Source organism: Lactobacillus selangorensis (assembly GCF_001437205.1).
GTDB lineage: Bacteria > Bacillota > Bacilli > Lactobacillales > Lactobacillaceae > Paralactobacillus > Paralactobacillus selangorensis.
In genome coordinates, this window is the sequence record NZ_JQAZ01000002.1 from 115125 (window position 1) to 345810 (window position 230686).

The following is a 230686-nucleotide window of genomic DNA, read 5'->3' on the forward strand; positions in this document are numbered from 1 at the left end:
TTTGTTGGCGCGACAAAATCAAATTGCTTATTTTTCTTGAATAATCCAAACATACTTACACCTCATTTATTTACATTCATTTTTTGCCAAGTGGTTGCCATCCGTTGCATTGCGTCATCGATAACCGCATGCGAAGTTCCTAAATTTAGGCGTAAAAAGTGGTCTGCATTTGCAACATAATCATCCCCAATTCCGACGACAACCCCAGCATCTTCTGCCATTACCTGTGCAATTTCATGCATATCGATTCCAGAAGCGGAAACATCCACCCAAGGCAAATAGGAAGAATCCATGTCCATCAATTCCCAACCGGGAAAATCCTTTTCAATATATGTTTGTGTAATCCGCAGATTTTCACGAATATAAGCCTCACATTGCCGTAACCACTCGCCACACTTCTCATACGCAACCGTCATCGCAATTTGCCCAGGTACATTGGGCGATGTAACCGAATTGCGTTCGTACTGTTGACGGAATAAAGCCCGAATCTCAGCATTGGGAATGATTGAATAGGAGAGCTTCAAACCGCCTAAATTAAACGCTTTATTTGGCGATGTGAACATTACCAGATTCTGCAAATATTTTTCCGGCAGCTGCAAGGCTGAAGTAAATTCTCCTGTCATAATGTGTTCAGAATGGACTTCGTCAGAAACCATCAGCACATGATACTGCAAGCATAGTGCTGCAACATGTTCTAATTCTGCTTTTGTCCACACACGTCCAGACGGATTATGCGGTGAACAGAAGAATAAAATCTTAGGATGTTGTTCCTTCATTGCTAATTCCAAACCATCCCAATCTAAATAATAACGTGGCCCTTTTTTAAGTAGCGGTACTTCGACAACATCAATACCATTATGCTCAGCTGCATAGTCAAATGGGCCATAAACGGGCGTGTTCAGTAGAATCGAATCGCCTGGTTTCAACATTGCTTGAATCAAGACATGCATGTTCGGAACGGTTCCGTATCCAAGTGTAAGCCATTCTTTTTCAACATGATTATGATGTTGTTCTGCCTGCCATTGAATCACACTTTGATACCAGCGTTCTGTTGGATAAGTATATCCATAAGCACCATTAACAGCCATCGTTGATAATGCCGCTCGAATTTCGGGAGCCGCTTTAAAGTCCATATCTGCAATCCACAGCGGAATAAAGTCCGCACGTACGTTAGGAAACTTTCCCTTAACAATGCCATAGTCCCATTTTCGAGCATTATCAATCTTGCGGTCGGCTAAATGATCAAAATCATACTGTACCATTTCTCAAACTCTCCTTTTTATATCAGGCAAAAGCTGCTCCGCCCATTTCTTTTTCGACACCGTCCTTAACACTTTGAACCTGTGCCCCATATACAATTTGCACTGAGTTTTTAGCTTTCATAACGGCAAGTGCCCCTGATTGTTTTAACTTATCTTCATCCAATTTAGTTGGATCCTTTACTTCGAGGCGCAAACGTGTCACACAATTATCGATCGAAACAATATTTGCAGCCCCTCCTAAAGCCCCCAAGATTACTTTAGGGTCATAGACGCCGGCTCCCTTTGTCATCACAACATCGCCTGCATCTTCACGGCCAGGTGTTTTCACATTCTTCTTCAAAATGTACCAACGGAAGAAGGCGAAGTAGATTGCAAACCAGGCAATTCCGACTGGAATGACAAGCCACCATCTTGAATTAGGCTGCAGCCATCCAAACAAGATCCAGTCAATCACACCGCCATCGGTATTCCCCATGTGGGCGCCTAACAACATCATGACGGATAAGGAAAGTCCTTCCATGATCGTATGGAACACATACAGCATTGGTGCAATGAAGAGGAACAAGTATTCAGTTGGTTCTGAAATACCAGAAACAAATCCGACTAACGCTGCTGAAATTAAAATCCCTTTAATCCGGGGCCGATTTTCCGGCTTAGCGGTCAAGTAAATGGCTAAACAAATGGCTGGCAGCCCGAACATGAAGGTTGGCATAAATCCTTGCGATAAGAATGCAGTTGCTTTACCAGAAATCGGGACACCTGCGTTCAACTGCGCATAGAAAATATTTAAAGCACCATGAATGACTTTACCATGAACAACTGCAGTCCCGCCGGCATCAGTAAAGCGAACCATTGCCAATAAAATATGATGCAGACCCATTAACTTCAAAACAGAAAGAGCAATCCCATACAGGAACGGTCCAAAAATACCAGCCTCTTGAATCAAATGGCCTAATCCGATAATTCCGTTTTGGAACGTCGGCCAGATAAATGGAATAATCAATCCCACTAACGAATTCACAATCACAGAAATGATCGGTACAAACCGAATTCCGCCAAAGAATGAAAATGCATCCGGCAATTTTACTTCTTGGAACTTTTCGAGCAGTGCATATGCAATTAAACCAACTAAGATACCGCCCAAAACACCCATTTCAAGCGTTTGGATTCCCAGCACGTTTGCTTGGCCAGCAGCCTGCATTTTTGCTGGTGCAACTAGTTTTCCTTGCTGCTGCAGCATGAAGTTAATCCCAGAATTTAAAGAAATATAACCGGCAAAAGCAGCAATTGCTCCGACGCCTTTATTACGCTTAGCAAGTCCGAACGGAATTGCCATTGCAAACATAACCGGTAAATAAGTAAATCCGAAGCTCCCGACTGTATTGATATAGTTAAAAATCGTATTTACTGCTGGAATTCTTAGAAAAGAAATCTTTTCCATCATTGATGGCGCCGTAAACGCACTCCCAATCCCAACTAAGATCCCCATGGCTGCTAAAGTAGCAATTGGAAACATAAATGCCTTGCCCAGATTTTGCATAAAGGCATAGAATCTCGTCTTCCAGCTGTTGCTTTCTGAACTCGTCTTTTCCATTCGACTCTCCCCATTTCTCGAAAAATAAAACACCCAACAATCAAGGGTACTTAAAAAAGTCCTTTGATTATTGGGTGTTGCCTACTTAAAGTTACAAGCCCCTATTCAGTTATGTGGATGAGGTGAATCAATAAATATAATTTGTCTCCGTCCGAAAATCGATAATCGATTTTCGCTGATAAATATTTTACGATTCGTTTCATACACCAAGTTGCTTTTGCATGATGAAACATGAGTCTGTGCAACAATTCCGTATCCTCAGGCGAACTCGTCTTTTCCGAATGTGAATTGGCACGGATAATCAGAAAATGAATATGAGTCATCAAACGATTCATCGAAACATCATCGCCAGAAAAACTCTTTCCGAAACTAGTCTGAATAATATCATTTACTTCCGTTGTAATTTCTAAAAAATTAGAAAAATTAGAAATACGGCTGGTAGATTGAGTGATCTCATGTTCAACAAGATGGATAGCGATAAATCCTGCTTCATCGTCCGAAATAGGGACGCCTGAAAAATCATGAATCATTTGCTGTGCCTGTTGTCCAACTGCATACTCCTGTGTAAAAAAGCGTTGAAGATCAAACAGCATTGGATTATTTAAATCCAAATTCATTTTAAAGCGTTCTACCGCGAAGAAAATGTGGTCGGTAAGTGGAATCAACATATGTTGATCAAACTCCGTATCAACTTGTGCACGTGCCAATTGAATAATTTTTTCTGTCAATTCAAAGTACTCATGCGGAATCTTACTGGACAGTTCCTTGAATGAATCAACCCACTGTTCATCATCCGCCGGCACTTCTGAAAAGATTTTATCCTCAGGCTGTACTTGATACCCTAACCCTTTTTTAGCATGGAATCCGATCCCACGTCCCCAAACGATCCTCTCTTGACCTTGCTCATCTTCTACGAGTAAAACGTTGTTGTTTAATACTTGTAAGATTAGCAAGATAATCACCTATTAATTTTTTAAAAGCATCAATTCATTTTATGTAAACGTTTATAGTATGTAATACTACCATCTCTTAATTTGATGTCAACAACTTTTTTTAAATTATTTGTTTTTAAGACAAAAAGAATGACACAAATATAAATTTGTGTCATTCTTTAAAAATTACTTTTCATCTTGTGATGCTTTCTTCAATGTGTCTAAAACAGCATCTGTTGCACGACGACGCTTTTCAGAGTTGATCTTTGATGTTGGGCGACGACGCCCTGTAACACCCTTATGTGTATTTTGTGACATGATTTTCCCTTCTTCCATCGTTGGTTTTCAATCTGTCCATCTTTTGATGATGATCATACGTTCATATTAGAAATTACGATTAAACAGACCCCGATGTCTAATTTTAAGAAATTTTGCACTAAAAATCAAGTCCGATTCATTTTGAATCCCCGTGTTTGCATAATTATACATTATTGTGAATTTGCGAGCATGTTTGTTTGACCAGACTAGCCAATCAGTGTATAAAAAAATTAAAGAGTAAAACTTTAATCGCATCAAACCTTCATTTGATCAGGTTTTACTCGTGGAAGGGAGGCAGATTAAACTCATCCAGTCAAATTGAGAAGGTTACGCTTAAAGTTTCTCGTCGCAAAGTTTAACTCGTTGCTATAGGGACGTTATTTGAGCTGTGATTGTTTCAAGATGAGCTGTTAATACATTCACATGGATACGAAAATAAATTTTATAATGCCTAAGAAAAGACGCTGAAAAACCAGCGTCTTTTTTATTTTATTCATTTTCTGAATGTTTTCCTTGATGATTGCCCTGCCGACGACCTAGATAATAAACAAGTGCCAACAACAAGAGCAACAGCAGAATTCCCAGTGTAATCCAGAGCCACAAATAATTCTTCTTCAAGTTGACAGCCTTCTTGTTATACTTCGCCGCCTTAGCCTGTGTAATCGTGAAGTTGCGGTTAAAAACCCACTTTTTGGTGCCGGATGTCGCCACCAGATGTAAGTGATATTTGCCGGCCTGAAAAGCCGTCCGACCCCAGTCAATTGCGTAATTGAAATTAGAGGAAGGGGCCATGGACAAATTCGTTTTCGTTGTTTGATGCAGCACTTTGCTGCTGCCGGCTTTAGAAACTTTGGCAACAACCTTCATCTGTCCAAATAGTGTCGGCGTATTATTGCGGAGATTGGCAAAGATGGTGGTGGTTCCTGAAAGCAAACCTGGCGTCACCTTTCCAAGAGCAATCTCAGGTGTTTTTAAGGAAGAATCTTCCTGCAAATTTGCACCTAACAACATCGAAAACTTGTTATTGATAACAATGCCCTTTTTCTTTGTTTTTTGGACCTGATTAAGTGGAATGATATAGAAGCCACCTAAAATTTGCCCAGAAAACTTCTCAGCAGGCACTGTTAGTTTAAATTGCACCGTCTTTGTTTCTTTGGGTGCAAACGTTAATGTTTGCCCAGTCGAAACAAGCTGTGAAAACTGGTAAGGTGCATTCGATTTTGTAGTTGAAACATGCTGCTGGTAGGCTACCGTTCCATTTGCATTTGTATATGCTGAAACGGGTGTTACCTTTACTTTTCTCGTCTGATTGCGTTCGTTTTTAATCTTTAAGGTCAGTGTCTGTGTTTGATTCGGCGCAACCTTCAAATCAAGGTAACTCGCACTTGAATCGATTTGATTCTCAGGAATCTGTGCCGTCACATTGAGGCCTGTCCCGCTAGTTTCCGCCGCTCGGACTGGCTGATCCGTAACAGTCCCTAAAAACAAAAAGAACAGTCCTAAAATAAGCCAATGTAATTTTCTCTTCATAGAAACTCCTTTATCTAAAAAAATAGACTGAGAAAGTCTCAGTCTATCTCAGAAATCAAATTATTTAATCGATGAAGCTGTTGGAGCCACAGTTGTATTAGACAGTTCCCAGTCAATCGTTGCTGTGTAAGTAGCGCCACCTTTAAGGTCTTTCAAAGGAACACCTGATAAATCAAGTGTAGCATTGCCTTTACCGACAGTAGCAGTTGTAATACCTAAAGCATTGTCCGCAGTACTATTTAAAACAGGAACAGCCGTGCCAACCACATTGTCACCAGATGCTGCTTTTGTAGACGCTGTATTAGCAGATTGAGTAGCAGAAGATGCTGTATCACCGGTGCCACTAACCACTGCAGCAGCGGGCGTAATTGTCATCTTTGCATTTGTCAGCTCATTGCTTGAATCAGCTTCATTCTTGAAGGTCGAGGCCTGTGCTGTTACCTGCCAAGAGGATACTGTTGAATCATAATTTGAAACAACAATGTCACCACCCGTTTCAAGATCAATAGCACTACGATCTGATGCCAACGATTTTAAATCATGCGAGCCGAATTCAAGATCAGGTGCACCTGTTAGTTGTAACTTACCATTTTCAACTTCAAATTGTGCGGTTGTACTTTTTGAAGTATCACTTGTTGTCGTTGATTCACTTGAACTTGTAGCTGCATCACCAGCAGCAAATGCCTGGTTGGCACCTGTTCCGACCATCATTAATGCAACAGCTGATAATGTGCCCAATAAAAATGTTTTTTTCATATGTGTTATTATTCCTCCATTTGTGTATGTGTTCCACCGTCTGGGTTGCTAGTGAAGATAATATCAAACTTATAAAACAATGTAAATAACGAATCATGAGCCTAATGTAGCGGCCCACGTTAAACCAACCGTTGCTGGTGTATTTTCCAAGTTCGTTGGTACAACCAGTTTAAAGGTTGGCATGGTCGCCCTTGTCACCACCCCCGCATTCTTCTAAACGCTTGTCGTTGCTGCTTCTTGCTGCAAGATTGTAGCAGGATCAGTCAGAATGTTTGTCGCCGAAGTGTCATTTGTATAAGTCATTTTACTGCCGCCATTTAAAAAGACATTTTGATCCGTTTCCGTCGGTGTCGTTGAACTCGAACTCGGATCTGTTTGCACCGTCAATTTATACGGTGCCCCAAGATTATTCACCGTCGTAATCTCTGGAGCCGTTTCAGGTGTAACGGTCAAAGTTTTGTTTGCCGTATCCATGCCGACAATTTTAGAAAACGGAACTGTTTTAGGAACGGAAACTGAGAAAGAGTTCAAATTCAAAGTGATACTGCTTTCCCAATCTGGTGTTGCTGAAGACGGATCTCCTGCCGCTAAAGCAAACATTACCTTACGACTAGTTGGTGTTGCCATTGTTACTGATTCACCGGAACCATCGGTATCATTTGTTTCAGATTGAGACAGTTTTAATCCTCGTGCTGGATAAAAGTCTGTTTTGTCAGATGTTTCGTAAGTGTTCATTTTAGTATCCGTATCGGTTGAAGTAGGATCTAATTTAGTCCAAGTCGTCCCGTCATCCAACGAATAATACAAATTGTCGCTGTCATAACCCGCCCAATCCAAATGGAAACGAACCGTATCGTTATAGGTGAATTTTGTAGCCATTGTCGCTGGACTATCAAACGAGGTACTCGACGTGGTGCCGTCATCATTAACATGCTTTACACTTGCATGAACCGATTTTGTAGTGGTTGAATCACCCCCACTAGCACTATTATTAGGATCTGAGAAATCACCAGGATTAAATACACCAGTTGGTCCATCCGTAGTAATTGAGGTTGTAACATTGACATTTTTAGCTGCAATTGCAGTAACAGTAGCATTCAGTTGATCAATTTCAACACTAGCCTTGGGCGCGATAATAGTACCGAGAAAAGCGCCATTGAATGTTAACTTAGGGATTTGAGCAAAATTGAGCAACAAATGGTTCTTATCAATAATTCTCGTCTGATTATCAGCCGTCCCATATGTTACGTTGACAATATCCGAACCATTTTTTGTGGATAATTCACCAGTCATATCCGGAAAATTTAAAACAACAATTGGTTCTTCCTTCAAATTGGTCACATACTTGATGTTAATATTAATGACATCAGTATCCTCTTTTAGCTCGCTTTCCGTCGTAGCTGGAATATTAACAACTAAACATTTTCTTTCTGCATTTGGGTCATCAATTTCGACAGTATTGCCTTTTTGAAATTTTTCAAGGTCGTCAGTCGTCAAGTTCGTCACATTTACGAACTTACTTGAAAAGGTTTTGTTAATATCATCTGCTGAGCCATAAAAGTCACTAATATTTTGAACTTGTGTCGCTGCATCTGAAAAGCTTGCAATTCCATTATCAGTAAAGTCTTTTACCGAATTAAGAGGGTCAGTAGTAACAGCTTTTCCTTGACTATTTGACAATTGAACTGTATTAGCAGAGCTAGCTGCAAACACGCCATCAGTCTTATCACTGGCAATAATTGTTGAAGCAGTGGTCGTGTCACCCGCATCAGCAGATAAATGGTCAACGACTAATGCATGCGAATCGATTCCAGAACTAGAATCTGTCCATCCAATTTTTGACATCCATCCTTTAGATACGAATTTATTTGCTGCAACACGTGCATTTCCAACGCTTGATGATTGCGAGTAGGTCCCTGTCGCAAAAATATTAAAATTAGACGCCACCCCTAACGCATAACCATGTGTCGTTAAATAAGATAAATCATGATTTTCCAACGGATACGTCGCCGCCGTTGATTTCGTACTTGTCTTCTTACTACTCGATGAGCTAGCCGCACTCGAACTTGATTTGCTCGAAGCGGCACTGGAATTGCTGGAGCTGGACATACTAGAAGTACTCGTTTGCATAGACACATTTTCAGGCGTTTTTGAAACGCTTTCACTTGTTGCAGCTGCTCGGGAAGAGTTCGGGTTCACTAAAATCGATAATGATAGTGCTAAAACAATCCCCACACTGATTGCAGTACCAACAATCATAAATATTTTTTTCAAATCTTGCAAATTTGTTATCCTCCACGAGCCTTGCGTGTTCAGTCTTTTCTAATAGTTAATAATATCACAATTTAAGGGTAGAAACACACTTTTCACAAACTTTTCTCCTATAAATATAATCATAAGATACGGTTTTCTGAAATTTAAATTTAGGGAGGTAAAAAAAGTCATTTTCACGTATAATGAGAGCAATATATAAACATTATTAGAGAAAGGGGAATAAATGTGCAAAAAAAACTAAAACTGAAATGGTTATTGGCCGGAAGTTTGTTCAGTAACATCGGCAATAGTTTCATTTGGCCGCTGACCACGGTCTACATGCATGAACGACTCAAGGAAAGCCTGGTCGTCGTTGGGATCGTCCTCCTATTCAACTCGCTCGCCAGCATTCTGGGAAACTTCGTTGGCGGGCGCCTGTTCGATAAAATCCAGCCTTACAAAATTATTTTAGCGGCGATCGTAACGGCGGGCATCCCGATGATCATCCTGATCTTTTCAAATGGCTGGCCTGTCTTTCCAATCCTGCTGATTATCATCGGATTCGGCAATGGGATTATTCTGACGCTATTGAACTCGCTGGGGACGACGATTCAAGACAAAGACGGCCGGTATGTTTTCAACATGCTGTACTTCTTCCAAAATCTCGGCAATGTGATCGGGACATCGATGGTCGGCTTCATCTACGGCTACAGCTTCTCGCTCTTATTTGTGATTGCGGCCACACTCTATTTCCTGTTCTTTATTGTGGCGTCCCGCACCTATCGGGTCACGATTCCACGCAAGAAGCCGGCGGTCAAAAAACAAACCGGCAAACCGCAGAAGATGCCCCGTCCGAATATGATTCTGATCTACATTTTCGGAATCACTTTGTTCATCGTCTGGATGGCTTATGAACAGTGGCTCAGCAACTTATCCGTCTACATGACCGACCTCAAGATTCCGCTGCGCAACTACAGTTTATTGTGGACGATTAACGGCGGCTTGATTGTATTGACCCAGCTGTTCATCAACTGGAACGACGGACGCATCCTGAAAAATATCTATCATCAGATTTACTTAGGATTCCTGCTCTGTGTCAGTTCGTTCGGGATTTTATTATTCGCACATCAGTATTGGCAGTTTATTCTGGCAATGTGCGTCCTGACCTTGGGTGAATCAGCCGCCTTTCCATCCGTTCCAGCGTTGGTCAACGACTTATCGCCGTACAACGAAAAGGGACATTATCAAGGTCTAATCAGTGCCTTCCCTGCTTTGGGACGTGCGCTGGGCCCCTTGGCAGGCAGTCTGCTGATTGAACACGGCAGTTACAAACTGCTGTTCATCGTCTGCATGGCTGTGATGCTGGTCTTCATAGCAATTACCCAATTTGTCACTTTCCGGCTCAAGAACAAAATCAAAGTTTATGAATAAACAAAAAAGGTCCGCAACATCACTGTTGCGGACCTTTTTTTAATAGATCAGATTATTTGTCTTCATTTTGGAGCTTTTCAGCTTCGGCATCGATCGTTTCAAAGCCAGACTTGCCATCCTTCTTCTTCGGATTCTTAGCACGATCTTCTTCAGCTTTTTGGATCATAGCTTTCTTTTGTTCTTTGCTTAACTTTTGTGCCATCACTGTGTCGCCTCTTCCCAAAAGAAATTATATTTAACTTTACAGTGATAATTATAACGCTAAATTTAAAAAGTGAAGCAATTTTCCATCCATTTTATCTCCAACCAGCAATTGCTTTTTTGCAAAGGCTCCAGTATGATAATGATGACTATAAGATAAATGCTTCAGTTCTTCATAAGCGCTTACTTATGAAACTATTTTTTACGGATAAGGAGTTCATTACATGTCCAAAGTACTCGCCATCAACGCCGGAAGTTCATCGCTAAAATGGAAATTATTTGAAATGCCTGCCGAAACGGTTATCGCCAAGGGAGACGCCGATCGTCTCGGTCAGCCGCTAGGTACTGTCTCGCTGACGTATCAAGGGCGGCGCACGACCCAAGAGCTGGCCATCCCTGATCACCAGGTCGCAGTGGAAATCCTGCTTGACCAGCTGCTCTCGGCTAAAATCATTACTCGTTTCGATGAAATCGACGGGGTCGGCCATCGTGTGGTGGCCGGCGGTGAAATTTTCAAGCATTCGACGTTGGTCGACGAAAAGGCACTCACTCAAATCGAATCACTGGCCGAATATGCACCACTGCATAATCCGGCTGAGGCAGCCGGCATTCGGGCTTTCATGAAATTACTGCCGGATGTGCCGGAAGTGGCTGTTTTTGATACTTCTTTCCACCAAACTTTAAAACCCGTCAATTATTTATACAGCCTGCCCTACGATTATTACGAGCAATACGGTGCCCGCAAATTCGGCGCTCACGGGACTAGTTACCGTTACGTGTCGCAGCGAACAGCCGAATTACTGGACCGGCCATTAGCCGATCTGAAGATGATTGTGGCCCACCTTGGTAATGGGGCTTCCCTTGATGCAATCGCAGACGGCAAATCGGTCGATACCAGCATGGGCTTCACCCCATTATCCGGGATTACCATGGGGACTCGTTCCGGCGATATTGACGCTTCATTAGTGGCTTTTCTAGTTCAAAAGCTTGGGATTTCAAGTGACCAGATGATCGATATTTTAAATACCAAATCAGGTGTCTTAGGAATCTCTGGAATTTCCTCCGATATTCGTGATTTGCTGGACGCTGAAAAAGCCGGCGACAAACGGGCCCACTTGGCACTCGACATCTTTGTCAATCGAATCATTAAATACGTCGGTTCGTATGTGGCCCTTCTCAAGGGGCTCGATGTGCTCGTCTTTACGGCTGGAATTGGAGAAAATGCACCGGCAATCCGCAGCCGCATCGTCAACCAGCTCAGCTACTTCGGCATCAAGCTCGATGAAGCTGAAAATGCCGCCGATGTGGATCATGAACAAATTATCAGCACGCCCGATTCCAAAGTGACCGTCATGGTCGTGCCGACAAATGAAGAACTGATGATTGCACGTGATGTCGTCCGATTGGGACAATTAGTTTAATAAATCATAAAAGCCTTCGCCATGGCGAAGGTTTTTTCATATGATTAGATATTATGATTTTCCTGTGTCAGTAAATTATACATGGCACCGTACAGGTTGGCATCGTTATGCAGCTGCCCCGCTACAATATTCGGACGGTAGATTGTCTTTTCGAGCTGCGGCCAGGAGGACGTGTTGAGGTCGTACTGGCGATTGATTTCCGTCAGCAGGCGCTGTTCGGATGAAATCCCGCCGCCGATACTATAGGTATCCAAATCGAGAACGGTCTGGACATTCAAAACAAGGGCGGCGACATCACGGGCGTACGTTTCAAAAATAGTTTTGACACGAGGATCGCTGTCATTGATGGCCTTGAAGGCGGCAAAACCGTCGTCTTTGTTGGCATCGTTATTGATGGCGTGATTGACAGCTTGGATCATATCGACAGCCGATGAATTATTGGAAATAAACTGATCGGTGCGCTTTTTGGCATCCATATCGGTAATCATGTAGCTGAGTTCGCCGGCTAAGAAACGGCGACCCCGATACAAACGATCATTTAGAATGATCCCGCCGCCGACCGCAGTTCCTAAGACAATAACAGCACCGTTATGAACATCTTTCAAACTGCCCCGCCAAGCTTCGGCCAAAGCGGCACATTTGCCATCATTTTCAACGGCAATCGGTGTGTTTTCATACTGTTCGCCGAAAGTTCGCTTCACATTGAGTCCATCAAGGTAGGGCAGACTGCCGCCGACATGGATAATCCCCTGCTTGCGATCGATGCGGCCAGGCGAACTAAATGCGATCCCGTCCAACTTCGTACCGCCAAGTTTATTGATAATCTGTTCGACGGCATTGATAAAGTCCTGCAGCCCATTGTCCCCAGTGGGTGAATCGACTGCGCCTTTGTTGCTCAAATTATATTTGTCATCGAACAAGCCGTATTTAATCTGCGTCCCGCCGATATCGATACCCAAATAAGTTGCCATAAACCTTCACCTTCCCTTTCCATGACTTATGTCTTAATTATAAAAAGTTTAAGCAGTAAAGGTTAAATTGTGACTCGCAAATGCGTTAAAATGAGGCAAACAAGGAAAGAAGGTTCTTTTTATGACACAACAAAAAGTAATCATTCCGAATACACTCGCACAAGCTGGACAGGAGCTCCTGACCGCACATGGCTATGCCATTATTCCTGTCAACGAAAACGAGCCGAGCGATATTATTGAAAAAGGGCGGGATGCCGATGCCATTATTTTAACGGCGGCCCCATTCTCAAACGACACAATTGCGGAGTTGCCGCACTTGAAGATCATCGCCCGCCACGGTGTCGGCCATGACAATGTCGACAGCCAGTACGCCGCTGCCCATGGCATCTGGGTCACCAACACTCCTTTGGCCAACGCGACCACAGTGGCTGAAACAACTTTAGCCGATATTTTATTACTGTCGAAACATCTCTATCATGATACCGAAGCCATGCGGCATGGCGATTGGAACTATCCTCGTCACAATCCCGGCATGGACTTGATGCATAAAACGATTGGAATCATCGGTTACGGCCATATCGGCCAGCATGTGGCCCAGCTCGTCAGAGCTTTCAAATGCAACGTGCTCGTCTGGGATCGCAAGCCGAAAGAGATTGAATATGGCCGCCAAGTTGCTCGTGACGAAGTATTTGCTAAATCCGATTTTGTTACCACTAATCTGGCCGCTGTCCCAGCGACCATCCACAGTATCGGCGCCCATGAATTCGCTTTAATGAAAGCCAGCGCCTATTTTCTGAATTTGTCACGTGGTGCGATTGTCGATACCAATGCCTTGGTCGATGCTTTGGAAAATGAACAGATTGCCGGCGCCGCACTCGATGTCTTCGAAGAAGAACCACTCCCAATGGACAGTCCGTTGTACAAACTCGACAATGTTTTTTTGACGCCGCATATGGCCGCCAATACCACCGAAGCCGAAGAACGAATGGCAACAGGTGCCGCTTCCGAAGTCGATCGTGTCTTGTCTGGACAGGAACCGCAATGGCCGTTAAACACGCCGAAAAAATAAAGTGCTTTTCCCCCTCCCTTTTTCTGTAAAATTCGTCTATAATGGAAATATAATTGAAGAAAGAAGGAATAGAACATGAAGTTAATCGCTTACGATATTCGTGACGATGAACGTCCATATGCAGAAGCATGGGCAAAGGAACACAATGTTGATGTAACATTATTGTCAGACCAATTGACTGACAAGACTGTTGAAAAGGCTAAAGGCTACGATGGTATCAATGCATATCAGCAATTACCATACACAGCTGGCGTCTTCGAAAAGATGAACGAATACGGCATCAAGTACATTTCATTACGTAATATTGGTACTGATAACGTTGATATCCCAGCTTTGAAGAAGGCCGGCGTTCGTTTAACAAACGTTCCTAGCTATTCTCCAGAAGCTATTGCCGAACTCGAAATGGCTGGCTTAATGATGTTACTCCGTCGCATGCCTGAATTCCGTACGAAGATTGCGCAAGGCAACTTCAGCTGGAAACCAGATATTGCCCGTGAATTACAAACATTAACAGTTGGTATCATTGGTACAGGCCGTATCGGTCGTGCTGCATACAAGATCTATCATGAAGGTTTTGGTGCAAAGGTTATCGGCTACGATGTTTACAAGAACCCTGAATTAGACGCACAAGGCATCTATGTTGACGATGTGAACGACTTGTTCAAGCAAGCTGATATCGTTACATTACATGCTCCTGCTACAAAGGAAAACTACCACACAGTTAACGCTGACACATTAGCAGAAATGAAAGATGGTTCTTACATCATCAACACTGCTCGTGGCGACTTGCTCGACAGCCAAGCATTACTTGACTCCGTTAAGTCCGGCAAGACTGCTGGTGCTTTCCTTGATGTTGAAGAAAACGAAGTTGGTATCTTCAACAACAAGTTCAGCAGCTTAGACGAAGTTGCTAAGAAGAACCCTGTCTTAGTTGACATGATCAAGCAAGAAAACATCATTGTGACACCACATGTTGCCTTCTATACACACACTGCTGTTAAGAACATGGTTGACGATTCATTCGATGCCTTGAACAGCATGGTTACAACAGGCAAGGCTGACACAGAAGTTAAATTCGACTAATCTGCCAGTTTGCATGAAAAAGCCTTCCGAAAATTTTCGGAAGGCTTTTTTTAGTCCATTTCTTTTTGTTTCACTTTTGTTTCATGTGAAACTTTTTGCTTAAAGCGTTTTTGATAAAATTGGTAGGCTCCGAAGAGCAGCAAGGCTGCAAATCCGATTGCAAACAGTAGTGAGAAATCGTCGAGATACTGGGCGACTTGATTCCAAGCCGAACCGGCTTTCTGACCGGCAAAAATCAGGACGACGTTCCAGATAAATGAGCCGACTGCCGTTAACAATATAAACGGCGTCAGCGGCATCTTTTCCATTCCTGCCGGCAGTGAGATTAAACTACGCACGACGGGTACGAATCGACCGAAGAAGACGGCTTTGCGGCCATGTTTCTGTAAGAAACGGGCCGCCTTCTCAAAATCACTCATTTTCAGTCGCATCATGCGGCCAAAACGGGTATGAACCAGCTTTTCTAAACGTTCAAGATTGAATAAATAACCGACCCAATAGAGGGCAAGTGCCCCGACGACGGCGCCGGCTGTGGCAGCGAGCGCACTGCCGAGCAGATTCATCTGTGTATGCAGCGTTAAATAACCGGTAAACGTTAAAATCAGTTCTGAGGGTAGCGGCGGGAAAATATTTTCGAGTGCAATCAATACAAACACTCCAAAATAGCCAGCCTGGTCGAGAAAATGCAGCAAGGTTTGTTCCATTTGTCGTTATCCTTTCAACTTCAATAGTCCCATGAGAATAACATGCCAGTCCTGAAAAGGCTAATCTTTTTCATTCAGCTTACGTAATTGTTTAGAAACTGTTTGGAAACGTTCGACCAGTTCTGGAGTCGATTGTTCCGACAACTGGCCGAGCAGCGCCGTCTGTTCCATTTGCAGCTTCAGCTTTTGTTCGGCCGTTACTGTCGGCACTTCCTGCTTGGTGGTTGCCTGCTGCACATCCACCAAGTGTTTCTGTTTGATTTCAAAATGCTGGGTGCAGACTTTTTGAACCAGCTGCTGGTCATGCGAAACTAACAGAATGGTCCCCTGGTACCGCACCAGCAGGTCCTGCAAAGCTTCAATCGCCGGCAGGTCCAAGAAATTCGTTGGTTCATCAAGAATCAGTAAATTATGCGTCCCGACAAATAAACACGCTAATGCCAGTTTGACACGTTCGCCGCCGCTTAATGAGGCCGCTTTTTCATTTAATTGCTGGGCCGTGAACCCGAGTTCGGCTAAAATCAGCCGAATCATTTCATCGGACTGGTCGGAATGAGCACGCGCATTGTCCCAGATTGATTGATTCAGGTCCTGCCGATCGAGCGACTGGCTGAAATAGCCGACCTGTGCCAATGGTGATAAATAGACCCCATCAGGACGGTCCAAAATCGTTTGAATCAGCGTTGACTTGCCGGAGCCGTTTGGACCGGTAATGGCGACTTTAGCGCCGGCTCGAATAGCCAGGTTAACATCCGTCAGTAAGTTTTTACCATTCCGGCTGACCTCCAAATGGGTCGTTCGGACTATCATGTTATGGCGGAGCTTCTGCTGCTGCGGCACGTTCATCGTAATTTTTCGCTCGACATGCGGCTTGCGGATATGCGGCAGTTTGTCAATGCGGTGGTCGATTGCTTTGGCATTTTTTTGCAATTTGCTTTCGAGTACATGGGCATACGGCGTATCATTTTTGATAATCTTGGCACCTTGCTCGTTGAAACTGACGTGAACCTTCTGTTCAGCTTGTTCCCGCCGTTTCTGAGCAGCTTCCTTCAGCTTTTTCTTGTGCCGCTGTTCCTGCTGGTAAGCCGTCGTTTGCTTCGCACGCCGAACTCTCTGCTCGTCCCGATACTGGCTGTAATTGCCCTGAAAGACCGTCAAACTGCCCCGTTCAAGGACCCACAATTGCGTGGCGACGGCATCAAGAAAGGCCCGGTCATGAGAAATAAAAATAACTGCATTCGGGAACCGTTTCAGCTGTTTGATCAGCCGTTTACTGCGGCTCGGATCAAGATTGGCTGTTGGTTCATCTAATAACAATAAATCGGGCTGTTTCGCAAAAGCTTGATTCAGTAAGGCTTGTTCCTGCTGGCCGCCGCTTTGTTCGTCAGGATTTTTGATCTGCGGCACCATTTCAATAACGGCGGCATTCGTCTGGTCGTTTTGAAGCTGATTCAGCAGCGTTGTTTTCCCAGCACCGTTGATTCCGATTAGACCGATGCGAGCATGCGGGGCCACCACTAATCGATCGATCGTAAATAATTCTTTGGTACCATAGCTTTGGGTTAAATTTGTAAATTGGTAAGTTGGATTCGACATCAAATCACTCCTTTTGGTTTATTCGTCAGCGCTTAAAAGGATAAATGATTTTTCAACGTAAAAAGCCTCCCATCACTCGTGATAGGAGGCTACGCAAATAAAACCCGTTGGGGAATCAAGCAGCCATCAAATCCTACCTCGAGAAAACCATGCCAAAAGAAGCGTCACTTAATGTGTGCTATCCTTCTGGTCTTGTTTTTTCAGTCGGCTTAGAATTTCATGTCTACCCAATTCACCCCTTTCAAATTTCATGGACTACTGTATCATATCTGATTTTCATTTGTCAAAGTGTTTCTTGTTTCTGGACCGCCGTACTGGCCATAATTTCGGTCAGCGTTGGAATCGAAGGCTGGGCCCCCAGCTGCTGAACCGTCACTGAAGAAGCCCGATTTGCGAACACAATGGCTTCGTTCAAATTGCTGAGATCCTGTTTCAATTGCGAACTGAGCGCCCCGATGAACGTATCACCAGCGGCAGTTGTATCAACGGCATTGACTTGAAACGCCGGTACAAAACCGGTGCCGGCTGGCGTATCGTAGTAAGCGCCTTTGCTGCCGACGGTAATGATGACTGCTTGAGCTCCCATATCCCGCATCTTTTCGGCGGCCTGGAACATTGATGGCCCATCGACAACTTTAATCCCAGTAATCGTTTCACTTTCCGTTTCATTCGGCACAATCAAATCGCTCAAACGAATCAATTCCGGATCAACTTCTGTTTTAGCCGGTGCTGGATTCAAAATCGTCACGACGCCAGCTGCTTTGGCCCGTTTGAAAGCGGCCAAAGTGGTTGCCTGCGGCGTTTCGAATTGTGCAATCAGAAAATCACTCGCAGCAATCGTCCCCTGAGCGGCGGCAACATCTTCCACATTCAGCTGCTGATTGGCGCCCCCGTAGACGAGAATACTATTCTGCCCGTTTTCATCGAGCAGGATGAATGCCTGTCCTGTTTTCGCAGTTGTCGAAGTCGAAATATCGTCGATCGTCACAGCACTCTGCTGCAAGGCATCTGCCATGAACTGCCCGTTTTCATCGGTACCAATTTTGCCGATAAATGCAGTATCGGCACCGGCACGCGCCGCTGCAATCGCCTGGTTAGCGCCTTTACCCCCGCCGGCAAAGGACTGGTCGCTCATCGGCAGTGTTTCGCCTGGCTTCGGCAAACGGGGAATCTGCAAAATCGTATCCACATTCAGGCTGCCTAAAACAGTTACCTTGTTGGTCATTTTTTCATCCACTTTCCAATTTCGTTTAAGCAAACAATAGCATAGATTAAAATGGCCGACAAGTCGTTATGACTAGGCTTCTCGCATTGGCAGCGCTATACTGGAGACAAACTAGGAGGCAGCGTGATGCAGAAAAAGCCAACGATATGGTCAAGACAAATCAGCCGGTCACCAAATTGATCGCAGCCGGCAAACAAAAACGAGGTCAAGTTTCCTTTGCAGAGCTAGGCACCTTCCATCCAACCAAACGCAATGCGATGCAAATGATTCAAACAACTGAAAAAAAACTGATTCCGGAACTGGTCCCTATTCGCAACGAACGAATGTCCAAATCAGCCTTTGCGTTTTATCGGGGCAGTTTGGAATTGATGGATTACGATCTCAATCAGCAGCCGGCGACCGGCATTCAGGTCGTCATCTGCGGCGACGCTCATATCAGCAATTTCGGTTTTTTTGCTTCGCCGGAACGGCAATTATTGTTTGATCTCAACGATTTCGATGAATCCGACATCGGCAATTGGGAGTGGGATCTAAAACGGCTCGTCGTCAGTGTCATTCTCAGCAGCGACCACTTAAAATTAGCGCCGCATAAATTACAAAAACTATTGCTGAAGACCGTCGCTAGTTATCGGCTCGGCCTGAAAAAGGAATTCGATGAATCCGTCTTGCAGCGTTACTACCCTGCTAACGATGTGACCGACGTGGTCCGTTCCCTGCCGAAAAAGAAGAACGATCCCGATTTGATTAACGATATTGTCGCCAAGGCGCAAAAACGAACCTCCGAACAAGTCGTCCAGAAACTGACTACTGTGGATACGAACGGCAACCGGCGTTTTATCGACAAACCGCCAATCTCCGAACATGTTTCCAATCAGACGTACCAGAGTTTGACAACCCATTTCAACGCCTACAAACAGACGGTCCATGCCGATGTAGCGCTGCTGCTATCGCAGTATTCGGTCACTGATGCTATTCGCCACACAGTCGGCGTCGGCAGTGTCGGGACGGACTCATTCCTGATTTTACTGACGGGTTTGGACGGCAGTCATCTGGTCCTGCAGGTCAAAGAGGCTGTGGTGCCGAAACTGGCTGAATACAGCGATGAAAATTCACCGGCCATGCAGCTCAAAGATATTTCACAAGGCGAACGGATCGTTGACTGCCAGCGCATCCTGCAGTCTGTTTCAGATCCGCTGCTCGGCTATTACACCGCCAATGACAAGGACTATTATGTCCGTCAGTATCGGGACATGAAAGAATCTGTCAATCCGGAGGAACTCGACGAACAGCAGTTTAAGACTTACGCTAAAGTTTGTGCCTGGATTCTGTCGGTCGCCCATGCCCAGAGCCCAACGGCGGCCATGATTCGTGGTTATGTCGGCCATGCCGCTAAATTCGACGAAGCAATCGTCAATTGGTCGCTTGCATATGCCAAGCAAGTTGAAAAAGATTACCAAAATTTTCTAAATACACAAAAAATATCGACAAATAAATAACAAATCTGCAACAAAAAGGCTTCCCGAAACCGGGAAGCCTTTTTTGCAGGTCGTTGTGAGGTTAAAAAAAGCCCCCCGCGATCACAACGCATTTTGAACTATGTATGGGAATCCCGAAGGCTTCCCATCATGATAGTACATGGATTTACTTGGAACTCTTACAGGGGGGTTAGAGTCCCATGCAACTCCAAAGCTTATTATAATATAAAAGAGAATACAGATATAGTTAAAAAATGTTCAATATTTTGAGAACCATGTGTTCATATTCAGCCTAATTAGCGATAACACGCCATTAAAGTGTCTTTTTATTTTTATATTGTTTGCAAAAAAATCGGCTACAATATTTTTAATTAAATACCACAGTTGTTTTTCTTTTACTTCTGTCACACCAACTTTTAAAATACAAGTGAAATCAGAAATGATTGTAAATTATTTTCAACGTTTTAAAAAGTGTTTAATTTTGTGTGCAATTTATTTGCGCTTTATTTTATTTTGCACTATATTTGCCCTGTAAGCCATGAAAACGATTTCTAGGAAGGAAGTAGGCAAAGATGACAGAATCAACAGCAACGATCAAAGCAAGTGTCGCAATGCTTAAAGTTTTGGAAGATTGGAATGTAGATCACGTGTATGGACTGGTCGGAGGTTCATTTAATTCGACAATGGATGCATTAGACGATGAACAAGCTAACTTGAAGTACATCCAAGTCCGGCATGAACAAGTCGGTGCACTCGCCGCTTCGACCGATGCCAAAATCACCGGCAAAATCGGCGTGTGCTTCGGTTCTGCCGTTCCTGGTGCCGTCAATCTGCTGAACGGTCTTTATGATGCCAAAGAAGACCATGTGCCCGTTTTAGCCTTAGTTGGTCAAGTTGCACATCAAAACATGAACTATGATTATTTCCAAGAATTCGATGAAGACCCGATGTTCACTGACGTTTCCGTCTACGATCGGACTGTCACCACGCCCGAAAGTCTTCCTTATGTCGTCGACAAGGCGATTCGCCACGCTTATAAAGAACATGGCGTCGCCGTTGTGATTATTCCGAATGATTTCGGCTACGTTCAGATTCCAGATGAACATTACGCTTTCCATCAGGCGTTTGATGCGAAAGCCCCGTGCCTGCCGACTGCGACCGATGATGAAGTCGACCATGTCCTTGAAATGATCACGGCCTGTTTTTCATATTGGTCAAGGAACTCGTGGGGCCAGCAAGGAGATTATGGAATTATCTGAAAAGCTGCAAATTCCAATCATCATCACTGGGTTAGCGAAAGGCGTCGTTCCGGATGATTTTCCGGCCAACTTAGGTTCCGCCTATCGGGCGTCTTCAAAGACGGCTTATGAGTTTATGGGTGTTACCGATTTAGTCATTTCAATCGGGGCCAACTATCCATTTGCCCGAGTCGAATATGACACCCATGCCTTCAAATATATTCAAGTCGAAGCCGATACCGCCAAGTTCGGCCGGCATCACACCTTGGATTATGGGGTCTGGTCCGATGCCAAAGCCTTCATCCAGAAGATGCTCGATCGCAGCCAGACTGTCACGCCAAACGGCTACTACAAGGCTGCTCAGGAAGCTACTAAAGATTGGCATGCCTATCTCGACCATTTAATGAATCGGACGGATGGTCCCGCACAGTTCGAACCATTATATAAACAAATCAATCGCGTGGCCGAAGACGATGCCATCTTCTCAGTCGATGTCGGTGATAATACAATCAACAGTTTCCGCTTCCTAAAGATGAATCCAAAGCAGAAACTCGTCACCTCTGGTTTATTTGCAACCATGGGCTGCGGCATTCCTGGTGCGATGGCGGCAAAACTGAGCTTCCCAGAACGGCAAGCCTGGAACATTGCCGGTGATGGTGCGTTTGCAATGGTCATGCAGGATATGCTGACCGAAAAGAAATACAACCTGCCGATTATCAACATCGTCACTTCCAACACCGTTTTGAGTTTCATTCGGTCCGAACAGGAAGATGTTCCGCAGCCATTGTATGGAATTGACCTTGAAGACGCCGATTACGCAAAGATTGCTGAAGCAATGGGCGTCAAGGGCATCACCGTTAAAACAGTTGCCGAATTGCCAGCAGCTTTTGACGAAGCGATTGCAACCGTCAAAGCTGGTCAGCCGGTTCTGATTGATGTTAAGATGACGCCACGCCGCAGTATCCCAGTCGAAGACCTGGTCGTCCGTGAAAACGGTCAGGACCATGTTACCGAAGATGTGAATGGGGTCACTCACAAGACAACCGGCTCAATCGAAGACTTCCTCAAGAAGTATGATGCCGTTGGCCTCAAACCATTAAGTTACTATTTTGAAAAGAATAACGTTCACTAATATAAAAATTGTGTCCAATAAAAGGAAGCTTCTCAGAAACCGCTTGGCGGCGGCTGAGAAGCTCCCTTTTTTATTTTAAATTACTGCTGCGGTCCGGCGACCATAGTCCAGCGAAGTGTGGCTGTATAGGTCTGACCAACAGCAAAATGCTGATTAGCGGCTACTTTGTAAGCCAGTCCCTGGCTGCCGGAATAATCGAGACTGAAGGGGCCATGATGTGCGGCTGTATTTTGATAAATAGTAGCCGGTGTGGTGCTCAGTGCAATGACACCGGTTGCGGTTGTGAACTGAAAATGGCCCTGCAGATTCGTCTGTCCGTCTGTAAATGGCGTTGCTGCCAGCTGCAGTCCCCATTGCTGGGCGGTTGGATAATTATCATACAGTCCCACTTGAAAATTAGGTGTCGTCCGCTGCAAAAGCTGGTCAGAAGTCGGAATCGGCTGATTCGTTCCGAAACTGATCGGATCGGGCACTTTTTCGATGGCCAGCATCTGAACAGGGGCGGTCACCGTTAACCGGACGGTATTGGTCTGGCCGACTTGCATTGGTGTTGTGTCGGTGGCACTGGTGCCGCTGAGCGTCATCGCCGGAATAACGTCCGCAGCCGCTTCCGCCGCAGCTTGGGCGGTTGCCGTATAGCGAACGACGACCGTATCGGTTCCCGTTAAGGCCGTTTTACCAGCAGCTGACAAAGCTTTCTTTAAATGAAGCGTCATTGCTGCTCCGTTAACCGTCATTTCGGTACTTGTATACGTCACCGCCGGACCGGCGCCGATTGTAACTGTAACGGCACTTGCAGCGGTCAATGTGTTTGGAAGTGTCAATGTGACTGTTGGATTGTCGAGTCCTAATTGATTCTTATTTTTGAAGGTGCCGGTCACCACCAGCTGATCACCGGCTTGAGCTGTCAGCTGTGTGGCCGCAGCTCCTTGCGCCGCATCGGAACGGTTTTGGACGGTCATTGTGCCCGTATAATTGCCTAGCACGGCCTGTTGCAGTTGTGCGGTAACTGGTGAAGCAGCAGTAGCCGTTTTGGTCGCATCATCTGTGATTGTCCCCTGAAATGTGACCGTTTGCGGACTCGGCGTCAGCTGAGTCCCATTTAATAACGGTTTGGTGACCGTAAGGCCTGTGGTGATGTGATTGGCCTGATGTGTAAAAAAGTTAACCGAACGAACAAAGCGCAGCAGATTCAGCCCCGCTGAATATTGGATATCTCGATCGTCAAATTCATCCGGTGCGGCACTGGGCAGCGCCGTTGTAACCCCTGTCACTTCAGGCGGATTCAGCGGATCGGCGGCGGTATTTTGTGTGGTTTGAGTGTCCCAAGGCGATAAGTATGAATTCCAAGTTGCCATTGCGCCCTGCGAAGTACTTGATGACTGGGCCGGAATGACCACATTGCCCGCCGCATCGGTATCCAAAGCCACTGAATCATAAAAATCGACGCCAAAATGGAGCTGCTTATCGGCAGCGGGCGGCAATTTGCCAGCAAGCAACTGATGCTGCGGCGTTTGATCGCCGTCAAACCAGTGCGGTGACAAGTCGGCGTGCGCCGATAATTGCTTGATATCAATGGACGCATCCAGAGACAGCGGCATCGCAACTTGGCTATTCGGATCGCTCAAAACTTGGCTAAGAAAATTCGAATCCAAGCCCGAAATCCATGTACACATTTCCGCCAAAAACGCATTTTTGACATCAGCATTCGTCGAATTCACTGATAATTGTACCCAAAGCGCCTGTGGATCAACCGGATCAGCCACAAACCCAGCGCCGGCTTTTTCCCCATCTTTGACATTCAACGGATTAGCTTGTTGATTGACGTTAGCGGTCGAACCGTACAAATTACCGGCTGTCATGGCAGCAATGATCTGCGGCGCTGTAAACGGCTGCGGCAAAGTAACTTTGGCTCGAAACCCCATTCCTTTTTCCAGTTGTGCAATTGCCGCCCCTAAATTCAGAGTGGCTGCGTTAACAATAATCTGGTCTACTGTTGCGGCTTTCACATGAACGGTATCCTGCCAAATAAAATGAGTCGTTCCGCCTCGCCAAGGGTCGGCCGTACTGGCGGGCTGATACTGCAGTTCTGTCTTGGCTGCAGTTTGGGGATCCTGATACAAACTGATGCCCTGTTCATCGGATTGCGGCTGCGGAACGCTGCCCGTTTGACCAGAACGCAAGGCGGCGGCCAACCGGCGCAGTGCTTTGCGGGCCTGTCCCGGCGCAATTTGCTTAGGGGCCGTTATCTGCGGCGCTGTCGCAACCGTCTGGGCCCGCACCGGCTGCCGGCTGAAGACGGCACTTGCCAAAAGAATCAAGAATGCGCCGGCAATCCGTTCGAACTGCACTTTTTTCATGCTTGTCGTCTCCTTCTGTTTCCGGCCAGCAAACCGCTGAGGAAAATCAGTTCAATCCCCAGCCAGCTGAACAGCTGTTCCTTTTTCTCAGCCGTCGGTGGTAAAACGGCCGCCTGATGTTCGGCAGGTATCGTGTGCAATCCGACTGTCCCGCCAATCGCAGTCATTCCGGATGAGGCGCCGGTCGGCACATCCGTACCAGCAGCCACAAAGGTAATCGCTGCTGATGAAACTGCAGTTGCAGCATGAACCGATTGGCCGATTCCGAACATCCCCAGCAGCGCAATAATCAGCAGTACGATCGTCATGAGCCGCACCTCCCATTGCTGAATTTTTTTCAATGCTTCTCACTCCTCCAAATTCAATGTTGACGCCGTTTGATCCGCCAGCCGATTAGTATCGCACAGATCAGCATAAACAGGCCGATCACAGCCGCAATGAGCACATCATTCTGATGCGGCGGTTCAGTTCCAAAATACGAATTTGAATTGATGTGCTGAGCCTGCCGGTGCGAAACGGTGAAATAACGGGTCCAATGCCACGTTCCCGAATGACTGACAGCGGTAATGACGGCTCGATATTTGCCACTGGCCATGCGATGATCCTGTGTCGAAATCGAATCGACAAATTGGCTGTTCGGTGCCATCATCATTTGATTTGAAACATCCCGTAGCAGTCGCCGCCCATTATGCGTAATCGTTGTTGTGACCACTAGTCCGCTCTGCAGATTTGCAACTGGATTCTGCCAAGTCAGCTGAATGACCGGCTGCGCATTATCAACCGCTGCTTTTACGGTCCCCAATTTTAAATCGCTAGGCAGTTTTTGGGTGCGCTCTTGGAGCTGCAGCGCTAACGAATAAGACAGCTGATTGCGAATCTGCTGTTTGCGATCCGCATCGGTCAGCTGCTTCGTAACCGTGACACCGCCCAGCATCATGCCGGTAAACGCTTTGGCCGGCATCGTATAAGTCAGCGCAATGCGTTTAGATGTCCCGGGCTGCAATGTCAGCCGCTGCTCCGAAAGTGCGACTTGGCGGCTCAAATCAAATGGCATCGTCAGTGTCCGGGTTGTCGGCGTGTGTTCATAAGTGACGGCTCCGGCATTGCTTGTCGTAGCAGGATGAAATGCCACTGTATAAACCGATTCCGTTGGTGCCTGATTGTGGACGGTAAAGTACAGCGTCCGTCGTTCCTGCGGTGCCACTTTCAAATCGTAATAAGTAGTAATCGTCCGATCAAGCTGGTTCTGCGGGACTTCAATGGTCACGTTATAACTGCTTGTAGCGGCCGCTGCTTGTGCATGCGCTGGAAATCCCCATGCACAAAGGAAAATCAGCAGCCAGACCCATTTTTTCATGCCTATCTTTCCCTTCAATAAATTCAGCGTTAAAAAAGCAGGTCTTGCGACCCGCTTTTGATTCACTAAGCGGTCGGTCCCGCCGCCAAATTCCATGTCAAAGTGGCTGTGTAAGTCCCAATAGCTTGTTCGTTGCCTAAAACCTTCAGCCGAATGTTCGTATTGGTTTTGCTCCCATTCGAATAGCCGCCTGCATAGTCGGCTACCCAAGTGCCGATTCCAGCACCAGCAGTCGCATTCATAAAGTTAACTTCCGTATTGTCCGGTTTAAGTGTGACGTCGCCGCCAGTTGGGACCCCGATGGCACTGTTGGCCACAATTCTTGCGATTTTTGCACCCGCAAAGGTTAATTCGGTCGCCCCCAAATCAGATTTGCCATCGCTGGCTTTAAAAGCCGTTGAACGAACCGTCACATTCCAGCCGGCTTTAGTCCCAGTCTTATCAGTGACCTGAACGTAAGGGTGCGCATTCGTCGCTGCATAACTAGTCGTGTTGCCGTCGACCTGTTGCTGGCCAAAATGCAAGTTCGGCACTGTATCTAGCGACAATGGGCCAGCATTGCCAGTTGCCGGCTGGTCCGGGTCAGCTGGCGCTGCCGGTTGTGTCGGCTGATTATCGGTCGCAAACGAAATATCAGCCGTCGAGTTCGCCGGCTGCGGCGTGCTCGTCGTAGCGGCTTGAACAGCCGCTGTTGAACTGAATCCGCCCAACAGGAACGCCGAAAACAAAACGGATGTTGCCAATCCTTTTTTCATCATCAATCTCCTCCAATAACAAAATATTGTGCTGCATCGATCTTCCCATCGACATCCTTATCGTAAGTTAGTTTTATTTTTTAAACAAACAATTTGCTTAAATTTCAAAAAATATTCGTTATTATTTTAACAAAAAATGAATTATTTATTTTAAATTCATCCGTATAAAAATAGTTATGCTAAAAAAGACACAAAAAAAGACCCGCTCAACGGGTCCCCCACGCTGATCGGGTCATGACATCATTTTAATAATCTTTATCGTTGGATGGGTCGGTACTCAACCCGACGGATTCATTGACATCTTCATCGGGATGCTTGAGCAAGTCGGCAATGAATTTGGCAACAGTCTTGCGGCTGACGGACTTACCGGTCATTTGTTCGTTGCGGCGGGTCGTCAGCAAATGTTCGGTCGCATCGTCATTGGTCAGCCAGTTCGGACGAATGATGGTGTAATCCAAACCGCTTGTTTCAATCAGATCAGCGGCTTTCTTTTCATCGCCTAAATAAGTCTTCGGATCATCCGGATCACCGAGTTCTTCGGCACCTTTGCCATTAAATTCGACTTCATGGTAAATCCCGGCACTAGCGACCCAAATCAACCGATGGACATTGGCTGAATTCATCGCTGAAATGACGTTGCGCGCCATCTCTGCCATTGGGCGTGGACCCACAATATCGATACCAGCCATGGCATTCTGAAGATCTGCTTCATTCATGACATCGCCAGTAATGATGTGCCCGTATTCATGCGCCAACTTTTTGGGAGTACGTAAGAACAATGATAATTCAATGTCCTTATCCTTATGAACATCATCAGTGACCATTTGTGCGATTTTTCCGCTTGCACCTAAAACTAAAACTTTTTTCATTGTTAAGCCTTCTTCATAGTCATTTCTTACACTTTCAGTATAGCGCAGGTTGAGTGAGCACCGTTGAAAGACGCCTTACACAAAAAAAGCGGATCGCAATGATCCGGCTTTTAAAAGTTAATTTTCAGTGCAGACAACGGCCTGCGAATGCGCCGCACAGACAGCAGCAAATTCGGCAATAAAGCTACCTGCTTCCCGAACAGCCGCTGCATCTGTGTCATTGGTCAATTGAGCCGTATTCGTTTGGATGGTCTGTTCAGCCTGCTGCAATTTCTTGGCAAAATCGCCAGCATGCTGACCATTCCAAGCTTTGATTTTTTCACCCATGACATGGGCAACCACATCAGCCGAGCTCTCCAAGACAGAACGCAAGCTGTTTGTGACCCGTGTACCATTCTGATCTGCCAACCATGCTTGAATATACATCGCCAAGACCTCCTCAACCACATTTTAGCATCTTTTTTATAAAAGGTAGACGGCTAAGCCTGCTGTCGCAACGGCTAGAACGCCGAACATGGCACTTTCGGCCGGCAGCTTGAAATTGAAACGATTGCCCCAAGGCGCCAAGGTAAAAGCGGCTAACGCCCCGCCGATAATCCCGCCAAGATGGCCGAAAATGTCGACTCCGGCACCTGGAATCAAGTTAAAAATCAAGTTGACGACGATAACGGCCCACATCGCACGTGCATACTGCCGAATATAGGGATTATCCATCGTCACATACAAAACAGCGGTGGCCATGAAGACCCCAAAAATCGCCGTGCTGGCACCGGCCGCCACCGTAATCTGCTGGGTCCGCAAAGCGTGCCAATAGCTGAAGAGATTCCCGGTCAGACCGCTATAGAGGTAAATGAGCAGGAATTTGGCATGCCCATAGATTCGTTCCAAATTGATGCCGACATAATACAGCGACACCATATTCAATAAAAGATGCATAAAACCGATGTGCAGCCACATCGCTGTAAATAACCGCCATGGCTGGCCGTTTTTAACTAACGGTGCAACATTTGCCCCTAACGCCATCAAAGTCTGCGCATTCGTCGAACCTCCCGGCCACATCGTTTCGACTAGAAAGACGACCACACAGATGGCAATAATGCCATACGTCATAAACGGCCAATCACGCCAATTTGCTTGTCTACTATTCAAATCAATCCATCCTTTAATCACCAATTTAACTGCTAATCTCATTGTAACGCAGACAGAGAACGGAAGCGTGAAAAAGAACGGGGTGCTAGGGGGCAACCAGTCAATGACTAGTATTTAACTTGGAAATTTTCCGGCATGACCGCCATCACCGTTGGATGCACTTCGAAATAATGCTGAATCAATTCGGTCATATCGAGCGGATATTCCTGAACGACCTTGTCGGCACTGTACATCGGATAATTGCCGCCGCCATTCCCCCGATATTGATTCAGAACAATTTTCAGCTTTTGTAACGGCGTGACATCACGGCCTTGATACTGGAGACGCACCACTCGTTCGCCGCTTGGCTGGCGCAGATCGAAAGTGTAGTCGATGCCCCGATAGACATCATAGTTATAGAGCTGCACTTTCGGCGTTTTGAATTCGGATGCGACCTCAATTTGTCCGTCCGCACGCCGCACAAAGAAGCTGGCACAGCGCTCCAAAGCTGCCTTCAAGTCGGCACCGGTAATTTCTTCTACTACCAGCGTATTCGGATACACATAACTATTGAGAATCTGCCGTAAAGTAATCTGCTTCTGATAGCCCTGCACTTCATCGTTGAACAGTGCCGTACAGGAAATCGCCGTTCCCGTTGCGTCGGATTGGACTTGATTGATGAAATCAAGATACGGATGATTGTGTAAGCGCGCCTGTAGCGGCGCCGTAACGGTCATCGCAGCACCGGCATTCCGTCCTACCGGCTGGTCAAGCCATGCCTGGACTTTCTGTTCCAGCGGCGCAACCTGAGCGGCGAGTGCGGCAGCCACTGGTGCATCAGCAGTCGCCAGCAGTTCAGCCGTCGGTTGTGCAACCTGCCCATTTTCAACTTGCAAGGTGATTTTGCCAACAACAATCCCTCGTTCGCCAGGCTGAGTGACGGGCACACCGTTGATGACTGCGGCAATCTGGCGATGCTGATGTCCAGTAACAAGGGCATCGATGCCTGGCACAGCTTTTAAGAGCGCCATTGCTTCATTTTCACCCGTCAAACGTTCGGTCGGCTCCCCTGTCTGCAAATCGCGTTCGAACCCACCATGATAAGCGACCACAATCACATCGACCTGGTTCCGCAGCTTGTCCACTAACCGTTTTGTCACAGGAACAATCGATTCGAATTTTAAATTTTTAATATGGTCGGCCTGTTCCCAATGTGAAATAAAGGCCGTCGTCAACCCGATAATGGCAACTCGAATGCCTTTATTTTCCAGAATCTGGCACGGCGCATCGACGATCGTCGGTGCGGCATGCCCACTGATATTAGCACCCAAAATCGGATAATTACGGTCCTGTTCGCACTGCCGCAGGTAATCCAGACCATAGTTAAATTCGTGGTTGCCCAAGACACCAACATCATAGCCGATTTGACTCGTCAATTGTGTGAACACAGATTGGTCGTCCGGATGACGGGCCACATAGCTCGTCAGCGGCGAGCCTTGAATCAAGTCGCCATTTTCGATGGCAATGACCCAGTCATCAGCAGCGGCCGCCTGTTTTTGCTGGCGAATGACCGTGGCTGCCTTTAAAAGGCCATACGGCGCCGCATTGTCAGGGGTGCTGTAGTTGGTCGGGTACAAATAGCCATGCACATCGCTCGTTGATAAAATCGTCAGTTTCATTTAAGCCAGCTTCTTTCTTAATTGTCCGGATAACCAGTCGATGCCCATGACCATCACCACGATGCCGATCAGAATAATCCCGACACGGGACCAGCTGCGGGTCTGGATGGCAAAAATCAAGGGCGTCCCGATTCCGCCAGCCCCAATCATCCCTAAAATCGAAGCCGAACGGACGGAAATTTCAAAGCGATATAACGTATAGGAAATAAATTCCGGCAGTAAAGTCGGCAAAGTCGCTAAACACAGCACTTCGGTGCGGTTGCCGCCGACACTGACCAATGCTTCTTCCGGGCCTCGGTCCATCTCTTCGATGCCTTCTGAAAACAGTTTGCCCAGCATCCCGATCGAATGCACACCGACCGCCAGCACACCGGCATACGAGCCTGGTCCAACTGATTTGATAAACATGATTGCTAATACAATTTCCGGAAAGGTCCGAATCAGCGTCAGTACAAATTTACCGCTGGTCGACCGCAAATGCCATTTGCCTTTTTCAGTACGTGCCGCCCAGAATGCGAATGGAATGCTGATAAACGCAGAAATGAAGGTCCCTAAAAAGGCGATCGCAATCGTTTGAATGATTTCACTGGTCAAATCTTCGCCGCTGCCATTATAGACGTAGCGCCAATCAGGATTAAGAATCCCATGCAGGATTGATTTCGAGACATCAGCCGCCGATGCTTGGACGCCGCTGAACTGCAGTCCTTTGCCGGCCCATACATACAAACCGATGACGAGCGCACCCCAGAACAGCCATTGGACCCGATACTGCCACCGTCCTTTACGAACAGATTGGTCAATCGTCGTTGTTGTCATCATTTCTCTCATGCCAGACGCTCCCTTACAAAAGTACTTAACCCGTCAATTGCCACAACGACCACCAATGTCGCCAGAATAATGACGGCCGTATCGCTATAATCAAATTCGCTCAACGAACGTTGGAGATAAACCCCAATCCCGCCAGCACCTAAATACCCTAAAACAGTCGACGCACGCACATTAATTTCGAAAGTATACAGGAAGTAACTGATAAACGCCGGTAAAATCTGCGGTACGACCGCAAAGGCAATCATTTGCACCCGATTGGCGCCGGTTGCGTTCAAGGCTTCAAACGGACCGGCATCAATTGTTTCAATCGCTTCATAAAACAGTTTGGAGATCATCCCAAAGGAGAAAATCGCTAGGGTAACCACACCAGCCGTTGCCCCGATTCCGAAAACAGCCACAAATAAGGCCGCTAACAATAAGTCTGGCAACGAACGGGTGATATCCAAAAATAACCGTACACAACCACGAATGAATGGATTTTTAACAATATTATGGGCGGCAATCAGCGCCATCGGAATCGCAAAAAGCGTCCCAATGGTGGTCCCAATCATGGCCATCTGAATCGTTTCGATAATCGGCGGCCAGATCACAGACAGATATGCCCATTCTGGATGGCTCATTTCGACTAATAACACCACAAACTGGTTGAGATTATCGACTAACATCTTGACGTTAACACCCGTAATTTGAGCTGAGCCCCACAGGCCAATCAGCAACAGCAACAGCGCCGTCAGTCCGACGACATGGAATCGCTGGCGGAACGGCCGCTTGGGTAAAGTCAGTGTTTTACTGTCCATGCCTACGCCTCCTGCTCCGTCTGATAAACCTGTTCAAGTGCTTCCGTCGTCACATTGGCAATCGGCTCGTCGTAAACCAGCTGTCCGGCTCGCAATCCAATAATCCGATCCGCATATTCACGGGCCAGCTCAACCGAATGCAAATTGACGATGACCGTGATTCCCAATTTCTGGTTGAGCCGTTTCAAATCATCCATAACGGCTTTTGTAGTCACTGGGTCGAGTGACGCAATCGGTTCATCCGCTAAAATGATTTGCGGATTCTGCATCAGTGTTCTGGCGATTGCCACCCGCTGCTGCTGGCCACCTGAGAGTTCATCAGCCCGCATGTAGATTTTTTCAGCCATGCTGACCTGCTTCAAAGCGGCATACGCCCGCTGCTGGTCCTTTTTTGAAAACAAGCCGCAGACGCTCTTCCAAGTTGGATAATAGCTGACGCAGCCGGATAGCACATTCCGGAGTACGCTGGATCGTTTGACCAAGTTGAAACTTTGAAAAATCATCCCGACTTGCTGCCGCAGCTCACGGAGCGCTTTCCCCTTGAGATGAATGATCGACTGACCATTGACCTCAATATTGCCCGATGTGATGGCATGCATCCGATTGATGGTCCGCAGCAGCGTACTTTTCCCAGCGCCGGACAGGCCGACGACGACTAGGAATTCGCCACGTGGCACTTCAAAGCTGATATCCTTCAGGCCGACAGTCCCGTTCTCATAAATCTTGTTGACCTGATCAAACTTGATCATTGTTTCTTGAGTCATTGCTTTCCTCCTGTATCTCCAATAAAAAGGCCGTGACAAAACAAATGCTTCATCACAGCCTCCTTTATACTTTTTACTGCTAATTTGATTATTTATCTAATTGTTTAGCTTCTTTATCATACTTGCGAATAATATTGAAGTTGCTGTCCTTCGAGTTGACGTAGCCTTCATGGTCGTAAACTTCGGAGATAATCTTGTGGCCCTTCTTGCTCTTGGCGATGGCCTTGAAAGCGGCTTGAATCTTCTTCTGCCACTTTGGACTCATATCGCCGCGAACGGTAATCGTATCGTTCGGAATCTTCGCAGTGGTGTAAATCGGTACCACCTTGCTCATGACATCCGGTGTATCTTTCAAAACCAATGTCCGTGCGCCTTGGAAGCCGAAGGAAGCATCGGTATTGCCGTTATAAACGGACATGATGCCTTGATCGTGGCCTTTGACAGTCACTGTCTTGATGCCGTCCTTATTGATATTGACCCCGTTTTTCAGCATGTCGACTGCTGGATAAATCCAGCCGGCAGTTGAAGTCGTGTCCTGAACGGCAATCTTCTTACCCTTCAAGTCCTTGATGCTCTTAATGCCGCTGTTCTTCTTGATGAAGATTTGGGAACGGTAGTAATCAACGAGCTTATTCGTCTTTAGGTCGGTGGCATCGTTCTTATAACCATACCGGAGCGCCTGTAACAACACTTTGGCGTTGTACTGCTTGTGCGCTTGAACATAAGCATCCGGCGGTAAGAAGCCGACATCGACTTTCTTGGAACCCATCGCTTCAACGATTGTATTGTAATCGGTTGAAACACTGACTTTAACTGGAATTCCAAGTTGTTTGCTTAACAATCCTTCGAGCGGCTTGGCCTTTGCTTCAATGGTCCCCGCATTCGCAGATGGTACGAATTGAACAGTCAGCTTTTTCGGTGTGTAATCCTTGCTGGCCGCTTGTGATGATTTCCCACAACCAGCTAAGCCGACTGACACAGCAAGTAAGGCAAGTGCTCCAAAGATGCGACGGAACTTATGGTGCATTGACATGTGTGATCTCCTCCTGTATGTAAATCAACAATCAAATAATCCCTATCGTTCGTGCGATCGTCACGTGCGATTGTTTACATTTTAACGCATAGAAACACGTCATTCAAGGATGATAAAGAAAATATCGCGTTAAATAACGAACCATTATGAAAATATAAAAATAATTGTTCGTAAACACATTTTGCGTTTATTAGGAAGAAACGGCCCACAAACTGCTTTTCATAAATTTAAAAATGGGCATAAAAAAAACACCCAGCAAACTGGGTGTTTTTGCAACTAGTCGGGTAAAACGAGTCCCAACTGGTCGGGTTCGATTTGTAAGGCACGGCGAAAATCCGCCATGCTTTCTTGATAATCGGCAGGATCAAAGGCTGGATCTTGGTAGTGATCCAAGTAACTTTCTATACTAAGCTCTAGAATCTTACGGGCGCTTTTCAATTCACCGAAGACATTTTCGATCTGGTCGGGAACCCCGTAGAGATTGATCGCTAAAACGGCACTTTCATATTTTGCCTGAATCAGGCTCATTTTATAGGCGAACAGCGGCGTTGAAGGCTGAATGTCCTTCAAGTCGTCTAGTGCATCGTGAATAGTCGCCATGTACACTTGCACAAGGTTGCGAACACTATTCATCTCATCATTCCTTTTTTCTAATTCCAGTAACAAATACGCTTAATCCTAGCAAAATCAGGGCCGCACGTCAACCTCTTGTCCCGTTTTGCCAATTATTGCCAGACAAGTGATTTAGTGATAGTCATGGTAAATGACAATATCGATCAGATTCTGATCAAGGTCATAGATGGTCATGACTGTTGCCATGCCATGGGCCCGTTCTTCATCATGCGGTGCGACCACGACTTGCACCATGTAATTGTTAAAATGATCTAAAACATCTTCGACTTTATCCCGCACAATTAGTGCAAACTGTGCCGAACCAATTGCTGGCTCCGTCGCCGTTTTGGTTGGCAGATGGTCGAGCGTCTGGAAAATAATTTCCTGCTTGCCGGCCATCACGCCGCTGCGGCCGTCTGCTAGGTGAACGATCGGCAGATCGAACACTTCATGGTACCAACGGACGGAATGATCCCGATCCCGCACCGTCAAAGTTAATTCATCAAATTGCCGTACACGCATTTTTTAATCTCCTTTTTGAATCAAGCTGTTAAATCGACTCGTTTGCCCACAAAATAGATCAGCACACCGCCGATTGCCATCGAAACGGCTTCTCCGGCGGCGATTGTCAGCCACGTCCACCAGAAATTGATGTGCGACACTAGTGCAAGTTCACCGGCAATCGTACACATTGAAAAGACGACAATCGCACCGGTAATAACCAGCCGTAAAATCTGGTTATGAACATGACGGACGGCGAGGCGACAGATCCACAGTGTCACAAACGTCGAAAAACTGCCCCAAAGGACATCGACGATTCCCATTGGCGACGAAATCGCATTCGAAATCGCCACCCCCAATGTGACGGCATAGACATACCGTTTGTTCTCGATCGCCATATAATTAAACATTTCGGCGAGGCGGATCTGGATCGCACCAAAGCTCAAGGCCGACAGCATCAGCGTAACGACGACATATAACGCCGTTACGATGGCGCTCTTGGTTAAACTCTGGACTGTGATGCGTTGATGGGACTGTTCATTCATAGTTTCTTTCTCCTTTGTGACCGTTGTGGTCAGTGACAACTACGACCAAAGGAATGAAGTGTCGTAGTGCGGCTTTTGTCTTGGTTTTGCCGCAAACAATCAATTATTTTTCAAGCCAGCCGCCATCGATGGGGATTACATCTCCATGCAGATAGTCAGCATGATGGCTCGCTAAAAAGAGGGTCAGATCGGCAACTTCGCTTGGCTGGGCCCACCGTTTGGCTGGTGTCTGTGCAGCGACCCATTTGGCCATGTGCGCATCACCGGCAAAGTCGGCTTTATTCATCGGCGTATCGATCGCACCTGGTGCAATCGCATTGGCACGAATGCCCTGTCCAGCATAATCGTAATCCACTTGCTGGGTATAGCCGACGATGCCATGTTTGGCGGCCGTATACGCCGCCCCGCCACCGCCGGCAATCAAGCCGGCAATCGACGCCATATTGATGATGACACCGTGTTTTTGAACTAGCATACCTGGTAAAAAGGCATTCGTCAGCAGATACATGCTCTTGAGATTCGTATTGATAATCCGATCCCACAGTGCCTCATCCGTTTCAAGCGTCGGTGCATACCCATCGAGAATTCCAGCCGTATTCAGCAGGATATCGATTGGCGTGGTCACTTGCTGGGCAAAAGCCTTGACGTCAGCTGATTTGCTGACATCCACCTGTGCAAACGTCAGGTGCGGGTTCGTCCACGCCGGCTGATGAAGATCGATGCCGATTACTTGTGCGCCCTGTTGTAAAAAGGCTTGCGCTTGAGCAGCACCGATGCCGGAAGCCACACCAGACACTAAAACATGCTGGCCCTTAAATTCCGTAAACTGCATTTAAGCAACAATCTCCCAATCGGATGCAAAAATATCGCAATCCGTTGGTGCCCAGATACTGAAGGCTTCATCGGCCGTTTTGATCACAAAATACGGATTTAACGGGGCTCCTTCAAAGGTTGTTGCCGGCACCATCTGAATATAGAGTTCAGTGCCTTCCCAGCCTGTCCGGGCCATCTTTTGGCCTTTTTTGATCAGCGGTAATGCTTTTTCAAACGTCATTGCAATTGTCCTCCTTCATTGTTCGTCGTTGTTATTTTAACAGAAAACGCCTGTTCGAGAAAGGACGGCTTGTCTCATTTCAACGATTGCAGTCCTTTAGAGGCCTGTTTTTGCCCAAGCAGAAATGCCCGCATTGCCGTTGCACCGGCCCGAGTGATATTAGCTTGGGTATGTGCCAGTGCTGTCTGCAGCGGCATCGGTTCGGTGACCGCACTGATAACCAGATCAATGCCCTGCTGATAAACCGACCCCACATCCGCACTGGCACTGCCGACAACAGCAACCACTGGCAATCCGGCTTGCTGGGCAGCGTGCGCCACACCTAATGGCGCTTTCCCAGCCGCCGTTTGACCGTCCATTCGGCCTTCGCCAGTAATGATCAAATCAGCACCCGCTAATTGCTGCTGAAAATGAATCAGTTTCAAATACGTTTCAATTCCGGATTGAATCTGGGCATGCGCAAATGCCAACAATCCGAATCCAAGGCCGCCGGCAGCCCCAGCACCAGGCTTTTGGGCGTCGTCACGGCCGATCGCAGCCGCCACACACTGGCTGTAATGTCGCATGTCGGCATCAACTGATGATATCTGTGCTGGTGCCAGTCCCTTTTGCGGTCCGAAAACGGCGGTGGCCCCCTGTGCACCCAATAGAGAATTGTCAACATCGGCCAGCCCGACAATATGTACTTCTTGCAAACGTGGATCAAGCTGGCTGACATCGACACGTGCGACTTGGCCTAAATGGGCAGCACATCCTGTCAATTCATGACCAGCTGCATCCCAAAAACGGGCGCCAAGTGCAATCGCCATTCCCATCCCGCCATCATTGGTCGCACTGCCGCCTAAACCAACATAAAGGGACCGGACACCTGCCTCTAATGCGGCTAAAATCAATTGGCCGACGCCATACGTCGACGCCTGTAACGGCCGTTTTTCAGGGGTTAAAACGAAGCCGGCCGCAGCCGCCATTTCGATGACCGCCTGATCATCCGGCAGCAGGCCCCACGCCGCTTGCGTCGGTGTGCCTAATGGTCCCTGCACCGTCTGCTCACAAACCTGCCCCTGCAAAGCATTCACCAACCCAGCGACGGTCCCATCGCCGCCATCCGCAATTGCCACACAAGTAGTTTGCGCATCCGAAGCGACGTGCTGAATGCCAGTCTGGATATATTGCGCAACTTGAGCCGAAGTCGCACTGCCTTTATATTTATCGCTGGCAATCACGATTTTCATTTTTGATACCCAAGCAATTGCTGCAGCATATCCTTCACAGCGTCCTCATCGGCATACCGTTCTGGATCATAAATAATCGAATCGGCGCCCGAACGATATTGAAATAATTTGACGACCGGATCAATCGTCAGGCTGCGCAAATGCAGTTCCTGCCCGACTTGATCACAAAAATGCGCCGACCAGTCGGCATCTACCATTTTCGGCTCTTCCAATTCGGTGACGTAGCCTTTCTCCACCACATGATCAGCGCCTTCCCGAATTTCATCCCGATTCATTTGCTGTTCATCTGTCATTTTGTATTCGCCCCTTGTCCGCTATAATAAGATTAATAGACACCCTAAGAATACGCTTTTATGGCGACTTGTAAACATTCTGAACATAAAGGAAGGACTATCAAATGCCTCAATTAGAAATTTATACCGACGGTGGCAATCGCAACACTGGTAACGTTAAAGGCGGCAGCGTCCGCAAACAGGATAAATCTGCCTGGGCCGCTTACTTGATCTATGGCGAACATACCAAAATGCTGACCGGTGGCGATTACGGCCGAACCAATAATTATATGGAGATCAACGCCGTCATTCAGGGCCTGACCGCCTTGAAACGGACCGATATTCCCGTCACAATCTATTCAGATTCAGCCTACGTCATCAACTGCATGCAGCAGAAATGGTATGTGAAATGGGAACAGAACGGCTGGCGCAAAAAAGGTGCGCCGGTTAAAAACGCCGAATTATGGAAACAATTATTGGCTCAGCTGGACCGTTTCGACCAAGTGACCTTTGTCAAAGTCAAAGGCCATGCAAATAATCAGTACAATAACCTCGTCGATGCGACCCTGAACCAGACGATGGATCAGCTCTAAAATTTTAAAACGACTTCTGGATACGGATCATTGCGTTCCCCGACCGGATATGCCCCCATGTGTTCGTAAAAATGAACGGCATTGACGTTCGTTTTTAACGCCACGACGATCGTTTCGGCATATCCTAGATGGGAGAGCCGCAATCGCATTGCCTGCAAAAGGGCACGTCCGTATCCTTTTTTCTGCGTCTTGGGCAGTAAATACAGCGCATATACTTCACCCATTTCCGGATAATCGGCGGTACGACTGCGGCCGCCCGCTGCAAAGCCGACCGCTTCGCCGTAATCATCAAACAATAATAAGACATGATCGCGAGCATAACGTTGTTCCCACAAACGAGTGCGGCTGGCTAAAGTATGCCGCTCGATTTCTGTTTGCGGCAATAAATCCTGATAGGTCGCCTGCCAGCAAGTCACATGCAAATAGGCGATTGTTTTTACATCCTGACGATGTGCGGGTCGAATTTTCATTGAATCACCTCCAAATTCATTTGACTATCTAGACAAATAATAGTATAAAGTGTCTATAAATTATTTGATAAAACATCTTTAAAGGAGATTTTAGCATGAAAACAGTTGTTGTAACAGGCGGCTCCGGTTTTGTCGCCGGTTGGGTCATCGTTGCCTTTCTTAAAAAGGGGTATGCCGTCAAAACCAGTTTGCGGAATTTGAAGAAAGCCGACCGAGTGAAACAGGAAATCGGAACCCAAGTTTTACCGGCCCAATTAAATAAGCTCAGTTTCTTTGCGGCCGATCTGACTAGTGAAGATGGCTGGGCCGATGCCATGCAGGGTGCCGCCGGTGTGATTCATGTCGCCTCGCCGCTTGGAAATGGCACCCAATCGACCGCTGAAATGGTTGCGATTGCCAAAGGCGGGACCTTGAACGTGCTGAAAGCTGCTGTTGCTGCCCAAGTTCCACGAGTGGTCATGACCAGTTCGCAGGCCGCTTCGACACCTGAAAATAAAATCGGGGCCGTTACCCTAGATGAATCATATTGGAGCGATCCGGAAAATCCAGAGCTCGACCCCTATCGCATTTCGAAGATTAAGGCCGAACAAGCCGCTTGGGAATATATCGGCACCCAAACAACGACCACATTGACCACGATTCTGCCTGGTGCGATTTACGGTCCCTCCTTATCTGCTCACGCAATCAGTTCCAATGCCATCTTATTGCAAATCCTCAACGGCCTGCCGGTGATTCCTAAAGTGCCAATGGAAACCTCTGATGTACGTGATTTAGCGCAGCTCCACTTATTAGCCTTTGAGAAACCGGCCGCAATCGGCAAACGCTATTTGGCCGCTTCCCAAAAAATCACGATGCCTGAAATTGCCCGTTTATACAAACAGCACTTTCCAGACAGCCGGACCCACACGCTGGTGGCGCCAAACTGGCTGTTAAAAGCCGCTGCACTCGTCGTTCCTAGTCTGCGTTCGTTAGTCCCGATGCTGGGACGGCAGTATCGGCACTCGACGGCGGCCGCTGAACACGATTTGGGCTGGGAACAGCACACACCGGCCGAAACGGTTCTGGATGCAGCTCGTTCATTGAAAAAATTGGGATTGGTCAAAACGAAGACTCACTAGTGAGCCTTCTCGTTCGCTTTTCGGGCCTGAAGCTTGCATAATAAAGTTAACAAAATGATGAAATGCAAGGAGGAATCAAGATGGCATATGAATATGATGTTGCGTTTATCGGCAGCGGCCAAGGTGCTTGGAACGGCGCCATTCCAATGGCACAGGCTGGTCTCAAGGTCGCTGTGATCGAGCGAGGTTTATGGGGCGGTGTCTGTACCAATCGGGGCTGCAATGCAAAATTTACACTCGATCGGCCCGTTGCCTTATTGACCCAAATCAAACAGCTGCAAGGACGGGGCTTCGATAGCGTTCCGCAAATCAACTGGCCGGATTTAATGGCCCACAAACATGAAGTGATTGGTCCTTTGTCGGATTCCAATCGGCAGAAGCTGATCAACGCTGGAGTCAAAACAATTGTCGGCTGTGCGACCTTTGTGGATGCGCACACCCTGCAAGTCAATCATCATACCTTGACAGCTGATAAAATCGTCATCGTTTCCGGACAGCGCCCGAAACGCCTCGACATTCCTGGCCAGCAATACATGCATGACAGTACCGATTTTCTGTCGGCAACGCCATTACCGCACCGGTTAGTGATTTTGGGAGCCGGCTTTGTCGGCATGGAAGCCGCTTCGATTGCCAAAGCAGCCGGTGCCGACGTGACACTGATCGTCGACAGTACCAAGGCGCTCAAACAATTTTATCAGCCGGCCGTCAAACAATTGATTAGCCAGATGCAAAGCGACGGAATCAAATTCATTTTCGGACAGGAAACAACCGCCGTTGAAAAAACAGCGACCGGCTACCGGCTGCTCGGCGCCAATCAATTTGTCCAGGACGCCGACTACATTCTCGATGCCACCGGCCGCACTCCGAATATTGAAAAACTGAACTTGCCGGTCACTAAGGTCACAACCGATGCGCATGGAATCATCGTCAACGACCATCTCCAGACTGCAGAGCCGAATATTTATGCAACCGGCGATGTCGTTTCAAAACGAATTCCGAAAATCACTCCGACAGCCATTTTCGAGAGTCAGTACTTGGCCCAGCTGTTCACCCAGCAGACAACCGCTGCGATTCAATATCCAGCCATTGGGGTCAACGTCTTTACCATGCCACGTCTGGCTCAAGTCGGCATTTCACCCGATGTCGCTAAACAGGAATTGAACAAATATCGGGTCGAACATTATTGTTATGCCGACGACTGGTACCATCAGGTTCAAAATGAAACCAGCGGCGGCCTGACCGTCGTCTTCAATCGGCAGGATCAGCTCGTCGGTGCCGTCGATCTCAGCAATGAAGCACCGAATACAATCAATACTTTTATTGATTACATTCAAATGGGCATCACGGCCAAACAATTGCATAATTTCGTTTATATTTTCCCAAGCCTGCAGCATAGCACCATGCGGAAAATGTAAGGTATTTAAAAAAAGGCTTCACATCTGTATTGGGTGTGAAGCCTTTTTTCTGAAAATTTTTTTGCAAGCCAAGAAGGGCCTTTCATCACATCAATTTCTTTATAAAACGCCCATGCCAATTATGGGCCTGCTCCTGAAAACGACGACAAGGTTCCCGCAAACAGCATGATTTAAATCAGCAACCACTTGACGGTCAGCCGAACAATCATTCTATCATTTTACATATAGTTCGTATAATTAAATAATTATGCCAAAGTTTCGTTGAAATGTTCGTTTTTTGATTGCATAATAGGTCATACATTCCTTAAATCCGGATGATTGTTCGGATTTGAATCAGGGAACCAAAAAGCTGCACATGAATTTTAGGAGGGAGTTAACTCGTGGACGTTACCTTTAAGAATGTCACCTTTGCGTATGACAACAAAGCAATTTTGCACCACATTGATTTCAACATTCCCGAAGGAAAACTGATTTCGATTTTGGGACCCAGCGGCTGCGGCAAATCGACCACTTTGAATTTGATTTCTGGCCTGATTCAGCCCGACGCCGGCCAAATTTTATTCGGCGACAAACCAGTCACCAACCTGGATGCGTTACAGCGCAAAGTCGGCATGGTTTTCCAAAGCTATGCCTTGTATCCGCACATGACCGTTTTGGAAAATATTATTTTTCCAATGAAAATGGCGAAAGTGCCAAAAACCGAACGGGTTGCTAAGGCTAAAGAATTGGCCCAGTTAGTGCATATTGAAAATGAGGTCGACAAGCATCCGGCCGAATTGTCCGGCGGCCAGCAGCAGCGGGTTGCCATTGCGAGAGCGCTGGCGAAGGAACCGGCGATTCTCTTATTGGATGAGCCATTGTCGAACTTGGATGCTCGTTTACGAGTCCAGATGCGGGAAGAAATTCGGCGGATTCAGAAGAAAACCGGCGTTACCACCGTTTTTGTCACGCATGACCAGGACGAGGCAATGCATATTTCCGACCAGATTATGGTCTTAAACGACGGCCGTATCCAGCAGTTTAGTACGCCGAACCAATTGTACGACCAGCCGCAGAATCTCTTTGTGGCACGGTTCATCGGTTCGCCGGTCATCAACACCCTGCCGTTTGCGCCCTTTAAAGACGCGTTTGCAGAATTGGTCGCACCGGAAATACTGGCGCAAGCTACCCACATCGGCATTCGGTCTGAAAGCATCGTCAGTGCGCCGCATCAAGAAGCAGTGCTGGTCAAACTACCGGGCCGCATCACCCGCCACGACCAATACGGCCGGGAATTGCTGACTGAGATTCAATATAAAGACCAGCAGCTTGCATCCACCAATTTCAAACAGACAGCGGATGGTGATTTTCAGGCCTTCTATTTGCTCAAAAAAGGTGTCTTCCTTTTCAATGCAGCCGGCCATAAATTGATGGGCGGCGAGGCAGACGCATGAAGAAAAAACCGACGCTAAAATCCAGTTTGACGGCGTATGTCTACCTGCTGCCGATGTTTATCATCAGCGGCGTGTTCAGCCTTTATCCGATCGTCAAGTCATTCTTAATGAGTTTTTACACCAAATATAATTTCTATACCGACAAAGTGTCGGCCTACGGGTTCGATAATTATGTTTTTCTGTGGAAGGACCCGAATTTTCATCTGGCCCTCAAAAACACCTTGATTCTGGTGCTCGGCGTTGTCCCGCTGACCGTCCTAATTTCGCTCGTGATTGCGCTGATGCTCAATCATATCAAGTGGCTGAACGGCTTATTCCGGACCGCTTATTTTTTGCCCTTCGTTACTAGTACCGTTGCCATCGCACTCGTCTGGAGCTGGCTGTTTAACCAAGATTACGGTTTGTTCAACTATTTATTGAGCCTGTTCGGCATCCATGCGATCGACTGGCTCAACGATCCGCACTGGGCGATGCCAGCACTGATTATGATGACGATTTGGAAAGGATTGGGCTTCGACATCATCCTTTTCTTAGTCGGTTTGAACAACATCGACGCCACCTATTATAAAGTCGCCACAATCGATGGCGCCAATGCCTGGCAGCGGTTCAAGCACATCACCCTGCCGCTGCTGAGTCCAATCACCTTTTTGGTCACAATCACCGGCATCATCGGCGCTTTTAAAATCTTCGACCAAATTTACGCCCTCTTCAATGGGCAGCCTGGTCCGGGCCAATCGGCACTGACCGTCGTCTATTATTTATACGAAAAATTTTATACCGACTGGAAATACGGCATTGCCGCCGCCAGCGGGGTCGTCCTCTTTTTGGTGATTCTGCTGATTACGCTCATTCAATTCCGTTACAGCCGCAAACACGTTCATTACTAGGAGGTGCCTGATGACCAAAAAAGTCGGTACATTTTTACTGTATTTTCTGCTCCTGATTGGAGCCTTCACCATGCTGATTCCGTTTCTATGGATGCTCTCGACCTCACTGAAAACAGCGCCCGAAACCCTGCAAGTACCGCCGATTTGGGTCCCGAAAATACTGCGGTTTGAAAATTATTCAGCAGCGTTCAAAACGGCTCCATTCATGCGCTATTTCATCAACAGTGTAGTCGTCACGCTGACCACCACATTGGGCCAGCTGTTCATCAGTATCCTCGCCGCCTTTGCCTTTGCACGGCTGCGGTTCTGGGGCCAGCGTTTCCTGTTCGTCCTCTTTTTGGGCACGATGATGGTGCCCGGCGAAATGCTGATTATTTCTAATTTCGTCACCGTCTCCGCCCTGCACATGGTCAATTCCTATGCGGCGCTAATCGTCCCCTGGCTCGTCAGTTTCTTCGCTATTTTCACTTTAAAACAAACTTTCCAAAGTGTGCCTGATGAATTGTATTATGCCGCCAAAGTCGATGGTGCCTCTGATTGGCGCTTCCTCTGGCAGATTCTAGTGCCATTATCCCGTTCTTCAATCGTGGCCATCTGCATTTTACAAGTTATCGGCAGTTGGAATTCCTTCATGTGGCCGCTGATTGTTACGAACGATGAGCGTTTTCGGACATTGCCCGTCGGCCTGCAAGCTTTCACCAGCGATGCCGGCACTGACTATCAGCTGTTAATGGCCGCCTCGACGTTCGTTATTATCCCCATGGTATTCCTTTATTTAGGGCTACAAAAATATATTATTGCCGGCATTTCTAAAAGCGGCTTGAAAGGATGAAAATCTTGAAAAAACATTTGGTATTCTCATCATTGGTGGCACTCACTGCAGGTGCCCTGTTGCTCGTCGGAGGGGGTCAGCATCCTCGTGCGGTCCATGCCGCCGACACTGGTTCCAAAACAACCGTCACTTTCTGGCACGCCATGAGCGGTCCCTATCAGAAGGAAATGAATGAAATGGTCACCGATTTCAACCATTCTCAGAACAAATATGTCGTTCAAGCCACTCCGCAAGGCAACTATTCCGCTTTGCAGAAGAAAGTTATGGCCGCTGGCAAATCCAAGAGTCTGCCGACTATGGGCCAAACGACTTATACGGCTGTTCCTGATTATCAGAAGCAAGGCTTGATTACCTCATTAGATACTTACGTTGACAGCAAAAATGGTTTGAGCAAGAAAGACAAAAAGGATATCTTCCCTGCCTTCTTAGCCAGCTCTCAATACAAAGGCCATTACTACTCGATGCCGTTCAGTAAATCCGACCGCATCATGTACGTCAACAAAGATATCGTCAAAAAGTACGGTCTGAAAACACCAAAGACATGGGCCGACTTTGACCAGATTTCTAAAAAATTGAGCGGCACTGGTATCAAGAGTCTCGCCTTCGATAAGTCGTTCATCTCCGAATACGAAGGATTGGCTTACGACGCCGGCACCCGTTTGGTTACCAAATCCGACCAGCCGCAATTAAGCTCAAAAAAATCGGTTGGCGCTGCGAAGACCATCATGAACATGATCGATGCCAAGACCGCCGAAACTTCTGGTGCCGATTTCTACTACACCCAGAAATTCATCAATGGCAAAGCAGCTTATTATATCAGCTCTTCTGCCGGCATTACTCAGATGAAGAAACAAGCACCAAAGACACTCAGCTGGAACACGATGGCCATCCCAAGCTACAAAGGCGCAGCACACACCGCAACCGCCGGTAATGATTTGGTCATCTTCAAGGGTGCCTCCAAAGCACAGCAAAAAGGGGCATGGGCCTTTATGAAGTATCTGACCGACAGCAAACAGACCGAAAAATGGGCCATGGCGACGGGTTATTTGCCGTTACGCAAATCCGTCCTCCAAAAGGCCAGCTACAAAACTTATTTAAAACAGAATCCGACTTCGCAAGCCGCCGTTAAATCCTTAAATGGCACCTTCTCTTCCACTGCTTTCCCTGGTTTCAGCGAATTCTATATGAACTTAGGGACCGCCATCGACAACATGCTGACCAAACATGAAAGTCCTAAGAAGGCCTTGGACGAACTCCAGACCAAGACGGAAACCATCCTTAAGGATAATCGATAATGACGAACGTCCAATTTTTGCACGGTCTGAAGACGATTGGCGGCAACATTATGGCCGTTACAACCGCTACTTCACGGGTCATCTGTGATTTTGGTCTCACAGGACCTGCGATTGCGCCCGACCAAATCGACCAGGCGATTGCCAGCCATGACTTGCCCGCTTTACCAGAAATCTTTCATGGCGAAGCGGATGCCTTTGCACATGAAGCCATCTTTATCTCGCATCTGCATTTGGATCACACTGGGGCCCTTCCCCTCATCAAAAGCGACATCCCCGTCTATGTGTCGCAAAAGACATATGACCTCTACCAAGTGTTGCTGGCAAACGGGATGGCCCAGCCATTTTCCGTCCAGCTGCATGTCCTGCCTTTCAACCAGCCACTAGCCATCGGCGATTTAAGCGTCACTGGGCTGCCAAGCGACCATGATGTCGTCGGTGCGATGGCCCTCTTGATTTCAGACGGCCTGCATACGTTCGGCTACTCAGGCGATGTGCGCTGGCATGGGCCGCATCCCGAACGGGTCGCCAAATGGGTCCAAGTGTTCAAACAACGCCAGCTCGATTTACTGATGCTGGAAGGCACCTCTTTTAGCTTCCCAGATGAAGCCGACGATCAGCCCCATCCAGCTCGGACCGAACATGAAATTGCGGCCACTTTGAAAGCCATTGCGGCGGCAAATCAGACGGATCTAATCGCCATCACTCTCTACGCCCGCAACGTCGACCGCATGATCCGCTTCGACCAGATTTTACGGGATGCGAACCGGACGATGGTTTGGGAAATTCCCTACGCTCGTGTCATTCATACGTTTGCACCTGATTTACCGCTGACGGTGCTCCGTGAAACAGATGACCACCAGCCGCTGCCGAATCACTGGCAAGTAGTGGGCTTAGCGGCTTTGCAGGCAGCTCCGGAACGATTTGTTCTGCAAAATGATTTTCGTCATTTGGAATGGCTGGCTCTCTTCAATCAGGTCACCTATCTGCACAGCAACGGCGAACCATTAGGCGACTACAATCCCCGCTATAAACAGTTGCAGGACTTTTTGACGACCCACCACTTCCACTTTGAACGGCTGGCTGCATCCGGTCATGCAAAGCAGGAAGACTTGGTCAAAATCGCTCAAATGGTCGCTGCCCAGTGCACCATTCCTTGGCATTCATTTCATCCGGAATTAGAGGCCCAAGCAATCGAAGCTGCCCATGCTAAAACACATGTGTATCTCCCCCAACTGAATGAAAAACTGCTCTTCTGATTTCCCCCTAACACACCAAAAAGGAGCTGCGACGTTTTGTCGCAGCTCCTTTTCTGTCAATCATCGTCTTCGTCATCTAAACCTGCACGAGGTGTCTTGCCCAGCCAGGCTTGCAATTCAGCGATGTGCTGATTGTTTGTGCCTAACAAAGTTGTCAGAAATTGTCCTAATGCCGGCCGGTCTTCCTTAGCAGCCAGTTTAATGGCACGTGTGATGAACATGTTTTCCTTATCGAAATCATGGACGAATTCATCGACCCACCAGTCAGCCGTCCGATATTTATTGCGGCCGTCTTCTTCAAGCAGCGCATATTCAGTTACTTCGGCCGTCGTGGTCGGAGCCACTTGGTTTTCGGCAATCAATAGTTGCCCCAGCTCGTCCCGCTGCTGAACGGCTTCCTGACGCAGCGTATCAAACTGCGCCCGCAGTTCAAAACTGGAGGGGCCATTCACATACCACTTGGCCTGCTGGAGTTTATTCGCCAAAACGACGAGGTTGGCAACGATGTGACCGGTCATCGCACCAGCCGTCGGTGTATGGTGGTCGATGTCGGCTTGTTTAAGTTCTGCTTGGTAGATTGCTTCGATATCTTTTGTCATGTGGTTATCCTCGCTTTACTTTGTTGTGATTTTTTTGACCGTGTAGCCTAACTTGGTAACGACATCCGCCAACGCCTGACTGCTGACGACATCGGGATCGGCCTGCACAATGGCTTTGCCAGCATTGAAACGGACTTGGACGTCCTGAACGCCGTTGGTCTTCTGCAGCGCCTTCTGAATCTTCTGCAAACAAGATGGGCAAGTCAGTGCTTCTAATTTTAATGTAGTTGTCATGTTAAAAACCTCCTAATTTTCTTTGGCAATCTGCCAATTTTCTTTTATTTTCTTAACGGGCCGCTGGTAGCCGATCAGACGCATCGCATTGAGAATGACCACTAGGATACTTCCTTCATGGACCAGCATGCCGCTCGCCATATCGACGACTCCGACAATCAAGCCTAAAAAGAGGAAGGCAACGGTTGCCAATGCAATGACAATGTTTTCCCGCATGTTGCCGACTGTCTTGCGGGCTAATCCATAGGCATGCACTAATTCAGTGAAATCGGACTGCATCAGCACCACATCGGATGTTTCCAAGGCCACATCGGTCCCGCTGCCCATCGCAATCCCGATATCGGCCTGGGCTAAGGACGGACTGTCATTGATTCCATCGCCGACAAAGGCAACGGTTCTGCCTTCCGACTGCAGCTGCTTGACGAATTTCACTTTGTCGGCCGGTAGTAATTCGGCATGTACTTGGTCGATGCCGATTTGGGCGGCGACTGCTTGGGCGGTTCGTTCATTGTCCCCCGTCAGCATGACTAATTGCTTTGCTCCCAATTGTTTCAATTCTTGCAGCCGTTCAGCAACTGCGGGCCGAATCTGGTCGGAGATTCCTAATAAGGTCGTCAGCTGCCCATTTACAGCGACCAAGACGAGTGATTCGCCTTGTGTCTGCATTGTCTGCATCGTGGCCGTCTGCTGCGGCGTCATAGTGACCTGATATTGTTTCAACAGTGCTTGGTTGCCGACTAAAACTTGCTGACCGTCCACTTGGGCGGCAATTCCCAGTCCCTGATAGGTCTGTGTAGCGGTTACCTTCAGGCCGGGATTCAGCAGCTGATGATCGGCGGCATAGGCGACAATGGCACGGCCTAACGGATGATCAGAATCATTTTCCAAACGAGCCGCATACTGCAACCCAGTCGGATCGTCCTGATGAATGGTGGTGACGGTCGTCTTGCCTTGTGTCAACGTACCGGTCTTATCGAAGACAAATGTATCGACGTTCCGTAAAGTGGTCATCACGGCGCCGCCTTTGACGAGCACGCCGTGTTTGGCCCCATTGCCGATTCCGGCCACGTTGGAAACTGGTGCGCCGATAACGAGTGCGCCAGGGCAGCCTAATACCAGCACTGTGATTGCCAGCCGCAAGTTCTGAGTGACCAATCCGACCAGCAAGGCGATGACCAAAACGGCCGGTGTATAGTACTGGGCAAACTTGTCAATCAGTTTTTCGGCATGCGATTTTGTGTCCTGGGCATCTTCAACCAATTCGACAATCTTGGCAAAAGTCGTATCGTCGCCCACTTTGGTTGCTTTAATATGCAGCGTCCCGTTTTCGAGAATGGTCCCGGCATAAACGTCAGCGCCATTTTCTTTGGCAACCAACCGGCTTTCACCAGTGATGCTGGCTTCGTTGAGGTCGCCCCGTCCTGTCAGAATCTCGCCATCGACTGGAATCTGAGCACCCGTTTTAACGAGCAGTTCCTGATTGGGCACCACATCATCGACGTCAATTTCAGCTGTCTGGCCATCTGGCTGAACGACTAAAGCCGTTGTCGGCGCCATGTCCGCCAAGGTCTGAATAGACTGACGTGTTTTGGCCAGCGTTTTCTGTTCGAGAAAATCGCCAAACAGGAATAAGAAAGTGACAAACGCCGCTTCATCATATTCGCCGATGATAAACGCCCCGATGACCGCCACACTGACCAAGAGCTCAATGCTGATAATCTTCATTCGTAAGGCCGACCAGGCTCGCAATAAAATCGGCACACCGGCAATGATTGCTGCGATGATGTAAAAGCCCTGCTGCAAAAATGTCTGTCCCAGCCAGTGACTCGCTAAGCCCAAGGCAACGAGTGCCGCTGCAATGGCTGTAATCGGTTTGATTTTCTGTTGAATCCATTGTTCAAATGCCATCCGTGATTCCTCCTACGTCCTTAATGAATAAATTCAGTATACGGAGGGAACGCCGAAAAAAAATTGACGCAGATCAAGTTTTGAACGATTTTTAAAAAATTGTTTTTGAACTTTCACATTTTTTCAACTATATTATTGTAGGGATAGAAAAGGAGGAACCAACTTGCAGGTCCAAAAAATTGAAGTCATCGCAAATGAAACAGGGGGTAATCACCGCACTGAGAAACTCTTGCCTGGTATTCTGGCGCAATTACAGGCCACCTTTGGCGACTATTCATTACATAAAACGGAATATCATGGTCATGCGGAAAAACTAGCTGCGGCGTTGTGCCAGGAAAACAGCGACCAGCCCCAAACGGCATGGGTGCTGCTTGTCATTGGCGGCGATGGGACTTTGCATGAGGTTATCAATGGTTTACAGAAAAATGGCGGCCGGAAAGTTGCCGTTGGGTATATTCCCACTGGTACCGGTGATGATTTTGCCCGTGCCGCCGGAATTTCCGAACAGCCGAAAAAGGCGATTGCCCAAATCGCCGCTGCCAGCCAGCCGACTGCACTGGATATCGGTGTCATTACCATGCGTCACGGCGAAAAACATTATTTCGTCAATAATATCGGCATCGGCCTTGATGCTTTGATTGTCCACCTCACCAACCATTCTTCCAGCAAAATGGTGCTCAATAAATTTCATTTGGGCAACCTATCCTATCCATTGAATGCCATCAGCGCCTATCAGATTCAGGAACCCTATCCGATTCGAATCAAAAACGCTCAGGGCGCCCATTATCAATTTGAGCGCACCTTTTTGATGACCGTCACCAACCATCCTTATTTCGGCGGCGGCATTCCAATCGCTCCACCGGCCGATCTGCAGGACCATTCGCTATACCTAGTCTTAGTCGAAAAGCCAAAATTGCGGGGCCTGCCGAGTCTTGTTTACAAAATTCTCAGCAGCCATTCGATGGATACGCCCGCAATCTTCCATTTAAAAGACACCGCCTTTTCCTTGAACGTTGCTAGCAAACAGCACATTCAGATCGACGGTGAAGAAGGCTATAGTCCCATCATCACCCGTCTCTCGTTATCGAGCCAGCCGTTTTTAATTTAGTATGTCCTGATTATAAGAATACGAAAAAGGGCCCTGACTAATGTCAGGGCCCTTTGTGTTTTACGCCGCTGTTTTGCGTAATTGATATTGATCCCAGATATTCAATAATCCGGCCACAAACAGGATGAGCAATGAAATCAGCATAATGTTATGCAAACCGTTATGCAGAATAATCCGCATTTGTGGAATCCAGCGCTGCGGCAGTAGATGCACACTAGCAGCATCGCTCAGTTTGTTCATCATTTTCAAAGTAATGTGTCCGTGCGACGTCCGCACCCCTTTGAACAGCGCTTGGTTAAGGATGATGCCTAAAATCGATGCCATAAACGTCTGGCTCAGCATCCGAATCAAAAAACTGAATGATGTGGTAATCGGCACATCCTGCAGTTCGGCGTCCTGCTGCACTTTGATTTGCAAAACGTTGAAACACATCCCGGTTCCGAAGCCTTCGAAGGCACCGGCCACCAGCAGAATCCAATAAGGAGCGGTCACGCCGGCCCAAGTCATTATGATAAAGGCAATAATCAAGGTAACGATTCCAATTGCAACCACGCTTTGTGCTTTGATATGTAACCGTAGTGACGCAACTGATTCGGAGCCGAAGAAGTTGGTCAGCGAACCAGGAATCTGGGTCGCACCCCCAATGATCGCCGTTGTTCCCAGCAAGCCTTGCGCCCACATGGGGATATAAATGTTGAACCCGACAAATGCCCCCCAAATCAAGGCAAATAAAATAAAGTCGATCATCAGCGGATGATTTTTAAACAGCCGGCTGGGAATAATCGGATCCGTCGCCCGACCTTCGACAACCAGCATTGCTGCCAATAAGCCGAACGCAACCGCCAGCAGCAAAATGACAAAGATGGTTGCAATCGTGCCAATCATTTCAATTGCCATCAGCAGGCAGACCAAGCCGGAAGCCATCAAAGTTGCTCCCAGATAATCGACGGGACTGCCCTTCTTGGCCGATTTCGGCACTTTGAAGAAGAACTGAACGACGATAATGGATAACAGCCCTAACGGCACATTTAAGTAGAAGACCCAGTGCCAGCTGAACGTATCGACAATCCAGCCGCCGACTAGCGGGCCGATAATGGTCGCCGTACTGTAACTCGCCGTAACAAAGCCCAGCACTTGAGTCCGTTTGTGGGGATTTTTGTACATTGTGGCATAAATAATGTACGGAATCGAGGTCATGCCGCCGTTCCCAATCCCCATGATTGTCCGAGCTACAATCAGAAAATAAATGTTCGGCGACATTCCTTCCAGAAACGCCCCAATAACGAACAAACTCGTCGCGATCTGATAGGCGCTCTTGTTGCCAATATGTTCGCCCAGTTTGCTCCATAACGGCGTTGTCACTGCCGTTCCCAATAAGAAGACCGCCACGATCCAGCCCATCAGCTGAATGCCATGCAGATCACTGATGATCGCCGGCAGCGCCGTATTGATAATCGTACTGTCGAGACCCCCCATGGCATTCGACAATAACAGTGCGCAGGTGACGATGAAAACACTCCGTTTTGACACCCTGTCTCCCTCTTTCTGTAAAATCGTTTAACTACTATGTTACTCCTTTTCAGAAAAGAACGGAATAGTGATTCAGTTGCAAGTACGAACGTTTCGGACAAATGTGATCAAAATGTGAAATTTTTGCGTTCTTTCTGTCACTTTTCGTTTTGAACGAGCTGCTTTTGCTAAACTAATCGTTAAATAAGAATCGCGATTGGGGGAATTTTCATCAAACCTAAAAAGATTTACCGAATACTGCTGGCTCTAGTCGTAATAGTGCTTGTCGGCTGGGGCGGTTATCAAGGCTATCAAACCTGGCAGACAGCGCAGATCGAAAAGAAACTGGGCGTGCTGAACACCAAGCAAATCAAGCAGAATATTACCAGCAAGTTCCGCACGACCCTCCAGAAAAAACAGGCGCCGCTCGTTAAAAAATATGCAGCCATTGCCAAGGATTCGAGATATACGTTCGCCCACATGTATACCAAGGTCAACCCTTACAAACGGTCGCCCTTATCAGCCTTGGCCATTTTCCGGACGAAAAAGGCGACCAAAATCACCATTAAGGTCTTAGGCAAAACAAATAAAACAGCAATCACCACGACTTACAAAAAATATCAAAAAGACCACCAAATCGCCATTTTAGGCTTGTATGCTGATGACGATAATCAAGTCCAAGTGACCGCTACTGCCAAGGACGGCAGCAAGCAAATGACGACGCTCCACTTACATACCGCTGCACTTCCTAAGGACCTGTCTGACATCAACATCGATGTCAAAAAGGCCGACAAATCACGAATGGAAATCGGCACTGACAAATTAGCTTTCATTGTCCGGACGACCAAAAAGCCGTTCGCCGTTGATGCCGACGGTGCCATCCGCTGGTACTCGACCGATTATTCGCAGCACGTCTTCAAGCAGCTGTCTAACGGCCACATCCTGCGGCTCGCTAAGAAGAATAATTCAGCCGACGTCTACAACGAAATGCTTGAAGAAGATTATTTAGGACGCGTTTATAAAGATTATCATTTCAACACTGAGGCAGTCGATAAAAATCTGACGACCGATGCCGAATATACTTTAATCCATCACGATGCGATCGAACTGCCGAATCACAACATTCTTGCGACAGTTTCTGATGGCACGGCCAATCTGAAGTCCCGTAAAAACAGCCAGAATCGTTACGTCGAAGATACGCTGGTTGAAATTTCGCATCAAACCGGCAAAATTGTGCGGGTCATCGATTTCAAGAAACTGCTGCCAAGTGAAATGTATTCAGCAAACACCATGCCGAAACACAGCGGTGCCAAGGATTGGATTCACATCAATTCGCTTTATTATCAGAAAAAGACCGGCGATCTGGTCGTTTCCGGCCGGCACCAGGATATCGTCATGAAGCTGAACTATCGAACCCTCAAGTTTGTCTGGATTTATTGCGGCAAGCCGCAAGCCGATTGGCCGCATCAATACCGGCGCTACCTGCTGACACCGACAAAGGGAACTAATTTTACCGGCGGCCAGCATGCAGCCATCCTGATTCCTGGAACAACTGCGAATACCGATAAATTGCTGTTGTTCAATAACAACGTTTCCTTAGCGAACGGCGATAAAAAAACCAGCAAAAAATATTCGCAGGGGGTCGCTTACTCAATCAATAACCGCAAGAAGACAATCACCCAAACGTGGCAGTACGGTCAGTCGCTGGGTGTCAAAAACTTTTCGCTGGTCATCGGCAGCGATCGGTATTTGGCCAATCAAAACCGGCTGCTCGATTTCGGCTATCTCAAAAACGGCACCGAAAGCAACATCCGTGAAGTCACTAAAAACGGCCAGCTTGTTTATAACCTCTACCTCTCCAACTTTGGTGACGGTGGTTATGTTTACCGTTCCGAACGCTTCTCGCTCTATCCGAAAAACGACGGCCATAAAGCCGATACCTATGAATGAGCAAAAAAGCCTGCGCAGATGCGCAGGTTTTTTTGCTACTTGGTTGAAACTGAAGCATCCGTTTCCTGAGCTTGATGACCAGCGGCTTTGACGGCCAAATTGATCATTGCATCCAAGGCACGGTACGGCAATTGTCTGAATAGATGCACCGCTAATTTATCAATCAAAGTAACTTGATAACGTGTCTTAGGGTGTTTAAGCGTGGTAACCTTGTAAATCAGCTGGGCAACCCGTTCCGGTGAAACGAAAATACGACTTTCGGCACCGGCTTGCGAGCTGCTCAAATTGGCAAACGCCTGGACCAGCGGCCGATAAACCGAATCTTTGGGCGTTGCCTTCAGCATGTGCTCGTTCTCAACTTGCTGCCAATTGGTGCTTGTGCCACCTGGTTCAATGATGATTACTTTGACGCCGAACGGTTTCAGTTCGAGCCGCAGTGAATCACTGTAGGTTTCCAAAGCGTGCTTGGAGGCATAGTACCAGCCCATCAGCTGCGAATACATCTGGCCGCCGATTGACGAAATATTGATGATTTGACCGGAATGCTGGAACCGCATTGTCGGCAAAACTTGATTCGTCAAATCTGAAAGGCCGAACAGATTGACATTAAACTGATTTTTCGCTTCTTGCAATGGAACATCTTCCAAAGCGCCGCCGGAACCATAACCAGCCGAATTGACCAACACATCGATTCGGCCCTGTTCATCAAGAACTGTTTGGACAAAATCTTTGTTACTTTGCGGATTGGTAACATCCAAATAGGACGTATGAATGTCTTGTTTGGCCAAATCAGCCATCTGGTCGACATGACGGGCACCCCCATATACTTCGTAGCCTTTTTGATGGAATAATTGAGCTGCTTCGAACCCCATCCCAGATGAGGCGCCGGTAATAATTGCCACTTGAGTCATTATGAAAATCTCCTTTGCTTTTTAAAATGAACATTCATTTATTTAATTGGCTGAAAAAGAACGCGTTGTTTAAACACGCAATGCATTCCAGCTCATTTGAATCGACTGCTTCAGCCATTTATCTGGCAATGCAGTCTGTGTCTGCGTAGCCGTCTGCACCAAATAAGCTAACGGCTGAAACGTGTGCGCCACTACAATCGGCAGCGGCAATGCCTGCAGCAATTGTTCAGCAACACCCCGTTGATAGAGTGCTTCCAAATAAGCACCACGCTGCTGCCCTTTTTGAAAAGCCGCCTCACTAACCAGCGACGGATTCTGCTGGACGGCCTGCATGAAGTTGGTTTCATCCGGATGGGACAGCGTTGTGTGCGCATAATTCAGCATCAGTGCTTCAAACTGCACTCGGACCGGTGCCTGGCGGTCGACTTCATGATACAAATCGCCATCAATGATATCTTTGACCTCTAAATATATCTGACTGAACATCGCCTTCTGATCGGGATAATAAATGTATAAGGTAGCGGGCGAAACGTGAGCCTGCTTTGCAATTTTGGCCATACTGAGATTTTGGATTCCCTGTTCACGTGCTAAGCGCAAAGTCGCTTGCCGAATCGCCGTCATTTTGTTTTTATCTTTCGTTCGCATGCCACTATAATAAACGATCATTCTCTTATTGTCAACGTATCTTTTCAATAAATCGCTTCCATATTATACTAGAGACATTCAAAGGAGAACACTATATGCAAATTCAATCAGAAAATTTTGCCCAGACCACTTGGTATACCCTCAGCAACGATGATGAAGTTTCAGTGACTGTCAGCACATTAGGTGCTAGTTTAGTCGCTGTGCGGACGCCCGACCAGACCGGCCGCCGTGAAAATATTCTGCTCGGCTTTACTGACCCGGACGACTATCCGCAGCATCACGACTATTTCGGAGCAACGGTCGCTCGTGTCGCCGGCCGCATCAAAAACGGCCGCTGGCATGGCATCCAGTTCGATCAAAATGATGGGGCCAATACGATGCATGGCGGCGATCATCCGTCCATCAGCTATCAGCAGTGGCAAGTCGTTGCGCAGCAGACCGATCCTGAGGCCGCAACTTTGACGCTGCAGTACCAGAGTCCCGCCGGTGAAAACGGCTTTCCAGGCCATTTGACGATTCAAACGACTTACTGTTTGAACCAGGACCATCTCACTATTACTTACGATGGCACGACCGACGCAGCGACGCTCTTCAATCCGACATGCCACGCCTACTTCAATTTGTCCGGTAACGTCAAACGAACCATCGATGAACAATTTTTACAAGTCGACGCTCAGCAAGTCGCTGCCCTTGACCATAAAGTTCCGACCGGTACCATGATGCCTGTCGCTGGAACTCCCTACGATTTTAGACAGGCCCGCCAATTAGGCCCGCAGCTGGCACAGCTAGATGGCGGTTTAGACACTCCGTATCGAGTCGACTCAGCTGCCGCCGCACCACAATTAACATTGTCCGATCCATTATCAGGCCGCAAGCTCCGCATTCACACCAGTGCCAACAGCATCGTCTTATTTTCGACGACTGGTTTCGACGCCGACTTCCAAGTCGATGGCATCCGTCCGATGACCTCCCAATTAGGGTTGGCGATTGAACCGCAAATGCTGCCCGATGCCATCCATCATCCTGACTTCGGCAGCATCGTCATCACTCCCAATCAGCCCGGCCATTATCAGAATCAGTATTGGTTTCAATAAGAGTAGCTTGAAAGGCTTCTGACAGACAGGATGCACTCGTCTGCCACCGGAACAACATTGACGCATGCCATCAAAAAAGAGCTTGTGACAAATATCTTGTTTTGTCACAAGCTCTTTGTGTTTCATGCACAAAATAGCTTAATTGCGTTCCATAAGTCTGAAAATGCCGCTTAAATTCACTTTGCTCATTTTCAACCCGACTTATGTCACAGCCTATTTTTCCTATTAAGCAGTTTGTCCAGCCGTATCCAATTTTGCGCGGTTCAAAAGAACAGAGCTGGTAACGACCGACAGCGAACTGAAGGCCATCGCTAATCCAGCTAATTCCGGACTCAGCGTTAAACCAAGCGCAAAGAAAACACCAGCGGCAATCGGAATCCCCAGCAGATTGTAGATGAACGCCCAGAATAAATTGAGCTTAATTCGGCTAAACGTCTTGCGGCTCAAAGCCAACGCTGTATCGACATCACGAAGGTCGTTTTTAACGAGCACAATGCCGCCTGAATCGATGGCAATATCCGTACCGGAGCCCATCGCAATGCCGACATCCGCCGTTGTCAAAGCTGGTGCATCGTTGATTCCGTCACCGACAAAGGCCACTTGCCCGTCCTGCTGCAGCTGAGCAACCGCTGCCGCCTTATCGCCTGGTAGCACACCGGCAATCACTTGGTCGATGCCAACTTGCTGTGCAACTGCTTCGGCCACCCGCTGATTATCGCCTGTCAGCATCACTGTCTTTAAGCCACGCCGTTTTAAACGAGTGAGCGCTTCTTTCGACGTTGCTTTAGGTGCATCCTGAATGGCAATTAAGCCGATAATCTGCTGCGCCAGCCCCACAAAGACAACCGTTTTGGCTTCATTTTGCAGCCGTTCCATTGCGGCTGTCTGCTCAGCAGTCAGCTTAAAGTCGGTCAATAATTTATCGTTTCCGACAATTGCGGTCTGCCCATTGAGCTGGCCGGTGACACCTTTCCCTTGCACAGCTTGAAAAGCAGTCACTGGACGAGGCGTCACTTGGGCCTGCTGCGCACGTGCTAAAATTGCCGTTGCTAAGGGATGTTCAGACGCTTCCTCCAAACTCGCTGCAATCTGTAAAACTCGGCGTTCATCACCGACAACATCTGTCACCTGCGGTTTGCCGACGGTGATTGTGCCGGTCTTATCGAAAACGACTGTTTTCACATCGTTGACAGCTTCAAGAACTTCACCATTTTTAATCAAGATCCCCAGCTTAGCGCCACGACCCGTTCCAACCATTAAAGCCGTCGGTATCGCCAGTCCTAAAGCACAAGGGCAGGCAATCACCACCACTGACACAGCGAAAATCAAAGCATTGGCTAAACTGGCCCCAATAAAGACATACCAGACCAGAAAGGTCACGATAGCCAGAATCAAAACGGCGGGCACGAAAATACTGGATACCCGATCGGTCAGCTTTTGAATCGGCGCATGGCTGTTCTGGGCTTTTTTGACCAGCGCAACGATTTGAGCCAGCAGTGTCTGCTGGCCGATTTTATCGGCTTTGAAGACGAATGTCCCAGTATTATTCAGCGTCGCACCAATCACGGCATCGCCGGACTGTTTCGCAACGGGCATGCTTTCACCGGTTACCATCGATTCGTCAACGGAGGAGGTCCCCTTCGTAATCACGCCATCGACTGGAATTTTCTGACCCGGCTTGACCCGAATCAAATCGCCTAACGCCACTTCTGACACTGGAATAGCGGTAAAGTGACCATCACGAAAAACTTCAGCTTCTTTTGCCTGCAGATTGACTAGTTTCTCAACCGCACTCGAAGCATTCTGCCGCATCCGTTCCTCAAAAACCTGCCCCAGCAGAACGAACGTCGTCACAAAGGCCGCACTTTCGAAGAAAACGGGCTGGCCCGTCAGCAGCGCATAAAGACTGTAGAAATAAGCAGTAGCGGTTCCAATTGCGACCAGCGTATCCATATTTGCATGGTGTTTTTTGAAGGAGGCCCAAGCACTGATAATGAACGGACGCGCCGAAACGACCATTACGATCGTCGTCAGCAACAGCTGCGTCCAATCACCGCCAGGCAGCATGATTCCAAATGGCATCAGAAGCATGCCGACCAGCATTGGCAATGAGAAAATCAGGGCAATCCAGAAACGTTTGGTAATTGTCATTTACTTGATCACCACTTTTCCATGAAACATGTCCATGCCGCACGCCCACTGGTATTCACCAGGCTTGCTGGTATCAATCTGAATGGTTTCGGTCTGATTCTGCGGTACTTCCTGATTGATGCCAAAATCACTGAAAACAACGTGATCCAGACAGCTCGACGCATCCTTGCGTGTAAAATGAAGTGTCGCTGGGATGCCCTGCTTCAGGACGACCGTTTCTGGCGAATAGCCGCCATTGATTTCAATATCAACGCTCTGAGATTGATTCGTAACGGCTGCTTGTGCAGTTTCGGTTGTATGCTGCCCGAAAAACCACCATAAAATAAAACCAATTGCGGCAACTTCAGCGAATAAAACGATCCATTTAATCATCAGACGATTCCTCCTACAAATTAAATTCAGCTTTCGTTTACATTTGTAAACTTCAGTCACAATCTTAGCATTGTTGTTTACATTTGTAAACATTTAATTTTTCGGAGCAGCAAAAAAGCAATCCTGCTTTAGGATTGCTTTTCTAATGTAACGGGCTTGTCATTCAATTGAATCGTCAGTGGCGCGCCCTTTAATAACTTGATTTGAGTGCCGTTCTGATCGACCGTGACTACTAACAAACGGCCTCTGAAATTGATATGGAACTGATAACGAGTCCATTTCTTCGGCAAGAATGGTTTGAAAGTCAGCTGATCGTTTTCAATCCGCATTCCGGCGAAACCTTGCACGATGGCCAGCCAACTGCCCGTCATCGAAGTGATGTGAAGGCCGTCGACGGTATCGTTGTTGTAGTTGTCCAAATCAAGCCGGGCCGTTCGTTCGTACATTTCAACGGCTTTGTCCTCATAATGAAGGTCGGCCGCCAAAATGGCATGAACAGATGGCGACAAACTGGATTCATGGACCGTCAGCGGTTCATAGAAATCGAAGTTGCGTTTCTTCTGTTCCGGCGTGAATTCGGTAATGAAGTACCAAATGCCTTGGAGCACATCGGCTTGTTTGATGTACGGCGAACGCAGAATATGATCCCAGGACCAGTGCTGATTGATCGGCCGCTGATCGGCAGGAATACTCGAAGCCGGCTGCAGATTCTTATCTAAAAAGCCATCCTGCTGCAAGAAGATGCCTCGTTCTTTATCTTCCGGCAATAAGAGCTTGTCGATAATGTCCTGCCACTGCTTCTTTTCATCTTCCGTCACATCAAGGTCATGCTGCTTTTCTGGGGAAACCTTGGGCAGGTTTTCCAAAGTGTACTTCAATGTCCAGCGAGCCAGCAGATTTGTATACCAATTATCGTTGATGTTGTTTTCGTATTCATTCGGCCCTGTCACCCCATGGATGACATAGTGCTGCCGATGTTCCGACCATTCGACCCGATCGGCCCAGAAACGAGAAATCGCCGTTAACACATCGATTCCTTTTTCCTTCAGATACGAGTCATCGCCGGTGTAGCGCGTGTAATTGTAAATCGCATAGGCAATCGTCCCATTGCGGTGGATTTCTTCAAAGGTAATTTCCCATTCATTATGGTTTTCGATGCCGTTGAAGGTGACCATCGGATAGAGCGCCCCCTTCAGCCCTTGCTGATGGGCATTATGAAAGGCTTCCGGCAATTGATTGTACCGATATTCTAACAGATTGCGAGCAACTTTCTGGTCGGCCAAGGAGAGATAGAACGGCAAACCGAACGCCTCAGTATCCCAATAGGTAGCACCGCCGTACTTCTCGCCGGTAAATCCCTTTGGTCCAATGTTAAGCCGTTTGTCGTCGCCATAAAAGGTCGAGAACAGTTGGAATAAATTAAACCGAATTCCTTGCTGAGCAGCGACATCGCCATCAATGACCACGTCGGATTTGTCCCAGCGTGCCTGCCAAGCATCCGCCTGTTCTTGAATAATCTGGTCATGGCTTTTGGCATCCAACTTCCGAGTCAGCTGATGCAGTCCGTTACGCAAATCGTCAAAACTGTCGTAATCACGTGAGGTCACGACAACCGCCCGTTTTTCAAAGTTCAAGCTCTGCTGTGCTGCTAAGGTCTGAACGAACGCATTCGAAACAGATTGGTCCGTTTCGGGTGCCATGCCGGCTTCCATTGTGGTGTGATGCGTAATTCCAACGCCGACCGTGAAACGGGGAACATCAAACTGGTTCGGCTTGGTTTTGGCAAACAATTCGGCTGAATCACGGTTTGTCTGTTTAGCCAAAACCTCCCAGAATTTTTCATCGTAGTTCGAATCTTCGTTGGCCACATCGGCGTCAATCGAAGAAACGAGCCGGATATCGACCGTCTGATCGGATAAATTCTGAATGTGATAGTGTAAATCGAATAATTGCTTATCCACGATGCTGACCAGGCGTTCAATCGTCACTGCGACCTTGGCACCCTTCTTTTCGACTGTGAACCGTCGTGTCAGAATTCCCCGCTTCATGTCCAGCGACAGTTCAAAATCACTGATCTGGTCTGTGGCCAGATCGACTTTTTCGTTATTAATCCATAAATTCGTTTTGTCAAAGTTGACCGCATTGATGACCTTGCCAAAATACTTCGGATAGCCGTTCTTCCACCAGCCGACAACCGTTTTATCGGGATACCAGATCCCGCCCAAATATAATCCATGGAGCGTATCACCGGAATAGTCCTCCTCGAACATGCCCCGCATGCCCATATATTCATTTCCGATGCTCGTCATGCTTTCCTGCAAACGTTTATTTTGTTTATCCAGTTTGTGGGTGACGATCTTCCATGGATCGACTTCAAAGATTCGTTGCATGTCGTTCCTCCCTTAAACGCCTTTTTTTGAATGCCCCGCTTTTTCGTTAAATAATGGTCATTTCTGTGTCATTATCAAAGTAGTGTGCCTTTGTCATTTCGAAGGCCATTTTGACTTTGTCGCCTGGTTCATGGTAATCACGCGAGTTGACTTCAGCGATGAAATCAGTGTCGCCGACCTTGGAATACAGCATTGTGTTCGAACCTAAGAGTTCGGAAACTTCAACCGTCGCATCAACAGTGGCATTCGGGAAGGTCTGTAAAGCAACTTCTTCGGCATGAATATCTTCCGGACGAACGCCCAAAGTCAGATTCTTGCCGTCGTAACCTTTATCGACTAAGACCTTTAACTGGCCTTCTGGAATTTTGACATGGACGCCATCACCATCAGCATAGCCATTTTCAACTTTGACGTTGAAGAAGTTTGTTGCTGGCGAACCGATAAACCCAGCCACGAATTTATTCGTCGGCTTGTTGTACAGTTCGAACGGTGTCCCGACTTGCTGAATCTTGCCGGCATTCATAATAACGATCCGATCGGCCATCGTCATCGCTTCGACCTGATCATGGGTCACATAAATGAAGTTGCGGCCTAAACGCTGATGCAACTGGGCAATTTCAGTCCGCATCTGGACACGTAATTTGGCATCCAAGTTAGACAATGGTTCATCAAGCAGGAACAGATTGGCTTCACGGACGATCGCACGTCCTAAAGCAACACGCTGCCGCTGCCCACCTGACAATGCAGCTGGTTTCCGATCGAGGTAATCCGTCAAGCCTAAAATTTCGGCGGCTTTATCGACTCGTTTCTTCGTATCGGCTTTATCATTCTTCCGAATATTCAATCCGAAGGCCATATTATCAAACACCGTCATATGCGGGTACAATGCATAGTTCTGGAAGACCATCGCAATGTCGCGGTCCTTTGGTGCCACTTTGTTCATGACCTTGCCGTCCATCTTGAAATCGCCCTTGGTAATATCTTCCAGACCGGCGATCATACGCAATGTGGTTGATTTCCCACAGCCGGATGGCCCAACGAACACGATGAATTCACCATCTTTGATGTGGAGATCAAAATCCGTGACCGCATAATCTTTTGCATCCGGATAACGTTTATAAATGTGATCTAAGTTAATTTCTACCATTTTAAAGTTCTCCTCTATTCGCTCTTAACAAGCTTTTTATTCTTCAATAGTTTAAATGTAATGACTGCCGATAAAGAGATGCTGCAAATCAGCATCAGGAATGCAAGCCGCAGGAAGCCGTTGATCAGGATCAGAACGACAAATGTCAATGTAGACAGAAGCAAGCGGAAAAGATGGGATTTCATAAATTGAATCAGATCCTGTTCCTGATGACTCCCCTTTAAATAAGCATTGGCGATGATGACCATCAAAAGGATGATGCCCCACGTGATCACAAATGAATTCAGTAGCACATTATGCTGAAAAATCTTCATCAAAAGTCCGATGCCGCCTAATAAGCTTGCAAAAATCAGATTGTTCTGCCATTGTTTCAGCGCCAGCAACCAATTTTTAAAAACGGTCGTAAAGAGTGTGCCGCTGCCCTCGATTTCCCAGCGATCGACGGCCGCAAAGACAGCTGTCAAGCTTGGCAGTGTAAACACGGCCAGCATGCCGATCAAGATCAGCCCGATCGCAAAGAACGGGATTCCAATTGGTAAGTGACTGAGCAGAATGACCGTTAAGATCATGGTAAAGTTGATCAAAAACCAGGCAACATTCGCTGTAAACAGGGACCAGACCCAATTTCCTGCTGCAATTAACGTTTGTTTTCCTTTTTTACCGTTCGTCATTCTTTGAATCTCCTTTTAACTATTTAACAGCACCATCCGTAACCCCTTTGATGATCCACTTCTGTGCGAATAAGTAGAACAGAATAACTGGGATGATCGATAAGGTGATCCCGGCCAAAGCGAGATGCCATTGCTTTGTGTATTCGCCGAAGAAGTTGAACATTTGCAGCGGAATCGTGTATTGTGCCTGTGGCAATACCAGTGATGGCAGCAGGTAATCGTTCCAGATTGCGATGATATTCAGAATCGCAACGGTCACGGTCATCGGGCTGAGCATTGGTAAAATGACCTTTGTATAAATCTGCCAACGATTAGCACCCTCGAGTTCGGCCGCTTCATCCATCGCAATCGGGATACTGGATAATGTCCCTTGATACAAGAAGATGGACAAACTGCAATCGAAGCCGACGTACATAAACATTAAGCCGTACATATTTAAGAAATGAACGCTCCCAAAGTTCGCTGTCAATGGAATCATAACGGACTGGAATGGGATCAGCATCGCTGAAATGAAGACCATCAGTAAGGCACCACTCAATTTAGAATGGTTCCGCTGCAATGCGTACGCACCCATGGAGGAGCACAGGATCAATAACAAGACACTGCAGATTGTGATGATCAATGAGTTTGTTAAGGAACTCATAAAATGCAAAGCTTTAAAGGATGCCCCGTAGTTCGCACTCGTAAATGGATTCGGCAGGGAAAGAACGGAAGCAAAGATGCCTTTCGGTGTCTTAAACGAGTTGCTGACGATCATATAGAATGGGAAGAGCCATAAAAGCCCTAACAGGATGCCAAGGATCCCGATGAAAACTGTACTTTTCTTTTTCATTACAGATCGACCTCCCGCTTCCGGTTATAAAAGACTTGAATCAATGAAATTGCAGCTACGATGATGAAGAAGATCATCGCTTTGGCTTCGGCAGCCGCAAAGTTGCCGGAGTTGTAAGCCGTGTTAACAATGTTCATCGCTAACATCTGAGTCGATTGATAAGGACCACCGTTGGTTAAGGAAAGGTTCTGATCGTAAATCTTGAACCCATTGGATAATGTCAAGAACATGCAAACGGTGAAAGCTGGTGCGATCATTGGAAATGTAATCTTTGTGAACCGCTGCCAAGCTGAAGCCCCATCAATTTCGGCTGCTTCGATAACTTCCTGTGGAATGTTTTGCAAGTAGGCAATGTAAATAATCATGATATACCCGCTCATCTGCCAAACAGTCACGATGACCAAACCCCAGAAACCAGTCTTGGCGTTGGTCAGCCAGCCATTTAACCATGACCAGTGCAATGCAGTACCTAAAGCTGTGAAACCTTGTGTGAAGATAAACTGCCAAATGAACCCTAAGATTAAACCACCGATCATGTTCGGCATGAAGAAGATGGTCCGCAGGAGATTGCTCCCCTTAAACTTTTGCGTAACAAGTAATGCTAAGCCTAACCCGATGACGTTGAGCAAGATCACAGTCACAATAACAAATGCAAGTGTGAACCAGAATGCGTTTATAAATGTCTTATCTGTAAGAAGGGCGGTGTAATTTTTAAAACCGACCATCTTAGTAAATGAGAGCCCGTCCCAATCCGTAAAGGAGTAGAGCAGACCCTCAAGCATTGGAATAAACACAACTAGTGCTAACGCAACGAGGGTAGGTGTTAAGAATAGCCAGAATGACAGACTACGATTTTTCATAAGAATACCCTCTTTAGTTTTCCAATTTTACAAACTATTTAATTATTTACTGCTTTGCTGCTTGGCCCAACCAGTCTTCATATTTGTAACCGTCTTATCCCAAGCTTGTTTGCCGGATAAGTACTTCTGAAGGTTCGGCTGTGCAACATCTGGATCCCATGAAGTACCTGTGTATGCTGGGAAGACCCAACCAGTTGTCTTACCCTGCTTGGAGTAGTCATAGACAACTTGTGTCAAAGCATCAGGCATCTTCATATTGGAGTAACCTTTGTATGCAGGTACGAAGTGAAGCTTGTTAACAACATCCTTCTTGCCGGCTTTAGATGTGTATAACCAGTCTAAGAAGTCTTTAGCAGCTTTTTGTTCAGCGGTGCTCTTACGCTTGTTAACAGCCCAGTACAGAGATGTCCCAACTGGTAATTTGCCTTCTTCACCTTTAACAGGGATCGGAATCATACCAACATCGTTTTGAGCAAACTTCTTATCAACAGATTCAACGGTTGGATAGATCCAATCACCTTGTTGAATCATCGCAACTTTGCCTTGTGAGAAGTCTTGGTTAACTTGTGCGGAGTAGTCTAACTGCATAACAGGTTGAACAGAATACTTCTTCTGCAAATCAAGCATTTGTTTCATTTCTTGGTTTCTTGAGAAGTTCAATGTCTTTGAGTTGTAAAGCTTCATGGCATTGTTGTCATATTCTGGTGCTAAGTATAAGTTCAGCAAATGATCGGACATCGTCCATGTTTCCTTACCAGGCATTGCGAAGACACCTTTGATGCCTAATTGATCCTTTTCAGAATCGATCTTTTCAACTGCGGCCTGTAATTTAGCAACGGTTGTTAAGCTCTTTGGATCAATGCCGGCCTTCTTGAAGACGGTCTTGTTATAAACATAACCATAACCTTCAACGTTGAATGGCAAGCCGTATGTCTTTCCGCCTTCGGAAACAGCACTCGTTGTGCCCTTTTCGGCATTCTTAGCAGCTTTCGTATCTGACAAATCTGCAGCGTAGTTCTTGAATTGCTTCAAATCAGCAGGACCAGCTAAACTAAAGATGGTTGGTGCGTTACCAGATGAAATCCGTGTCTTCAGGACTGGATCATAATCAGTCCCACCACCAATTGATGTCACTTCGATCTTAACGTGCGGATGTGTCTTCTCGTATTGCTTAGCAATTTGCTTGAATTGCTTGTTCGATTCGACTTTCCCTTGCAAGATCGTAATCTTGACATCCTTCTGGGCTGAACTGCTTCCGCAGGCTGCAAGACTCATTGCCGTGCCGGCTACAGCAGCGGCGATCCCCAATCTTTTCCAAAATTTACTCACTTCAACTACCTCCTCGTGGTTTCTTTCTGAGTACATCTTTATTTTTACCTTTTTTTTGGCAGCTTTGCAACCGTTTTCAGGACTGTTACCGATAACAGAAGTTTGTTACCGATAACATTCGTTTTTATTTGGCCAAAATAATCGGTAATCCATCTTGACGGACAATGCCATTCATAACGGTCACGGCAGCCCCATCGATCAAATTGGTATAGTCACCATCTGCGAGTGACACTTTGACGCGTCCCGTCTGACTCCGCAATGAAAAGAGACCCACCAGCTGGTTTTCATGCTGCGTATAGGTCATTTTCACAATGTCGTTTCCACAATCATAAACATCATAATTGCCGTTGACGACCAGGTCATTGGCCTTTACCTTGCGCAGCGATTGAATCAGGCCCGTTAAATCGATTCCCGTATCGTGCGGAATATTTTCTTTTTCGAACAGACTCGGCAGATGGGCATTTCCGAATTCCTGACCATCATAAATCAAAGCAGCTCCTTTTTCGAACATCAGGAAGGCTGTCCAGTTAATCAGGTCATTGACGTTCGGCAGCAAATGATGGGCTCGTTTCTGGTCATGATTCTCCAAGAAATGCATCTTGACGTAGTTAGCCGGATAAATGACATCCTGCCGATTCAGAACGTCAACGAAAGCCTGGAGATTTGTCCGGCCGTCGATGTAGCTGTAGATGTCGCCTAAAATGTCATAATCGTAGGTCATGTCGAAGGCATTATAAAGTTCCGCATCGTTTGAGGCCCAATCGCCCTGATTTCGTAAGAACTTGATAAAATCGCTGCCGGCACTTTCAGCCAGCCAGAAAATCGGCTTGTCAGCGTTGACTTGTTTACGTGCCTCCATCCAGAAATCAATCGGAACTAATGGCGCCACATCGCAGCGGAAACCATCGACCCATTTAGCCCAATGTTTTAAAGTATCAATCTGATATTGCCACAAATCATGATTCGAATAATCAAGATCGGCAACATCGGACCAGTCAGCCACTTTATTGGCCAGCTGACCGTCTTTATGCAAGAACCATTCAGGATGTTCATTCAAAAGGACAGAATCGGGCGATGTGTGGTTATAAACGATATCCATCATGACCTTCATACCCAATTGATGCGCTTTGTCCGTCAAATCGATGAAATCGTTCAAAGTTCCGAATTCTGGATTGATCGCACGGTAATCAGAGATTGCATATGGAGACCCCTCTGTCCCCTTACGATTCTTATGGCCAACTGGCTGAACTGGCAATAACCACAAAATATCCGTTCCTAATGCTTTGATTCGTGGCAAGTCGGCTTCGACCGCCTTAAGGGTTCCTTCAGGAGTATGGTCCCGAACATAAACGCAATAAACTAAATCGTGCCGTAAATCAATGTTGGTGTCGCGTACCATAAATTTAAAACTTCCTTTCTAAAATCAGACTGGACCAGCCAGCCATTTGAATTTGATGTTCAGCAACTTGGACTTGTCCCTGTGCCAAAACATGCGCATATTGGGATAAATCGGCGTCGGGACTGGCAACCGTGACTGGCTGGGCCGACAGGTTCGTCAGCACGATTGCCTCTTGGTGTTTCAGTTTTCGTTTGTAGCCGAAAACCTGAGCGTCCGGCAAGGCCAAAATCGTTTCCCGACCTTCGGTATACAGCGGTGTCTGCTTCAGTTCGAACAGCTGCCGGTAAAAATGCAGCAGACTATTCGGATCGTCCTTTTCATCGGAGACTGATACAACGGAACTGGTGCCGTATTTCCAAGGCTGATGGTGCGAGAAACCATGATACTGACTGTCGTCCCACTGCATCGCCCCTCTAGCACTCATCTTGTGCGTTCGATTCAATGAGGACAGAATCTTTTCATCCGTATAATCGAGCCGTTGCGCCTTATGCACAAACTCGTCAACGGTCAAGTCGTCAAAGTCAGCCCACTTCTGCAGCTGCATGTTTTCCATGCCGATTTCTTCCCCATAGTAAATAATCGGCAGACCTCGCTGCAGGTACATTGCCGTCGCCAGCGCCTTTAAGCTGGCTTCCAAATGCTGCGGATCGCCATAACGAGTGGCAACTCGTGCCATGTCATGGTTGCTCCAGTACAACGTCGGATAACTGACATCCTGCAAATTCGATTGCCAGATAGCCATGCGAGTCCGCATTCCCGGCACGTCGAGCTGAACGGGCTGAAACGCATCCGGCAGCCGATCGTCCTGTCCCTGAGTCGAATCGGCAAAATTCCGGAACGTGATTACCGAATCGCACAGCTGCCGTTTCGGATCAGAATAATCGATGGCCAAATTGACTTGAGCCGATGCCGCTTCACCTAAAATAAATAAATCAGGATAATCCTGTTTCAGAGCCGCCACAAACGTCCGCAAATACTTTTGGACGCCGGCCCGATTGGCATAAAACGGTTCCGCCAGCGGATATTCCCGCTGCGGATCGACGACTGGATAATCCTGGTCGAAGTCGGCTTTGGCAATATGAATAAAGGCATCGAGCCGGAAGCCGTCAATTCCTTTTGCAGCCCAGAAACGCGCCACATCGGTCATCGACTTCCGTACTTCCTGATTCTTCCAATTCAGATCCGGCATATGTTTATCGAATAAATGGAAATAGTAATCATTTGTCTGCCCAGGATCCTTCGCCCACACACTGCCGCCGAAGAACGACCCCCAATTATTTGGCGGCCCATCGTTGTGACCAGGCGCCCAGAGATAATAATCCCGGTAGATACTGTGCGGATTCTGAACGGCATCCTTAAACCAGGGGTGCTGATCCGACGTATGATTCATCACAAAATCCATAATAATTTTCATGCCGCTGTCATGGACGGCGTGAATCAAGTTTTCCATGTCGGTCATCGTGCCCAATGTCGGTTCAACGGCAAAATAATTGGACACATCGTACCCATTATCGACCTGCGGTGAAATATAGATCGGATTCAGCCAGATCGTATTGACACCTAATTTTTTTAAATACGGTAATTTTGCAACCACTCCTGCGATATCTCCGATGCCATCGTCATTCGTATCCTGAAAACTCTTCGGATAGACTTGGTAGATGATCGCATGCTCAAACCAATGTTTCATAATAAAAAACTCCCACAAATCAGTTTATGTAACTGCTTACACAAACTAGTTTATCGGAGTTTTCAGTTTCTACAATATCAAATTAGCTGTTAGCGATAACAGATTTAACGAGTCGACTCACTAGGAACCAGCTCAGGGGCGAACAATTTATGGCCCTGTGGAATGTTATTCTGATTGACCTTGTCGACAATCATCTGGGCAATGGCCGACCCCATTTCAACCTCCGGCTGCTTGACCGTCGTCAAACGGGGCGACGCAATCTGATGGAGAAAGACGCCATCGAATCCAATTACACCGTACTGGTCCGGAATCTGTTTGTGACAGGCCTGCAAGCCCCGTTCGATTCCTAATCCCAGCCGGTCGCTTGCACAGATGAAACAGGTATTCGGCTCGAACTGATCGATATGTGCTTGGATAAATTCACTGCCGCTGTGGCTGTGATTGGCCATCCGGTAAATCTCCGGCGCCATCTGCCGTTCCTGAAGGAATTCCATATAACCGGCTTCACGTGAATATTCAAACGCTTCGTCCATATCAATCCCGATAAAAACAAAATGCTCGTACCCTTCCTCAAGGGCGTACCGAGTTGCCTCCATCGTGCCTTTTTTATTATCGACATCGACAAAATCGAGGTCATAATGATTTTCACCAAAAATGACAACCGGCTTTTTCAAATCCTGAATCCAATCGAGATCCTTGTGCCGCATGCCGGTGATGATATAACCGTCGCAATCCCCAATATCGATGTTATCGGGAATGACCAGCTGCAGCGAAAACTGCTGCTTGGAAAGATCCATCGCAATCCCAACCAGCAGCTTCATATAGTACGGTTCCGTAATATCCAAATCTTCCAAAATCAAAAATTTAATGATCTGGGTACGATTATTGACCAGCGCCTTCGCAGCGACATTCGGGTGATAATTCGTTTCCCGCATCGCTTGATAAACCAATTCTTTCAAATCATCGGTGACCTTATCCGGATGATTGATTACCCGTGACACTGTCATTTTTGAGACATTGGCCAATTTTGCGACATCATTTAAAGTTGCCATCTTTTCCCCATCCATTTCTCTTTCTGATACTTGTTACTCACATTATACCGGGAAAAAGCAGCGCCGGTCCACTCCATTTGGAATCCTTTTCAAAAATAACATGCGCAAAAAAACACGAACTCGGTCATCGCGAGTTCATGTTTTATAAATTATTGGCGTGCTTGTAGATAAATCTTGGCTTCAAACGGCCGCAACGTTGTGCCATCATCGTCGGGATAGTTGCTTAACAATAACTTAGCTTGCGGCTGAGCAGCATCTTCATATTCGAACTGCTTGTCGGTAAAATTGACAATTACGGTGAGCCGTTGTTTGGTGTCGGTTCTCGTATAGGCAAAGACCGACTCGTCATTTTCGGTGCCTGGAATCTGGGCGTACTCCCCATCGGTCACTACATCATACTGATGACGAAGTGCAATCAATTGCCGATAAAACTGCAGGACGGAGTCGTCAGCGGCCAATTCTTCCTTGGCATTGATGTCCTTGAAATTCGGATTGACCATCAGCCATGGCTGGGCTGTTGAGAAGCCAGCATTCATTGTGGCATCCCATTGCATCGGCGTCCGAGCATTGTCCCGTGAATGGTGCTGCAGATATTTCAGCATCTGGGCCGGCGTGAACACATGCTGCTGGTCGACCAAATCATGGTAGGCATTGAGCGATTCCAAATCCTGATATTGATCGAGACGAGTGAAGTCGTTGTTGGTCATTCCCAATTCTTCGCCTTCATAAATATACGGCGTGCCTTGCATCATGTGCAGTACGACGCCCAGCATCTTGGCTGATAAAGCCCGGTATTCCGGCCGGTCATCGCCAAAACGGGAAACAACACGTGGCTGGTCATGGTTATTCCAGTACAGCGAGTTCCAAGCTTTGTGATAAAAACCAGTCTGCCATTTGCTGAGGACTTGTTTCAGTGCCACTAAATCGACCTTGCGATCGCTCCATTTGCCATACTGACGGTGCTCGTTGCCATCCAGCCCCATATGTTCGAACTGGAAGACCATGTTGAGTTCTTTGCCATCAAGATCGGCGTATTGCATCGCATCGCTGATGGAAGCTCCTGGCGTTTCGCCGACAGTCATGATGTTGTAATGGCTCATCACATTAGCATTCATTTCTTGTAAGTATTCATGCACATGCGGTCCATTGGCGACGACTTTTTCGACGTTGCCATACGGCTGGCCCAGTGCTTGCGGCGCATTCGGCAGACCATCCGGCTTCGAAATCAAATTGATAACATCGAGCCGGAAGCCATCGACCCCTTTAGCAACCCACCAGTTCATCATGTCATAAACGGCATGCCGCACTTGCGGATTAGCCCAATTCAGATCCGGCTGGCCTGGGGCAAATAAATGTAAGTAATATTGCTTTGTCGTTTCATCATAAGTCCAAGCTGACCCAGAGAAGTACGAGCCCCAATTATTCGGCGCCCCGCCATCCGCTGCCGGATCCCGCCAAATATAATAATCGCGATACGGATTATCTTTGCTCTTGCGGCTTTCTTCGAACCAGTGATGTTTGTCGGACGTATGGTTGACGACGATATCCATCATGACCTTCAAATCCAGTGAATGAGCCTTGGCCAGCAGCTTTTCAAAATCGGCCATCGTCCCGAATTCCGGATTGATTGCTTGGTAATTACTGATATCGTACCCATTGTCGACATTCGGCGATGGATAAATCGGATTGAGCCAGATGACATCAACCCCTAAACTTTTAACATAATCCAAACGAGCCGTAATCCCATTCAAATCACCGATTCCATCCCCATTGCTATCCTGAAAACTGCGGGGATAAATTTGATACACAACTGCTTTTTGCCACCATTTTGCATCCATTTGAAAACCTCCCTCTCTGTTATTGTCTCCTAGTGTGAAACGTTTCGGCAAAAAATGCAACGCTTTCAAAAAAAGAGAATGACTTTTTTCGTCATTCTCCACCTTCAAGGATGCTATGCCAATGTTAATAATTCCAATAACATTTGGGCAACTGATTGATTATCAAGTCCTGCCACAAAACGGATTTTTTGCGGCTGCGAATGTTTACCCGTCAACTCGTCCCAAATTTTAGCTTTCAAATCAAAATCGAGATGAGCCATTTGCAATTTCTGGCGAACGAGCTGATGAATCTTCCCAGCCTGTGGTAATTCCGTCAAGGCGTGCAGCTGAACCAGCTGATTCTGAGTCCCAGCGATCGTTAAGCGGCCGTCATCCAATTCATCCGCACTCAAATCGATAAATTCGAGCGTAATCTGCCGTTGTGCCGGTAAAATATGAGCGTCATCCTCAACTTGGACTTCAAACGTTTCATCGTTCATGTTCCAATCGAAATGCGTTACAGCTGTGTGCCCATCCTGTTGTTCATAGAGATCATAATGATTCTTCCGACCTGGATAGACACGTACCTGCAGCTTAGCCGGCAAAGCATCTGCCGGCTGCATAAAATCGGGATTCAGCGGCACAATGCCGCCGCTCTTGACGAAAACCGGATAATGCTGACCATCTCGATAAACCTTGAGACTGCCATTGCCGGCATACTTCACGCCGCTAAAGAAGTCATACCAATCGCCCTCTGGCAGCCAGACAGAAGTATGGCCTTCACGGGTGACTGCATCGGCCGGTTTAGTAATCGGGGCAACCAGCAATTCACTGCCAAAGTAATATTCATTGGGAAATTGGTAAGCTTCCTTGCGATTCGGCGATTGATAATACAACGGCTGCATCAAAGGTATCCCATGCAGATGTGTTTGATAATTAGCTGTTTCTAAATACGGAATCAACTGGGCCCGTAATTGCATAAACGCCGTCATGCTCTTTTCAGTTGCTAGGTCATAATTCCAAGGTTCCTTGCCCATGAAGGGATTGTCGGAACTATGGAGCCGCATAATCGGACTGAAAACACCAAACTGCAGCCAGCGCAGCGACAATTCTGGATTATAAGTGCCCAGCATATGTACGCCGATATCGTGACTCCACCAAGTGTAGCCGATATTGCTAGCAGTCACTGTAAAGTACGGCTGAAAATCGAGCGACTTCCAGCTGGCCACCGTATCGCCTGAAAAACCGACTGGATATCGATGACTGCCTGGCCCGCCATAACGTGACAGAATCAACGCATTATTCGGATCTTTCTGCTGCTGATCCTGATAATGGAGTACATTCAAAACCCACAACGGGTCAACTTGTTTATTAGAACGAGCCGCCCCCTGCTGCCAGTCGATCCACCAGAAATCAACGCCTTCTTTTTCCAACGGATGATGAATGGCTTCAAAATAAGCTTTGCGGAATTTAGGATCCTGCAAATTGAATAATAACGGCTCTTTGGATTCAGGATCAACATCCATGATCTTGGCCGCATCCCGATAATGTTCCTCTGGTGCTCGAATTCCAGATGCTGGATGAACATTCAACGTTATATGTTTGCCGTCCTGATGCAGCTTTTTCATCATTCCAACTGGATCAGGAAACAACTTCTTATTCCAAGTGTAGCCCGTCCATCCGCTGGCATATTCAGCCGGAAAATCGGTTCGGTGCCAGTTCATATCGAAGACTGAAACTGAAATCGGAATCGCATTGCGATCGAAACGATCCATCAACTGCAAATATTCAGCCTGTGTGTACGGGTAGAACCGACTCCACCAGTTGCCCAGTGCAAACCGAGGCACCAGCGGCGGAAATCCAGTAAGCTGATAATAAGCATTCAAAGTGGCTAAATAGTCGCGTCCGTAGGCAAAATAGTAGACATCCTGTTCGGCAAATGATCGTTGGGCGATCTTACCACCATCTTGGATCATTGCATCTGAATCATCAAGGATGCTGAAGCCATCCTTAGTCATCAGGCCGTCATCCAGCGGAATCGCTCCGTCAGCCTTATCCAGCGTCCGGGCCGTCCCCTTCAGATTTTTCTGAATCGGCTCGCCGTAATACCAACGGCTGTAATGCGTTCCATAATTATATTTAGCATCGATGAACAGTGTTCCCGCACTGAATGGACCACCATCATAATATAAATGAAAAGCGTCCGTTTCGATTTCAAGCACATGTCCATGCTGGTTCTCTGTCACCTCAAACTGTGCCAGCGGAAAATCACGATTCTGAACAGCCTGTGTCAGCCGATCCTCAAATTGATCCGTCTGCGAATATTCCATCCGCAGTAATTTATCGGTCAAGATGGTGAAACGATAATTTTTGCCGGTAACCTGATTAATGTTTTTCATATTCCTTATCCTCTAACGACTTTAATTATGGCGTGTCGTTCAATAAACGCAGCCGCAATCATCGTACGCAAAGTGGCCGGAAAAAGTCAATGCCTTTTTGAAATCGATTTCACATTTCTTGCTTGTCTAACTCACGATTCCCATCAGCACCCGCATTTCCATCGCTAATTGATGGGCATAATCTTGGCCGTCGAATAATTCAATTTGCTGGTGCAGGACATCGAGCCGATCGGTCACAATTCCGGCTGGTCCCAAAAACAGGACTCGGTCCATCGCAACAGGAGTATCGACCGTCCAAGCCAAAATTTGTTTGTGCTGGCGATTGGCTTGCCACATCAGCAACGGATTCAGCGTTAAATACGCCTGCGACAGAAAATCGGCCGGTGTCTGCGGCATCCCAAAACCATCAAACGAACCAATCAAGCCGACGGGCAATTTGGCCTGCTCCCGTTTGACTTGAACAACGGCCAGTTCGGATTCAGAGTGGATCTGACCGCCATGCTGCAGCAGCTGCCGGCCGTATTTCCGCATAAACCGGCGTGTGAACTGCGCACTCGTCTGCGGAGTAATCTTCAGTTCAACGAGCAGTTTCTGTTGATGCTGCTGTGCCGTTTTCAAATAATTGGCAAAACTAACTAATTTGGCATGCCGGCCCTGTTCATGAACTGTGATCTGCTCCAGTTGCCGGAGCGTCAGATCTTCCGGCCGATAATCGAGATCCGCCAGTTTCCGCAAATCATCGTCATGAAGAACGACCGCTCGCTGGTCTTTTGTTTCATGCAAATCGATTTCAACGAAATCCGGTTTTTTGCGGACCGTATTTTTCAGCGCCGGCAACGTATTCTGAACGCCATCGACCCCATTGACACCCCGATGGGCAATCGTGAGCGGTCGATTCTGGTGAAGCTGGACAAAATAGACACTGCTGCCGGCTAGGAAACAAACTAGGCAAACCAGGCCGATGACCCAAGTGTGCCGTTTGGCAGGCGCCGGCTGGCTTGAAACAGGAGCGGTCGGCTGCAGCAGGCTGAAAAACAGCTCATTGGCAAAGAGGCCCGCCGCCCATCGAATCGCCAGCACCAAACCGAACTGGATGCCGGCAATCGGCAGTGCAGCGGTGGTCAAAAACGCATCGACGCCCATCTGAACCACCAGAACGAACCCGAATCCGATGCCCAGCAGCAGTACGACCTCGCTGCCGGCCGCCGCTAATAGGCGCAGTGTTTCTTTAAACGGCCGAACAGTTGCAGTGGCAAACTGCCAGATTGCGAGTGCCAGCAGGCCGATGTAAACAAGCACTAGTCCCAAAAAGAGCGCTGGATGTGCCGCTAATAACGTCGTCATAGCAGCCACTGGCAGTTTAATCCGATCCATCAAATCAAAATGAAACCCAAACCCGCATACTGGCAGGCTCGCCAATAACCAGACCGCAAAGAATCCAAGCTGATGGTGCTTGCGGCCATCCAGACAGTGCCGCCAGCCCCGCCACTGATTCGACAGAATTTGACGAGTGCCATTGGCCAGCAGCACAAAGGTCCAGTAAGCAATGGCGAGGTAGCCGGCCAGCAAAAACAGCATGCACAGGCTGACTAACGGCCGTTTCAAAACGACTGTCACCAAGGCAAATGAAATAAAATGAATCCCCAGCTGATTCATGAGCACTTGGCCAATCCCTTGAAAGAGCAGAATGGCAAGCACATCACTGAGCAACCAGACAATCGTAAAGAAGCCGAGCAGGGGCCCCCAATGCCGTCTTAAATTCTGATTGCTAGTCCATAATTGCCGCCATGTTCCCATTCAAAACCACTCCCATTTTTATCCTGCCTTTATTTTAGCGCAAAAAAAGAACCTGCCAAAATAGACAGGTTCTTGATTGTCTTACTTTTCAGCGCCATAAACTTCTTTGGCAATTCCGAAAGCCGACCAAGCTTTTGGCCAGCCGACATAAAAGGCTAAATGAGTAATGACTTCAACGATTTCATCCTTAGTGATGCCATTCTTTTTGCCTAAAGTTAAATGGGCTTTTAATTGGGCAAAGTTGCCGCCGGAAATAATCGCTGAAATGGTAATCATGCTGCGATCACGAGCTGACAGTTTGTCCTCACGCGACCAGACTTGGCCGAATAAAACATCGTCATTTAATTCCGCAAATTTAGGCGCAAAATCGCCTAAGTTGTCACGGCCTGCAGTTTGTTTTTTCATAATTGTTAATCTCCTAACTTAGCGTATTCTTCATCCGAAACGGGTTCGAGCCATTCAGCCGTTCCTGTTGTGATGGCAATATGGCTCATCCAGCTATCTTTTGTAGCCCCATGCCAATGCTTAACACCGTCTTTTGTGACAATCACTGTCCCAGGTGTTAATTTTTGCGCTGGCTGGCCCCATTCTTGGTACCAGCCTTCGCCGCCGGTAACCAATAAAATCTGATAACCATTGTGATGGATATGCCAATCATTACGGCAGCCAGGTTCGAAGGTAACGTTGCCGACATTGACACTGACATCTGGGTCATTGACCAGCATATCTAAGTAACTGTTGCCTTGGAAATACTTGGCATAGGCGGTGTTCAGAGCACCGACTGGGAAAATACCATTTTTAACTGCTTCTTCATTGTTGTTTGCCATTTGTGTGGCCTCCTATTTTTTAATCTGGATATCTCTTTTAAAAGTGTTCGAAAAAGCTCTTTTCGCACACACTAATACATCGGTCGAGGGCCGTCTGTTCCAGGCTGATCAATCCCAAGACTGCTCTTTTGATGCAGCTGCGGATCGGCAATCGTTTTTTCAATCAAATCGGCGATACTCTGCCGGGAAACGATTGTCCCCTTGAAGGGTTCGCCCTTCTCAGTCAATTCGTAATCAATCTTGGGATCATTATCCATATACGCTGCCCGAATAATCGTATAGTCGATGTCCGAGTCTTCGATGATGCGGGCAGCTCGGCGGGTATCGTCCATAATGTCACTGCCAATCGATTCTTCGACCCAACGGCCAAATTCGCCGGGCACCTCATGATAAAGGCCCAGCCCGGTCACATAGATCAGCCGTTTGACTTGGGCTGTATCCATCGCCGTTACAATATTTTTAGCCAGCGGTTCGAATTGACCGCCCAAGTTGGCATACACGATCTCCTGACCACGAATTGCTTCGGTCAGCAAATCAAGATCGTTCACATCGCCTTCGACAACTTCCTCACGAGCCGGGTCAATTTTGCCCAGTCGTTCAGCCCGCCGTAAGTACAACGTCAAATGATCATCCGTCTTTTTCAATAAATCCTGCCGGACCAAACGGGCAATCTGTCCATTGGCGCCTAAAATAATCACCTTTTTCATGGGATGCCTCCTTTACGAACCTACTGTAAACCTTAAAGCTCACTTTAAGGCAAGCCTTTTATTGAAATCTTTTCAAATAAGTTTCGAAATCTTCATTCTCGTCAATTGTTTTATCGAGTTTGCCGGCGTACCAATCAATTTTATGGTTAAGCACCTTTAAATTGGCTTCCCGTTCCCGAATTTCCACCAGACTGTCTTCACGGACTCGTTCGAGCAGGTCGCGCCGCTGCGGAATCGTCCCATCCCCCTGAGCACGCAGCTGCACGTAACGCTTAATATCATTCAAAGACATCCCAGTCCCCTTTAGATGCAGCAGGAACCCCAGCCATTTGACATCCTGGTCCGTATAATAACGATTGCCATTGTCATCACGCTGCGAAACAATCAGACCTTCGCTTTCGTAATAGCGTAACGTCGGTGTTGTGAGCCCGACTAATTTGCCAAATTCACCGATTTTATAACGTTTTTCCATGTTCACGCCCTCATTTCAAAAACGAGTTTAACACTTAAAGTCCACTTTAAGGCAAGCCCTTTTTCAGCATTTTTTTAATGCGCTAAAATACGTTTCAAATTATCGGTAAAACTAATTTCTCGTGACACGCGTTCGTCGGCAAACCAGCCGGCGCTTTCGTTGAACACCTCGCCCATGACTAGGGCCCGAATCCCACGTGACACGGTCAGGCGCTGTTTCGGATCGGCAATAAATTCAGTCAGCATCTGGTTGGGAAGAACCGAAATGGCCTCACCAATACGGCGGGCCTCTGAATCATTTGCCAGATCTTGCAGACTGAAGACGAATTCGGCCAATCGCCGCCGTTGCAAGCAAAAAGTGCGCATCGCAAAAGCCAACTTCAGCACACCATCTTCACCAGAAAGCCCCTGTGCTGTTGCCGTCAGCAGTTCTAAAACAGCTTGGAAAAAATCACGGGCCACTTGCAACTTCAGGTCACGCATATTTTTAAAATAAAAGTAGAGGGCCTGTGTCCGGCAGTTTAATTGTTTGGCCACCGCCGCAAAGGTCAGTGCACTGGGGCCTTGTTCCTGAATCAATATTTTGGCAACGGCAATGATTTTAGCCGCAGAAAGATCTCGTTTTTGAACCATTTTGACGAACTCCTTTTTTTAAATATTATTTTACAATGTGTAAAATAAAGAATACAATACAAAACAGATAAATCAAACACAATTAAATTTTTAAAAGAAGGTTTTGCAAGATGTTAAATTGGTTTCTAATCCTTATTTTAGGCTTTTGTATTGGCGCTGTCGTCATTTCCTTAGGTGGCGGCGGTGCAGCCATTTATCTCGGCATTCTGACGAGTGTGTTTCACTTGCCAGCAGCCGTTGCAGCGACGACTTCGCTCTTAACGGCATTTCCATCACTCGTGACAGGTGCCTTTTCCCAATATCGGACTGGCCACATCAACTTTAAAATCGGAAATCAAATGATGATTGCCGCCGTTCCAGCCACGATTGTCGGTTCATTAGTCGCCCCTGCCATTCCGAAAGCCTTTTATACATGGCTGATTGCCATCATCTTAATGCTGCTTGGACTCGATATTTTTGTGCGCATGCTCAAGCCAAATAGCAAGACGACCACAGCGGCCCCGAAAAATCAGCGTCTTGAAGCCAGTTTGTACGGCATCCTAAGTGGTTTGATGGTCGGGATGGTCGGGATTGCCGGGATGAGCGGCGGTGCGCTCATTTTGGCCGGCCTGCTGTTAATGAATCTCGATATGATCCATGCTGCAGCGACTTCTGCTTATGTTTTAGTCGGGACCACTTTTGTCGGCCTATTTTTCCATTTGACGAATAGCCAGGTGGACTGGCACATCGGTTCAGCCCTGATGATTGGGGCAATCCTGGGCTCGCTATGTGCGCCGTATGCAGCCAAATATTTCAAAAGCCCCAAAGTGCAGCGTGGTATCCAAATGGGCGCCGGCGTAGTTCTCTTCATCATGGGCATTACAATGGTCATCTAAAAGAAGCGTACGACATAATCGTACGCTTCTTTTATCAGGGTTCCTTTGCCGTCACATGATGAGCCTGCTTGAATTTTTTCGCATTTTTCTTCGTATCGGCCACTTTGAACTGAACGATTCGATCGACAATCTGATTGGTCCGGTGCCGATAACGAGGCGCACTGCTTTCGAAGATGCCATAGAATGTATTTTTGCCATCAAACGCAACTTGTTCCATATACGGCGGCATTTCAACGTAATACGGCGAGGTAATCGCATCGGTATCCTTATGAATATCGTAATGAACCAGTTTTGAAGAATCATTGCCAAACGAGGTGCTAATCAGCAAAGTTTGATCGGTGGCCGTGACCCCTTGCATTTGTTTGAGTCCATCGAATTCTTTGTCCGGCCGGCTGCCGTCCCGAATATTCTTTGAACGAACACCAATCTGTTCCTGACCGTTCTTGTTGTAGAAAACATCGTATTTCTGCAGAACACCAGCGCGATTCTGGTTGAAAAATCCGACCCATAAGGCGCCTTTATAGAAACACAGTACCGAAATCGACTTGATACGGGGCAAGTCAATCGACTGCGCATAGTGAATCGGCTTTTTCGATTTGGCAAAATCATATTTCTTGATTTCCGACCAATCGAGCCGTGACAACCGTGAGTGTTTGGCCTGCGTTAGTGTTCGTGGGCTGTCATCGGCAAACCACAACGAGTGTGTTTTCGCATCGTACGCCAATCCGCCAACGTGCGGCCGCTTTTTCAAGACAATCGTTTTGACATATTTCTTCGTTTTGCGATCAATCACATAAATCACCGAATTGCCCTGCTTCGCATCGTCATAGGCTGACACAAACAGGTACCCCTTCGAAAGGGCGATTCCCTGCACATCGAAGCTCTTCAGTTTGACCATTTTACCATTCCGATTGAGTGTCCATGCTCCTTGCATGCCTGGGATGGCGACGGCATGTTTTTCACCATTTTGGAGGGCGGGATATTTTTTGACGACTCGGTCAAAATCTTTTTGCGAGACCAATGGCTGGGTACTAGCTCCGCCGACTTTGATTTTCTGCTGTGTCGTCGTATGCAGCACTGGCGCTGTCGTTGCACCTTGAACCGTCCCGAACGAACTCAGCCCCAACAAAACAGCCCCCAATATCCACCAGTATCTTGCTTTCATGTCCGCATCCCTCCAAATCATTTTCTTAAGTCCAGTTTAGCGCCAAAACAAAGTCGAACGGTAACGATTCGCTCCGACAAAAAACGAGGTCGTGACATTAGTCATGGCCTCGTTTTTAGATTCGTACTTCGTTTGAGTTTTACGAACAACTGTTTACATGGGAATGTGAATCTCTTTTATTCATACGATAAGGCTTCAATCGGGTCGAGTTTGGAAGCCCGGCGAGCTGGTGAAAGTGCCGCCAACAAACTAATCAGAATCGAAATGCCGATTCCGAACAAGGCGAACTGCCAGCTAATCGAAACAATCGCGAAATGGATTGCCGGAATAGCCAGTGAATTGGCACCCCATTGCGCCAGATAGGCCACGCCGACCCCAAGAATGCCGGCGAAGACACCCAACAATCCAGCTTCAGAGATAAACAAACGCTGAATATCCTTTTTGCGGGCCCCTAACGCACGTAAAATCCCAATTTCCTTCGTCCGTTCAGAAACACTGATATAGAGCACGACAATAATCATGATTGCCGATACTAACAGCGAAATTCCGGCAATGGCAGCAAGGACATAGACAGCTAAGGAAATATACGTATTGAGCGTATCGACCATCGACCCGATTCCTGTAATCGTATAACGTGCCTTGCCATTCGTCTTGAAGTCCTTGATTGAATTCTTCACGGCATTAACGTTGGCCATATTATCGACCTTGACTGTCAGAAAGTTCGGCTTCAAAGTCAGTCCTTGTGATTTGTACAATGATTTCATCGTGCTGTAACTCAAGGTTGGAATCTGGTCTTTGGTGATTCCAGAAATCGTCAGATGCCGAGTCAACTGAACCGGTTGATGGTCAGCACCCATTACCGTCATCGTAAAGTTGACCTGCTTGCCGACTAAATTCTGAAGGGAACCATTGGTCAGCTTCTTGGCAGCAGCCTTCGTCAGCAGAATCTCATTCTGGCCCGGCTTCGTCCCATGCGTGATATTTTTCGTCAGCATCGTCCCATTATAGGATTCAACCATTTGGAGCGTACTGCTCTTCGACCCATTTTGAACGGTTGCTGAGGACCCATATGCTCCTGGTTCAACTGTTTTGACGTGGGCCACCTTTTCGATACGGTTCTTGTCGGTATCGGAAACGGTCGCCTTCAGCATATTCTGCGCTTCTTCCTGCGCATCACTCGTTTTTTTGCCTTTTTTGGTAATCTGCAGTTCGGTCGGGCTGATATTCGAATAAATTTCATGATTCATGTAGCCCTTAACGCCAGTTCCAAGTCCCAGCATCAGAACGACTGAGAAGATTCCGATTGCTGCCCCAAAGATAATCAATAAATTGCGTTTGAGGTTGTACCGCATATAGCTGAGCGCCATTTTGACCATGGCGCCGAATTTAAACGGATGACTGCCGGTTTTGTCTTCCTTAGCTGGCACGGCAAAATCCTGCTTGATTCGTTTGTCAGAATCGATGACCCCGCTTTCCATGTGGACAATGCGGGTCCCATGATTGGCGACTTCCTGTGAATGTGTGACCGTAATGACCAGTTTGCCATCGGCGGCAATGCCATCCAGAATTTCCAGTACTTCTTGCGTATTTTGGGCATCCAGCGCTCCCGTCGGTTCATCGGCAATGATAATATCAGGGTCGGCAGCTAAGGCACGGGCAATGGAAACACGCTGCTTCTGCCCGCCAGAAATCTGATTGGGATATTTGTCCATATGGTCTTTCAAACCAACCTTGGTCAGGAGCTCTTGCGCACGTTCGGTCTGTTGTGCCGCACTCAAGTCGGTCATTTCCAAGGATACCTTGACGTTTTCCAGCAAAGTCAGGTGGCTAATCAAATTAAAATTCTGAAACACAAATCCGATTGTCTGACGCCGGTATTGGTCCCACTGCTTTTCGGTGTTGTTGCGCAGCGATTTGCCGTTTAACAAAACATCGCCTTCGTAATTGGAATCGAGCCCGCCGATGATATTCATCAAGGTCGATTTCCCGCCGCCGGACTCCCCTAGAATCGAAACAAATTCGCCTTTATCGAACTTGAGATTGATTCCCTTCAAAACTTTGAATGCTTCTTTATTTAAATAGTACGATTTATGGATATCTTTTAATTCTAAATACGCCATACATGTTCCTCCGTCTCTCTCATAAACAACACGTGACATTATTTCAACAACGTGTTTAAATAATAACGTGCTGTTTCAAGACATGCAATCAGCAATATCATCCTAATGTGCCATTAAATCAACATGAAACCGTTACGTTGTTCAATCTATAACAGGAGGAACCATAAATGGCCGGAATAAAAAACAACCGCCGCACTAAATACACCATTGATGCAATCGAAACAGCCTTTTTACATTTATTGCGTCAAAATCCTATCGATAAAATCACTGTTACTGAAATCTGCCAGGAAGCCGATGTCAATCGGGGCACCTTTTACCGCTATTTCAAAGACCCTTACGATTGCCTCGACCAGATTCAATCTAAATTTTTCAACGAACTGCTGAAAAAGCGGCCTAAAAATAAAGAAGATGTTTCGGTCAAAGAAGTTTTAACGAGTGTCCTCACGATCTTCAAGCAAAATGCTGATCTGATGAAGGCACTCCTGCTGAATGACCAATCGTTTCTGCTGGAGCGCCTATTTCTCAGCCAGGATCATCTTGTCGATCAAATCGATCCCAAAAGTCTGCAGAATCCTAACAAGCGGCAGGCCTTTTATGCCCAGACTTTTTACATGTCCGGCACCGCCAACATCGTCCGTGGCTGGCTGGCGCTCGATATGCCCGAAGCGCCGGCTGATTTAGCCGATTACATCGTTAACCTGCTGCCCGATAAAGGACGGCACTTGCCCGATGTCGACCATGACCTGCCAAAGCTGCCGCCGACCTTCCGAAAACTCTAAAAAAGACCAGCGATGCAAATACATCGCTGGTCTTTTGCTTATAAGCGCTTGTCCAAATACGTCAAAACGCCTTGGTCATTATTCGAATCTGTCATTACATCGGCCACTTCTTTGACGGCTGGTGCGGCATTGGACATGGCCACCCCCGTACCAACTTCAGCCAGCATTTCTTGGTCATTGCCACCATCGCCAAAAGCAACCATTTCGGTCATCGGAATGTTGAGCCGTTCGCCCAATTGCTTCAAACCGGCTGCTTTGTTGATGCCTGGCTGAATCAAATCAATATCGCCATGGCCGCTGGAAACAGGAATGGCCATGCCATTCAATGCCACCCGTAATTGTTTCACCAGTTCATCTGTTTGCTGCGGCGGGCAGCTCAGCGCAAACTTCAAAATGTCATCATCCAAGGCTTCGAATGAGCCGACTCGTTTCAGTTTGTAATAATACTTGCGCATCTGATCCACATATTCCTGCGGCTCGGCATTCAGTACATACGCCGAATGACGTCCACAGACGATGATTTGCAATTGTTGGAAGGCAGACAATTCTTGCAAAATGGCCTGCACAGTTTCTAAACTAAAGTGCGCAACGACATATTCCTGATCCAGATCACGGATGTAGGCGCCGTTTTCGGCGACATAGATTACATCAGGGTAATCCTCAAAAAATGATTTCAATTGATAGTACTGATTGCCGCTCGCCACGACGAAACGAACGTCCTGGTCCTGCATCTTTTGGTGCAGTTGCGCAAACTTGGTGCGATCATAATCCATTTGGTCATTCAAAAAAGTACCATCCATATCAACTGCAACTAATTTCATTTCATGGCCTCCCAATATTCTTTGCGCTGCTGAGCCCATTTTTCATGGTCAGCCGCTGTAATTGTGCGTAAAACATGGCATGGATTTCCGACTGCGATCACATTGGACGGAATATCCTTGGTCACCACTGAACCGGCACCGATCACCACATTATCACCAATGGTCACTCCTGGTGTGACGGTCACATCGCCGCCCAGCCACACACTATTGCCAATTGTAATCGGATAACCATATTCTAAATGTTCATTACGGATATCGGCCACAAGCGGATGTCCGGCCGTATACAGGCCGACTCGTGGTCCGAACATCGCATCGTCCCCAATCGTAATGGGCGCAATGTCTAAAAAAATCGTTTCATAATTGGCATAGAATCGTTTGCCAACATGGACATTCTGGCCGTAATCAGCCCGAAACGGCGGTTCCACATACGCATCGCCGCTCGGTGCATCGATAATCTGCGCCAAGAGCTGCGCTTGTTCAGTTGGATTCCCTGGTTCTAAATGATTATATTGATAAATCCGTTTCTTGGCGGCCAGATTCAACGCCGCTAATTCGAGATCAGACGCCTTATACAGCTTACCACTGATCATGCGTTCTCGTTCTGTTGCCATCTTTTACACCGACACTCCTCATTCTGAATTCGCTTTCAGAAGTTTATTTTAGCATAGGCAGCTGGCAAAATGCTTGTTTTTTTACAAATTTCATGTTATCTTATTAGTAACAGGAAATGTGAAGGAGTTCTTTAATGATGAAATACACAATTACAGGTGCCACTGGTCATTTAGGCAGTCAAATTACCAAACAACTGCACCAGCTTGTTCCAGCCGACCAAATCAATCTGGGTGTGCACACCCCCGCCAAAGCACAGCACTTTGCCGACTTAGGCATGACGCTGCATGCGATCGACTATGCTGATGAAGCGTCGCTTATAACGGCGTTACAAAATAGCGACGTCTTCATTTACGTCCCCAGCAAGAGCCACGACAGCTATAGCCGTGTCACCGAGCTGGAGCATGTCATTGCCGCCGCTGAACAAGCGCATGTGCAGAAAATGGTCGCAATGGGCTTTGTCGCCGATCAAACCGATAATCCCTTTACCCTCTCCGCATTTTATGGCTACCTGCCACGACGGCTCGCCGAAACAGACCTCGATTATGTCATCCTCCGCAATGTGCTGTATGCCGATCCGCTTGTGCCGTATCTGCCCGAATTGATCGAACGAGGCAATATCATCTATCCTGTCGGTCACCACGCCATGTCCTTTATCAGTCTGGCCGACAGTGCCGAAGCTTTTGCCAAGGTAGCGACGACGCCGGCATTATTCAGGCGTAAGAAGAGCTACACACTGTCGCAATCACGTGACTACACAATGCCGCAGCTGGCGGAAGTCCTGAGCAAGGTATCCGGACATCACATCGGCTATGCGCCGGTCACCAATGCTGAATTCGAGCAGCTTTATGATCAGAATCATGAAGGTAAAATGCTCGCTTCGATGTATGCCGGCGGTGCAATGGGGCTGCTCGACGATCTCAGTGACGATTTCGAACAAATCACCGGCCATCCGGCGCAAACAATGACTGCCTTTTTAACGAAACAATGGCAGCAAAAGGGGCTGTGACATAAGTGTCTCTTGCACGAAAAATGACTCTTTCAATGCAATTTTTGCATTGAAAGAGTCATTTTTGTTTGAACAGTATCAATTGGCGAAACGCAGTAACCATCTGGCATTTAATAGCTTTTATGAAGCTAAGTAAATGCCTAGATGGTCTTGCGGGGGCGTGACAACGAAGTCAAAAAGCGACTTCTGTCACGCTCCCTTTGTATCTTTTAAAAACCAAGCTGTTTCCATTTGGCAAACGTTTTGTCCGGCGTATACCCAACTGCTTTAGCTTGGGCAGCTTGACTCTTCGATTGCCAGTCCGTGTCGTCCGTTAATAATTTGATGACTTTGGTGGCCATGGCCTGATCCAGTCCATCCGGCACAACATAACCATTCTGGTCATCGAGCACCAAGTACGGGGTGCCGTACTGAATATCGTAAGTAACGACGGGCACGCCATATCCCATGGCTTCGACCAAATTCATTCCGAAACTTTCTGCTTCGGAAGTCTGCAAAATCACACTCGCATGGGCATATAATTCATGGAGCTGCTGCTGGGTTTGATAACCGGCAAAGTCGACACTGCCGTCAATCCCTAAATTGTTTGCCTGATGCTTCAGCTGTTCTAAATAATCAGGTCCCGATGCATAACCAGCCATGATCATTTTGGCATCCGGCAATTGCCGCTTCACTTCGGCAAAGACTTTGAGAGCCTCTTCTGGCCGTTTTTCCGCCGAGAGACGCCCGACATACAGGACGACCTGCGCCGTCTGCGGCTGATGCGGATGAATATCGTCAATGACTGTATCAGGGGCGACCAGCACATTGACCTGCGGATAGCGACTCTGTAAATCTTGCTGTTGTTGCGGGGTTGCAACTAATACGCCATCGAATGCATCCGGAAACTTCGTCAGCACATCCTGATAAACTGGTAGTAACGGCGCCGACGCCACATTGTGGGTACGCTCAGTGTGCAAACCATGGAAGGCCGGCCACTTTTGCTTAGCGCCCTGAACATCGGCCACGACATAATCCAGTGTGCGCCGGTCCGAAATGATTTTGGCATCGTCATCGTCGTGAATCAATTCATTCAGGAAGAACAAATACAGCTGATCTTCCGTATTGAAACGGAACATCTGGTCGTGATAATCCAGCAGCTTCCACAATGTCGGCTGTAATTTGCCGTTGACGTTCATCCAGACTTGTTCGATCACAGTGTTGCCCTTTAAGTCAAGATAACGACGAACGCCTAGACTGCCGTCCGGATGAAAATAATCGACCGAAGATAAGAAACCGCGCCAATCCCAATTTTCACGAGTCGTTTGATTGCCATACTGGTCGTTTGTGACAATTTCGTTGACCAAGCCAACCGTCGCTGGCTGAACAGTAATCTTAGCCAGTTTCTTGCCAGCCTGATCCAGCGTCGAATAGTTGGGGCCATGCGCATGGATGTGGTATTCATCCAGCGGCAGTTCTGGCAAGAGCCGCAAGTTTTGCTCTTGGCGGGGCACATTTACGGTCCCCTGAAAGTAATCATACATATTAAGCGACTGGTCTGCCGGCAAATCGACGCTCTGCCGGTCACGTTCTAAATAACGATTATAGTTGCGGGACACATAAACCGCCTTGCGACCCATTTTGTTGAACAGCTTCGTCCGGCGTGCCTGCGAATGTTCCGTCCCTGAATTAAAGGTAAAAATATTTTCACTGACAAAATAGTACATTCTCTGCGCCCCTTTCTAAGCTTCAAGTCCCGCCGCAGCGAGTTTTGCCGGCCAAACGCGTTTCGCATCCGCTAGCAAATTCGTCCAATCCTGCCAGACATTCGCTTCGGAATAACGTTCGGACGAATCATAAGCACCGGTGCTGTACTTTTGGGCCAGCTGCGGATTTTTCAGAACCTTGATGATGTCGCGAGCCATTTCCTGATAGTCTTCATACGGGACGACGTTGCCATTAACACCATCTTGGACAATTTCATTCGGGCCGTAATTGACATCATAGGAAAATGAGATTAAGCCATGCGAAATAGCTTCCATGATGGCTAAGTTGAATCCCTCCATCCGTGACGTCAGGCCGTACATCATCGCCTGATTTTCGATTTCATCGATGTTCGTTGTGTAGCCTTTCAAAGTGACAGTGTCTTCAAGCTGATTTTCTTTGATGACAGCTTCGACGGCACGACGCGCACGATAATTATCGGACGAATCAGCATAGCCGTAAATATCCAATGAAACTTCCGGAACCGCCTTTTTGACGATTGCAATGGCACGGCACAAATCATCAAGATGTTTTTCCCAAGCCACACGGGCAAAAACGACCATTTTCCCGAACTGACGGTCTTTCACCGGAATACGGGGGGCGTTCAGCAATGAATCCGGCACAATCCCGACTGGAATCGTAAATAATTTCGTGTGCGGATGAAAACGTGCTTCGACATCGTTTGTCTGCCGCTGCGTCGCCGAAATGACACAATCATAACCATCGATTGCATTCATCGAGAATTCATAGTTGTTGTTCAAAATCGAATGCAGCGGTTCTTGCGCATTACCAGCCTGCGAGTTGTGCAGATGAAAGGCCGTATACGCCGGTTTCTTCAAATGCAGGAAGCCCCAATCGGCAATGTGGGCCCGGTCTAGAATGAAGACGTTCGGCCGTTCATTTGACCAGAATTCAGCATTGACATCGTCCAAGAAATGCAAAGTCAAATGTTCGATTGTATCGAATTGATAGGTTTTTCCATCACGGCGATCCCGCAGTCGCCAGCCGGCCTGCTGCCATTCTTGCTGCATATCGTATTTATGGAAAGTCTCCAGAACGACCTGTCCCTGCCGATCGAGCCACGCTTCGGTCCCCACCTTATTATCAGGCGTGTAATATTGGACTAATGTTTTAAAACCACGTGCATCATAGTTATCGACACGATACAAATTATTGTAGCCATCGAATAATTCGGTCGACCAGACTTGGCGGTCAGCGCCACGATAGTTGACTCGTGCGACCAATTGGCCATTTTGAGCCGTTACCAAATAACGGTTCTGAGCCGCATCGTCCTCATAACGAACGTGCGGCACCCCGAAGGATATGTCGTCGACATGGAGTGCCTGCTGTGGCATAGCGAGTGTGTCTTGGAAATAATCAAACATATTGAGGACCTGCCGATCTTCAATTCCGGCCGCTGCTGTTGCAATGTGCAAGCTCGGATTCCAATCACGGAAAATCATCCGCACATCGGTATTGTGATGATTGAACAAACGCAGTCGTTTAATCTCGGCGTGTTCAATCCCAGATTTATTAGCCTGCAAAGTGCTGTTAATGAAAAATATCACTTAAAAATCCCTCCATCCTGCTTGAACATCAACCGGTACAAGCTTCCGTTTCATCTTATCGATTTTTATTTAGAGCGTCAACGCAGACGAACGTTTCATGTGAAACATTAAGCAATGTCGAGTGCACCGACTGCGACCGCATGCGCTGTTTCTTCTTCGAAAACGTATAAAACAAATTGATCCAATTGCTGTAGCTTCTCCGGCAACGCAAATTGTTCTGTCAGAATCAATTCGCCATCTGCATTGGCAATCAATTCCTGTTGCGCTGCTGAAACGTCTAAAAGCTGCTGTCCCAGTGCGGCCGTAACCGTTTCGGTTTCCATTTCGGCGTTATCAATCAACGCCTGATCCCGTTCGGCTACATAGGGTGTCAGCTGAATGTGATACGCCAGCTCAGGTGTCGCCGCATATAAATTGATCCAGAGTTTCAGCATGTCCCCGCTCAGCTCAAGCTGAACGTGACCATGCACATTGGTACCATTCAATGGGTCGAGCTCAGCTGTATATCGTGTTGTCATTTTCAAACCGCCTCCCTATTAAGGATAAAACATTTTAGGCAGAAAAAAAGGCTTTGCGGAAATCTCCTCAAAGTCTTCATACTTTTCTATAAAATACCGAATGTCTGCAAAATCAGATAAATATTCAAGATGACCAAGACAATCGTTGAAATCCAGGCGGCCAAGCTGACCCAGCGTTTATTGGCAAACCGACCCATCAGTTTCTTATTATCGGTGTACATTACTAATGGAATCGCCGCAAATGGCAAGGCGACACTCAGGAAGACCTGCGAGAACGTCAGCAGATTTTCGATTTTAGCTTCATTACCGTGATAATAAATGGCGAAAATAATAACTGGTGTGACAGACAGCAGACGTGTCAGCAAACGCTGTGCCCATAATGGCATCTTCAGTTCAATGAAGCCTTCCATGATAATCTGTCCTGACAGCGTTCCGGTAATGGTCGAACTCTGACCGGACGCTAACAGTGCAATCGCAAATAACATACTCAGCATTGGGCTGGCAATACTCCCAACCACCTTGCTGTTGCTCAGAGCGTTGAATAAATCAACGAACCGGCCGAGCGAACTATTCGTGCCGTAGAATAACGCTGCCCCTAAAATTAGCAGCAGACTGTTGACGACAAAGGCAACAGTCAATTGAATATTGGAATCAATATTCGTAAAGTGAATCGCACGAGCAACATCTTCTTCGTTGCTGCGATCGACCTTCCGTGTCTGCGAAATCGAAGAGCCCAAGTACAAATCATGCGGCATGACCGTAGCCCCAACAATCCCTAAAGTCAGGTACAGCATCGGTTTATTGGTGATAATCTTCGAAGTCGGCACATAACCGGCAAACATCTGAGCGATATCTGGTTTGGCCAGTACTACTTCATATAGGAAGACTAAGACAATCACACCGACTAAAGTAGCCACAATTGCTTCGATTTTTCTGAACCCTAATTTCATCAGCAACAGCAGCAGCAAAACATCAAATGATGTAATGATGATACCAGCAATCAATGGAATCTTGAAAATCAACTCCAAGGCAATCGCCGAACCGATGATTTCAGCCACATCGGTCGCCATAATAGCTAATTCAGTAATAATCCAGAGGAAGATTCCGACTCGTTTCGTCGTTCGCTCCCGAATCAATTCAGCTAAATCTTTTCCCGTCACGATTCCTAACCGTGATGCCATCGATTGCAGCAGCATCGCAATCAGACTCGAGATTAAAACAACTGACAGTAATTGGTACTTAAACTGCGCACCACCGGCGATTGACGTAATCCAGTTCCCAGGGTCCATGTAACCAACGGCAATCAGTGCGCCGGGTCCTGTGAACGTGATTAACGTTTTCCAGAAGCCGCTCCCCTTAGGTACCTCGATACTACCGTTGACTTCTGATAAACTCTTGCTCTCTCCACCAGTGGATTGAAACATTTTTTCGTGTGCTTTCTCATGATTTTTGTTCACCACAAAGCCCTCTTTTCTATTGGTTTAGAAATTCAGGTTGAACACTTTTTCAATCGAGTATTCAATTTATTTCCAATACGTATTATTAGTTATTTTTAAGGCAAAGTCAATGGCTGCGAAACTAATTTTTAGGGGCATCGAACATAACGGCTTTCAGAAAACAAAGGCTGCTCGCCAAAATGACGTGTCCCTTGTGATTTTCCGCTTACCTAAAAATATTTTCAGCACACTGCTTTTTTAAAAATAACAAATTCGGATACCTTGAAAATGCTCACCCCAAAGCCTGCCAATCTAATTCTCGTCCTATCCACATCTTACGCCAGCCACACCAAAATGGCGAACAAAACGCAAAAAAAAGAGTGCGACAAAGAGTGTTAAAACAGTGAGGATTAAGGAAGGTGCAGACAAAATCCCGGTTTGCGGATTTAGACTGCACCGACTTAAACGAACTGTTTGCGCTTTGGAGCACGTTTAGACCAAAGCGCGTTAAAACAGTGAGGATTTAAAAGCTGTATCAATAAAAAAAAGCATTTGGATTTTCTCCAAATGCTTGCGCAATTATTCCTGCTTTTGATACTGTGCGACAAAGTCCGGCAGAAAGTCGGTCAGTTTGACTTGGCCCCAGTCCTGAATGTGATTGCGGAAGTCGGCATAAAAGTCTTCTGTGCGCCGAACGGAATTCATTTTAGTGGCAGCTTCGGCCCACTCTTTGCTGAAGCCGATTGCTTTATCATGCGCCAGTTGTTCGGCATCTGTCAGTTCGTGCCACTTCAAATCAGGCATATCCAGTGCTGTTCGCAACGCCGCCACGAGTTCATTACCAGTAAAGGCGTCACTGGCCGCATAGTGGACCTGATTCTCAGTTTGTGCAGTGGCTGAACTGAGTGCCTGATAAACGACTTCGGCAATGTCGCTAGGTGCCACCCAGGCATTTTTCATCGTACCGCTTAAGTTGGTCGCAATCTCATGGTGTGCTTTAATACCAGGAATATAGGCAAATAAATTCGTGTAGAACCCGACTGGCCGTACAAACGTATACTGCACATCATCCAGCTGCTTCAAAGTCCGTTCGATAATGTTGTAGATATAAAGGCCGCCGACTTCAGGACCTAAATTAGCACCCACACTGCTGAGATCGACGACGTGTTTGACGCCAGACTGCTGAATGGCCTGCTTATAAATATCGGCCTGCTGCTGAGCACTAGCTGTCATATTGGTCACTGCGGCCGGGTTGCCATGCGATGAAAACATCAGATAAACGACGTCCCGTCCGGTAAACTGCTGGGTCAGAAACGCAGCATCCGTCATCGTGCCAACAGCCGGCTGCGCCCCTAACGTCCGAATAGCTTCCTGACGGTCAGGGTTGGTCGTAATCACAGTCACTTCATTGCCGTCTGCAATTAAACGAGGAATTACAAATTGATTGATGTGTCCTAAGGAACCTAATAATGTCATTTTCATAAGTGAATGGCCTCCATAAAAGATAATTTAATCTTTTATGATTATAGAGATAGACTTATCTTTTGTCAACTGTTAAACTACTTTTATGATGAAAAAGAAAAATCCAGAAAAATACCAGCAGATTATTGATGCGACGGTCCAACTGATCGATCGCCAAGATGTTGCCATGGTGTCGACGACGCAAGTGGCGAAAAAAGTCGGCATTTCGCAATCCAATATTTATATTTATTTCAAAAATCGGGATGACTTAATCAAACATGTCTTCATCCGTGAAGTCGATGCCATGAGTCAGTTCGTTCATGATACGCAGGTGCCGGCCACCGATTTATTCGGTCAGTTTGCCAGTCAGCTTGATGCCCTTTTTCAGTTTGCCCTACAGCATCCGACCAGCCTGAATGTAATCCAGAAGATTCTACGCTCCTACTCGTATCAGCATCTAGTCGCCAAACCCGACGACCTCAACGCCGCCAATGCCGAATTATTGGTGACATTAAAAAAAGGCCAGCAAACTGGTCTTTTCAAACAAGTCGACCTCTCCCTCCTGCAAAATACGATTCTTTCCAATATCAAACTACAGGCCGATAATATTCATCATGGCAAATATACAGCCGCGGAACAGCCCTTCGAACGGGTCCGGCAATTGATTTTTGACGCCATTTTGAATGGTTCGCGCTCCTAAAATTGACTTCAAGTCACAGCTTTAGCACCGGAATTGAAAAATCCGGCTGGCCGTGTTACTACTATTAGATAGATTCAATCTGAAAGTGAGGCGTGTCCCATGAAAAAAGCAAAACGAATTACGGAATTGGCCGTGCCGGCACTCACTGTGACTGGTCTGATCACGTCCGCTGAATATTTATACCGGTATGCCTTCAAACGAGTACCGGAAGTCCCGCCGACATCGGCCGACAAACAGAAGTATGCCGACCAGTATTATGCATACGTTGATTGGCTCCATCAGCAGCCAACTCAAGAATGGTATCTGAATGAAGATACAGCCTATCAATTGGTAGCAACCTATGTGCCGGCCGAACAAGCGACGACAAAAGCCGTCATCATTGCACACGGCTACAAAGGCAACGGCGAAACAATGGCCAATTACGCCAAAATGTTCCATGAAATGGGCTACAACGTCCTGCTGCCTGACAGTCGGGCCCATGGTCATTCCGCTGGCAAATACATTACCTTCGGCTGGCTCGACCGCTTTGATTATTTGCGCTGGGTCGATGACCTGATTAAGCGGCTCGGCCAGCACAGTCAAATCGTCCTGTTTGGCGTTTCAATGGGCGGTGCAACCGTCGAAATGATGAGCGGCGAAGAGATGCCGTCCCAAGTCAAATGCATCATCGCCGATTGCGGATATTCGGATATCGATGACGAATTATCCTATTTGCTGAAACGGACTTTTCATTTGCCGAAATATCCGCTGGTTCCGGCCGTCAGTTTTATCAACTGGCGCCGCCAAGGTTTCAGGCTCAAACAAGTCTCCTCTGTCAAACAATTACGCAAAAACAAACGCCCAATCTTTTTTATTCATGGTGAAAAAGACGTTTACGTCCCAACGGCAATGCTTAACGACAACTATGCCGCCACACAAGGGCCGAAGGAAAAGTGGATTGTCCCTGATGCTTCCCATGCTGAAAGTTTCTGGATTGATCCAGCCGCTTATCGGACTCACGTCGCAGCCTTTTTAAATCGTTACATTGAAAATCCAAGCTGATTGGATTTTTTCTTCGCCTTGAATTTAGTTGCAAATGCAACTATAATATTCACTGGCCGCTCGTCACTTTGATGCCGACAATGCCGACCACCAGCATAATAATGAACACCCACGTCAAGGCTGGGAGCTGGTCTTTGAACAAGATGACCCCCACTAGGATTGACCCAACGGCACCAATCCCTGTCCAAATCGGATAAGCCAGACTCAACGGCAGATGCTTGATGGCCAATGATAAGAAACCGAAACTGGCCAGCATCCCGACCACCGTTGCGAGTGTGTACGGCAGATTGCTGAACCCATGGCTGAGCTTCATCGTCGTTGCCCAGACAACCTCAAACAAACCCGCCGCAATTAAATAAATCCATGTCATTTCCATTTCCTCCTTTAAAATAAAAAAGGCATTCAGACAACTCTCCAAAGACCTATGGAGTTGCCTAAATGCCGCATTCGCCCGGTAGCGAATCACTATTTCTAAGGATTATCTCAACAACAATGTCCCTTGTCAAACCAGAAAGGAGTTTTTCCATGCCTGAAGACGTGCTTCGTCAAATCGGCACAATTGCCCGTTCGCTCGACTCGATCAGCAACGTCGAATTCAAACAAATCGACCTCGCCAAAGGCCAATACCTCTACTTGGTCCGCATCGCCGAGCATCCTGGAATCATTCAGGAACGACTGTCAGAATTGTTGTGCGTCGATAAAACGACGGCAACTCGTGCCTTGCAAAAACTCGTCCAAAACGATTTGATTCGTAAAGAAGCCGACCCGACCAACAAAAAAATCCGCCACTTATATGTCACAGACAAAGGACGACAGCTCTATCCCCTCATCAAACGGGAAAATGATTTTTCGACCCAGATTGCGTTGAATGGTCTTTCTGAACCCGAACGAGCCGAACTATCCCGTTTGCTCGCCCAAGTGAGTCAGAATGTTGCTGCCAACTGGCTGTCCGTCAAAAAGGGCCGCCAACGCCATTATTAGAAAGGAACCCCAGCATGATTACACCGATGACTTTAACTGATTTACCTGAATTACAAAAAATCAGCCGTATTACCTTTGCCGACACGTTTGGCGCCGCAAATACGGCCGCTAATATGGATGAATACCTCGATTCAGCTTACAGGACGGCCAAACTGACCGCCGAACTAACCGACCCCGATTCTTTTTTCTTCTTCATCAAACAAGATAACCACAACGTCGGCTATTTGAAGGTCAATGTCAATTCTGCCCAGACGGAAACTATGGGCAGCGATACACTCGAAATCGAACGAATCTACATTCTGCCCGCCTACAAACATCGTGGTCTGGGCACACAGCTCATTCACCAGGCATTGGCCGTCGCTCAGCAGCAGCACAAAACCAAAATCTGGCTCGGCGTTTGGGAACACAACGAACCAGCCAAGAAGTTCTATCAAAAGATGGGATTCCACCAAATCGGCGACCACATCTTCCAGCTGGGCACTGACAAACAGCGTGATTTGATGCTGCTCAAACAGTTATAATCTGAATAAAGGAGGTTTTTGCTATGAAAGCAGTTGTCGTCAGCCAGCCCGGCGGTCCCGAAGTCCTGCACTATACCGATGTGCCGACGCCGCAAGTCAAACCAGGCTGGTCGCTGGTCCAAGTCAAAGGATTTGGAATCAATCACTCTGAGATTTTCACCCGTGAAGGCAAATCACCGAGTGTGCATTTTCCCCGCATTTTAGGAATCGAGGCCGTCGGGATTATCAGTCAGACGACCGCACCAGATAAATTGCCGGTCGGCCAGCAGGTGATGTCGCTGATGGGCGAAATGGGACGTGCTTACGACGGCAGCTATGCCGAATACGTCCTACTGCCGAACGACCAGATTTATCCAATCCGCAGTTCGCTCAGCTGGGCCGAATTGGCGACCATTCCGGAAACCTTCTACACAGCTTATGGTGCCTTGCTAGGTTTAAACCTGCAAGACAGCCAGCATCTCCTGATTCAGGGCGGAACTAGCGGTGTCGGCGTCACCGCCGTTAAGCTGGCACGTGCCATGAATCACGATTTAACCATCACCGGAACGACCCGTTCCAATCAAAAAACCGCCGCCTTAAAAGACCACGGTTATGATGCTGTTATTCTGGATTCAGATAATCATTTGCAAACGTCCGCACAATTCGACCGTATCCTCGATTTAATTGGTCCCGCAGCCGTGCCGGATTCACTCCAGCATCTCAATTTGGGCGGCATCGTCAGTTCGACTGGCGAGCTCGGCGGTGTTTGGGATCTTGATCATTTTGACCCGATCACCAAGATTCCCAACGGCCGTTATCTGACCTCATTCTATTCTGGCGATGTCGCTCAAAACGTCCTCAACGACCTCTTGCAGCTGATTGAAACCAAACACATCGATGTCGCACCTGAAAAAGTCTTTTCATTAGAGCACGTTCAACAGGCCCATGAATACCTTGCCAGCAGCCGCAGCATCGGCAAAGTGGTCGTTACGCTTTGACGTGATGACCGATATAATCCATGCTGCACAATAATAAAATGTCGATCAAAACGGCATACGACATCGCCGGCGGATAAACGGTCACCGTGAGGAACATGCCGACTAATTTAATGACCAAATCTAAATAAGTGACCCAATCTGGAGCTTGATACATCAAATGCCGTTTGGAAACGTGATTGGCCACATCCAGCGAATGCGAAATCCAGATGTTGCTGAGTGAAACGAGTAAAACAACCACGCCGTACAAAACTTGGGCCGTCACATTAAAAAAGTGATCTTCCATAATGCTCGTGGTATAAGGGGAAAACGAAGCAAAAAAGAGCATCACCAGCGACGCAACGATTGTTTCGTTGTTGATTTTGTGAATCTGCTGCCAGGCGTTATGCTGGCTATACCACATTAGCCCTAACCAGGCAAAAGACAGTGCATACGCAAAAAAGTTATTATGTAACGCATATAGACCAGCCCAGGAAACTGTGGCTGGCTTTTTTAAATCCAAGACCAAAATAGTCATGATAATCGCCAAAACAGCATCGGTAAAGGCCGCCGTCCGTTCTTTATTCATAAAATCACTCCTCATCAATTATTTTATGCTTAAAATGAGACAAAACAAGGAACTTGCCCCCTCGTTTTTTCGGCTTCGTTGTCCTATAATGAGAGTAAGATAAGTTTATTCTAAGAAGGGAAGCATATTCATGACAAAACGTATTAAAGGTTCTTGTACCACCGTTTTAGTTGGTAAAAAAGCTTCTGCTGATGGTTCAACAATCATTGCCCGCAACGAAGATGGGGCAGCCCCACTCGAACCGCAGAAGTTTGTTGTGATCAATCCAGATGACCAGCCACGTCATTATCAGTCTGTCTTAAGCCCATTCCAAATCGACCTTCCAGACGATCCGATGCGTTATACATCGACTCCAAATGCGATTGAAACCAATGGTATCTGGGCTGCAGCTGGCATCAACAGCGATAACGTCGCTATGACAGCAACCGAAACCATTACTTCAAACTCGCGTATTTTAGGCGTTGACCCCTTAAATCCAGATGGGATCGGCGAAGAAGATATTACGACCATCGTGCTGCCTTACATCCATTCTGCTCGTGACGGCGTGAAGCGTTTAGGCGCATTGCTCGAAAAGTACGGCACTTACGAAATGAATGCCATGGCCTTTTCCGACAAGGATGAAGTCTGGTACTTCGAATCCATCGGCGGTCATCATTGGGCTGCTATTCGGATTCCTGACGATGCCTATGTCATTGCCCCGAACCGTTTAAACATCGATGATTATGATTTCAAATCTGATGATACCCTTTATGCTAAAGATTTACCTGATCTGATCGAAAAGTATCATTTGAATCCAGATCCAGACCAAGTGGACTTGCGTCATATCTTTGGGAGTGCCACAATCAAGGATACACGTTACAACAACCCTCGTGCTTGGTATGGTCAATTGTACTTCAACCCTGAATTCGACACTGACCCATTAGACCAAGACTTGCCGTTCATCTGCCAGACTGACCATAAAATCAGCATCGAAGACGTTAAGTTTGTTTTGAGTTCGCATTATCAAAACACGCCTTATGATGCTTATGGTTCACTTGGCTCAAAGGAAGAAAAGAAATTATTCCGTCCAATCGGCATCAACCGGAATCAGGAATTGCATATTCTGCAAATCCGCAACGATGTGCCGAAGGAAATCGCTGCTATTCACTGGTTAGCTTTTGGACCGAACACGTTCAACTCAGTTGTGCCATTCTATGCCAACGTTACTGACACACCAGAAGCCTACAAAGGCACTACTGGCGAATGCGATACAACGAAGGCCTACTGGTTAACAAGCACCATGGCCCTCATCGGCGACGCCAACTTCAGTTTGTACGAAGATCAAGAAAACATCTTCGAAGAAACTTCCGTTGCCGCATGCCGCAACATCCAAATCAAGACCGATGCCGCTGCCAAGGACCAGAGCAATCTGCAGCAATACCTTGAAGGCGTCAACCAGCAAATGTCTGATTTGACCATGGCCAACGCTGAAAAACTGCTCGGCCAGATGCTCGCATTAGGCGAACCGCAAATGAAGCTGCAGTATACACTCCATGATTAATAATCAGAGTGTGAGCAAGGGCATTTTTATCAATGAGCATTAACATGACTTTGACGTTGTGAGCGATTTATGTTCACTAGGAAAAGTCGGTTAAGCGGAATTGATAGCCCTTGCGAACACGTTTAGAGTATGACAAGCAATGCATTCCCGTGTGATGGCATTTCCCCGTCACACCTGCAAGCTGTCTCATCAAATCTCATTAAAATGACTCAACTATGCGGCTAGCGACAACCGATTTAAAGTTCGTCCCTTTCGCTGATGGGAAAAATCCTTTTCATGCCGCAGCTAGACTGTACTTCAGCAATGTTTGCTTTGTGTTAATTTCTGACGTTGATTGACAAGTTTTGTTGAAAATCAACGGCTGGCGAACCTTCTTTGTCGATGATCTTGATCATTTCAGGCATTGTCGTGTAATCAGGATCATCGACGAACTGTGCTAGACGATGCTCAAGCCCTTCGTAACCACGTTCTTGCGGTGAAAGGATCGGGCCAATGGCATTTTCGTCCATGTCAAAAGTCGGATGTGCGGTGCGTTTATGAATATCAACCTCTTCAGTACCGATCAGAAGATCACCGCCGAGTTTAAAGTCGATATAAACGGGTTTGTCTAAGTCAATCATAAAAATTATCTCCTTTTAACACCAGATTAGTAATCTGCGTTCTTCATTTTTGAAAACTGCTGAGTACATATAAACGCTCTTTCAATTATGGCACACTTGCTGCAAATGCCTTTGAATAAAACCGGCACTCATTATCCGTGACAAGCTGCATGCAAGTTTGTCATTATTGTACAATCTCATTGGCACGTTCAAGAATCGTGACGAGCATTTGCTGTGCGCTGTCGTGCATAAAGGTCGAATTGAAATCATACGGTTTTGCTTCGTCCGTATTTTTTAAGCCTAATGCGTCCCATAGTTCATTGAAAACTATGACAATTCCTTGTGAGTTTGCAGTGGCACCATAACCAGGATCAATAAATGAACCACACATTGCGTAGACCATTTCGACAACAGTAGCTTCTTTTTGACGAGGTTGATAAAAAGTCACGATTCAATTCGGATTTTTCAGGCGTGCAGCAAGGGCAGCATCTTGCCAATATCCAACCACCCTTTTGAGCAGATCAAATGTATTGCCAAAATTGGCCTCAGCACCTACATTGCTACTAGTCATAACATAACATTTGCCAGTGCCGTCAATGAACATCTCGTCGATGGTATTGCCATTATAGTTAGCAAAATCGATGTCTTCAATATTTTCAAACGCCCGTCGGAAGTCATTGTTTTGCATCGCCTGGATGGTGTCTTCAATGACGACTTAAAGCAGGACTCGTCCATTAGAAGTATTAATATCGGTTTGTTTTTGAGCAGTTGTCAGCATGTGCATGATATTTCCTCCTTGTGATTAAAGTGATCATAAAACGGATCTTTGATGCAGTCGACCCCTCGATGATGGGGTATTCGTTTCCTAATAAAGATAAACCTGATTCGGATGCTCATGCTTGATAATCTGAATGATCGATCCATCCGAATTATTTCCCAACGGATCCGTCGTCCCCACTGCGGAAAATAGTATTTTCATATGTACCCCTCCATGATTCCTATCATAGCGCAATTTAAAGCGCTTTTATAAAATTATTAGATTAAAACGACTGTCTCCTTTAAAAGACAGAAACCCCCTTGAATTGGATTTTCTCCAATTCAAGGGGGTTTCTTCAAACGTCAAATGGCGTTCGTCCTTTTTTGAATGCTTATAATTCCCAGGCACCGACTTCACCGGTTCCATCGCAACGATCGCACTGGCCGCCATCGCTGAAATCCCAGCCCGTGCCGTTACAATCCGGACAATCAACCATTAAAATCACTTGCCTTTCTTTTCAAGTTCATCGGCCTTTGCGTTTGCAATCCTGGCTGTATTGTAAAAACCACGTGCATTCCCATAATGATAGCCGCCTTTGCCACTTTTAGCTTCGGCCCATTCCGTATTGCCCTTCTTTTGAAATGTATTCGCCACATTGCGGTACCCTTTGCTCGACATATTTTTAGCCATTTGAAACAACCTCCCAGTCGTTTTTAATCTAAATCATCTTCATAACTCGCACCCGAGCCAGATAGATTGACATAATAATTGCCATCGTAAATATCATCGTAATTGGAAACTTCGAAATTGTACTTGCCAGGGAACAAACCTTGCTTAAACTGATCGGCCGTGATCGACCGGCGTTTGCCACCATTTGTCAGTTTGACGGTCGCCTGGTTCAGGTCGGCGTATGGGAAGGTGACGCTGGTCGGTCGTGCTTCCAGATAATAACTATCCATTCCGAATACTTTTTTAGTGCCGACGTAGAATTTATAGGTAACATCTGTGCCCTCAACGGACCGTCCCTCAGCTACATATGTGCCGATTTGGTCGCTCGGCAGACTTGCATGGTCATGCCATTGTTCGACAACGCTCTGGGCCCCGACACTCGCAAATTTGATTTCCTGGCTATTCTGGTCGAATTGCTTCAGAAACAGCGCCCCGTCCTTGTTTTCAACGGCTTTATTGATATTATCGGCCAGTTCGTTTTGTGTCGTTACCTGCTGGCGAACGACTACAACACCAACGACCAGCACTAATAAAACGGCACCGATAATTATCCAAATTGTTTTATTGCCTTTTTTCATTTGGCATCCGCCACCTTATCCGTCAACATCAGATAAAAGATATATAAATCAACTACGGGAATAAAGAGCAGCCAAGCTAAATTCTCTTCTCGACCTAAATAATTTAAGCGACGTTGGGCCGAAGCAACCAGCAAAGCCATTAAAGCAATACTGATTACAACTGACAAGCCTACTCCAAGCAGCGTCATCAGCATTGATAACACAACGGATATCACGTAAATCAGCAAATAATTGTACCAGAAAATCGATTTCTGATTGTCACGGACATTTGAATTGTATTCAAACATGTGCCCAAAAATGTAACTGATGCTGTCGGAGAAGCTCAAATGCTGCGGCTGGCCTAACGGTCCCTGTCCTGCAGCGGCAGCAACCGTTGCCTGCTGCGTCGGGGCACTTGTCGGGGCAGTAGCTGGCTGAGCTTCGGCACTCGTTTCAGCTGTAACAGCTTGACCGCACTTAGGGCAGAATTTAGCCCCATCCTCTAATTCAGCACCACAGTTTGTACAATACTTTTTCATATTAATCTCCTCCAATTTTTTTTAAAAATTTTCCAGAATCATCAGTACGCCTAAAATCGTTAACAAAGCACCGTAAACACGATGAATCTTCATGTATAACGCCGTTATGATCAGATTCGGCACCATCAGAATCAGCAGCAGATCGCCGCTGACGCCGGTTGTATAGTTAAACACCAGTAGCAGTGTCCATTCACAAACGGAGAATAGGAAGCCATGCTGCTGCATAAATCCCAGAAGTCCTATATATTCAGGCCGATACCGTTCGTTTTTAGCGCCGCAATAGGGACAATAATACTGATTACGTGTTATTGGCCGGCCGCAGCTAGAACAGTAAACTTTCACTTGTCCTGCCGCTCCCGTTCATCCTTGAGAATCTGCCGAATCCAGCGCTGTGAATAATCATATTTTCTGGTCAATTGCGAAATGTTGTGACCGTCATATTCGGCCACGATTCGTGCAGCAACCTTTTTGCGATCGTATAGCCGCATCGGAAATGAAATCTGACGGCCCCGATACAGTTCAAACACCTTTAACGTCAATTCTTCTCCCAGCAGCTCGTAAAGCTGTGCATAGGATTCCTGCAGCAAATCGATTTCCATTGTAAATGTGCTCCTCCTTTAAAACCCCCGCAAGCGTATCAAAATTTCAATTTGTTTAAAAATGATGTTGTCCTTGCAAAATGAAGGCAGCTTGCAGTGCATTCAGCTCAGCTTTTGAAGAATGCGGCGCACCGTTCGTTCGGAATAATCATACTGATGCGCTAATTTTTCAATCGTGGCGCCATTTTGATAATCCCGCCACAACAGCCGATTCTCCGCCTGCTTGGTCAGCAGTCGCTTCGGAAACGTCACCTGCATGCCGCCGAACTGTTCAGCAATCTTCAGCGTGTTTTCTGGCCCGACCACCTGTGCAAACTCACGGTAAATCGGCCGCCAATTCCTTGTAACTGGCATGTCATCCCTCCTTGCCTTTCAACACTATTTAGAATAGGCTGATAGGTAGACAGAATATGTCTATGCAAAGAAAGGAATTAAAAAAATGATGAATGCTGCCCAACGAGAATTGTTTATTTACACCCGACTATTAGATGGTCAATCCCTACGCAAGCGTGAACTGGCCGACCATTTCGAAGTGTCGCCACGAGCTATCCAGCGTGATATCAGCCAATTAAATTTATTTTTCGAAGACGAACACCTGCCCTACACCATTTTTTATGACGCTGAACGAGGCGGTTATCGGCTCCAAAGCGACCAGCACGAATTAAATCAGGAAGAAATTCTGGTGATGATCAAAGTCCTCTTTGCCAGTCGTGTCCTTAATCAGACCGAACTTAATCAGACCATTACCGGCCTGCTGAATCTGATCCATAGCGATGCCCGTAAACAGATTGAACCTTTGATTAAAAACGAACAATTTCATTACCAGCCGCTGCAGCACCATGCTGACCTGCTGGATCGGCTGTGGGCCCTCAGCCAGTATGTCCTGCAGAAACAAGCACTCGTTATTACCTACCGCCGCCGGGACAAAATTTTAGTCAAAGCGCATGTTTTGCCAGAAGCTTTATTCTTCTCCGAATTTTATTTTTATCTGATTTCCTATAATCCCGCCGAAAAGGGGCTGCGTTACTATCGTGTCGATCGTTTGCTAACCTATAAACCAAGTGCAGCTCCGATTCAGCGTGATTACAAAGACCGTTTCGAAGCCGGTGCTTTTCGGGAATATTCGCAGTTTATGTATCCCGGCGCTCCCATCACAATTCAGTTTCAATTTTGGGGAATCGTCGAAGCCGCATTGGACCGTCTGCCAACGGCCAAAGTAATCCGCCGTTATTTACCAGACGGCACCTCAGAAGCAATTACAGCCGCCAACCGCAATGTCCAGCCTGACGAGGGCGGCAGTGTCGTCATCACAGCCCAAGTGAACGGCCTGCGTGGCATCACGATGTGGCTGCTCAGTCAGGGCAGTAATGTCAAAGTTCTTGCCCCAACACAACTAATTGAGGCCATCAAAAAAGAAGCTTCCAATATCTTAAACAGATACTGAAAGCTTCTTTTTTAGATGACTTATTTAACGGAAACGTATAAACCGCTAATCCATTGACCGCTGCCTAAATCATACCAAGTTTCGCCATCATTATAGTGAACGGTCTTAATGACCTTCTGGTGTGATGCAGCCAGGTGTCTTCCACAGCTTGGTTGGAACACCCGAAGTGATTGTGGCAATCTTACCACCTCGTTATACACAAAAAGGCCATGAACGATATCATGACCTTTTTAACTTGATCCATCTAATGCCGGCTACAAGACTTGAACTTGTGACATCTGGTTTACTATACCAGCGCTCTGCCAACTGAGCTAAGCCGGCGAAAAATGACTGTGCGCAACGGCAAAAGTAATCATTTGCTTTCAAACTTTATGCCGTTATTATAATAATAACGCAATTTAAACGATTGTGATAGTTAAATGTTCAAAGAAACCAATTTTTATATAAAAAAGCCTCAGTTTAAATCACACAAGAAATGTGCAAATCAAACTCAGGCTATTTTAAACGGCTCTACAAGGAGTGCCGCCTTTTAAATCTATTTCCAATTTTCAATTTGATTAGAATGCATTGAAGTACAAATTCCAAGCGTTACTGTGCCATCAGGCTTCAAATCTAGATTATACCAAACATCCGAGTTATCTGGATCTCGTAACTCGACAATGTACATCCCAACACTATCAAATGACTGATCTGAAACAACACTATCATAGCCCGTTGCCTGATCCAATTCATCTTTATGTTCCTGCACATATTGCATCGCTACATCATGCGTCAATGTCTGTTCAGTTGTCTCCGACGAATTCGTGCTGGCCTTCACATCCGGGTATTGCTGGGCAATGAGATTGCCAGTCATGCCGACATCGCCGCCTTTGGCCGAAGCTTGTTTTTCAGCTGCCAAAACGACCGAATCCGGCACCTTTTCAAGTGCATCGGCGTCAAACGCACCGTTTGAAGAACTGACAATATTCTGCCGTAATTCCTCTGCCTTTTGATGATCGGCCGCATTCGTGGTCGATGATGAACTGGCCGCTGCTTGACTCGAACTCGACGAACTGACAGCTTGTGACGATTGACTAGCCGTACGCTTCAGCCGTTTCTGCACCTTCTGATCCAATTTCTGCAGCTTGCTGGTGATTGCCGGCGAACCATCCTCAACTTTCAATCCTTTAACAATCTGCTGGTCGGCTAATTGATAGTCCGAACGGTCGTAAGCTTTTTGCGCATCATCCAAATACTGCAACTGCTTCAGATATTGTTTAGCCCGATGACTACCGACCTTTTTAAAGTCCTGCTCAGCCTGCGCCAAATCGTTGTCTTTGACCGCCGTCAAGCCCTTTTGCACATAATTGACACTCTCATGCGAAGCGGCCGTCGACTTGGTGCTTTTCGTCTGCGACTGACATCCTGCCAACGTTAATGTTGCCGCAACAACCAGAATCATCCCAATGCTCTTTTTCATCGCTGATTCCTCCCAATATTCACTTCATGCCCATTAAAACAAAATGACTAGGACAAGTAAAAGGCGGAATGCACTGGATTTTTTTTAAAAATGGAGTTTAAAATATTGAAATCGCTTTCTAAAGCGTTATATTAAGAATGTAATCTCTCCCAAATAGATATTTAAAAAACTTAAAGGAGGGATTACCATGTTAGACACATTTGCAATCATCTTCAAGACTGGTTTGATTATCGTCGAAGCAGTCAAAAAGATCGACGGCCTCCTTTAATTAGGAGGCAAAAACATCTAGCAGAAAAGAGGGTTAGATTGTCTAGCCTTCTTTTTTTTAACTAAGGAAATGTGGGGGTAATTATTATGCCAAAAATTTGTCGTGATTCAGAGCATACTGGGATTTTTTCATTAGGCCGTTTAGAACATTCTAAAACCATAAAGAAGTTTTTATATCAAAAAGCAAACCATACCAGTGATTTTGATGAAACAGAAGCAGATGTTACATTAAATCAAATTAACCAAGAAGTTGAAGATTCTTTCAAAAAAGATAATTTTTTAAAATTTCGATATGGCAAAGATGGAAATAGCATTGAACAATTAGATACTGATGCTACGGAAGCAAAATATGCTTTTGCATGTTTTCCAACTTCTTTTAGAAGCAAAAATAACAATCAATTATACATAATCTATCGATATACTCATCCAGACCAAAGTAATAATAACAATGGCTGGATCGGAATACAATTTGAAACACTGGAAGAATTCAAGGATGAAGCTGAAAGCTATTCAATCGGACTTTTAAAATTCGCCACACGTCAAAATGCAAATATTTTCATTACTGAACTTGAAAAATTGCTCTTACCAGGTGAATTTTGGAATTTTGACTCCCAGAAATATATGGCTAATCATCGTCTAAAAACTGATTACAACATCCTTGAAAGTTATATTGGTGCAACTATTTCAAAAATTATTTTAGATTATTATCATTTAATTGATACTAATGCACCTCAAAAAGAAATCGATCATACAATGACAATTTCGACCAATTATAAAAATGATAGTTATGCCTTATTCAATACTGGTCTACTTTCAGAATATGGAGATGACATTCTCTTACTTGTTAAGCTTTATCATTTTAATCCTGAGCATCCGAGCTTCACTATGAATCATCCAATGTTAGTCACCTCTGCTGAAGATTTAAATGATCGAGCGCACAATAAAGATAAATCACCTATCTTTGGTGAAAAAATGACTCAGATTGACTCCAATGAACTCGATAAAATTACACCGACACAGTATTTAACAAAACAAACCTTAAAATCAATCATCTTTGATCCTGATATTGAGATCGTTGGTCTAGACACACAAGAATTCCAAAACCATTTCTTTAAAGACAATAATAATAGACTGCCATATGGCTTTAAAGATAATCCACGTTACGCAAATATAGCACTAAAAGCCGGAATTGACTTAGCAATTAGGAATGCACGTAGAAATTACAAATACATCGTTCCTCAATACCGCGTTAAAGCTCGAAATGAAAGAAACGATCAAGATCCATTTCAATTTTTAATTCCAATTGTAATGGATACAAAGAACATAAATCTAGGCCCAAGCTTTGCTTTAATTGTTGATGAAGAAAATCGACAAGGCGGTCCCGTTTATGTTGCTAAAACAATTATTTCACTTGAAATGGCCTATAACAATGCACGAGTTATTTGTAAACCAGATGATTCTTGGCTAAATCGTAGAACACTTAAAATCACGGATCCCAGTATCTAATTCTTATAGCTTGAAGTCCTAACTAAATAGGACTTCTTTTTATTTTCTGCTAAAATATAATTAAATTTTTTCACAAAGGAGTTCCTCATATGATTCGTCCAATCAACCATGATCAATTAACCTTGGCGCAGAAATCGGAGCCGGCGACGAAGGCCGATGCGGCGGTCATTACCGATCTGCGGGATACGCTGCAGGCGCACCACGACGAGTGCGTCGGCATGGCTGCCAATATGATTGGTGTCAATAAAGACATCATCATCGTTCAAATGGGCATGCTGGCGATTCCGATGGTCAATCCCAAGATTACCCAAAAATCGGGTCCTTACACCACTCAGGAAGGGTGCCTTTCACTGGCTGGACAACGTTCTGCTAAGCGTTACAAGACGATCACGGTCCAGTACCTTGATTCGAATTTCACGCCGCAGACCCAGACCTTCACTGAATGGATTGCGCAAATCATTCAGCACGAAATGGACCACCTGCAGGGCATCCTCATTTAAATAACAAAAAACCGGCTTGGAAAAAATCCAAGTCGTTTTTTTTATAGTTTGTGACCTGTGCTATTTTCAGAGATCACGGCGTTAAAAAATATTTTTTTGTAATATAACTGTAATTTAATCATGTGATAAGAAACTGCTGTTTCCGATTTCAATGGCGGAATCACGCCCTTAAAGTGTTATTTAACAAGTATTACCAAAAAGCGGCTAGCTGCCTGAAATGCGCACTAATCCGCTTTCCCTTTCTAGAGTTGCATTTACATTTAATAATCCATATGGTAAGGTATTCGCTGTTAATTATAATTCAATTCGTTTTTAAACACCAGCAATAAGTCTTCGGCCTTAGAGGGGCATGTGATTCATCAGTTGGGGTACTTATCGTTTCAACAATTATGGGGGGAATATTCAGCAGCCGTTTCCCGGTTGCGTACTTATTATGCGTAAAATCAATCTTAAAGGCAACAAACGTATTATTGGCGGTATTACAGGCATCTTATTAGGTTCAATGTTAATGGGCGGCATCTTCGTCGCACAACCTAGTCGGACTACACAGGCGGACGTTAAGACAGAATCCGTTCAAACTAAGAAACCGGTTAAAGCCGCCGCAACATCCAGCTCCAAGAAACCAGCCGCTAAAAAAGCAGTCTCTTCGAGCACCCCAGTCACAACGACTAGTGCTGCCAGCAGCACAACACCGGTAGCCGCTAGCTCAGCGTCTGAATCCGTTCAGCAACCGGCCAGCAGCTCCAGTCAATCGGCACCAGCAGCCAATTCTTCATCAGCCGCACAGACAACCCAGACTGCTCAAGCAGCCGCAACAACACAGTCAGAAACTGTTCCGGCAACTGGTTTCTACGTCAACGGCTACTCCGCAGCAATCGGCAGTTTCAGCGGTACTGGCCACGTTCCAGCAACGAACACAATGTTTGCCTGGTCCGAATTACCAGGCCGGTACTTGGTCGAACTGAACAGTCCATTACATACGCACATCGCTAGTTTAGGCGTGGGCGACACGGTCTACTTCAATGGCCAAGCCAAACATATTGTTTCTGTGATCAGCGGCCAGCCGAATGATTCAAATACTTTAGCACTGGTTCAATCACATATTGCTTCCGGCCAAATCGGCTGGCAAACATGCGAATCCAACTCCGACAACTCAACCTTGACCCTGTGGTTCGCTGAATAAGCTACTACATAACGACAGTCATACTATTAAAGGCAGTTCAGAAAATTCTGAACTACCTTTTTTATTTGCATTGCTTTTAATGGCCCGTCTGATTTAAATGCCGAATGATTCGGGCTGGATTACCAGCAATCACAACATGATTTGGGAACGACTTGGTGACGACACTGCCGGCGCCGACGACCACGTCATTGCCCAAGGTAACATTCGGCAAAATGGTGGCACTGCCGCCGATCCAAACATCGTCGCCAAGCGTAATTGGACCGACCTTTTCGACACCTGTCCGCCGTTTTGCGGCGTCCAATGGATGAAGCGGCGTATAGAAAGCCGCTCGTGGCCCGATTTTACAGTGTTTGCCAATGGTGATCTGGCCTTCGTCGCACAATAAGACATCCTTATTGGCGTAAAAATCATCTCCGATTGTAATGTTGGCGCCAAAACTGAAGCTGAAGCCCGTTTCGACAAAAAAGTCGGCCCCGACATGCCCCAGCAATTTCGCATATTCGCCATTGCGCAGCTCATTATCAGCGATTTGACTGATTTCGGCCAGCTGGTCACGGGTTTGGTTGCGATGTGCCGTCATCTGGAGCGTATCGGCGTACCAAACATCGGCCGTCATTTCCGCCTGCCATTTCTCCATCAGAATCCCTCCTTTTTTCTTTAGAATACCACCCTTGAAACGCGTTTCCTATTTTTTCCGAACAGAGCGGCTATAATAATTGCAAAAGGGGGAGATTCGATGACAACTGTTTATTTAACGGCACAACTGCCGGATAACGCCACGACGATTCTGAAACAAGCTGGTTTGTCGGTGCATGGCTATATGGGGCAAGGGCTGATTTCGCATGACCAGCTGCTGCAGGAGGTGCCCAATGTCGATATTCTAATCACGGCCTTATCGACGCAAGTGGATGCCGCTGTAATTGCTGCAGCGCCGCATTTGAAACTGATTGCCAATTTTGGCGTCGGCTTCAATAATATCGATACGAAAGCCGCCGCTGCCCGCCACATTCCGGTAACAAATACGCCTTATGTTTCGACGACTTCAACGGCGGAATTAACGGTCGGCCTGATTCTGGCCGTCACCCATCGGATTGCTGAAGGCGACCACGTGATGCGCACCACTGGTTTCAAAGGCTGGGCACCGCTATACTTTTTAGGCCATCAGCTGGCTGGCAAAACTTTAGGGATCATCGGCATGGGCCAGATCGGCCAAGCCGTTGCGAAACGGATGCATGCCTTCGCAATGCCGATCATTTATACCCAGCGTCATCAGCTCGACTCAGCCACCGAAGCCGAATTAAGTGCTCGGTTTGTCTCTTTCGATGAATTGATTCAAACGGCCGATGTCATCACCATTCATACACCGCTGACGCCAGCCACGCATCATATGCTAGGCGCCGATCAATTCAAGGCAATGAAGAAAACGGCTTACTTCATTAACGCTGCTCGTGGTCCCTTGATTGATGAGCAAGCCTTATTGACGGCCCTGCAGGAACACGAACTGGCTGGGGCTGCACTCGATGTTTATGAACACGAGCCGAACGTCGAAGCTGGTTTTAAAATGATGCCGAACGTCGTTTTGACGCCGCACATCGGCAACGCTACCGTCGAAGCCCGCACTGCGATGGCCAAAATTGTCGCCGACAATGCTGTCAAGGTCGCCCAAGGTCAAGCACCTGATTACATCGTGAATCAATAGCCGTTATAACGCCGTTACACAATAAAAAGACGGGGCAAAATGCCCCGTCTTTTTATTTTTATCAATGGATATTCTATTTTAGCCTTTGCCGTCCTTGAAAGCTGGATACAGTGTCATCCCGCCATCCACAAAGAGCGTGATTCCAGTCACATAACTGGATTCGTCGGAGGCAAGCCATGCAGCTGCGGCGGCGACTTCTTCCGGTTTGCCAATGCGATCCATCGGCACCATCGCTACGGTATCGTCGTACTGCTGCTTATCGGCAAATTTTTTAGCATTGATCGGCGTATTGATTGTGCCAGGGCCGATTGCGTTGACGCGAATATTCTGCTTGGCATATTCCATCGCAATCGTCTTCGTAAATAGCTTGACGGCGCCTTTTGAGGCCGCATAACTCGCAAAAGTCGGCCATGGGATTTGTTCATGTACGGACGACATATTGATGATGTTGCCTTTTTGATGATGCGCAACAAAATATGCTAAAGCTGTCTTGGAACCAAGAAAAACGCCGGTTTCATTGACGGACGTAACTTTATTCCAATCATCCAGTGAAACTTCATGTGTCGGCGACTTGATCTCCATACCGGCATTATTGACCCAAATGTCCATGCCGCCGAAATGATCAAGTGCTGCCTGCAGTAGTTCCTGATTGCCGCCTTCGGTCGAAACATCGGCACCGACGATGACAGCCTGACCACCATTTTTGATGACTTGGTCAGCAGCCTTTTGAGCACCGGCTTGATCACTATGATAGTTGACGACGACAGACATGTGTTCTTTTCCGAAACGTTCTGAAATTGCAGTACCGAGCCCTTTGGAACCCCGTGACCACGGCCACTTTATTCTTCAAATCCGTATACATTTTAAATCCCTCCTCAAAAGTTTCGTTTGAATCGCTTACAAGAGCATCATATACCTAAATCGGCGCTTTGTATCAAATTTACACGATTTTTTTAAAATTATTTTCAATAATTCCTATTTATCAGGAAAAATATTTTTATAATGGTCAAATTCTTTTTTAAGCAGCTTGCGGGCTTGATGCGTCACGACGTCGCCGAGCTGTCCGGTAATATCCAGCCAATGCCGCCGTGTTTGATCGTCCGTTGCAGCGATTCCAGCAGCAATCATCTGCAGCGTTTGCGGCCATTCCTTACCTAGCTCGGAAAAATGTTTTTCACCATCAGCACTGACGAGTGCAAAAACAGAATCGAGAAACTCTTGTTTCGTCGCATCATCCATTCCGGCGAGCCACGTTGAAATCGACGCCTGCGTAAACTGGGAGAAGCGGCTGACCGAAGCAATCACCTCAAAATGATTGTTTTTCACCAGCCAGGTGTACGGATCATGCTGACGAATGCCCTGCCCGTCGCTTTTAACGACGGTATAATTCGTTTCCGGTTCCAATAATAACCCGATAATCGAGGCATCGGGAATCAACTTGTGGGCTCGGGTCTGCAATTCTTCCGGCAGCGGCTTTTTGAGACCAGGTCCATCAATGCTGTACACGCCCTTGATGGCTTGCGTCTGACTATGGGCGGCAGCATAAAAGGCCAGATTGCCGCCCTTCGAATGACCGCCAAGATAATAATAACCGGGCTGTTTTAAAGATTGTTTCTGAAAATAATGGGTGGCGGCTCGTTGTGAAGGCACAGCATCCATGAAGGTCATGTTGAAATCTTCCTTCCAATCAACCAGCGTCGCCGTCGTGCCCCGATAAGCAATGTAATAAGTGTCAGGTGCAATCGTAAATGTAATTGCACTGAATTGCTGTTCGAGTTTGGGATCGATCTTTTGAGCATAATTGTCCCATTTTAATTGACCAAAACGCTGGCTGAGCTGCGCTGCTTTCAGCAAGGCCTGATTGCCAGCCGGATTCCAAGTATGAACCGTGCTCTTTTGGATTAGCTCGGGTGTCAGTTGAGCCAATTTGTGAATGTGTTTTTTGTTCAGCAAACTGAAGTCGACGTACGCCAGCTGGGCCAAAATAGTGCCATCGACATCATTGAAGGGCCGTTCAGAAAAAGAATACTGCCCATTTTGATTGACATAATCGACAATCGATGCCATTTCCACAACTCCTTTCACATTAAAAAAGCCCCTCGCGAGGCTGCCGTTTCATTACCGTTTTTTAAAACGATCGTTAAAGTCGATTACATTGTTGGGACGGTCGTCCTGAGATTGTGCAAACAAATCATGGCGTTCATTAAAATGCACGAAACGATCACTGGGATCTGCGACCGGCACAAAAATACCATGCTGCTGCGCATAACTGGTGATATCTCCCACTGCCTTCACCGTGTCTTGAAAATTATATAATCCGTACTGAATTTTCTGATCCTTGAGGAAGGCGTTCACAAGATCTTTCGGAACTTCTTTCAACCAGTCCTTAACCAGATCATAGACGATAAAATTAAATTGGCCCTGGTTGGTGCGCACAAACAGATCCAGCCCGCTGCTTTCCACTTCTAAAATGGATTCAAATTCAATTTCGACTGTCGTTTGCTTGTCAGCCGCAAAATCACGCACCCGCAATTTAGGCGTCAGCATCAAGTCGGGATTGATCGGCCGCTCCAGATCTTCATCGATGCCGATTCCCATAATCCGGCCCATATCGTTGATAAATTCCTCACGATCAAAGTAATCCAAATCATTTTTCATTGCTCGAATCGTATTTGCGACGATTCCCATATAGTCATTATAATTTAAAATATTCGGACGAGCATCGACCCATGGCTCCCTCGTCCCCGATGTTGTTCCGGCTTTAATTGCCATCATTCGTTTCTCTTTTTTTGGCATTTCTACACGCTCCGTATCTTTTGGTTGAATTTACCATAGATTGTGCTTCAATGAAAGACCCTTCATGCTTTAAACCCAATTTGTTTCATTAAATCTATTTTAGCGTATCTCACTTGCCAGCACCTGTTTTTACTATCATCCGTTTTTAGTGTTTACTATTCAAACACTAATTTTGCCAATTAAATTTTCGTTGAAAGTGTTTAGCGAAGGCTTTATAATGCGCTTAACCGTTTGAATCATACGCACAAGGAGAATTCGCTATGAATGACACCCAAAAAAGTGTTTTAAACTCATTGCAGCAGCAGCCGACACACAACACAACCACTGAGTTGGCAGCGGCTTTAGGTTTGTCACGATCTGTGACGAGTCATTATTTAAATCAATTAGCTGCTGTTCACAAAGTACATAAAAGCGGCGGCCGGCCGGTTCGGTGGTCGCTGCCTGAAGCAACTGCACCGCAACCAGACCAAGCCGATCCATTTGCCTATTTCATCGGCGCAAAAGGAAGTCTGCATAAAGCAATCAAACAATGTGCGGCCGCAGTCATGTATCCGCCGAACGGATTAGGCGTAATTATTACTGGTAACTCTGGTGTCGGTAAAAGCTATTTGGCCCAAACTATTGTTGACTATGCTCGTTACAAAGGGACAATCGCTGCCGATGCTCCTTATGTTGTCCTCAATTGCGCCGATTATGCGAATAATCCCGAATTACTGTCGAGCTTGCTGTTCGGTTACGTTCGCGGTGCCTATACAGGTGCTGAAAAAGATAAAGAAGGCCTGCTTCATCAAGCAGACGGCGGTTATCTCTTTTTAGACGAAATTCATCGTCTTTCGAGTGAAAATCAGGAAAAGCTGTTCAGTTTTATTGATTCCGGTTTCTATTACCGAATGGGCGACAATCAGACGGCCATTCATTCCGATGTCCATCTTTTATGTGCGACGACAGAAGATCCTCAAAAAGTCTTACTGACGACCTTTCGGCGGCGGAGTCCATTTGCCTGATTTTTCGCAACGGCCGATTGATGAACGCATTGCACTGCTTCACCACCTCTTTTTACTGGAGGCTAAACAAACCGGCAAAACACTGACCGTTGACTCGGCGGTTATTACTGCGCTGACGCAGGTTAAACACGCCGGTAATATCGGTTATCTCAAAAATATCATTCAAGTCGGGTGTGCGACGGCCAATGAAAATCAGCCGCATACCAACCACTTGCAATTGGATTTGACCAGTTTTGACTTGCCAGTCATTTCAACGAAACGTGTTTATGGCGACTTAGAGGTTGCGCCGACCGATTCCCTATTACTGACCTTAAACACTCCATTTCAAAAACCATTTGCAGAGCTGCGCCGGCAATTGAATAAAAATGCTGCTGACCCAAGTGCCCGGCACATTCGTGAATGGAAAAACCAGCTTCAAATTCTAAATAGCGACCTGCCGGCCAGTAATCCTAGCGACGGATTACTCTTTCAACACAACCATCTCTACGAACATATCATCTGCCGGCAGTTCGGCCTGCGTGAGCGGGTCAAACGTTTTGAAAACCTGCTCTATACGCTTTACCGGCATCATTTTACGCTCAGCGAAACAAGTCTGCCGGAATTAACGCAGCAGCTGAAACTCAGAATGCCCCGTGCTTGGCATGTCGCGCAGCAATTTTACTGGGAACTGCCAGTGCTCGATACGATGAGTCAGCAAACACTAACTGCCCTGCTTACCATTTTACTGGACGATAGTGTTGACAAAAAAATCCAGCTGCGGGGCTTAATGGTCGCCCATGGTGAGAACACCGCTACCAGCATTCAGGCTGTCGTCAACTCATTATGCGGCACTTATATTTTCGATGCAATCGACATGCCGATTGAAAACGGTGTGAAATCAATCATTGACGAAATGACCCGCCTAATTGACGATTCCGACACTACGAAAGGCTTTATTTTAATGGTCGACATGGGGTCGTTGAGCCAGTTATATACCGCAATTAAATCCCATCTCAATGGCGACCTGCTTGTTGTCAACAATTTAACGACGATTACTGCACTCGATTTAAGTTTGCAAATGCAGCAGCGGCGTCCCTTCAAAGAGATTGCCGAAAAAGCCGACCACGACTACACCATTAGTGTGCAATATTATGAAGGCTTTTCCCAAACGACCAATATCCTCATTTCGTGTATTTCGGGATCGCAGGTTTCCGAAAAAATGCGGGAATTAATGCAGCCCTTTATGCCCAATGATATTAAAATCATTTCGCTGGATTACACCGCTCTCAAGGAAAAATTGGTAGCCAAAGAATGGACTTATTTCGACCAAACACTCTTTGTCATGACGACTATGGATTTAGATGCCTCCGTTCCGTTTAATCATTTAAACATTTACGATTTATTGGATGCAAGCGGCACACAGCAGTTTAATGCATGGCTGACGCCTTATCTATCAAAAACGCAGCTGCAGCAGCTGAACGCCGAATTTCTGCGCTTCATGTCCTTGGAAGGTATCAGCGAACGGCTGCGTTTTCTCAATCCTGATATTGTCATCAAAGAAGTCGAAGATGTCATCTTGAAATATGAGAACTATTACCATTTGCACCTGGATGGAAAAGTAAAGCTGAATCTCTATATGCATGTTGCTCTAATGATTGAACGCTTAATGGTCAGACGGCCGATTGATTCGGAAATTACAACGACAGATGCACAGGAAAATGAATTTATTCGTGTTTCAAAGAGTATCTTTCAGCCAATCATGCTGAAATATAACATTCAAATTACCGATTATGAATTATCGTTAATGTATGAACTCTTTAAACAATTTATTACTGTTTAAAGCTGGCTTGCGAAGTGTTTAATTTTTAAACACTTCTTTTTTTATGCCGTGATGGCAAGGCTGACGACACTTGGCACGCTTTTTGCTAGTAAGTAGGTGTTAAACAAGAAAGGAGTGAAACGCATGGTTTCAATTTTAATTGCAAGTCATGGGAAATTTGCGAGCGGCTTAAAAAGTTCTGTTGAAATTCTGACCGGAATGGGCGACCGTCTGACTACAATCGATGCTTACCTCGATAAACACGATTACACCAAGGATATTAAGGATTTCATCGCCACAGCACAACGACCGGCCATCATTTTTACGGATTTATTAGGCGGCAGCGTCAACCAGCAGGTTGTTTTAGCGGCCGCGCACCAAAAAGATATTTATATTGTGACTCAAATGAATCTAGCTATTATTCTCGCCGTTCTTTTGGACAGCGAACCGTTTTCGGTATCCCATCTGGACGAACTCATTGCCCAGAGCCAAGTCACACGTGTTAAGTTGTCGAAGCAGACCCCTGACGAAGATGTTCAAGACTTTTTTCGATAATAATAAAGGAGCATAAAAATTATGATTGCACAATTACGAGTTGATGACCGTTTAATCCACGGCCAAGTTGCTTTAGTTTGGACCAAAGAATTAAACACACCAGGAATTATCGTTGCAAATGACAACGCCGCATCGAACGATATGGTTCAAATGACGTTGAAAATGGCGACGCCGACCGGCAAAAAATTATTAATTCGGTCGGTCGACGATGCCATCCGTGTCTTCAACAATCCGAAAGCCAAGACAATGCGGATTTTCGCACTCACCAATAACGTCACAGATGCTTTGAAGATTGCACAGGCTGTTCCTGACATCGATGGCATCAATGTTGCTAATGTCGGTCGTTTTGCCGAAGATGCCAAAAATGCCCATCAATTATCGTCAACGATTATGCTGACAGATGTCGAATTGGCTTCGCTAAAAGAATTAGCCGCATTGGACGTGCCTGTCTTTAACCAAGTCGTACCCAGCAATGCCAAAACACCAATCACGAGTTTATTGAAAAATGTTGATAATTAGCAATACTTTATTTTAGGAGGAGATTCAAATGTTAAAAACCGCCATTTTAGCAGCTCTGTGCGTGTTTATTTGTTTCGGTGGAAACTGGTTATGGGGACAGACCATGATTGAACGCCCACTTGTCGTCGGTTTAGTCACAGGCTTAGTGTTCGGAGATGTTCGGGAAGGCGTCATGATGGGGGCGGCGCTGGGAGCCGTTGATATCGGAGGCGCCTTATCGGCCGAACCTGTTACCGCAACCGTTTTGGCAACAACTTTTTCAATTATTTTAAACGTCAATACCAAAGCAGCACTTGCATTAGCAGTGCCAATCGGGGTTTTTGCCGCCTTCATCTCTATGTTCCTCAAGAACATCGTCATGAATGTTTTCGCCCCCTTAGTCGATAAAGTAGCTGCAACCAACAATCAAAAAGGCTTAGTGCGTTTGCATTTCGGAATGTGGTTCCTCAACTATTTCCTCTTTTCGTTAGTCACTTTCTTCTCCGTTTTAGCGGGTGCCAAGCCAGTACAGCAGCTGGTCAATGAAATCCCTAAGAACCTCATGGCTGGTTTATCAGCGACCGGCGGTTTATTACCAGCAGTCGGCTTTGCCATTTTAATGCGGATGTTGTGGAGCAAACAATTATCGCCTTACTATTTCTTAGGATTTATTTTAGCGGCCTACATGAAATTGCCGTCCGTTGCCGTTGCCGCTGTTGGGATTATCATCGTTGTAATCCAATGGATGCGTGACAAGCAGTTAATGGCGCTTGAAAACAATCAGAAAGAATTAGCTGCCGGCGAAGTCAAGAATCACATTGATAACCAAAACAATGAATCGGAACAAGAAGAGGAGGACTTTTTCTCATGAAATTCACTAAAAACGTTTCACCTGATGACCGTAAAATGTTAAACAGTATTTTCTGGCGGTCCTTTACTGTGTTTGCGAGTCGTGCCGGCGCAACTAAGGCCCATGCACCGGGCTTCATGTATTCGATTCTGCCAGCCATCGATCGTTACTATAAGAACGACCCCAAAGGCCAAACCGAAGCGCTCGAGCGTGAGACAACTTGGTACAACATTACCCAAAACGTGGGAACCTTCGTCATGGGTTTGGTTGCGTCAATGGAAAAGAAAAACTCGCAAGACCCCGATTTTGATGCCAATTCGATTGTTGCCTTAAAGACTTCTCTGATGGGTCCCTTATCCGGAATCGGGGATTCCATTTTCTGGGGCGTCCTCCGTGTGATTGCTGCCGGAATCGGAATCAGTTTAGCCAGCCAGGGGTCTGTCCTTGGTCCAATCTTATTCTTAGTGATTTACAATGTGCCTTCGATTCTGACACGCTACTACCTGACCTACATCGGATTTACTTTAGGCGATACTTTCATCGAAGATATGTATGAAAGTGGCAGTATGAAATTGCTGAACAAAGCGGCGTCAACACTTGGTTTAATGATGATTGGGAGTATGACTGCCACCATGGTCACTTTCAAGAGTACGCTGGCGATTCCGATTGCAGGCGGCAAGCCAATCGAAATCCAAACTTACCTTGATCAGCTTTGGCAAGGGCTTGTCCCATTGGCAGTTACCTTAGGCTGCTACTGGCTGTTAAGCAAAAAAGTCAACGTCAACTGGATTTTGCTTGGTGTATTAGCATTAGCCATTGTCCTTGGCTTAGTAGGCATTGTTTAAGTGACCTACCGTTTATCGCTTGCCGAAATTTGTATTCGTTTGGTACTCGCAATTACAATTTCTGGATTTATCGGCTATGACCGTGAACACAAGAATCGGCCGGCCGGTATCAAAACACATATGCTCGTTTGTGTCGGTGCATGCGTGATTGCCCTCATTCAAAAGGAAATCGGCTTCAACGCATTAAATACCGCCATTGCACATCCCAACCTATCTGGTGTGCTGCGGGCAGATGATGCTCGTTTGATTGCCCAAGTTGTTTCCGGAATCGGTTTTCTCGGTGCCGGCACAATCGTCGTTCAGCACCACAATATTCGTGGTCTGACTACAGCAGCTAGTTTGTGGTCAGTGGCATGTGTGGAACTGGCAATCGGCATGGGAAATTACTTAATTGCAACTGCAAGTGCCATTGCGGTTTTTCTGATTCTAGTGGTCGTCAAAAAACTGATTCGGGTGACCCCGATGAAACGGATTGAAGTCCAATATCATCACAAATTGGAAACCAAAGAATTCATCCAGCAGTATTTTGATGATCATGGCATTATCGTTAATGACGTCAACTTTCGGGTCACACAAACGGATAACGTCAATCTTTATGTCAATATTTATGAGATTGAAATCCCCCGCATAATGAATTATGCTGACATCATTGAAGAAATTTCATTAAACAAAAACATTATGGAAATCCAGACCGTTTCTTTGTAAGGAGGAAAAAGCCGATGACACAAGTCCCTAAAATGACGCAAACACCGCGTCAGCGCTTAGTCACCCGGCTTTTTTTGTCGCCGCAAGTTAATCAAGAACTCACGATTCTGCAGTTTAATGCTTCGCAGCTGGCCGCCTATCTTCAAACAGCGGCACTGGCAAATCCACTTATTCAGCTGACCGCACCGCAACATTCGGCAGCCGCTACTGCGTTCGACTGGGGAACCACTGGCGATTCAGAAACGCTCAGTGAGCATCTTCTCGCCCAAAAACGCTTGTTAACCGTTGCGCCGCTTCAAAAATTAGCGGTCACAGCCCTAATCATGGATTTAAACGATGCCGGTTATTTGCAACATTCGCTGGCGGCCATTAGTACTGAGACGCAGTTACCCAGCGCTGCCCTGACAACGGCATTGCCGCTGCTTCAGCATTTCGAGCCGCTTGGTGTCGGCGCCCATGACTTAAATGAGTGTTTATTATTGCAGGCGCAGGCACAACCCAATTTCGACCGTACGGCGCTGACCATTCTGCGGCAACAACAATTGGAAAAGTTAGCCGATCCGCAGCAGTGGCAGCAGCTGCCTGCTGCCGAAAGTGCGCTTCGAGCTGCGCTGGCGGCAATTCGAACGCTCAATCCAACGCCAGGCAGCCAGTTCAGCCATGATTCTGAGAATCACTATCTGACTCCGGACTTATATTTGACAGCAACCGAATCGGGCCCGGCGCTCCGTATTGCCAGCGACCTTTTACCAATGCCGGTTTTTAACGACGCCTATTTCCAGCAGTTAACGGCTATTGCAGATTCAGAAACAAAACGCTACTTGCGAGAACAGACCACTGTATTTCAACAATTAGAAACCGCCATGCTGCGGCGCAAACAGACCTTGCTGCTGATCGGCGAATATATCGTCCAGCACCAAACGGCTTACTTCGCCCATTTGGACCGGACATGTTTGCAACCTATGACACTGCAGGCGTGCGCCCGTTCGCTCGGCTTCGCTACCAGTACGATCAGCCGAGCCGTTCAGGAAAAATATATCCAAGTTCAGGGAAAAATCGTCCCTTTGCGTCCGTTATTCCAGCAAGGCGTCACTGCTAAAATAACTCCCTTGCAAATCATGCATCTAATTTCAGAGCTGATTGAACATGAGGATCCGGCTGTCCCATTGACCGATACGCAATTAACTGCCCGGCTCAACCAAGCTGGACAGCCGCTTGCTCGCCGAACGGTTGCTAAATATCGCCGCAAAGCTGGGTTTGCGACCCATTATTTACGGGCTAAACCCAGAAAATGACATTTTTTATTAAAACTTAACCAAGTTGACACACATTTTCGCTAAAAAAGGTGTATTATAATAAACATCGAGTATTTACAAAACCTTTACAAAGCTTTTACAAACAATATAGATGCGATACGCATGGGAGGACAATGAGAATATGAGCAAACATAACTTAGTTTATCCAGTTATCATCTCGTTCGATGCGTCTGATCAGAAGGATCCTTATCTTGTCTATATACCCGCGTTTCACGGATATGCAGCGGGCAAAGATGAATCAGATGCACTCGCACGAGCACGTAAATTTGTAATTTCACAATTTGGAAAATATCGCGCCGAACACCGGCATGTGCCACAATCGACATTTTCATTACCACGTGTGATGCACGATAACTCAAAAGCAACCTTAATTGATGTGGCAGTGCCGCATCAGCATAAAAAAGAAGCCTAATTGTTTAAATAAAAAGCTGTGTCAAAACAATTGTTTTGACACAGCTTTTTTAGTGTTTAATATTCGCGTTTCTGAGGATGCAGCCATTGCTGGACAGTCGTCCGGTGCTTCCAGAGCAATGGAATCAGGAGTAATAAGGATAACATCCCGCAAGCTGGAAAGCCCCATGCACTCGAAATATCCATCACACCGCCAGCAAACAAACTACCAATCGGTGTTGTGCCTTGATTTAGCAAAACATAAACGCTCATGACACGTCCTCTTAATTCGTTGGGAATGCCGAACTGAAACGATGCATTCGACTGATTCAGGAAAATCATATTGCAAAAACCAACCAGAACCATGACGAACATCGCCAGCCAGTAGGTCCGGACAAATAACATTGACGCCTGCAAAACCGCCGTGCCAATGCCGACATATAAGTAAATATTGCGTTGCAAACCAAAGCGAGACATGTAGCTCATCAAAACGGCCGCAATCAGCGAACCAATCCCAGTAGCGGACAGCAAATTGGCATAGGTTTGTGCCCCTGAATGGAGAACAGCTTTGGCAAAAATGGGAATAATGACATATAAATTGTAATCCAGCGTGCACACAATTAGCATCAATTCGGCACTGAGTCGAATGGCCGGCTGCTGCCAGACATACCGTAATCCTTCTTTAACATCCTTCCAGATCCGCTGTTTCGGGTGCGTCGGCACTACTTTCGGCTGTTTAATCAGAAACAAGCCCAGCAAAACGGCTAAATAACTGATTGCATCTACCATGAAACAAAACGCCGTCCCATATTGTGCCATCAGGATGCCGGCAATCGAAGGACCGACAATTTTAGCTAAATTAAAAATTGCCGAATTCAGCGAGATGCCATTCATCAGATCTTTGGGCCCGACCAGCTCGACGACATACGTCTGCCGAGTCGGCGTATCAAAGCTTTGCAGGAGTCCATAACCAATCGCAATCAGCAGGACTTCCCAGTATTGAACAATTTTGGTATACACAATGACCGTCATGATGACCCCTAAAACTAAGAAACCGCTCTGGGTAATCATCAGAATATTCTTCTTCGGATAACGGTCGATCAACGTGCCGGCCACTAATGTTAACAATAAAATCGGAATAAACTGGCAAGCAGACAAAACACCGACCAGCAAAGCCGATTTGGTCATTTGGTAAACGAGCCACGTCTGTGCAGTGCGCTGGACCCAAGTGCCCATGACGGAAATACACTGGCCGAACCAGAAATACCGAAAATTTTTATTATGCAGCGACGAAAAAGTACTTCTTAAAATATCCACTTCAAATCTCATCCCCTTGGTGAGATCCACGAGATAATTATGCCGTAATTATGACCGGGGTCTAATGATTATTTTAGCACCGCTAAACCAATTCGTATGCATAAATAAACTGCTTGACTGAAAATTATACATTTTTGTGCCATTTTGTAATTACATAATAACTATGGATATTCAGTCTGATGAATTTGCGTTGACTTTTTAAATGAATGCGCTTATATTATTATGTAATTACATAATAGGAGGAACATAAAGATGCCACAATATACACTTGCTGATTTTGCCCGTTTAATTGATCATACCAATTTAAAAGCTTATGCTTCTGCGGAGGATATTATTCAGCTCTGTAATGAAGCAAAGGAGTATCACTTTAAAATGGTGGCCGTTAACCAGGTACAATCCAAATTATGCGCTGAGCAATTGGCTGGAACTGATATTGATGTTGGCGCTGCAATTAGTTTTCCTTTAGGTCAAACTACTGTTGAATCAAAAGAATTTGATACCAAAAATGCGATTGAAAATGGTGCAACTGAAATTGATTATGTTATCAACATCACAGAACTTAAAAATAAAAATTATGCCTATCTCGAGGATGAAATGACACGGATTGTGGCGATTTGCCATGCCCATCAAATTCCCTGCAAAGTCATCTTTGAAAACTGCTATCTGACCAAAGACGAAATCAAGCAAATGGCTGAAATTGCCTTAAAAGTCAAACCGGATTTCATCAAAACGGCGACTGGCTTTGGAACTGGCGGCGCTACTGTCGAAGACGTCAAGCTGATGAAATCAGTCGTAGGCGACAGCGTCAAAGTCAAGGCTGCCGGCGGAATCCGTAATTCGGATACCTTCTTAGCGATGATTCAGGCCGGTGCTGACCGAATTGGTACTAGTTCGGGAATCGCCATTATGAACGCTTTAAAACAGCGCATGGATGTCGATCATGTCGATTCAATTACAATCGATCGCCCGTATGCCAAAGTCAAGCAATAACTAAAGTCGTGGAGGGCGGCCATCGTCTTTTTACGTTATAATGGAGGCATTCTAAAAGGAAAGGTGCACCTGAAACTGATGACAAGCAAACGGATTCCCAAACATCAGCAAATCGAAGCCGACCTGTTGCAAAAAATCAAAAGCGGCGTTTATCCGCCTGAAACACTGATTCCACGTGAGGTTGATCTGATGCAGACCTACCATGTCAGCCGGCCAACGGTTCGCCAGGCGATTCAAGCCTTGGTCGATCAAGGGTTGCTGGAACGAAGACGCCGTCGCGGCACGATGGTCAAGCAAAATAAGATTGCCCAGCAATTCACCCAAGTTGTGGAAGGCTACAATGCCGAAATGAGTCAAAAGGGATTGCTTCCAACCACAAAAGTCTTGTTGTTTCAGGAAGAACCAGCAACATCGGAAGTGGCTGCTAAACTGGAACTCGCTGCCGCTGCCCCCGTTTTCAAATTGGTGCGCCTGCGTTATGCCAACTATCAGCCGGTCGTCTTGATTACGAGTTATCTTCCAGCAGCAGTTGTGCCGAATTTACTGGAGGCCGACTTTTCACAAGTTTCCCTTTACGACACGCTCGATCAGCATCATGTCGGCGTTGAACGGGTCCGGCGCCGACTCGAGGTATTGAAATCCGATGAAACGACTTCGGACTTGTTGAACATTGCGATTGGCGAGCCGCTTTTCTATTTTCACACTTTGGGATTCACCGCCGCCAACGTTCCCGTCGAATATTCGATCGCCAAATATCGGGGCGATGTCAATTACTTTGTAATGGATATTAAACGCTAAAGGGCCAGAAGTCGTTTTTGGGCTTCGTTGTTTACACCCTGTCAAAACAAAAGCAGCTCTTAAAATGCAAAATTTGCATTTTAAGAGCTGCTTTTCGTGAAATAATGACTTCTATTTATTAAACTGTTCTTCGACATACTGACGATACAAATCATGGCTGGCGAGGAGTTCTTGGTGGGTCCCTTCCCCAGTAATCTCGCCGTTTTCAATGAAGATAATCTTATTGGCATCGACGATCGTCGACAGCCGATGGGCAATGACCAGCGTGGTGCGATTGGCCATCAGGTTGTTGAGCGCACGCTGAACCATTTCTTCGGATTCACTATCAAGACTGGCGGTGGCTTCATCGAGCATTAAAATCTTCGGATTCCGAAGAAAAGCTCTCGCAATCGCTAATCGCTGCCGCTGACCGCCAGAAACCTTGACGCCACGCTCGCCGACCTGCATATCGAGGCCATCCGGCATATCATGGACGAATTGATCGGCGAAAGCTAGTTTCAGCACATGCCACAGGTCATCGTCACTCACTTGTGTGGTCAGTCCATAAGTCAGATTATACCGAATCGTGCCGGCGAACAAGGCACTATCCTGCGCCACATAGCCGATTTGACCTCGCCACGAATTGAGCGACACATCGTCCAATTCATGGTCGCCGATTTTGATGCGGCCTGAAGTCGGTTCATAAAAACGTTCCAACAGGCTGAACAATGTCGATTTGCCCGATCCGCTTGGCCCTGCGAAGGCAACCACCGAATTCGGATGGGCTTCGAAACTGATATGTTTCAGAATCGGCTTATCCGGCTGATAGCTGAAGCTAACATCTTCAACTGACAAAGTCTGGCCGTCCACGTCGACATCCGCACCAGCAGTCAGGTCTTCGGTCGGTTGTTCGAGGATGTCATCCAAGCGTGCCGTTGCCCCTTTTGTTTTCTGCAATTGGGTGAAAAACTGTGAAAACTGTGTGGCAGGCGAAATAACCTGGAATAAATACAACAGGAAAGCGACTAAGGTTCCGACCGATAAGGTGTGGTTTTCGACTCGAATGCCGCCGTATCCAATGACAGTGACGAGAATCCCCATCATCGCTAATAACATGATTGGTCCGACAATTGCCATGATTTTAGCTTCAGAAACACCTGTTTGAAACAGGTTATGAATGCCTTGGTCGCCATTAGCAATTTCAATATTTTCACCATTCGAAGCTTTCACTAATCGTGTTTCACTCAGCGTTTCAGTCGTTAAACTATTGAAATCGGCGGTTTGCCGCTGTAATTGAATCGAAATCCGCCGCATCCACTTGCCAATCGGCACCATCAAAAGGGCCATAATCGGAACGGCGACGAGAATCATCAGCGTCATTTTCCAATCCATCCAAAACAGCACCACAAACGCCCCGACCATCGATAAAATACCGCTGATAAACGACGGTAGCTGATCGGCGACGAGAGATTTCACAACGGTTGTATCGTTGATGATCCGGCTCGTCGTCTCCCCTGTTTGATGGTCGTCATAATAGGGTACCCGCAAATCAATCAGTTTGTGCCAAACAATCTGCCGCAAATTGGCAACGGTCTGCTCGCCCATGTACCCCATCATATAACTCGAGATGGCACTGGTGAGGGCCTGCAATAAGAAAGCCGCTACAATAATGATGATAAACGTGATATTCAGCGATTTCAGCGAGAAACCGTCGATTAGATTTTTGGTGAACAGCGGAATTACCAAACTAATCCCGGTTGAAAGCAGACTAATGATGAACCCGATAATAAGAAACGTCATATTCGGTTTGGCACGGTTCAGCAGTGCCATAAATTTCTTCCATGTGAATGACTGGCTCAACGCCCGGTCGCTATTTTCAGGATTCTCCCCTGCATTTGGATTGCGCATTTCTTGATCTCTCCTTGCCAGAAAAGTTTCTTTTAGGTACCTAACAGAAATTAAAGTATACGCATCTTTTCATAAAATGCAAGCATTTATTTAGGTACAAAACAAAAAAGTGCGACAAAGTGCGGTTAAATAGTGTAGGTTAAGGAAATTTCAGGCAAAATCTCGGTTTGGGAGATTGAGGCTGAAATGACTTAAACGCAACTGTTTGCACGATGGAGCACGTTTAGATCAGAGTGCGACAAAAGTCGGTTTGGGCATTGAGGCTTAAATGAGCTTTGACGTCGAATGCTTGCTTCTTAGGCATTCAAGGAAAAGCTTTTTAAACGAAATGGCCAGACTTTTGGAGCACGTTTAGACCAGCGTGCGACAAAGTGTGGTTAAACAGTGTAGGTTAAGGAAAACAAAAACCTGCGACTCTAATCGAACGCAGGTTTATTCTTAATCTTCCTTCGGTGTTTCGCCATCGTGTTCCTGATGCCATTTCTTAATCTGTGCCATCCGTTGCTGGGCACGCCCCTCATTGCCTTGATCGGAGGGATGATAATAATGATGCCCCTCTAATTCCGGCGGCATCGTCTTCATATCGGTCAGCTTGTCCTTAGCATTCTGAGCGTACTGATAATCCTTGCCATAGTTCAGCTCTTTCATCAGTTTGGTCGGCGCATTGCGAATCTGCAGCGGGACCGGTAAATTGCCGGTTTTTTTCACATCGGCTTTGCTGGCCAATCGAGCTTGATAGACCGCATTGGATTTCGGCGCTAATGACAAATAGATCACCGTTTCCGTCAAATGAACGTCGCATTCGGGCATACCCAGAAATTGGCAGGCTTGAAAGACATTGACGGCCACATTGAGGGCGTTCGTATCGGCTAGGCCAATATCTTCACTAGCAAAGCGCACCAGCCGCCGAGCAATGTACAACGGGTCCTCACCGCCAGCCAGCATCCGGGAACACCAGTAAACGGCGGCATCGACATCGCTGTTACGCATCGACTTATGCAGCGCCGAAATCAAATTATAATGTTCTTCGCCGTTTTTATCGTAACGAAGCGATTTGGTGTTGGTCAGCTGATACAGCGTCGCCTGTGAGATCGACACCGTTCCATCCAGATGCGGACTATTCAAAACGGCCATTTCAAGCGTATTCAAGGCAATCCGTGCATCGCCATTCGCAAATTCAGCAATCATTTTCAGCGAAGCATCGTTAATACGGACGTCTAAATCCGGAAACCCCTTTGGATTGGTAATCGCATTTTTCAGCAACTGGATAATATCATCGGTGCTGAGCCGGTTCAAAACGAAGACCTTGCAGCGGGACAGCAAGGCCGAATTGATTTCAAACGATGGATTCTCAGTCGTCGCCCCAATCAGAATAATACTGCCCTTTTCGACAAACGGCAGAAAAGCATCCTGCTGGGCCTTATTGAAGCGGTGGATTTCATCGACGAACACGACCGTCTTCTGCCCCATCTGCCGGTTATTTTCAGCTTCCTCCATAATTTTGCGAATATCCTTGATACTGCTGTTGACGGCACTGAAATTGATAAAAGCCGCCTTCGTCTGGTGGGCAATAATTTCAGCTAACGTTGTCTTGCCAACTCCCGGCGGCCCCCAGAAAATCAGCGACGGCAGCTGATCCCGTTCAATCAAATCCCGCAAAATCATATCTTTGCCCAATAATTGCTGCTGTCCAACAAATTCATCCAGATTTTCAGGCCGGACACGATTGGCGAGCGGCGTGTTCTGCTCATTCTGCTGCTCGAATAATGACCCCTGTTCCATTTGATAACCGCCTCCCATCAGTTTCTTTTCACTTATGGTAATTCGCCGCCTTCATCTACGCAACTTTTTTTAAAGCAGTCAAAAAAATCACGGTCATCTCATTTGACCGTGATTTTTTATTGAAAGATTTGACTTAAACTTGCAGATAAGTAATCAGCTCAATGTCATGCTCCTTAAGCCATTGCTTCGTCTTCGGGTCAGTCAGCATCGCCACTTCCTGCGTGCGTGGCACCGTCAGACTGGAATGGGTCAGAATATAGTGGTCCAAATAACCGGGATGGCAGACCATCATTGAATAGCCATCATCATGCTTCTCCAATGCGGCCCGTTTCAAAGTATCGTACGGGTCGTAATTGGCGCCCATGCTTTCCATGAACATGTAGAGATTCTTGCCATGCAGCGGCACCGGCTGCCCATCAAATCTGAATTTCAGGAAATTCAGATGATGCCGATCGGCCACAATCTGCAGCCCCTTCACAAAGTTATCGCTGACCACGGCATGGCCTTCGAAGTAATCCGGCTTGCGGCCGACTAAACCGACAAAGCGCTGGTACTGAGCCTCGATTTCCATGACGACCTCGTCCAAATTGACAAAGTCATGCGCAGCACTCCGATACGTTTTCGATGCTTTAAAATAACCATCCGGCGTCGTAATGCTGGGAATCAGTTTAGGGCCCGATAACGGTTTGCCCTGGCAAATTACCGTATGAAGGCCGATGCAGACCCCTGGAACATCCGCAATCATCGCCAATCCAGAGCGAGTAGTCGGCATGTTGACCATCAGCCCGACATTCTTAATGATTCCCTCATGAACCGTTCTTGAAATTCCGACATTGACAGCATCGGAATAGCCTAAATCATCCGCACGTACAATCATTTTTGTACTCATTGATTACGCCTCCACTAATTTAAAGTCTGCATCTGCATTTTCAACATCCTGTTGTTCTTTCGATGAAACGCCAATCATGTAAGTGGCAACGGCCGCCCCTGTGAAGGCGATCACACCGCTGATGACCCCGTTGACGAAGTTGGCGGTCGAACCGCCGACATAGCCGGTCAGCGCTAAGAAATTGGCGACTGGAACCAGCACATATGCTGTGACATGAGTAGCGCCGGCATATAAGCCGCCTAAGAACCCGCCGATCATCATCCCAATGAAGGGTTTCTTGTAACGAACGGCAATCCCATAGAGACCTGGTTCCGTTACACCGCCAATCAAGCTGGCAATCAAGTAACTGAAACCTAATGCTTTTTCATCTTTATCTTTAATCCGTAATGAAGCCCCTAAACACATGCCGGCAACGGCAAAGCTGGCGGCAATCGCACCTAAATCAACGAAATTTTCATGACCGGATTGGGCGAAAATCATCATCATGGTCGAAATCATAATTAGGTGCATCCCAGTCATGACTAAGATTTCCCACAGGGCCCCGATGATGGCAACCCCAAGGATGCTCCAAATACCGCCCATTTTACCGAAGGCTAAGATGCCGTCCGAGATGTAACGGCCTAAGAAGGTCCCGGCTGGCCCGATAATGGTCAAAGTCAGCGGCAGCATGACAATAATCGTCAGCGTCGGCACGAAGATGGTGCTCAAGGCGTCCGGCGTATACTTCTTGAAGAATTTTTCAACGTACGACATAATCCAAACGGCAACGATAATCGGAATAACGCCGCTGCTGTAATCGACCAGCGTCATTGGAATGCCGTAAACACTGAAGGCTTTCCCTGCTTTAACGATGTTGACCAAGTTGGGGTCCAAAAGGATGGCACCCAAGAACATCGAAACCATCGTGCTCGTGTGGAACTGTTTCGAAGCTGTGTAGCCCAAGAAAATCGGGAAGAAGTAGAACCCAGCGTCTCCGACTAAAACGAACAGCCGGTAAGTGTCGCTGCTGGTGCTGAGCCAGTTCAGCATGGTCGGTCCGAATATAGCGGCGAACATCTTGAACATGGACGCTGCAATCAGAATCGGAATCAAAGGTGTCAAGCAGCCGGCCAGCTTGTTCAGGATAGTCGTGCCTAGCCCTTTCCAAGTAAAGGGCTGTTTTTCCTTGCTGAGATTGGCATCGAGATTTTCATCAATCGGGGCGTTCCGTTTCAGCCCGCTGACGGCGGTCAAGGCGTCGTAAACTTTGGCGACAGTTTGGCCGATGATGACCTGATACTGGCCGCCGGCACGGTTGACGCCGATAACTCCCTTGATGTTTTGGACTTTGTCATCCTTCGGAATACTTTCATCTTTCAAATTGAAACGCAGCCGGGTCATGCAGTGCGTCACGGACGAAATATTATCGGTGCCGCCGACTGCAGTTAGAACGGCTTCTGCAGTTTGTGTGTATTGGTCTTCTTTGTTTGCCATGATATTCACTCCTTCTTCTGGGTACTTTCCTTATTGACGATGCGTTTGACGTAAATCATCAAATAGAAAATTTCATCTTTGGTGCTGTGTGTGTGCAATTGGGTATCAATGTCATCTGCGATTCGTTTAGCGCCCAAGTAAATCTGCGGGTCTTCTTCTTTCATCGTGTTGAATAAAGTGGCGTTATCATTTTCGGTCAATGGGTCTTTTTCTTGAATTCGTTTGATGTAATACCGTAAATGCATCACGAAACGGTTATAAGTGAACTCCTTGCGATCGATCTGAATATCAAATTCCTGTTCGATAATCTTTGTCGCTTGTTCAATCAAGTCGTTGACACTGGCTGGTTCATCGTTTTCTGCACCGACTTCCGGCGACTGCGAATTGACAAAATGCATCGCAATGGCGGTCACTTCCGAATTCGGCAGATTGACCGCCAAACGCTGGTTAATCATTTTAACAGCGTCATAACCGACTTGTGTTTCGGCTGGATACAACTGTTCAACATCGTATGAGAACGGCAGCTGCATGCCGCCATAATCCTTCAACCGTGTAATCGCAAAGTTGATATGGTCAGCTAAACTGAAAATCAAGTTCGGATTCAGCGACTTGGGGATGACTTGCTGGGCTTCGGCGACGATATCGGCACTGACATCGAAAATGGCAGCCGGAATTTCCTTTAATAATTGATAATAATGGAAGTTTAATTTGTAAAACGTCATCGTAATCTTGCTCAGATCCGTAATTTCATACGGCATCTTCGGGAAGCCAAGTCCTTTGCCGAATGCCACCAATTCATCACCATTGCTATCCAGACAGACCGCCACGTTATTATTGATTTTTTTGACCGCTTTGATCGCGTCCACCCTCTCTCTGTTAATATAATTAGATTTTAACAGATCAGGCTTGCTTTAAGATGGGTTGCCCAGCCGTGACCGCCGTATGTTTTTTACTGCCGATGTCGATCGCATCTTGATAGCCATCGGTGAAAATGACCATCGTTGTCATCTCTAAGCCGGCGTCTGCCATCACTTGCGGGTCAAAATCAATCACCGGATCACCGGCTGTTACCTCTTGGTCGATTGCAACATGCGGCGTAAATCCTTTGCCTTTCAATTGAACAGTATCCAGACCGATATGCACAAGTACACTGATGCCATGCACATTGGCCTTGATACCGACTGCATGCTGACTGCTGGGCAAGGCGACAATGGTGCCGCTGATTGGTGCGACGACCTGCGTCGCGCCATCGGCCGGCTTGACAGCGAACCCATCGCCCATCATTTTGGTTGAAAATACTTTGTCATTTACTTCGTCGAGCGGAATTGCTTCGCCAGTAATCGGTGCAACCACGACGAATGCGGCTGGTTTCTGCTTCTTTTTAAATCCGAACATCTTGCGTCCTCCATTTCAAATTGGGTCACAAAAAAACTCTTTGCAGCACACACTTTTCCCTTGGTACTTAGAAAAGGTAATGCCTCAAAGAGTTTGAGTAACAATCCTTATTTTCACTTTTCAATTAAAACGCTTTCGACAATTATCATAACATGCCTGTCCAAAAATGCAAGCGAATTCAAAAAAATATTTTAGCGCTCCTTTCGTACTGTCCAAGTTGGCCACCCAATAGAAACACTCAAAAGCGGCCTTTTTCTTTCATTTTCTGATAACTCGTCCAAATTAGGGGGTTAATTTTCAGTCAAAATATGCTAGTATAAATTGTAACTATAATTTGTCACAATCATTTAGGAGGATTTCATCACATGCCATTAGTAAACGGTACTGCTATTTTTGATGCCGCACGTGCAGGTCACTACTGCGTCGGCGCATTCAACACAAACAACTTGGAATGGACTCGTGCCATTTTAGCTGCTGCTCAAGAAAAGAACGTTCCTGTTCTGATCCAAACATCAATGGGCGCTGCTAAATACATGGGCGGCTACGAACTTTGCAAAGGCTTAATCGAAGCCGAAGTTAAGTCAATGGCAATCACAGTTCCAGTTATTATCCATTTGGATCATGGGAACTACGAAGCTGCTAAAGAAGCGATTGCTGCTGGTTACAACTCCGTTATGTTCGATGGCCATGATTTACCATTTGACGAAAACCTTGAAAAGACAAAGGAAATCGTTAAGTTAGCTCATTCTAAAGGTATCTCCGTTGAAGCCGAAGTCGGCTCAATCGGCGGTGAAGAAGATGGCGTTATCGGTGAAGGTGAATTAGCCAGCGTTGATGAAGCTAAGCAATTAGCTGCAACAGGCATTGACTACTTAGCTGCCGGTATCGGTAACATCCACGGCAAGTATCCTGACAACTGGAAAGGCTTGAACTTCAAGCGTCTTGGCGAAATCGCTGATGCTGTCAAGTTGCCATTAGTTCTCCATGGTGGTTCAGGTATTCCTCGTGAACAAGTTGAAAAAGCTATCTCCATGGGTATTTCCAAGTTGAACATCAACACAGAATGCCAGATGGCCTTCGCTAAAGCAACTCGTGAATACATCGAAGCTGGTAAGGACCTCGAAGGCAAGGGCTACGATCCTCGTAAGTTGCTTGCACCTGGTACAAAGGCTATCGAAGATACTGTTAAAGAAACAATCGGCTGGATGGGTACACATCAAGTTGAATTGGTTCCACAGGATATCAAATAAATTAAGTCCATTAACGAAAAACGTCTGTCTCGTTTGAGACAGACGTTTTTTATGTTATAACGCCGTTACAGTTTTTGTAACGCCACTTGCTAACGAACATGGTATACTGGCCGTGAAAGGAAAGCGATTACTATGCGTGCAATAGTTGTACATCAACCTGGCGATTCAAGTGTTTTGAAGATGGAAGAACGCCCCATTCCGAAAGCGACGAAAGACTGGTCTGTGATGAAGATTCATGCCTTCGGTGTTCACCGTTATGAAGTGCTCACCCGTGAAGGCGGTTCGCCGTCCGTTCATTTTCCTAGAGTTATTGGGGTCGAGGCCGTTGGCGAAATCTATCAGCCTTCTGAAACTTCTAAATTAACGGCTGGTCAAAAAGTCGTCACTATGAATGGCGGGCTCGGCCGTGAATACGACGGCAGTTACGAAGAATATGCCCTTGTCCCTGATAAATACCTCTATCCAGTAGATTTTCAAGGTGATTGGGTTTCACTGGCCCAATATCCAGAAACCTTTGCAACAGCGTATGAAGGTCTGAAAACATTGCGTCTCCATCAAGGCCAATCGCTCTTGCTGCGTGGCGGCACAACTATCGTTGGTTTAGCAGCAATTCAATTAGGCAAAGCACTTGGGTTAAAGGTCACTGCCACAACACGGCAGCCGGAGCGGCTGCCGAAGCTGACCGAATTCGGTGCCGATGACAGTGTGCTTGATAAAGATTTGAAACTGCAAACGGACCAGACTTACGATGGCATCCTTGAATTCGTCGGTACGCCAACGCTGACCGACTCAATGGCCCATCTGAAGCCAATGGGTACCTGCAGTATTGTCGGCATGCTCGACAAAGAATGGGTCATCAATCATTTCGATCCGTTTGAAAATCTCGATCAGAAGTATCTGACCGTCGACGACAGCGGCAATATTACGCCGGCAGAAGTTCAGGAAATGTTCAAACTGATTAAGGACCATCATCTGACGATTCCGATTTCAAAGACCTTTACCTTGGATCAGATTGCTGCCGCTCAGGATTACACGATGACCGAACGGCCGGTTGGCGTTGTAATCGTTTCGAATGATTAACATTTGCCAGTGATTTAATGAAGGTATCAAACGCCAAGTGAATCTACTTGGCGTTTTTTAGTTGACAAACGCGAACATATGTTTGTATATTGGAGGTAGTAATTGTTGGGAAGTGTTAACGTTGAACTTAAAGGACTTATACGCAGATGAACCGCATGGTGTTTTCTTTTTGATCGATAATAAATCATTCTATGCCTCGTGTGAGGCGGTGCAACGAGGATTGAATCCGCTGAAGGTGCCGCTTGTTGTGCTCTCAGAAACTGAAAATACCGGCGATGGGCTTGTCCTCGCCACTTCGCCAGAGGCTAAAAAACTGTACCATCTCAAAAACAACGTTTCACGGGCGACCGACCTGCCGCATGATCCTCGTTTGCTGATTGTGCCGCCTAGAATGAATCTTTATATCCGCAAAAATTTACAAATCAACCAAATTTTTAAAGAATTTGTCGCACCAGAAGATTTGGTGCCCTATTCGATTGACGAATCAATCCTCGACCTGACCCATTCATGGCGGCTGTTCGGCGCGACACCGCATGACGTTGCCTGCCGCATCCAGCACACCGTTCGGCACCGGCTCGGCCTGTACACGACCGTCGGCATTGGCGACAATCCGCTGCAAGCGAAGATTGCCCTTGATATTTATGCCAAGCACGCTGATGACCTGATTGGTGAAATCCATTATCGAACGGTCCCGCAAAAATTGTGGCCGATTCCCAACATCACAGACGTCTGGAGTATCGGCCACCGCACTGCAGCCCATTTGGCCAGACTCGGGATTCACAATCTGGACGACCTGGCGCATACGAATCCCTACTTTCTGAAACAGCAGATGGGTCTAATCGGCGAACAGCTTTTTGCTTTGGCGTGGGGAATCGACCGTACCAACGTCCGCAAACGGCTTCGACCTCGTTCAGCTTCGATCGGCAATTCGCAAGTACTACCCCGTGATTACACCCAGCGCAGTGAAATTGAAGTTGTGCTCAAAGAATTAGGCGAACAGGTGGCGGCCCGCTTGCGCCACCATCACAAGAAAACGACGGGTATCAGTCTTTCAATCGGCTTTTCCTATGCGGCCGCCCAGCAAGATGGCCGTTCTGGTCTAAAAGGTGCCGTTCGGATCGGTGCGACTGACGAAGATCGCATCATTTGCCGGACACTGGTCACTTTATTCCGCCAGCTGTGGCAGGGCCAGTCGCTGCGGCATCTAGCCGTCTACACTTTCAAACTCGTCGCTGCCACCGGCCTGCAGCTCAATTTATTTGCATCAACGAAACAACAAATTCAGCAGGATACAATCGGCCATTTAGTCGACACGATTCACGATCAATACGGCTTTACGGCACTCGTGCGTGGTTCCAGCTTATTACATGGCGGCACCGCCATCGAACGAGCGTCATTGGTCGGCGGTCATAATGGAGGCAACGCTTATGAATAACGATCTCAAACTGATTGAACAACGGATTGATGAACAGTTTCAGCGTAAAAGCAGAACGATGTACTGGCTCGAAGTCGTCGATGATGTCTATGATCAGACCTATAATTTTTTCATGTGTCATCAAAAAAAGGGCGAGCCGCTGCGCTCTGTCCCTTTGCATTCACTGACCGACCACGACTTGGCCAGCCTTGAAACAATTATCGCTGCCTTACAGCACTATACTCAATTGACAATCCACTATTTTGGCTTCGTCGGCCAAGAATGGCCCGGTTCGCACCGCATCATCCAGAAGAAACGGCATGGTGAAGAATGATGAAAGCACAATTTAATCCGCAACTCGTCAAACAGTTTTTCAAGCATGGTTATCGGGATCGAGGTATGCTGAAGTGGCAGGGTTTCTACCTCTCCGATCACACCGCCGCCCTGAACCATGAAAAGGCCGCTGAGCAAACTCGTGAACACGTTCAGCCCCGCCCCCAGCAGACGCCGCTTGAAATTTCCCGTCTGCTGGACGCTTCGCTGACCTATCAGCGTCCAATCAGCCTGCAGCTCAATATCCGGGATGAAAACGGCCTTTTTGCGGAAGATTTAAACGGTATCGTCACAGGTTATGATGACGATCAGGTCTATTTAAGCACCTTAAAACAGCCGTTCTCAATGGATACGATTCGGAATATTCACGCTGAAACATTTTAGACAATGTAAAAGACCCCTGATCAAAAATTGATCAGGGGTCTTGTGATTGCTTATTTTAATGGACGCTGGCTAAAGCACGCTGGTCTTCTTTCGCAACTGCAATCGGCTGGCCATGTGCCATAATGCCGTTTAACGGCGACACTTCGAAATCAGCGACCGCATCCCGTGAATTCATGATGCTAACCATGGTGGTCACAGGCTTGCCACTTTCTCTGATTTCAGCCCGATTCATTGTCGCCAGCTGCGTAGTTGGTTTGACGTGGTCTCCAACGGCGACATTCAATTTGAAGGGGACACCTTCCATCGTATACGTATCGATTCCCATGTGGACTAAAACTTCCAGCGAGCCCGATTTGATTCCGATCGCATGCTTTGAAGGCAGGATCGAGTTGACAACGCCCTTAACAGGGCTGTAAACAGCGTCATTGATGGGTTCGATTGCGAATCCGGCACCCAGCATCCCGCTGGCAAAATCGTCATCCGGCACGTCTTTTAATGGAATCAATTCTCCGTTGACAGGTGCAAATAATTGTTTCTTAGCTTTTTGAAAAAAGAATGACATGGTGATCCCCTCCTAATCGATTTATTCATCGATAAGCAGATCAAGCGGCCGCTCTTACGCCTTCGAAGGGAGGATCTTGCTTACAAATACACCATACATGCAAGAACCGGTTCCACGTCAAGCGTTTTCATCAAAAAGATTTAAATTATTTTTTAGGCACCTTAATGACCCGGATAAGTCCGGATTTCTGGCGGAATGTAGGTCTTCATAAAGGTAAAAATTGCCGTCAGCGAATCCGAAAAACATAATTTCTGCCGATCGGCAACGGTCAAAAAACCTTTGGCCGTCATTTGGTCAAACATTTGTGCCAGCGGATTATAGTAGCCCATCACATTGAAAAAGGCACAGGGCGCATTATTTTCGCCGATGCGTGCCCAAGAGAAGGCTTCGCTGATTTCTTCGAGTGTCCCAGGTCCGCCCGGCAAGGCCAGACAACCATCTGCCTCCGTCAGCATCCGCTGTTTGCGGGTCGCCATATCGGCCACGACCTCCAAATCGGTTAGGCCATCCAACGCCGCACCGCGATCATAAAGAACCTTGGGAATGATGCCATGAACGACACCGCCCTTGGCCAGCACTTCCTTTGCTAAAGCGCCCATCAAGCCGAAACCGCCGCCCCCATAAATAAGCTCTAACTGATGACTCGCCAAATAAGCACCCAAATTCTGAGCGGCTTTCGTATAAACGGGATCATTGCCGCTGGAAGCCCCACAGTACACTGCGATTTTTTTCATCTGTTTTTCCTCCTGACTGCACACAAAAAGGTATCCGCATCATACGGATACTTTTATTTTAATTCAAAACAGTCCGGCGGCGGTGCCCAATTGCAATTCGGCACCATTTATCGAATTCGGCAACGACCAAGGTCACCGAACCGGCTGCAAGTGCGATTCCCCATTGAGCCAGACTCATACTGCCCGTTTGGAAAACGTCTTGCATAAACGGCACATAGACGAGTGCGAATTGTAATGCCATCAGCAGGCCAATCGTCGCAAAGGCCATCGGATTGCTCCAGAAGTGATGCGAAAAGGCCAAATGCGGCGTCCGGATGTTGAATAGATAGCATACTTTGCCTAAAACAATGATGTTGACGGTAATCGTGCTGGCGATGATATGCGACACGCCATTGCTGGTCAGCCAATCAAAGGCCCAAAGTCCCATGCCAGCAATCAAAGCCGATACATAGGCAATCTGAACGACATCATGCTTGTTCAGCAGCGACGTCCCCGTCTGACGAGGCGGCCGCTGCATAATGCCCGCTTCTTCTGGTTCGAAGATGAACGCAAACTGAATCGTAATGGCGGAGACCATGTTGATCCAGAGCAGCTGTGTCGGTACTAACGGCAATTCCTGGCGCATCAGAATACTGAACGCCACAATCAGTCCTTCGGCAAAACTCGTCGGCAATAAGAAGGCAATCGTTTTTTTGATGTTATCGTATAAACGACGCCCTTCACGGATGGCTTTTGTCATCGTCGTAAAGTTATCATCAACCAGAATCATATCAGCAGCATCCTTGGCCACATCGGTCCCTTTGATTCCCATTGCGACCCCAATATCGGCTTTTTTCAGGGCGGGCGCATCATTGACCCCATCCCCAATCATCGCTGTCACCTTGCCAGTCTGCTGGTAAGCGTCAATGATTGCCAGCTTGTTACGAGGCGTGGTGCGGGCAAAGACATCATATTCATTGATGTGCCGTTTTAATTCTTCCGGCGTCATCTGATCGATTTCGGCCCCCGTGATTGTTTTGATATGATCGGCCAATCCTAATTGACGACCGATCGCAGCGGCAGTGTCAGGATGGTCGCCGGTAATCATTTTGACTTTGATTCCGGCCGTCCGCATTTCTTTAAGGGCCGCAATCACCTCTTCACGGGGTGGATCAATAATGCCGACAATCCCTAAAAATTCGATTCCATCCGTAAAAGTAGCATGCGTGACGGTTGCAACATCGTTAGCGACCACTTTACGGCCGACTGCCACGACACGTTTGCCTTGATGGGTCAATTGCTCAATCGCATGATCCCAATAGGTCCGGTCAAAATGCGAATCGGCCTGTTGGGCCATTTGATAAAGTTTGTCCGGCGCCCCTTTCACAAAGACAACATGCTGGCCCTCTGGCGTCACATCCAGCCGGGCCATGTAGCGATAATCGGAATCGAACGGAATACGATCTAATTCGGTCAATTCAGGGGGTGTTGGGCCTAATCCCTTATGATACAAGGTCAGAAAGGCCCCATCCGTCGGCTCGCCGTTAATCATCCAAGCCCCGTCTTCCTGTTGGAGCACGGTATCATTGGCTTCATACCCGGCCGTCAGCAGTTGGACCAGCGTCGGGTCGTCCGCCGCTGCGAAGTCATGCTGGTGCTTGGTGAGCCGGCCAACAGGTGCATAGCCGGTCCCAGTCACTTGGTAATGGGCGGTTTTGGTAACAATATCTTGCGCCGTCATTTCATTTTTGGTCAGCGTCCCCGTTTTATCCGTTGCGATAATATCGACGGCGCCCAAAGTTTCGACAGCTGGCAAGGTTTTGACAATCGCATTCTGTTTGGCCATTTTATTGACCCCCATCGCCAAAATAACGGACGTTGAGGCGGGCAGCCCTTCCGGCAGCGAACCAACAACCATGGTCACCACTGCCAACGCTAAGGTCGGCAAGGCATAGAGGTCGATGACCCAGCCATAAATGAATAATGCTGCTGCAATCGCAATAATCACGTACGAAATCCATTTGCCTAATCCGTCTAATTCTTTCATTAACGGTGTTTTGGTCGTTTTGACATCATTTACGTCGGTCGCAATCTGGCCTAATTCGGTGTCATGACCGGTAGCGACGACGATGCCAGTCGCACTCCCATGGGTCACGGCTGTGCTGGCGTACGCCATGTTAGTCCGTTCGGCTAACGGCGTTTGGGCATCCGTTAATGCCTCAAATTGCTTGGCCACTGAATTGGCTTCCCCAGTCAGAGCTGCCTCTTGAATCCGCAGATTGTCAGCGTCAATGATTCGCACATCGGCCGGCACATGGTCACCAGCTTCCAAATAAACGAGATCGCCTAACACTAACTGACGGGCCGGAACTTCGGTGCGCTGGTTATCCCGAATGACCGTTGCATCCGTTGACAGCATTGATTTGATTTTCTCTAACGCATTGCTGGCATTGACCTCTTGGAAATAACCAATCAACGCATTGATGATGACAACCAATCCAATGACGATTGCATCGGAGTAATGCTGCAGCAGTAACGTTAGCGCAGCGGCAAACAGTAAAATATAGATGATCACATTGTTGAACTGCCGCAGGAAAATTACCCATTTCGGGGTCACCTTGGCAGTCAGCTCGTTCGGGCCATTTTGCTTGAGACGCCTTTCCGCCTCATCTGTGCTCAAACCTGCATCCAGATCACTATGCAAGGCCGCAACCACTTCTTCAGGGCGGGCCGTATACGTTGATGCCGCCGGTCCAGGCTTGGCATCGGGAGGAACAGTTTGTTGTTCGTCCATTAAATCCATCATCTCCATTTCTTAGTGCCGTTAGTATCGCATACTGTTCTTAGTGCCGTTAGTATCGCATACTGCCGGTTCGTTGGCAAGATATTGTACCAAAAAAGCATGGCCGAAACGCCATGCTTTTTGGAATTCAATTAAGCCGTCTGCTGCGGCCGATGCAATAACTGATGAATGCCGGTCAGAACGGCCAGTATAACCAGCCCAGCGGCACTGATCAGCATATCGGTGATGACCGACGTGTTACCGACCAGTTTGGCGACCCAATCGACCCAGATTGGTCCGATGAAGGCCCCAATGTTCAAGAAGACCAGCATCACTGAGGACGCTAAATTCTTAGAACCAGTTGGTGCGACAAGATTGATGACGGTAAAAATATACGGATTGGCGATCGAATAGCCGACCCCAATAACTAAAACGGCAATCGTCACGCCGATCAAGCTGTGCATCAGCGTAATGATGAAGAAACCTAACGCCATAATGCCGAGTCCGATTGGCAAAACGGTCCGGCCCATCAGTTTGTGAATCCACCCATAAGCAAACCCAACGAACATCGAGAGCAGCGTATAACCGCCCAGAATTGCCGCAGCTTCGCTGGCTGTGCCGATTTTTTCAGTCGTCAGCAGCCCGGCCAATTTGACCGTGATAACCATGAAGAAACTGAAGACGAAGAACGTCAGAATCGAAATGATGAGGACTTTGCCGTTAATCCGCTGCTTCACTTTGGCTGTCTGCTTGTTGGCAGTTGTTTGCGTCTGTTGCGGTTTGACATTCGGAATGACGGCGTTGAATAAGACAAATACCGGCAGCGCGATGGCGTAGATCCAATACGCCGCATGCCAGCTGAACAGGAGTAAATAACCGACCACAAACGAGAAAATCGAATTGCCCAGCGACTGGACGGCACTCTGATAACCCATCATCGTCGACAGCTCATCGCCGGAATAAAAATCGGGAATGAGACTGATGGCCAGCGAGTTGTACAAACCTAAACTGAGACCCAGCAAGAAACGCGACCCTAAAATCAAAGTGTAGTTACTCGAAATGGCAGGAAAGACGCCAAACAGGAACGCACCGGCCAACCCCAGCAGAATCGTTTTTTTGGCGCCCCAGCGAACAGCCAGCACACTCCCAATGAAGATTCCGAAAATCAGTCCTAAGTTGGGAATCGTGACCAACGCTTCGACGGCCGAAGCCGATTGATGAGCAAAGGTCTTCGACATCGCTGGAACCGTTGACGAAACAACCGGCGCCATCATCAAGAGGATCGAAATCGAAAGCAGGGCGATTTTGAATCGGGGTGTTTCGGCTTCAGTTTGTTTTTTCGGTGACATGGCGCACCCTCCTTAGTTTTGGCCGAGCATCCAAGCAGTGACTTCATTGGCAAAGTCTTCGGCTTGGGCATACAAACCAACGTTATTCAGGAAGGCATGAGTCATCCCAGGATAATACATATAATGAACATCGACGCCGCCCTCAGTCAATTTCTTAGCGAATTGATATCCCTGATTGTGCAGCGGATCGAATTCATCGGTCATGATAATCGTCCGTGGCAACTGTTTCATCGTCTTTTCAGAATAATTGATCGGTGAAACGAGTTCGTTGCGTTTATCGATTTGACCATGTGTGTACGCCGTTCCAATCGTCTTGATTAAAGTAGTGAAATCGCCTGATGCGCCCACTGCACCGCTGCCGGCACCTTGCGGAACCAATTCGGCCAATTGCTTATCATCGATAGTGACGAGCGGGTAGCAGAGAATCTGCTGCTTGGCAAAGTGCGTGTCCCGATCCAGATAAATAGTAGCGGCGGCAATATTGGCACCGGTACTTTCACCATAAATGGTAATTCTGGCTGGATCAACGCCCAATTCTGCGGCATGATCATGCAAGTACTTCAAGGCATCATAAGTTTCTTTCGTTGTATTTTCATATGAATATTCAGGTGCATAACGGAAATCAAGCGCAAAGACACGTGCATGGGCCCGCTGCGCCAGCAAATAAGAGAAGTTCTGCGTCAAATAAACCGAACCGCCGATAAATCCGCCGCCATGATAATAAATCACAGCCGGCAAAGGCTGATTCAAATCGGTCAGTTGTGGAATGTATTCGGTAAAACTTAACCCATCTAACAATTTGATTTCTTTCGTTTGAACCAGCGGCATGATATTTTGACCGATGCCGTTCATCCGGTCCCGCCATGCGAATAATTTCTTTTCGGTCTCATTGCGAGCCGGACGAGCGCCTTTTTCCATGACCGGTGACTTCGGAGCATGGAAATCGGCAGGTGCTTTATATTCCTTTTGGAATGTCTTCAAAACTGGATCCTCTTGGCCTTCTGGTACCTTAGGATCACGTTTCGTTAAACTCAAGACCCCGTTTTCATCTTTTTCGAATTGGGTGAGCTTGGCTAAACGACCCAACTTCTCATAATACGTTTCAGTCCGTGGATAAATTTCTGAATTTGACATTTAAAACACCCCTTTCATTTTCAGTATACCGGCAAACAATTTGAAACGGGGTTTTAACGCACTGTTATTTTAAAAAAGCACATCGCCGATGATGTTCAGATCATTGACAATGTGCTTTGTGAAAATGTTATTTTGTTTCATCATCCGTCATGTAAGCACGGGTCATCGGCAAACCAGTGCTGCTCGGCTGCTTGGTGAGCAAGTACTGCATAACATCGATGTTGCCGGATTCAAACGAAGCGGCACACGCCTGCAGATACAGGTCCCACATGCGGGCAAACCGTTCGCCGTATTTAGCCGTCACTTGGTCCATGACCTGGTGATAATTGGCCGTCCACATCTCCAGCGTCTTTTGGTAATGACGCCGTAAGGGCTCAATATCAGCAAACTGCATCTTAGCGTCCATGATGTGGTGCAGATTCTCAGCCACGTTCGGAATATAACCGCCTGGGAAGATATACTTCTCGATGAACGGATCTTCCCCTGCTCCTTCATGCTGGCCGGTAATACCATGAATCAGCGCACGACCGTCCGGTTTCAGCAAATCGGCGACTTTTTGGAAGTATAATTCCAAGTTTTCCTTACCAACATGTTCGAACATGCCGACGGAAGTAATGTAATCATACTGGCCCGTCACTTCACGGTAATCCTTGAGCTGGACGTCGACTTTGTCTTCCAGACCCCGTTTCTTGATTTGTTCAACGGTGTAATCGTACTGTTCCTGGCTTAAAGTGACCCCAGTAGCATGGAGGCCGAATTCCTCAGCCGCCATGAATAATAAGGTCCCCCAGCCGCTGCCGATGTCGAGCAGTGTTTTGCCGGCTTCCGGCTTCAGTTTATTTAAAATGTGCCGGTCCTTGTTCAGCTGCGCCTGTTCCAAAGTATCGTCATCATGAATAAAGTAGGCACATGAATAGGTCAGCGTCGGGTCAAGCCACAACTCGTAAAAATCATTGCCAATGTCGTAATGGCTCTGCACATCCTTGACACTTTCCTTTTCGGAATGCGAAATCTTCGGCAAGTGCTTCAAATACGGATTGTTCATCAAAAAGCTGTCGGTGGTGCGATAGGCAGAAGCAACCAAGTCCTGGATGCTGCCATCGATCTCGATGTCCTTGTCCATGTAAGCTTCTCCTAAGACTAAGGTCGGCTTGTCGGTCATTTCCTTTAACGGAATTTCCTTATTGAACTTGATCGTAACGACGGGGTCGCCCGTTCCGTAATTTTCGGTTTTCCCATCCCAATATGTAACGGCAATCGGAATATCGAACGCACGGCTGATCAGCTGACGATAAACAGTTTTTTCTAACACGTCAATCTCCCTCTCTAGTTAGTGGACATAAAATGTCCGTTATGGATACCTGTTCAATTTATGCGTCGCAACTGCAATTGTCAAGTGATGATTCTTAGCAAATCAGCCCATCAGCGGACGTTTGGGTCCAGCTGGAAGCGCATTGAAGAACATGCTGACGTGATACCGCTAAAAAAGCCCTCACGAGGAGGACTTTTGCATTACAAATTCGTGCTTAAACTTTTAATCGTCTCAATGTGATATTGATCCATCGCTTTTGGCAACGCATCGATAATGTGCGGGCACGCCTGCGGATCGCCGAAATTAGCGGAACCGACGGCAATGGCATTAGCGCCGGCCATCAGCAGTTCAAGCGCATCTTCAGCAGAGGAAACCCCGCCCATACCGATAATCGGCAAAGCAGATATGTGCCGTACTTGGTCAATCATCCGCACAGCAACCGGTTTGATGGCTGCACCAGACAAGCCGCCGGTCCGATTGCCCAAAAACGGCTTGCGGGTCTTCAAATCGATCTGCATCCCGACCAGCGTATTGATCATTGAGAATCCGTCAGCACCAGCTGCTTCTACGGCTTTAGCAATTACGGTAATGTCGGTCACATTTGGTGAGAGTTTCACATAAACCGGTACCTGGCTAACCGCTTTGCAGGCACGGGTCAGTTCAGCCGCCATCTTCGGGTCAGTCCCGAATTGCATGCCGCCATGGGCCACATTCGGGCAGGAAATATTAAGCTCGATCGCCGCTACGTTCGGCGCTGTGCTGATTCGTCGGCAGACAGCGACATATTCGTCTTCGGTCGAACCGGCGACATTGGCGATCACCGGCAGTTCGGGAAAACGGTCATTGAGCCATGGTAATTTTTCGGTCATGATTGCGTCCAAGCCAGGATTTTGCAGGCCGATTGCATTTAATGCCCCACTGGCCGTTTCAGCGACTCGTGGGGTCGGATTCCCCTTGCGAGGTTCCAGTGTCGCCGCCTTAACGATGATTGCACCGAGCCGATTCAGATCATACAGCTCTGCATAGTGCTGGCCGAATCCAAAACAGCCGCTCGCCGGCATAATCGGATTTTTCAAATGCAAACCAGGTAAATCGACTTCCAAACGGGACATTAAATTTCCACCTTTCCAGTTGCAAATACCGGTCCGTCTGAACAGACCTTCAATAATTGTTCCTTGCGTTTTGCGGCCACAACACAGGCGGCACATTCACCCATGCCGCATGCCATCCGGCTCTCCATTGAAATGTAAGCATGCGGATGGTCCCGATAGCGATTATCGACAGCCATCAGCAGGCCACGTGGTCCGCAGGCATATACGGCATCAAACTGGCGATCGTTAAACTGCGCATCGAGCAGCATCCCGATATGGCCATGAAATCCATACGACCCATCATCGGTTGCATAGGCAACTTCGCCTAATGCCCGAAATTCATCTGCATAAAAAATCTGGTCCCGCCGGCCGAATCCAATCGCATGAGTAACGACGACACCCATTTGGTTGAGCTGCCGGGATAATTCGTACAACGGTGGAATACCGGTCCCGCCGCCGATAATCAGAGCGTGCTGGCCTGGTTTCAGAAACGCAGTCGGAAAGCCATGCCCCAACGGCCCCAATGTATCGAGCTGAATGCCGACCGGCAGTTCGCTCAGAAGATGGGTACCCTTGCCGACCGTCCGGTAGACGAGTCGGATTTCATCCCGATTCGGGTCAACGCTGGCAATGCCGAACGGGCGCCGCAGCAAAAGGGATTCATCAGGTACTTTGACGTCGACAAATTGGCCCGGTGTAACCGGTTCGTGGGCCATTTGGCCTTTTAAAACCATTTCAAAAACATTGTCCGTCAGCTGCTCCTGCGCAACTAGTGTCAATTTTTCTTGAATCATGCTGTATCCCCCTTTACAACGGCTGGGTCGTAAAGGCCCGTGCTTCGAGAACCCGCAGAATCGCATTGGCGGTATCCAGTGACGTGAACAATGGAATCCCATGTGCGATTGACTCCTGCCGGATGCGGAAACCGTCTGAAGCCGTGTCACGGTCTTCATCCATCGTATTGATAACGACTTGGACGTGGCCGGAATCTAACAATTGCAGGATATCGGTCTGGGTCGGGTCGCCGATTCGGCCGACGATACTCGTTCGAATCCCTTCATGCTTGAAGTAATTGGCGGTACCGGCCGTAGCAATGACCCGATAGCCGATTTCACGGAAGCGTTTGGCCAATTTAGCCGCTTCGGCCTTATCTTTATCGGCGATTGTAAAGACGACTGTTCCAAAGTCAGGCAGGTGCAGTTTGCTGGCTTCGAAGGCTTTGTATAAGGCCTTTTCAAGGGTCGTATCGCTGCCCATCACTTCACCAGTCGACTTCATTTCCGGTCCGAGCATGCTATCAACATCATTCAGTTTGGAGAATGAGAAGACCGGTGCTTTGACATGGACCAGCTGACCGGTTGGATACAAACCGTCTTTGTAGCCTAATTCTTTAAGCGATTTACCTAAAATAACTTGGGTCGCCACTTGGGCCATCGAGATGCCAGTCACTTTGCTCAAAAATGGAACCGTCCGGCTGGCACGTGGATTGACTTCGATGACATAGACCAGTCCGTCCCGAACGATGAACTGAATATTCATAATGCCGATGCAGTTCAATGCTAACGCCAGTTTGCGCGCCGCTGCGACAATCTGGTCGATGACATCCTGTGAGAACGTCTGCGGCGGATAAACGGCCATCGAATCGCCGGAATGGACCCCAGCTCGTTCGATATGTTCCATAATCCCTGGCAATAAGATTTGTTTGCCGTCAGAAATGACATCGACTTCGCATTCCTTACCCATTAAGTAGCTATCGATCAGCACCGGATGGTCATGCGACACCTTGACGGCATTGCGCATATAGTGTTCCAGTTCGTCCTGATTTTCGACGATTTCCATGGCCCGGCCGCCTAATACGTAACTTGGCCGAATCAAAACAGGATAACCAATCCGTTTCGCAATCTGGACAGCCTCGTCCTCTGTTGTCGCTGTATCGCCCAATGGCTGCGGAATCTTCAGGTCGTTAACGACTTGTTCAAATTCGTCCCGATCTTCGGCTCGATTTAAATCGGCGACGCTTGTGCCTAAAATCTTGACACCGGCTTTTGCCAGAGGCGCAGCTAAATTGATGGCGGTCTGGCCGCCGAATTGAACGATAACCCCTTCCGGTTTCTCGAGTTCAATCACATTCATGACGTCTTCGAAAGTTAAGGGTTCGAAATACAATTTATCGGAAATCGAGAAATCAGTCGAGACCGTTTCAGGATTGTTGTTCATGATAATGGCTTCGTAGCCCATTTTCTGGATGGCTTTGACAGAATGAACGGTTGCATAATCGAATTCGACCCCTTGGCCGATTCGAATCGGACCAGAACCAATGACCAGAATCGACGGCTTTTTGGTCACTGCACTCTCGTTTTCTTCCTCAAAGGTTGAATAATAATACGGCGTCTGCGATTCGAATTCGGCCGCACACGTATCGACCATCTTGTAGACTGGCCAGATTCCTTCGGCCCGGCGCAAATCTCGAATTTCACCAGCATCACGGTGCCACAACTTGCCGATTTCGACATCGGTAAACCCGTTCTTCTTGGCCATTTCCAGCACATCCAAATCGTCGGGATGGGCCTGCAAAGTCTGTTCGATTTCGGTAATGTGCAGGATTTTATCTAAGAAGAAGATATCGATTTTCGTCAATTCATGGACCTCATCCAGTGTGTAACCACGCCGGAAAGCTTCGGCCAAATAAAAGAGGCGGTCGTCCTGCGGGTGAATCAGCTTGTCCGTCAGCTGCTCTTCGGAAACAGCGGCCAATTCAGGCAGTTCCATATGCACAGTGCCGATTTCCAAGGACCGCACAGCTTTTAAAATCGATTCTTCGAAATTACGGCCGATTGCCATGACTTCGCCAGTCGCTTTCATCTGGGTGCCTAAATGCCGGTCCGCTGTCGCAAACTTGTCAAACGGCCAGCGGGGAATCTTGGTGACGACGTAATCGAGCGCCGGTTCAAATTCGGCATAGGTCGTGCCGGTGACCGGATTCATGATTTCGTCCAAATGAAGCCCAACAGCAATCTTCGAAGCAATTTTGGCAATCGGGTAGCCGGTCGCTTTTGAGGCTAAGGCCGACGACCGTGACACACGTGGATTGACTTCAATGATGTAATATTGGAAACTGTTCGGATCGAGCGCCAGCTGCACATTGCAGCCGCCTTCGATGCCCAATGCGCGAATGATTTTTAAAGACGCATCCCGCAGCATCTGGCTTTCAACGTCAGACAGTGTCTGAACGGGTGCGGTGACGATTGAATCGCCGGTATGAATGCCGACGGGATCGACGTTTTCCATGTTGCAGACGACCAAAGCGTTATCGGCCGCATCCCGCATCACTTCGTATTCGATTTCTTTGTAGCCGGCAATGCTCTGTTCAATCAAGGCTTGGGTAATCGGCGACAATTTCAAAGCGTTGGTCGCAATTTCGACCAGTTCGGCTTCGTTGTCGCACATCCCGCCGCCGGTGCCGCCCATGGTAAAAGCCGGCCGTACAATGATTGGATACCCAATCTGGTTGGCAAACGCAACGGCTTCATCGACGGTATTGACACTCTTCGACTGCGGGACAGGTTCACCCAGTTTGACCATCAATTCCTTGAACAATTCCCGGTCTTCAGCCTGATTGATTGCCGACAACTTGGTGCCCAGCAATTCGATGTGGAGTTCATCCAGAATGCCGCTCTTCGAGAGTTCCATCGCCATGTTCAGTCCTTGCTGGCCCCCCAAGGTCGGCAAAATAGCATCCGGCAGTTCCTTCCGGAGGATGCGGGTCATAAACTCAAGCGTCAGCGGTTCAATATAAACCTGATCGGCCACTTTCGTATCGGTCATAATCGTGGCTGGATTCGAGTTGACGAGGACGACATCATAGCCTTCCTCCTTCAGCGCCAGGCATGCTTGGGTGCCGGAATAATCAAATTCGGCCGCCTGTCCGATGACAATCGGTCCTGATCCAATCACTAAAATTTTATGAATGTCTGTGCGTTTTGGCATGGTTGCCGCTCCCTTCGCTTATTTAGCCGGACGCTTTTTAAAGGCGTCCATCATTTCAACAAATTCATCGAATAAATGATCCGCATCATGCGGGCCCGGTGTCGCATCCGGATGGAACTGGACGGAAAAGGCCGGATAACGTTTATGCCGCAAACCTTCGATCGTGTGATCGTTGATTTCGACATGTGTGACCAACAACTGCGCCGGATCAATCGAATCAGGATCGACGGCATAGCCATGGTTCTGCGACGTAAAGTCGATGCGGCCGGTCGCAATTTCCCGAACGGGATGGTTGAAGCCCCGATGGCCGAACTTCATCTTGAACGTGTCAGCGCCATTCGCTAAGGCAAATAACTGATGGCCTAAACAAATCCCGAACAGCGGCACTTGGCCCTGAATGCCCCGAATCATATCGAGCGCATCCGGCAGGTCTTTCGGGTCGCCAGGCCCATTGCTCAGCAGCACACCGTCCGGATTGAGGTCTAAAATCGTGGCGGCAGTAGTGTTATACGGCAAAACGGTGACGTTGCACTGCCGTTTCGTCAATTCCCGTAAAATGCTGTATTTCAAGCCAAAATCGATTACGACAACTTTGTGGCCCTTGGCTGGGCTTGGATACGGTTTGCTGGTCGAAACCTGCTGAACATTATTGGTGGGCAGTTCTAAGGCTGCCAACTTTTCAAAAGTCGTGTCATCGACCGTGTCGACAATCGCCGCCTTCATCGAACCAGCCGTCCGCAAATGTTTGGTCAGCCGGCGGGTGTCGACGCCGGTAATGCCAGGAATGTGCTTCTTCTGAAGCCATGTATCAAGCGACATCTGATTGCGCCAATTGCTGGCCCGGCGAGCGACTTCATGGACGACGACCCCTTTGCAAGTTGGTGCAATTGATTCGTAGTCGTCACCGTTGACGCCGTAATTGCCGATCAATGGATACGTAAACGTGATAATCTGACCGTTATACGATTGGTCGGTAATCGTTTCCTGATAACCGGTCATGCCGGTGTTGAAAACCACTTCGCCAGTCGTGACACTGGGATCGCCAAACCCTTCACCAGCGAAAACTGTGCCGTCTGCTAATACTAAATACCGTTTCATTGCAGCTCACCTCTCTGATAAACCGGCTGGCCGCCCACAAAGGTCGCCAGCGTGCCGCCATAAACTTTTGTCCCCAAAAATGGGGTATTCTTGCCTTTCGAAACCAATTGCTCCGCCGTAATTGTCTGTTGGTGCGCTAAATCAAAAACGGCAAGGTCGGCTGTGTGCCCGACTTTGAGTTGCGGAGCCGGCACATTGAATAATTTTGCCGGCCGTGCACTCATCCACGCAATCAGCTGGCCGAGTGTAAATAATTTCGTTCGCACAAAGCGGGTGTACAGCAGGCTGAAGGCATTTTCACTGCCGACAATCCCGAACGGCGCCTTCAAAATACCTTGGTCCTTTTCAGCCTGCGTATGCGGCGCATGGTCAGTCGCAATGCAATCGACCGTTCCGTCTAAAAGCCCAACCACCAAGGCCTGCCGATCGCTTTCGCTGCGTAACGGCGGATTCATCTTGAAATTGCTGTTGTCAGTGTCCGGAATATCCTGGTCGCTCAGCAGCAGATGGTGCGGTGCAGCTTCGCAGGTGACATTGACACCGGCCATTTTGGCCATTCGAATCATCTGGAGCGACTCGGCCGTCGATACATGGCAGACATGGTAATGCACCCCAGTCGCTTGAGCTAAAACCAGGTCACGTGCTAATTGGGCCGTTTCGGCCGTCTTATCGATGCCCGGCAGGTTCAATTCCTGTGCTCGTGGTCCGGCGTTAATGACGCCGTGATTGAACAAACTGACATCTTCGACATGGGCCGCTAACGGCAGACCTGTTTTTTCGATGCCCTGCATCGCCAAGTACATCGTTTCGGCTGATTGGATTCCTGAACCATCATTCGAAAAGGCGAAGGCACCAGCTTTTTGCAAAGCGGCGAAATCAACTAGTTTATCGCCGGTCCGACCCATTGTGATCGGCGCATACTGACCGATGCGCACCTTGCCCGCTGTCTGATTCCGTTTGATTTGGGCAGTCATTGCGGCCGGCGTATCGGTCGTTGGGGTAATATTCGGCATCGCACCGACAAAAGTGAAACCGCCATGAGCGGCCGCCGCACTCCCCGTTCGAATCGTTTCCTTATCGGTCTGACCAGGATCCCGAAAATGAACATGGACGTCGACTAAACCAGGACTGATGAAGCCGCCCTCTAAATCGAGCACCGTCGCATCTGCTGGCGTGTCTAAGTGAGCGGCCATCGCCGTAATCGTCTGCCCGTCAATCAAGATATCTTGGGGCTGCAGGCCATGCTGACCTAAAATGTGCCCATTTTTTAACAGGTATGTCATTTGAGTCCTCCTAATTGATTGCCCCGCAGGACGCTTTCAATCATCGCCATCCGCATGAAGACGCCGTTTTGCATCTGAGTCACAAATTTCGACTGCGGACTTTCGACCAGCTCGCTGGCCATTTCGACGCCTCGGTTGATGGGACCAGGGTGCATCATAATGGTCGTCGGCTTCATTTTGGCGGCTCGTTCAGTGGTCAATCCGTATTGCTGGGCGTATGTATCGGCATTGAAGCTCGCATTGGCGGCTTGGTTCAGACGTTCATGCTGGACCCGCAGGAGCATCATCACATCCATGTCGCCGATCAGATCGTCAAGCGGCTGCCATTGACCGAAGGCATCAAACTTCGGGTCGTACCATTCTTTGGGACCGGAGAAGTAAACTTCAGCACCTAATTTATTAAGAATTTCCATATTCGAACGAGCCACACGTGAATGGTTCAAATCGCCGACAATCGCCACTTTCAAGCCTTTAAAGCGGCCGAAACTTTCATGAATCGTCATCATGTCCAGCAGACTCTGGGATGGATGTTCGCCGCTGCCATCGCCGGCATTGATTAAAGCAACCGGCAGATTCGGCTGGTTCAGCAATTGTTTGTAATAGGCATTTTCACTGTGACGGATAACTAGCAGACGAATGCCGATTGCCGCTAAGGTCAAGCAAGTATCATATAGTGTTTCGCCCTTTTTCATCGAACTGGCCTGCGGATTGAAGTCGATGACCGACACGCCTAATTTGCGTTCGGCCATGTCAAAACTCGTATGCGTCCGGGTGCTGTTTTCAAAGAACAGGTTAGCTGCATATACCGGCGAACTGACCTGCAGCTGGGCGCCGTTTTTAAATGCCTCTGCTCGTTCCACAAGTGCCTTGACTGTCTGCACATCTAAATCTGCCATTGAAACAATTGCTTTTGCTCGAACCAATGAATCTGTCATGGTGTGAATTTCCTCCTTATTTTAAAAAAACGCATCTCACTGATTGTTCTCTCAGCAAAATGCGTTCGCAGGGTACACGGGTGCCCTTTTAACAACCATTCTGCTCTCTCTGGAGACAATTAAATCGTTCTGGTAATCCACCAACTTTCCGATCCTTGGCACAAAAAAATTCGCTTACCATGCGGCAAGCGAATTGTGAGTGATCCGTTTATGGCTAGACTGCTGCCACCGGACCAATTCACCTTACTAGCCTCACGGGACTAATGTTAAAGGATCTCGTTGTTCAATTTCGTTAAGCATACTGAATTTAAAGGCGTCTGTCAACACCTATTTAATCAATCGGGGCCATAAAACGACTTTGTGCTGGGCCAATGACTCTGGCACGGCGATAATCCGCTGGTTGGCGCTGCCTCTGAACTGCAGCGTCAAGTCTTTCTGGTCTTCAAGGAAACGACCGTCGACCAGAATATCGATCAAGCTCAGCAATTCTTTCTTATCAGCGGATTCTTTTTGTAATTCATCCCAAGTATAACCAGTCCACGACCAGACATCCTTCTCATGCCCGAATTCTTTGCGAATCCGTTTGACCAGTTTCAGGCAGACTTGCGTATTAAGGAACGGTTCGCCGCCCAATAACGTCAATCCCTGAACATAGCTTTGCCCCAAGTCTGCGATAATCTGGTCCTCCAGTTCTTGGGTATAAGGCGTCCCGTAGCGGAAATTCTGGGCGGCCTTGTTGTAGCAGCCGGGACACATGAATTTGCAGCCCGATACATACAAACTGCAGCGCACGCCTTCCCCATCGACAAAGTTGAAGGGTTTGTAGCTGGCGATATACTGCTGACTCAGGTCTGCGGCCAGCCATTCTTGCGGTTTAGGATTCATCGGTTTCAATTTGCGTGGTTTGAGGTGGCGCATATGCAATGTTTCGCTCATTCTATTCTCCCTTGCCGTCAAGTGCTTCGTCATCGTTGCCGAGCCGCATGTGCTTGACCCGATGGATAATTTCCTGATGCCGGCCATACACCATCGGCCGCTGGTTCGGATTGCCTAAATAGCCGCACGTCCGCTTGACAACATCACACGTCTGCGGGTCGGTATTGCCGCAATCTGGGCATTTAAAGCCCCGTTCAGTGGGCACAAACTCGCCTTTGAAGCCGCACTTGAAACATTGGTCAATCGGCGTGTTCGTACCGAGATAGCCGATTTTATCATAGGCATAGTCCCAGACCGCTTCGAGCGCCTTCGGATTCTGCTTCAGATTCGGATATTCGCAGTAATGAATAAACCCGCCGGCACTGTATTTCGGATAGGCACTTTCGAAGTCGATTTTCTCGAACGGCGTCGGTGCTTTGCGGACATCATAATGGAAACTATTGGTGTAATAACCTTTGTCGGTAATATTCGGAATCGAGCCGAACTTTTTTAAATCGGCTTGACAGAAAGTGTTGGTCAGGCTTTCGGCCGGCGTCCCGTAAACACTGAAATGATAACCGTATTCTTGTTCCCAATCCTGGCAATGCTCATACAGCGATTTAACAACGTTGACAGTGAATTGTTTGGCAACCGGATTCTTCTCCCAATCGGGGCCGAAGAATGCTGTACCGACTTCATACAGGCCGATGTAGCCCAATGAAACGGTAGCTCGGCTGTTCTTGAACAATTCATCGACGCTGTCCGTCTTCTCGAGCCGTTTTCCGAACGCCCCATATTGATAGAGAATCGGCGCATTTTCGGGTTTTGCTTGTTTAGCTCGTTCGACTTTGAAGACGAGCGCTTCTTTGCAAATCGCCAGCCGTTGTTCAAGGATGGTCCAGAATTTGTCCTGGTCGCCCTTTGCTTCTAACGCAATGCGTGGCAGGTTGACCGTCACAACGCCCAGATTCATCCGGCCGGCGTTGACTTCATTGCCATTTTCATCCTTCCAGCCTTGCAAAAAGCTGCGGCAGCCCATCGGTGCCTTGAACGAGCCGGTCAATTCGACGATTTTATCATAGGAAAGCACATCCGGATACATGCGTTTGGTGGCACATTCAACGGCGAGCTCCTTCACATCATAATTCGGGTCGCCTGGTTTTAAGTTGAGACCCCGTTTCAATGTAAAGACCAGCTTCGGAAAAATAGCCGTCCGGCGTTCCTTGCCTAAGCCTTCAATCCGGACTTGCAGAATCGCCTTCTGAATCGCACGTTCAATCCAGCTGGTCCCCAAACCAAAGCCCAGCGTCGTAAACGGCGTCTGTCCTTGTGAGGAATATAAGGTGTTGATTTCATATTCGAGCCCCTGCATCGCATCATAAATGTCCTTGAGGGTCCTTTCCTTCGCAAACTGCTTGCGTTTTTCGGAATCTTCAATCCACTTATTCGCATCGTTCAGGTGTTTTTGATAATTCTTTTCGGCAAACGGCGCTAAAAATTCATCGGCTCGGTCGGCAGAACAGCCGCCGTACTGGCTGGACGCCACGTTGGCGATGATTTGGCTCATCTGCGCCGTCGCCGTTTGAATGGAATGCGGCGGTTCGACTTCGGCATTGCCAATCTTGAAGCCATGCGTCAGCATCTCCTTGAAATCGATCAGACAGCAGTTCGTCATCGGACTATACGGCTGATAATCGAGGTCGTGCCAGTGGATGTCTCCCTTTAAATGAGCATTGGCAACATCCGGCGGCAGCATTTTGAGCCCGATTGCTTTGGCAACGGTCCCGGCCGTCAGGTCACGCTGGGTATTGAAGACTTCGCTATCTTTATTGGCATTTTCATTGACGACGTTGCGGTCCCGATGCAGCAGTTTCTGAATCGTGACGTTAATATCCGTCGCATTTTCACGCTGATGTTCTTTTTTAATCCGGTAAGCTTGATAAGCCGTCGCAATATCATCGAGATGTGCAGCCTGCAGCGTCTGTTCGACTAAGGTCTGAATATCCGCAACGGCAACTTCGGTTTGATACTGCTGGGCGAGCTGGGCTGTAACCTGATCGCTGACGGCGGCAAGTTGATTGGTTAATTCAGTTTGATTCACATCTGCGCCGCTTTGCTGGGCTGCTTTCGCAAGCGCAGCCGTTAATTTGGCTTGATCGAACGGCAAACGCCGGCCATCACGTTTATGGACTTGTAATTGGATTGTTTTTAATTCTGGCATACGTGTGTTCCCCCTCGAGATGTACCCCTTTATTCTACAGAGCATTTCAGATGAATACAATATCTTGTATCCGAATAATGATTAAATACCATATATAGCATTAAAAAGGACCATGACAATCGCGTCATGGTCCTGCTTTATTCTTTTGTTAAATTACATTACGAAAAATGGCGGCCTAGAATATCAAGGCTCCGCCGCTGCCCGTCCATGACGGCAACGTTCGGTAAATGGCCCCACGTCTTGAAGCCATTGCGTTTGAACAGCTTCTGACTGGGTGTGTTGTGGCTGAAAATATACGCCACGACCGTATCAAGCTGCAGCCGGGGCAGCTGACTAAAGATAAAATTCAAGGTCTGCTGGCCCACCCCCTGATGCTGAATAGTCGCATCCAGATAAATACTGATTTCGGCCGTCCGCTGATACGCCGGACGCCCATAGAAAGATTCAAGGCTGACCCAGCCGACGATTTGTCCGTCCTGCTTCAAGACCCAGATCGGCCGGCGATCCGGATTGAAAGCAGCAAACCAAGCTTGTTTGGAAGCGACTGAAACGGGTTCAAGATCGGCGGTTGCCAGCCGGTTGGGAATGCTCTGATTATAAATGGCCACGATACGGGATAAATCGGCCTGACGTGCATTTTCAAATTGAATCATCATTGGCTCGCCTCGATTAAAAACAATATAACTAGCATACCGCCTGTAACGCCGCTTTGTACAGCTTCAATTTTCAGCGGATTCGTCCGTTTTCACTGTATAACGCCGTTATGCCGATTTTTGACACTTGACTTAAACTGCTGTTTAAGTGGTACGTTAAGGCTGAGGTGAAAAACATGACACAAAGTGAATTAGATAAATTAAAGGCCGGTCAGCCGTATTATTTCCTGGACCCAGCGATCGTTGCTCAGAAAGCACATGCTGCTAAGCTATGTGAAGAATTCAATGCGATTTCCGCCACTGACGCAGCCGCACAAACTAAAAAAATTAAGGAAATTTTCGGTTCAACCGGCGAACGTGTTTCCGTTCAGGCCAATTTCAACTGCGATAATGGCCAGAATATTCACGTTGGCGAAGACTTTCTCAGCAACTATAACCTGACTATTCTGGACATTGCGCCCGTTACAATCGGCCACAACGTTATGATCGGCCCGAACGTCGATATTTACACCGTCAATCATCCAATGACGCCTGAGGGGCGCGCTGCTTACAAGGCACAAGGTTTTCCAGTGACCATCGGCAATAACGTCTGGATTGGCGGCAAGGCGACAATCACACCTGGCGTGACGATCGGCAATAATGTCATCGTTGCCGCTGGAGCTGTCGTTACCAAAGACATTCCTGACAATACTTTGGTCGGCGGTGTGCCCGCTAAAAAAATCAGATCATTGGCGGACTAAAAAGGGCGTGTGTCAAAAGTCTTTTTTGACTTTGGCGGCACGCGTTTAATAAGACTAATTTAGCAAAATAAAAAGTTTCTAAACTGCAATTTTTTGCAGTTTAGAAACTTTTTTTGTAAAAGAGGCGCTTATATCACGGCCTCTTTTGGGCGTAATTGAAGAAAACACACTTAATCCTCATTATCAAACGGATATTTCATGCCCCACGCATTGCGGACACTGTCCAAAATATGGGCGACATCATGCGAAATAGCCAGCTGCCCATCATCATGCCCCTGTTCAATGTAGCGCTGCATATCACGTACTTCATACCGAAGCGCCTGATCGGCATCGCCGCCGGTCAGCGTCTGATGCTGTTCTTGATGCGCATCACCGGTATACGTGATTTCAGCCGCAGTCGCACGTGGATAATTATTGATTTCGACGTACCCTTTCGTTCCCGAAACGACACCACGTTTCGGCTGCTTGGCCCGCATTGACAAGGCCATCACGGCCATCTGTTCCTGGTCATTCTTCAAAATGATTCCGGACTGCTCATCGACACCCGTTTCAAAGAACTTAACGGTCGTTGAAATGGCATTCGGCTGACTCGCTAAGAACTGCCGGGCAAAGGCAGTTGCATAGCCACCGATATCGAGCAACGCCCCGCCAGCTAAATCTTTATTAAAGAAGCGATTCTTCGGATCATAATCCTTCAAACTGCCGAAGTTGACCTGAACTAACTTAATTTGGCCTAAGTCGCCGTTTGCAATCAGGTCATGGACTTGTTTGTAAACAGGCATGTGATATAACGTAAACCCTTCCGTCAGAATCAAGTGCTTTTCCTGCGCCATTTTTTGCACTTCATCAAACTGGCGGGCATTAACAGTGATTGCTTTTTCACAGAAGACATGCTTGCCAGCGGCCAAAGCGGCCTTGATGTAATCAAAATGGTATGTATGCGGCGTCGCAATGTAAATAATATCGACCTTCGGATCCTCAATCATCTTTTGAGCATCTAAATAGGTTTTTTGAATGTGCTTTTCGGCCGCAAACTTATTCAGCATTTCTTCATTAACATCTGAAACGGCGTATACTTCACCGTCAACATCATTGATTGCATCGGCCATTTCATGTGCAATCCAACCGGTTCCAATCATACCCCAATTATATTTTTTCATTTTAAAAACCTTCCTTTCGATAGTGCTTGACGGTACCATCTGGTGCAAACGTCAAGACCTGAGTGACTAAATTCGCAAAATAAGACGTAGCAACGACCCCGTTCTGACGGCTGACGGCCGCATTGAAATTGCCAATGTCGAACCAATCATCAGCCTGACAATCGACCAGCAGGTTTCCAGCCGGTGTGCGGGCCCAACTAGCAACTTTTTCGCCCGCACGGACTTCAGCCTGGTAACCTTGTGTTTGGATAAACTGCAGAACTGTTTCAGCGGCAATCGGTGCCACTTCGATTGTTAGTGGGACGGCCGGATTCAAAGCTGGGCGCCGCCGATCGGCCGGTACCAGTAAAATGTATTCCTGACTGCGTTCGGCATAGGCCTTTTCTGCCAAGAAAATGCCGCCATTGCTCTTGAGCGCATGAAATGCGGTATCAACACTGTCGCAACCATCAAACGCCAAATCGATGTGCGTGTCCGGTGTCAATGCGGTGACTGCTAAACCCAACCGCCGACAATTTTGCCGAGTCAGTTCTGACGGCGAATAAAAAGTCAGGTTCAAGTCAGTCCGTTTGGCAAGCGCTGCGGTCAGGTTAGCGACGTTATGGCCGCCGCCAAGACCAATCTGCATGTGCGGCTTAATCAATGCAAGTGCCGTTTTAATTATTGGTTCCAATCACGAATCACCTTCCACATTTGAAATTATATTTCATGAATAAATATATTATGAAATTATAGATTTGTCAAATAATTTTATTTAATTGACTTTTCGAAAAAATTTAGCTATATTTGTGGCATAATAATTTCATATAAAAAATAAAAAGGAAAGTGAATTTCAGATGGACATTCGTAAATTATTAAAGCCCAACCTTATGCTTCTCGATTTAAAAGCAGCAGATCAATCTGCCGCCATCGATGAAATGATTACGTCACTTTTTGTAAACGGTATCATTGACGACCAAGCCGCTTTTCGTGTCGATATTTTAAAACGTGAGGCCGAAACCTCAACTGGAATCGGTGCCGGCATTGCGATTCCCCATGCTAAAAATGCGGCCGTCAAAACACCGGCCGTTTTATTTGCCCGCAGCAAGTCCGGCCTTGATTATCATTCATTGGACGGCCAGCCGACGCATCTCTTCTTTATGATTGCCGTGCCCGCTAATGCCAATAACACTCATTTGGAAGCACTCGCTAGTTTGTCGGCGCTCCTACTCGATTCGCAGCTGATTGAACAATTAAAAACCGTCGCTACACCGGACGATGTTCAAGCTGCTTTTAAAGCTGCCCAGGAACGGCAGCACCAGCAAGATGCCGCTGTGGCCGCTGCTGACTCCCACCCCGATTTTCCGCAGGTACTCGCCGTTACGGCTTGTCCCACCGGAATTGCCCATACATATATGGCCGAAGCCGCTTTAATCAAGGCTGCCGATCAGCTCCACGTCAGTATTAAGGTCGAAACAAACGGCTCCGAAGGCGTTAAGCACCGTTTGACCGATTCGGAAATTGCCCATGCAACTGGTATTATTGTAGCCGCCGACAAAAAAGTGGCCATGGAGCGTTTCGACGGCAAACACCTGCTTCAAGTCCCCGTCGTCGCCGGCATCAAAAAACCAGCTGAACTGATTCAAGACACACTCGCTCAAAAGGGGCCGCTTTATCATGCCGGTCATACCAGCGAAGCCCCAGCTGAAGCTGCTGACGACGAACCCAGCGGCATCTGGCATCATATTTATCAAGACCTGATGAACGGGATTTCAAACATGCTGCCATTTGTCGTCGGCGGCGGAATTATCATGGCCATCTCGTTCATGGTCGAACAATATTTGGGCAAAACATCACTCGCTTTCACCTTCCTCAACTCGTTGGGGACCAACACCTTCAGTTTCCTGATTCCAATCTTAGCCGCTTATATTGCCGTTTCAATCGGCGACCGGCCCGCACTGATGCCGGGCTTTGTCGGCGGCTACATGGCGACCTTGCCCGCAGCCAGCGTCGTCAAATCGACTGGGAGCGCCGGGTTTATCGGCGGCATCATCGCCGGTTTTTTAGCTGGTTATCTGATTTTAGGACTCAAAAAATTATTCGTCCATCTGCCTAAATCATTAGAAGGTCTGAAACCCATGATTCTATTCCCAGTTCTAGGGCTTCTTAGTATCGGTTTACTGATGTTTTTCATCATCGATCCGATTTTCTCAGTCGTCAATCTTTTCCTCGTTCACATTTTAACGACAATGGGCACTGCGAATGCAATTCTGATGGGGGCCGTTTTAGGCGGCATGCAGGCCGTCGATCTGGGTGGTCCCGTCAACAAAGCGGCCTACACAACGGCAATCGGGGTTCTCTCCGAAACCGGCAACGGTAGTATGATGGCTTCCGTTATGATTGGCGGCATGATTCCACCGCTTGCGATTGCTTTAGCCACGACACTTTGGAAGAATAAATTTACCCCCGACGAACAAAAAGCTGGTTTAAGCAATTACATTTTGGGGATTTCCTTCATTACCGAAGGCGCGATTCCATTTGCAATTGCCGACCCGCTGCGTGTAATCACCTCCAGTGTGATTGGTGCCGTTATCGGCGGCGGACTCGCTCAGCTCTGGAAAGTCAGTGTACCCGCACCGCATGGCGGCTTGTGGGTCATCCTGCTGGTTCACCATCCTTTCGGGTTCATCGCTGCATTGATCATCGGGGCTGTTATTGCCGGCGTTATCTACGGAATTTGGAAACCACGTCTAACCCCAAATGTGGTAAAGTAGAAATCAAAGCAACCACAAAGGAGCACGACGGTTCATGGAAAATGACAATATCATCGATGTGATTTACGGCAATTTAGGGACCATGACACAGTCCGACAAAAAAATTGCCAAAACGATTCTGGCTGACCCTAGTCAAGCCGTCAACGACACCATCGCCGAATTAGCGAAAGCAGCTGCTGTCAGTGAAGCTTCCATCTCGCGTTTCTGCAAAAATCTTTCGTTAGACGGCTTCCATCAGCTGAAAATCGAGCTTGCTAAGGTGGCCGACAAAGAATCCGCTTATTATGATGAAATCAACATCGACAATGTGCAGCAGGCTTTGAATACGATTAGCAGTAATAAAGTTACCGAAATCAAAAACACATTAGCCAGTTTCAAAACACCAGTTGTTAAAAAAATCCTGCATCTGATCGATTCTAGCCGCATCGTCCAGGTCGTCGCAGAGGGCAATACCTTTCCTGTGGCGGCTGATGCAATTTACCGGTTCAATCAGATCGGCATCTTAACGATTGGGGCCGAAGCTTGGGAAACTTCGATTGGCCAAACGCTGAATTTGCAAGCCGCCGACACGCTGCTGGTCATTTCCAATTCGGGCGAAGCTAAATCGCTGCTCAAACAAATTGAAGTCGCTAAACAGCGTGGCATGAAGGTGATTTCGATTACCAATCGCAAGGATTCGCCGATTGCCCTCAAGTCTGATTTCCATCTCCGGACATCGGTACGCCAGCAAGTCCTTAATTCGGAATACTATTTCTCACGTGTGGCGGCGATGACAGTTACCGAAGCCCTTTTTCTGCTGCTGATTGCCGAAGACCGTAAACGTCTGAGCGATATTCAGCAGCATGAGGATATCATTTCAAGTTTAAAAATTTAAACGCAGTCCTTGAGTTGCGGCCTTCCTCTTCGGGGCGCAATTCTTTTTTTCATTTTTCCCAATCTTCTTCCTGAAAATTAAGTATACTTAACACAGAACAAACATTGGGAGCTGACTGAGAAGTGTTGTGGATCATTTTAATTATTGTGGGGATTTTGGCGGGGATTTGTAATGCCGTCGCTGGTTTAGCATCGCTGGTGGCCTATCCAGCGCTGCTCGTCCTGGGGCTGCCGCCGATTGCAGCCAACGTCACCGACACGGTCGCCCTCATATTTTCGGGTGTGGGCGCTACTTTGTCGTCGCAGCGGGAATTACATGGCTCGCATAAAGAATTATGGACGTTTCTGCCGATTACTTTACTGGGCTGTATTTGCGGCGCACTGCTCTTGTTTGCCATCCCTGAACAGGCGTTTGAGAAAATCGTGCCGTTCTTTATCCTGTTTGCGGCAATTGCTGAACTGGCTCCGCATAAACGGCGGCCGCAGCTTGTTTCGGCGCGTGCCCGTGCTTTGGCTTATCTCGGTGTCTTCTTTGTCGGCGTCTATTCTGGTTATTTCGGCGCAGCCGCTGGGGTCCTGATGCTGGCGCTGCTTGGTGTCATTAGCACCGAACCGTTCGTCAAATACAATGCCGAAAAGAACGTTATTTTTGCCGTTGCCAACGTCATTTCGGCCATTATTTATGGCTTACATACCAAATTATTATGGGGCTGGATTATTCCACTGGCTGTTGGCTTCTTAATCGGCGGCTACATTGGGCCGATCATCGTGCGGCATTCGCCCGTTCGAGTCCTCAAAATCGTCATCGGCGTCGGCGCCGTCATCCTGGCAATCAGTTTAGGCATCCAAGCCTATTTCTAAACGAAAAATGACTCTTTAAATGCAATTTTTGCATTTAAAGAGTCATTTTTGTTTGAACAGAATAAATTTGCGAAACGTGGTAGCCATCTACGACGAAGTCAAAAAATCGACTTCTGTCATGCGCCCACTTTTTTATTCAGATTGTTTTTCCAACCGCAGAACGTCCTTTTCAGTCAAATGATACTTATCGCCGTACATCGTCCAGCGGAGCGGCAGCTGCAAATTGAATTTCTTTTCACGAATCAGCCGCCGCTGCACTTTGAGACGGGATAAATCACGATGAGCCTTTTCCCGTTTCATAATCGGCGTCCGGGCATCCAGAAAGGCGTTCAAATATTTACCTTCATCGCCGCCCTGTGCCGGTGTTTTGGCTAGCCGCCAGGCACTGCGCCGAATGCCTTGAAACGACGTCTTATCATGGGTGGTCCCTGGTCCATGCACCACTAAGGCATCATAATAGATATACTGTCCCAACGGCCCCAGCTGGTCGCGCCGGGCATAACGTAACGCCACATTCAAATATTGACGGTTCAAAATAGCATTTTGCGCCGCAATAAATTCTTTGTCATGGGCAGCTTTTTGCCAAGCTTGTTCAAAGGGCTGCCCCAAACCTTGATGCGAGTCGGTCCCTTTGACGGCTTTCAACGCCGACAAATATTTAACCAGGCCATTATGGTGCGGCCGCAGCTCAACATATTTGCGGACCACATCAAACATATCGCCGGTCCGGGAGGTAAAACCGATAATGCCGCCTGTATAGCCCCGACCATCGCCAATGTCTTCAATGTATGCATATTGTTTCGGATAATCCGTCGTCGAATTTTCCGCACTTGAAACGAGCGCAAACGCCGTTGCCCGTAATTTGCCCGTTTTGATTGTGCCCTGCTTGTGCGCCGAACAACCCGTCAGCAGCACCAGCATGACCATTAAAATCGAAACCCACTTTTTCATTCACGTCACTCCTACTTTATTAGTGTACAAAAATGAGTTTGAAAAGCCACTGTTTTCCCGCTTTTCACAGAAAAACTTTAGAAACATGCTACACTCAAAGTAAAAGGAGTGACCCATTATGAAACTGACATTTGACTGCTATGACACATTGCTCGATATGACACCAATCGATGCCGTGCTGACCGAAATTGCCCGCACCGGCAACGTTAACGCTGATAAGGCGCTCGCCATTTATGCAAATTACGAAGACCGCTTGATGTACGTCAATAATATCCGCCCTTACGAAAAGCTGATTGCCGCCAACCTTGATTTCGTCGACATGGAGCTCAGCTGTGCACCCCTATTCAAAACCCATTACGACGATGTCCTGGCAGCGTATCACCAGCTCCAGCCGTACCCAGAAGTTGTCCCAGCCCTGCAGGCACTCAAGCAGCAGGGCCACCAACTATACTTGATGTCGAATTCAGCGCCTGATTTGATGCAGGACCATCTTGCCGTCTTAGGCAATACAATCGAACATGCCTTCACTCCCGATGAAGTCGGCTGTTACAAACCGCAAAAAGGCTTTTTTGAAACCGTTGGGGCCGCTTTACACCTCACCAACGAAAATCACCTGCATATTGCCCATGGTTACTGGTGGGACATCATCCCTTGCGACCAGGTCGGCTGGCGCAACATTTGGATTAACCGGAACCATCTCAGCGCCCTGCCTCAATTTCAACCAACCTATGAACTGCCCGATTTGACCGAATTGCCCCGTCTGGTCCAGCAGCTTTAAACCACCGCACAAAAAAATCCCGAATGATTCGGGATTTTTTGCTTTTATGCTTGCGCTGTGACTGGAATCCAAATTTCCCCCATCGCCTGTGTGCCTTTGTGGCCTTGGAGAATCGTCGTATTGGGCCCGCCGACATATTGATAATCGGTCAGGTTTTTCAAAACATCGCCAAAAGCCGTTTTTTCGAGATTGCTGAATAATTCAGTTGCCGTTGCACCGGTTCCGTCGATGACTAAATAGTTGCCAGCGTCAAAATGAATGTGCGCCCAATCCGCTTGAACGGGTGCTGCCACCTGCCGGCCGACGTAATAGCGAGCGCCGTCTGGAGTCGCCTCATTGACTGCAAATTCATAATCATTGACTGCTTTCTGCGCCAATTTTTCAAAGGCGGGGTCGCCGGTCGCCTGCTGCCAAAAATCAGCTTTCTGCTGCGGCATCAAACTGTAGTCGCCGGATAAATCTTTTTCAAAGCCGACGACTGTAAAAGCATCTTTTTTCTCAATGCGATAATCTGCCATATCGAGAACCTCCTTCAGTGTTTACCCTTCTAATCTAGCACGGAAAACTCATTGGGGGGTTGGCGACGCCTTATTCGAACATTGCCTGTCTGAACCGGCCGGCAAAATGGGCAATCGCTTCATCGACGGTATGCGTTAAGGACCAGCGGATAAAGCTCATCACTACATCGGTCCCCAAAAAGACCATGAAGTCACGGGGCAGCGTCGACGGCCGATCAGAGGTGTCCAAATAATGCGTCCATTCTTCTTTTAATTCCTGCTTGATATTTTTGGTCAGATCGGCGTTTTCCTCATGAACATCAAGCAACGTCAAAATGGCCTGTCCCTGCGGTTGCAGGCGCTTATAAAAGGCAATCAGGGCTTTGTCGCCAGATTCAGACATCAGCACATTGAGACGGTCATGCATCAGACGAGCAAATAAATCGGTATAATGGGCCACCATCTGCTCGAGCAATGCGTATTTATCTGTGTAATGATCATAAAAGGTCGACCGGCCTGTCAGCGCTGTTGCACAAATATCGGCAATCGTAATCTTGTCAAACGTTTTTTCCCGCAGCAGTTTCAGCAAAGCCGTTTGAATATCACGTTCCGTTTTCACTTTTCGAATGTCCTGCACCTTTTTTACCCCTCATTCTGATCAATTTCCGTTAAACCATTTGCTTTCTGACAATTATAAGCTATTTGTCCGGAAACGAACACCTTTCTGAAAATTGTACGTGGTCAACTGGCCGTCTGCGCCGTATCCTATGGACTGTTAAATACGTTCCAGCATTTAACAATTTGGAGAAACGAGATGAGTTGTATGTATACTTGGACTTTTTGGATCTTAGCCGTCTGGTTTGTTGTGAATGTGATTTGGATGTTTGCACAGTCGAAAAACCAATCACTTCTGAAAACTTTTGCTTGGATCAATGTAATTGCTATTATTTGGGGATTCTGGGCTTATTACGCAGCTGCGAGCCATGGTGCAATCGGCGGCTGGTTCATCACCCTCAATTGGATCAACGTCGTTTTAGCTATTTATCAATTCTATGTCGGTTACAGCAAAGACTAAACAACCATTCATACACAAAAAAACCGCTGTGTTCTCAGCGGTTTTTTTAGTGCACGAGTGCATCGGAATATGTAGTTTTATGCAGTTGGTTGATGTGAAAAACTGGCCATTCCGTCCGAATACTCACTCCCCCGAACAAGCATCCTTCAAAAGGTAGTGTTAGCGCTTGCTGACAATTTAAACAAGGTCTTTTAATAAAATTTTAAGCTTTTTTTAATCCGGACCGCTACCGTGTTAGGTCGATTTATACTGTCAAAACAAAAGCAGCTCTTAAAATGCAAATTTTGCATTTTAAGAGCTGCTTTTCGTGAAATAATGACTGATGTCATCTGAGCGGAACAATTATTTTTGCAATTGTAATTGGCCATCGACCATTTCATAAACATGATCGGCATCTTTAAGCAAGTCATCATCATGGGTGACCATGATGACGGCCACATGATGCTGCTTAGCTTGTTCCTGCAACGTCTGAACGACTTGGGCGGCTCGTTTCGAATCGAGCGCCGCCGTCGGTTCATCGGCGAAAATGACTGCTGGGTGATTATACAACGCACGTGCAATCGCAACTCGCTGTTTCTGCCCGCCCGACAGTTTGTTCGGGAAATGCTGCCGTTCCTCAGTAATCCCTAAGGCCGTCAGCAGCTGGTCGGCATAGTCGCCGTGATCTTGTTTACTGAGCTTATCGACCAATTTAAACTGCTCGTCAACTGTTAAAAACGGAATCAGATTCGATGCCTGCAAGATGAACCCATATTGGTTAAAGCGGACTTTGCTGCGCTCTTTTTCTTTCATCTGCGCCAAATCCTGGCCGTTCAGCAGCACTTGACCGCTGGTTGGCGTCAGCAAGCCGCCCATCATCGTCAGCAGCGTCGTTTTGCCGGAACCGGAAGGACCCGTCAGAATAATAAATTCACCGGCCGCCACACTGAGGTCGAGCGGTTTAACGGCTTCCGTTGCGGCAGAACCAGTGCCGAATGTTTTCGTAACTTGTTTCAATTCAAGTACAGCCATTATTCAGCACCTCCAATTGCACGGATCGGATCAATCTTCAAAATCTGCCGGATGGAGAAGACGGATCCTAAGACGACCATGAGCAGCAACCCAATCGAAAAGCCGCCCACTAACAAGCCATTATTCGAATACGGCATCGCCGCCGGCAGAATCAAGACTGTCAGCTGATTGGCAATCAAGCCGAGCCCAATGCCGACAATTCCCAGAATCAGCGACTGAGCGATGACACTGTGAATCAAGGTCCCATTACTGATGCCCTGTGCCCGCATGATGCCGTAAACACTGATATTTTGAATTGTCAAAATATACATAAAGATGGCGACGATGAACAAGACAATCACAAATAACGCCCCAATCATCAAACTGAAGGTAGAATTCTGCGCACTGTAGCCAGGAATGTTCTGAATCATCGTATTGATGGTAATCGTCTTGACATCCTTGAGCTTTTTGACATCGCTCGTCTTCTTATAAACGACACCGCTGATATTGCCTAAATCGGCATTCGTATATTTGACTAGATTGTAGGTTTTCAACGTTGTAAAGACGACTGGCAGTGTCCCATACAGATTGCCTTTGGTAAAGCCGACAATCTTCAAATCAGTTTTATTGCCGTTGACATGGAGCTGGTCGCCCAATTTCAAAGCACCGTCATCGAGCTGTTCATCGACCACAATCTGATGGTCGTTTTTAGCCTGATGCCCTTTGATTAGCTTCGGTTTAATAAAACTATCGAATTTGATTCCAAAAACAGTCGCATCGATATCTTTGGAATGGCCCTTTTGCGTCACCACGGCCGCCATTTCACCTAAAGGCGCCTGGTTCTTCGTCAGGTGATTCGTATTGACGTTGCTGGCGGGAATCGTTGAAGCGGCGAGGTTCGAATCGGCATATTTGCTGATGCCGACTCGTGCGGCGCCCCATTGATCGACAGCAAGACGATTATCGGCCGCCAGCCCATAAGCCAATCCCGTTAAAAAATAAATTAAGTAAGCGATCAGGAACAGCACCAAAATAACCAGTGCATATCTTCCCTTGTTGGCCTTTAGTTCATGTGTCGCTAAGTACATCTGAATTTCCTTCCCTAGTTGCTAAGATAAGTACGAAATTCATTGTACACCACTTGCTTTATTTTATTTTGACACTTTGCTTTGGTTTGAGAACGATAAATAACGCCCGCACAATCAATGGCGTCAGGATTGCTGCGACCAGTGCCTCCATGCCGCCGCTGGTAACCATTACCGCCGATAATGCCTTGACCAAAGCCGTGCCAGAAACATGATATAATTTGACCATTGTCGAAGTATATAGCCAATATTCGAGTGAAACGACTAGAATAGTGTTAGTGGCCGTTCCCAATAATGCAGCAATGATGCTCGCTAGGTTGATTTTTTTCGTCCATTTGACCAGCCACTGATAGCTGACGCCGGCAACGAGACCGACCAGCACACGTGGGAGGACGGCGACAACTGGATTTGTAAAGATAATCGGATCAATCGGACTGGTCGGATTCGTCCATGCACGAATCATCGTCAGAATCCCCCAGAACAAACCGACGACCATTCCATCAACAGGTCCTAACACAATTGCCGCTACAATGACCGTAATATGAATGATTGTTACCGTTGTGATTCCCAATGGAATGAACCCTAAAAAGGGTGTCTGGGTCTGTACGATGATAATCGCCAGTAAAACACCCAGTATTGCGATCCGTTTGGTCTTATCATTTGTTTTCAAAAATGATACCTCCTCAAGTTAGTGACACTCGTGTCATAATTTATGTAACGTAGTATAGCACTTAATGACATTCGTGTCATTTTTAAAAAGGAGTTTTTTTAATGCCGGCACATTCACAAGAAGAACGTAAAGAAGAAAAACGCAAGAAAATCCTGGACGGCGCTCGCAAAGTGTTCATCAAAAAAGGCTTCATCGATGCGACCATGAAGGATATCATCGATGAAGTCGGTATTAGCCGGGGCGGTATTTATTTGTATTTTCAGTCGCTGGATGAAATCTTTGTCGAAGTCGTCCGCAATCGCAACGGCCACCGTTTCGATGCTATCCGCACTCAAATCGAACATAATGCCCCTTTCGACGAGGTACTGTCGGCCTATTTTGCCGAACACAAAGACCGCCTGCTCTATTCGAGCAACGACAGCATCTTGCGCGCCACTTATGAGTTTTATTTCACCCATAAAACGACACCGTCCGTCAAAGCATTCCAGCGCCAGCAGTTCAATGACACCAAACAGACGATTCTCTCGATTTTTGCCCTAGGCGTCCGTCAAGGCGTGTTACGGAACGAACACCTCGACCAGCTGGCTGAAACCTTTATTTTTGTGATCGAAGGGCTGAATGCAGCCTCTTTGACCGAAGGTACCGAAGAACAACAGGTCGACGATCAATTTACGTTTCTGAAACAAAGTCTCCCCTATCAAAAAGATTAGTCATCTTTCGGCTGGCCATTGTCGGCCCAAATCCGCCGTTTCAGGTCGTTCATCTCGTAATCCAGTTTCGTAATCAGCTTGGCCTTGTCCGTCATCGTCTGAACGATTTCATCCTTATGAGCAACATTTTTCTTGTAGTTGAGCTGGTGTTCCAAAGAGGCCCAGAAATTCATGGCGATCGTGCGAATCTGCAGTTCGACCTCAGTCACTTGGATATTCGAATCAACATAAATCGGCACTTCCATGATCAGATGCAGGCTTTGGTAACCATTGGGTTTTGGATGTTTGACATAATCTTTGACCTTGGTAATCCGGAAATCAGGCTGCGATATGATCAACTTCTTGAGTTCATCGACATCATCGAGAAATGGGACGATGACACGAATTCCGGCAATATCATGGATCGTTTTTTTGATTCCGTCAGGAGTTAAGTCACTGCCCTTGCGTTCCATTTTTTCCAAGATGCTTTCCGGTTTTTTCATCCGTGACTGGACACTATCGATCAATGCACGGTCATACTGCAGTTGATAGGCTTTGCCGAGATAATCGATTCGGTTCAAAACCATCTTCATCGCCGTTTCATACTGCAGCCGGACTTGCTGCACCCCTTTCATTGAACTCGAAATGTCGCTCCGTTTAGTCAATGCGGTCAATTCATTCATTAGTTCACCATTATCAGACATGATTTATCTCCTTAGGAATTACTTTCTCCTATTACATTATGCTTGAAGACACACTATCGCAAGTGGATGGAAAAAAGGCCAGCGTGCAATAAAAGTCGTTTTTGACAATGAGAATTAACAGACTTTTGGAACACGTTTAGGCAAATTTTAGTCGTAACGCATAAAAAGGCAGCCCTAATTTTATTTTAGGGCTGCCTTTTTTACTATCTCGTAATATCGATTCGTAATGGGAGGCGCTTTTCGACAAATTCTTGGTCCGACATATGCCGTCCCAGAGATTCAAACCCATGTTCAGATGGCAAAGCTTTCAAAAAATGAAATTCGGCCTTACTATCCGCTGCATTGAGCACTTTTAAAAAGAGAGTCATTGTCGGCCTCCTTATCAACACACGCTGATCTTTTTCAAGTTTAACGATTATTTATTTAAAATACAATTTTCAATTGATGTTCGTTTTTAAGCTTAATAATTTTTTTAAATAATTGTTCTATTATTAAATATGCAGTAATTAACGAACAATTTATGCAAAAGCATCATAAATGTTATTTATTTATTTTCCGTGGTTTGCTAAGATGAGGTTGTAATCATTTTTAGGAGGTCATTGCATGTCAAAAACGAAACAATATACGTTCCATAGTTTGCGTGAACGTATTCGTAGTGAAAAGAAGATTTATTTAATGGGACTCCTTTTCGTGATCATCGCCAGCAGCATTGGTGAACTTCATTTTAAAATCGGTGCTGGTGTTTTTATCCTCTTCCCTATTTTTTATGCCATTATTTTTGGCGTTGTCAGTGGTCCGCAAGCACTTAAATTTTTCAACAATAAAGAAGTCAAATTGGCTTCTAAACTAGTGGTGGTTGGGATCTGTCCTTTCATCGTCAAACTCGGAATCACAGCTGGCGCTAATCTGAATACCATCTTGAGTGCCGGTCCGGCCTTGTTATTTCACGGATTAGGCAATCTGCTAGGTATTTTTTTGGCACTACCAGTTGCCATGCTGCTCGGCATGCGGCGTGATGCGGTCGGCGCCAGCAGTTCGCTGAATCGTGAATATCAAGTTGCTATTATTAATAACATCTATGGCGCTGATTCTGAAGAAGCCAGTGGCAGTATGGCAATCTACATTGTTGGTGGTATGATCGGTACCCTTTATTTTGGCTTAATGGCCTCCATTTTTGCTGGAACAGGCCTCTTTGCACCGAAGGCATTGGGAATGGCATCTGGTGTTGGCGCCGGTATCTTTATGGCTAGCGCTAGTGCCAGTCTTGCTGAAATCTTCCCGCATCAGGCAGCGACAATCACGGCTATGGCGTCCGCTAGCAATACAGTCATCAGCATCACTGGTATTTACATCACCATGTTTTTGGCCGTCCCACTGACCGACTTTCTTTATAAAAAATTGTTGCCACTTTTTACACCTAAGACTGCTAAAGCAGGGGAGGAGACCAAATAATGCGTTACCGTGAATGGCTCTTTTTACTCATTGTCTGCAGTGTTGGAACCGCATTTGCAAATTGGCTTGGTTACGGCGTCAGTCTGCAAAAAAGCATTCCTGGTTTGACCGTTTTGATTCTTATCTCGCTGCTTTCAGTCGTCTTGGTCAAAGTAATCCCAGTTAAGATTCCATTAGTTGCTTATTGTTCGATTCTCGGTCTGCTGTTTGCTGCACCTTTTTCACCCATTCATACTTTTGTAATCAATAGTGTCAATGCGATTCAATTTGCCGCTCCTTTCACAATCGTCGGCTCCTTTGCCGGTATTGCGATCGGTGATAAATTAAAAGAATTTGTCAGTCAAGGTTGGAAATATATTATTGTCGGCCTTTTAGGAATGACTGGGACCTTCTTGGGCTCGATCCTTTGGGATTCATTCATGCTCAAGATCACCAATGCCATTTAGAGGTGGCCATGACAAAAAAAGAGACTGAAATCTGGATCAAACAGGCAACAGTCCTCACTCAGCCTGGGACCATCAAACACGATCAAGATATTTGGATCAAAAATGGTCGGATCGCTGCTGCGGGGCCAAACCTGAAATTAAATGATTTTACCGGAACGACTTTGGATGGTCGTAATCTGCTCTTTATGCCTGGCTTGATCGACAGTCATTTACATACTGGCCAGCAACTCTTACGTGGCCGCGTTTTGGACGCCAAGCCCATTATTTGGACACGGATCATGCTGCCGTTTGAGAGCACTCTGACACCAGAAAAAATGCAGCTGAGTGCCCAAAGTGCCGCTTTGGAAATGATCACTAGCGGCACAACTGGATTCGCCGAATCAGGCAGTTATTACATGACTGCTGCCGCCAAAGTCTATGCACAGAGCGGTTTACGCGGTGCCCTAGCCTATTCGACCATGGATGACCCAACGCTACCAGCTTCAATCAAGATGTCAGCCGTTGAGGCGATCCACCATACAGATGCGCTTTATAATGAGTTTCACCAGCACGGCAATCTGAAAGTCTATTATTCATTACGAGCTCTGAATGCCTGCTCAACTGAATTAGTCTTGCTAGCGGCAAATGCTGCCAAAGCACATCAGACTTTCTTAGAGGCCCACATGAACGAATACCCACAAGAAGTCGCAGGTATTATTGCTCGAACTGGAAAGACACCCTATGAATGGTTGGACAGTCTTGGCGTCTTAACCGAAAACTTTCTAGGCGCACACAGTATCTTTCTTACTGAACAAGAAAAAAAGCTGCTGCAAAAATACCACATCAAGGTTTGTCATTGCCCCTTCAGTAATGCTGGCAAAGGCGTCCCTGATACACCTGACTTGCTGAAAATGGGCATTCGTGTTGGCTTAGGAACAGATGGAACTGCGCACGGCGGTCTCAGTTTATGGAATGAAATGAAGATTTTTCGTTCCATAATGAATCTTTATTATGGTGTCAAACAAGGAATTCCTAACATCATGCCAGCCAAAACGATTTTTCAAATCGTACTCAATGGTGGCGCAGCCGCACTTAATGAAGCTGGCCAGCTCGGCAAAATCCAGCCGGGCTACAAAGCCGACTTGATTGGAATCAATCTTGATCAGCCCCATCTTTATCCTACCGGCAACTTGCAAAATACATTGCTTGAGAGCGTCAACAGCAATGATGTCACTGAAATGATTGTCGGCGGCAAGCAGCTCATGCATCAGCGTGAGGTCCTGACCTTAGACGAAGAAAAAATCATGTTTACACTCAAACAAAAACGAATGAAATTAGGGATCGAATGACACTTTTTATCATTATTATTGCAAATATCATTATTGGGGCACTGGTCGGCATGACTGGGGTAGCTGGCTTTCTCCTGCCTATTCTATATACAAGCTTAGTCTTTCCTGTCAATGCTGGTCTAGCCTTCAGTTTTGCCGCTTTTGTCGTTTCTGGCACACTCGGTACTTATAATTATCACAAGCTCAGACTGCTTGATTTTCCATTAGCTTGTAAACTTGGGATCGGCAGCTTTATCGGTGCCATTTTAGGGGTCCGGCTCAATTTATTGCTCTCTAGCGCTACGATTAAAACCATTTTATATTGGGTCGTATTATTATCAGGAATTTCGATTCTAATCAAAACACGCCAAACAACCAGTTCAAACCACAAGCAACAGCATCAACTGCAAAAAAACAGTTTCTTATTTGTGCTTGGTGCGATTACTGGTTTAATTTGTGCCTTATCAGGTGCAGGAGGTCCGATTTTAGTGATGCCGCTCCTGCTGCTCTTTGACTGTGAGCCACATCTGGCTGTCGGAGTGGCATTGCTCGATTCTGTTTTTATCAGTCTACCAGCTGCTGTTGGTTATTTGAGCCAGATCAATTTGAACAATTACCTGCTATTATTTATCCTGATTCTAGTCAGTCATGGCATTGGTGTTTATGGTGGTAGCCGCTATGGAAACCGGCTCAATGGTACTTACTTAAAAATCGGTGTCGCACTCTTTTCCATCGGCATTGCTGCGCTCCACCTTTTTTTATAAACGCTGATTCACTGAAATCAGTATTTTTATTCTCTTCAAGGGGGATGGCAACGAAGTCAACACTGGCTTCTTCCAGCTCCCCTTTCTTTATCCCAATGCCACATCCAAAATCATCATCAGAATAAAACCTGTCATGACCCCCAAGACGGCCATATGGCTATTCTGACGGGTACTCTGCTGGGCTTCGGGAATCAGTTCTTCGACGACGACATAAATCATCGCCCCAGCGGCAAAGGCCAGCGCATACGGCAAGATTGCCGTCATTCGGCTAACCAGTAGTGCGCCAATGACACCGGCGAGCGGCTCGACAATTCCAGACGCCTGGCCATATAGGAACGAACGAGTCCGGCTCAATCCGCCTTGGCGCAGCGGGATCGAAACCGCCGCTCCTTCCGGAAAGTTCTGGATGCCGATTCCAAGCGCCACTGAAACGGCGGCAGCCACAGCAGCTGTCGGATTGCCAGCTTGTGTGACGGCTCCGAAAGCGACCCCAACGGCCAAGCCTTCCGGAATGTTATGCAAGGTGATTGAAAAGACGAGTAAAATCGTCCGGCGTAAATACGACGGAAACGGTTCGGCCGCTGTCGCCTTTTTTAGCCGTCAGATGCGGCAACACTAAATCGGCGGCATAGAGGAATAAGCCGCCGGCGCCAAAGCCGAGCGCCACCACCAGCCAGGCAATATCGCCGTTTTTTTCGGCTTGTGCAATCGCCGGATCGAGCAGCGACCAGAAACTAGCCGCAATCATCACACCGGCCGCAAAGCCTAACATTAAATTCAAAATATTTTTGTCGATGCTCTTAAAGAAAAACACCAAGGCCGCACCGGCCGCTGTCATCAGATAAGTGAAAATAGTGCCCGCTAAGGCTTGCTGCCAAGGGGCTAAGTCCATGAATGCTTCTGTCATTGCGCTCACTCCTTCAAGGCCACTGTAACATGTTCACGCTTGAAAAGATATTAAAATTAACGCTTAAAAACAAAATAGTTTAGCTGTGCCTAACTAAAACAAATTTCAGCAAATTGCTTGCCTTGAAGCACACTCCATGGTTTAAACTGAAGGCAATCAATTAAGGAGGTCTTTGCATATGAAAGCAGGCGTATTTATCAAACCTGGTCAAGTCGAAGTCAAGGAATTTCCAAAACCGACGATTGAAAAACCGGGTGATGCCATCATCCGGGTCGTCCGGGCCAGTGTCTGCGGTTCCGACTTATGGTGGTTCAGAGGTATTTCACATCGGGATGCCAACAGTCTGATTGGCCATGAAGCCATCGGGATTGTTGAATCGGTCGGGTCCGAAGTGACTCATATTAAGCCTGGCGACTTTGTCATTGCCCCATTCACACATGGCTGCGGCCATTGTGTAGCGTGCCGAAATGGTTTTGACGGCGATTGTCTCAACCAGGAAAGCGGCGGCAACGGCGGTTACCAAGGCGAATACTTACGTTTCTACAATGCCGATTGGGCGCTGGTCAAGATTCCGGGCCAGCCTAGCGATTACTCAGACGACATGCTGAGTTCCTTTGTAACCTTGGCTGACGTTATGGCAACTGGTTATCATGCCGCTGCGAGTGTCGAAGTCAAAGACGGCGATACGGTCGTTGTCTTAGGCGATGGAGCTGTCGGTTTGTGCGGTGTGATTGCTGCCAAATTACGTGGTGCCAAACGGATTATTGCAATGAGCCACCATGAAGATCGGGCCAAATTGGCACGTGCGTTCGGAGCTACTGATATTGTTTCCGAACGTGGCGACGATGCAATTGCCAAAGTCATGGACCTGACGAACGGCGATGGGGCTGACGCTGTGCTCGAATGTGTCGGCACCGAACAATCCGTCGCTGAAGCGACTAAAGTCGGCCGTCCTGGTGCGATTGTCGGTCGTGTCGGTGTACCGCAAAATCCTGAAATGAACACCAACAACCTCTTCTGGAAGAATACCGGTTTGCGGGGCGGAATTGCTTCTGTTACCACCTATGACAAAGCCGTTCTGCTGCAAGCCGTCTTAGATGGCAAGATTAATCCTGGGAAGGTCTTCACCCAGAAATTCGACCTCGATCACATCCAAGACGCTTATGATGCCATGGATCAGCGCAAAGCCATTAAGTCGGAATTGATCATCAGCGATTAGGTCCGCTGTTAAAAACAGTCTTGAACTACTAAAAAGGCTTCACATTCGTTTGAATGTGAAGCCTTTTTTGCTACTTATTATTTACCCTGCTTGGCTGCCTGCCGCACAAGAATCGCATCAATGATACTTTGCAAAGTGATCGTCTGCATTTTTGCTTCCGCCGCCTGCTGAACTTCCGCATAATCGGCATCGAGAACGGCTTGAATATTGCCGCCCACGATGCACTGCGGATTTGTTTTCGGATCAATATGAAGCAAATGACGTTCATCGTCAATGACTTGGTAAACATCGAGCAACGTAATCTGAGCGGCCGGCTTCGCTAAAGTCGGTGCCACCACACCCGCATGCGTCCGGATCAAACCAGCTTTCGACAGCATCGCCATCAGCCGTCGGATCAAGCTAGGATTCGATTCGATGCTTCGGGCGATTGAATTGCTTGAGAGGTCGCCGTCTTTATAAATATCGAGGAAGGCCAGAATGTGGACTGCATCGCTTAATCGATGTGAATACTTCATTTAAATCGCTCACCTTATTTTTAAAATTCTTGTTACTTTTATATTAACATGAAAGATGCCCTTTGCAAAGAATTGCTACTCGTTGGAATTGAGGGCGGCGAGCATGTCGACACGTTTCAGCCGTTGATAGGTAATTGCCATGACAATTGCAGTAAAAAGCACCATCAGGATGGTCGAAGCAACGTAGCCTTCCCAATGAATCACAATCGGGAAAATAACCGATAACGTCGTCGCCTGCTGCAGAATATAGGCCAGCAAGCCCCAGCCGACACCGAATCCAACAATAATGCCGACAAGCGTCAGAATAATATTTTCCCGCACAACATACAGCGTGACTTCATTGTCATAAAAACCCAGCACCTTCAACGTCGACAGTTCCCGCATCCGTTCGGAAACATTGATGTTGGTCAAGTTATAGAGGACGACGAACGATAATACGCCGGACAACAGGATGAAAATTCCAACGACAGGTGTCAATGTGCCGGACATCGTTGTGATTGTCTGGGCCTGATCGGCGGTGTAGCTTGTGCCTAACGCATTGCCATCGTTCAGCAGTTGCTTGGCCAGTTTATTCCGCTGTTTGGCCGTCGGTTTCTTCAAACGCACCAGCAAAGTGTTGACGGTGCCGGCCTGATTGAAGGCAGCCCGATAGGCAGATTTGCTCATATAAGCAAAGACACCCATATAATTTTTAGTAACACCTGCCACTTTCACTTGGTGCGCTTGACCGTTTGTCGGCGTAATAGTCAGTGTATCGCCTGTCCCGATTCCAAGTGTTTGGGCAATCTTAGTCGAAATGATCACACCTCGTTTCGGCAAGGACAGATTCTGCTTCCCGTTGGTGAGCTGGATGTACTTTTTGAACGTCCTCTGATCAGCTGGCACAAAGAAATTGACATCATTCACCTGCTGCCCATGAGCTTTGGTCTTGCCGCTGAAAGCATTGACACCCGCCGCACTTTGGTAAATCGGACTCGTCTTCAAAACAGCATCGGTCTGAGCGACTTTGCTTGGCTCTTTCAAACGAACGGTGGCTTGATAATGGAAAATATGGCCAAACTGCTGGGTGCTCGTATTGAGGATTGAATCCCGCAACCCAAAGCCAGTAATCAGCAGGGCCGTCCCGCCGGCAATCCCGATAATCGTCATAATCATGCGGCTCTTGTAGCGGAACAAATTCCGATAGCTGACCTTCTGGTTGAATGATAACCGCCGCCATAACGGTTTGATGCGTTCCATAAGAATCCGTTTGGCTGATTTCGGTGCACGTGGCCGCATCAACTCCGACGGCTTTTCCTTCAGCTCGCGCCGAGTGACATAGAACGCCGCACCCACTGTCGCCAGCAATGAAAATAACAGTGCCAACCCAAAATCAGACCAGATAAACGGGACATCAGGCGTCATCGGAATGTTGGTGCGATACATCGACAGAATGAAACGTGGCAGCGTCAGATTGCCAAAAATGCTGCCGAGCACAGCACCCAGCAAACCGGCTGTCAAAGCATACATTAAATAGTTGCGGGCAATCGCATGTTTGCTGTAGCCAAGGGCTTTAAGCGTTCCAATCTGACCTCGTGCTTCTTCAACCATCCGGGTAATCGTCGTAAACGTGATTAAAGCGGCAATCAGGAAGAAGAAGACGGGAAAGACGTTGGCAATCGCAGCGATACGGTCCGAAGTATCCTGAAAGGCCGAAAAGCTAGGTAAATCAGTGCGCGTCTGCCACGTATAGGTCGTTTTAGTCGCCGCTTGTGCCTGTTTGGCAGCGGCTGTCAATTTGGCTTGTGCCGCCGACATTTCAGCCGTCATCGTGCCGCCGGCCATTTGTTTAGCAGCCGTCAGTCGGGCTTGTTGCGCCTTAATCGGCTTCATGGCCGCTGCCAGTAATTGCTGCGAACGAGTGGTCCCCCGTTTCTTAAAGACCGCTTTTAAAGCGGCTTTTTTCTGGGCCACATCGTGTTTGTAGGCCTTGCTGTAGGTATTTTCGGTTTGTAATTTAGGAAAACGGATCAGCAGCATCGTTGCCGCACTCAAATTCATCTGCTGCTGCGGAATGTAGGCGAAAAAACGAACTGTTCCATCACCGACATTCGCCGAACCACGCGACGTGTTGTCGATGTAAGCCGGCGAATCGGCAAACCCAACGACTTTGTAAGTGCGTTGTTTCAAGCCGGCATTCTTAGCAAATGTGAACGTCTGCCCCAACCGATATCCAAAATTATCTTTAGCCCGCTGGTCAAGTACAATTTCGTTCTTCTTAGTCGGAAAATGACCTGATTCAAGGCTGAGGCGGTTCTGGCCCTTATTGTTCGTATAGCCGTATAAGGCAACCGTCAACTCATCTTTGCCGCCGACAACATACTTGAATTTGACGGCTTGTGCGTGGGCACCCTTCACTTTTTCAGCCGTTTTGACATCGGTTTGATTGAAGCCAGTCGATGAAAAAAGCTGAATATCGCTCAAATGGGCATCCGTGACCGTCTTGTCGAGTGAATCATTGAGGCCAGGTCCAGTCGTCCGGATTCCGACGAAAATCAGGCAGCCTAAGAAAATAATCATGACGATTGCAATAAACCGGCCTTTATTGGCCCGAATATCCCGCCACATATTTTTCGTAATTGGTTTCATCGGCCCACCTACCATTCGATCTCGGAAACCGGCAATGGATCGATATTATCCGTAATTTCACGGACCTGGGAATCATTGATTCGAATAACTCGATCAGCCATTTTGGCAATTTCAGCGTTATGGGTAATAATCAAAACGGTCTTGTGGTCGTTACGGCTGGCATCCTGCAATAAGGCCAAAACCTGCTTCCCAGTCTGATAATCAAGCGCCCCAGTCGGTTCGTCGCACAGCAGCAGCTTAGGATTTTTAGCAAGCGCCCGGGCAATAGCGACACGCTGCTGTTCCCCACCCGAAAGCTGCGATGGAAAATTATCAAGCCGATCGCCCAATCCGACTTGTTTCAAGGTCGTTGCGGCGTCCAAACTATCCGTTACGATTGAATTAGCCAATTCGACATTTTCCAGCGCCGTTAAATTGGGAATCAAATTGTAAAACTGGAAAACAAATCCGACATCGTCCCGCCGGTAAGTGGTCAGCTGCCGTTCGGTAAACTGGGCAATATCCGTCCCATCAATGATGATTTGACCAGAAGTGGGCTGGTCCATCCCGCCCAGCATGTTGAGAACGGTTGATTTGCCGGCGCCGCTCGGTCCTAAGATCACCGTTAATTGGCCTTTCTCGCAACTAAAATTAAGATCATTATTGGCAACGATCTCCGTCTCACCCATTTGATAACGTTTAAATTCATGTTTTACTTCAATGTAAGCCATCTGCGTTCCTCCATTGATGTTCAATTTTGGGTTACTTTCTTCTTATTGTGTGGCATTACGCAACCGCTGTCAATGGACACAGCCGCTGTTTCTGCCTAGTCGGCGCCCATTGTCATCTTTTGCAAAAACCGGCCGTATACTTTTCATATCAAATGGAAAGAGGGAATGAAGATGAAACCAGTTACGATTATTGTTGGGGCGGACCAAGGACTAGGCCTGGCAATCACTGAAAAGTTTGGGCAGGAAGGCCACCGGGTCATTCTGATTGCCCGCAACCGGGATAAACTCGCCGCCGATAGCCAGTCATTGACGAAAAAGGGAATCGAAAACGCCTATTATCCAGCCGATGTCAGTCAACTCGCTAAAATCGATTCGTTGCTTAAAAAAATCAGCCAGGAACAGGGGAAACCGGCTAATTTGATCTTCAACGTTGCCGATACCCGTTCTGATACCGCTTTAAGCTCCGATATGGCCACCATCAAGGAGATGCTGGCGACCAATACCTTGAGTGCAATCCAGTGTGCCCGTTCATTTATTACGTATTCGGATTCAAAGGCCCAACGGAATATCCTCTTTACCAATGGCTGGGATGGCGATGATCCAGCCGCCGCTGCTTCAACGTTGTCATTGACCAAAGCCGCTTTACGCAGTTATGCGATTACTTTGCATGCTGCTATCGAAAAAGACGACATTTTCAGCGGTCTTGTGACAATCGAACAGCCAATCGGCAAAACGCCGGAAATGGCTCCGGCCAACATCGCCAATGCCTTTTGGGTGCTCACCCAAAAACGCCAGCCCGTCGAAGTCCATTTTCCTGGCACGAACAGTCTTTAAGGTCCAATCAAAAAAGGCAACGCATTAGGCGCTGCCTTTTTGGCTAGTTTACAAACTTAAATCATAGGCCAAACGTGTGTCGTTGGGATTGCCGTTCATGGCGACCACACCGCATTCCGTAAAGCCGGCTTTTTTGATGATGTGCTGCATCCGTTTGTTCAAAGCATGCGTATCGATTCGCATTTCTCGAAATCCGAGTCGATAGGCTTCAGAAATCAGCATGGCAAAGAAAAAGTCGCTTAAATGCTGGCCATGATGATTGCCGGCAATCGCAATACTATGGATAGTCGCATACGGTCCATCCGTATGCCACGCGCCATCGATTTGTGCATAATTCGGATCGGCCGTTTGCAGCAGGGTCGCCGTGCCGGCAATTTCACCAGCAACGATGAGAACATAGCCCCATCCAGCCGCATCGTCATGCGCGATTTTGGCTTCATCGGGATGTCCGTCCTGCCACTGCGGACTGCCATCCGCCTTCAACAATGCTTTTGCCGCTTTGATAATCTTCATTTGGGCCGGTAAATCGGCTGGTGTCGCCTGCCGGCAATAAATTGATGCCATCTGTCCCTCATCTCCTGGTTTTCATTCTAGCAAAGCCCTGCGCAAAAGTGCACCAACAATTTGTGCCACCGAAAGTTTTTTGTAACGCCGCTCTGTTTTTAAACGAAATTGCCAATCAGGACACTGTCTACGAGCGTAACGGCGTTATGCCATTTGCTCCAAATCGGCACGGCTATAGACATACGGCACATGCGCCATTTCCGGCACCTGATTCCAAGGAACCGGATAGCCAGCGCCATGCGCACAAAAGACAGAATCAGGTGTATTTTCCAGATCGGCCGTTGGCTTATAATCGGCCGCCTGAATGACTGCATCGGCATCATGGCACGGCCGATACCCATCAACAATGCATTCGAGCCGGCCTTTACCATGCGTATAAGCGTTGACTGCTTTGGAATATGACTGCATTTCGGAAACGGGCGCCGTCCCCGTCAGCACCGTTACATCACGCTGGTCAGCTGGGTCCGGCATGTCAAAACGGCCATTCATGCGCTGGATATCATTCATCGCTCGGCCAACTTGATCAGCGCCGACTTCCAAACGGAAACGATACCATGGTTCTAATAATTGGCAGCCGTCCCGCTGCATCAGCATCATCAGTCCCTGGCGCAGGGCCCGCCAAGTCGCCTCACGAAAATCACCGCCAACCGTGTGCACATTGCTGGCCCGGCCGCTGACTAAAGTGATTTTGACATCCGTTAACGGTGCACCAATTAAAACGCCTAATTGTTCTTTGGCCTGTAAATTAGCAAGGACTTGGTGCTGCCAGTTCTTCGCAAGCACTTCTAAGGAACAATCCGTCGCAAACGTCAAGCCGCTGCCTGCGGGTGCCGGCTGTAGCAGCAAATGGACTTCGGCATAATGCCGCAACGGTTCGAAATGTCCGACCCCTTCGGCCGCTTGAGTGACTGTTTCTTTATACAAAACACTGCCTTCATCAAAATCAACATCCAAGTCGAAACGTTCCTGCAGCAATTGTTTGAGGATTTCCAGCTGGACCTCGCCCATCAGCTGAACGTGAATTTCCTGCTTCCGGCTGGACCAGAAGACATGCAATTGCGGATCTTCATCTTCCAGCTGCCGTAACGCTGCCAAACATGAATCGAGTTCATTGGCTTTCGGATTGAGCATATAATTCAGCACCGGCTGCAAAACCGGTTGCGGGGCCTCCTCTGCCGCACCTAGTCCTTGCCCAGGATGCGTGCCGGTCAAATTCGGAATCGCACCGACCTCGCCCGCCGTCAGTTCTGGCTGAACGGTAAATTTAGTCCCATTGTAAACACGCAGCTGATTGGCCTTTTGTTCGCCCAGTAAAACATCTTTGGGGTGCAATGTGCCGCCGGTGAGCCGAATCCAAGTCAGCCGCTCCTGTTTCTCAGTATAGGAAATTTTGAAGACACGAGCCCCAAAGTCAGAATCATACTGTTTGGGCTGCGTCCATTCATTTAAACCGTCCAATAATGCGGTGATTCCGTCTAATTTCAGCGCCGCCCCAAAATAAACTGGAAAAACATGGCGGCCTTGAATCAGCTGTCTGATTTTTGCCGGCACCACCTTACCAGTCGCCAGATAAGTATCCAGCAGCTGGTCGTCTTGCAGCGCAATCGCCTCAAGCGTGTCGCTGGTCATTTCATTGGCAAATGGCAGACAGCCCTCTGCAAAATGAGCCTGCAATTGGGTCAAAACCTGCGCCTGATTGGCCCCGACTGCATCCATTTTGTTGACAAAAATGAACGTCGGCACCTGATAACGCTCGAGCAGCTGCCACAGTGTCCGTGTGTAGCCCTGAATGCCGTCTGGCGCCGCCACCACTAAAATCGCATAATCGAGCACACTGAGCACCTGTTCCGTCTGGCTGGCAAAGTCGACATGTCCCGGCGTATCCAGCAGCGTCAAGTCCAAATCCTGATATTGTAAATGCGCTTGATGGGAGAAAATGGTAATCCCGCGCTGTTTTTCAAGCGCATCCGGATCAAGGAACGCATCCCCATTATCGACCCGTCCCAATTTGCGCAGCGTGCCGGCTTGATACAGCAATCCTTCTGATAACGTCGTCTTTCCGGCATCGACATGGGCAACGATTCCCGCCACAATCTGTTTCATGGACGAAAACTCCTTTCGAATAAATATTTCTGGTTCCCATTATACCAATTGACCACCTAAAAACGGACCGACTTGTGAAAGTCGGTCCGTTTTTGCAATTATGCCATGCTGCTGCCTTCCGATAGTGAAATACCGGCTAAGAAATGCCGAATCCGCTCGTCGGTGGCATTGAAGAAACCGTCCGACGAACCGTCATAACGAATCCGCCCGTTTTCAACGAAGACAATCCGTTCGGCAACGGCCCGGGCGAACACCATGTTGTGGGTCACCACGACCATGGCTTGTTTTTGTTTGGCCAGCTCCAATAGAACCCGCAGCACCTGTGTTTCCATTTCCGGATCAAGCGCTGAAGTCGGTTCGTCGAGCAGCAAGCATTCCGGCTGCATGGCTAAAGCCCGGCAGATCGAAATCCGCTGCTGCTGGCCGCCGGAAAGCTGGTTAGGATAACGGTCGGCCGTCTCCAGCAGGTCAACTGATTTCAGCAATTCATCGGCATGTGCCGCTGCTTCCGTCTTCGACTGCTTCAAAACAACTGTCGGTCCTTCCATAATATTGCCCCGCACCGTCAGATTGGGGAATAAATTCCAATTCTGAAAAACCATACCGGTTTTCTTCCGCATGGCGATTTTCTGCGCACTCGAAATCGGCTTGGCAAAATCAACGGCCAAATCATCGATTGATAACGTACCGCTATCCGGCTGGGTCAATAAATTGATTGTCCGTAATAAAGTGGATTTGCCGGAGCCAGACGGGCCGACAATCACCGTCGTCTGTCCATCGTCAAAAGAAACGGAGACGTCATCCAGGGCTTGATGCTGCCGATAAGCTTTATTCACATGTTCCAGTTTAATCAACCGCTTCATCCCCTTCCTGAGCGTAACGAGACGTCCGCCGTTCGAGCCAGCCCTGCAGAAGGCTCAAGACGGAGCAGAGCACCGCATACAGAGCCGCCACCAGCATGTACATCACTAAAGGTTCATAGTTTTTGGCTTCAATCTGCTGAGCGACCGTAAACATTTCGACGATTGTGATCGAACTAGCCAACGAAGTATCCTTGACTAGGCCGATAAATTCGTTCGACAACGGCGGCAAAGCAATTCGGACCGCTTGCGGGAAAATAATCCGCCACAGGACACTCGTTTCAGTCATTCCCAATGAATAGGCTGCATCCCACTGATCGCTAGGTACCGACAGCAGGGCCGCCCGAATTGTTTCGGACGAATAAGCACCGGTATTCAAGGAAAAAGTGATTACCGCCGCTGTAAAGGCTGGCAATTTGATTCCTAAGTTCGGCAGGCCGAAGAAGATGATAAACAACTGGACCAATAACGGGGTTGACCGAAACAGCCAGACATAGAAATAGGCAATACCCTGCAAAATGCGAATCAAGCCCTTCTTCACCGGATTGCCTGACGGTACTACCAATTTAATCAGTGCCGTGATGACGCCTAAAAAAATCCCGCCTGCGAAGGAAAGCAGTGTCAATGGGATCGTGTAACGAATGCCGGCCGCAATAATCTGCGGCGTGGCCGTTTTAATGATTTCCCACACAATGAGTCCCCCTTATTTTTCGGTAATGTCGGTGCCGAAGTATTTCTCAGACAACTTCTTCAACGTACCGTTTTGACGCAGCTTTTCCAAAGCCTTATTAGTCTGTTTCTGCAAACCAGTGTTGTCCTTGTTCATCATGATGCCTTCCTTAGTTGCCGGAATATCCTTTGTGGAAATGTCCGTGGCCTTTAAATCAGCACCTGATTTTTGTTTCACATAATATGCAAAGGCTTCCTTCGAATTGATTGTCGCTTGGGCACGACCATCACGGAGCATATTCATCGAAGTGGCAAACTCAGGTGAAGAAACAATTTTACCGCCAAACTTTTCAGCTTGAATCCAATTGTCGGTCCCAGTTCCTTCCACCATCTTGACACCCTTCAAATCATGCACGGATTTAATCTTGGTATTATTGCTCTTTGTAATTAAAACGGACTGCGAATAAATATACGGCGTCGAGAATAAGAACTTTTTCTGCCGTGCCTTGGTGATTCCCATGTTGTTGATAATCATATCAAACTTATTTGATTGGACCCCAGCCACTAATGAATCGAACTGCGTCGGCATGAATTTGACCTTCAAACCCATTTCCTTGGCTAAATCTTTCCCCAGATCGACTTCGAACCCTTTGAGTTTGCCGTCTTCACGATACGAATAGGGTGCATAGGTTCCTTCCAACCCGATGGTCAGCGTCTTGGATGTGACTAATTTGGCTGAATTTTGACTCGATTTCTGACCGCAGCCTGCTAACACCAGTACTAATGCCATTGCTCCCACGAGTAATCCTAAAATCCGTTTCTTCATGCTTGTCACCCTCCATAGATTTTTATTTGGCACAAAAAAAGCCAATAATCACAAACGTAATTATTGGCTGGAATTTTTCTTTATGCCGTTAGAACTAATTACATGATGTGATCACAAATAGCGTGTCTATTTTCAGACACGTAACAGCATTCTAAGTTTGTGATCAAGTTCATCATGTGAGTAGCCCCCTTTCAATTAGGTAAATTCTACCGTAAGTTCTTACTATTTGTCAACAATTTAACGGCCATAAAAATATTTTTACATCTAAATAGGACACGTATTTCTAAAATGACACCATTTGTCACCCCCTCTCGCTATGATATGCACGAATAATAAATTTATTTTTTTTGGAGGAATACAAATGTTAAAAAAGACATTCGTCACATCGGCAACTGCTTTAGCATTGCTTGGGCTGGGCACAGTCACGACCAAAGTGACCCTGAATTCACAGACACAGGTCGCTCAGGCCGCTCAGGATTATCAGAATCTGATCGACGTCGGCTATGGCAGCCCTAAGGAAACTGCTATTCCAGTCACAGTCAATGGCGTCGCACAGCTGCTTTACCTTAACGGCTCTGAAATTGCACCTGGTACTACAGTGACACTTGATACTAGTCTTTTAGGCCCTAGTTATGACTGTGACCCTAATGTGTCACAGGTCACAGTGACTGTCGATAAGAGCGGGAAAGTAACTAAAGTCTCGCCAGCACTCAGTTTCACACCCAATTCACATTTTCATTCTCATTATGGCACTGCCGCAGATAAAATCGTTTACGGTGTCACACCATCTGCGGCAACTAAAGATAATGTTCTTGATGATCACCCGATCAGTGTGCTAATTGATGGCCAGCTTCGCAATGTCTTTTATCCGATTACGCCTAATTCAGCGACACCAGGCTCAATTATTACCATGTCAACTGCACTTGATGGTGGTTATTATGCCAATGTGCCCACCATGCAATTACGGCTCGATAATTGGGACCCTAACAGCGCGCTTATCACATCGACTGAAACTGGGGATACTGTGTGGCTCGACCCAGAGGCATTGACTCATTATACTTTATTGACGGACGTTTCTTATACCACTACGAAGCCAAACGACAGCTCCTCAAGTGCTGCTAACTCCAGTTCAAGCTCTGCTGCATCAAGCTCCAGTTCGTCAGCTGCAAGCTCCAGTTCAAGCTCTGCTGCATCAAGCTCTAGTTCGTCAGCTGCCAACTCTAGTTCGAGCTCTGCTGCATCAAGTTCTAGTTCGTCAGCTGCAAGCTCCAGCTCAAGTTCGGCTGCATCAAGTTCTAGCTCGTCAGCTGCAAGCTCCAGTTCGAGTTCGGCTTCTTCAAGCTCTAGTTCGTCAGCTGCAAGTTCCAGTTCAAGCTCTGCTGCATCAAGCTCCAGTTCGAGCTCTGCTGCATCCAGTTCTAGCTCGTCAGCTGCAAGCTCCAGCTCAAGTTCGGCTTCTTCAAGCTCCAGTTCCAGCTCTGCTGCATCAAGCTCTAGTTCGTCGGCTGCTAACTCCAGCTCGAGTTCAGAAGCATCCAGTTCTAGCTCGTCAGCTGCAAGCTCCAGTTCGAGTTCGGCTGTATCAAGCTCAAGTTCGGCCGTATCAAATTCCAGTTCAGCCACTGACAACAACAGCTCAAGCTCAGCTGTATCAAGTTCCAGCTCAGCCACTGACAACAACAGCTCCAGTTCAGCCACTAACAACAACTCAAGTTCGGCTGTATCAAGCTCCAGCTCGGCTACTAACAACAACAGCTCCAGTTCAGCCACTGACAACAATAGCTCAAGCGCTGCAGTTTCTACCGGCAATTCATTAGCTAACGACGCCAGTTCCAGTCAAGCTTCAGAAGAAGAAAACGCTGCTCATTCAAATGCCGCTTCTACAAACGACACAACAACTACTACAGTTACACCAGCAAATCACGCAGCCAGTTCAACTGTTGCAGCTTCAAGCTCTAAACAAACGGCTGACCAAAAAACTGATGTTCAAACTGGGGTTGCAGATGGTATTTTGCCAGCAATTGCCGGCGGTGCAACTTCTATTATTTCTGGTCTTGCACTTGCCTTCCGCAAATTCTTTCATTAGTTAAATCCTGTTAAATTTAAATCGCACGATTGGTCTTTAAGGGCGCATGCGTAAAAGCTCCTTAAGTGTAAGAAATTACATTTAAGGAGCTTTTTTGTGAAGGCAGCGCTTATTTTGGAAAATTAAATTGCCGACTAACTGTTGAGATTTCTTGTTCAAACGGCGTACGAATTCCAAGAGTGCCACATTATGTCATCATTAGATTATATACTAACGTTGATTTGGGGAGCTCATTTTTAAAAGTAAAATAAGGGTGAGATTATGAAACGCAATAGTAATGATCGGATCGCCGATCTAATTGGGAGGTTACTGGCTGGCCAGACTGTCTCAAAAAAGGGTGCACTTGACACTTATGGAATCAGTTCACGCACATTTCTGCGCGATATGGCCTATATCAAAAGAGCAATCAATGAATATCGACTGGGAAAAATTGTCAATCAGCAGGAAAAATATTATTTGTTTCCGCAAAGTGATGCGGCAGATTTTGACATTGCCCTGCTGATCAGCAATATTTTATTGGGCTCGCGTGCCCTGACAACCAATGAGATGAACGCCGCACTGAAATTTGTCAAATTGCATTTATCGCCACAAATGCAACGATCGCTTGAACAGCAGCTCAAAATTCCTTATGGGAGTTATACGCCGCTGTGGCATTTAAAACCCTTGTTTAGCCTTTTGCATGAAATGGCTGCGTGTATCGCCCACAAACAGGAAATTGCATTTACTTATTTCGACCCCATGCGGCCAGATGAACAAACCGTTCATATCAGCCATGGCCAGCCAGTCACACTTTTCTTTGAAACTTATTATTTCTATGTCACAATGCTCAGCCAAAATGAACGGCGTTATCAATTGTATCGGCTCGATCAAACCGGGACGATTCTGACGAAACAAAATGGCAAAAAGATTGCGTACGCCAATCATTATTCGCTGCAAGATCATCGTCAGCAAACTTACTTAGTCAACACAGGCCAATTAACGACCATCAGTTTTGTGTATCGAAAGCCCGTCCAGGCAATTCACGAAACCTTCCCAAACGCCCAAGTTCTCGAGACTTACCCAAACGGCAACTCGCTGGTAAAGATTCGCGTCAAGAGCGACGGCGCATTGATCTGGATTTTAGGACAAGGAACCGACGTCCAAGTGATCTCGCCGCCATCAATCATCCAGCAATTACGCACTACTTTAAAAAAAGCCTATCAGCAATATTCAAATTAAGTTCCAAGCGCCAAATTACGTCACCGCCACAGTGTATGCTGGTATTGGGTTGAATAAACCTTTTTAGGGGGTTGAGGCCATGACATCAGTCAGGCCTCATTTTGTTTTGCAATGGCAAAACGGCTTTTGGCATCACTTCAATTTTTTGAAGTGAAATAAGCGAAATATGTTTTACTTCAATCTTGTAAAGGGGATTCAGAATGAAATCCATTCGTTCCAAAATCAGTACACTTCTTTTAATCCTTCTTTTCTTGGGCGGCCTTGTTGTAAGTGGCCATTTTCTTTATCAGCGCCTCCAAGTGGACCATGAAAAGCAAACGACGGCTGCCCTTGCCAAACGAGTTACGCAAAAGCGGCCTGCTGCTCCGCACATGCCAGCTGAAGGGCGTCTCAAAATCAACTGGACGAAACTGCAGCAGGTCAATCCTAGAATCAAGGCGTGGATTTACATTCCTGGTACCCATATCAATGAACCAATTCTGCAGGGTCCGGACAATGATTTTTACTTGCACCATGATGAACGCAATCAAGCGTCCATTTTAGGCCAGATTTTCATGGATTATCGCAACCAAGCCGATTTTGCCGACCAAAACACCTTCATCTATGGTCACTACACACACAGCGGCGAACGATTTGCCGATTTAGACCACTATTTGAATCAGTCATTTCTGAACAAGCATCCCCATGTTTATCTTTACACCCCGACACATCAATACGTCGGAACTGTTTTCGCCGTTCAATCAAATAGTGCTTTTTCACAAGCTAATACACACAAATTTACAAATCGGCGGCAATTTTCGGCCTACCTCGCCTATTTAAAAAAACATAGTACGGTGAAAACGAAGCAGCGCACGAAAACAATCCATAAGGTAGCCACACTCTGGACTTGCACTGAGCAAGCCACTACGGATGACAGCGGCACTGCTGTTTCGGCGGACAAGGCCCGTACTTTCGTCAGTGTTTCCTTAAAAAAAGCAAGCTTGTGACATCAGTGTCCTGTTCACAAAAAAAGTTCCTGCAATGCAATTCTGCATTGCGGGAACTTTTTATTTTGTTAAAATTCCGCATTTCCGGGTGTCCGTGGATAAGGAATGACATCACGAATGTTTTCCATTCCGGTCAGATACATGACCAGACGTTCGAAGCCAATCCCAAAGCCGGATTCTTCGGTTTCGCCATATTTCCGCAAATCAAGGTACCACTGGTAATCATCGAGTGACAAACCAAATTCCTTAATCTTATCAGTCAATTGCGCCAAACGTTCTTCACGCTGGCTGCCGCCGATTAACTCGCCGATTTCAGGCACTAATAAGTCAGCTGCGGCAACGGTCTTGCCGTCGTCGTTGTCCCGCATGTAGAAGGCCTTGATTTCCTTCGGATAGTCGGTGATGAAGACCGGCTTGTTGAAGACTTGTTCGGTGATGTAGCGTTCGTGTTCTGCCTGCAAATCGAGGCCCCAGTAAACCGGCACTTTGAATTCGACAGGTGCTTTTTCAAGCAATTCGATGGCTTCGGTGTAAGTAATTCGGCCAAAGTCTTCTTGCTCGGTCGTCTTCAATCGTTCGATCAGATGTTCATCGACGTTATCATTCAAAAACTGCAGTTCGTCCATGCCATGCTTGAAGATGTACGTGATAACGCCCTTCAACAATCCTTGGGCTTCATTCATCATATCGTTCAAGTCGGCAAAGGCCATTTCAGGTTCAATCATCCAGAATTCGGAAGCATGGCGGGTCGTATGCGAGTCTTCGGCCCGGAAAGTCGGTCCAAAGGTGTACACATTGCCGAATGCTAAGGCAAACGCTTCGACTTCCAGTTGGCCGCTAACGGTCAAGTTGGTCTTCTTCTTGAAGAAATCTTGGGTTTCATCGACGTTGCCTTGGTCATCCTTCGGCAAATTGTTCAAGTCCAAAGTGGTCACTTGGAACATTTCGCCGGCCCCTTCAGCATCGCTACTAGTAATCAGCGGCGTGTTGACGTAAGTGAAATCATGGCCTTGCAGATATTGATGGACCGCAAAAGCAGCTAAAGAACGAATCTTGAAAACGGCATAGAACGTCGTTGTACGGGGACGTAAATGGGCCATTGTCCGCAAATATTCGTAAGTGTGCTTCTTCTTTTGCAATGGGTAATCGTTATTCGATTGACCAATCTCTTTGATTGCAGTCGCATGGATTTCAAACGGCTGCTGTGCCTTTGGTGTGAGGGCGAGTTCGCCGGTTACCTGAATCGTCGTACTGATTGGCAATTTGCCTAATTCTTCAAAATTCGGTAAATCTTTGGTCATGACGATTTGGACATTATGAATGCTGGAGCCATCGTTTAATTCGATGAAACCCACGTTTTTTGAGGCACGGACTGTTTTAACCCAGCCGGTCAGTTCGACTTCCGTCTGATCGGCGAGGTCTTCGGTATATAAATCTTTGACATGTAATTGACGAGCCATCTGGTTTTTCCCCTTTCAATTTCAAACGACAACAAAAACGGACAAAAAAAGACCTTTTTTCCCTATCTAAAATAGGGACGAAAGGTCATTTCCGCGGTACCACCCACATTACTTCTTGCGAAGTCTACTCAAAAGTACATTGCATACTTTCCAGTTGTAACGTACCGGCCACGTCTAATCCTACTATTGATTCAGTTAGAAACAAAAAGGTGTTTTTCAGCTCGCAGCATCATCGGGTTCGCACTCTGCCCCAACTCACTTGACATGCCTAACGAGGTTACTCGTCCTTTTTATTGTCTTTTCATTGTTTATTTAAACCTAAAATAGCATAGAATGACCCGTTTGACAAGCCGAATTCACAATCTCGTTTGACAGCATCGCCCGAAATCAATACACTTTAGCAAGTAAGCGATTTCTAAGAAGGAGGTCACGCTGTGAGTGCAGCACAATATATTTTAGCAATCGATGAAGGAACGACCAGTACACGTGCCGTTATCATCGATCATGACGGGCATCAGATTGCTGATGCCCAACGAGAATTCCCCCAATATTTTCCGCAGCCAGGCTGGGTTGAACACAATCCAATCGAAATTTGGAATGCCGTTCAATCCACTTTAGCGACAACTTTCATTGAATCCGGCGTGGCTCCGAATCAGATTGCCGGCATTGGCATCACCAATCAGCGGGAAACGACGATTATTTGGGACCGTCACACTGGGCTGCCGATTTACAACGCCATTGTCTGGCAATCTCGGCAGACCGATACCATCGCCGAACAACTGAAAAAAGACGGCTATAGCGATATGATTCATCAGAAAACCGGTTTAATCATCGACCCGTATTTTTCGGCAACGAAAATTCGCTGGATTCTCGACCGAGTGCCCGGTGCCCAAGAAAAGGCCGAACATGGCGACCTCCTCTTTGGGACAATCGATACTTGGCTAGCATGGAAATTATCCGGCGGTGCGATTCATGTAACTGACTATTCCAATGCCAGTCGAACGATGCTCTTCAATATCCACACTTTAAAATGGGATACTGATATCCTCAAAGTGCTGAACATTCCCGAACAAATCCTGCCAGACGTCAAAAGCAACTCCGAAGTTTATGGCACCACAATTCCCTACCATTTTTACGGACTCAAAGTCCCAATCGCCGGTATGATTGGCGACCAGCAGAGTGCCCTTTTCGGTCAGCTGGCCCTCAAACCCGGCATGGTCAAAAATACTTATGGTACCGGTGCCTTTCTGGTGATGAATACTGGCAATCGGCCCATCACTTCGGCCCATCATCTACTGACGACAATCGGCTATGGCATCGATGGCAAAATCACCTATGCTTTGGAAGGCTCCGTTTTTGTCGCCGGCAGTGCCATTCAATGGCTCCGTGATGCCATGAAAATGATTGAACACGCCGCCGATTCCGAAATGATTGCTGAAAGTTCGAAGGATCATGACGAAGTCTACGTGGTGCCAGCCTTTACCGGTCTTGGTGCTCCCTATTGGGATGCCAAAGCACGTGGTTCTGTCTTCGGCATCACACGTGGCACGACTCGTGACGACTTTGTCAAAGCCACTTTGCAGTCGCTGGCCTACCAGAGCCGGGACGTGGTCGATACGATGTTTCAAGACACTGGCATTCGCAACGAAACTTTATGCGTCGATGGCGGTGCCGCCAATAATAATTGCTTAATGCAGTTTCAAGCTGATTTATTGAATATCCCCGTTCAGCGAGCCGCCAACCTCGAAACCACCGCCTTAGGAGCCGCCTTCATGGCTGGGCTCGCTGTTGGTTTCTGGAACAACACCGCCGAGCTCAAACATTTAGTCGAAATGGGCCGTCGCTTCCGACCACACATGGCAGCTAAGAAACGCAAACGCCTCTACAACGGCTGGCAGCGAGCCGTCGCCGCCACACGTTTATTTACTGAAACAGATTAAAAAGACAATGCCAAAATCGGCATTGTCTTTATTTTGTTTACGATTTGAATTGTTCCGAAGCGACGAATATTTGAGCTGTTGGTCGAATAACTGTTCCTAGTGACGATCTGAATTGTTCCGTGAACATCCTCAAACCCTTTGCATGGCACTAACTCCGACTGTTTTCACCGAATGACCGCCATTCCTGTTGGAAAATGAACAGCCACGCATCTATCGCTAACACACAGACACTGCCGAAAATAATCAACCAGTTCACATCATGTTGTAAAAGTCCGACGATGATACCAATGACGGCACCGACTGCGATAACTTTTTGCAACCAGCTCATATTTATTCGCCCTCCTCTAAGGTTCCTATCCATAAGCTCCTCTTGACTCTATAATAGCGCTTTCAATCATTTTTGCAAGTAAAATGCCTTGACATTCCATGGAATCAAATTTATTTTAATCGCCCTAAATGTATCAACCAATACCCTTGGCACGTTTTTTTAAAAAAGCGGCTTCAATTAAATTTAGCTTTAGGAACTGCCAATCTTTTTCAATGCACGGGCCAACAATACGCTAACGCACGAATTGCTTTTAGGAACAGCCTAACTCATTTTTGGCTCAGCAAGTCCAACGCCTGTGTCAACACTTTTTCACCATCCATCATGCCATAATCGGTCATATTGATTACCGCAACCGGTACCGGCACTTCTTTCTGAACACTGCGGAGTACATACCGAACTTGCGGCCCCAGCAGAATCACATCAGGATGCGACTTGCGATATGCTTGGGGAATGGCCCCAAAACCACGTGCAAAAACAGTTGCATCGAGATGCCGAGCCGCCGCTGCTTTCTGCATTCGCACAGCTAACATTGAAGAAGACATGCCGCCTGCACAAGCTAACATAATCGTTACGCCCATTTTCTAGGCCTCCGTTTCTAAATTAACTTCTCTTCTTTAATGTACCACCTCTGAAATGCCAATGCGTATTCATTGATAAAAATGCTATGATGAAGGCATCAAATCACGGAGGTGGCAACAATGAAAATTGGTTTCATCGGAACCGGCGTCATGGGCACCGGTATTATTCAGAATTTTCTCAAAGCTGGCAATGAGGTGGTCGTCTTCAACCGCACCAAAGCACATGCGGATACTGTGATTGAAGCCGGCGCTGCTTGGGCCGCTTCGGCCAGAGAAGTCGCCGCACAAGCCGATGTCACAATCTCAATGGTTGGCTTCCCCAAGGACGTCGAAGAAACTTATTTTGGTGAAAATGGGGTCTTCAAAGGAGCGCAGCCAGGTACAACAGTAATCGACATGACCACCAGTACGCCCTCCTTGGCCGCAAAAATCGCTGCACAAGCGCATCAGCAGCACTTAACTGCTTTAGATGCCCCTGTTTCAGGCGGCGATATTGGTGCACAAAACGGAACTTTAACGATTATGGTCGGCGGCGATCGGGCCGCCTTCGACAAATACACACCCTTATTGAATGAAATCGGCCAACGAGTCAGCTACTTCGGCGCCGCTGGTAAAGGCCAGCACACCAAAATGGCCAACCAAATCATGATTGCGGGAACCATGACCGGCCTCACCGAAATGCTGGTCTACGCCCAAAATGCCGGTTTGAACCTGAATGATGTGCTCAGTACCCTTGAAGCCGGCGGTGCCGACAATTGGAGCATGGAAAACTATGTCCCTCGCATCCTGCAGAATGATTACACACCCGGCTTTTTTGCCAAACATTTCCTGAAAGATCTCCGTATTGCCCTCCAAGAAGCTGATAAAATGGGCCTCGATTTGCCGGCAACGAAACAAGCTAAACAGTTATACGAGCACATGGTCGACGATGAAAAACTTGGTAATGACGGGACACAAGGACTGATTTTGACCTATCCGAAGTGGCAGAAATAAGCGGTTGCGGCGCCCAAACAACTCGCTGCATTTCCAATGAAATGGGTCTCCGTTGACAAACGAAGCCTTTTTCTTTACGCTGAATTCAGTTTATTGAGGAGGTTTGCCGATGTGAAAGATTACTTGAAAGATTTATTGTACAGCGTATGTTTAGGAGCCCTAGCCAGCCTGTTAATCGTTGGGTTTACAGCCATCGTCGCGTTTCTGACGAACGTAATCTGGACCGATTTCCCCCAACGGTTGAATCAGCCTGCTTATTGGCCGTTAGTCATCGGTCTTGTGGGCGGCCTGATCGTCGGCAGTCTCCAAAAATGGGTTGGTCCCTATCCATTCAGTATGGAGAAATCGCTCGCATTAGCGAAAACAGGTTCACCTGATTCGTACAAACACCGTGTGTGGCGTAACTTTCTGAACGCTGTCGTCATTCTGGCACTTGGCGCTGGGGTGGGGCCCGAAGCCGCTTTGATTTCGATTGTCAGCGAACTGGTCGTCTGGATTAGCGATCGCCTGAAATTCACTCGTACCCAATTCGATTTCTGGGAAAACAACAGTTTCGGCGCCGTCTTAGCGCTCATCTTCCGCAGCCCTTTCTTCGGACTATCGGAACAATACACCAATGAAAAGAAACATCGCCGTTCGTGGCACTGGGATTCGATTTATGTCATCACAATCGCCAGCGCCTGGTTCATCTTCAAATCGCTGCATCGTTTCGTTTCCGCACCGTTTTTATATATACATTCACGTGCTTCGATTACCTATCCGAAAAATACGATTCGCACCGTTATAATCGCACTCGTTCTCGCCATTGCTGCTTATTGGCTTTACGCAGGGCTGAATCGCCTCGTCGGGAAACTATCTCGCTGGCAGTCTCAGCCAATTCTATTGGCGGTTTTGGGCGGCCTGATTCTTGGTCTGACTGGGATGTGGACGCACTTCCTATTATTCTCCGGTGAAACGAGTATTTATGCGCTTCTGAAAGTCTTTTCGAATTTATCCGGCTGGACACTGCTGATTTGGGGGTTGCTGAAAATGCTGCTAGCCACTTTTTACAACGCCACCGGCTGGCGAGGCGGGAAAATCTTTCCGAACATCTGGGGCTCGCTCTGCATGGGACTCGGTGCCGCCAATCTTTTAGGATTGTCGCCACGCTTATTGGCCACCGTTTTTTGTACGGCCATCCTAACAGAAATTATGCCCAAACCGCTGGTCGTCTGCGGTTTACTCGTCCTCCTCTTCCCGATTCAATTGCTGCCGCTGATCATCGTTGTCAGTGTTGCAACAGTCTGGATTCAAAAGGGCTTGAATAAAGGTTTCAAACATCTGACTGCTTAAAAAGCATCGGCATATGCCGATGCTTTTTTATACCATTTTTTGCCGCTGTAGATGACGCCAATATTCACGCAAATATTTGAATGGAAACGGCACAACGGTATATTGGCCATTACGAACGAATTCGACACTCATCAATTCACTTAAATCCGCAAACAATGCGTATCGGCTGTCATCATTATTCCCCGCCAAGGTAACTAACTGACGTAATCGAACTGCACGGGCCACCTTAGGCTTCAGTGCTTGATAACTGCCCACATAATAATAGAATCGGCCCTGAATATTGACCAGTCCCATTCCTAAAGTGCCTTTCAAAAGCGGTGCCCGCACTTTTTGCCGCAGTGAATTATGAAAGGTAAACGTTTCGTTTGCTTCCAAATTCAGACAGATCATTTTATATGGTTTTCCGTAAAAACTAATGCCGCTTTGCTTAAAGGCCTGATTCCCCTCACCGATCGAAAAAGCAGCTTTGTTTAACTGTTTGATACTGGCAATCATTTGCGAACATGTGGCCCGATAACGAGGCTCAGCAGATGATTCCATCAGTTTTGTCAAAATAGTAATTACTGAGTCCGTTACTAGGAATTTGTCCGGATCGCTTTTGCTCAATAATTGCTGTACTTCATTTACCTGCGGCATGATCTGATAAGCTGTTTTTTGAATCAGGACAACATGCGTGCCATCTGAAAGAATCCCCTCAATCTGATCCCAGAAAAACTGCTGCTGATAATTCTGTTTGGCTGGATTTAAATGCTGCAAATATACATTCAAACAGGCTAATTCATCCCAAGCAGCTAAGGGCTCTAATTCAAACCGCTGATTTTTTAATTTGATCCGTCCGGCTGCCGAAATTTCCATTTTGGTGAGCATAATTGCGGCTGGTTTCGCCTTCGGTATCCATTCGCAGCGATAGTAGCGGTAACGACTAGCCAGCATTTGCAGTTCAGCCGCTGGTAATTGCAAGTGCTTTTCCGTTAAATCATGGCGGATAGCTAGTTCTTGACCCACCTTGATCATCTGATTGTCCTTGCCGGCATCCTTCGGTGGTTCCCATTTTAACAGACCCGTTTTGTGATCCAATTGTCCGAAATTTTCCAAAGTGACATGTTGAATAATAGTGTCCTGATCGCCAGCTTGATATTGTTCTACGACTCCTTTTCGGCGTGCATCTCGCAGCACTTGAATGTTATTTCCTGGCTGCGCACATTGGTTCGACTGCACCGTAATTTGGGCCGTCTGAATGAGGGGGCTTTTTTCAAGTCCTTCTGCAATACGGCGGCTTAACGTCACAGCTAACGGATCATCGGATTCGCAATAAACATTGAGCGGCTGCCCCTGAAAGTAGTGCCAGATCGTCTCCTTCTGCGGCAGCTTTTCTTTGTAATCCGCTAACAGCGGGACCGGGACAAACTGCAGCGGCCGTTTAAAATATTGATGGGCGTGCTTTGCTAAATTGGTTTTTAAGACAGCAATCACGCCTGTTTTAGTCTGATTAAAATGATCTAAATCGGCCAATGAAAAATAATCGACCAGGTTTTTATGCAGTGTCCCATTGCCGCGATGAAATAATACTTTCTGCTTAAAATCAGTCTTCTGATAACAGCGGCACATCAAATTGCGTTTGGCATCCCAAAAATAAAGCTCGTGGTCGGCTTTAGGTTGCCGTTCCTGCGTAAAGGTTTGGGTCGTTATCGCTAAATTATGATCCGCTTCAAGTTGAATCCGCAGTGTGTAACGTTGCTGCAAGCCCTGCGATTGGATCGTTCGCTGCCATTTGGTTTGGGCCACATAAAGTGCACTCGTTAAATTCTGCTTTTGACTGGTCAGTGCCGTGCCGGATTCCCGATTCAGCAATAATTGAACCAGCCGATTCGACGAACCTAGATAGCTACGAATTGGTTCTACTTTAATTTGCAGCCCTGTGACGAACTGCAGTGCAGCCGGTTTAGAGAGCAGTAATAAATATTTGCGGCCATGTTCATAATAATAAGTAACGGCTTGAATCACGGCGGCATTTTTAACGACTAATTTTTGAAAAGCAGCTTGCGCTTTTTTATCCGGCAATGAAACAAGTGCCAATTTAAAATCATGATCCAGCATCCTGAGATCCAATTGATAATCCGTCAAACTCGTTAAAATTATTTTGTCCTTATCCATGCAAATAACGCCCGATTTCTTTTTGGTCGTGTGCCGCAAGCACCAATTTCCCCTGCTGATCGATTAATGCTGGGATTTCATAAATACGCTGGTCCGCTGTCATCTGGGGCTGGAGATCCGCTTGCGTCGCACAAATATTGATGATCAGGACCCGCCAAGGTGTGCCCGTCGTTTCAGACAGTTCATTCAGCTTCTGATAGATGTGCTGATGTTCTGCTTGTGCAGATGGCCGATGAACCCCATTCCAATTCTTAAAATCAATTGCCACATGATCACCCACTTGATAATCGAATAATTCATTGATAGCTCGTTTATTAAGCCGTTGTAAATGAACATGCCAAATATCTTCGACGATGAATTTGCCGGCAGCCTCCCCTAATATACCTAAGTAAAGATTGATATATTGCACTGGATTCAGGATGAACTCGTTGGGAAGCCATTCGGTCGCAAATCCTTGGTCGTGGAAATATTTCTTCAAACCCGGATACCGGCACATACTGGTTAAACCGGAGGCATCTGCTGAAACCTCAATTGCATCATCAGGAACCAGCGGAAAATCAAATTCACCGTTATCCCATTTGGTAAGCGGTTTTGTCCAATAAGAAGTCGTTTGAGAATCATTTTGCAAGTACTGCAGGCACCGGGAATCTTTAGCTTGCTGTGCTGCTAATTGCAATTTGCTGATCGTCGGATTACTGAGCAAGTAGGTCCGTAAATTTTGATAACGTTTCGCTTCATCCGCTTTTGTCTGCAAATTATTGGTCAAAACCCATAAATCGCGATTCGTATACAAGGTATAACTTTGTTTCATCGCAAGCTGCTGCTGCGTGGCAAAATCGGTTTCAGAACGCGTGTCGCAGGCTAAGACTGCTTGTGCTTCTGGACTCAGCCGACTTGGATCGATTCCAACAGCACTGATTCCATCAATGACACGCATTGCGACTAAAATATCAATCGTCGGCATTTTATTGAAAGTACGATTCATCCGGCCGAGTGCCTGCACGATCGTCCGTAAGTATGAAATAGCAACACTTTGAACATTTTGCGGCTGTTTGCGTACTTGCTGCTTTTCGAGTGCACTGAATTGATGTTTCATTTCCTGATAAGTGATTTCATGGTTATCCAATAAATAAGCCAGTTCTGTAATAAGCTTTAAACCAGCCGGATCCAAACTAAAACTAGGGCCGCTGCTTAATAATGCGTCACTTCACCCAGATACATACCAGCTAAATCGACTTGCTCCTGGCGCTGATCGTCGGAATGACGGTTTTCAGCAATATTAATGACATGCGACCGTTCAAAGTCGCTCATCGGATGCTGTAAGTTCTGTCCGACCCCGATCGTCTGATACGCACTAAGCAGATAGACACGTGTCCCTTTGCTTAACAAGGTCCGCACTTTTTTCAGCTGTTCTGAAATTTTTTCTTGGGATTGGGCTTGGATTACCTTCAAATGCGGTCGTTTTTGCGGCGTGATCTGCAGCAAATCGGCGAGCCCCGCAAAGGTGTCCTGAACAAGGTCGAGATCCATTTCTGGTTTTTCTGAACGTGGCAATAAGGATTGCAGTCCTAAATATGACGTCAATTCAGGATTAACCAAAAAACGGACAAAACTGTCAAATAAAGCCACATAACGCTGTTTAAAATACATGCCTTTTTTACGGCCGTGGATCAGTTGCACCGTCTCCTGCAGCCTTTCATCCAGCTGAGTTATTTTATCCGGATCCATCTGCTGGTATTGGGCCGGAAAATGAATCTGCAACATGCCTAAGATCGTTGGTTCGATGGCCGCTAAATCAACATTGATTTGCACACCATGTTCCTGATAACGCTGTTTCAAATTAAAATGATTCAATGTTTCCGGCGTCAAATACTGGCATCCGTCTTTAATAAAATGATTGCCTAATTGTTCCTTGAGATAATCCAAATCATAATTATCCAAAACGGTCGGGAACGTAGCCGTGGCCGACAATCCAAGCACATTGGCTTTGTTCAAAATGCTAAGCAGATATCGTTCTGGTGTCACTGAAAAAAAGGCCGCATTGATATCTGTCCGTAAATCATGCCGTTCTGCATTTGAAAAGTAGAAAAAACTCAACCCCCATTTTTGGAAACGCCGATAACTATCTGGGACCTGCGCAGACTGCTGCTTCGTTTTAGGATGATACAGATCCAAGCCTAGATTCAAAAGCACATCGATTTGATTAGAGCCCAATCCCAACGCATCATAAACCGAGTGGCATGCTTCCCAACTATCCATGGCAATTTCGTCCGGCTTCAAAGTCTGATTATGTTCACTCTGATAAACACTCCCCACATTTCGGATGAGCAGTGTAAAACGGCGGATGAAGGCAGCCAGTTGATTCAGCATACTGTAAAAGTGCAGTTCGTTTTCTGGTTGCGGTCCGATTTCGACCGAATTCGTTTTAGCATTGAAATGACTATGCCACGATTGATTATTACTGATCAGATTAGTCTGCGGCGTATGAATTAAAAAGCTCTGTTCCTCATGGTGGGCCACCGTTGTTTTATACAGCCGATCTAAACGATACCGTTCTTGTAAGTCATTTGCCTGCTGCTTCAGCTGGTTAAACTTGGTGCTATTCACAAACAGCCGCTGAATCGGGCTTGGCAGCTGATCGACTTGTTCCATTCCCTGATGAATCGTCTTAAACAAACTCAGCAGGTCCGCCTTAATCTTCAAAGCATCTTCGATTGCCTTAGTCCATAAACGCTGCTTCGTCGCATCGAATTCATCGATGATCACTAAAGCATTTTGAAGAAAATCGGCTAATTGGAACATACGTGAATCGTGTTCAAAAAAATCAGTATAACTGCGAATAAATTTATCCGTCGTCATGATGTATACTTGCCGGTGAGCCAGATCAACGGTCGGATAATACTGATTCATCCAATTTGCTTCTGGTGTATATTCGGTACGCACATACACGCGAATTTTTTCCTGTGTTTCTGCATCCAGCGGCATTGATGCCCCCACTAATTGGGCCAAACGTTCAGCCAGCGCCTGCCGGACACGATACTCGGCTTTCTTCAATTCATTCCAAGCCGACGCATCTGAATCCGTTTCCTGAATGGATTGATAAATTTTAAACTGCTGGTCAAGCAGTTCAATCATCTCCGGCACACGTCCTGCAAATAAGCCCGCTGGCATTTCATGTCTTTTGACAGACTGAAGTATTTGCTGAATACTGTCCGTTAATGATCTGACGATGGCGAAACGCTGGTAAAAATTATCGGATGCTCCTGCTTCAAGCAATGAACACCAGACATGGTGAAATTGGGCCGTATTTAAATTTTTCTTCTGGTCGCTTACAAAGTAAAACCGGGCTTCTCGATTTTCAGAAACCTGCCGGCAGATAAAATTGATCGCCTGATGTGTCTTGCCGCTGCCGGTTGGTGCATCCAGTGTCAGCAAATTACCGTTTAATCCATTTTGAATCAGCTGTGCATAAAGTGCTTCAAAATCAGCTTCATTCATTTTGATTCCTCCTTTGGTGTTGTGCTAATTACCTTAAAGGAAAACTATGAATCCAAGATGAAAAATTTGCGAAACAATCATGATGGCGTTACCGCTTATTACGCTCAATAATCTTATTGTGTCACACAATTTTTTTCAGACACCAAAAAAAGGGAGCGGCGGCAGAAGTCATTTTTGACTTCATCAGCACTCTCCCATGTGCGGTTATCCAACAAAATGGCGAGTGCCAAAAAGTTGTTCATGCGCTATTCACCTAAATTGATGCCCAAAATACTGGTTGTCATCACGAAGACGCTATACGGATGGCGAATGTACTCAGGGGCAACGTTCTTATGGGCGTACCGCTGATAAGCATGTGAAAGGAGCGTCGGTGTTCCCAAGATTATCGTAAATTCACCAGTTGTCTGGATTTGTTCGGGCAAAGCCGTCAGGTGCAGCCCTTTAACGTGTTCTGCGATAAAACGGCAGTAACTAGCGGCCGGTAGCTTGACTAAAACGGCATTGTCCGTATCGATGGTCACTTCGATGATGCCATAGGTTTCATTCAAAAAGAGATTCAATACACCATTTAACGCCGTCAGAGCATAAACGGGCGCCGTAAAATCGGCTTGCGTCAGCTGAATCATTCCGGTAGCTGCTCCACAGCTTGTTTCACCTGAGCGGCCGTCGGAATCACTAAAAATTGGTCCGAGCCGTCCCCAACGACGAAATAATACGGATGGTCATCGCCAGGATCGAGCTGGTCCAAATAGATCAGTGCTTCTAAATGCGACATTCGATCCAGTTTTTCAGCAGCATCCTGCTTCGAAATAAAATGGGCGAAAGCATGCACTTGTCCGTCACTGCTGTGCGCTTTTTCAAACGCCAGCGCCGCTGCAATCGCTGCATTCAAATCCTGGTCGGCCAATTGTACCAAATCAGCCTTACTGTGAATCGGCGGCGTTTGTTTCACCAAAATACCTTGATGCTGGTTGCCGACTTTCGTTAATTTTTGTAACTCCTTTTCAGTCAGATTTGCCTCGACAATCTGGCCCTGCTGATTGACGAGATTCCAAACAGCAGCTTGTACGTCCAGCTGCAAGCGCAAAATCTGTTTTAATCCTGATGCCTGAACGAAATCATTTTCAAATAAATCAGCAGTAACATTGCTTTCAAGCACAATGTTTTCGGTCGTCGTATAGTGAAGACCCTGCCCTGTTTCGGGATTATTCGTCGTGACTTGGCTGATGGCACCAGTTTGCGGATCCCATTGTAAGCCAATTACCGGCCATAATGTTTTCCGTTGCGGGTCCCATAATCGAAATTGCTGTTGCATCATTTACCCACCTACTTTCAGTTTCTCTACCACCATAGCATATTCATTTTGTAGTTAAAAGAACGCCCCAATTGAATTTTAAATGCGTCCCAATCTGTGGTACAACAGACATGTAAAAATGTCAGGAGGGATTTCATGGAAACTTATACTTTACGTGATGGTTTGGTACTGCCCAAAGTCGGTTTCGGCACCTTCCGTGTCACCGGTGCGACTGGTGTGCAGACCTTAGTTAGTGCGCTCAACAGCGGCTACCGGCTGCTGGATACCGCCGTCAATTATGAAAATGAAGGGGTTGTCGGTGAGGCCGTTCGGCAAAGCAGTGTGCCCCGTGAACAAATCAGCATTTCCTCAAAACTGCCTGGTCGTGACCATGAATACAAAAAGGCAATCGACCGCATCGAAGAATCTTTGTATCGGACTGGTCTCGATTATTTCGACTTGTATCTGATTCATTGGCCGAACCCAAAGGAAAATCGCTATGTCGAAGCTTGGCAGGCCTTGATTGATGCGCAAAAATTTGGTTTGATTCGTTCCATTGGGGTTTCGAATTTCTTACCGGAACATCTCGACCGTCTGCAAAAGGAAACTGGTGTGATGCCTGTCCTCAATCAAATCGAACTACATCCTTACTTTAATCAGCAAACTCAACGGACCTATGATACTGAACATGGAATTCTGACCGAAGATTGGAGTCCGTTAGGCCGTGCCAGTGTCATGCTTAAGGACCCGCTGCTGCAGAAACTGGCCCAGAAATACAATAAGAACGTTGGTCAATTGATTCTGCGGTGGGAATTGCAATTAGGCACCCTGCCGATTCCCAAGGCCAATCACCCAGCCCGCCAAGTCGGCAATCTTGATGTCTTCGATTTCAATATTTCGGATGCCGATATGGCACAGATCAACAGTTTGACCCGTCCTGATGGTCGCACCACCAACCAAGACCCGGCTACACACGAAGAATTTTAGCAACTAAAAAAGAGCCGGTACCGGCTCTTTTTTTGTGTGTAACGCCGCTTCGTGCTGATTTCACACTGAACGGCGGCATGTTTCACATGAAACAAACGGCATTCTTTGTAACGCCGTTATAGTTTAAGGCAAATCATTGCCAGCAGCAAAGTAGACGTTGTACCACTCCTGCTTGGTCAATTCGATATCGGCACCAGCAGCACTGTCGGCGATATGCGCCGGCGTCATGGTTCCCAGCATGACTTGAATGTGTGCCGGATGCCGCAGAATCCAGGCGATGGCAATGGCATTCTTGGAAACACCATACTGATCGGCTAATTTTTGCAGCTCGGCATTTAACTTTGGAAACTGGTCATTATTGATAAACGTCCCATCGAAATAGCCGTACTGGAATGGCGACCATGCCTGAATCGTCATATTGTGCAGACGCGCATAATTCAAAATACCGCCGTCATGGTCGATACTGCGGTCATCATTCATGTTGACATGAATGCCCTGGTCGACCATCCCAGTATGCATGATGCTGAATTGCAGCTGGTCAATCATCAGACGCTGGCTGCAAGCAGCTTGAACGAGTTCGACTTGCGATGGATTGAAATTAGACACACCGAAATGGCGTACTTTGCCGTCCAATTGCAGTTCATCGAAAGCAGCGGCGATTTCTTCTTTGCTCCTTTGAATCGGCGAAAGTGATTTGTAAAATCAAGTCACTCGTCTTAAAATAAATTGGTCCGTACCTGTTGTTTGGCCGCAACAGTATTTACTATAAAACTTAGACCATAGTCTAAGACAAGTACTTTTTCAAAAAAGGAGTTGTTTTTTTGGGACTTTCTATTTCCGGCGCCGTCAAAAAGACGGATATTCCCGCCACCACGATTCGTTATTACGATAAAAAAGGTTTATTACCCTTCGTTCGGCATGATGAAAACGGTCATCGTGATTTTACCAAACACGACATTACCATGCTGCAGCTAATCAGCTGTTTGAAAAACACCGGCATGGAACTGTCGCACATTCGTGACTTCGTTCAAATGTGTCAGGACGGCGATACAACACTTGAAGAACGGCTTGCTTTATTCGAACACCAAAAAACGGTCATCGAAGACCGCATCAAACAGGATCAAAAATATTTGCAAACCGTCGAACATAAAATCAATTATTACAAAGCCGCCTGTGCTGCTGGAACAGAGGATGCTGTTTCAAATGAAGATTGCGAATAAACAGCCATGCTGCTTAGCGTGGCTGTTTATCATTGATAAATCTCCTTTAACGCGGACGAGTCGCCAGTCGACAGCGTTGTAACGCCTTGGTCGACTGGATACATGACCGAACTCAAATCGGAACTATGGTCGAGTCCCAACGCATGGCCGAGTTCGTGAATCGCTACTGAGTCGCTGAACGCCGCCGAATACGTTGCATTCAAACGTGCACGTGCATTATTAGTGCTGGTCGTTCCCTGCCAACTGGTTTCCTGAGTGATTTGCGGACCGCCGACCCCTAACTCGATTCCAGTCTGCAGGGCGTTAGCCATCTGCTTGTGATAAACCGAAAAGGTAATCTGATTTTTAGCTTGCTCATCCGCCTTCAATTGAACAATCCCAGTCTGATTATAAACAGCAACAGCATCCAGAAAGACTTTTTTAGCTGCAGCAGGTGTCCCCTTGGCAAAATGGTAGCCATACACTTTATTCAAATGAGCGTTTTGCACAATTGATTCGACTGGTGTCGCGTCGGCTGAGGTCGCCACCGAACTGCTGGCGCTCGAAATTTCCGTCTGGCTGGTACTCGAACTGGACGCCGAACTCGCAGTGGATGCAGTCGGCCGCAGATTCTCAGCCGCTTTTGGTAATTTAGCCGCCGCTGCTGTTAAATAATGACGGGCTGTGCTGGCAACGACCTGTGGATGGCTGCGGGTCCAGCCGATTCCAACTAGTAATAATAATAAAATAACAATTCGTCTGAAAAATTTCACCATTCATTCTCCTTCATATTCTCCATGTGAGACCACTATAGACCTTGAAGCAGGCTCGAGGGCAAGTCCCTTTACCAAAACTTATCTTTTGGTAGCGCTTGTATTTACTGCCGGACTAGTATACTTTTAGTGTATACAAGCAGGAGGTGCGCTGATGATTGAAAATTATTTATGGACCGAACTGGCCGCTTTCGCCCAGTATCACACGCTCGCCAAAACGGCGGACGCCCTCCACGTCACCCAGCCGACCGTCACTCGTGGTTTAAAAAAGCTCGAAGCGGAGCTGAATGTGCCCTTATTCGATCGGCAGCCGAATCGAATCATTTTAACGGAAACCGGCGAATTGGCCGTCAAAGAGGCCCAAAAATTACTGGCCGCCCAAACCGAAGCTGTCACCAAAATTCAAAACTATGCCCGCAGCCAGCAAATCCTTAAAGTAGGTGCCACAATTCCAGGTCCCTTAATTTTATTTCATTATTTTCAGGCTCAACTACCCGCCAACGTTCAAATCAATCGTGATTTGCTGGAAGCTGACATTGTCCCCCTGCTCGACCAGAATCAGTATACGGTAATCCTCTCCGACCAGGAAATCTTTACTGACACCGTCGAATCACGCTTTCTGGGGACCGAAGATTTAACAGTCAATTTAAATCAATTTATGTATTTGGCCAATCAGCCTTCCGTTCAGTTTGCCGAATTAAAGGGACTCAGTTTCCTCGTGCTGGCAGATATCGGCCCCTGGAACGACATTATCAAAACCAACATTCCCGGCGCTAAGTTTTTGTACCAGCAGCAAGCCGATACCTTTTCGGAGCTGACCAAATATTCCGACTTTCCGTTTTTCAGCACCAATTTATCCCGTTTCGACCCCGATTTCAGCAAGCGCCTAAACGAAGACGATAATCGGGTCGCCATCCCGATTGCCGACGCCAGTGCCAAAATGCCGGTTTATGCCAACTATTTGAAACGGCAGAAAAACAGCGTCGCACCCTTGCTCAAATTAGCCGTTCACCAGTGGCCGGCTGCTAAATAGCTTATTTTTAATGGAGAAATCAAATGACGATTACGCATGAAGTGGTCCAGGTGGTGCCCCGCCTGCCGTTTAAATTTTATTTACACGATCCGCTGACAAAAATCGACGTCGCCCCGCATTGGCATCAGGGAATCGAACTCAACTACTTGTTAAAGGGCGACACCCTGCACTTTGTGACGGACGGGCACACGACCGACTATCGGCCCGGCGATCTGTGGGCCGTCAACCGGCGAGTCGTGCACAGTGCGACCGGTGCGCCGGACGTTGACTGGGATGAATTCGGTTTGATTATCGATGATACCTTTTTAGTCAAGCAGCTGCCCGAAAGTGTCAATTGGGAACTGACACTGCATGGCCCCGTTTCACAACGAGCCGATGCAGCTGCTTATCAGACGATTCAGCAGCATTTGTTGGCAATCCGGCGGCTGCTCGACCAGCAAGTTACCGATTTATCACGACTCGCTATTTTGAGTCATTTTTATGCCCTGCTGAATCAGTTAGGAACCGCTTTTGCGGTGCCGCTGGTTTCGGTTGATATTTCCGCCAATCCCAATCTGGTCAACACCGTCGTCAGTTACATCAATATCCATTATGCCGTCGAACTCACCGGTGCGGAACTTGCCAATCGCTTCCACACTTCATTGACCACTTTGAACCAGCAGTTTAATGCCAATCTGCAGATGTCAATCAGTAAATACATTCGGCTGGTGCGCCTGATGAATGCCCGGCGGCTCTTGCTGGACACCGACCAGACGATCGAAGCGATCGCTGCCAATTGCGGCTTCCCCAATCAAAAAACGCTGACCCGTAATTTCAAAGCTTGGAAAAAAATGACCCCGTCTGCTTATCGGGCCCGTCTGCTCACCACACCCAAAACTGACCGTAACTGCTTTTAAAAATCAACCCTGAAACCGTTTTATTCATGCTATCCTACCTTCTGTAATCACATTGCAGGAGGTTTTTTTGAATGACAACAGAACGTGAATTGATGTTAAACGGGTAACTATATTTTGCTGGCGACCCTGAATTGGCCGCTCTCCGCAAACAGGCACATTGGCAAATCTATCATTATAATCAAACCAATCCTGACCAGGATGAACAACGGCAGCAGATGCTCAACGAGCTAGTCGATTGTCCCAGTCAGGATGCTTATATCGAAGTCCCGACACGAATGGATTATGGGCATAATCTGCATTTGGGCAAACATTTTTACGCCGACTACGGCAGTATTTTTCTAGATGTGGCACCGATCACAATCGGCGATAATGTGCTGCTGGGCCCGGCTGTGAGCGTGTATACGGCTGGGCATCCGCTTGATGTGCCAATTCGAAATGAAGACTTGGAATACGGCTACCCGATTACAATCGGCAACAACGTCTGGATCGGCGGCAATGCCGTCCTGTGTCCAGGCATTACCATTGGCGACAACACCGTCATTGGAGCAGGCTCGATTGTTACAAAGGATATTCCCGCCAATGTCGTTGCCGCTGGGAATCCGGCACGCATCATTCGGCCAATCACGGCAGATGACACTCGCTATTGGCAAGCGCAAAAACAAACTTATTTACAGGCACGTGATGAAGGCTGAGCAATCGAAACTAACGATGGCCAGCATCCTCAGCATTTCAATGGTTGGCGGTGTCACCACAATCATCACCGGCATTCTGCCGCAGCTGGAGCATGAATATCCGACGCTACCGACGACCATGATTGAATGGCTGGTCACCGCTGCCAATCTGAGTGCCTTGGTGACGCTATTAACCAATTCCTGGTTTACCAAACGGTGGGGCATCAAACGGACCGTCATCACGGGACTCATCGTTAGTATGCTGGCAGGCACAGCCCCGCTGTTCAGCCATCAATTTGCCGGATTGATGTTCAGCCGGCTGGTGCTGGGATTAGGCATTGGCTTGTTTTCACCGCATGCAATCAGCCTGATTGTTCACGTCTATTCAGGCGACCGGCAAGCCCGGCTGCTAGGGTATCAAGTCGGACTCGGTGCACTTGGCAACGCCATTTTCCTAGCGATGGCCGGCGTCATCGTTTTGTCCGGCTGGCGGAACGTTTTCCTGCTCTACCTGCTGCTGGGGTTGGTCGCCCTGCTGGCTGCGGCCGGTTTGCCGGAGGGAACAGAAACTCCGCCGACGCAAACAGAAAAACGGCCTAAACTGCCGCTGCGCAATTGGGGCTTTGTCGGATTGGCCTTTGTGACTTACTTGCTAATCTGGGGCGTTCAATTGAAACTGCCGAGTCTCTTCCAAGAGCGTGACCTTGGAGGGGTTAGTATTGCTAATTGGACGCTTTCAGCCATGAACATCGGCGGTATGGCTGCCGGACTCACATTCGGACTTTTATACCGCAAATATCACCGTTTCACCCTTGTCATTGGCTATGCCGGTGCGGCCATCACCACTTTTTTACTCCTGCTGGCCCACCAAGCTGGTCCAGCCATCATTGCCGCCGTTTTGTTTAATTTTATCTATTCTTATACAGGACCTTATTTGGTTTTTCGTAGTCAGCAAGGGCTCGCACCGCAACTCGTCAATGCCATGAGCAGCTGGCTGACGATTGCCACAATTATCAGTGCCTTTTTTGCCCCTTTGTTATGGAATACACTCGGTCAATTAGGCCCTGGCACGGTCACTGACAATACGCTGCTGTGGACGGCTGTTTTTCTCAGTTTGATTGCCGTTTCCATCACAATGTTATTTATTCGTCCGCATACCGCACCAATCAGAAAGAAGGAATGAAATTGGCTACCATTTATGATGTCGCACGTCTCTCCGGACATGCCCCATCGACAGTGTCACGAGTCCTGCATGGGAAAAACCATGTGGCACCTGCGACACGGACCGACGTGCTGGCCGCCATTGAGGCACTGAACTATCAGCCCAATCTATTGGCCCAGCACCTCAGCAATCTCAAATCATAAAGGAGTTTTTCAATGACAAAAATTAAATTGATTGCCTTGGATATCGATGATACCCTGCTCGATTCACAGGGCAAATTATTAGATTCGACCAAAGCTAGTCTCCAAAATGCCCTCACTCACTATGGGCATCAAAGTTGTCTTGTGCTCCGGTCGGCCGCTTGCCGGCGTCAAACCGTATTTGGAAGCAATCGGCATCCAAGGCGACAATCAGTACGCCATTACTTACAATGGCAGTGTCGTCAGTTCGGTTTCTGGCCGGACGCTGGTTGCGTTAGGACTCTCCAATAAAACCTATCGTGCCATCGACCAGTATGCCCAAGCGCACCACCTGCCGTACAATGTGCTGGATGAAAATAGTCAGATTTACACCAGCAATCGTGATGTCAATTGGGTCACCGTCGTCCAGGCCCGTGAAAATCTAGCCGGCATTTATGTGCGCACGCCTGATGAACTCCCGACTGATTTTACAATCGTCAAAGCCGTTTTTGTTGGCGAAGCGGCAGCACTCGATCAGCAGGAGCCAGGCGTTAAAGCCCGTTTTGGCAATGATTTTTATGTGGTGCGGGCGGCGGCCAACTTCCTCGAAATCATGAATCCGGATGCCAATAAAGGCAGCGGCCTCAAAAACTTAGCCGAAAACTTAGGTCTTGCACCTGAAAATATTATGGCCTTCGGAGATGAACAGAATGATATCCCAATGTTCGACTATGCCGGCACTGCCGTCGCAATGGGCAACGGCTCTGAAGCCGCTAAAGCCCATGCCGACTATATCACCGCCTCTAATGACGATGATGGAATCGCCAAAGCACTCGACCAACTGGTGTTTGCGCAGCATTAAATAGTTTCAAAACAAAATCGCACACAGCCATGGTTTGGCGCAGAATAAACAGCCAAAAACAGCCCGCCTCAAATTTGAGACGAGCTGTTTTTTCCTTTACGGAACCTTTGATTGACTTCATTTTAGCAGTTTACGCTGCCAACGAAGATTATTTTTTTGCAATCCTCTATTCCAACGTCAACGAGCCTGTATACAGCTTGTAATACTCGCCTTTCAGGGCCATCAGCTGGTCGTGATTGCCTCGTTCGACAATATGCCCAGCGGCAACGACCATAATCTGATCGGCGTTATAAATGGTCGATAAACGATGGGCAATGGCGAAACTCGTTCGTCCGGCCATCAAATTATCCATCGCTGCCTGGACGAGCCGTTCTGTCCGGGTATCGATACTCGAGGTAGCTTCATCCAAAATCATAACAGGTGGATCGGCCAAAGCCGCACGTGCGATTGACAGCATCTGCCGCTGCCCTTGTGACAAATCAGAGCCGTCTCCCTTAATTTCAGTATCATAGCCCTGCGGCAGATTCTGGATAAACGAATCGGCATTGGCCAGTTTGGCGGCACTTTCAACTTCAGCATCCGTCGCATTCAGCCGGCCATAACGAATATTATCTCGAATCGTCCCAGTAAACAGGTTCGTCTGCTGGAGCACAATCCCCAAGGAATGCCGCAACGCCGACTTTTTGATTTGTTTAATATCGATGCCGTCATACAAGATTCGTCCGGAGTCAATCTCATAGAAACGATTCAGCATGCTGTAATGGTCGTCTTGCCGGCCCCGGTGGCACCAACAAAGGCCATTTTCTGACCTGGTTCGGCGTCTAAAGACACATCATACAGAACCGTATGCTTGCCATCATAACTGAAATCGACATCATCAAACTGGACATGACCTTTTAATTGACGATAACTAGCCTGATTGTCAGCTTCTGGCTTGACCCAAGCCCATAACTGCCCCTGGTCATCGGGCACGAGCTGCCCATTCTGGTCGGAAACTTGAACCAAGTCAATATCGCCCGCATCGATTTCCGGCTGTTCATCCAGCAGTTCGAAGATTCGCTGCGCACCGGCTAACGCCATGATGATTGAATTCAGCTGCTGCGAAATCTGGCTGATCGGCTGTGTGAAGGAACGGCTCAACTGCAGGAACGCCGCAATCGCACCGAGCGTTAATGGCAAGGTATGGCTAACTGACAAAGCACCGCCGACAAAAGCGGTCAGGACGTACAGCAGATTGCCGACATTCCCCATAATTGGAAACAGCATCGTCGCAAACCCATTGGCACGGGCCGCATCGGTCTCCAAATCATTATTGTAAACATCAAACTGCTTTTCAGCAGCCTTTTCATGCGAAAAGACTTTGACAACTTTTTGTCCATTGAGCATTTCTTCGATGTAAGCATCCACGTCCCCCAGCGTCTGCTGCTGGGCTTTGAAGTAATACGCCGACCGGCGGCTCAAAAATCTGACGATGAAGATACTCAAAGCGAAAATAACGAACGACAATAACGTCAATTGCCAGCTGATGACCAGCATCGCAATCGTAACGAAGGTGATGTTCATCAAACTATTCAACATTTGCGGCAGACTTTGTGTGATCATCTGCATCAAGGTGTCGACATCATTGGTATAACGGCTCATGATGTCACCATAATCATTCTGGTCAAAGTAACTAACTGGCAGTGTCTGCATGTGGGCAAACATCTGCTCACGAATCCGCAGCTGAACACCCTGCCCGACCACTGACATGATTTCAGAGTATAGGGTTGTCCCCAGCACACCAGTGTAGTAAATCGCCGCCATAATCAGCAGTGCATTCGCCAAAGGCCCATAATCTGGATGAGCCGACTTGGTCAGCGGCACGATATAGTCATCAATCAAACGTTCCAAGAAAACGGAGCCAGCCACCATCGCAAACGAACTGACGATGACGCCCAAAATAGCCAGCACCAATGAACCACGATGCGAGCTGAAAATCACTTTTAACAATCGTTTGAAAACTTTGCCGTTGAATTTACCGGCATCGCCATGAAAATTATGATGCATGGTGGGCGTCCTCCTCTCGTGTCTGCGACTTGTAAATGGCTTGATAATCCTGATTGTGAGCTAACAAATCTTTGTGCTTGCCAATGGCTTCAATGCGGCCGTGATTCATCAAGACAATCTGGTCCGCATCGGCGATTGATGCGATTCGTTGGGTAATCATGATTTTTGTCACATTCGGCATATCCGTGTGGAATGCTTCCCGAATTGCCGCATCCGTATTCGTATCGACGGCCGATGTTGAATCATCCAAAATGAGAATCTTGGGATTCTTCAGCAGCGCACGTGCGATACAGAGCCGCTGCATCTGACCGCCAGAAACGTTGCTCCCATTTTGCTCAATGCGAGTGTCGTAGCCATCTGGCAATCCCTGGACGAAATCATCGATTTGCGCCAACTTGCAGGCCGCAATCATCTGTTCATCCGTCGCACTCGGATTGCCCCAGCGTAAGTTGGTTTTAATGGTGCCGGAAAACAGCACATTATTCTGGAGCACCATGGCCACATTGTCCCGCAGTGTCCGCAAATCATATTCGCCAACAGGACGGTCAGCCACTTCGACGGTTCCGGAAGTTGCATCATACAAACGGGGAATCAGCTGAACCAGCGATGACTTGCCGGAGCCGGTTTCGCCCAGCACACCAACCATCTGACCTGATTTGATATGCAAATCGATATCTGTCAATTGCAAATCTTTCGGATCGCCAGTGTAGCTGAAATCGACATGGTTGAAATCAACGTCGCCGTTTTCAACAGTCATTACTGGATGGGCTGGATTCGTAATGCTGCTGCCTTCGCTTAAGACTGCAACAATCCGTTCGGCGGAAGCCTGTGCAATCGATAATTGGGTAAAAATCATCGACAGCATCATCAATCCGAACATAATCGCATTGGCATATGAGAACATGCTGACCAATTGCCCAGTCTGTAACTGATGGCTGACAATCAGCTTGGCCCCGAACCAAGATAACCCAATCATCGTCGTATCAATGACCAGCTGCATCAGCGGTCCATTTAAAGCAACGATTTTCTGTGCTTTTGAGAACACATCGAAAATAGCTTGGGCAGCCTGGTCGAACTTGGAAATTTCAGTTTCCTGACGGACATAGGTTTTCACTACCCGCACGCCCCGCACATTTTCTTCAACGACACGGTTCAAACGATCGTAGCGATGGAAAACCTGTTGGAATAACGGACGGGCAAAATGGAGGATTACCCATAATCCCAATGCCAGAAACGGAACGGCCACAACGAAGACCATCGCAAGTTTGGCGCTGACGGTAAACGCCATAATAATTGAAAATAACAACATCAATGGGGCACGTACAGCCACACGAATCAGCAGCTGATACGCATTCTGGATGTTAGTGACATCCGTCGTCATCCGGGTCACCAAACTAGAACTGGAAAAATGATCAATATTTTGAAACGAAAAATCTTGAATCTGATAATACAAATCATGGCGCAGATTACGAGCAAATTTAGCACCGGCGACACTGGAAAACCAGCTGGCACCAGCACCGCTGCCCAACGAAATCAGCGCCAGAAAAATCAAAACGATTCCCCACCTGAGGATGTAATTCAGATTGCCCGGTGTGATGCCGTCATCAATGATATTGGCCATCAAAAAGGGAATCAGCGTTTCAACCAAGGCTTCGGTCGTTACCAGAAGCGGCGACAAAATCGAAGCTCGTTTGGCGTCACGGATGGATTTCATCAAAGTATGTATCATATCATGAACCAAACCTTTCCTATTAAAATTAGAAGCTTATCTCGTTTGTAAACGAGGATAAAAAAAGAGACCCTGCTCATCAGAGATAAGGTCGTTATGTCTTTATTTCACGTGTTCAGATCTATCTACACACGCGAAGCCACGCATTCGTTAGGTACTAAATTGAGAAATAAGGAACGACCCAACACATCATGTGTCAGGGATACCTGCTACTACCACTATCAAAAGTATAGCACTTTGAAAATAAATAAAATCATATTTTTCAGAAATCACCGTAAAAAACGATTTAAATCCGTCTTAAGTTTGATTTGCTTGCTGGTGAATATGTTAAAATCGCTATTAACAAACCAATTTTGAGCATAAAGGAGCTGCAAGCGATGTTTTTCTGGGATCCGACTTATTTATTAGTCATCATTGGGATGGCGATTGCGGGCTGGGCTTCAGCCTATGTCAACAGCACCTATCGCAAATACGACCAATTCACAAGCCGCAAAGGCATTACTGGGACCGACGCTGCTAAGTATATTTTGGCACAATCGGGAATCACCGATGTCTCTGTCACCACAATCAGCGGCAATTTAACCGATAATTATAATGGGCAGACGAAGGTGCTGAGTCTGTCGGAGGCGACGGCCGATTCGACTTCCGTCGCCGCTATCGGTGTTGCTGCCCATGAATGCGGGCATGCCGTTCAAGATCACGTTAATTACCAACCGATGCGGATTCGCACCCGTTTAGTACCGGCAGCCAATTTAGGCTCGACGATGGCTTTTCCTATCATTCTAGTCGGCGTCCTGCTCAGCTGGAATCAGACTTTGATTAACATCGGGATTGCTCTATTCTCACTGGCGCTGCTGTTCCAGCTCGTCACCCTGCCGGTTGAATTCAATGCCTCCCACCGGGCCATCCAAATCTTGTCTGATGGCGACCTCTTAACACCAGAAGAAGTCCCCATGGTCCGCAAGGTGCTCGGTGCCGCTGCGTTGACTTATGGTCGCCGCTGCACTCGCCACCTTCCTGCAATTACTGCGTCTGCTGCTGTTGTTCGGCGGCAATCGTAGGGATGATTGATAACATGAAACAGATTTCCAAAGCCTGTTTATTCCGGTTAAATTTCCTTCGCTGAATGTCCCCCAATTCGGACTTTCAGCGATTTTTTTTATTTTTATAAGCACCATTGGCTTCTGTTTCACATGAAACATCCCCAGCAAAATCCTTGCAGGAATAGCATTCAATCTCTAATATGAAGTCGTTAGGTTTTTTCGATATATTCGGATAGGAGGAGTGTTGATGTCAGATTTATTTGCTAAGGGCGCCATCAGTGTCCATGGGGCTCGTGAAAACAACCTCAAGGACATTAGTTTGGAGATTCCGAAATATCAGACAACTGTGTTTGCCGGTTTATCAGGCGCCGGTAAGTCATCACTGGTGTTTGATACAATTGCAGCCGTCTCACGGCGCGAATTAAATGAAACTTTTCCTAGTTTCACCCAGCAATATTTGCCGAAATACGGCCAGCCGGATGTCGATTCGATTGATCATCTGCCGGTTGCCATTGTCGTCGAGCAAAAACCAATCAGCCGGAATTCTCGTTCGACGGTTGCCACATATACTGGCATTTATTCCGTTTTGCGGCTGATGTTTTCTCGTGTCGGCAAGCCTTGGGTTGGCTATTCAGAATGGTTTTCCTTCAACCTGCCGCAAGGAATGTGTCCCAATTGCCAGGGACTCGGATTTGTCGACGAAATCGATGAAAGCAAGCTGATCGATCCGAATAAATCTTTGAATGAAGGGGCGATGACTTTCTCTGGTTTCCAGCCTGGAACATGGCGCTGGAAGGAATATGGCAACAGCGGCCTATTCGATCTCGACAAACCAATTAAAGATTATTCCAAAAAGGAATACGATCTCTTTATGCATGCACCTCGTCAAAAGCTCAAAAACCCGCCGAAAGAATGGGCAAAAACGGCACAATATGAAGGCTTAGTACCTCGTATGATGCGTTCCGTCGTCCACAGTGCTTCTGGCCGGCACCATCAGGCAGCACTGGCTGAAATTGTCACTCGCAAGCCGTGTCCAGTCTGCCATGGCACTCGTCTCAATCAGGGCGCCCTGAAAGGCAAGGTTAACGGCCAAAATATCGCCGACGTTTGTTCGATGGATCTCGTCAACGTCCTCAGCTTTTTAGATGGGATTACCGACCCATTAGCAAAAACGATGGTTCGGGAATTGCGCAGTATGATTCAGGCTTTAGTCGACATCGGCTTAGGTTATTTATCTTTAGGGCGAGGCACCGATACCCTGTCCGGCGGCGAAGCTCAGCGCATCAAGATTGCCAAATATCTGACCAGTTCGCTTTCCGATTTAGTTTACATTCTCGACGAACCCAGCGTCGGCCTGCATCCGCACGACATTCAGCTGATTACGCGTTCGCTGAACAAACTTAAAAAACGAGGCAATACGATTATCCTGGTCGATCATAATCCCGCTATCATCCGTTCCGCCGATTATATCGTTGAAATCGGGCCGCAAGCTGGCAAAGGCGGCGGTCGGGTTACCTTCACCGGCACCTATCCCGAATTATTAAAATCAGACACAGTCACCGGCAAAATGCTCCGACAGCCAACCACTTTCAGAACACCTCGCCAGCCAAAAGAATGGCTTACTGTCAATCATGTGACCAACCATAATCTCCATGAAGTCAGTGCTAAAATTCCGCAAGGCGTAATGACCGTCATCTCCGGTCCGGCCGGCTCTGGTAAAAGTACGTTGGTCAGTGCCTTTAAGCAGCAAGTCGCTGATCAGGATTATATCGATCTCCGCCAGGAATCCGTCGGTGTCAACATCCGTTCGACGCCGGCCACTTATCTGAAGATTCTGAATCCGCTCCGCAAACTTTTTGCCACTGCAAATGATGTTTCACCCCAGCTCTTCAGTTACAACGGCAAAGGTGCCTGTCCCCGCTGCAAAGGCAAAGGCGTCACCATTACTGAAATGGCCTTCATGGACCCCGTCGAACAAGTCTGCGAGCTCTGTCATGGCAAACGTTATAGTCAGGAAGCCTTGCAATATAAATACCAAGGCAAGGATATTTCTGAAGTTTTGAACATGTCGATCACTGAATCGCTCGACTACTTCAAAGATTCGCCTGCAATCGAAAAGAAAGTCAATCTGCTGGAACAAGTCGGCTTAGGCTACTTGAGTTTAGGCCAAACCATGACGACGCTGTCCGGCGGCGAAGTTCAACGGGTCAAATTGGCCTTGGAACTCGATCACACCGGCAGTATTTATTTTCTCGACGAACCAACGACTGGGCTGCATTTACAGGACACGCAGCGTCTGATCGATCTCTTCGAAAAGCTCGTTGATAAGGGAAATACGCTCATCTTGATCGAACACAATTTGTCCTTGATCAGTCAAGCCGATTGGCTGGTCGATATGGGTCCCGATGCTGGCAAATACGGCGGCCAAGTCACGTTTGAAGGTACACCGCAAGACAGCATGCAAGATGAAAATTCCCGAACTGGTGTGGCCTTGAAAAAGCAAATTGAAAATCATGGGTAATTGCTGAGCGGCTGCAGCGTCCCTTTAAACGACAAAATTTTTACCTATGCTATTTCTGTTTTCACGATTACAATAAGTTTTGGTAACTGCTGCTTCGCATTCAAAAAGGAGATAACTTCTATGATCGACCTAGATAAACCCGTTTACATCGACTTCATTCTTGGCGGCGACCTTTTGATTGGCACCGAAGAAGTCGACCTGCATAAACACATCGCACATGCCACTTACATCAGAAGTGAAAACGCCATCGGCCCTGTTCTTTCGACAAAAGAACGTGGTTATGACGGGCTCGAACATCGTTTAGCGCAGTTTGTCGATGACCCAAACTACACAACACTGCCTGAAATGATGACAGTCATCGCCCAAGAAGGCTCGCTGGCCATTGACTTTGAAAGCAACCTCTCGATTCACGTTCATAATTAAAGCGCCAAAAAGACCGTTTCTGCATCAGCATTGATGCGAAAACGGTCTTTTTTAGACTCATTGAAAAATCATTTTGAATTTACGCCTGTGCCTGTTTGCGGTATTCGCTAACGGTCATGCCGGTCCAGGCCGAAAAGGCACGCAGAAACGAATTGACCCCTTGATAGCCGATTAGAAAAGCAATCTCATCAGATGAAAACTGCGTTGTTTGGAGGTAATTTTTGGCGAGTACTTCCCGCACACTATTGAGTTGTTTCTGAAAACTAGTTTTCTCAGCATGTAAATTACGTTGCAAAGTCCGCTTGCCGATGTTCAATTTGCGGGCCGCATCTTCGATTGTGCTTTCCCCTGCCGGTAATAATTCGGCGAGTGCGCTGCGTACTTGGGCGCTGAATGAATCATCGATTTCCAATTCAGATAACCGCTTATTCAGTTCCGGCTCTAAATAATTTAAGATGGGCTGATTGTCAGAAATAAACGGACGCATCAGATCACGCTTGCGAAATGCAATCGTATCTGTAGCTGCCTGGGTCACATGGCCGCCCAGCAGCTTTTCGAAAGGCGCGTCCAAATGCTCGAACGTGGTCGTCACTACAAACGGCGTAATCGTTTGCTGCGTTGCTTTGGTAATCAAATTGACCAAGAAAGCGAACTCGCCTTCCACAAAGAATTGAGAAGCAATCGGTGTGCCGCTGGCTGAAACTAGCGTCAGCGTCACTTTATCGTCATTGCTCGTAATTTGATATTGGACAGGTCCGATGAGCAACTTATATTCGCTGAGCCGTTCGATACATTTCAATCCGTTTTCACTGCAAAAAGCCGCATAAATCGGTGCCGAAAACGACTCGATTCCATCACCAGTGGCCAATTCGAGCGCCGTCTGTGCGTCTGGCACTAAGGTACTAATGGCGTTCATCAACCGATAGTACGCCTCTTCAGTCAGATTAATCTGATGTTTCAAAAATAAACTTTCTGGCAGTTGGGCCTTTTTCAAAACCTGCGCCACATTTAATCCGTGCTGCGACAGGAGTTGCTTGTATTGTCCATCAATCACAAAATGCTTCATGCACATCCCTAACCTTTATCGGATTGTTGGTTCGCCACAAAGCCCATCATCATTTTCTTCGGCATCATCGGCATCAATGAAACCAGCGGCCGCTGATAGCTTGGCAAACCGGCAAATTCGTTTAATTTTCCTTTTAACATCGCTGCATAGCCATCCTGCGCAACCTTGACAGGACTCACACCATGGGCGAACATCTTTGTATGCGTTAAACCGCCAGCTTTGGCGAAACCAGTATCCATGGCGCCAGGCATCAACGTTGTCACAGTGACGCCGGTGTCTTTGACTTCATAAGCAATTGCATTGCTTAAGGACGTTAAATAGGCTTTGGTCGCATAATATTCAGCTTGCAACGGGCCAGGCGTCATTGCTACGGAAGAGGAAACATTCAAAACTTTTCCTGAGCCGCGTTTTACAAACAATGGTAAGAACAATTTCATCAATTCAGTCGGAACCAGCATGTTGACCTTCATCATCGACACATCCTGATCCATGGTGCGTTCGATGAATTCGCCCTGGCCGCCTAAACCGGCATTGTTGATTAAAATGTCGATTTTAACATTCATTTTCTGAACTTGATCAAAAATTGTCTGGGCCGCCGTCGGGTCTGAAAAATCAACTGCGATTGTTTCCGCCTTAACCTGATAACGCTGCTCAACCTTTGCTTTCAAATCGGTTAATTTTTTCGGATTCCGGCCGACCAAAACTAAATTTCCACCACGTTGTGCGTGAATCTTTACGAATTCGTGTCCCAAACCGCCAGTTGCACCTGTAATTAATGCTGTTTTTGTCATTTTTGATAACCCCCATTGATTGATTATTCACGTCTAGTATACATTGCGCTGCGGCTAATGCCTTAACTGATGCTTCTTAGTATAAACGGATCTGCATTTTATTAAACATCAATGGGTGTCATCAAAATATCAATTTGTGCCAATAAAGATTCAAATAAATAAGGACCGACCATAACGGCCGTGTCCTTATTGTGTTACCCCGCTACTTAATTTTTATGCATCGGGCAGACACAAAAAGGCATCATCCTCACACTCAGGATGATGCTCGCTTTAATGTTCAGCAAATAATTCTTTATGAATTACGTAAGGTAAGGCGTCCAGCATCACTTGTGCCACTTTGGGCGGCGCCAACTGATAATCTTCTTCAGACCAGCGTTTCAGGATCATGGTAAAACTTGCTTGATAAGCCACAAAATAAAGCAGCAATTCTTCATCCGATAAATCGGGCCGCTGCTGCTTTAAAGGCTCGATTAGCAACTGATACAATTTAGCAAATCCTTCTTGAATCGGAAACTCGGTGCATGAATGCAGCACAATTTTATAAAACCAGCCATTTTCCTTGATGAATTCCAGGAAATAAACGATTGAAGCTTGATTTAAAAAATTCATCTTTTCCGTTTTTGCCCGTTTCATAAACCGGTTAATCAATTCTTGTCGTTTAGACGTTTCGGTGGATTCAATCAATTCATAGACATCGGCAAAATGCGCATAAAAGGTTGAACGATTGATGTGTGCCAACTGACAAACCTGACTGACGGTAATCTCTGCTGCAGGCGTTGTTTTCAATAATTCGAATACAATCGTCTGCAGCTGCAATTGCGTCGCCTGCCAATGCTGATTATGCTTACGCATAGTATCCTCCTCCCAAAATCCAACACTTTCGCAATAATTGCTGGCTGACTTCAGATGGCAATCCGTTTAAAATGATTTCATAAGGAGTGATCAAGATGAAAGCAGCCATTTATCAAGGTAAAAAAGACATTCAAATGGGCGAACTGCCCACGCCGCATGCTGGTCGAAATGATGTCGTCATTCAAAATTTATACGCCGGAATCTGCGGTTCTGACGTCGCCGTCTATAATGAAGGGACCGAAACCGGCCGTAAAATTCAGAGCGGCGGTGAATTCGGTCATGAAATGGTCAGTCGAGTCGTTGAAGTCGGTGCAAATGTGACCGATTTTAAAGTCGGTGATCGTGTTTACCCATACCCATTGCTGGCGCGTGGCGATCCTAAATATGCCGGCGATCTCGGCGGCTTTTCTGAATATATTTTAGTGCCGAATGCAAAATTAAATCAACAACTTTATTTAGTTCCAGATGCCATCAGCGATCGAGTCGCCGCCATGATTGAACCATTCACAGTCGGCACCTGTGCTGCTCGGCACGGTCATCCTCACAAAGGTGAAAATGCGATTGTTTATGGCGCCGGTACGATTGGATTAGCAGCCGCAACGGCTTTAAAATTCTTTGGCATGAAAGAAGTGCTTGTGATCGACCAGTCTGATTTCCGCCTTGGAATTGCTCAGAAACTGGGCTTTAAGACTTTCAACAATCAGAACGGTCACGTCAAAGAAAATGCCATTCAGCAATTAGGCAGCAGCCGTGGCTTACATGGCGAATGCCCAAACGCTGCGGTTTATATCGATGCTGTCGGCCGCAATGAAATTCTGCAGGACTTTTTAGATTTCGGCACCATTGATAGTCGTTTCGTAACGGTCGGAATCAATAATCATCAGGTTTCGCTCGACTTTCTAGAATTGATCTACAGTTCAAAAAGTTTGGGCGGATCTGGCGGGTACCGTCCCCAAGATGTCCACACTGTTTTGCAAATCATGTCCCAGCAAAATGAACAGCTTGATCAAATCATTACCAAAGAAGTTGATTGGGCCCACCTCGAACAAGGCATTCAAGCAGCAACTGATGTCAATCATCATCTAAAAGTGCTCGTCAATTATCATGTCAACTAAAAAACCGCAGCAGCGGGCTTTTTTAGTTCACACGCCAACCGTGCCAAATAAAGCCTAAGCCAATCAACACGATGAGCAGGCCGATGCCACAGCCGAATAAACCTGTCGAATAGTTTGCATACGGCGCGCCTTTCATCATTAAGATGGCATATTGGGTCAAAACAAGTGCAACGGCCCCATTGGCAACATTGAAGCTTTTCAGCAAATTGACTAATGGATTATGTAAACGACGGCCGCGAACCAGGCTGATTGAAGCACTGATGATTTTGACAAAGCCAATCAAGGCAATCAGATAAGTTACCAATTTGGCAAAATGCTGATTCAGGCCGTGAAAAGCCATAAACAAACAGAAAACCGCAAAAATCAGACCAAGCAGACTGAATAGAATACCACCCCAAAAGTATTCACTCTGGTCGAAAGCCTGCGTTTCATCTTTACGGATTTTTGTATACCGATAAGTAAGCCACACTTTGCCCAGCACTAACATCAAATAGTAGGAACCAAATCCCAGCAGCCATGCCGAATCCAGAATCATTCCCAAACCCAGTTTAATGAGCGCCAGAATCAAAGCAATGACAGTTGTCAAACTGCTAAATAGGATGACCCGATCCGTTTTATTTTCAAGGTATCGATAAACTGATGAAGCCCTAATGTACTGCCGTATTTTTTTGATCATCGGACGCAATCCCTTCGAAAAAAGTTAATTTGCTCATTAAGATTACTATAACTTATTTTTGCGCCAATCATTCTAAAATTTGGTCTGTGTATTTTTGTTCAACCTCAAATTATTAGCTAACGTCGTTCCCAATACGATGAGTACGCTTAAAACGACTGCTAAATAGCCATATTCAAATACCAACAGCCCATTAAGTTTCAACGCATTATTTCGTTTACGCCGTCTTTTTGCAAAGATGATGAGCAATTGACCAAAAAGAATAACTGCCAAAACCAGCAAAAATAATTCAATTTTGGGTCCGGTAGCATCCTGCCGGCCGATATTATTCCAGTGCATTGGAATAAGCTGGTGCTTTTAGATAGCAAAAGCAGCCCAATATAAATGCGACGACATCAATCGTATAAATTCCCTATTGAAACTTTTTCATGAATTTGCTCCCTTTTTCAAACAAGTTTACACACTTTGTTAGGAAAAACAAGAAACATTTTTTAAACAACTGATATACTTCATTTTTTACAATAAAAAGCGTCTGGAAAAACCAGACGCTTTTCAGACGCAATCTCTGTAACAACTGATATACTTCATTTTTTACAATAAAAAGCGTCTGGAAAAACCAGACGCTTTTTAAATAATTTCATAACGTGTACTTACTGATGCCCCAACAACTTTAATTACAGACTTCTTTTGTAACGATCGTAAAGCTGAAAAAGCCTTATTTTTCGTAAGACCCGTTTGCCCTTCAATTTCAGTCCGTTTTAATGGTCCATCTGCATTTTTTAAAACTGCCAGTATCTTTTGTTCGTTTTTTGTGAAAACAAAATTAAATTTATGATCATCTTCTGGATGAATTTCATTCGTATAATTTTTATTGGGTAAAATAATTTTAAATGAATTTTCGCGTACTTCAAAACCCGGTTTTTCCGATGTATCATCATAAGCTGCAAATATTCGTCGAATTCCAGTCCCATAATTCTCAATATAGTTCATTTTGTCCAAAATATGAATCAGTCGTGGGTTTCTAGCTGCTGTCATGCCATCCTTTATTTCCTCTAAAGATAAACCATCTGGAATACCACCAGGGGATACAATTTCCAATCGATCATCAAATAATTCAACTTTTACATTCGAATGCAAAAGATAATCTCGATGAACAAAAGCATTCACAATCGCTTCACGAATCGCAACACTTGGGTAGTCCTTTCGTTCAGCTCTTTGTGCGTTACCAGAAATGATTACTTGTTTGTGGTTCGCCAAATCTAAATAGTCCAAAACTTCATCAATTTGTTTCGTAATGGCTCCTACAAATTCACGTTTATCTTTAAAACTCATGACATTTAAGCCATCATACATTGCCAATTTCGCACTATACGGATTTTCGTCACTGATTAATAAGGCCGCATTGTTATACTTGCCGTTTTTCATCAAGCTCAGTGAATTCTGATCAAAATTAATATCAAGCCCATCAAATACTGATTTAGCTACTCTAAACGTCAAATTCTGATTGTCAGACGTTTCAGAATCAAATTCACCACTCATTTTAAATTCTTGCAGCATTCTCTGCACACGTTCATTTGACGCTCTAACAGCCGAACTTCCTTCACGAACATAAACGCCACTTGAATCAAAGCCGTTTTTCGCAATTGCATAAAGTTTGTGCCGACCTGATTTAATCTTAATGGTAAATACATCAGCATTTGGTAAGACTTCAATTAAACTGTATGGAATTGGGTAGAAGGCATTCATCGCCCAATTAGTAATAATTTCTTCCCATTGATGCCGAGTTTCTTGACCAACAGACTGTGGTGCTCTGGTCTTGTCATCAACTCCTAAATAAATTACACCACCAGTTTGACTGTTGAGAAAACTATCAATCTCGCGCTTTAAATGATTGTTTAAAGTTGCTTTGTATTCAATGCCACTGTCTTCGTTGTCATACATGAATCGTTCTCCTAGTTAGTTATTCTAATAGCATTATAGCATCTACTAACCCATATTAATTTATCGCCTCATTTATGATACGGCATAGCATAACAGATACAACAGCGGTTCCTAAACCGCAGGTACAATGATATAGAAATGTGTAACGCATAGTTTAGCGATTACTCACATTTTACCAAATACGAAAATGATGCTTACTGTCACTATTAAGCTCAATACGAGTTTGAACAATATCTTTTATGCCCATACGCCTCAACTTTACTGGTACCTGCAATCCCGTTAGCAGGTAATAACTTGGCTGGGCTACCTTTGGATCAATGTAAATTCCAGTCTCCTGATAAATAAAATACGTGAAATAGTCTGCTCGAAATGCCATTCTTCCGCTTCCTTTCTGGATCATAGAAAAAGGCAAACGATCTCTTACAATCGTTTGCCATCATGAATCACACGTCGAACCCAACGCTCACTGTACCCATACTCACGAGTAAGCTCCTGTATGTTTCTGCCGTTGTATCTCTGCACCACAGCTGCTACCGTAGCCTCTCGCTCATATAAGTGCGTTGGAAAGCTAAAGCTGTAGCCCTCCAAAGTTCTTCCAGAACCGCATCATTGCCTCTTCACCCACTAACTCATATAACTCATGATAAATGGGCTGTAGTTCTCCCACATATAATTCTCCCTTCACTTTCAAACCTCCTTAGAAAACAAATAAGGGAACAACCACAACGGTCGTTCCCTTATTTTTGTAAATTTTCATTTACAATAATTATTATTTCTTATTTTCAATCAATGTATCGCTATCCAATCAGCCTCATTTACTAGCAATATCAAGGTAATAATATATTTTTGTAAGCGATTTAATTTTCAGAAAGCAAAAAAGAGCATTCAATAGAACACTCTTTTTAAAAATTTATTTAACGTCTTTTACCCAATGATCAACTCGTTCATCGGCTTTGTTGACTTTATTTCCATCCACAACAAGTGCTTTTGTAAAAGTATCATTCGTTGCCCCTTGAGATTTGAGGATTTGTTTGATGCGATCAACACTGTCGCCCTGCCCATAGCCGCCTTCAGTCATAAATGGGGCAATTTTTTTATTACTCAACCGGCTGCCATAATCAGTCAAAAATTCAGTCATTGGATGTGATAAAGTCATCGCCCAAATCGGATAACCCAGATAAACTGTCTTATACTGGCTTAAATCAGGCACGTTCATATCTAATTCCGGATAATTTGCTGATTCACGTTCACTGTTAGCACGTGCTAAAGTCTTTTTGTAGTTGCCAGAATAAGGGTTCTTCACAACGATTTCCAAAATATCAGCATCCGTTTGTTTTGCGATTTTACTGGCTAATAATTCAGTGCTGCCCGACCGTGAAAAATAAATGATGATACTTTTCGCATCTTTAGTGAGCTTGCGAGTCGGCTTGTTCTGACTGTTCGTATCGTTACCGTCAGATGGCGTACCATAGCCATTTTGCCAGGTTGAATCTGAACGAGTCAACTGATTAGCCCGAATCGGTTGGCCGGCAATCATCCCAACTACTTGAGTCTGTGAATCCGATTGATTTCCAAATTTCATATAAAGAACTCCTCCTACAACAACGATAATCAGGCCACTAACAACCAAAATGATAAGACGTTTCACCTTTTTAACCGCGACCATCCTTGAAGGCTGGGTATAAGGTCATCCCACCATCAACAAATAAGGTGATCCCAGTCACATAACTAGATTGGTCAGAAGCCAACCATGCAGCTGCTGAAGCAACTTCTTCCGGCTTGCCGATGCGATCCATTGGTACCATGTTTACTGTGGCATCATATTGTTCTTTATCAGCAAACTTCTTCGCATTGATCGGTGTATTGATGGCACCAGGTCCGATGGCATTGACACGAATGTTTTGCTTTGCATATTCCATCGCAATCGTTTGTGTAAAGAGTTTGACACTGCCTTTTGCGGCGGCATAACTCGCGAAGGTTGGCCATGGAATGCGTTCGTGAACAGACGACATGTTAATGATGTTACCCTTCTTATCTTTCTTTAAGAAGTAATCTAAGGCTGTGCGTGAACCCAAGAAAACACCCGTTTGATCGATCGAAGTCACTTTATTCCAATCATCTAACGATAATTCGGCAGTTGGGGATTTGATTTCCATGCCGGCATTATTGACCCAAACATCAAGATCGCCAAAGTTATCAAGTGCTGCGTCTAATAAGGACTGAACACCTTTTTCAGTCGAAACATTGGCTTGAACGGTAACAGCTTCACCACCAGCATCTTTAACAGCATCAGCGGCTTTTTGCGCACCAACAGGATCGCTATTATAATTGATCACGATCTTCATACCTTCTTGACCAAAACGTTCAGAGATCGCTGAACCTAATCCTTTTGAACCACCTGTGACAACTGCAACTTTACCGTTTAAATCTTCATACATAACATTCCACTCCTTTATTTTTAAAAAATAGTTGTAATAACAGCACCAACAACGATCAAAACTAATCCAATCAGCGTAAACGTTAATTCACGCCGCGATTTCTTTTCATTCAAGAAGATCATGCTTCCCAACGTTGAAATCACCACGGACAGCTGAGAAACAACAAAAGCTGTATTGACGCCATTTGCACTGACAGACATGATATAAGTTAACGATGCGATCGAAAAAACAAATCCGCCGATAATGTTTAACCAGCTCTTTTTTCCAGTGACGACTCTGTGAAAATCATGTTTGAACAGCAGATAAATCAGAACAGCAAGGACCATCCCAATCGATTCTGGGAGGAAGATCGCAATCCCTGAGGCTGATAAAGCCTTTGGAATCGCATTAAAAACGATGAATCCAATCGTTGTCACGACCAGCATGATAATGGTGCGTCGTTGACTGCCGTTCGATTGGTCTTTGTTATCTTGAATTGAGGTCATGACAGCCCCAATGATCAAAAGCACAACGCCTAATGCACCGATCACCTTACTCATCACTGATGGCCATTCGCCAAAAATAATGACGCCAACTAAGGCTGTACCGACCAACTGCAGTCCGGTTGAAATTGGCATTGTTTTGGAAACTCCAATTTTAGCGTAGCCTGTATATTGACCTAATTGACCAACGATCCAAAAGGCACCAGCCAGCATCGCCATGATGAAGCTGATCGCATTGATTGAAGGATGCAGGATCAATTCAACGACAACACTAACGATCAAAGTCCCAAACGCCGTCCCAAAAATTTCATCGACGGGTTCGCCGCCTAATTTACTAACGACCAGCGGCAGGACACCCCATGCCAAAGCTGGTAATAATAACCATACAATACTCATCTATCTTCACCTTTATCTCTCTGAATTAATTATCTCGCATGCATTCGATGTTTATATACTAATGCCAAATGACAGGGTTGAAAAT

Annotated in this window: 219 protein-coding genes, 1 tRNA gene, 7 pseudogenes and 1 other annotated feature (1 of these 228 running past the window's edge); of the genes and pseudogenes, 78 read left to right on the plus strand and 149 right to left on the minus strand. The window is 46.9% G+C overall.

Annotated features, from left to right (window positions below; translation table 11 throughout):
- From IV40_RS03125 to IV40_RS03155, 8 genes are all read right to left on the minus strand, one after another.
- On the minus strand, positions 1–53 hold the start of the coding sequence (locus IV40_RS03125) for a PTS sugar transporter subunit IIA (RefSeq protein WP_057768929.1). It extends 433 nt beyond the left edge of the window; 53 of the gene's 486 nt are visible here — the first part of the coding sequence; its start codon is at positions 51–53; its stop codon lies beyond the left edge, outside the window.
- A 9-nt stretch (positions 54–62) separates the two neighbouring features.
- On the minus strand, positions 63–1262 hold the full coding sequence (locus tag IV40_RS03130; RefSeq protein WP_057768930.1) for a MalY/PatB family protein: 1200 nt from the start codon (positions 1260–1262) through the stop codon (positions 63–65).
- A gap of 22 nt (positions 1263–1284) precedes the next feature.
- Positions 1285–2856, minus strand: coding sequence for a PTS transporter subunit EIIC (locus IV40_RS03135; protein WP_057768931.1), 1572 nt, complete (start codon positions 2854–2856; stop codon positions 1285–1287).
- A gap of 101 nt (positions 2857–2957) precedes the next feature.
- On the minus strand, positions 2958–3809 hold the full coding sequence (locus tag IV40_RS03140; RefSeq protein ID WP_162258842.1) for a PRD domain-containing protein: 852 nt from the start codon (positions 3807–3809) through the stop codon (positions 2958–2960).
- Between the two features lie 165 nt (positions 3810–3974).
- Complete coding sequence (locus tag IV40_RS10965; RefSeq protein WP_269082190.1) at positions 3975–4106, minus strand: hypothetical protein; 132 nt, start codon at positions 4104–4106, stop codon at positions 3975–3977.
- 489 nt (positions 4107–4595) lie between these two features.
- On the minus strand, positions 4596–5636 hold the full coding sequence (locus tag IV40_RS03145) for a WxLIP family cell surface protein (RefSeq protein ID WP_057768933.1): 1041 nt from the start codon (positions 5634–5636) through the stop codon (positions 4596–4598).
- Positions 5637–5696: 60 nt separating this feature from the next.
- Positions 5697–6392 carry a WxL domain-containing protein gene (locus IV40_RS03150; protein WP_057768934.1) on the minus strand — a complete coding sequence of 232 codons (696 nt, stop codon included), beginning with the start codon at positions 6390–6392 and terminating at the stop codon, positions 5697–5699.
- A gap of 213 nt (positions 6393–6605) precedes the next feature.
- On the minus strand, positions 6606–8675 hold the full coding sequence (locus IV40_RS03155) for a collagen-binding domain-containing protein (protein WP_057768935.1): 2070 nt from the start codon (positions 8673–8675) through the stop codon (positions 6606–6608).
- 216 nt (positions 8676–8891) lie between these two features.
- Here IV40_RS03155 and IV40_RS03160 point away from each other — a divergent pair, with 216 nt between their 5' ends.
- Positions 8892–10076 carry an MDR family MFS transporter gene (locus IV40_RS03160; RefSeq protein ID WP_057768936.1) on the plus strand — a complete coding sequence of 395 codons (1185 nt, stop codon included), beginning with the start codon at positions 8892–8894 and terminating at the stop codon, positions 10074–10076.
- A 52-nt stretch (positions 10077–10128) separates the two neighbouring features.
- Here the strand turns inward: IV40_RS03160 and IV40_RS10865 are convergent, their stop codons facing one another.
- Positions 10129–10278: a hypothetical protein gene (locus IV40_RS10865; RefSeq protein ID WP_164478928.1), complete on the minus strand. Its 150-nt coding sequence runs from the start codon at positions 10276–10278 to the stop codon at positions 10129–10131.
- Positions 10279–10501: 223 nt separating this feature from the next.
- Between IV40_RS10865 and IV40_RS03165 the strand changes: the two genes are divergently transcribed.
- A complete protein-coding gene (locus IV40_RS03165) occupies positions 10502–11698 on the plus strand; it encodes an acetate/propionate family kinase (protein WP_057768937.1) in 1197 nt (398 codons plus the stop codon).
- 44 nt (positions 11699–11742) lie between these two features.
- Here the strand turns inward: IV40_RS03165 and IV40_RS03170 are convergent, their stop codons facing one another.
- A complete protein-coding gene (locus IV40_RS03170; protein ID WP_057768938.1) occupies positions 11743–12669 on the minus strand; it encodes an ROK family protein in 927 nt (308 codons plus the stop codon).
- Between the two features lie 121 nt (positions 12670–12790).
- On the opposite strand from IV40_RS03170, the gene IV40_RS03175 reads away from it, so the two are divergent.
- On the plus strand, positions 12791–13738 hold the full coding sequence (locus IV40_RS03175; RefSeq protein WP_057768939.1) for an NAD(P)-dependent oxidoreductase: 948 nt from the start codon (positions 12791–12793) through the stop codon (positions 13736–13738).
- 75 nt (positions 13739–13813) lie between these two features.
- Positions 13814–14821, plus strand: a complete 1008-nt coding sequence (locus IV40_RS03180) for a D-2-hydroxyacid dehydrogenase (RefSeq protein WP_057768940.1) — start codon at positions 13814–13816, stop codon at positions 14819–14821.
- 50 nt (positions 14822–14871) lie between these two features.
- On the opposite strand, the gene IV40_RS03185 is transcribed toward IV40_RS03180, so the two are convergent.
- The 3 genes from IV40_RS03185 to rbsK form a co-directional block, all read right to left on the minus strand.
- Positions 14872–15525 (minus strand): DedA family protein, encoded by a 654-nt coding sequence (locus tag IV40_RS03185; protein ID WP_057768941.1) that lies wholly within the window; start codon positions 15523–15525, stop codon positions 14872–14874.
- A 60-nt stretch (positions 15526–15585) separates the two neighbouring features.
- Positions 15586–17121 carry a ribosomal protection-like ABC-F family protein gene (gene abc-f, locus IV40_RS03190; protein WP_057768942.1) on the minus strand — a complete coding sequence of 512 codons (1536 nt, stop codon included), beginning with the start codon at positions 17119–17121 and terminating at the stop codon, positions 15586–15588.
- 283 nt (positions 17122–17404) lie between these two features.
- Entirely contained in the window at positions 17405–18346 is a 942-nt protein-coding gene (gene rbsK / locus IV40_RS03195; RefSeq protein ID WP_057769247.1) for a ribokinase, read from the minus strand.
- Between the two features lie 146 nt (positions 18347–18492).
- Between rbsK and IV40_RS03200 the strand changes: the two genes are divergently transcribed.
- Both IV40_RS03200 and spxB read left to right on the plus strand, forming a co-directional pair.
- Complete coding sequence (locus tag IV40_RS03200) at positions 18493–19842, plus strand: DUF2252 domain-containing protein (RefSeq protein WP_057768943.1); 1350 nt, start codon at positions 18493–18495, stop codon at positions 19840–19842.
- 551 nt (positions 19843–20393) lie between these two features.
- Positions 20394–22191 (plus strand): annotated as a pseudogene (gene spxB, locus IV40_RS03205) (pyruvate oxidase).
- Positions 22192–22271: 80 nt separating this feature from the next.
- On the opposite strand, the gene IV40_RS03210 reads toward spxB, so the two are convergent.
- The 19 genes from IV40_RS03210 to IV40_RS03300 form a co-directional block, all read right to left on the minus strand.
- Positions 22272–24551, minus strand: coding sequence for a hypothetical protein (locus IV40_RS03210; protein ID WP_057768944.1), 2280 nt, complete (start codon positions 24549–24551; stop codon positions 22272–22274).
- A complete protein-coding gene (locus IV40_RS03215; RefSeq protein WP_057768945.1) occupies positions 24548–24892 on the minus strand; it encodes a hypothetical protein in 345 nt (114 codons plus the stop codon). Before IV40_RS03215 ends, IV40_RS03210 begins: the two co-directional genes overlap by 4 nt.
- A gap of 20 nt (positions 24893–24912) precedes the next feature.
- Positions 24913–25908, minus strand: a complete 996-nt coding sequence (locus IV40_RS03220) for a WxLIP family cell surface protein (protein WP_057768946.1) — start codon at positions 25906–25908, stop codon at positions 24913–24915.
- A gap of 65 nt (positions 25909–25973) precedes the next feature.
- Positions 25974–26666 carry a WxL domain-containing protein gene (locus IV40_RS03225; protein ID WP_156404217.1) on the minus strand — a complete coding sequence of 231 codons (693 nt, stop codon included), beginning with the start codon at positions 26664–26666 and terminating at the stop codon, positions 25974–25976.
- Between the two features lie 242 nt (positions 26667–26908).
- Entirely contained in the window at positions 26909–27532 is a 624-nt protein-coding gene (locus IV40_RS03230; RefSeq protein WP_057768948.1) for an NAD(P)H-binding protein, read from the minus strand.
- Positions 27533–27649: 117 nt separating this feature from the next.
- The gene (locus tag IV40_RS03235; protein ID WP_057768949.1) at positions 27650–27958 is read right to left on the minus strand and encodes a hypothetical protein; all 309 of its coding nucleotides are present in this window, start codon (positions 27956–27958) and stop codon (positions 27650–27652) included.
- A gap of 36 nt (positions 27959–27994) precedes the next feature.
- A complete protein-coding gene (locus IV40_RS03240; protein ID WP_162258843.1) occupies positions 27995–28681 on the minus strand; it encodes a rhomboid family intramembrane serine protease in 687 nt (228 codons plus the stop codon).
- Between the two features lie 107 nt (positions 28682–28788).
- Positions 28789–30339, minus strand: a complete 1551-nt coding sequence (locus IV40_RS03245; protein WP_057768951.1) for a bifunctional metallophosphatase/5'-nucleotidase — start codon at positions 30337–30339, stop codon at positions 28789–28791.
- A complete protein-coding gene (gene phnE / locus IV40_RS03250; protein ID WP_236698022.1) occupies positions 30340–31158 on the minus strand; it encodes a phosphonate ABC transporter, permease protein PhnE in 819 nt (272 codons plus the stop codon). It abuts the gene before it with no gap.
- A 5-nt stretch (positions 31159–31163) separates the two neighbouring features.
- Positions 31164–31964: a phosphonate ABC transporter, permease protein PhnE gene (gene phnE / locus IV40_RS03255; RefSeq protein WP_057768952.1), complete on the minus strand. Its 801-nt coding sequence runs from the start codon at positions 31962–31964 to the stop codon at positions 31164–31166.
- Between the two features lie 2 nt (positions 31965–31966).
- On the minus strand, positions 31967–32728 hold the full coding sequence (gene phnC / locus IV40_RS03260; protein ID WP_057768953.1) for a phosphonate ABC transporter ATP-binding protein: 762 nt from the start codon (positions 32726–32728) through the stop codon (positions 31967–31969).
- 88 nt (positions 32729–32816) lie between these two features.
- Positions 32817–33755, minus strand: a complete 939-nt coding sequence (locus IV40_RS03265; protein WP_057769249.1) for a phosphate/phosphite/phosphonate ABC transporter substrate-binding protein — start codon at positions 33753–33755, stop codon at positions 32817–32819.
- 282 nt (positions 33756–34037) lie between these two features.
- Positions 34038–34394 (minus strand): hypothetical protein, encoded by a 357-nt coding sequence (locus tag IV40_RS03270; RefSeq protein WP_057768954.1) that lies wholly within the window; start codon positions 34392–34394, stop codon positions 34038–34040.
- Between the two features lie 111 nt (positions 34395–34505).
- Entirely contained in the window at positions 34506–34895 is a 390-nt protein-coding gene (locus IV40_RS03275) for a VOC family protein (protein ID WP_057768955.1), read from the minus strand.
- Between the two features lie 20 nt (positions 34896–34915).
- The gene (locus IV40_RS03280) at positions 34916–35419 is read right to left on the minus strand and encodes a QueT transporter family protein (RefSeq protein WP_057768956.1); all 504 of its coding nucleotides are present in this window, start codon (positions 35417–35419) and stop codon (positions 34916–34918) included.
- 103 nt (positions 35420–35522) lie between these two features.
- Entirely contained in the window at positions 35523–36251 is a 729-nt protein-coding gene (locus tag IV40_RS03285; protein WP_057768957.1) for a 3-oxoacyl-ACP reductase, read from the minus strand.
- The gene (locus IV40_RS03290) at positions 36252–36473 is read right to left on the minus strand and encodes a DUF2829 domain-containing protein (RefSeq protein ID WP_057768958.1); all 222 of its coding nucleotides are present in this window, start codon (positions 36471–36473) and stop codon (positions 36252–36254) included. It abuts the gene before it with no gap.
- Between the two features lie 74 nt (positions 36474–36547).
- On the minus strand, positions 36548–37705 hold the full coding sequence (locus tag IV40_RS03295) for a glycerate kinase (RefSeq protein WP_057768959.1): 1158 nt from the start codon (positions 37703–37705) through the stop codon (positions 36548–36550).
- Positions 37702–37998 carry a hypothetical protein gene (locus IV40_RS03300; RefSeq protein ID WP_057768960.1) on the minus strand — a complete coding sequence of 99 codons (297 nt, stop codon included), beginning with the start codon at positions 37996–37998 and terminating at the stop codon, positions 37702–37704. The genes IV40_RS03295 and IV40_RS03300 overlap by 4 nt, the downstream gene beginning before the upstream one ends.
- 104 nt (positions 37999–38102) lie before the next feature.
- On the opposite strand from IV40_RS03300, the gene IV40_RS03305 reads away from it, so the two are divergent.
- Positions 38103–38570, plus strand: coding sequence for a ribonuclease H family protein (locus IV40_RS03305; protein ID WP_057768961.1), 468 nt, complete (start codon positions 38103–38105; stop codon positions 38568–38570).
- On the opposite strand, the gene IV40_RS03310 is transcribed toward IV40_RS03305, so the two are convergent.
- On the minus strand, positions 38567–39040 hold the full coding sequence (locus IV40_RS03310; RefSeq protein WP_057768962.1) for a GNAT family N-acetyltransferase: 474 nt from the start codon (positions 39038–39040) through the stop codon (positions 38567–38569). The genes IV40_RS03305 and IV40_RS03310 overlap by 4 nt on opposite strands.
- Before the next feature lie 95 nt (positions 39041–39135).
- On the opposite strand from IV40_RS03310, the gene IV40_RS03315 reads away from it, so the two are divergent.
- The 7 genes from IV40_RS03315 to IV40_RS03345 all read left to right on the plus strand — a co-directional run bounded on the left by IV40_RS03315 (position 39136) and on the right by IV40_RS03345 (position 47276).
- Positions 39136–40158 (plus strand): NAD-dependent epimerase/dehydratase family protein, encoded by a 1023-nt coding sequence (locus IV40_RS03315; protein ID WP_057768963.1) that lies wholly within the window; start codon positions 39136–39138, stop codon positions 40156–40158.
- A gap of 80 nt (positions 40159–40238) precedes the next feature.
- Positions 40239–41573, plus strand: a complete 1335-nt coding sequence (locus IV40_RS03320; protein ID WP_057768964.1) for a dihydrolipoyl dehydrogenase family protein — start codon at positions 40239–40241, stop codon at positions 41571–41573.
- A gap of 380 nt (positions 41574–41953) precedes the next feature.
- The gene (locus tag IV40_RS03325) at positions 41954–43006 is read left to right on the plus strand and encodes an ABC transporter ATP-binding protein (protein ID WP_057768965.1); all 1053 of its coding nucleotides are present in this window, start codon (positions 41954–41956) and stop codon (positions 43004–43006) included.
- Positions 43003–43893, plus strand: a complete 891-nt coding sequence (locus IV40_RS03330; RefSeq protein ID WP_057768966.1) for a carbohydrate ABC transporter permease — start codon at positions 43003–43005, stop codon at positions 43891–43893. The genes IV40_RS03325 and IV40_RS03330 overlap by 4 nt, the downstream gene beginning before the upstream one ends.
- A 10-nt stretch (positions 43894–43903) precedes the next feature.
- Positions 43904–44725, plus strand: coding sequence for a carbohydrate ABC transporter permease (locus tag IV40_RS03335; protein ID WP_057768967.1), 822 nt, complete (start codon positions 43904–43906; stop codon positions 44723–44725).
- On the plus strand, positions 44722–46020 hold the full coding sequence (locus tag IV40_RS03340) for an ABC transporter substrate-binding protein (protein ID WP_082617885.1): 1299 nt from the start codon (positions 44722–44724) through the stop codon (positions 46018–46020). The genes IV40_RS03335 and IV40_RS03340 overlap by 4 nt, the downstream gene beginning before the upstream one ends.
- Positions 46020–47276, plus strand: a complete 1257-nt coding sequence (locus tag IV40_RS03345) for an MBL fold metallo-hydrolase (protein WP_057768968.1) — start codon at positions 46020–46022, stop codon at positions 47274–47276. Before IV40_RS03340 ends, IV40_RS03345 begins: the two co-directional genes overlap by 1 nt.
- A gap of 56 nt (positions 47277–47332) precedes the next feature.
- Here IV40_RS03345 and IV40_RS03350 read toward each other — a convergent pair whose 3' ends face one another.
- From IV40_RS03350 to IV40_RS03360, 3 genes are read right to left on the minus strand one after another with little or no spacing between them, the layout of a single operon-like run.
- Entirely contained in the window at positions 47333–47875 is a 543-nt protein-coding gene (locus IV40_RS03350) for a ferritin-like domain-containing protein (protein ID WP_057768969.1), read from the minus strand.
- A 15-nt stretch (positions 47876–47890) separates the two neighbouring features.
- The gene (locus tag IV40_RS03355; RefSeq protein ID WP_057768970.1) at positions 47891–48109 is read right to left on the minus strand and encodes a heavy-metal-associated domain-containing protein; all 219 of its coding nucleotides are present in this window, start codon (positions 48107–48109) and stop codon (positions 47891–47893) included.
- 12 nt (positions 48110–48121) lie between these two features.
- Complete coding sequence (locus tag IV40_RS03360; RefSeq protein WP_057768971.1) at positions 48122–50017, minus strand: heavy metal translocating P-type ATPase; 1896 nt, start codon at positions 50015–50017, stop codon at positions 48122–48124.
- Between the two features lie 163 nt (positions 50018–50180).
- Between IV40_RS03360 and IV40_RS03365 the strand changes: the two genes are divergently transcribed.
- Positions 50181–51125: a diacylglycerol/lipid kinase family protein gene (locus IV40_RS03365; protein ID WP_057768972.1), complete on the plus strand. Its 945-nt coding sequence runs from the start codon at positions 50181–50183 to the stop codon at positions 51123–51125.
- 60 nt (positions 51126–51185) lie between these two features.
- On the opposite strand, the gene IV40_RS03370 is transcribed toward IV40_RS03365, so the two are convergent.
- Positions 51186–52655, minus strand: a complete 1470-nt coding sequence (locus IV40_RS03370) for an MFS transporter (protein ID WP_236698018.1) — start codon at positions 52653–52655, stop codon at positions 51186–51188.
- Positions 52656–52913: 258 nt separating this feature from the next.
- On the opposite strand from IV40_RS03370, the gene IV40_RS03375 reads away from it, so the two are divergent.
- Positions 52914–54584, plus strand: coding sequence for an aryl-sulfate sulfotransferase (locus tag IV40_RS03375; RefSeq protein ID WP_057768973.1), 1671 nt, complete (start codon positions 52914–52916; stop codon positions 54582–54584).
- A gap of 35 nt (positions 54585–54619) precedes the next feature.
- Here IV40_RS03375 and IV40_RS03380 read toward each other — a convergent pair whose 3' ends face one another.
- Both IV40_RS03380 and IV40_RS03385 read right to left on the minus strand, forming a co-directional pair.
- Positions 54620–55495 (minus strand): oxidoreductase, encoded by an 876-nt coding sequence (locus tag IV40_RS03380; RefSeq protein WP_082617883.1) that lies wholly within the window; start codon positions 55493–55495, stop codon positions 54620–54622.
- A gap of 69 nt (positions 55496–55564) precedes the next feature.
- Positions 55565–56161: a TetR/AcrR family transcriptional regulator gene (locus IV40_RS03385; RefSeq protein WP_057768974.1), complete on the minus strand. Its 597-nt coding sequence runs from the start codon at positions 56159–56161 to the stop codon at positions 55565–55567.
- A 74-nt stretch (positions 56162–56235) separates the two neighbouring features.
- On the opposite strand from IV40_RS03385, the gene IV40_RS03390 reads away from it, so the two are divergent.
- On the plus strand, positions 56236–57234 hold the full coding sequence (locus IV40_RS03390; protein WP_057768975.1) for an aldose epimerase family protein: 999 nt from the start codon (positions 56236–56238) through the stop codon (positions 57232–57234).
- Positions 57235–57459: 225 nt separating this feature from the next.
- On the opposite strand, the gene IV40_RS03395 is transcribed toward IV40_RS03390, so the two are convergent.
- The 19 genes from IV40_RS03395 to IV40_RS03485 form a co-directional block, all read right to left on the minus strand.
- Positions 57460–59385 (minus strand): copper-translocating P-type ATPase, encoded by a 1926-nt coding sequence (locus IV40_RS03395; RefSeq protein ID WP_057768976.1) that lies wholly within the window; start codon positions 59383–59385, stop codon positions 57460–57462.
- Positions 59386–59757: a cupredoxin domain-containing protein gene (locus IV40_RS03400; RefSeq protein ID WP_057768977.1), complete on the minus strand. Its 372-nt coding sequence runs from the start codon at positions 59755–59757 to the stop codon at positions 59386–59388. It lies immediately after the preceding gene.
- Positions 59758–59885: 128 nt separating this feature from the next.
- Positions 59886–62147, minus strand: coding sequence for a glycoside hydrolase family 65 protein (locus IV40_RS03405; RefSeq protein ID WP_057768978.1), 2262 nt, complete (start codon positions 62145–62147; stop codon positions 59886–59888).
- 46 nt (positions 62148–62193) lie between these two features.
- Entirely contained in the window at positions 62194–63294 is a 1101-nt protein-coding gene (locus tag IV40_RS03410; protein WP_057768979.1) for an ABC transporter ATP-binding protein, read from the minus strand.
- Between the two features lie 14 nt (positions 63295–63308).
- Positions 63309–63965, minus strand: a complete 657-nt coding sequence (locus tag IV40_RS03415; RefSeq protein WP_057768980.1) for a hypothetical protein — start codon at positions 63963–63965, stop codon at positions 63309–63311.
- 19 nt (positions 63966–63984) lie between these two features.
- Positions 63985–64797 carry a carbohydrate ABC transporter permease gene (locus IV40_RS03420; protein WP_057768981.1) on the minus strand — a complete coding sequence of 271 codons (813 nt, stop codon included), beginning with the start codon at positions 64795–64797 and terminating at the stop codon, positions 63985–63987.
- The gene (locus IV40_RS03425) at positions 64797–65657 is read right to left on the minus strand and encodes a carbohydrate ABC transporter permease (RefSeq protein ID WP_057768982.1); all 861 of its coding nucleotides are present in this window, start codon (positions 65655–65657) and stop codon (positions 64797–64799) included. The genes IV40_RS03420 and IV40_RS03425 overlap by 1 nt, the downstream gene beginning before the upstream one ends.
- Before the next feature lie 42 nt (positions 65658–65699).
- Positions 65700–66986, minus strand: a complete 1287-nt coding sequence (locus IV40_RS03430) for an ABC transporter substrate-binding protein (RefSeq protein ID WP_236698017.1) — start codon at positions 66984–66986, stop codon at positions 65700–65702.
- A 124-nt stretch (positions 66987–67110) separates the two neighbouring features.
- Complete coding sequence (locus IV40_RS03435) at positions 67111–68385, minus strand: alpha-amylase family glycosyl hydrolase (RefSeq protein WP_057768984.1); 1275 nt, start codon at positions 68383–68385, stop codon at positions 67111–67113.
- Between the two features lie 4 nt (positions 68386–68389).
- Entirely contained in the window at positions 68390–70072 is a 1683-nt protein-coding gene (locus IV40_RS03440) for an alpha-glucosidase (protein ID WP_057768985.1), read from the minus strand.
- Positions 70073–70176: 104 nt separating this feature from the next.
- Positions 70177–71124: a LacI family DNA-binding transcriptional regulator gene (locus tag IV40_RS03445; RefSeq protein ID WP_057769252.1), complete on the minus strand. Its 948-nt coding sequence runs from the start codon at positions 71122–71124 to the stop codon at positions 70177–70179.
- Between the two features lie 149 nt (positions 71125–71273).
- Positions 71274–72962 carry a glycoside hydrolase family 13 protein gene (locus IV40_RS03450; RefSeq protein ID WP_057768986.1) on the minus strand — a complete coding sequence of 563 codons (1689 nt, stop codon included), beginning with the start codon at positions 72960–72962 and terminating at the stop codon, positions 71274–71276.
- Between the two features lie 113 nt (positions 72963–73075).
- Positions 73076–75340 (minus strand): glycoside hydrolase family 31 protein, encoded by a 2265-nt coding sequence (locus IV40_RS03455; protein ID WP_057768987.1) that lies wholly within the window; start codon positions 75338–75340, stop codon positions 73076–73078.
- Between the two features lie 126 nt (positions 75341–75466).
- Positions 75467–77137: a glycerophosphodiester phosphodiesterase gene (locus IV40_RS03460; protein WP_057768988.1), complete on the minus strand. Its 1671-nt coding sequence runs from the start codon at positions 77135–77137 to the stop codon at positions 75467–75469.
- Positions 77138–77218: 81 nt separating this feature from the next.
- Entirely contained in the window at positions 77219–77545 is a 327-nt protein-coding gene (locus IV40_RS03465) for a carboxymuconolactone decarboxylase family protein (protein WP_057768989.1), read from the minus strand.
- Positions 77546–77547: 2 nt separating this feature from the next.
- Entirely contained in the window at positions 77548–77964 is a 417-nt protein-coding gene (locus IV40_RS03470) for a cupin domain-containing protein (protein WP_057768990.1), read from the minus strand.
- A gap of 71 nt (positions 77965–78035) precedes the next feature.
- Positions 78036–78671 carry an NAD(P)H-binding protein gene (locus IV40_RS03475; RefSeq protein ID WP_057768991.1) on the minus strand — a complete coding sequence of 212 codons (636 nt, stop codon included), beginning with the start codon at positions 78669–78671 and terminating at the stop codon, positions 78036–78038.
- A 58-nt stretch (positions 78672–78729) separates the two neighbouring features.
- The gene (locus IV40_RS03480; protein ID WP_057768992.1) at positions 78730–79143 is read right to left on the minus strand and encodes a MerR family transcriptional regulator; all 414 of its coding nucleotides are present in this window, start codon (positions 79141–79143) and stop codon (positions 78730–78732) included.
- 74 nt (positions 79144–79217) lie between these two features.
- Positions 79218–79775, minus strand: coding sequence for a TetR/AcrR family transcriptional regulator (locus tag IV40_RS03485; RefSeq protein ID WP_057768993.1), 558 nt, complete (start codon positions 79773–79775; stop codon positions 79218–79220).
- A 110-nt stretch (positions 79776–79885) separates the two neighbouring features.
- Here IV40_RS03485 and IV40_RS03490 point away from each other — a divergent pair, with 110 nt between their 5' ends.
- Positions 79886–80650, plus strand: coding sequence for a sulfite exporter TauE/SafE family protein (locus IV40_RS03490; RefSeq protein ID WP_057768994.1), 765 nt, complete (start codon positions 79886–79888; stop codon positions 80648–80650).
- Positions 80651–80684: 34 nt separating this feature from the next.
- Here IV40_RS03490 and IV40_RS03495 read toward each other — a convergent pair whose 3' ends face one another.
- Both IV40_RS03495 and IV40_RS03500 read right to left on the minus strand, forming a co-directional pair.
- A complete protein-coding gene (locus tag IV40_RS03495; protein ID WP_156404218.1) occupies positions 80685–81815 on the minus strand; it encodes a YncE family protein in 1131 nt (376 codons plus the stop codon).
- 176 nt (positions 81816–81991) lie between these two features.
- Entirely contained in the window at positions 81992–83935 is a 1944-nt protein-coding gene (locus tag IV40_RS03500; RefSeq protein ID WP_057768996.1) for an ABC transporter ATP-binding protein/permease, read from the minus strand.
- A gap of 167 nt (positions 83936–84102) precedes the next feature.
- On the opposite strand from IV40_RS03500, the gene IV40_RS03505 reads away from it, so the two are divergent.
- Positions 84103–84714, plus strand: a complete 612-nt coding sequence (locus IV40_RS03505; RefSeq protein ID WP_057768997.1) for a TetR/AcrR family transcriptional regulator — start codon at positions 84103–84105, stop codon at positions 84712–84714.
- Positions 84715–84752: 38 nt separating this feature from the next.
- Here the strand turns inward: IV40_RS03505 and IV40_RS03510 are convergent, their stop codons facing one another.
- Both IV40_RS03510 and IV40_RS03515 read right to left on the minus strand, forming a co-directional pair.
- The gene (locus tag IV40_RS03510) at positions 84753–85535 is read right to left on the minus strand and encodes a Cof-type HAD-IIB family hydrolase (protein WP_057768998.1); all 783 of its coding nucleotides are present in this window, start codon (positions 85533–85535) and stop codon (positions 84753–84755) included.
- Positions 85532–86146 carry a sugar O-acetyltransferase gene (locus tag IV40_RS03515; RefSeq protein WP_057768999.1) on the minus strand — a complete coding sequence of 205 codons (615 nt, stop codon included), beginning with the start codon at positions 86144–86146 and terminating at the stop codon, positions 85532–85534. Before IV40_RS03515 ends, IV40_RS03510 begins: the two co-directional genes overlap by 4 nt.
- 137 nt (positions 86147–86283) lie before the next feature.
- Here IV40_RS03515 and IV40_RS03520 point away from each other — a divergent pair, with 137 nt between their 5' ends.
- Positions 86284–87153, plus strand: a complete 870-nt coding sequence (locus tag IV40_RS03520; protein WP_057769000.1) for an NmrA family NAD(P)-binding protein — start codon at positions 86284–86286, stop codon at positions 87151–87153.
- A 209-nt stretch (positions 87154–87362) separates the two neighbouring features.
- Here the strand turns inward: IV40_RS03520 and IV40_RS03525 are convergent, their stop codons facing one another.
- From IV40_RS03525 to IV40_RS03545, 5 genes are all read right to left on the minus strand, one after another.
- Positions 87363–88859: a glycosyltransferase gene (locus IV40_RS03525; protein ID WP_057769001.1), complete on the minus strand. Its 1497-nt coding sequence runs from the start codon at positions 88857–88859 to the stop codon at positions 87363–87365.
- Between the two features lie 15 nt (positions 88860–88874).
- Complete coding sequence (locus IV40_RS03530; protein WP_057769002.1) at positions 88875–90464, minus strand: glycosyltransferase; 1590 nt, start codon at positions 90462–90464, stop codon at positions 88875–88877.
- A 107-nt stretch (positions 90465–90571) separates the two neighbouring features.
- Complete coding sequence (locus IV40_RS03535) at positions 90572–90982, minus strand: hypothetical protein (RefSeq protein ID WP_057769003.1); 411 nt, start codon at positions 90980–90982, stop codon at positions 90572–90574.
- 86 nt (positions 90983–91068) lie between these two features.
- Complete coding sequence (locus IV40_RS03540; protein ID WP_057769253.1) at positions 91069–92406, minus strand: Nramp family divalent metal transporter; 1338 nt, start codon at positions 92404–92406, stop codon at positions 91069–91071.
- Positions 92407–92997: 591 nt separating this feature from the next.
- Positions 92998–93900, minus strand: a complete 903-nt coding sequence (locus IV40_RS03545; RefSeq protein ID WP_057769004.1) for an SDR family oxidoreductase — start codon at positions 93898–93900, stop codon at positions 92998–93000.
- An 85-nt stretch (positions 93901–93985) separates the two neighbouring features.
- On the opposite strand from IV40_RS03545, the gene IV40_RS03550 reads away from it, so the two are divergent.
- Positions 93986–94579: a TetR/AcrR family transcriptional regulator gene (locus tag IV40_RS03550; protein WP_057769005.1), complete on the plus strand. Its 594-nt coding sequence runs from the start codon at positions 93986–93988 to the stop codon at positions 94577–94579.
- A 99-nt stretch (positions 94580–94678) separates the two neighbouring features.
- Positions 94679–95620 carry an alpha/beta hydrolase gene (locus IV40_RS03555; protein WP_057769006.1) on the plus strand — a complete coding sequence of 314 codons (942 nt, stop codon included), beginning with the start codon at positions 94679–94681 and terminating at the stop codon, positions 95618–95620.
- Positions 95621–95669: 49 nt separating this feature from the next.
- Here IV40_RS03555 and IV40_RS03560 read toward each other — a convergent pair whose 3' ends face one another.
- On the minus strand, positions 95670–95990 hold the full coding sequence (locus IV40_RS03560) for a DMT family transporter (protein WP_057769007.1): 321 nt from the start codon (positions 95988–95990) through the stop codon (positions 95670–95672).
- A 155-nt stretch (positions 95991–96145) separates the two neighbouring features.
- On the opposite strand from IV40_RS03560, the gene IV40_RS03565 reads away from it, so the two are divergent.
- From IV40_RS03565 to IV40_RS03575, 3 genes are read left to right on the plus strand one after another with little or no spacing between them, the layout of a single operon-like run.
- Positions 96146–96601: a MarR family winged helix-turn-helix transcriptional regulator gene (locus IV40_RS03565; RefSeq protein WP_057769008.1), complete on the plus strand. Its 456-nt coding sequence runs from the start codon at positions 96146–96148 to the stop codon at positions 96599–96601.
- A gap of 14 nt (positions 96602–96615) precedes the next feature.
- Positions 96616–97122 (plus strand): GNAT family N-acetyltransferase, encoded by a 507-nt coding sequence (locus IV40_RS03570; RefSeq protein WP_057769009.1) that lies wholly within the window; start codon positions 96616–96618, stop codon positions 97120–97122.
- A gap of 23 nt (positions 97123–97145) precedes the next feature.
- Positions 97146–98099 (plus strand): zinc-binding alcohol dehydrogenase family protein, encoded by a 954-nt coding sequence (locus IV40_RS03575; RefSeq protein WP_057769010.1) that lies wholly within the window; start codon positions 97146–97148, stop codon positions 98097–98099.
- Here the strand turns inward: IV40_RS03575 and IV40_RS03580 are convergent.
- Entirely contained in the window at positions 98089–98664 is a 576-nt protein-coding gene (locus IV40_RS03580; RefSeq protein WP_057769011.1) for a TMEM175 family protein, read from the minus strand. The two genes, IV40_RS03575 and IV40_RS03580, sit on opposite strands and share 11 nt — an antisense overlap.
- A 130-nt stretch (positions 98665–98794) precedes the next feature.
- Here IV40_RS03580 and IV40_RS03585 point away from each other — a divergent pair, with 130 nt between their 5' ends.
- Positions 98795–100204: a C69 family dipeptidase gene (locus IV40_RS03585; protein ID WP_057769012.1), complete on the plus strand. Its 1410-nt coding sequence runs from the start codon at positions 98795–98797 to the stop codon at positions 100202–100204.
- A gap of 317 nt (positions 100205–100521) precedes the next feature.
- Here IV40_RS03585 and IV40_RS03590 read toward each other — a convergent pair whose 3' ends face one another.
- The 9 genes from IV40_RS03590 to IV40_RS03630 all read right to left on the minus strand — a co-directional run bounded on the left by IV40_RS03590 (position 100522) and on the right by IV40_RS03630 (position 104338).
- Complete coding sequence (locus IV40_RS03590) at positions 100522–100824, minus strand: hypothetical protein (protein WP_057769013.1); 303 nt, start codon at positions 100822–100824, stop codon at positions 100522–100524.
- Between the two features lie 163 nt (positions 100825–100987).
- Positions 100988–101251, minus strand: coding sequence for a hypothetical protein (locus tag IV40_RS03595; RefSeq protein WP_156404219.1), 264 nt, complete (start codon positions 101249–101251; stop codon positions 100988–100990).
- Between the two features lie 3 nt (positions 101252–101254).
- Positions 101255–101491, minus strand: coding sequence for a hypothetical protein (locus tag IV40_RS03600; RefSeq protein WP_057769015.1), 237 nt, complete (start codon positions 101489–101491; stop codon positions 101255–101257).
- Between the two features lie 570 nt (positions 101492–102061).
- Positions 102062–102250, minus strand: coding sequence for a hypothetical protein (locus IV40_RS03605; RefSeq protein ID WP_057769016.1), 189 nt, complete (start codon positions 102248–102250; stop codon positions 102062–102064).
- A gap of 23 nt (positions 102251–102273) precedes the next feature.
- Positions 102274–102867: a hypothetical protein gene (locus IV40_RS03610; RefSeq protein WP_057769017.1), complete on the minus strand. Its 594-nt coding sequence runs from the start codon at positions 102865–102867 to the stop codon at positions 102274–102276.
- Entirely contained in the window at positions 102864–103385 is a 522-nt protein-coding gene (locus IV40_RS03615) for a zinc ribbon domain-containing protein (RefSeq protein WP_057769018.1), read from the minus strand. The genes IV40_RS03610 and IV40_RS03615 overlap by 4 nt, the downstream gene beginning before the upstream one ends.
- A 21-nt stretch (positions 103386–103406) precedes the next feature.
- The gene (locus IV40_RS10705) at positions 103407–103727 is read right to left on the minus strand and encodes a zinc ribbon domain-containing protein (protein ID WP_156404220.1); all 321 of its coding nucleotides are present in this window, start codon (positions 103725–103727) and stop codon (positions 103407–103409) included.
- Positions 103724–103984: a Mor transcription activator family protein gene (locus tag IV40_RS03625; RefSeq protein ID WP_057769020.1), complete on the minus strand. Its 261-nt coding sequence runs from the start codon at positions 103982–103984 to the stop codon at positions 103724–103726. Before IV40_RS03625 ends, IV40_RS10705 begins: the two co-directional genes overlap by 4 nt.
- 102 nt (positions 103985–104086) lie before the next feature.
- A complete protein-coding gene (locus IV40_RS03630; RefSeq protein WP_057769021.1) occupies positions 104087–104338 on the minus strand; it encodes a Mor transcription activator family protein in 252 nt (83 codons plus the stop codon).
- 85 nt (positions 104339–104423) lie between these two features.
- Between IV40_RS03630 and IV40_RS03635 the strand changes: the two genes are divergently transcribed.
- A complete protein-coding gene (locus tag IV40_RS03635) occupies positions 104424–105428 on the plus strand; it encodes a helix-turn-helix transcriptional regulator (RefSeq protein ID WP_057769022.1) in 1005 nt (334 codons plus the stop codon).
- Positions 105429–105448: 20 nt separating this feature from the next.
- On the opposite strand, the gene IV40_RS10710 is transcribed toward IV40_RS03635, so the two are convergent.
- The 3 genes from IV40_RS10710 to IV40_RS03645 form a co-directional block, all read right to left on the minus strand.
- Positions 105449–105607 carry a hypothetical protein gene (locus IV40_RS10710; protein ID WP_156404221.1) on the minus strand — a complete coding sequence of 53 codons (159 nt, stop codon included), beginning with the start codon at positions 105605–105607 and terminating at the stop codon, positions 105449–105451.
- A 69-nt stretch (positions 105608–105676) separates the two neighbouring features.
- Positions 105677–105749, minus strand: a tRNA-Thr gene (locus IV40_RS03640).
- A 214-nt stretch (positions 105750–105963) separates the two neighbouring features.
- Entirely contained in the window at positions 105964–106887 is a 924-nt protein-coding gene (locus tag IV40_RS03645; RefSeq protein WP_057769023.1) for an outer membrane protein assembly factor BamD, read from the minus strand.
- 354 nt (positions 106888–107241) lie between these two features.
- Between IV40_RS03645 and IV40_RS03650 the strand changes: the two genes are divergently transcribed.
- The 3 genes from IV40_RS03650 (at position 107242) to IV40_RS03660 (ending at position 110343) form a co-directional block, all read left to right on the plus strand.
- Entirely contained in the window at positions 107242–108660 is a 1419-nt protein-coding gene (locus tag IV40_RS03650; RefSeq protein ID WP_057769024.1) for a DUF3825 domain-containing protein, read from the plus strand.
- 89 nt (positions 108661–108749) lie between these two features.
- Complete coding sequence (locus tag IV40_RS03655; RefSeq protein ID WP_057769025.1) at positions 108750–109160, plus strand: peptide deformylase; 411 nt, start codon at positions 108750–108752, stop codon at positions 109158–109160.
- A 433-nt stretch (positions 109161–109593) separates the two neighbouring features.
- Positions 109594–110343, plus strand: a complete 750-nt coding sequence (locus tag IV40_RS03660) for a hypothetical protein (protein WP_057769026.1) — start codon at positions 109594–109596, stop codon at positions 110341–110343.
- Positions 110344–110419: 76 nt separating this feature from the next.
- Here the strand turns inward: IV40_RS03660 and IV40_RS03665 are convergent, their stop codons facing one another.
- The gene (locus tag IV40_RS03665) at positions 110420–110980 is read right to left on the minus strand and encodes a sugar O-acetyltransferase (RefSeq protein WP_057769027.1); all 561 of its coding nucleotides are present in this window, start codon (positions 110978–110980) and stop codon (positions 110420–110422) included.
- A gap of 99 nt (positions 110981–111079) precedes the next feature.
- On the opposite strand from IV40_RS03665, the gene IV40_RS03670 reads away from it, so the two are divergent.
- Positions 111080–112042: a 2-hydroxyacid dehydrogenase family protein gene (locus IV40_RS03670; protein WP_057769028.1), complete on the plus strand. Its 963-nt coding sequence runs from the start codon at positions 111080–111082 to the stop codon at positions 112040–112042.
- A 78-nt stretch (positions 112043–112120) separates the two neighbouring features.
- On the opposite strand, the pseudogene IV40_RS03675 reads toward IV40_RS03670, so the two are convergent.
- The 3 genes and pseudogenes from IV40_RS03675 to IV40_RS03685 all read right to left on the minus strand — a co-directional run bounded on the left by IV40_RS03675 (position 112121) and on the right by IV40_RS03685 (position 114838).
- Positions 112121–112904 (minus strand): annotated as a pseudogene (locus tag IV40_RS03675) (glucose-1-dehydrogenase).
- 113 nt (positions 112905–113017) lie between these two features.
- On the minus strand, positions 113018–114109 hold the full coding sequence (locus IV40_RS03680) for an Mbeg1-like protein (protein ID WP_057769029.1): 1092 nt from the start codon (positions 114107–114109) through the stop codon (positions 113018–113020).
- 51 nt (positions 114110–114160) lie between these two features.
- Complete coding sequence (locus tag IV40_RS03685) at positions 114161–114838, minus strand: hypothetical protein (protein WP_057769030.1); 678 nt, start codon at positions 114836–114838, stop codon at positions 114161–114163.
- 260 nt (positions 114839–115098) lie between these two features.
- Between IV40_RS03685 and IV40_RS10900 the strand changes: the two genes are divergently transcribed.
- The 9 genes from IV40_RS10900 to IV40_RS03725 all read left to right on the plus strand — a co-directional run bounded on the left by IV40_RS10900 (position 115099) and on the right by IV40_RS03725 (position 122821).
- On the plus strand, positions 115099–115842 hold the full coding sequence (locus IV40_RS10900) for a sigma 54-interacting transcriptional regulator (protein WP_236698016.1): 744 nt from the start codon (positions 115099–115101) through the stop codon (positions 115840–115842).
- Complete coding sequence (locus IV40_RS03690) at positions 115835–117661, plus strand: PRD domain-containing protein (RefSeq protein ID WP_236698015.1); 1827 nt, start codon at positions 115835–115837, stop codon at positions 117659–117661. The genes IV40_RS10900 and IV40_RS03690 overlap by 8 nt, the downstream gene beginning before the upstream one ends.
- A gap of 123 nt (positions 117662–117784) precedes the next feature.
- Positions 117785–118195, plus strand: coding sequence for a PTS sugar transporter subunit IIA (locus IV40_RS03695; protein WP_057769031.1), 411 nt, complete (start codon positions 117785–117787; stop codon positions 118193–118195).
- A gap of 21 nt (positions 118196–118216) precedes the next feature.
- On the plus strand, positions 118217–118714 hold the full coding sequence (locus tag IV40_RS03700) for a PTS sugar transporter subunit IIB (protein ID WP_057769032.1): 498 nt from the start codon (positions 118217–118219) through the stop codon (positions 118712–118714).
- Between the two features lie 28 nt (positions 118715–118742).
- Entirely contained in the window at positions 118743–119564 is an 822-nt protein-coding gene (locus tag IV40_RS03705) for a PTS mannose/fructose/sorbose/N-acetylgalactosamine transporter subunit IIC (RefSeq protein WP_057769033.1), read from the plus strand.
- Entirely contained in the window at positions 119561–120388 is an 828-nt protein-coding gene (locus IV40_RS03710) for a PTS system mannose/fructose/sorbose family transporter subunit IID (protein ID WP_057769034.1), read from the plus strand. The genes IV40_RS03705 and IV40_RS03710 overlap by 4 nt, the downstream gene beginning before the upstream one ends.
- A complete protein-coding gene (locus IV40_RS03715) occupies positions 120389–121093 on the plus strand; it encodes an MgtC/SapB family protein (protein ID WP_057769035.1) in 705 nt (234 codons plus the stop codon).
- Positions 121094–121107: 14 nt separating this feature from the next.
- Positions 121108–122388 (plus strand): RNA polymerase factor sigma-54, encoded by a 1281-nt coding sequence (rpoN, locus tag IV40_RS03720; protein WP_057769036.1) that lies wholly within the window; start codon positions 121108–121110, stop codon positions 122386–122388.
- A 142-nt stretch (positions 122389–122530) separates the two neighbouring features.
- A complete protein-coding gene (locus IV40_RS03725) occupies positions 122531–122821 on the plus strand; it encodes a hypothetical protein (protein WP_057769037.1) in 291 nt (96 codons plus the stop codon).
- 56 nt (positions 122822–122877) lie between these two features.
- Here IV40_RS03725 and IV40_RS03730 read toward each other — a convergent pair whose 3' ends face one another.
- The gene (locus IV40_RS03730) at positions 122878–124116 is read right to left on the minus strand and encodes an MFS transporter (RefSeq protein WP_236698014.1); all 1239 of its coding nucleotides are present in this window, start codon (positions 124114–124116) and stop codon (positions 122878–122880) included.
- A gap of 252 nt (positions 124117–124368) precedes the next feature.
- On the opposite strand from IV40_RS03730, the gene deoC reads away from it, so the two are divergent.
- Together deoC and IV40_RS03740 are read left to right on the plus strand one after the other, a co-directional pair.
- Positions 124369–125106 (plus strand): deoxyribose-phosphate aldolase, encoded by a 738-nt coding sequence (gene deoC, locus IV40_RS03735; RefSeq protein ID WP_057769039.1) that lies wholly within the window; start codon positions 124369–124371, stop codon positions 125104–125106.
- A gap of 78 nt (positions 125107–125184) precedes the next feature.
- Positions 125185–125904 carry a GntR family transcriptional regulator gene (locus IV40_RS03740; protein ID WP_057769254.1) on the plus strand — a complete coding sequence of 240 codons (720 nt, stop codon included), beginning with the start codon at positions 125185–125187 and terminating at the stop codon, positions 125902–125904.
- A gap of 111 nt (positions 125905–126015) precedes the next feature.
- On the opposite strand, the gene IV40_RS03745 is transcribed toward IV40_RS03740, so the two are convergent.
- The 6 genes from IV40_RS03745 to IV40_RS03770 all read right to left on the minus strand — a co-directional run bounded on the left by IV40_RS03745 (position 126016) and on the right by IV40_RS03770 (position 133330).
- Positions 126016–127791, minus strand: coding sequence for an ABC transporter ATP-binding protein (locus IV40_RS03745; protein ID WP_057769040.1), 1776 nt, complete (start codon positions 127789–127791; stop codon positions 126016–126018).
- Positions 127792–128229: 438 nt separating this feature from the next.
- On the minus strand, positions 128230–129573 hold the full coding sequence (locus IV40_RS03750) for a replication-associated recombination protein A (protein ID WP_057769041.1): 1344 nt from the start codon (positions 129571–129573) through the stop codon (positions 128230–128232).
- A 133-nt stretch (positions 129574–129706) separates the two neighbouring features.
- Entirely contained in the window at positions 129707–130462 is a 756-nt protein-coding gene (locus IV40_RS03755) for a ChbG/HpnK family deacetylase (RefSeq protein WP_057769042.1), read from the minus strand.
- 3 nt (positions 130463–130465) lie between these two features.
- Positions 130466–131935 (minus strand): PTS transporter subunit EIIC, encoded by a 1470-nt coding sequence (locus IV40_RS03760; protein ID WP_057769043.1) that lies wholly within the window; start codon positions 131933–131935, stop codon positions 130466–130468.
- Positions 131936–131940: 5 nt separating this feature from the next.
- Complete coding sequence (locus IV40_RS03765) at positions 131941–132792, minus strand: PRD domain-containing protein (protein ID WP_057769255.1); 852 nt, start codon at positions 132790–132792, stop codon at positions 131941–131943.
- A gap of 43 nt (positions 132793–132835) precedes the next feature.
- The gene (locus IV40_RS03770; protein WP_057769044.1) at positions 132836–133330 is read right to left on the minus strand and encodes a PTS sugar transporter subunit IIA; all 495 of its coding nucleotides are present in this window, start codon (positions 133328–133330) and stop codon (positions 132836–132838) included.
- A 365-nt stretch (positions 133331–133695) separates the two neighbouring features.
- Between IV40_RS03770 and fba the strand changes: the two genes are divergently transcribed.
- The 5 genes from fba (at position 133696) to IV40_RS03795 (ending at position 137791) form a co-directional block, all read left to right on the plus strand.
- On the plus strand, positions 133696–134580 hold the full coding sequence (fba, locus tag IV40_RS03775) for a class II fructose-1,6-bisphosphate aldolase (RefSeq protein WP_057769045.1): 885 nt from the start codon (positions 133696–133698) through the stop codon (positions 134578–134580).
- Positions 134581–134712: 132 nt separating this feature from the next.
- Positions 134713–135660: a zinc-binding dehydrogenase gene (locus tag IV40_RS03780; protein ID WP_057769046.1), complete on the plus strand. Its 948-nt coding sequence runs from the start codon at positions 134713–134715 to the stop codon at positions 135658–135660.
- A 121-nt stretch (positions 135661–135781) separates the two neighbouring features.
- The gene (locus IV40_RS03785; protein ID WP_057769047.1) at positions 135782–137095 is read left to right on the plus strand and encodes a Y-family DNA polymerase; all 1314 of its coding nucleotides are present in this window, start codon (positions 135782–135784) and stop codon (positions 137093–137095) included.
- Positions 137088–137408, plus strand: a complete 321-nt coding sequence (locus IV40_RS03790; RefSeq protein ID WP_236698012.1) for an acetyl-CoA carboxylase — start codon at positions 137088–137090, stop codon at positions 137406–137408. Before IV40_RS03785 ends, IV40_RS03790 begins: the two co-directional genes overlap by 8 nt.
- The gene (locus tag IV40_RS03795; RefSeq protein ID WP_057769049.1) at positions 137405–137791 is read left to right on the plus strand and encodes a hypothetical protein; all 387 of its coding nucleotides are present in this window, start codon (positions 137405–137407) and stop codon (positions 137789–137791) included. The genes IV40_RS03790 and IV40_RS03795 overlap by 4 nt, the downstream gene beginning before the upstream one ends.
- 55 nt (positions 137792–137846) lie before the next feature.
- Here the strand turns inward: IV40_RS03795 and IV40_RS03800 are convergent, their stop codons facing one another.
- From IV40_RS03800 to IV40_RS03870, 15 genes are all read right to left on the minus strand, one after another.
- Complete coding sequence (locus IV40_RS03800) at positions 137847–138353, minus strand: PTS sugar transporter subunit IIA (RefSeq protein ID WP_057769050.1); 507 nt, start codon at positions 138351–138353, stop codon at positions 137847–137849.
- 161 nt (positions 138354–138514) lie between these two features.
- Positions 138515–139087, minus strand: a complete 573-nt coding sequence (locus tag IV40_RS03805; protein WP_057769051.1) for an LOG family protein — start codon at positions 139085–139087, stop codon at positions 138515–138517.
- 58 nt (positions 139088–139145) lie between these two features.
- Positions 139146–141860 (minus strand): HAD-IC family P-type ATPase, encoded by a 2715-nt coding sequence (locus tag IV40_RS03810; RefSeq protein WP_057769256.1) that lies wholly within the window; start codon positions 141858–141860, stop codon positions 139146–139148.
- 140 nt (positions 141861–142000) lie between these two features.
- Entirely contained in the window at positions 142001–143197 is a 1197-nt protein-coding gene (locus IV40_RS03815; protein ID WP_057769052.1) for an MFS transporter, read from the minus strand.
- A gap of 12 nt (positions 143198–143209) precedes the next feature.
- A complete protein-coding gene (locus tag IV40_RS03820) occupies positions 143210–144331 on the minus strand; it encodes an alpha/beta hydrolase (RefSeq protein ID WP_057769053.1) in 1122 nt (373 codons plus the stop codon).
- A 127-nt stretch (positions 144332–144458) separates the two neighbouring features.
- A complete protein-coding gene (locus IV40_RS03825; protein ID WP_057769054.1) occupies positions 144459–145643 on the minus strand; it encodes an SAM-dependent methyltransferase in 1185 nt (394 codons plus the stop codon).
- A 200-nt stretch (positions 145644–145843) separates the two neighbouring features.
- Positions 145844–146755, minus strand: coding sequence for a dihydroorotate dehydrogenase (locus IV40_RS03830; RefSeq protein WP_057769055.1), 912 nt, complete (start codon positions 146753–146755; stop codon positions 145844–145846).
- On the minus strand, positions 146755–147528 hold the full coding sequence (locus IV40_RS03835; protein ID WP_057769056.1) for a dihydroorotate dehydrogenase electron transfer subunit: 774 nt from the start codon (positions 147526–147528) through the stop codon (positions 146755–146757). The genes IV40_RS03830 and IV40_RS03835 overlap by 1 nt, the downstream gene beginning before the upstream one ends.
- 13 nt (positions 147529–147541) lie before the next feature.
- Positions 147542–150721: a carbamoyl-phosphate synthase large subunit gene (gene carB, locus IV40_RS03840; RefSeq protein WP_057769057.1), complete on the minus strand. Its 3180-nt coding sequence runs from the start codon at positions 150719–150721 to the stop codon at positions 147542–147544.
- 18 nt (positions 150722–150739) lie between these two features.
- Positions 150740–151819 (minus strand): carbamoyl phosphate synthase small subunit, encoded by a 1080-nt coding sequence (locus tag IV40_RS03845; protein WP_057769058.1) that lies wholly within the window; start codon positions 151817–151819, stop codon positions 150740–150742.
- A complete protein-coding gene (locus IV40_RS03850; protein WP_057769059.1) occupies positions 151816–153102 on the minus strand; it encodes a dihydroorotase in 1287 nt (428 codons plus the stop codon). Before IV40_RS03850 ends, IV40_RS03845 begins: the two co-directional genes overlap by 4 nt.
- Positions 153099–154037 (minus strand): aspartate carbamoyltransferase catalytic subunit, encoded by a 939-nt coding sequence (locus IV40_RS03855; protein ID WP_057769060.1) that lies wholly within the window; start codon positions 154035–154037, stop codon positions 153099–153101. The genes IV40_RS03850 and IV40_RS03855 overlap by 4 nt, the downstream gene beginning before the upstream one ends.
- A gap of 327 nt (positions 154038–154364) precedes the next feature.
- Positions 154365–154973 (minus strand): anaerobic ribonucleoside-triphosphate reductase activating protein, encoded by a 609-nt coding sequence (nrdG, locus tag IV40_RS03860; protein WP_236698011.1) that lies wholly within the window; start codon positions 154971–154973, stop codon positions 154365–154367.
- A gap of 1 nt (position 154974) precedes the next feature.
- Positions 154975–157173 (minus strand): anaerobic ribonucleoside-triphosphate reductase, encoded by a 2199-nt coding sequence (gene nrdD / locus IV40_RS03865; RefSeq protein ID WP_057769061.1) that lies wholly within the window; start codon positions 157171–157173, stop codon positions 154975–154977.
- Between the two features lie 158 nt (positions 157174–157331).
- The gene (locus tag IV40_RS03870; protein WP_057769062.1) at positions 157332–157829 is read right to left on the minus strand and encodes a GNAT family N-acetyltransferase; all 498 of its coding nucleotides are present in this window, start codon (positions 157827–157829) and stop codon (positions 157332–157334) included.
- 173 nt (positions 157830–158002) lie between these two features.
- On the opposite strand from IV40_RS03870, the gene IV40_RS03875 reads away from it, so the two are divergent.
- Positions 158003–158566, plus strand: coding sequence for a sugar O-acetyltransferase (locus IV40_RS03875; protein ID WP_057769063.1), 564 nt, complete (start codon positions 158003–158005; stop codon positions 158564–158566).
- Between the two features lie 170 nt (positions 158567–158736).
- Here the strand turns inward: IV40_RS03875 and IV40_RS03880 are convergent, their stop codons facing one another.
- Positions 158737–159726, minus strand: a complete 990-nt coding sequence (locus IV40_RS03880) for a Gfo/Idh/MocA family protein (protein ID WP_057769064.1) — start codon at positions 159724–159726, stop codon at positions 158737–158739.
- A gap of 1 nt (position 159727) precedes the next feature.
- Positions 159728–160399 carry a ribose-5-phosphate isomerase A gene (locus tag IV40_RS03885; RefSeq protein ID WP_057769065.1) on the minus strand — a complete coding sequence of 224 codons (672 nt, stop codon included), beginning with the start codon at positions 160397–160399 and terminating at the stop codon, positions 159728–159730.
- Positions 160400–160562: 163 nt separating this feature from the next.
- Here IV40_RS03885 and IV40_RS03890 point away from each other — a divergent pair, with 163 nt between their 5' ends.
- From IV40_RS03890 to IV40_RS03900, 3 genes are all read left to right on the plus strand, one after another.
- A complete protein-coding gene (locus tag IV40_RS03890) occupies positions 160563–162479 on the plus strand; it encodes a PTS fructose transporter subunit IIABC (RefSeq protein ID WP_057769066.1) in 1917 nt (638 codons plus the stop codon).
- A gap of 34 nt (positions 162480–162513) precedes the next feature.
- The gene (locus IV40_RS03895; RefSeq protein ID WP_057769067.1) at positions 162514–163353 is read left to right on the plus strand and encodes a MurR/RpiR family transcriptional regulator; all 840 of its coding nucleotides are present in this window, start codon (positions 162514–162516) and stop codon (positions 163351–163353) included.
- Between the two features lie 122 nt (positions 163354–163475).
- The gene (locus IV40_RS03900; RefSeq protein ID WP_057769068.1) at positions 163476–164213 is read left to right on the plus strand and encodes a sulfite exporter TauE/SafE family protein; all 738 of its coding nucleotides are present in this window, start codon (positions 163476–163478) and stop codon (positions 164211–164213) included.
- Positions 164214–164345: 132 nt separating this feature from the next.
- On the opposite strand, the gene IV40_RS03905 is transcribed toward IV40_RS03900, so the two are convergent.
- On the minus strand, positions 164346–165164 hold the full coding sequence (locus tag IV40_RS03905; RefSeq protein WP_057769069.1) for a chitosanase: 819 nt from the start codon (positions 165162–165164) through the stop codon (positions 164346–164348).
- A gap of 118 nt (positions 165165–165282) precedes the next feature.
- On the opposite strand from IV40_RS03905, the gene IV40_RS03910 reads away from it, so the two are divergent.
- The gene (locus IV40_RS03910; RefSeq protein WP_057769070.1) at positions 165283–165942 is read left to right on the plus strand and encodes an HAD family hydrolase; all 660 of its coding nucleotides are present in this window, start codon (positions 165283–165285) and stop codon (positions 165940–165942) included.
- A gap of 44 nt (positions 165943–165986) precedes the next feature.
- Here the strand turns inward: IV40_RS03910 and IV40_RS03915 are convergent, their stop codons facing one another.
- Together IV40_RS03915 and IV40_RS03920 are read right to left on the minus strand one after the other, a co-directional pair.
- Positions 165987–166460, minus strand: coding sequence for an effector binding domain-containing protein (locus IV40_RS03915; RefSeq protein WP_057769071.1), 474 nt, complete (start codon positions 166458–166460; stop codon positions 165987–165989).
- A gap of 70 nt (positions 166461–166530) precedes the next feature.
- Positions 166531–167076, minus strand: a complete 546-nt coding sequence (locus IV40_RS03920) for a TetR/AcrR family transcriptional regulator (protein ID WP_057769072.1) — start codon at positions 167074–167076, stop codon at positions 166531–166533.
- A gap of 186 nt (positions 167077–167262) precedes the next feature.
- Between IV40_RS03920 and IV40_RS03925 the strand changes: the two genes are divergently transcribed.
- Complete coding sequence (locus IV40_RS03925; RefSeq protein WP_057769073.1) at positions 167263–167514, plus strand: hypothetical protein; 252 nt, start codon at positions 167263–167265, stop codon at positions 167512–167514.
- A 342-nt stretch (positions 167515–167856) separates the two neighbouring features.
- Here IV40_RS03925 and IV40_RS03930 read toward each other — a convergent pair whose 3' ends face one another.
- Genes IV40_RS03930 through IV40_RS03940 form a run of 3 tightly spaced genes read right to left on the minus strand, consistent with a single transcriptional unit; the run spans position 167857 to position 170259 of the window.
- Positions 167857–168525, minus strand: a complete 669-nt coding sequence (locus IV40_RS03930; RefSeq protein WP_057769074.1) for an ABC transporter ATP-binding protein — start codon at positions 168523–168525, stop codon at positions 167857–167859.
- Positions 168525–169592, minus strand: a complete 1068-nt coding sequence (locus tag IV40_RS03935; protein WP_057769075.1) for an ABC transporter permease — start codon at positions 169590–169592, stop codon at positions 168525–168527. Before IV40_RS03935 ends, IV40_RS03930 begins: the two co-directional genes overlap by 1 nt.
- A gap of 58 nt (positions 169593–169650) precedes the next feature.
- A complete protein-coding gene (locus IV40_RS03940; protein ID WP_057769076.1) occupies positions 169651–170259 on the minus strand; it encodes an ECF transporter S component in 609 nt (202 codons plus the stop codon).
- Positions 170260–170360: 101 nt separating this feature from the next.
- On the opposite strand from IV40_RS03940, the gene IV40_RS03945 reads away from it, so the two are divergent.
- Positions 170361–170969 (plus strand): TetR/AcrR family transcriptional regulator, encoded by a 609-nt coding sequence (locus IV40_RS03945; protein ID WP_057769077.1) that lies wholly within the window; start codon positions 170361–170363, stop codon positions 170967–170969.
- Here IV40_RS03945 and IV40_RS03950 read toward each other — a convergent pair.
- Entirely contained in the window at positions 170966–171652 is a 687-nt protein-coding gene (locus tag IV40_RS03950; protein WP_057769078.1) for a GTP pyrophosphokinase, read from the minus strand. The genes IV40_RS03945 and IV40_RS03950 overlap by 4 nt on opposite strands.
- Before the next feature lie 203 nt (positions 171653–171855).
- Positions 171856–172020, minus strand: coding sequence for a hypothetical protein (locus tag IV40_RS10715; protein WP_156404222.1), 165 nt, complete (start codon positions 172018–172020; stop codon positions 171856–171858).
- A gap of 235 nt (positions 172021–172255) precedes the next feature.
- On the opposite strand from IV40_RS10715, the gene IV40_RS03955 reads away from it, so the two are divergent.
- From IV40_RS03955 to IV40_RS03970, 4 genes are read left to right on the plus strand one after another with little or no spacing between them, the layout of a single operon-like run.
- Positions 172256–173104 (plus strand): DUF3100 domain-containing protein, encoded by an 849-nt coding sequence (locus IV40_RS03955; protein WP_057769079.1) that lies wholly within the window; start codon positions 172256–172258, stop codon positions 173102–173104.
- Positions 173104–173550 carry a hypothetical protein gene (locus IV40_RS03960; protein ID WP_057769080.1) on the plus strand — a complete coding sequence of 149 codons (447 nt, stop codon included), beginning with the start codon at positions 173104–173106 and terminating at the stop codon, positions 173548–173550. The genes IV40_RS03955 and IV40_RS03960 overlap by 1 nt, the downstream gene beginning before the upstream one ends.
- Positions 173551–173558: 8 nt before the next feature.
- Positions 173559–174878 (plus strand): amidohydrolase family protein, encoded by a 1320-nt coding sequence (locus tag IV40_RS03965; RefSeq protein WP_057769081.1) that lies wholly within the window; start codon positions 173559–173561, stop codon positions 174876–174878.
- Entirely contained in the window at positions 174875–175621 is a 747-nt protein-coding gene (locus IV40_RS03970; RefSeq protein WP_057769082.1) for a sulfite exporter TauE/SafE family protein, read from the plus strand. Before IV40_RS03965 ends, IV40_RS03970 begins: the two co-directional genes overlap by 4 nt.
- 87 nt (positions 175622–175708) lie before the next feature.
- On the opposite strand, the pseudogene IV40_RS03975 reads toward IV40_RS03970, so the two are convergent.
- Positions 175709–176528, minus strand: a pseudogene (locus tag IV40_RS03975) (ZIP family metal transporter).
- A gap of 178 nt (positions 176529–176706) precedes the next feature.
- On the opposite strand from IV40_RS03975, the gene IV40_RS03980 reads away from it, so the two are divergent.
- Positions 176707–177747 (plus strand): zinc-dependent alcohol dehydrogenase family protein, encoded by a 1041-nt coding sequence (locus tag IV40_RS03980; protein WP_057769083.1) that lies wholly within the window; start codon positions 176707–176709, stop codon positions 177745–177747.
- Between the two features lie 77 nt (positions 177748–177824).
- Here the strand turns inward: IV40_RS03980 and IV40_RS03985 are convergent, their stop codons facing one another.
- From IV40_RS03985 to IV40_RS03995, 3 genes are all read right to left on the minus strand, one after another.
- Positions 177825–178262, minus strand: coding sequence for an Rrf2 family transcriptional regulator (locus IV40_RS03985; protein WP_057769084.1), 438 nt, complete (start codon positions 178260–178262; stop codon positions 177825–177827).
- 75 nt (positions 178263–178337) lie between these two features.
- On the minus strand, positions 178338–180890 hold the full coding sequence (locus tag IV40_RS03990) for an ABC transporter permease (RefSeq protein ID WP_057769085.1): 2553 nt from the start codon (positions 180888–180890) through the stop codon (positions 178338–178340).
- Positions 180891–180898: 8 nt separating this feature from the next.
- Positions 180899–181600 (minus strand): ABC transporter ATP-binding protein, encoded by a 702-nt coding sequence (locus tag IV40_RS03995; protein ID WP_057769086.1) that lies wholly within the window; start codon positions 181598–181600, stop codon positions 180899–180901.
- A gap of 171 nt (positions 181601–181771) precedes the next feature.
- Between IV40_RS03995 and IV40_RS04000 the strand changes: the two genes are divergently transcribed.
- Positions 181772–182434 carry an SDR family NAD(P)-dependent oxidoreductase gene (locus tag IV40_RS04000; RefSeq protein ID WP_057769087.1) on the plus strand — a complete coding sequence of 221 codons (663 nt, stop codon included), beginning with the start codon at positions 181772–181774 and terminating at the stop codon, positions 182432–182434.
- A 48-nt stretch (positions 182435–182482) separates the two neighbouring features.
- On the opposite strand, the gene IV40_RS04005 is transcribed toward IV40_RS04000, so the two are convergent.
- From IV40_RS04005 to IV40_RS04030, 6 genes are all read right to left on the minus strand, one after another.
- Positions 182483–182998, minus strand: coding sequence for a GNAT family N-acetyltransferase (locus tag IV40_RS04005; protein WP_057769088.1), 516 nt, complete (start codon positions 182996–182998; stop codon positions 182483–182485).
- A 144-nt stretch (positions 182999–183142) separates the two neighbouring features.
- Positions 183143–185101 carry an elongation factor G gene (locus tag IV40_RS04010; RefSeq protein WP_057769089.1) on the minus strand — a complete coding sequence of 653 codons (1959 nt, stop codon included), beginning with the start codon at positions 185099–185101 and terminating at the stop codon, positions 183143–183145.
- A 98-nt stretch (positions 185102–185199) separates the two neighbouring features.
- Positions 185200–185955 (minus strand): amino acid ABC transporter ATP-binding protein, encoded by a 756-nt coding sequence (locus tag IV40_RS04015; RefSeq protein ID WP_057769258.1) that lies wholly within the window; start codon positions 185953–185955, stop codon positions 185200–185202.
- Positions 185948–186652, minus strand: a complete 705-nt coding sequence (locus tag IV40_RS04020; protein WP_057769090.1) for an amino acid ABC transporter permease — start codon at positions 186650–186652, stop codon at positions 185948–185950. Before IV40_RS04020 ends, IV40_RS04015 begins: the two co-directional genes overlap by 8 nt.
- A 12-nt stretch (positions 186653–186664) precedes the next feature.
- Positions 186665–187456, minus strand: a complete 792-nt coding sequence (locus IV40_RS04025) for a transporter substrate-binding domain-containing protein (RefSeq protein ID WP_057769091.1) — start codon at positions 187454–187456, stop codon at positions 186665–186667.
- A gap of 1077 nt (positions 187457–188533) precedes the next feature.
- The gene (locus tag IV40_RS04030) at positions 188534–189226 is read right to left on the minus strand and encodes a hypothetical protein (RefSeq protein WP_057769092.1); all 693 of its coding nucleotides are present in this window, start codon (positions 189224–189226) and stop codon (positions 188534–188536) included.
- A 577-nt stretch (positions 189227–189803) separates the two neighbouring features.
- Here IV40_RS04030 and IV40_RS04040 point away from each other — a divergent pair.
- Together IV40_RS04040 and srtB are read left to right on the plus strand one after the other, a co-directional pair.
- Positions 189804–190760, plus strand: coding sequence for a helix-turn-helix transcriptional regulator (locus tag IV40_RS04040; RefSeq protein WP_057769094.1), 957 nt, complete (start codon positions 189804–189806; stop codon positions 190758–190760).
- A 200-nt stretch (positions 190761–190960) separates the two neighbouring features.
- Complete coding sequence (srtB, locus tag IV40_RS04045; RefSeq protein ID WP_057769095.1) at positions 190961–191746, plus strand: class B sortase; 786 nt, start codon at positions 190961–190963, stop codon at positions 191744–191746.
- 68 nt (positions 191747–191814) lie between these two features.
- On the opposite strand, the gene asnS is transcribed toward srtB, so the two are convergent.
- A complete protein-coding gene (gene asnS / locus IV40_RS04050) occupies positions 191815–193206 on the minus strand; it encodes an asparagine--tRNA ligase (RefSeq protein ID WP_057769096.1) in 1392 nt (463 codons plus the stop codon).
- 70 nt (positions 193207–193276) lie between these two features.
- Positions 193277–193509: a binding site (T-box leader), on the minus strand.
- A gap of 131 nt (positions 193510–193640) precedes the next feature.
- Between asnS and glpK the strand changes: the two genes are divergently transcribed.
- Positions 193641–195146, plus strand: a complete 1506-nt coding sequence (gene glpK, locus IV40_RS04055) for a glycerol kinase GlpK (protein WP_057769097.1) — start codon at positions 193641–193643, stop codon at positions 195144–195146.
- A 148-nt stretch (positions 195147–195294) separates the two neighbouring features.
- On the opposite strand, the gene IV40_RS04060 is transcribed toward glpK, so the two are convergent.
- Together IV40_RS04060 and IV40_RS04065 are read right to left on the minus strand one after the other, a co-directional pair.
- Entirely contained in the window at positions 195295–195474 is a 180-nt protein-coding gene (locus IV40_RS04060) for a hypothetical protein (RefSeq protein WP_057769098.1), read from the minus strand.
- Positions 195475–195740: 266 nt separating this feature from the next.
- Positions 195741–196052, minus strand: coding sequence for a PTS sugar transporter subunit IIB (locus tag IV40_RS04065; protein WP_057769099.1), 312 nt, complete (start codon positions 196050–196052; stop codon positions 195741–195743).
- Positions 196053–196163: 111 nt separating this feature from the next.
- On the opposite strand from IV40_RS04065, the gene IV40_RS04070 reads away from it, so the two are divergent.
- Together IV40_RS04070 and IV40_RS04075 are read left to right on the plus strand one after the other, a co-directional pair.
- Complete coding sequence (locus tag IV40_RS04070) at positions 196164–197045, plus strand: NAD(P)-dependent oxidoreductase (RefSeq protein ID WP_338033649.1); 882 nt, start codon at positions 196164–196166, stop codon at positions 197043–197045.
- Positions 197046–197156: 111 nt separating this feature from the next.
- The gene (locus tag IV40_RS04075; RefSeq protein WP_057769101.1) at positions 197157–198377 is read left to right on the plus strand and encodes a chloride channel protein; all 1221 of its coding nucleotides are present in this window, start codon (positions 197157–197159) and stop codon (positions 198375–198377) included.
- 27 nt (positions 198378–198404) lie between these two features.
- On the opposite strand, the gene IV40_RS04080 is transcribed toward IV40_RS04075, so the two are convergent.
- The 5 genes from IV40_RS04080 to IV40_RS04100 all read right to left on the minus strand — a co-directional run bounded on the left by IV40_RS04080 (position 198405) and on the right by IV40_RS04100 (position 205344).
- Complete coding sequence (locus tag IV40_RS04080; RefSeq protein ID WP_057769102.1) at positions 198405–200531, minus strand: hypothetical protein; 2127 nt, start codon at positions 200529–200531, stop codon at positions 198405–198407.
- Complete coding sequence (locus IV40_RS04085) at positions 200524–201657, minus strand: hypothetical protein (RefSeq protein WP_156404223.1); 1134 nt, start codon at positions 201655–201657, stop codon at positions 200524–200526. Before IV40_RS04085 ends, IV40_RS04080 begins: the two co-directional genes overlap by 8 nt.
- Before the next feature lie 65 nt (positions 201658–201722).
- Positions 201723–204029: a hypothetical protein gene (locus tag IV40_RS04090; protein ID WP_057769104.1), complete on the minus strand. Its 2307-nt coding sequence runs from the start codon at positions 204027–204029 to the stop codon at positions 201723–201725.
- A gap of 245 nt (positions 204030–204274) precedes the next feature.
- Positions 204275–204655, minus strand: coding sequence for a hypothetical protein (locus IV40_RS04095; protein ID WP_057769105.1), 381 nt, complete (start codon positions 204653–204655; stop codon positions 204275–204277).
- Positions 204652–205344, minus strand: coding sequence for a hypothetical protein (locus IV40_RS04100; protein ID WP_057769106.1), 693 nt, complete (start codon positions 205342–205344; stop codon positions 204652–204654). The genes IV40_RS04095 and IV40_RS04100 overlap by 4 nt, the downstream gene beginning before the upstream one ends.
- A 135-nt stretch (positions 205345–205479) precedes the next feature.
- Between IV40_RS04100 and IV40_RS04105 the strand changes: the two genes are divergently transcribed.
- Positions 205480–206310, plus strand: a complete 831-nt coding sequence (locus tag IV40_RS04105; RefSeq protein WP_057769107.1) for an aldo/keto reductase — start codon at positions 205480–205482, stop codon at positions 206308–206310.
- Positions 206311–206433: 123 nt separating this feature from the next.
- Here the strand turns inward: IV40_RS04105 and IV40_RS04110 are convergent.
- Positions 206434–206973, minus strand: a pseudogene (locus IV40_RS04110) (aldo/keto reductase); the annotation flags it as partial.
- 158 nt (positions 206974–207131) lie between these two features.
- Between IV40_RS04110 and IV40_RS04115 the strand changes: the two are divergent.
- Positions 207132–207530, plus strand: coding sequence for a MerR family transcriptional regulator (locus IV40_RS04115; protein WP_057769108.1), 399 nt, complete (start codon positions 207132–207134; stop codon positions 207528–207530).
- Between the two features lie 29 nt (positions 207531–207559).
- On the opposite strand, the gene IV40_RS04120 is transcribed toward IV40_RS04115, so the two are convergent.
- Positions 207560–208285, minus strand: a complete 726-nt coding sequence (locus IV40_RS04120) for a matrixin family metalloprotease (protein ID WP_156404224.1) — start codon at positions 208283–208285, stop codon at positions 207560–207562.
- 151 nt (positions 208286–208436) lie between these two features.
- Here IV40_RS04120 and IV40_RS04125 point away from each other — a divergent pair, with 151 nt between their 5' ends.
- From IV40_RS04125 to IV40_RS04150, 7 genes and pseudogenes are all read left to right on the plus strand, one after another.
- Positions 208437–209315, plus strand: coding sequence for a LysR family transcriptional regulator (locus tag IV40_RS04125; protein ID WP_057769109.1), 879 nt, complete (start codon positions 208437–208439; stop codon positions 209313–209315).
- Positions 209316–209338: 23 nt separating this feature from the next.
- The gene (locus IV40_RS04130; RefSeq protein ID WP_057769110.1) at positions 209339–210211 is read left to right on the plus strand and encodes an AraC family transcriptional regulator; all 873 of its coding nucleotides are present in this window, start codon (positions 209339–209341) and stop codon (positions 210209–210211) included.
- 119 nt (positions 210212–210330) lie between these two features.
- A pseudogene (locus tag IV40_RS10970) lies at positions 210331–210432 on the plus strand (maltose acetyltransferase domain-containing protein); the annotation flags it as partial.
- Positions 210433–210486: 54 nt separating this feature from the next.
- Positions 210487–210903: a sugar O-acetyltransferase gene (locus tag IV40_RS04135; protein ID WP_269082192.1), complete on the plus strand. Its 417-nt coding sequence runs from the start codon at positions 210487–210489 to the stop codon at positions 210901–210903.
- Positions 210893–212065, plus strand: coding sequence for an MFS transporter (locus IV40_RS04140; protein WP_057769111.1), 1173 nt, complete (start codon positions 210893–210895; stop codon positions 212063–212065). Before IV40_RS04135 ends, IV40_RS04140 begins: the two co-directional genes overlap by 11 nt.
- Positions 212066–212067: 2 nt before the next feature.
- Positions 212068–212247, plus strand: coding sequence for a LacI family DNA-binding transcriptional regulator (locus IV40_RS04145; protein ID WP_057769112.1), 180 nt, complete (start codon positions 212068–212070; stop codon positions 212245–212247).
- Positions 212248–212353: 106 nt separating this feature from the next.
- Entirely contained in the window at positions 212354–213085 is a 732-nt protein-coding gene (locus IV40_RS04150) for a Cof-type HAD-IIB family hydrolase (RefSeq protein ID WP_420843256.1), read from the plus strand.
- 166 nt (positions 213086–213251) lie between these two features.
- Here IV40_RS04150 and IV40_RS04155 read toward each other — a convergent pair.
- Positions 213252–215131: pseudogene (locus tag IV40_RS04155) on the minus strand (ABC transporter ATP-binding protein).
- Entirely contained in the window at positions 215121–216860 is a 1740-nt protein-coding gene (locus IV40_RS04160; RefSeq protein ID WP_057769113.1) for an ABC transporter ATP-binding protein, read from the minus strand. The pseudogene IV40_RS04155 and the gene IV40_RS04160 overlap by 11 nt, the downstream one beginning before the upstream one ends.
- A gap of 377 nt (positions 216861–217237) precedes the next feature.
- On the opposite strand from IV40_RS04160, the pseudogene IV40_RS04165 reads away from it, so the two are divergent.
- From IV40_RS04165 to IV40_RS04175, 3 genes and pseudogenes are all read left to right on the plus strand, one after another.
- A pseudogene (locus IV40_RS04165) lies at positions 217238–217931 on the plus strand (zinc metallopeptidase).
- A 219-nt stretch (positions 217932–218150) separates the two neighbouring features.
- Entirely contained in the window at positions 218151–220424 is a 2274-nt protein-coding gene (locus tag IV40_RS04170; protein ID WP_057769114.1) for an ATP-binding cassette domain-containing protein, read from the plus strand.
- A 120-nt stretch (positions 220425–220544) separates the two neighbouring features.
- Positions 220545–220847 carry a hypothetical protein gene (locus IV40_RS04175; protein WP_057769115.1) on the plus strand — a complete coding sequence of 101 codons (303 nt, stop codon included), beginning with the start codon at positions 220545–220547 and terminating at the stop codon, positions 220845–220847.
- 79 nt (positions 220848–220926) lie between these two features.
- Here the strand turns inward: IV40_RS04175 and IV40_RS04180 are convergent, their stop codons facing one another.
- The 3 genes from IV40_RS04180 to IV40_RS04190 all read right to left on the minus strand — a co-directional run bounded on the left by IV40_RS04180 (position 220927) and on the right by IV40_RS04190 (position 223556).
- Positions 220927–221901 carry a helix-turn-helix domain-containing protein gene (locus tag IV40_RS04180; protein ID WP_162258845.1) on the minus strand — a complete coding sequence of 325 codons (975 nt, stop codon included), beginning with the start codon at positions 221899–221901 and terminating at the stop codon, positions 220927–220929.
- Positions 221902–221921: 20 nt separating this feature from the next.
- Positions 221922–222704, minus strand: coding sequence for an SDR family NAD(P)-dependent oxidoreductase (locus IV40_RS04185; protein WP_057769117.1), 783 nt, complete (start codon positions 222702–222704; stop codon positions 221922–221924).
- Positions 222705–222974: 270 nt separating this feature from the next.
- A complete protein-coding gene (locus IV40_RS04190) occupies positions 222975–223556 on the minus strand; it encodes a TetR/AcrR family transcriptional regulator (protein ID WP_057769118.1) in 582 nt (193 codons plus the stop codon).
- Positions 223557–223651: 95 nt separating this feature from the next.
- Between IV40_RS04190 and IV40_RS04195 the strand changes: the two genes are divergently transcribed.
- A complete protein-coding gene (locus tag IV40_RS04195) occupies positions 223652–224671 on the plus strand; it encodes a zinc-dependent alcohol dehydrogenase (protein WP_057769119.1) in 1020 nt (339 codons plus the stop codon).
- Between the two features lie 22 nt (positions 224672–224693).
- Here IV40_RS04195 and IV40_RS04200 read toward each other — a convergent pair whose 3' ends face one another.
- The 7 genes from IV40_RS04200 to IV40_RS04230 form a co-directional block, all read right to left on the minus strand.
- Complete coding sequence (locus tag IV40_RS04200) at positions 224694–225347, minus strand: hypothetical protein (RefSeq protein WP_057769120.1); 654 nt, start codon at positions 225345–225347, stop codon at positions 224694–224696.
- Between the two features lie 624 nt (positions 225348–225971).
- Entirely contained in the window at positions 225972–227285 is a 1314-nt protein-coding gene (locus IV40_RS04210; RefSeq protein WP_057769122.1) for an ATP-binding protein, read from the minus strand.
- Positions 227286–227457: 172 nt separating this feature from the next.
- Complete coding sequence (locus IV40_RS04215; RefSeq protein WP_057769123.1) at positions 227458–227661, minus strand: hypothetical protein; 204 nt, start codon at positions 227659–227661, stop codon at positions 227458–227460.
- Positions 227662–227705: 44 nt separating this feature from the next.
- Positions 227706–227810, minus strand: a complete 105-nt coding sequence (locus tag IV40_RS11030; RefSeq protein ID WP_420843257.1) for a Mor transcription activator family protein — start codon at positions 227808–227810, stop codon at positions 227706–227708.
- Positions 227811–228195: 385 nt separating this feature from the next.
- Positions 228196–228867, minus strand: a complete 672-nt coding sequence (locus IV40_RS04220; RefSeq protein WP_082617877.1) for a flavodoxin family protein — start codon at positions 228865–228867, stop codon at positions 228196–228198.
- A 70-nt stretch (positions 228868–228937) separates the two neighbouring features.
- A complete protein-coding gene (locus IV40_RS04225; protein ID WP_057769124.1) occupies positions 228938–229723 on the minus strand; it encodes a glucose-1-dehydrogenase in 786 nt (261 codons plus the stop codon).
- A 20-nt stretch (positions 229724–229743) separates the two neighbouring features.
- Complete coding sequence (locus IV40_RS04230) at positions 229744–230601, minus strand: GRP family sugar transporter (protein ID WP_057769125.1); 858 nt, start codon at positions 230599–230601, stop codon at positions 229744–229746.
- Positions 230602–230686 lie beyond the last annotated feature (85 nt).

What these genes read in the sequence shown, in the direction of transcription:
- IV40_RS03535 (WP_057769003.1), bottom strand. Translation starts at nt 90,982, where the DNA reads ATGACAACACGATATACAGCTGAGCTCGACCCATTGAATGGTACCAAT.
- IV40_RS03440 (WP_057768985.1), bottom strand. Translation starts at nt 70,072, where the DNA reads ATGAAACATTGGTTTGAGCATGCGATCATCTACCAAGTCTATCCGAAG.
- IV40_RS03360 (WP_057768971.1), bottom strand. Translation starts at nt 50,017, where the DNA reads ATGGCATTTGAACAATGGATTCAACAGAAAATCAAACCGATTACAGCC.
- IV40_RS03385 (WP_057768974.1), bottom strand. Translation starts at nt 56,161, where the DNA reads ATGATCGTTTATTATAGTGGCATGCGAACGAAAGATAAAAACAAAATG.
- IV40_RS03575 (WP_057769010.1), top strand. Translation starts at nt 97,146, where the DNA reads ATGAAAGCAGTTGTCGTCAGCCAGCCCGGCGGTCCCGAAGTCCTGCAC.
- IV40_RS03475 (WP_057768991.1), bottom strand. Translation starts at nt 78,671, where the DNA reads ATGAAAAAGGTGATTATTTTAGGCGCCAATGGACAGATTGCCCGTTTG.
- IV40_RS04185 (WP_057769117.1), bottom strand. Translation starts at nt 222,704, where the DNA reads ATGACAAAAACAGCATTAATTACAGGTGCAACTGGCGGTTTGGGACAC.
- IV40_RS04225 (WP_057769124.1), bottom strand. Translation starts at nt 229,723, where the DNA reads ATGTATGAAGATTTAAACGGTAAAGTTGCAGTTGTCACAGGTGGTTCA.
- IV40_RS03710 (WP_057769034.1), top strand. Translation starts at nt 119,561, where the DNA reads ATGAAATTCACTAAAAACGTTTCACCTGATGACCGTAAAATGTTAAAC.
- IV40_RS10865 (WP_164478928.1), bottom strand. Translation starts at nt 10,278, where the DNA reads ATGGCACAAAAGTTAAGCAAAGAACAAAAGAAAGCTATGATCCAAAAA.
- IV40_RS03890 (WP_057769066.1), top strand. Translation starts at nt 160,563, where the DNA reads ATGGACATTCGTAAATTATTAAAGCCCAACCTTATGCTTCTCGATTTA.
- IV40_RS03505 (WP_057768997.1), top strand. Translation starts at nt 84,103, where the DNA reads ATGGCCGGAATAAAAAACAACCGCCGCACTAAATACACCATTGATGCA.
- IV40_RS03495 (WP_156404218.1), bottom strand. Translation starts at nt 81,815, where the DNA reads ATGAAAGCAAGATACTGGTGGATATTGGGGGCTGTTTTGTTGGGGCTG.
- IV40_RS03615 (WP_057769018.1), bottom strand. Translation starts at nt 103,385, where the DNA reads ATGAAAAAGTATTGTACAAACTGTGGTGCTGAATTAGAGGATGGGGCT.
- IV40_RS04130 (WP_057769110.1), top strand. Translation starts at nt 209,339, where the DNA reads ATGACGATTACGCATGAAGTGGTCCAGGTGGTGCCCCGCCTGCCGTTT.
- IV40_RS03445 (WP_057769252.1), bottom strand. Translation starts at nt 71,124, where the DNA reads ATGGCAACTTTAAATGATGTCGCAAAATTGGCCAATGTCTCAAAAATG.
- IV40_RS03415 (WP_057768980.1), bottom strand. Translation starts at nt 63,965, where the DNA reads ATGACGAACGGTAAAAAAGGAAAACAAACGTTAATTGCAGCAGGAAAT.
- IV40_RS03755 (WP_057769042.1), bottom strand. Translation starts at nt 130,462, where the DNA reads ATGAGTACAAAAATGATTGTACGTGCGGATGATTTAGGCTATTCCGAT.
- IV40_RS03820 (WP_057769053.1), bottom strand. Translation starts at nt 144,331, where the DNA reads ATGTCAAATTCAGAAATTTATCCACGGACTGAAACGTATTATGAGAAG.
- IV40_RS03350 (WP_057768969.1), bottom strand. Translation starts at nt 47,875, where the DNA reads ATGACAAAAGATATCGAAGCAATCTACCAAGCAGAACTTAAACAAGCC.
- IV40_RS04010 (WP_057769089.1), bottom strand. Translation starts at nt 185,101, where the DNA reads ATGAAACAGATTGTGGCGGGAATCGTTGCCCATGTCGATGCCGGAAAG.
- IV40_RS10965 (WP_269082190.1), bottom strand. Translation starts at nt 4,106, where the DNA reads ATGTCACAAAATACACATAAGGGTGTTACAGGGCGTCGTCGCCCAACA.
- IV40_RS03645 (WP_057769023.1), bottom strand. Translation starts at nt 106,887, where the DNA reads ATGAAAAAGAGCATTGGGATGATTCTGGTTGTTGCGGCAACATTAACG.
- IV40_RS03950 (WP_057769078.1), bottom strand. Translation starts at nt 171,652, where the DNA reads ATGTCTGATAATGGTGAACTAATGAATGAATTGACCGCATTGACTAAA.
- IV40_RS10715 (WP_156404222.1), bottom strand. Translation starts at nt 172,020, where the DNA reads ATGACTCTCTTTTTAAAAGTGCTCAATGCAGCGGATAGTAAGGCCGAA.
- IV40_RS03740 (WP_057769254.1), top strand. Translation starts at nt 125,185, where the DNA reads ATGACAAGCAAACGGATTCCCAAACATCAGCAAATCGAAGCCGACCTG.
- IV40_RS03625 (WP_057769020.1), bottom strand. Translation starts at nt 103,984, where the DNA reads ATGGAAATCGATTTGCTGCAGGAATCCTATGCACAGCTTTACGAGCTG.
- IV40_RS03700 (WP_057769032.1), top strand. Translation starts at nt 118,217, where the DNA reads ATGATTGCACAATTACGAGTTGATGACCGTTTAATCCACGGCCAAGTT.
- IV40_RS03970 (WP_057769082.1), top strand. Translation starts at nt 174,875, where the DNA reads ATGACACTTTTTATCATTATTATTGCAAATATCATTATTGGGGCACTG.
- IV40_RS03655 (WP_057769025.1), top strand. Translation starts at nt 108,750, where the DNA reads ATGATTCGTCCAATCAACCATGATCAATTAACCTTGGCGCAGAAATCG.
- IV40_RS03875 (WP_057769063.1), top strand. Translation starts at nt 158,003, where the DNA reads ATGACACAAAGTGAATTAGATAAATTAAAGGCCGGTCAGCCGTATTAT.
- IV40_RS03855 (WP_057769060.1), bottom strand. Translation starts at nt 154,037, where the DNA reads ATGACAGATTCATTGGTTCGAGCAAAAGCAATTGTTTCAATGGCAGAT.
- IV40_RS04140 (WP_057769111.1), top strand. Translation starts at nt 210,893, where the DNA reads ATGAAGGCTGAGCAATCGAAACTAACGATGGCCAGCATCCTCAGCATT.
- IV40_RS03995 (WP_057769086.1), bottom strand. Translation starts at nt 181,600, where the DNA reads ATGGCTTACATTGAAGTAAAACATGAATTTAAACGTTATCAAATGGGT.
- IV40_RS04230 (WP_057769125.1), bottom strand. Translation starts at nt 230,601, where the DNA reads ATGAGTATTGTATGGTTATTATTACCAGCTTTGGCATGGGGTGTCCTG.
- IV40_RS03800 (WP_057769050.1), bottom strand. Translation starts at nt 138,353, where the DNA reads ATGTCATTCTTTTTTCAAAAAGCTAAGAAACAATTATTTGCACCTGTC.
- IV40_RS04095 (WP_057769105.1), bottom strand. Translation starts at nt 204,655, where the DNA reads ATGATTCAGCTGACGCAAGCCGATTTTACGGCGCCCGTTTATGCTCTG.
- IV40_RS04125 (WP_057769109.1), top strand. Translation starts at nt 208,437, where the DNA reads ATGATTGAAAATTATTTATGGACCGAACTGGCCGCTTTCGCCCAGTAT.
- IV40_RS03570 (WP_057769009.1), top strand. Translation starts at nt 96,616, where the DNA reads ATGATTACACCGATGACTTTAACTGATTTACCTGAATTACAAAAAATC.
- phnE (WP_057768952.1), bottom strand. Translation starts at nt 31,964, where the DNA reads ATGGACAGTAAAACACTGACTTTACCCAAGCGGCCGTTCCGCCAGCGA.
- IV40_RS03965 (WP_057769081.1), top strand. Translation starts at nt 173,559, where the DNA reads ATGACAAAAAAAGAGACTGAAATCTGGATCAAACAGGCAACAGTCCTC.
- IV40_RS03265 (WP_057769249.1), bottom strand. Translation starts at nt 33,755, where the DNA reads ATGCACCATAAGTTCCGTCGCATCTTTGGAGCACTTGCCTTACTTGCT.
- abc-f (WP_057768942.1), bottom strand. Translation starts at nt 17,121, where the DNA reads ATGTCGAATCCAACTTACCAATTTACAAATTTAACCCAAAGCTATGGT.
- IV40_RS03450 (WP_057768986.1), bottom strand. Translation starts at nt 72,962, where the DNA reads ATGGATGCAAAATGGTGGCAAAAAGCAGTTGTGTATCAAATTTATCCC.
- IV40_RS03545 (WP_057769004.1), bottom strand. Translation starts at nt 93,900, where the DNA reads ATGAAAATGACATTATTAGGTTCCTTAGGACACATCAATCAATTTGTA.
- IV40_RS03815 (WP_057769052.1), bottom strand. Translation starts at nt 143,197, where the DNA reads ATGTCACCGAAAAAACAAACTGAAGCCGAAACACCCCGATTCAAAATC.
- IV40_RS03770 (WP_057769044.1), bottom strand. Translation starts at nt 133,330, where the DNA reads ATGTTCGGATTTAAAAAGAAGCAGAAACCAGCCGCATTCGTCGTGGTT.
- nrdG (WP_236698011.1), bottom strand. Translation starts at nt 154,973, where the DNA reads ATGAGCGAAACATTGCATATGCGCCACCTCAAACCACGCAAATTGAAA.
- IV40_RS04160 (WP_057769113.1), bottom strand. Translation starts at nt 216,860, where the DNA reads ATGATACATACTTTGATGAAATCCATCCGTGACGCCAAACGAGCTTCG.
- IV40_RS03705 (WP_057769033.1), top strand. Translation starts at nt 118,743, where the DNA reads ATGTTAAAAACCGCCATTTTAGCAGCTCTGTGCGTGTTTATTTGTTTC.
- IV40_RS03555 (WP_057769006.1), top strand. Translation starts at nt 94,679, where the DNA reads ATGAAAAAAGCAAAACGAATTACGGAATTGGCCGTGCCGGCACTCACT.
- IV40_RS04105 (WP_057769107.1), top strand. Translation starts at nt 205,480, where the DNA reads ATGGAAACTTATACTTTACGTGATGGTTTGGTACTGCCCAAAGTCGGT.
- IV40_RS03670 (WP_057769028.1), top strand. Translation starts at nt 111,080, where the DNA reads ATGACAACTGTTTATTTAACGGCACAACTGCCGGATAACGCCACGACG.
- IV40_RS04120 (WP_156404224.1), bottom strand. Translation starts at nt 208,285, where the DNA reads ATGGTGAAATTTTTCAGACGAATTGTTATTTTATTATTATTACTAGTT.
- IV40_RS03330 (WP_057768966.1), top strand. Translation starts at nt 43,003, where the DNA reads ATGAAGAAAAAACCGACGCTAAAATCCAGTTTGACGGCGTATGTCTAC.
- IV40_RS03460 (WP_057768988.1), bottom strand. Translation starts at nt 77,137, where the DNA reads ATGGGAACATGGCGGCAATTATGGACTAGCAATCAGAATTTAAGACGG.
- IV40_RS03905 (WP_057769069.1), bottom strand. Translation starts at nt 165,164, where the DNA reads ATGAAAAAGTGGGTTTCGATTTTAATGGTCATGCTGGTGCTGCTGACG.
- IV40_RS04195 (WP_057769119.1), top strand. Translation starts at nt 223,652, where the DNA reads ATGAAAGCAGCCATTTATCAAGGTAAAAAAGACATTCAAATGGGCGAA.
- nrdD (WP_057769061.1), bottom strand. Translation starts at nt 157,173, where the DNA reads ATGCCAGAATTAAAAACAATCCAATTACAAGTCCATAAACGTGATGGC.
- IV40_RS03185 (WP_057768941.1), bottom strand. Translation starts at nt 15,525, where the DNA reads ATGGAACAAACCTTGCTGCATTTTCTCGACCAGGCTGGCTATTTTGGA.
- IV40_RS04135 (WP_269082192.1), top strand. Translation starts at nt 210,487, where the DNA reads ATGGATTATGGGCATAATCTGCATTTGGGCAAACATTTTTACGCCGAC.
- IV40_RS03285 (WP_057768957.1), bottom strand. Translation starts at nt 36,251, where the DNA reads ATGCAGTTTACGGAATTTAAGGGCCAGCATGTTTTAGTGTCTGGTGTG.
- IV40_RS03665 (WP_057769027.1), bottom strand. Translation starts at nt 110,980, where the DNA reads ATGGAGAAATGGCAGGCGGAAATGACGGCCGATGTTTGGTACGCCGAT.
- IV40_RS03310 (WP_057768962.1), bottom strand. Translation starts at nt 39,040, where the DNA reads ATGAAAATTCGACCCGCACATCGTCAGGATGTAAAAACAATCGCCTAT.
- IV40_RS03490 (WP_057768994.1), top strand. Translation starts at nt 79,886, where the DNA reads ATGTTAAATTGGTTTCTAATCCTTATTTTAGGCTTTTGTATTGGCGCT.
- IV40_RS03960 (WP_057769080.1), top strand. Translation starts at nt 173,104, where the DNA reads ATGCGTTACCGTGAATGGCTCTTTTTACTCATTGTCTGCAGTGTTGGA.
- IV40_RS04200 (WP_057769120.1), bottom strand. Translation starts at nt 225,347, where the DNA reads ATGATCAAAAAAATACGGCAGTACATTAGGGCTTCATCAGTTTATCGA.
- IV40_RS03895 (WP_057769067.1), top strand. Translation starts at nt 162,514, where the DNA reads ATGGAAAATGACAATATCATCGATGTGATTTACGGCAATTTAGGGACC.
- IV40_RS03275 (WP_057768955.1), bottom strand. Translation starts at nt 34,895, where the DNA reads ATGCGTGTACGGCAATTTGATGAATTAACTTTGACGGTGCGGGATCGG.
- IV40_RS03540 (WP_057769253.1), bottom strand. Translation starts at nt 92,406, where the DNA reads ATGTTTCAATCCACTGGTGGAGAGAGCAAGAGTTTATCAGAAGTCAAC.
- IV40_RS03910 (WP_057769070.1), top strand. Translation starts at nt 165,283, where the DNA reads ATGAAACTGACATTTGACTGCTATGACACATTGCTCGATATGACACCA.
- carB (WP_057769057.1), bottom strand. Translation starts at nt 150,721, where the DNA reads ATGCCAAAACGCACAGACATTCATAAAATTTTAGTGATTGGATCAGGA.
- IV40_RS03680 (WP_057769029.1), bottom strand. Translation starts at nt 114,109, where the DNA reads ATGGCATCGATTGTCGATTATGTCAATCAAAATGGGCAGTATTCTTTT.
- IV40_RS04150 (WP_420843256.1), top strand. Translation starts at nt 212,354, where the DNA reads ATGCCCTCACTCACTATGGGCATCAAAGTTGTCTTGTGCTCCGGTCGG.
- IV40_RS03510 (WP_057768998.1), bottom strand. Translation starts at nt 85,535, where the DNA reads ATGAAATTAGTTGCAGTTGATATGGATGGTACTTTTTTGAATGACCAA.
- IV40_RS03880 (WP_057769064.1), bottom strand. Translation starts at nt 159,726, where the DNA reads ATGAAAAAATATAATTGGGGTATGATTGGAACCGGTTGGATTGCACAT.
- IV40_RS03585 (WP_057769012.1), top strand. Translation starts at nt 98,795, where the DNA reads ATGACAAAACGTATTAAAGGTTCTTGTACCACCGTTTTAGTTGGTAAA.
- IV40_RS03760 (WP_057769043.1), bottom strand. Translation starts at nt 131,935, where the DNA reads ATGGCAAACAAAGAAGACCAATACACACAAACTGCAGAAGCCGTTCTA.
- IV40_RS04170 (WP_057769114.1), top strand. Translation starts at nt 218,151, where the DNA reads ATGTCAGATTTATTTGCTAAGGGCGCCATCAGTGTCCATGGGGCTCGT.
- deoC (WP_057769039.1), top strand. Translation starts at nt 124,369, where the DNA reads ATGCCACAATATACACTTGCTGATTTTGCCCGTTTAATTGATCATACC.
- IV40_RS03650 (WP_057769024.1), top strand. Translation starts at nt 107,242, where the DNA reads ATGCCAAAAATTTGTCGTGATTCAGAGCATACTGGGATTTTTTCATTA.
- IV40_RS03790 (WP_236698012.1), top strand. Translation starts at nt 137,088, where the DNA reads ATGAATAACGATCTCAAACTGATTGAACAACGGATTGATGAACAGTTT.
- IV40_RS03795 (WP_057769049.1), top strand. Translation starts at nt 137,405, where the DNA reads ATGATGAAAGCACAATTTAATCCGCAACTCGTCAAACAGTTTTTCAAG.
- IV40_RS03985 (WP_057769084.1), bottom strand. Translation starts at nt 178,262, where the DNA reads ATGAAGTATTCACATCGATTAAGCGATGCAGTCCACATTCTGGCCTTC.
- IV40_RS03480 (WP_057768992.1), bottom strand. Translation starts at nt 79,143, where the DNA reads ATGGAAAAACGTTATAAAATCGGTGAATTTGGCAAATTAGTCGGGCTC.
- IV40_RS03485 (WP_057768993.1), bottom strand. Translation starts at nt 79,775, where the DNA reads ATGGTTCAAAAACGAGATCTTTCTGCGGCTAAAATCATTGCCGTTGCC.
- IV40_RS03295 (WP_057768959.1), bottom strand. Translation starts at nt 37,705, where the DNA reads ATGAAAATCGTGATTGCCAGCGATAAATATAAAGGCAGTGCGACTTCG.
- IV40_RS03435 (WP_057768984.1), bottom strand. Translation starts at nt 68,385, where the DNA reads ATGGTACGCGACACCAACATTGATTTACGGCACGATTTAGTTTATTGC.
- IV40_RS03520 (WP_057769000.1), top strand. Translation starts at nt 86,284, where the DNA reads ATGAAATACACAATTACAGGTGCCACTGGTCATTTAGGCAGTCAAATT.
- IV40_RS03420 (WP_057768981.1), bottom strand. Translation starts at nt 64,797, where the DNA reads ATGAAAAAGAAAAGTACAGTTTTCATCGGGATCCTTGGCATCCTGTTA.
- IV40_RS03590 (WP_057769013.1), bottom strand. Translation starts at nt 100,824, where the DNA reads ATGATTGACTTAGACAAACCCGTTTATATCGACTTTAAACTCGGCGGT.
- IV40_RS04090 (WP_057769104.1), bottom strand. Translation starts at nt 204,029, where the DNA reads ATGAATGAAGCTGATTTTGAAGCACTTTATGCACAGCTGATTCAAAAT.
- IV40_RS03405 (WP_057768978.1), bottom strand. Translation starts at nt 62,147, where the DNA reads ATGCAACGAATCTTTGAAGTCGATCCATGGAAGATCGTCACCCACAAA.
- IV40_RS03550 (WP_057769005.1), top strand. Translation starts at nt 93,986, where the DNA reads ATGATGAAAAAGAAAAATCCAGAAAAATACCAGCAGATTATTGATGCG.
- IV40_RS03280 (WP_057768956.1), bottom strand. Translation starts at nt 35,419, where the DNA reads ATGAATGAACAGTCCCATCAACGCATCACAGTCCAGAGTTTAACCAAG.
- IV40_RS03380 (WP_082617883.1), bottom strand. Translation starts at nt 55,495, where the DNA reads ATGACTCAAGTGGCAATTATTACCGGCGCCTCATCTGGGATGGGGTTC.
- IV40_RS03455 (WP_057768987.1), bottom strand. Translation starts at nt 75,340, where the DNA reads ATGAAAAACATTAATCAGGTTACCGGCAAAAATTATCGTTTCACCATC.
- IV40_RS03695 (WP_057769031.1), top strand. Translation starts at nt 117,785, where the DNA reads ATGGTTTCAATTTTAATTGCAAGTCATGGGAAATTTGCGAGCGGCTTA.
- IV40_RS04040 (WP_057769094.1), top strand. Translation starts at nt 189,804, where the DNA reads ATGAAACGCAATAGTAATGATCGGATCGCCGATCTAATTGGGAGGTTA.
- IV40_RS03425 (WP_057768982.1), bottom strand. Translation starts at nt 65,657, where the DNA reads ATGAAAAATCGTAGTCTGTCATTCTGGCTATTCTTAACACCTACCCTC.
- IV40_RS03345 (WP_057768968.1), top strand. Translation starts at nt 46,020, where the DNA reads ATGACGAACGTCCAATTTTTGCACGGTCTGAAGACGATTGGCGGCAAC.
- IV40_RS04190 (WP_057769118.1), bottom strand. Translation starts at nt 223,556, where the DNA reads ATGCGTAAGCATAATCAGCATTGGCAGGCGACGCAATTGCAGCTGCAG.
- rbsK (WP_057769247.1), bottom strand. Translation starts at nt 18,346, where the DNA reads ATGACCAACAAGGTAACTGTTTTAGGCAGCCTGAATGTGGATACGATT.
- IV40_RS03605 (WP_057769016.1), bottom strand. Translation starts at nt 102,250, where the DNA reads ATGGCTAAAAATATGTCGAGCAAAGGGTACCGCAATGTGGCGAATACA.
- fba (WP_057769045.1), top strand. Translation starts at nt 133,696, where the DNA reads ATGCCATTAGTAAACGGTACTGCTATTTTTGATGCCGCACGTGCAGGT.
- IV40_RS03180 (WP_057768940.1), top strand. Translation starts at nt 13,814, where the DNA reads ATGAAGTTAATCGCTTACGATATTCGTGACGATGAACGTCCATATGCA.
- IV40_RS04210 (WP_057769122.1), bottom strand. Translation starts at nt 227,285, where the DNA reads ATGTATGACAACGAAGACAGTGGCATTGAATACAAAGCAACTTTAAAC.
- IV40_RS03990 (WP_057769085.1), bottom strand. Translation starts at nt 180,890, where the DNA reads ATGAAACCAATTACGAAAAATATGTGGCGGGATATTCGGGCCAATAAA.
- IV40_RS03220 (WP_057768946.1), bottom strand. Translation starts at nt 25,908, where the DNA reads ATGAAAAAATGGGTCTGGCTGCTGATTTTCCTTTGTGCATGGGGATTT.
- IV40_RS03135 (WP_057768931.1), bottom strand. Translation starts at nt 2,856, where the DNA reads ATGGAAAAGACGAGTTCAGAAAGCAACAGCTGGAAGACGAGATTCTAT.
- IV40_RS03340 (WP_082617885.1), top strand. Translation starts at nt 44,722, where the DNA reads ATGAAAATCTTGAAAAAACATTTGGTATTCTCATCATTGGTGGCACTC.
- IV40_RS04220 (WP_082617877.1), bottom strand. Translation starts at nt 228,867, where the DNA reads ATGAAATTTGGAAATCAATCGGATTCACAGACTCAAGTAGTTGGGATG.
- IV40_RS03945 (WP_057769077.1), top strand. Translation starts at nt 170,361, where the DNA reads ATGCCGGCACATTCACAAGAAGAACGTAAAGAAGAAAAACGCAAGAAA.
- IV40_RS03300 (WP_057768960.1), bottom strand. Translation starts at nt 37,998, where the DNA reads ATGACAGATGAACAGCAAATGAATCGGGATGAAATTCGGGAAGGCGCT.
- IV40_RS03225 (WP_156404217.1), bottom strand. Translation starts at nt 26,666, where the DNA reads ATGATGAAAAAAGGATTGGCAACATCCGTTTTGTTTTCGGCGTTCCTG.
- IV40_RS03165 (WP_057768937.1), top strand. Translation starts at nt 10,502, where the DNA reads ATGTCCAAAGTACTCGCCATCAACGCCGGAAGTTCATCGCTAAAATGG.
- IV40_RS03305 (WP_057768961.1), top strand. Translation starts at nt 38,103, where the DNA reads ATGCCTCAATTAGAAATTTATACCGACGGTGGCAATCGCAACACTGGT.
- IV40_RS04025 (WP_057769091.1), bottom strand. Translation starts at nt 187,456, where the DNA reads ATGAAGAAACGGATTTTAGGATTACTCGTGGGAGCAATGGCATTAGTA.
- IV40_RS03610 (WP_057769017.1), bottom strand. Translation starts at nt 102,867, where the DNA reads ATGAAAAAAGGCAATAAAACAATTTGGATAATTATCGGTGCCGTTTTA.
- IV40_RS03725 (WP_057769037.1), top strand. Translation starts at nt 122,531, where the DNA reads ATGAGCAAACATAACTTAGTTTATCCAGTTATCATCTCGTTCGATGCG.
- IV40_RS04000 (WP_057769087.1), top strand. Translation starts at nt 181,772, where the DNA reads ATGAAACCAGTTACGATTATTGTTGGGGCGGACCAAGGACTAGGCCTG.
- IV40_RS03390 (WP_057768975.1), top strand. Translation starts at nt 56,236, where the DNA reads ATGCAAATTCAATCAGAAAATTTTGCCCAGACCACTTGGTATACCCTC.
- IV40_RS03685 (WP_057769030.1), bottom strand. Translation starts at nt 114,838, where the DNA reads ATGCCAAAAAAAGAGAAACGAATGATGGCAATTAAAGCCGGAACAACA.
- IV40_RS03600 (WP_057769015.1), bottom strand. Translation starts at nt 101,491, where the DNA reads ATGCAAAACAATGACTTCCGACGGGCGTTTGAAAATATTGAAGACATC.
- IV40_RS04005 (WP_057769088.1), bottom strand. Translation starts at nt 182,998, where the DNA reads ATGGCATCAATTTATTGCCGGCAGGCGACACCAGCCGATTTACCGGCC.
- IV40_RS03810 (WP_057769256.1), bottom strand. Translation starts at nt 141,860, where the DNA reads ATGGACGAACAACAAACTGTTCCTCCCGATGCCAAGCCTGGACCGGCG.
- IV40_RS03395 (WP_057768976.1), bottom strand. Translation starts at nt 59,385, where the DNA reads ATGACAATTACCAAACGTTTCTGGATTGCCCTGATTTTCTCATTGCCA.
- IV40_RS03565 (WP_057769008.1), top strand. Translation starts at nt 96,146, where the DNA reads ATGCCTGAAGACGTGCTTCGTCAAATCGGCACAATTGCCCGTTCGCTC.
- IV40_RS03270 (WP_057768954.1), bottom strand. Translation starts at nt 34,394, where the DNA reads ATGAATAGTGTTCGCAACCTTGTGCAAGTGTACATGGCGACTATTCAC.
- phnE (WP_236698022.1), bottom strand. Translation starts at nt 31,158, where the DNA reads ATGATGACAACAACGACGATTGACCAATCTGTTCGTAAAGGACGGTGG.
- IV40_RS03245 (WP_057768951.1), bottom strand. Translation starts at nt 30,339, where the DNA reads ATGAAACTGACGATTTTATCAACGAGCGATGTGCATGGCTATTTGTAC.
- IV40_RS03850 (WP_057769059.1), bottom strand. Translation starts at nt 153,102, where the DNA reads ATGACATACCTGTTAAAAAATGGGCACATTTTAGGTCAGCATGGCCTG.
- IV40_RS03470 (WP_057768990.1), bottom strand. Translation starts at nt 77,964, where the DNA reads ATGGCAAACAACAATGAAGAAGCAGTTAAAAATGGTATTTTCCCAGTC.
- IV40_RS03200 (WP_057768943.1), top strand. Translation starts at nt 18,493, where the DNA reads ATGGTCAAGACAAATCAGCCGGTCACCAAATTGATCGCAGCCGGCAAA.
- IV40_RS03635 (WP_057769022.1), top strand. Translation starts at nt 104,424, where the DNA reads ATGATGAATGCTGCCCAACGAGAATTGTTTATTTACACCCGACTATTA.
- IV40_RS03955 (WP_057769079.1), top strand. Translation starts at nt 172,256, where the DNA reads ATGTCAAAAACGAAACAATATACGTTCCATAGTTTGCGTGAACGTATT.
- IV40_RS03560 (WP_057769007.1), bottom strand. Translation starts at nt 95,990, where the DNA reads ATGACATGGATTTATTTAATTGCGGCGGGTTTGTTTGAGGTTGTCTGG.
- IV40_RS03355 (WP_057768970.1), bottom strand. Translation starts at nt 48,109, where the DNA reads ATGACAACTACATTAAAATTAGAAGCACTGACTTGCCCATCTTGTTTG.
- IV40_RS03210 (WP_057768944.1), bottom strand. Translation starts at nt 24,551, where the DNA reads ATGAAAAAAGTGCAGTTCGAACGGATTGCCGGCGCATTCTTGATTCTT.
- IV40_RS04065 (WP_057769099.1), bottom strand. Translation starts at nt 196,052, where the DNA reads ATGGGCGTAACGATTATGTTAGCTTGTGCAGGCGGCATGTCTTCTTCA.
- IV40_RS03290 (WP_057768958.1), bottom strand. Translation starts at nt 36,473, where the DNA reads ATGACGTTTGAAAAAGCATTACCGCTGATCAAAAAAGGCCAAAAGATG.
- IV40_RS03410 (WP_057768979.1), bottom strand. Translation starts at nt 63,294, where the DNA reads ATGGTAGAAATTAACTTAGATCACATTTATAAACGTTATCCGGATGCA.
- IV40_RS03925 (WP_057769073.1), top strand. Translation starts at nt 167,263, where the DNA reads ATGTATACTTGGACTTTTTGGATCTTAGCCGTCTGGTTTGTTGTGAAT.
- srtB (WP_057769095.1), top strand. Translation starts at nt 190,961, where the DNA reads ATGAAATCCATTCGTTCCAAAATCAGTACACTTCTTTTAATCCTTCTT.
- asnS (WP_057769096.1), bottom strand. Translation starts at nt 193,206, where the DNA reads ATGGCTCGTCAATTACATGTCAAAGATTTATATACCGAAGACCTCGCC.
- IV40_RS03915 (WP_057769071.1), bottom strand. Translation starts at nt 166,460, where the DNA reads ATGGCAGATTATCGCATTGAGAAAAAAGATGCTTTTACAGTCGTCGGC.
- IV40_RS03525 (WP_057769001.1), bottom strand. Translation starts at nt 88,859, where the DNA reads ATGTACTATTTTGTCAGTGAAAATATTTTTACCTTTAATTCAGGGACG.
- IV40_RS03170 (WP_057768938.1), bottom strand. Translation starts at nt 12,669, where the DNA reads ATGGCAACTTATTTGGGTATCGATATCGGCGGGACGCAGATTAAATAC.
- IV40_RS04080 (WP_057769102.1), bottom strand. Translation starts at nt 200,531, where the DNA reads ATGGATAAGGACAAAATAATTTTAACGAGTTTGACGGATTATCAATTG.
- IV40_RS04175 (WP_057769115.1), top strand. Translation starts at nt 220,545, where the DNA reads ATGATCGACCTAGATAAACCCGTTTACATCGACTTCATTCTTGGCGGC.
- IV40_RS10900 (WP_236698016.1), top strand. Translation starts at nt 115,099, where the DNA reads ATGAATGACACCCAAAAAAGTGTTTTAAACTCATTGCAGCAGCAGCCG.
- IV40_RS03805 (WP_057769051.1), bottom strand. Translation starts at nt 139,087, where the DNA reads ATGAAAAAAATCGCAGTGTACTGTGGGGCTTCCAGCGGCAATGATCCC.
- IV40_RS03660 (WP_057769026.1), top strand. Translation starts at nt 109,594, where the DNA reads ATGCGTAAAATCAATCTTAAAGGCAACAAACGTATTATTGGCGGTATT.
- IV40_RS03750 (WP_057769041.1), bottom strand. Translation starts at nt 129,573, where the DNA reads ATGGAACAGGGGTCATTATTCGAGCAGCAGAATGAGCAGAACACGCCG.
- IV40_RS03400 (WP_057768977.1), bottom strand. Translation starts at nt 59,757, where the DNA reads ATGATTAAATGGATCGTTTTATTCGCTGAAGTTGCCGCAATTGGTTTT.
- IV40_RS03515 (WP_057768999.1), bottom strand. Translation starts at nt 86,146, where the DNA reads ATGGCAACAGAACGAGAACGCATGATCAGTGGTAAGCTGTATAAGGCG.
- IV40_RS03745 (WP_057769040.1), bottom strand. Translation starts at nt 127,791, where the DNA reads ATGCGCAATCCAAATGCAGGGGAGAATCCTGAAAATAGCGACCGGGCG.
- IV40_RS03780 (WP_057769046.1), top strand. Translation starts at nt 134,713, where the DNA reads ATGCGTGCAATAGTTGTACATCAACCTGGCGATTCAAGTGTTTTGAAG.
- IV40_RS03935 (WP_057769075.1), bottom strand. Translation starts at nt 169,592, where the DNA reads ATGTACTTAGCGACACATGAACTAAAGGCCAACAAGGGAAGATATGCA.
- IV40_RS03580 (WP_057769011.1), bottom strand. Translation starts at nt 98,664, where the DNA reads ATGAATAAAGAACGGACGGCGGCCTTTACCGATGCTGTTTTGGCGATT.
- IV40_RS03980 (WP_057769083.1), top strand. Translation starts at nt 176,707, where the DNA reads ATGAAAGCAGGCGTATTTATCAAACCTGGTCAAGTCGAAGTCAAGGAA.
- IV40_RS03845 (WP_057769058.1), bottom strand. Translation starts at nt 151,819, where the DNA reads ATGAAACGGTATTTAGTATTAGCAGACGGCACAGTTTTCGCTGGTGAA.
- IV40_RS04215 (WP_057769123.1), bottom strand. Translation starts at nt 227,661, where the DNA reads ATGGCATTTCGAGCAGACTATTTCACGTATTTTATTTATCAGGAGACT.
- IV40_RS03320 (WP_057768964.1), top strand. Translation starts at nt 40,239, where the DNA reads ATGGCATATGAATATGATGTTGCGTTTATCGGCAGCGGCCAAGGTGCT.
- IV40_RS03630 (WP_057769021.1), bottom strand. Translation starts at nt 104,338, where the DNA reads ATGCCAGTTACAAGGAATTGGCGGCCGATTTACCGTGAGTTTGCACAG.
- IV40_RS03230 (WP_057768948.1), bottom strand. Translation starts at nt 27,532, where the DNA reads ATGAAAAAAGTTTTAGTTTTAGGTGCAAGCGGAAAAATCGCACAAATG.
- IV40_RS03930 (WP_057769074.1), bottom strand. Translation starts at nt 168,525, where the DNA reads ATGGCTGTACTTGAATTGAAACAAGTTACGAAAACATTCGGCACTGGT.
- IV40_RS03500 (WP_057768996.1), bottom strand. Translation starts at nt 83,935, where the DNA reads ATGGCGTATTTAGAATTAAAAGATATCCATAAATCGTACTATTTAAAT.
- IV40_RS03235 (WP_057768949.1), bottom strand. Translation starts at nt 27,958, where the DNA reads ATGTATATTCAAGCATGGTTGGCAGATCAGAATGGTACACGGGTCACA.
- IV40_RS04100 (WP_057769106.1), bottom strand. Translation starts at nt 205,344, where the DNA reads ATGCAACAGCAATTTCGATTATGGGACCCGCAACGGAAAACATTATGG.
- IV40_RS03150 (WP_057768934.1), bottom strand. Translation starts at nt 6,392, where the DNA reads ATGAAAAAAACATTTTTATTGGGCACATTATCAGCTGTTGCATTAATG.
- IV40_RS03335 (WP_057768967.1), top strand. Translation starts at nt 43,904, where the DNA reads ATGACCAAAAAAGTCGGTACATTTTTACTGTATTTTCTGCTCCTGATT.
- IV40_RS03175 (WP_057768939.1), top strand. Translation starts at nt 12,791, where the DNA reads ATGACACAACAAAAAGTAATCATTCCGAATACACTCGCACAAGCTGGA.
- IV40_RS03315 (WP_057768963.1), top strand. Translation starts at nt 39,136, where the DNA reads ATGAAAACAGTTGTTGTAACAGGCGGCTCCGGTTTTGTCGCCGGTTGG.
- phnC (WP_057768953.1), bottom strand. Translation starts at nt 32,728, where the DNA reads ATGACTCAAGAAACAATGATCAAGTTTGATCAGGTCAACAAGATTTAT.
- rpoN (WP_057769036.1), top strand. Translation starts at nt 121,108, where the DNA reads ATGACACAAGTCCCTAAAATGACGCAAACACCGCGTCAGCGCTTAGTC.
- IV40_RS03835 (WP_057769056.1), bottom strand. Translation starts at nt 147,528, where the DNA reads ATGATTCAAGAAAAATTGACACTAGTTGCGCAGGAGCAGCTGACGGAC.
- IV40_RS03145 (WP_057768933.1), bottom strand. Translation starts at nt 5,636, where the DNA reads ATGAAGAGAAAATTACATTGGCTTATTTTAGGACTGTTCTTTTTGTTT.
- IV40_RS03130 (WP_057768930.1), bottom strand. Translation starts at nt 1,262, where the DNA reads ATGGTACAGTATGATTTTGATCATTTAGCCGACCGCAAGATTGATAAT.
- IV40_RS04060 (WP_057769098.1), bottom strand. Translation starts at nt 195,474, where the DNA reads ATGAGCTGGTTGCAAAAAGTTATCGCAGTCGGTGCCGTCATTGGTATC.
- IV40_RS03870 (WP_057769062.1), bottom strand. Translation starts at nt 157,829, where the DNA reads ATGATGATTCAATTTGAAAATGCACGTCAGGCCGATTTATCCCGTATC.
- IV40_RS03830 (WP_057769055.1), bottom strand. Translation starts at nt 146,755, where the DNA reads ATGTCCCGTTTGGAAGTCGATTTACCTGGTTTGCATTTGAAAAATCCG.